The sequence below is a fragment of the Pseudomonas syringae KCTC 12500 genome (genome assembly GCF_000507185.2).
Taxonomy (GTDB): domain Bacteria; phylum Pseudomonadota; class Gammaproteobacteria; order Pseudomonadales; family Pseudomonadaceae; genus Aquipseudomonas; species Aquipseudomonas syringae.
The window spans coordinates 3,197,501-3,428,186 of the sequence record NZ_AYTM02000002.1 but is presented as its reverse complement, the minus strand read 5'-3'; the positions used below and the strand labels follow the sequence as shown (position 1 = coordinate 3,428,186).

Below are 230,686 nucleotides of genomic sequence, written 5' to 3'. Positions count from 1 at the left end.
TCTGAAAGGCATAGGTCGCCAGGAAGGGACCTTTCTGATCGACAAGTCGTTGCGCAGCCGGGTCAGTTTCGTGCAGGTCAATCTCAATGACACCCTGCCCGAGCTGGGCGAGTTCGACGTCATTTTCCTGCGCAACGTGATGATCTATTTCGATCAGGAAACCAAAAGCAAAGTGGTCGCGCGGTTGATCCCGCGTCTCAAGCCAGGAGGCTATTTCATCATCAGCCACTCAGAAAGCCTGAACGGTATAAATGACATGTTGAAAATGGTCTCCCCTTCGATTTACCGCAAACCATGAACACGCCTGTGGGTGTCGCCGAAATAGTGCTCGGGCCTGGCGAAGTGGTCTTTCAGACCCGGCCGACTCGCCTGCGCACGTTGCTGGGTTCATGCGTGGCGATTACCTTCTGGCATCCGTGGCGGCGTATTGGCGGCATGTGCCACTTCATGCTGCCCGGGCGCATACGCCGGCATCAGCCACTGGACGGCAGGTACGCTGACGAGGCGATGGAAATACTCATTCGCCATGCGCTGGCCAATGGCACCCTGCCCGAGGAATATCAGGTCAAGCTGTTCGGTGGCGGCGAAATGTTTCCTGCTCATCGCCATGACCTGCACATGCAGAACGTCGCTGACAGCAACGTTCACGCGGCACTTGCGCTGGCCGAACAGAACCGCCTGAAACTGATGGCTCAGGACCTGGGCAGCACCGGCCATCGCAGCATCATCTTCGACCTGTGGGACGGAAACGTATGGGTCAGGCACCAACCAATGGAAGCAATGGAAAAAGATGCCAAACAAAAAAATCAGCGTACTGCTGGTCGATGATTCGGCTGTAGTTCGTCAGGTACTGGTGGCCATTCTCAACGATACCCCCGACATTCATGTCATGGGTGCGGCGTCAGACCCGATATTCGCCATGAGCAAGCTCGCTCAGGAGTGGCCGGACGTCATTGTGCTGGACGTGGAAATGCCGCGCATGGACGGCATCACCTTTCTCAAGAAGATCATGAGCGAGCGGCCGACACCGGTGGTGATCTGCTCGTCGCTGACCCAGAAAGGCGCGGAAACCTCATTGCAGGCGCTGTCTGCCGGGGCGGTGGAAATCATCACCAAGCCCACCACCGGCCTGAAGAACTTCCTCATCGATTCGGCTGCCGAGCTGGTTGCAGCAGTACGCGCAGCAGCCAACTCCAACGTCAGAAACCTCGGCAAGCGCACCGCCGCCCCGGTGCTGACCCCGGCCAGCAAACTGACCGCCGATGCCATTCTGCCAGCTGCCAGCGGCCATGCCATGGCGCAGACCACTGAACGCATCGTCGCCATCGGCACCTCGACAGGCGGTACACAGGCACTCGAAGCGGTGCTTACGGCCCTGCCTCGCGTGTGCCCGGGCATGGTCATCGTCCAGCACATGCCGGAGAAATTCACCGCATCGTTCGCCGAACGCCTGAACAGCCTGAGTCAGATCGAGGTGCGCGAGGCCAGAAACAACGACCGCATCCTGCCCGGCCTCGCGCTGATCGCCCCCGGCGGTAAACACATGATGGTCACGCGCAGCGGCGCCTACTACCACGTCCAGGTCATCGACGGCCCGCTGGTCAACCGCCATCGTCCTTCGGTGGACGTGCTGTTCCGTTCGGTGGCCAAATTCGCCGGCAAGAACGCCACCGGCATCATCATGACCGGCATGGGCGACGACGGCGCACGCGGGCTCAAGGAAATGCTCGACGCCGGCAGCGCGACAGTGGCTCAGGACGAAGCCAGCTGCGTGGTGTTCGGCATGCCCAAGGAAGCGATCAAACTGAACGCGGCGCAGCGGATCATTCCGCTGCAGGAGATTCATCAGGCGATCCTGCACCGGTGAACCCGAAGCTGTCGCCGTGCAGCCAGCGTTTCTTTCGACACTCACGTTTCACGACAGAAACCCCGGGCGCACGGCAAAGGCAGTGCTCAGAAAAACAGCCTTACCGGGCCCACGGCGGCGGCAGCAAGGCCTGATGGTCAGCGCTGGACCTGGATGACCCTGAAGCCCCGTCAGAGAATGAGACCAACTGGAAAAAAGGCTCGGCCTCCAGGTTCCTGTGCTGATTGGAAGTCCCTGATCTGTTGCTTTTATGCTCATTGCGATAAGACGCATAGCTCCAGTGCCCCGGGGAGACATCGGAGTCCGGGCGATGGCTGCTCTGCCTTACACCGGCGGCGCTCAGCTCCTGTTCGATACTGCTGATCATCCCCCTCATTTTGCCCATGTACTCTGGGCTGTAGGTGTTGTCTTCACGGTCGGGCTTGGCGTAGATCGTGAACTGAGCGCCCAGCGCCACGCGCTGCTTTGCCGCCGGCATCTCTGCTTGCAGGCATTTCATGTCAGTCACTTTCCACGAGTCAACCGGGCTGTCGCTCGCCTGCAGTATTTTGCCTATCGCATTGAATGCATCCGGTACATCCTCAGGTGCAACGCTGAGGTGGATCTTGTCTCCGGCAAACTCCCCCTTGCAGTTCGGCTCCAGGCGATCCATATGGATGAAGACCTCAGACCCCGTCATCTTGAAATGATTGGCGGCAGTCCAGCCACCGTGATTTTCACCCAGCGCGCTTTGCGCGACGTCATAAGTGGGGGCACGGTGATTAACGGCAAAACGTGTCTGTGTGTTGGCACGCACTTCGCTCTGATTCAAACGGCGCAATTCCGCACCTGCATCCTTCTTCAAAGTCGGCTGGGCAATGGCCGTATTGAGTTTTAAATTGAAGGCGGGTCTGTTGATAGGCATAGCTTTTATACCTGCTACTTATCGGTCATGAAAAAAGGGGGTTGCGCAGACAGCGCAGCATCTGTGCAACCTCTCCAACTCGCCGCTCTGCACTGGTCGTTGACGACCTCACAGATAGCTGCCCGCTGAGTGGTCAACAGACAAATCAGGTTCCATGAAACAGGATCAGGAAAACTGATCGCCTTTCGAGAAACCGACATTGTGTTTGATCTTGCCGTTCTCGAACTGGTCCATCCATGGCAGCACATCGGCGCCGGCCGCTTTCAGGGCGCCCATGTTGTCTTTCACGGCCTGGTTGGCGCCGTCGCGCTGTTCGAAGTTACCGCCTCCGGTCCAGTTGGCGTTACCGACTTCACCGATTTGCGGCTTGAAGCCCGCGCTCGTAAGCGCCTTGATCTCCGATGACAAACGTGAGGAGGCATCGGCACCGCTGGCGTACTCATGGATGCTGCCGATCAGGCCAGGGTTGTTGCTGCCGTTGGCGGCTTTCAACTGATCAGCGTATTTGACCAGTCCGCTTTCCCCGCCGGCTGTCAGACCACCACCCCAATTGCTGTCCTCCAGAACGATGTCGCCTTTGTAACCTGCGTCGCGGGCTGACTTGATCAACGTGCTCTGCATATCGGCCCAACCTTGAGTGGCACTCTTGCCGCCCTCATTGAACGTATCGAGTACAAAACTCGGATGGTTTCCAAGGGCAGACACCACGTTTTTGACATCGTCGGCGGCTTGTTTGAGCTTGTCGCCGGACAAGACATTGCCACCACCGCCATTGGCGTTGTCACGAAACGTAAACTGAATCTTGACCCCTTGTTTGTCGCCGACATCGACCATCGCCTTGAGTTTGGCCATTTGCGCCGGGTCATTGATCTGGTCATGGGTCATCTGGATGCGAAGTGTTTCCCCTCCGGCATTTTTCACGTCTTCGACCATTTTTTGCGCTGCCTCAGGAGACGCAATCCGGTCAGGAACCGTATTCGCGCCGCCATGAGAACCCAAGCCAGTGTTATTGAACGGTTGGGCTTGATTTGACGGCTCAGACAGTCCTGAGTCTGGCGTCGAACTGGCAGCACCGCCGGGAGAAGCAGAAGCCCGACCTGGCCCGGACGAAGCAGGGGACGGGTTCTCGGAAGGGTTATTTGCAGAAGAGTTACTTGCGGAAGAATCACCGAGCAAGCGTTTCAGCAGCGCCTGAATCAGCGTCGTCAACGCCTCGATCAAGTCACTTTGATCGCCCCCTCCTGCTCGTCCATTCCCGGTGGTGGCGGTTGTCGGCGCGCCATTCCCCCAACTCACCGTGTTCGGCGAGCGCTGGGTACTTTCCGGAGGAAGAAAGTGCACGGCATTGCTCGACGATTTACCTGAATAGTCCGGACTCGGAGCCTGGTCGCCCGGTGAGACAGGCGACCACCCCGGGCTGTTGTTGCTTACAGAGGTATTCATGCTCATTTCATTACTCCTTTTTTGTGGAGGTAACGCGTTTGGGTGAACGGGGTTTTGTGCAGGGTTTCAGAAATCCTCTTTATCGTCTTTACGCGTTCAAGCAGATGAAATTCATTTGAAAGGGCCCTTTAGATAAGCCTGTTCTGCGTCTCGCAAGATGGCAATATCCACGGCGTTGGGTAGCAGTCTTTTGGCCTCGGTAATGTTTGCCAGCTTGACGCTTTGAGATTCAAAGCCCATGTCGGACGGTGTGCCATCTATGCGTTTGGCAAGGTAATAACGAGTACGGGATGTTGTTCGGTCGTAGTCACCGATAAAGCCGTGGAATTCCACCAGAAGCCCCGTCTCTTCGTAGACTTCCTTGAGTGCATTGGTCCTCAAGTTCAGACCGGCATCCTGCTTTCCCTTGGGAAAAGCGTGCGTTGCGCCGAACGGGTGATTGGTCGGCTCGGTGATCCATACCCTGCCGTCGGGCTCAAAAATGATCGCTCCACTGGCGGGAGCAAGGTGCTGAGAACGCTTAAATTCCGGCTCTGTGAAGTTGACCGCCCGGGTTGTAAATCGGCGCCAGCCATCCATCGTGGATGGGGGTGTAAATGATCTGAACGGCAGGTTGTTCATGCTGCCACGGACAGCGCTGTGAGGTACAAAAACGGCTGTTGCGTATCGATCACGCCACGTATCCACCGCGCTGGGTGACGTGGGTTTTTTAACAGTGACAACATCGCCGCGCTCGTTCTTTTGGCGATGAATATAAGGAAGCGTTTGCTTCATATCGACCAGCCACTTCTTCCGACTGATCAGTCTCTTGCCGAGCTCAACGCGTTCGCTGTGATTGCCAGGGCCGTGTTCTGCGCACAGTGCTGCAATACGCGCGTCCGGTATTTTTTCTATCGCTGCAATACCCTCGCGGATGTCATTACGCTCGATTTTCCGGAAGGCACGACTGGACGAATTATCTTCACGAGACAGCATCGTGACCAGCTCCATGGGCGTGGTACCGAACTGATTACCCTTGTGCTCCCCTTGGGCGCGGAAGACCAGCGCACCGCCAAGGTCGATGCGCACAGGTTTGTTACGGTGATTGAAGATGACATTGTCACCCGTCAGACCGATGACATCCCAGTTCGCCAGCCAGGCATCCACTGCGAAGCCGCACTTCAACTGGCTATTTTTTGCCAGCGTATCGAGGTCTTTGGGGTTCCCTACTATCAGTTTTGAAATCAGTGCGGGCTTGCCTTTGCGGGACGCCAGTTCTATGTCAGGAACATCGATTCCTGCGGCACGGTACAGCCTGGAGGCAAGCACCTCGTTTCGAAGCCTATTGGCAGACGGGTTGGTTTTTACATACCACTTAACGCCATTGGGCGCTTGAAACAATCCACCTGGATTAGAGCCCTTGGCGCCAGAGAGTTGTTTCCATTTGTCAGTCTCGACGAGGGCGAATTCACCTCCCCTCTTGGACCGCCCTAAAACAGTCATGTCGACGACAATGAACTCACCGCTCCGGCGAGCCTGCGTAATTTCGTACCGGTTGGTGATATCCAGAATGACTTCATGTTCACTCTTGCTGGCCACCGATAACGGCAACCGGCTCTCACTGAGTGTCACACCCTTTGCACCACTGTGGTTGAGCGCGGGAACGGCAGGCATCGCTTTCAGTACAAAAAGAACCGGTGTTTCTTTTTTCCTGTTCGCGTTCACCAGCGCAAAGCCTTGCGAAACAGCTGACACTGTCGAGGCGCTGGCCACCCCGGTCGCGGTGTAAACGCCTTTAACCACGCGCAGGCCGTGAATAAGACCATGGGCTATTTCGCGACTGCGGTAACCCTTGGAGGTATTCAGTAAAAGCGACGCCGCCTCATCATCCAGAGATATCCCCCGATAAAGCACTTTAGGATGATCCGACTTGGCCAACTCAATGGAATAGCGCGGTATGGAGGCCCTCAGGTCCGCAAATTCCTCCTCGGTTGTTTCAGAGGCCGTGTACTTCTGCAGCAGTCGCATGAACTCTTTGCCGTCTATCGAATCCAGTACGCTGTCCTGCCGACCCGCCAAACGACACTCTTCGGCAGTATTGAATTCCTCCACTGGAACTCCCTTGCCTCGCCCTCGCGAAACAAAGTTGGGCACTTTATTACTGGCAGGCCCCAGTGCCGAGGTACTTTGAGCGTTTGAAAACCCAAGGTGACTAAAATTGTGTTTTACGGGATTTATCATTAAGCCCTCCTGAACGTTCGTCTTGCGGCACGCGATGAACATTCGTCCCTGGAGTTACAGGCATCAGGACTGTTATCAGACTCCAACGCCATCAGCCGATACTCACAAGGCAAATAGCCACTTTTCGGGTTGATCCAATCATGGATAAAGCCTGCTGATAATGAAGAGATCCGAGAAAGCAGCCAGTTGCTATCACCGAGAGAATATTGAAAATAAGCAGCGCTTATAATTGGCTGAATGGCATTCATCGCAAACACTCATCGCCCGCATTTACTGGAAAATTGAGTAACTGAGTGTCGCAGTGTGCTATGCGGTTCCATTAAGCACACCAGAGGGGCTTCTTTAATGGAGAAGTATCACTGTAAGTGATCACATTCGTGGCGAATGTCTTGAAGCCAATGCAAGGAATGCCTGGACTACTTGCGTGACCGTAGTATGTGAAGTGGTCAGACATAAGTCATACGACAACATATAAATAATGAGCCATAGTTAGTTACGTACCAACAGCTCAAAACGACACAAATTTGCTCCAGCAGAGCGTGTGGCAAACGTGCAAAAAGTCAACGGTAGCTGGCGGACCAACGCCCCACATGGATTTTTTCGACGCCACCCGCAGAGAAAATCGTCGGGCTGTTCGGGCACGCATGAGAAGATAACGGCACTTCACTTCAATGCTTCGTTTTTCAGGCATCAAAGCCGACCGCCATGACCAGACCCGTAACGCTCAAGGATGTTGCCAACCATGCAGGTCTTTCCAAGGCTGCGGTGTCGCGCTATCTGAACCGAAGCATCAGCCTGCCGCCGGAGACCGCGAAGCGTATCGATACGGCGATCAAGGCACTGGACTACCGGGGCAACAGTCTGGCCCGGCGCCTGAGCAAAGGCGGCAGTGAGACCATTGGTCTGGTGCTGCCGGACATCGCCAACCCGTTTTTTGCCGAGCTGGCAGACGCGGCCGAGGAAGAGGCGTCCGCACATGGTTACAACCTGGTGCTGTGTGTCACCCGCAACCTGCTTGAACGCGAAAGCACGTTTGTGCGTTGGCTGGATTCACGTAACGTCGATGGCTTGCTACTGGTCAGCAACCGCCCGGATGACGGCACGCTGGCCAGCCAGCTGATGAGCTACCGCAATATCATTCTGCTCGACGAAGACGTTCCCGGCACGTCGCAGCCCAAAGTGTTCGCCGACAACCATCAGGGCGGTCGCCTGGCGACGGACTATCTGCTCCGCCATGGACATCGACGCATCGCTCATGTGTCCGGTCCTTCGGCCTTGATGAGTGCCCGCGAGCGCTATGCCGGCTACCGGGAAGCGCTGGCGCTGGCGGGCATCGCAGAGGTGCCGGAATACCAGTGCTTCGGGGATTACAGCCGTGAGTTCGGGCGTATCGCAACCGCCCAGCTACTCGCCCTGCCCCACCCTCCGGAGGCGATTTTCGCCGCCAGTGACTTCATCGCCCTGGGCGTGCTCGATGTCCTGCGTGAGCGCAATATCAGCGTGCCCGGTGCCATGTCGCTGGTGGGTTTCGACGACGCCGTCTACGCCAGCCTGCTGACCCCGCCGCTGTGTACCATCCGCCAATCCTCCAGAGAGCTTGGCCGTCTCGGTGTGGCGCAACTGCTGCAGCGAATGACGGGCGGCGACTGTGCGCAGGACGTCGTGCGCGTACCCGTAGAGCTGGTCTGCCGGGGCACGGTAGCAACGCGCAGTGACTGATTGCGGGGCAACCAGTAACACCCGGCATTAAATCAGTGCACTGCCGTTTGCCTCCTGAAAAACCGATGATTGCGGAAAAGTGTGGCGCATCAAGGATGTACGGTCACTGGCAGGCATTGCGAAAAAATGGCACACAATCTGCTTTCTCCAGTTTTCAAACCTGAAGACAAAGCTCATTTGTCTTTTTTTTGAGACGACTGGTAAACCGGTTTACCGATCTGATTTGCCGCACCGGCAATCAGACTAGGAGGATGGCAATGCTGCGTTTGAGCAAGCGTTTCACCCTGACCCTCGGCGTTGTTTTGGCCTTGGCGTTGTCACCCATCATTCAGGCCCAGACCGGCAAACGTCTGGCTCTGGTACAGGTCAACCAACAGGCGCTGTATTTCACCCAGATTACCCAAGGCGCACAGGCTGCGGCGAAAGCTGCCGGAGCAGAGCTGGTGGTGTTCAACGCCAATGACAACCCGTCAGCCCAGAACGACGCCATCGAGGCCTATATTCAGGACAAGGTCGACGCCATTCTGGTCTGCGCCATCGACGTCAACGGTATCAAGCCGGCGGTCACCGCAGCCGCGCAGGCGGGAATCCCGGTGGTGGCAATCGATGCTGTGATCAATGGCGACAATGCCGTGCAGGTCGGCGTGGATAACCGTGAGGCAGCCCGGCAGATCGGCCAGTACACCGGCGAATACATCAACCGCGAACTGGCGGGCAAGGCCAGCATCGGCGTGGTCGGAGCCCTCGGCTCCTATGTGCAGAATCTGCGTCTGGACGGCTTCCGCGAGGGTCTGGCAAAGACCGCCAGCCAGGCGAAGATCGTCAATACCGTCGACGGTAACAATGTGCAGGACACCGCCCAGGCGGCGGCGGAAAACCTGCTGACCGCCAACCCTGATCTGCAGATCATTTATGCCACTGGTGAACCCGCCCTGATTGGCTCGGTTGCCGCGAGCGTGTCGCAAGGTGCCGGCGAGCGGGTCAGGATTTTCGGGTGGGACCTGTCCTCTCAGGCAGTGCAGGGTCTGGATGACGGCTCTGTCGCGGTGGTGGTGCAACAGAACACGCAGGCCATGGGCAAGACGGCGGTGGAGTCGGCACTGGCGCTGTTGTCCGGAAAGACCGTGGCTCGCGAACAGAGTATTCCCGTCACGCTGGTGACCAAAGCCAACCTGGCAGCCTATCGCGCCGAATTCAAATAAGGGGCTCAGCATGCAGACGCCTGGCGAAGTGCCTCGGGTACAGATGAGTGCCATCACTAAACACTACGGCTCGATAGCCTCGTTACGCGGTGTCGATCTGCTGTTGCAGCCCGGTGAAGTGCTGGGGCTGGTGGGCGACAACGGCGCAGGCAAATCCACGCTGACCAAGATCCTGTCAGGTGCGGAGTTACCGACCAGCGGACGAATCGCCATCGATGGCGAGGAAGTCAGTTTCAACGGCCCGGCAGATGCGCAGCGCTGCCATATCCAGATGGTGTATCAGGACCTGTCGCTGTGTGACACCGTCGATGTGGCCGGAAACCTCTTCATGGGCCGCGAACCGATGCGCCGCGTGCTCGGCGTGCCGTTGCTCGATGAGACGCGCATGCACCGCGAAGCACGGCAGATTCTTGAAGCATTGGGCATCACCATTCCAGATACCCGCGCGCAGGTACGACACCTTTCCGGCGGCCAGCGCCAGGCCGTTGCGATTGCCCGCGCGGCCGCCTTCGGCCCTAAGGTTCTGATCATGGACGAGCCCACCGCGGCCCTCGCGGTAGCCGAAGTCGAAGCGGTGCTGGAGTTGATTCGTACCATCAGCCGCCAGGGCGTCAGCGTGATTCTGATCACCCACAGGTTGCAGGACCTGTTTCTGGTCTGCGACCGCCTCATGGTGATGTATGACGGCGCCAATCTGGCCGAGCGAAGGATCGCCGACACCGACCTTAACGAGGTCGTCGAACTCATCGTCGGGCATAAATTCACTGCCCGCTCCGCTAGCGCCTGAAAGGATATGACGCCATGAAAACGCTCGATCTCACGCGCCAACGCATTCTGCCGCAGTCGCTGTTCAAGCGCCTGCTGCACGACTTTCCCGGCGTGGTCAGCATCGGCCTGTTTTTCGCCCTGTGCTTTGTGCTGTTCGCGCTGGTGACCGATAACTTTTTAAGCGGCGCCAACCTGCTCAACGTTATCCGGCAAAACGCACCGTTGCTGATTGTCGCGGTGGCGATGACGCTGGTGGTCACTACCGGCGGCATCGACCTGTCGGTCGGCTCGACCCTGGCGCTGGTCGGTGCGCTGGCGGCCATGGCGCTCAATGCCTGGCACCTGCCCTGGCCGCTGGTTCTGCTCGGCGGACTCGCTGTGGGCGCGATGATCGGGGCGCTGAACGGCTACTTCATCGCCTACGCGGGCATCCCGGCCTTTATCGTCACCCTGGCCACCCTGACCATTATTCGTGGCCTGGCGATGCTGCTGACGCAAGGCTATTCGATCCCCGTTCCACGCGAGGAAACGGCATTTCTGGCCCTGGGTCGCGGCTGGTTTCTCGGCGTGCCGCTGACTGCCTGGCTGGCCTTGCTGGTCACACTGGGCGGGGTGCTGGTGCTCGGCAAAATGCGCTTTGGCCGCTACCTCACGGGCATCGGTGCCAACGCTGAAAGCGTGCGCCGCGCCGGGGTGAATCATCGCGGAGTATTGCTGCGGGTCTACATGCTCAGTGGCATGGCGGCCGCTCTGGCCGGCATGATCGTCACGGCCAGGCTGGGCAGTGGCTCCTCGAATCAGGGCGAAGGTTTCGAACTGGAAGTGATTGCCGCCGTGGTCCTCGGCAGCACCAGCCTGTTCGGTGGCTTCGGCACGATTGTCGGCACACTGTTAGGGGTGCTCACCATGGCTGCAATCAAGAACGGGCTGATTCTGGCCCACGTCTCACCGTTTTACACGCAAATCGCCACGGGCCTGATCGTACTGCTGGCGATCTGGCTGAACACTCGCATTCTACGTACCGGCCGCCCACTCGGGAGGGCTGGAGCATGAGCCTGTTTCGTCATCCTTCACCCCTGCCCCTCGGCGTCGACAGCGGCCATGCCATGACAGTGCTGGGGCCAGTGCCTGTCGAGCGTCTTGGCGTCACCTTGATGCACGAACACATTCTGCTCGACGCTTCGGGCAAATGGGTCGCACCCAGTTGCTGCGGCGAACGGCACCTGGCCGAGCACCCGGTAAGCATCGAACTGCTCGGCGAGCTGCACATGAACCCGTTGGTCAGCCGCGACAATTGTCAGTTGTTCGATGTCGACCTCGCGTGCGAAGAACTGCTGAAGTACCGGGCGCTGGGCGGGGAAACGGTGGTCGATCCGACCAATCTGGGCATCGGCCGCGACCCGCAGGCCTTGCAGCGGATTTCCCGTCTGACCGGCCTGAATATCATCATGGGTGCCGGTTTCTATCTGGAACCCTCGCACCCGCATTACGTGCACGAACGCTCGGTTGAACAACTGGCGGAGCAGATCATTCATGACGTGGGCGGCGGTGCAGAGAAGCCCGAGGTGATTGCCGGCCTGATCGGTGAGATTGGTGTTTCTGCCGCGTTCACGGCTGACGAAGAGAAATCACTGCGCGCCGCAGCCCGTGCAAGTGCCGCGACCGGCGTGCCGCTCTCGGTGCATCTGCCCGGCTGGGAACGCCTCGGCCACCGGGTACTGGACATCGTTGAGGCAGAAGGCGCCGACCTGCGCCACACGGTGCTGTGCCACATGAACCCGAGCCACAGCGACCCTGCGTATCAGCATGCGCTGGCGGCACGCGGCGCGTTTCTGGAATACGACATGATCGGCATGGGTTACTACTTCGCCGACGAGCACGCGCAGTCGCCCAGTGATGAGGAAAACGCGCGGGCCATCGTCGCCCTGATCGAGCACGGTTTCGGCTCGCAAGTGCTGTTGTCTCAGGACGTCTTTCTGAAAACCATGCTGACCCGTTACGGCGGTCATGGTTATGGCTACCTGCTGAAACACTTTGTCCCGCGCCTGCGCCGTCATGGCGTTACCGGTGAACAGCTCGAAAACCTTTTGATCGACAACCCGCGCCGGGTCTTTCAGCGCGGCTTCCAGGCTCCTTTTTCATCGCAGAGGAATGCAACGTCATGAAACAGTCCGTATTGCTGGCTGGCGAATCATGGGTCAGCACGTCAACCCACATCAAAGGCTTCGATCAGTTCGACAGCGTCACTGCGCACAATGGCGCGCGGCGCTTGCTCGCGGCGATGGCAGACAGCGACTATCAGATCACGCAGATGTGCGCCGATCAGGCCCAGGCCGACTTTCCGGCCACGGTTGAAGCACTCAGTCAGTATCAGGCGGTGATCCTCTCCGACATCGGTGCCAATACCCTGCTGCTGCACCCGGACACCTGGCTGCGTGGCAAGCGTACGCCCAACCGGCTCAAAGCCCTTCGCGAATACGTCTTGCAGGGCGGTGCATTGATGATGGTCGGCGGCTACTTCAGCTTTCAAGGCATCAACGGCGGCGCGCGCTACCGTGGAACGCCTGTCGAGGAAGTCTTGCCCGTGCGCTGCCTGCCTTACGACGATCGTGTCGAAGTGCCGGAAGGCTTTCTGCCGCAGATCAACAGTGGTCACCCGATACTGCAAGGCCTGGGCGGCGAATGGCCGTACCTGCTTGGCTACAACGAAGTTGAATTGCATCCCGAAGCTCAATTGCTGGCCACCGTCGAAGGCTCTCAGCACCCGCTGCTCGCCGCGCGTGAGGTCGGTGCCGGACGCACTCTGGCGTGGACCAGCGACCTTTCCGAACACTGGCTGCCAGAAGCGTTTCTCGACTGGGAAGGCTATCGCCGCTTCTGGATCAACAGCCTCGACTGGCTGACTCGCCGCACCTGACCGGAGGCTCCGATGCTTGATGACCCGATAGCCCTGACCCGAGCCCTGCTGGCGTTCCAGACCCTCAACCCGCCGGGCGATGAAGAAGCGTGTGCGGCTTTTCTTGCCGAACAGCTGACCCGCCACGGGTTTGTCTGCGAGCTGCAGCGTTTCGGTGAGCGCCGTTTCAATCTGGTCGCCTGGCTTGAGGGCGACGGACACGGCAAACCGCTGGGGTTCACCGGCCACCTGGATACCGTACCGCTCGGCAATGCCACCTGGAGTCACTCGCCGTTTGCCGGTGAGATCGTCGATGGCCGGCTGTACGGGCGAGGGTCCAGCGACATGAAAGCGGGCATTGCCGCCTTCATCGTGGCCTGCCAGCGCAGCCGTGATTCCATTCGGCGCGGGCCCGGCGTTCGGCTGATACTCACCGGCGGAGAGGAAACCGGCTGTGACGGCGCCAAGGCCCTGTGCAGTGACGCGCCCCATTTGCTCGGTGAGCTGGGCGCACTGCTGATCGGAGAGCCGACGGCCAACTACCCGATACTCGGGCACAAAGGCGCGCTATGGCTGCGCTGCGCCAGCCATGGCCTGACGGCACACGGCGCCATGCCGGAAGAAGGCGTGAACGCTATCTACCTGGCCGCCGAACACATTGGCCGCGCGCAGACCTTTGAAGTAGGCCCTGCACATCCACTCATGCGCAAGCCGACGCTGAACGTCGGCACTATCAGCGGCGGCCTGAACATCAACTCGGTGCCGGACTACGCAGCGTTCACCCTGGACCTGCGCACTGCACCGAATCTGGACCACGACGAGATTCGCGGACGGCTGGCGGCCCATCTGGGCAGCCGCGCGGAGCTGAGCACCCTGATTGATCTGCCTGGTATTTGTGCCAGCCCCGACGAGCCGTGGGTGCAGCAGGTTTTTGCACGCTGTCAGGCCTTGCATGACGCCCCTCTGGAGGAAAAGGCGGTGCCCTACTTTACCGATGCCGCGGTGCTGCTCCCCGCAATCGGCTATCCGCCCACCCTTATTCTCGGTCCGGGAGAGCCCAGCATGGCGCACAAGGTCGATGAGTATTGTGAAGTCGACAAACTCCACCAATGCGTCGAGCTGTATGCCGGATTGATCGAAGACTGGACAGCCATGCACGCGCCGATGAACGACTGACGCAAGACTCTCACCAGCCCTTCATAGCCCTCCTCGTCGGCATTCGCTCGACTCACATTCGAACCGGCTGCGCAAGGCGGCCACTCACCCGGAACGGCCATAGCCATGACAAGGATGTAAACCGTTCTGGACAGCGGACGGGGTGAACGCGTAATAAGGTGCCTACAAAATTTCCCTAATGGACAGCACGTTAATGGCACTACGCGGTGATGAGGCGGACGACCATGAGTTCCGCAGCCGGTCATATCCCGTCCAGGAAGATATGGCGCAGCAGCGTCGAGTCTGGCGCTTTGAGCGCATCGGCTGGGCAGGCCTGATTGTACTGATAGTGCTGACCCTGGCCGGCTTGTTTTCCAAAGGGCCGTTGAGCCAGGTCGAGCCTCAAACGGCAGACGGCAAACTGCAGGTGAGCTACGAGCGTTTCAGCCGCAACGGCAGTCAGGACGATATGATTGTCACGTCCAAAGGCGCCCCCTCCGAAATGCGTTATCTGGTCGTCGGCAGTGGGCTGCTCGAAGGCGTGTCGATCGAGAAACTTAATCCCCAGCCTGCACCCCTTCACAGCGAAGGCCGTGATCTGGTCATTCCGATGCAGGCCGACAAGGACGGTTTAGCCACTTTGTACCTGACTGTTCGCAGTAACGGGGTGGGACTGTACCGAGGGCAAATGCATATGCTGGGTGGCGAAACGCTGCCGATGCCCAGGTTTATCTACCCGTAGAGAGAAAGCGATTTATGGATGCAGTGCTCAGAGCAGCAGCGATTTATTTTGTCTTGATGGTCTTGTTTCGTGTTGCCGGACGCCGCTCCCTTACCGACCTCACCACCTTCGATTTCGTCCTGTTGCTGATCATTGGCGAGGCCACTCAGCAAGCGCTGCTGGGCGATGATTTTTCGGTGACTAACGCGATACTGATCATCTCCACGCTTATCGCCATAGACGTCGGCTTTTCCCTGGCCAAACGTCGATCGAAGCGGTTGGCCAAATTTCTGGATGGCGGCCCTACGATCATCGTGGAAGACGGCAAGCCACTGACCAAACGGATGAGAGAGGCGCGCATCAGTGAATCCGATGTGATGGAGGCCGCACGAACCACGCAAGGGATCGTGGAGATGAAGGACATCAGGTACGCGATCATTGAACGGAATGGCGAGATATCGGTCATCCCCTTTAAATAAGGGACGGCTTGAGGACGACTCGCGAATCAGCGCTAAAACTTACCTGCGCAGAGTTTAATGGCGACATCCTGAACATCTTTACCGATCAAGTCAGGCTGGGTGCCGATCGGGTTGAGCACCTTTCCCGGACGCTCGACAAACGCGGTGCGACACCCGGCCTTGGCAGCGCCGGCGATGTCCCAGGCGTGCGCAGCGACCATGATCATCTGATCCGTGGCGATGCCCAGGCGCTGTGCGACCATTTGGTAGGTTGCCGCGGCTGGCTTGAATTGACTGATTTCGCTGCCTGCCATGATGTGCTCGAAGCAGTCGGTCAACCCTGCAAATTCGAGCTGTTGCTGCAGCGCCTCCAGCGCGCCATTGCTCAGGGCAATGAGCACAAATCCGTTGTCGTTCAATAACTGCAGTGCCTGATGAACGTCCTTGTGCGCAGGAAGAGATTTGATGCCGGCAGCCAGGGCTTTGCACTGATCGTCGCCCACTTCCACCTGGTGCCGTGCGGCAACCATTCTCAAAGCGCCCTGCGCCAGATCACCAAACGCCTGGTACTGGCCGGTTAGGGTGTTGGTCATCCAGCACTCTTGCAGCGTCAGAAACCATTCGGTGCGCAAACGGCTGTCGCCGAACAGTCCCGCGAAGAAAGCGTCGAGCGCGGCCAGATCCAGCAGCGTCTCGTTTACGTCGAAAATGATGTGTTTGAGCATGCTATGAGCTCCTGTTGCCTGCCTGAAGTGCTGACCTCGAAAGAGGCGCCCAGCGGGTGCTGACATCAGCCAGCACCGCCAAAGGTCACGATCAGATCACTGGCTTACGCCTGCTCTTCCTGCTCGTCATCATCGTGCTTGAGTGCCGGCTTCATACCTGGCTGAGGCGCGTGCTCGGCATTCGGCGCGATTTCTTCGCCGTGGTTCTTTTTCTCTTGCTGGACTTTTTTGTCGTGGGCAACGTTACGTGGATCGGTCATGGGAATTCCTTGATTGGCAGAGGATTCGAACACCCATCGACGTGATGCATGGGTTTGAGCGCCGGGGCAAGATTTGGAGTCAGGCCGTAGCAAGGCGTTCAGTGCATTTGAACCGGCATGCGAATAGCGGGTTGGGGCCTGAGCCCAGGCGACGGTGTCATGACTCGGCGGACGCCAGCTTGAACGCCGGCGACTGAACCAGCTCCATGATCACTTCGCGCAATGACTGTGCACACGGAGACAGCTCGCGATACGCCAGCGCCAGCACATAGGCGACAGGTGTACCCGGCCCCGTCAGCTCGCGACAGGCAAGCCGCCCCGGCTGACGTCGGGCATAGCGCTGCGGCATGAGCGCCACGCCCATTCCTCCGGCGACCAGCGCGGCGGTGGTCTGCATCTGGCGAGGCTGTTGCACGACCCGAGGGGTAAAGCCTGCACTGGCGCAGGCCAGCAGAATGTGCGAGTGCATGCCCGGGCCATGATGCGGGGCGAACAGAATCCAGGGTTGGTCTGCCAACGCCGCAAGACCGATGGATGTCTGCTCGGCCAAGGGATGATCCTGCGGCAGCACCGCGACCATGCGGTCCTCGAACAGCGGCTCGATCTGAATATTGCCCGGATCGATGACCGGCAACACCAGAATGCCGACGTCCAGCCGGTCATTGCGCAGGCCTTCAAGCTGCTCGGGTGGGGTGGCCTCCTGCAGTTGAATATCGACGTTCGGGTTCGCTGCCTGATAGCGACGCAGCAGCGCCGGTAGCAAACCATCGACAACGCTGTCGACAAAGCCTAGGCGAATCGTACCGAGCATGCCTGCCGCAGCGCGACGTGCCATTTCGCAGGCCCGTTCGGCCTGCAATAACGTCTGCCGAGCCTCGGCCAGAAACACGACGCCCGCAGCGGTCAATTGCGTGGAACGCGTACTGCGCTGCAACAACTGCACGCCCAGACATTCTTCCAGACGACGAATCGCAACGCTCAGGGGCGGCTGTGACATGTTCAAGCGCTGCGCGGCCTTGCGAAAATTCAAGGTTTCAGCAACCACCACGTACTGACGCATCAATTTCAAATCAATCATCTGATATTTTTTTAGTATCAATGAGCTATCAAATTAGTATGTTACAAATAAATGAGCGTTGCACATACTTCATGGTTCAACGGCTAGGGGCGAGATCGCCCACAGCCTGGTCTATGAAGAAGGGGCGCTGATTTGAACACGCGAGCGTATGGTGTCGCCGCACTGGCCGGCTTTGTCGGGGGCAATGTTTCCAGTTTCATCAAATGGGGCACGGAAATACCCTTCCCGCCTCGCACGCCGGACCGCCCGGTCCCGCCCGTGGAGATGCTTGATTCGCTGGGCATCAACGCTCAGCAGCTGACTTATGTGTATTCCGAGCATGTGGTGAATTACGGCAGTGCTCTGGTCCACCATGGCTTTTCCATCTTCTTCGCCATGTTCTATTGCCTGCTTGTACTCAGGTTTCCGCGCACCGCCCTGTGGCAGGGTCTGGGTTTCGGCCTGTTGATGACCCTGGGGTTTCACGGCGTCATCCTGCCAGCGTTTCATTGGGCACCGCCGCTGTGGGAGCTGCCCGCGTCGGAGTTACTGTCTGAAACGTTCGGGCACTTGCTGTGGATGTGGGTGATCGAAGTCATACGTCGGGATTTGCAGCAGCGCTGGCTGCCTCACACCCGACCGGCCTGAGCAATACGCTGCCTTGCGACAGACACATGGAATTTCCCTGTAAACGGAGTGACCCGATGAAATCTCTATACACCCTGGCTCTGGCCTGCGCCGCCTGCGCGGGCATGGCGAGTGCCAATGCCGACGTGCAATCGGTGCCGAAAGAGTCTACGCAAATGACTCACAGCAACGGTCAACTGCAACCGCCTGTTTCGTATGCCACGCTGTGGGCTGACGAAAAAGGTGCCACGCATGTGGGCCACTGCCGCCTGGAAGGCCTGGAGTTCAAAAGCTATGCCCCGCCAGCCGCGCCGCAATGGGTCGGCGTCTCTCCTGACGATATTGAAAGCATCGCTTATGCGGTGCTGCCGGTGGGATACATCGGCAACTGGCACCACGCGCCGGGTCCACAATGGGTCATCACCCTGCAGGGGCAATGGTCAGTGGAGACCACCGATGGCAGTGTGCTGGTGCAAGGACCGGGAGAGATGCAGTTCAATGCCGATACCCGGTCCCGGCCGCGGCCGGATGACGAGCGTGTAGGCCACCTGACCCGCACCGTGGGTGATCAACCCAATGTTCAACTGATCATCAAACTTAAACCAAGTGCGGCTGACAAACGTACCAACGGCAGCTGTGCCTACTGATCGCCTACGGACCTGAACACATGAAACCGACCCGTAAAAAACACTTTCTGCGCCCCTCCTCATGGTTATTGGGCGGTGCGCTCCTGGCCGCAGGTTCAGCAGGCGCAACCGACGCCGTCGCCCCTGTTCGGCAAGTGGTTATCGATCCAGCCTTCAGTCAACTGGTTGCCCCCCAGGCCCGCGTCGAGCTGCTGAGCGATCAGGCGAAGTGGGCAGAAGGCCCGCTGTGCCTGGCCGATGGCCGTTTGATCTGGAGTGACATCAAGGCCAACAAAGTCAGCAGTTGGCAGGCAAAGGGTGGCGTGTCTACCTGGCTGGAAAAGGCCGACTTTCAAAATGGGCATACGCTCGACGGCCAGGGCCGTGTGGTGGCGGCCTCGCATGGCAAGCGCGGCATCGTGCGACAGGAGCCTAATGGTGAGTGGCATACGTTGGTCGACACCTACCAGGGCAAACGGCTGAACAGCCCGAACGATGTCGTGGCGGATAAGAGCGGCACTCTCTGGTTTTCCGATCCCACCTTCGGGGTGCTGAGCAAAAGCGAGGGCTATGGCGGCAAGCCCGAGCAAGGCGGCGAGTTCATCTATCGCTACGTACCCGACACCGGGGAAATCACCCGCCTCGACACCCCCGAAGTCCACTCGCCCAACGGCCTGGCCTTCTCGCCGGATCAACAGCTGCTTTATGTGGCCGACTCACAAATGGCCCACGACTTCACCAACAAGAAGCTGGCACATCGCATCATGGTCTATCAGGTGCGCGACGGTCGCTTGATCAACGGCAAAGTGTTCGCTGACATCGAGCCCGGCATCCCTGACGGGATCGCAGTCGACGCGCTGGGTAATCTGTGGAGCAGCAGCAAGGAAGGTATTCAGGTGTTTTCCGCAGCAGGCAAGCCACTCGGCAAACTGCTGGTCTCGGCTGCCGATACCAGCAACCTGACGTTCTGCTCCAGCGAGCAGACAAGCTGGGCGTACATTACCGCTGCCAACAAGGTGCTCAGGGTGCAGGTGATGAAGAGCGTTGCGGGTCAGTAAGACTGCCTCGATGCTCATTTAGTCAGGCTCACCATCGCTAGACAGATTCAAAGCCCGGCACATCGAGCCGGGCTTTGAATACCGTGCCTAGAACCAAGTCTCCATCTGAATGCCGAACTGCCAAACACCACCGGCGTTGAAGTCGCTTTTGCCGAAGTTGCCGGTCGTGCTGTAGCGATCCAGGTCCGAAGACCAGTTCATGAGACTTGCGAAGACTCGCAGTTCGGGGCGCGTGAGCAGGTCACCCATGTCCGGCTTGAAGGTCGGCGCAACCGTAAACTTCCAGAAGTTACCGTCGACCGCATTGCGTTGCAGGTAGCCTTGGGGGTCGAGGTCCATGGTTTGCCAACTCAGTTCGTAGGCCATCTCGAAGTTGCTGTTGATCTCGTTGGCCAGGCGCATGTTCAGCGTGAGCCAGCGGTAGTCGTCGCCTTTGACATAGCGGTCTTTGCTCTGCTCGGCCAGCAGGCTCGGGCCGATGCGCCATCCCGGCGCGATAGGCGTCTCGCCATACATGGCCAGACGCAACGCGCGGGCGTCGTCGAGCAGTTCGCCATCCGAGCCAATGTCCTTGACCTGTGCACCCAGGCCCTGCCCATAGAGCAACGCCGTCTTGAAGAAACCTTCGCGGCCGAAAAAGTCCTTCTGGTGATTGGCCAACATGGTGTGCAGGCCTGAATCTGCGGGTGCGAAACCGGCTTGATTGGTGCGCGTACCGACGTCGTTTTTCTTTGCGCCAATGGCGTTGAACATCCACTGCCACTGACCATTGTCGAAGAACTGGTTGGAGGTCAGGATGTAGCTTTCCACATCGGCATCGACGCCGCCCTCACTGAAATCTCCGTAGTTACGTCCGATCAGGGAATAGTTCGAGCGCCAGTCCTTGGTCATCTGCACATCGTAGATACCGCCACCGGTACCGGCCAGAAAGACCACGTCCGAGTCCAGCCAGTGGATATCGAAATTATCCCTGTCGAAGCGCTTGCCGGCCCACAGCGTGGAGTTCTCGAACACCGAATTACCCTTGAAGGCGGCGATGTGGTCGAGTTCGGTAAATACCTGACGCACGTTCAGCTTGCTTTCGGTAGCCGTCCAGTCGTTGTAGCTTTCAACGCCATCGGCGATGGAGACGGTGAACTTGGAGCGTGTGCCGTTCCGCGCATAGATTTCTTTCGACAGATCGAAGCGCATGTAGGTGTCGTCTTCGTTACCCAGACGCCCGACTGCTCCACCGACCGAACCTGCGGGGGTTGTATAAGGCCCGCCGCGACCGCCGCCCAAACCGTCGTTGATCAACAGACCGGAGCGAGCATAGCCCTTGAAGCTGAACCCGTCGGTGAGGTGTCCGACACCGCTTGGCTTCTCCATGCTTTGCTGGCGGGCTTCGAGTTTTGCCACGCGATCATCCAGAGCGGGCTGGGGGCTGGCTGCCACAGTCGGCGTGGAAGTGGGCGCGGCAGCCTGCACAGCGGGGGTGGCGAGTTTGAGTTGCTGAAGCTCCCGGGCGAGCGCCTGGGTCTGCTGTTCGGCTGCGGCTGCACGTTTTTCCGCAGCGCTGGCACGGGCTTCGAATGCGGCCATCCGCTCTTCCAGCGTCGCGGCCTGGGCGACGGTTGTCGACGTACCGAGTACCCCTGCGAGTAGCCATCTTGATGCGTTCTGCATGTGGACTTCCTGTTTTGTTTTTATTGTTTTCGTGACGTTGGCCGAGCCTTTTCCCTACAGCGAAAAATTGTGCAAATCGAAGAAAAAAGGGTGCCACATCGAAAATACGCTGCTACATTGACGATGTTAACGTTAACTTTTATAAAAACAAAAATAAAGAGGGCTCTATGAAACAGCTGAAATCTCTTCTTCCCGCCGCGCTGCTCACCCTGTCTGCCGGTTTTTCTGCGCTGTCGAACGCAGCCGATCTGACGATCTCGTGCGGGGCCGTCGGCGCTGAATTGCAACTGTGCAAGGAGGCAGTCGATAGCTGGTCAAAACAGACCGGCAACAACGTTCAGGTGGTATCCACGCCTAACTCTGCGACCGAGCGCCTGTCGTTCTACCAGCAGATCCTCAGTGCCCAGTCCACCGACATCGACATCATTCAAATCGACATGGTGTGGCCGGGAATGCTCGCCAAACACCTGACGGACCTGCGCGAACTGCTTCCGGCGACTGCGACACAAGGCTATTTCCAGGCCCAGGTGGACAACGCCACCGTCGACGGCCGACTGGTGTCGATGCCTTGGTTTACCGATTCGGGGCTGCTGTACTACCGCAAGGATCTGCTCGACAAGTACCAACAGCAGGTCCCCCAAACCTGGGAGGACATGACCGCTACCGCCAAAAAAGTGCAAAAGGCCGAGCGCGATGCGGGGAACGCCACTATGTGGGGCTACGTATTCCAAGGGCGCGCCTATGAAGGCCTGACGTGCAACGCCCTGGAATGGATCAGCAGCCAGCCGGACGGCGGACTGGTCAACCCGCGCGGAGACATCGTGGTCAACAGCCAGGCCTCAAGAGTCGCGCTGACCCTGGCCAAAAGCTGGGTCGGCGACATCTCCCCGCCCGGCGTCCTCAATTACACCGAGGAAGAAGGCCGCGGCGTGTTCCAGTCGGGCAATGCGCTGTTCATGCGCAACTGGCCTTATGTCTGGGCCTTGGTGCAAAGCAAGGACAGCGCGATAAAAGACAAGGTCGGCGTCGCGCCCCTGCCCAGTGGCGGCGCGAACGGCACCCACGCTTCAACGCTCGGCGGCTGGGGACTGGCGGTTTCGCGCTACAGCCGCAACCCCAAGCTTGCGGCAGAACTGGTTGCCTACCTGACCAGCGCCCAACAGCAAAAACAGCGTGCCCTGGCAGGTGCCTACAACCCGGTCATCGAGTCCCTGTATGCCGACCCCGAGTTGCTCGCGGCGATGCCTTACTACCCGCAGTTGCACAGCATCCTCAGCAACGGGGTCATGCGCCCCGCCGCCATCACGGCCAACGGCTACCCACGCGTCTCCAACGCATTCTTCGATCGGGTGCATAGCGTGCTGGCGGGCGATATTCCGGTCGATCAGGCACTGGTCGAACTGGAACGCGAACTGACCCGCATCAAACGCCGGAACTGGTAAGCCACACGTAAGGAAATCAACATGCCTGTCTCTTCTACCGACTACCCCGGAGACGACGAACTCGTCACCCGGGAAACGCCCGTACAACGTCGCAGGCTACGCGCCGCCTGGCTGTTTCTGACGCCGATGCTGGTGTGCCTGGTGCTGGTGGCGGCCTGGCCGTTGCTGCGCACATTCTGGTTCAGCCTGACCGACGCCGATCTGTCGGATACCGGCAGTGGCTCATTCGTGGGCCTGAGCAATTATCTGCTCTTCGACGGCGTCATCTGGTCTGGCGTTCTGGTCGATCCGCAATGGTGGAACGCGGTGCGCAACACCCTGCATTTCACCGTGGTGTCGGTCGGGCTGGAAATGGTTCTGGGACTGATGGTGGCGTTGCTGTTGAACGTCAAGTTCACCGGCCGCGCGCTGGTCCGTGCGTTGATTCTGATCCCGTGGGCGATTCCGACCATCGTCTCGGCGAAGATCTGGTCGTGGATGCTCAATGACCAGTTCGGCATCATCAACCACATGATGCTGGGCCTGGGCCTGATCGACGCGCCGCTGGCCTGGACCGCAGATGCGGACCTGTCGATGTGGGCAGTGATCATCGTCGACGTCTGGAAGACCGTGCCCTTTGTCACCCTGCTGATGCTCGCGGCACTGCAGATGCTGCCAAGCGATTGTTACGAAGCCGCCCGGGTCGACGGCATTCATCCCGTGCGGGTGTTCTGGCGTGTCACCTTGCCGTTGCTGATGCCCGCCTTGTTGGTCGCCGCAATCTTTCGCATCCTCGACTCGTTGCGGGTCTTCGACGTCATCTACGTACTGACCTCCAACTCTTCGAGCACCATGAGCATGTCGGTCTATGCCCGCCAGCATCTGGTGGAGTTCCAGGACGTCGGCTACGGCAGCGCCGCCTCCACCCTGCTGTTTCTGGTCGTGGCCGTGATTGCCATGCTTTACCTGTACCTCGGACGCCGCCAGCTGGAGGTGCGCTCATGAACCTGCGCCCACTGAAGAAATTGCTGCTGCGTCTGGCCTTCTGGGGCCTGGTCGGGGTCGTGCTGCTGTACGCGATCTTCCCTTTCTATTACGCCGTCCTGACCTCGCTGAAACCGTCCAGCGCCTTGTTTGAAGTGAGCTACTGGATCACCGAAGCCGACTTCTCCAATTACGCAGCGGTCCTCAGCCAGGCTTCATTCCTGCAGGCCATCGCCAACTCACTGGTGGTTGCGCTGAGTGTGGTGGTGCTGGCGCTGTTCCTCGGCCTGACGGCGTCCTATGCCTTGGGCAGGGTCAAGTTCCGAGGCCGCGGCACGGTGCTGATGATGGTGCTCGGGGTCTCGATGTTTCCTCAGGTCGCGGTGCTGTCGGGACTGTTTGAAGTGATCCGCGCACTGGGTCTGTACAACACCTCATGGGCGCTGATCCTGAGCTACACGATTTTTACCCTGCCCTTCACCGTCTGGGTGCTGACCACGTTCATGGGGCAACTGCCACATGAACTGGAAGAAGCGGCAATCATGGATGGCGCATCGCCCTGGGTCACGCTGACCCGCGTGTTGTTGCCGTTGCTGTGGCCCGCACTGGTCACGACCGGCCTGCTGGCGTTCATTGCCGCGTGGAACGAGTTCCTGTTTGCCCTGACCTTCACCCTGACAGACGCGCAACGAACGGTCCCGGTCGCCATCGCCCTGATCTCGGGTGGCAGCTCCCACGAATTGCCCTGGGGTCTGTTGATGGCGGCGTCGGTGCTGGTGACCGTGCCACTGGTGATTCTGGTGCTGATCTTCCAGCGCCGCATCGTTTCCGGCCTCACTGCCGGCGCGTTGAAAGGTTGATGCACACAACTGACAAGGAACAGCATCGTGATGAAATTGAAGCTAGCCAACATCAACAAGCAATTGGGCGGTACGCGTATTCTGCGCGACGTCAGCCTGGAGATCGCTGCAGGTGAGTTCGTTGTGTTCGTTGGCCCGTCGGGCTGCGGAAAGTCGACGCTGCTGCGCTTGATCGCCGGCCTGGATTCGATCTGTGCTGGCGACCTGCTGATCGACGGACGACGGGTCAATGACCTGGAACCACGCGAGCGTGGTGTCGGTATGGTCTTTCAGTCCTACGCCCTGTACCCGCACATGAGCGTCTACGACAACATCAGTTTTGGCCTCAAGCTGGCCAAGACGGAAAAAAGCAGCCTGCGCGAACGCGTGCTGAAAACCGCGCAGATCCTGCAACTGGACAAACTGCTGCAGCGCAAGCCCCGGGAATTGTCCGGCGGGCAACGCCAGCGTGTGGCCATGGGCCGAGCCATGGCGCGGGAACCGGACATCCTGTTGTTCGATGAACCGCTCTCCAACCTGGACGCCTCGTTGCGGGTTCAGATGCGCAACGAAATCGCCCGGCTCCACAAGCGGCTGGGCTCGACGATGATCTACGTCACCCACGATCAGGTCGAGGCGATGACCCTGGCGGACAAGATTGTTGTGCTCAACGGCGGTCAGGTCGAACAGGTCGGCTCACCACGCGAACTCTACGAGCGCCCTGCCAGCCTTTTCGTCGCCGGTTTTCTGGGCTCGCCGAGAATGAATTTTCTGCCCGTGAGCTTGCAGGCACCGGGTCGCAGTAGTCTGATCGATATCCCGGCACTGGGCATGAAATCCCTGCCCTTCGACAGCTCGAATCTGACCGAGGATGCGCAACTGACCCTGGGTGTTCGCCCGGAGCACATCACCCTTAATGCTGCGAACAACGGCGTTGGCGTCACGGTGACCGGTATCGAATACCTGGGCAGCGAGGTCTATGTGCACCTGGCTACCGGGGCGAGCGAGCCCTTGATTTGTCGCTGCGATGCCAAGGCCGGCTGGCAGGTGGGCGACCAGGTCGCGCTGCAATTCGACGACAGCAACCTGCACCTGTTCGACGCCGATGGCCTGGCGTTGAAGCGTCATGCAGACGCCAGTCACCACCTGACACCCGGCACCACACCGCACCTCGTACAAGCAGGCACCCTATGAGTTTTTCTGCAAACGCCATGAGCAACCCGATGTCTCCCGCCCTCGAGCGCGCGCACCATGCGCTGGAAGAGGGCCTGTCGCAGCTCGTCCACGATTATCGCCCCGGTTATCACCTGGCCCCGCCGGCAGGCTGGATGAACGACCCCAACGGGGTGGTGTTCTTTCGCGGCGAATATCATGTGTTCTATCAGCACCACCCGTTCGACGCGAAATGGGGCCCGATGTACTGGGGCCATGCGAAGAGTGCCGATCTGGTCCATTGGCAGCACCTGCCCATTGCCCTGGCACCCGGTGATGACTTCGACCGGGACGGTTGTTTTTCCGGAAGTGCAGTGGTGTGTGGCGATACCCTGGCGCTGATCTACACCGGGCACACATGGCTGGGTGACGTGGGCGATGAGCGTTTTATCCGTCAGGTACAGTGCCTGGCCACCAGTACCGACGGCATCAGCTTCAGCAAACACGGCGCCGTCATCGACACCCCGCCGCAAGACGAGATGATTCATTTCCGTGACCCGAAGGTCTGGCGACAGGATGGTCACTGGTACCTGATTGCCGGCGCACGCCTGGGTGACAAACCGCTGCTGCCTATCTATCGATCCAAGGAGCTGCACGCGTGGGAATTCGTCAGCTATGTGTCCACAGGCGCCGAAGGCGACGGCTATATGTGGGAATGCCCGGACCTGTTTGGCCTCAATGGACGCGACATACTGCTTTACTCCCCCCAGGGCATGCCGGCACAGCGCTACGAGCGACTGAACCGGTTCCACACCGGCTATCGAGTGGGCCAGGTCGACAGTCAATGGCAATTCACCGGCGGGCCTTTTATCGAGCTAGACAGCGGCCACGATTTCTATGCGGCGCAGACGCTGGTGGCTGCCGATGGCAGACGTCTGCTGTGGGCGTGGGTCGACATGTGGGAGAGCCCGACCCCAACCGAAGCGCATCACTGGCGCGGCATGCTCGGCCTGCCGCGAGAACTTGAAGTGCGCGAAAATCGCCTCTGCGTACAACCCGCACGCGAGCTGACAGCGTTGCGCAACGAGTCACTGCCAGGCACTCCTTGGTGGAGCGAAGCCGGTAGCCAGTGGCTGACCGACATACACGGCGACATGCTCGAAATCCACGTGCATCTGGACCTGCTCGACTGTACCGAAGGTCACCTGGGCGTGGCATTGCGTTGCAGTCAGGATGGCCAGGAACAGACTCTGCTTTACTACGACGCGTCGCTGAAACGTTTGGTACTCGACCGTACTCAATCGGGTACCCACGTCAGCGGTCAGCGCAGCGTAGCGATAGATCCACAACAGAATCAGCTTGAACTGCGGATCTTCCTTGATCGCTCATCCATTGAGGTGTTCGAGCAAAACGGCAGTTTCAGCTTCAGCAGCCGCCTTTATCCACAGACCGACAGCCTGGGGGTGAAGCTTATTGCCAATGGAACCGGAGGCCGAGTCTGCATTGCCGACGCATGGCAACTCTCCTCGGGATACCTGTCGGTAAATCATTGAAGTCGCGAAAAAAATCAGGTCTCTGTAGCATGATAATCATCAGTCAACCCGACAGGCCCCGCCTCGCATGACCTCAGTTAAAGACGTTGCAAAACTGGCAGGTGTGTCTCTGATGACGGTATCTCGGGCGCTCAATGATCCGGGAAAACTGAGCCCCGAGACGTATCAGCGAGTACGCAACGCGATCGATGAGCTTCAATTCGTACCCAGCCTGTCGGCTCGCAGGATTCGCGGCGACAATCTGCAGACACGAACCATCGGCGTATTCGCCCTGGACACCGCAACGACGCCGTTCGCGGTCGAGCTGCTGCTGTCCATTGAACAGACCGCGCAGCAGGCAGGCTGGAACGTCTTTATCCTCAACCTGCTAAGCAACCCGCCCACCGACCAGAACATCGACCTGATGCTCTCGCACCGCCCCGACGGGTTGATCTTCAGTGCCATGGGCTTACGCAAAGTGAATATCCCCCAGCGCTTGAAGAGCAAACCGCTGGTGCTCGCCAACTGCGTAGCCGATGACAGCAGCCTGGTCAGTTATGTGCCGGACGACGAAACCGGTCAGTACCGTGCCTTGCACCACGCGTTCAGCAAGGGCTATCGACGCCCGCTGTTTATCAACCTGCCAAAACAGAGCCTGGCCTGGGAAATCCGCCAGGCGGGTATGCAGCGTGCCTGCGAGGCATTCGGTCTGGCTGGCGACGAACTCTTGCAATACAACCTGTCCGAGCATGACGCCTATTGGGAAACCGCCGCCATCCTTGCCCGGCACATGGTGGATGGCCGTCCGCAGTTCGACATTCTGATCTGCGGCAATGACCGCATTGCCTTTTGTGCCTACCAGTTGCTGCTGGGCCAAGGCCTGAAAATCCCTGGCGATGTCGCCGTGTTGGGTTATGACAACATGATCGGCATCGCCGAGTTGTTCATCCCTGCGCTGACCACGGTGCAACTGCCGTATTACGAGATCGGTCGCAACGCCGCCCGGCACCTGATCGACAGCCTTGACGTGTCAGGCTCTCAGCCGGTGGATTGCCCGCTGGTGGTCAGAGAATCTTTATGATTGAAGGGTGGGCGTCCGGCCACCCTAACAGTTTAGCTTTTTCCTTATTTTTCAAGCTTCTGCTGACGAATAGCTCAAATTAAGAAAGCTGTAGTCATCCCTCACTTATATAAACTCTCGCCCCAAAATAGCGCACTAAAAAATCAAGAATACAAAAAGGCGCACAACTAATAAATCAACTAACCTCCCCACCCTCAAGTAAAACCCTTAGTCGCCGATAGTTCTAAAACCGTAAAAATAAATTCTACAAGGAGGTCAGTGGCAATGAGAAACCTGAAAGTATCTGCACGCGCAGCACTCAGCTTTATGTTTATTGCGCTCCTATTGGTCGCCTTGGGGGGGATTTCAGTATGGAAAATGGGAGACATTCGCGAGACCGCCAGAGACCTTGAAGACGACGCATTGGCCAGCGTGGTGGTTGCCGACCGGATCAATGCCTCAATGTTGCGCCTGAGACTGGAAGTCCGCCGAATGCTGTCCCAGACGGATCCGCAAGACATGGCCACGACGACCAGTACGATAGCCACGCTTAGCGAGGAATTAAAGAAACAAATCAAGCTCTATGTTCCTTTTGTTTCGGGCGAAAATGCGAACCCAAAAGAAGTGCAACTGTTTACGGTCGTCTCTGAGAACACTGACACAATGCTGGTTGCATTTGACGAAGTCACCTCACTTATTCGGCGACATACGCCGACTGAAGCGCTGGCCTATCTAAGCTCCAATGTGACCCCTGTGACCCGTGTTCTTGACGGCGCCGTGACCGGACTTGTTCAACTTAACATTGACGAGGCCGCGAATTCAGGAAAAGACTCCGAGGCGTCGTACCAAAGTGGTTTGACGTTTGTGATTTTTATTATTGCAGCCGCGACGCTGGCAACGATTGTGCTGGCCGTGCTGTTTACCAAAAGTATCGTCACACCGCTGCGCAATATGCTGCGGGTCAACGACACCATCGCCAAGGGTGATCTGCGCAGCGTGATTACTGTCACGGGCAAAGACGAATTTTCCGATCTGATGCGTTCTACCCAAGTGATGCAAAACAATCTGCGCGATACGATCAGGCTGATTGGCGATTCATCCACTCAACTGGCGTCCGCCGCCGAGGAAATGAATGCGGTCACCGAGGAGTCGAGCAGAGGTTTGCTGCGCCAGAATAACGAAATCGATCAGGCAGCTACCGCCGTCAACCAGATGACCGCTGCGGTTGATGAGGTCGCGCGTAATGCTGCCGCTGCCTCGGATGCAGCCAAAGCCTCTGATCAATCAACCCGCACCGGCGCAGCACGGGTCACCAGCACGGTCGACGCCATCGAGAAACTGAGCAAGACCGTCCAGAGCACCAGTGTCGATGTAGAGCGTCTGGCCGTGCAGTCCAAGGACATCAGCAAGGTATTGGAAGTCATTCGTACGATTGCGGAGCAAACCAATCTCCTGGCCCTGAACGCGGCCATCGAAGCGGCCCGGGCAGGTGAGCAGGGACGCGGTTTTGCAGTAGTGGCGGATGAAGTCAGAGCGCTGGCACATCGCACTCAGACCTCGACTCAGGAAATCGAGAAAATGATTGGCGACATCCTCACGGGCACTGCACAGGCCACCAAGGCCATGAGCGAAAGTTGCGATCAGGCCGATGGCACACTCACCATCGCTCATGAAGCAGGAGCAGCGCTGACCCTGATCGCGAAAGCGATCAATGAAATCAACGAAATGAACCTGATGATTGCAACCGCATCGGAGCAACAGGCGCAAGTCGCCCGCTCGGTCGACGGCAACCTGATGAGTATCCGCGATCTTTCCATTCAGAGTGCAACGGGGGCCAATCAGACAGCGGCGGCCAGTTCCGAGCTCTCAGTGCTTGCTGCAGACATGAACAAGCTGGTGGCGAGGTTTTCGCTTTAAAGGGTTTCTACTGCTTCAGGTCGGAATGCTGTGGATACTGATTCCACAGCATTCAGGGCAAATCAATTGCCTACATGACTCGTCAGAGGAGCGCACAACCGCTCCTCTGAGCCTGGAGCTTAATACGTGTCAGTCAGCACTGCCGGTCAGCAGTGTTCTTGTCGCCGCAGTAACATCCTCTTTACGCATCAGGCTTTCGCCGACCAGAAAGGTAGTAATGCCGGACTTCTTGAGTCGCAGACAATCGTTATGGTTGCCGATGCCACTTTCACCGACCAGCAGCTTGCCTGCGGGCACCATGGATGCCAGTCGCTCGCTTGTGCCGAGGTCTACTTCGAAGGTATGCAGGTTACGGTTATTGACACCGAGCAGCGGGGAGGACAGTTTGAGCGCACGCTCCATTTCATGTTCGTCATGCACTTCTACCAGGACGTCCATCCCCAGCGTCATGGCCGCACTTTCAAGTTCGGCAGCCAGGTCATCACTCAATGAGGCCATGATCAGCAATATGCAGTCCGCGCCCCAGGCACGTGCCTCATACACCTGATACGTATCAAACATGAAGTCTTTTCGTAACACAGGAAGGGCGCAAGCGTTTCGCGCATCGATGAGAAACTGCGGCGAGCCCTGGAAGCTTGGCGTGTCGGTCAGAACGGATAAACAGGCGGCGCCACCGGTTTCATAAGCCTTCGCCAGCTCGGGCGGGTTGAAGTCTTCGCGAATCAGGCCTTTTGATGGACTTGCTTTTTTGATTTCTGCAATTAAGCCTATCAGGCCCTGCTGCTCTTTTGCTTTCAGTGCTTTATAAAAACCGCGTGGGCTGGACTGTTCGAGGGCACGCTGTTCAAGGCGGCTGAATGGCAAGTCAGCTTTCGCCGCCTCTATTTCTTGAAGTTTGTAATGTTTTATTTTGTTTAGAATATCACTCATGACAGTCACTCATATTAGCGGGCAGTTTATTACGTTAATCCCTGTGGTGCTTGACGCAAGAACGCTCATCCTTGCCCTCTGGCAACATTTAAACCAGACTACCTTCACTGACCGACAAATAATAATTAAATTTAATTTATCAATCTTTAAATATCACACATCCTAAATATATCATAATGACTTATGATGTAAACCCAGAGAATAGGCTCTTCGATAACGTATTCCTTCATTGAAGCCAGGCGACCGGGATGGCAAAATAATATCAACTTACCGTTGCCGCCTGGATATAGCGTGCTGTTTCAGAAATAAAGTTTCTAATAAACGTATCTTTGCGTGCTCGTTGATTACACCACTGGCGGCTTAGAGCAGCGACGGGGCCGACAGCATCCTGGCGATCTTGCGCTCGCTATGGCGGGCTACCGAAGGGCAAACGTTTCCAACTGACGATGCGAGGTGACAGGTGTCTCAAGAACAGTTCATACAGATGCTCGATGAAAGCTACCGACATTGGACCGGCCACGGACTGCCGTCCCCTCGGCAACTGGACTCGCAACAACGCCTCACCTGGCTGCATACACAAGCTCCCTATAGCCTGTTGGCCCACGATGGCGCCACGGACCCGCGCTTTACCTACGTGAACGAATGCGCGCTGCAATGCTTCAAGTACCCGCGCGACAGTTTCATCGGCATGCCCTCACGTTTCAGCGCCTCGGAGCTCGATCGTGCTCAGCGTCAGGTATTGCTGGAGCAAGTCACCGCCAACGGCATCGCTGAGGGCTACAGCGGCTGGCGAGTGGATGCGAATAATCAACCGTTCATGATCTACGCAGGTGTGGTGTGGACCTTATTGAATTCGCAAGGCCAGGCGTGCGGGCAAGCCGCGTTGTTCTGGCCGGATGAGCAGCGTATCGGCGTTGTGGATTAAGGTTTTTCGGAATGGTTGTCTGCTCATGCTCGAGCAGACAACCTGACCAACCACCTTGTCCAGAAGCATCACCCCACGCTCCATCCTGCCGATTCGATGACGCAGAAGTCCTCGCTTCCCAGTGCAAATCTATCCCCCGTCAAACGTCCGATCACCTCAAGCTGGTCGTTTCATTCATGGCTGCGCCCGTGCTCTGGAATCAACTGACTTTGTACACGCCTGAAGCACCGCGCCTCCAATCAAAGCGCTGTCTCGCACCGTTTATCCGGGTCGATTGCGCAGCTGTGGTCGAACTCTTGTTGAACTCCGGCCAAACTCGACCTTCCCCGAAAGTGCTTCTTTCCAGACTTTCCGGATGCGGGTAAAAAGACACCACGATATGCGATTTGCGCCTCAGGGCAGCCATCGGATACGGGCTTTTTAACAGCGCCAACCGATACATTGCGATCCACCCCAAACCCCGCCTCGGCGGGGTTTTTCATTGGGCGAAATACAAGGAGACCCGTGCAAATGTTGAAAGACTACCGATGCGGACAGTGCAAGAAGCTGCTGGCTCGCATGGGTGACTACACCGAACTCCAAATCAAGTGCCCCCGCTGCGGGACGCTGAATCATGTGAAGGCCGCGAGCCTCGAGTTATCGCCTTTGAGCGAAAGAGGTACAGCAGCGTCGCTGCTGCCTCCCAAAGCTATTTAAAGGTATCAATTATGTCCAATAGCAGCTCTGCTGTAATCCAGCACAAAAATAGTCCTCTCGTAGGTAACATCAAATACGCCCCCACTGTCTGGTCCCGCGCCGATGCGCTGAAGGTCAATGAAAATGACCCGACCACCACGCAGCCACTGGTCAGTGCGGACTTCCCGGTCATGAGTGATACGGTATTCATCTGGGACACCATGCCGCTGCGCGAGCTGGATGGCACGGTGGTTTCGGTCAACGGCTGGTCGGTCATCCTGACCCTGACGGCTGACCGTCACCCCAATGATCCGCAATACCTCGACGCCAATGGCCGTTATGACATCAAGCGTGACTGGGAAGATCGTCATGGCCGCGCACGCATGTGCTACTGGTACTCGCGTACCGGCAAGGACTGGATCTTTGGTGGTCGCGTAATGGCCGAGGGTGTATCGCCCACCACGCGAGAGTGGGCGGGCACCCCGATATTGTTGAATGACAAAGGCGATATTGATCTTTATTACACCTGCGTCACGCCCGGCGCAGCGATCGCCAAAGTACGTGGCCGTATTGTGACGTCCGATCAGGGCGTGGAGTTGAAAGACTTTACTCAGGTCAAAAAACTGTTCGAGGCCGACGGCACCTATTATCAAACCGAAGCGCAGAACTCGACCTGGAACTTTCGCGACCCCAGCCCGTTCATTGATCCCCATGACGGCAAGTTGTATATGGTGTTTGAAGGCAACGTCGCCGGTGAACGCGGTTCGCACACAGTAGGGAGTGTCGAACTGGGTCCTGTGCCACCAGGTCATGAAGACGTGGGAGGGGCCAGATTCCAGGTAGGTTGTATCGGCCTGGCGGTCGCAAAAGATCTCACTGGTGAAGAGTGGGAAATACTTCCGCCCTTGGTGACAGCCGTCGGCGTGAACGATCAGACCGAGCGCCCGCACTATGTCTTTCAGGACGGCAAGTATTACTTGTTCACCATCAGTCACAAGTTTACGTATGCCGATGGTATTACAGGACCAGACGGTGTCTACGGTTTTGTCGGCGAACATTTGTTCGGCCCGTACCGGCCAATGAACGCTTCCGGCCTGGTGCTCGGCAATCCGCCCGAGCAGCCTTTCCAGACGTATTCCCACTGCGTCATGCCGAACGGCCTGGTGACTTCATTCATCGACAGCGTGCCCACCGAAGGTGAGGATTATCGTATCGGCGGCACCGAGGCGCCGACGGTGAGAATCCTGTTGAAGGGGGATCGCTCGTTCGTGCAGGAAGAATATGACTACGGTTACATTCCTGCGATGAAAGACGTGCAACTGAGCTGACACGCCGTCCACGTACGATGCCTGAAGAACGCCTGTGCAAGCAGGCGTTCTTCAGGCGTTCAGCCCAGCAACTCGCTCATCGCGATAATCTGCTCGGCCATGGTTACCTACCAGCGTCTTGGAAGGTGTCGTACTCGTTAATGAATAGGCATTTCAAAATGCCCATGCATGGACAGCGTATTTCGTTTCCTCAGACCCCAGCACAAAGGAGAAGCCGCAATGGCGACCGCGAAGAAAAATCTCAAGGCGACTTGGGTCGCAACCGTTACGAATCTTGACTGGCCGTCAGTCTCATCTCTGGCCATCACTGATGAGGCTGCACGTGTCAATACACAGAAAGAAGAGTTGACCAGCATTCTTGATGACCTTGTGGCAATGAAAATGAATGCGGTTATATTCCAGGTTGTTCCCTGCGCAGATGCATTCTACGCATCAGACCTGCTTCCATGGTCGAAATACCTGACGGGAACCCTCGGGAAAAATCCCGGCTTCGACCCACTGGCTTATGCTGTTGAGCAGGCACACGCTCGTCATATTGAGCTGCACGCATGGGTGAACCCGTACCGCGTATCAATGAACACCAGTGATGCCACAATAGAAGAGTTGAATAACTCATCCTCTGACTCGCCGGCCAGTGTGTTTAAACTGCATCCTGAATGGACAGGAACATCAGCGAAGCGCTTTGTGCTCAATCCCGGCATACCTGAAGTTCAGGCGTGGGTGAGTCGTATTGTTGAAGAAATTGTCACTCGATACGATGTTGATGCCATTCAGTTCGATGATTACTTTTATTATGAATCCGCAGAGTCCCTGCTCAATGATGATGCGACCTACAAGACCTACAATACGACCTTTACCACAAAGGCCGACTGGCGACGGAATAACACGTATTCGCTGGTTGATGCATGCCAAAAAAAAATAGCCGCCGTTAACACGGATGTCTTGTTTGGTATCAGTCCGGCAGGCGTCTGGCGGAATAAATCTAACGACCCGCTGGGGTCTGATACGCAGGCCGGTGCGTCCAACTATGACTTCGCGTATGCAGACACGCGGAAATGGGTCATTGACGGCATCATTGATTATATTGCCCCGCAGGTCTACTGGCCGTTTGCCCGGGAGGTTGCCCGCTATGATGTCATCACACAGTGGTGGGCGGATACCGTCAGGGGTACCGGCACAGCGTTATATATTGGTATGGCTCTGTATAAAGTGGGAACGGCATCAGCAGCCGAGCCCGACTGGACGGTTGAGGGAGGCGTGCCTGAAATGACCCGTCAGCTTGACCTGAATGATTCTCTGGCTGAGGTGTCCGGGTGCATGTTTTTTCGACATATATTTCTGCGGGCCTCACAGACTCAGCAGGTGGTTGACTACCTGAAGCGTCGCTGGGCCGACGTCTAATTTTTTGTTGGGCTTCTGCGCAATGGGGAAGCCCTTGTAATAAGGCTTTTTTAAAATGGATTTCGCCCGCTCAATACAAGCAATATTGGCTCAACCGTTCGTTGAAATCGTCCTCAAGTTTCCATTCTTGAGAGATGCGCAACGGATGTCATGGTGAATTTTCCTGGCGGCTGGATATAGACGTAGCTCCACGACTAGACGCTCCATGAAGATTATTTATTTTTCCACGTGGTAGACACCGGATTTGTGACGGTATTTTTTTCCTGGGTATAAGTGCCGTTCTGCTGGGCAAGGGCCTCGCCGGTATCAACAATCGCGTTCTGGATGAATATGTTTTGCTTGTCTCCACGAACGAACGTTAACTGATGAAAGGCCGTTTTATTCCCCCAGTCGCTAGAAGGCAGAGAAATGAAACGCACCGTGAACGTTTCCTCATCTACATTGCCCTCTATGGAGTAAACGCCATAGTGGTTTTCACCCTGCGAAATCAGTTTGTAGGTGCCGTTATCGTAGTAATAAATTTCGGCATCGGGGAACGGTTTTTTGTCGTACATTTTACGGTAATGCAGCACTTGCTTAATGGTGGGCTGGCCGAAGCTAACCGTCAGTTCTTTACCATCCACCGAGGTGGTCAGTCCTTCGGCGTGAGCACCGTTCATGAGCATTAGCAGACTTGTGGTTACCGTTGTGATTAATTTCACTTCACTTTTCCTCGTCTGATTCTATGGATGACGTTGCGTCAACGTACTGAGACTGTTACCTACGTTGGCAATGTTACAATTTTCGGGTATGTACTGCATACCATTTATGAACTAGCCAGCCTGCGGCTGCCAAATGCCCATCGCGTAGCATCAGGAAACCGCGTGGTCCATCAGAGCTACCACAGAGCTGCGCTTTAATATGACAACTGCAATACATCATAAAGCCCACCTATCCTCATTGCTCACTTCGCTGAGAATGAATGTATGCGACATATAGGCCCCGAAATGCTGGAACTGGCCGGATGGGTCGGCAGGTCAGGCTAATCAACTGCATTAGAGCTTTGTAGACTTACTCAATCTGCCATTATCGGCCGATGTATAGCGCTGCCGAAGGACACCTTTTCTGTTGGACTCAAAGCGGGTGCTCTTGAGTCCTGATCTTCAACCCTGATACAGCTGGGCGAAAATGGTCGGGGTAACCTGAAGGGTAAACAGCGGCAGACTGTGCCGGTGATACTCAGCCAGGCAGAACAAGAAGAGTACAATCAAATCACGCGCAGCGACCAGCACCGATTCGCAAGACTGGGCGCACTGCGTCAACCCTTGGCTGAAGACACCGTCGACCAGCAGCTGTGGCAGATGCTCATGGACAATCGCGCTTTGGCCAGCGATCCCATTGATCCAGAGGCGGAGGCGTCGAGCAAAAAGGCTCTTGCCGAAACTATCTACGTGTTAACAAAATTGAACAAAGCGACAAAAATAGGTGCCTGGCTGCGGAACCTCAAAAAAAAGACTGTCGTTCTTTATAACAACCAAGGAGGCTGACTTTGCCAGCCTTCATCGTCATCCGGTTTAGCGATCACCTATTAGCCGGCGTGGAGCCTTGATCAGGAGGGTTGTCGCGACGGCACTCCTCCCACTCCCTGCTTCCCAATGCCTCAGCGAATAACCTGAATCAATCGTAAGCGCTCCATAAACCCCACTTGGCTAAACTTGGCTGAAGATGGGGTTTATGGAGCGCTTACCCATATTTCGCATCAGGCGGCGGCTGAGCGTGGTCTCACCTGAAAATGCACCCAACAAAAAAGGCGTCCCGAAGGACGCCTTTTTTGTTGGACTCAAAACCACTGTTCTTGAGTCCTGATCTTCAACCCTGATACAGCTGGGCGAAAATGGTCGGGGTAAGGGGATTCGAACTCCTGACATCCTGCTCCCAAAGCAGGCGCGCTACCGGACTGCGCTATACCCCGATGATGCTAAAAAACACCTCCGAGGAGGCGTTTTCTATTTGGGTGACGCTTGTGGCGTCACTCCCTAAGATCCAGCCAGATACAAACTGACTAAAAATGGTGGGTCGTGTGGGATTCGAACCTACGACCAATTGGTTAAAAGCCAATTGGTCGTAACGCTGAGGCAGGACCCCGCTTGAGATCGTTCAGTATCCCAAACCGCAGTCTCTAATGTCCCCATTAGAGGCTTTAAATCATGTACATAACCTCGCTTTTGTCCACCAAAGGTGGTGTCGGTAAAACCACTTTGGCTGCCAACATCGGCGGCTTCTGCGCCGACGCCGGCTTGAGGGTCCTCCTCATCGACATGGACCCTGTACAGCCTTCACTGTCCTCCTATTACCCAATGGCACAGGAAGTCAGCGGCGGCATATTCGACCTCATCGCACATAACCTGACTGATCCAGAGCGAATCATATCGAGGACAAGCATCCCGAACCTGTCCTTGATCTTGTCGAACGACCCCAACAACCAGTTGATTAGCCTCCTGCTTCAGGCTGCGGATGGTCGTCTGCGATTGGCTTCTCTGCTGAAAGCTTTCGAGGGTCAATTCGACCTGATTCTCATTGACACCCAAGGCGCACGAAGCGTCATGTTGGAGATGGTGGTTTTAGCGTCAGATCTTGCTGTATCCCCGTTGCCACCAAACATGCTCAGCGCCCGCGAGTTTAACCGTGGGACGTTGCAAATGCTTGATGGACTGCGTCCTTACTCGAGGCTTGGCCTGCACGTCCCTCCAATCAAGGTTGTAGTCAACTGCCTCGACCAGACCGTCGACGCTCGCGGGATTCATGACGCCATCAGAAAGACCTTCGCGGACAACATGGAAGTCGATGTCCTCAACAGCACAGTTCCTGCTTCAGTAATTTTCCGCGAGGGATCTACAGCAGGCATGTCGGCACATCGGCTCGAATACAAAAAACCTTCCAATCGACGCGCGCCGAGCGCGCTTCAGGTCATTCGAGAGCTTGTGGTTGAGCTTTTTCCGCAGTGGACCGACCGTTTCGAGGTGATGACTGAATCCGCCGTAGAGGCCCTGGTAAAAGGGGGTCAATGAGATGGCAAAGACAAATCTCACGGAAGCTTCCGGCATTACTCCTCAGTTGATGCAGAAGCTCAACGAGCAGTACAACTCATCACAACTGCGCGCCGCTCAGACCAAGCTTACGAACACGTCACGTGAGCTCCGCAATTTAAGCTCCGGCCATAAGATGGGCCGCGGCTTGATTAGTCGACTGGGTGATCACTTGAGCGTGGAACAGCGTGAACTGCTCTCACAGGCCGCGCAGCTCCTTGAATCAGTGAACTCTCATGTCGAGCATGCCAAGGAAAAACGTGTACGCGACGAGAAAGCGGTTAAACGTCGGCAGGAGGCTCGGAACGCAAGAGCGAAACTACTGATTGCGGCTACATATCCCCTGCCCACTGAGAGCCTGGACCAGAAACTTGAGCTCCTGAAAACGGCGCTGTTATTCAACCGCATCGGCGCATATGACAGTTTCTACTCCGCAGTCGAGCTTAATAGCGAGATCCGAAGCACCTTACTGACGCCGTTTAGCAGACTGATAGGTTGGGGAAGCCTGACCGCTTACCGACTCAGTTGCCTAGGCTCGCTTCGTATCCGGCTCGTTGAGGCACTGACTAATGACATCTCTTACGACGATGGATCTGAGGTCGAGGATCGGCTAGCCGCTCTGCAGTCAAAAGTCCGTGATGCGAATGCTAAAGCCGCGCTCACAGATGAAGAACATGAAACCCTCAGACTCTGGAAAGAGGCTCTGGCAGTTGAGGCAGTACCGCAGGTACGGCCATGAGCATTGACCGCCAACGGATAATCGACAAAGTCATCAAATGCTTCGCACTGGCACGTTCTGCGGGTGCCTCTCCTAATGAAGCGGAGACAGCCCTGCGGCAAGGCCGCAAGCTTATGGAGCAGTACCAGCTAGAAGAGCTTGAGGTGGACGCCCACCTCGCACGTGAGGCGTCAGTATCTGCCGGCACAAAGCGAGCGCCAGCGAGTTGGCTGCACAGCCTGGCGGGCACGTGCGCGAGCGCTTTCGACTGCGATTGTTTTGCTTTCCCCTCACGGCCTGGAGACTGGCATTTCAAGTTCGTCGGGTTGGGTGTGTCGCCCGATCTGGCGTGCTATGCCTATTCCGCGCTTCATCTGCAGCTTGTTTCGGCGCGTCGTCAGCACGTATCGCAGCTCAAACGCTGCAATCCAACCACCAAAAGACGACGTGGACGGATTTTTGCCGAAGCATGGATCAATGCAGTGGCCAGCAACGTTTACAAGTTCGCTGGGCGACAAAACGCTGAAACTCAACAAGCGATAAGCGCTTACCTCAGCCTGCACCACCCTACCTTGGTCGAAAAAGATCTTGAGCCCACCTCTGTTAAGGGCCACGACCTGAGATCTCAGCATCAGGGCTGGATGCAAGGTTCTACAGCGGCATTGCACAGAGGCGTCGATCAGCACTCTCCGTCCCCGGCAAGAATCGGGAGGGCTTGATGGACATTTCTCATATGGCACCTCCCCACTCCGTGGAAGCCGAACAAGCTGTGCTTGGCGGACTGATGCTTGATAACGAGTCTTGGGACCTGATCGCAGACCGTATCAAAGCCGATGATTTCTACCGGGCCGAGCACCGTCTGATATTCCAGAGCATTGCTGGGCTGGCTGAATCGAACAGGCCATTTGACGTGGTCACGGTTTCCGACTCCATTGCAGCAATAGATGCTGCTGGGGGCTTGGCTTATCTCAGTGAGCTCGCCAAAAACACCCCTTCTGTGGCCAACATCAAGGCTTATGCAGAAACAGTGAGTAACCGAGCTCATCTACGCCGGATTATTTCACACGGCTATGCATGTACCCGGGAGGCTTCAGATCCTCAAGCGAATGCGTCTGAGGTTCAGGACGTCATCGAGCAGCAACTTTTTGCTTTGGGGCAAGGACGGCAGACTTCCGACTTTGTGGACGTCAACCAGATGCTTATGCAGGTGGTCGACAAGATCGATCTTCGCTTCAACGCTGGGGAGTCGGTCGTTGGATTGCCCACAGGGCTTTCCGATCTTGATGAATTGACGGGCGGACTACAACCAGCCGATCTGATCATCATTGCGGCCAGACCCTCCATGGGCAAAACCAGCCTGGCGCTCAACTTGGTAGACGCTGCGCTTCAAAAAGATGCTCAGGCCACTGTTCAGGTCTACAGCCTCGAGATGCCGGCAGAGGCGATCATTTACAGGCTCATCTCGATCCTGGGGCACCTGAACCTGGAGAAGTTGATACGCGGGCAGTTGGAGGATGAGGACTGGCCGAAGCTCGCGATGGCAGTGCAAAAGATCAACTCGTATGGCGATCGCCTTGTAATTGATGATCAAGCTGACCTCACTCCCTCGGCAATCCGTGCGCGGGCTCGCAGAGGCGCACGGCGTTTCGGAAAGCCAGTCCTGATATTGATCGATTATCTGCAAATGATGAAATGTCCAGGTAAAGAAAATCGGACAAATGAAATCAGTGAGATATCTCGGTCACTCAAGGCTTTGGCCAAAGAGTTCGACTGTCCTGTCGTGGCGCTCTCTCAGCTCAACAGAGAACTTGAGCGGCGTCCGAACAAGCGACCTATCAATGCAGACCTCCGTGAGTCGGGCGCGCTTGAGCAAGACGCTGACCTGATTCTGTTCGTGTATCGGGACGAAGTTTACAACCCCGACAGCGAGCAAAAAGGGATCGCCGAGCTCATTCTCAGCAAGCATCGAAACGGCGCGCTAGGCACCGTCCGAACGGCCTTCATCCCCCAACACACTCGTTTCGAAAACCTCTCGGCCGCCGCATGGCAAGGAGCTCGATCATGAGCGCGCGCAATAAACCTCTTTGCATAACTCATGAGTGCCGCACGTGCGGCCACCACCACCCTTTCACTGCGGTCATGCCAGCAGGAAAACGCGCGCCCGAGTGCCCTTCGTGCCATAGCGGTGAAGTCGTAGAACTGGAGCTGGTGCACCCACAGTGGAGCGTTGTGGCCTCCAGTAAGGCACCAGACAGCAAGGAGTACACCGTCGTGTTCCGCATGAGCCCAGGTACTTCCAGAAAAGCCTTCATGAAAAAACTCACTGACACCTTTGTCGACCACGAGGTTGAAATCCTAGAGATCCAGTCGGGTGACAAGCTCGGCGGATCGGGAGGCCAGTGACATGCAGCTATATCACACCACTGAAGAAGATTTGCCGGTCCAGTCGGACCGGGAAAAAGAGCGCCTCCGGAGCGATATCGAGAAGGCGATGGCTGATTACTTAAGTCGTGGGGGCGCTATCAATCAGGTTGAAGCCAGCAAGCGCTCGAATGACAGCTCATTCATTATCAACTGTGAAAAAGCCGCACAGTTGAAGGCGGATACCAGCGCTCGTGGGCGGAAAAAAACAAACGATCTGACCGACACAGAGCTGGCGCGACTGCTGAAAGCCCACTGCACAGCAGGGGCATCACTGGCGTGCGCCGCTGCGACGCTCAATCAAACGCGGAAGCGTTGTGAAGCCATAGCTCGTCGCTATCAGATCCCCTTCCGCTCTGCTGCTTTTACAAAAGCGAGGGCGCGGTCATGAGCAATACATCTACGTCTCTTCGAGGCAGGAAAAAGTCCCTGCAGGACTTGGCTGACTTCGCCATCTCACAGGGATGGGCAGTGCATCGCACTCATGGTGGGCATATCAAGTTCACCAAAGGTGGATGTTCACCCATCTTCACTTCTTTCACACCCAGCGACCACAGGGCCGGCCTCAATGCTCGCGCTCAATTGCGCCGCGCACAAAACCAAAGCCAGATTGGAGATCGCCATGCTGAATAACGAAGCTGTGAATATTCGTGAGGACGATAAAGACGAGAAATTCGTCATCCGCCTACCTACCGGAATGAGGGGCCGGGTCCGTGGGGCTGCGAAAGCAAACCATCGCTCGATGAACTCAGAAATCATAAGCCGTATTGAAGCGACGCTCCGTCACGAGCAGGAGATTGCGAGGCTTACGGCTGTGATCGATGTGCTGCTCAAAGGCGGAACACCCACCAGCAACGTCATCCAACTTCCTGAGGCGGGCCAATAATCATGGCTGGCAAACTGACTGCAGATGAAATCTCGGGCAAGTTGTTACAAGGCTCATTCAGTCGTTCTGGCCCGACGGTTGATCAACTGCCGGACCCGATTGTAGATACGCCCATGGTTCTTACCCTGGACGAGATGAAAGCCTTCGAGCAAAACCCTCGCACCGTAACCAATGCGAAGTACAAGGAGATCAAAGACTCCATCAGGCAGCGCGGCTTGGATCACCGCCCTACAGTAACGCGTCGACCTGGCGAAATTAAATTCACCATCAACAACGGCGGCAATACACGTCTGCAGATTCTTCGGGAGCTGTACAGCGAAACCGGCGAAGACCGTTTCTATCGACACAATGTTCTGTTTCGGCCCTGGGACTCAGCACGTGGGGAGATTATCGCTCTCACAGGTCACCTTTCGGAGAACGATCTTCGCGGTTCTCTAATGTTCATAGAAAGGGCTGTGGGCATAGAAAGTGCCCGCGCCATTTATGAGAAAGAAGCCGGTGAGTCCATATCTCAAAGGGAGCTGGTTCGAAGGCTAAGTGCCGACGGCTATCCGGTTTCCCAGTCACATATCAGCAAGATGCAGGATACGGTTCGCTGCCTTCTTCCAGTAATACCCAGTGCGCTTTATTCAGGGTTAGGAAAACCTCAGATCGAGCGTCTCCTTTCGCTACGCAAGGCTGCTGGCCAGACCTGGCTCACGCATACAGAGGGGAAAGAACACATCCCTGACTTCGAAGGTTTGTTCCAGGACGTACTTTCGCTGTTCGATGGAGATGCAAGCGAGTTTGTATACGAGCGGGTTCAGGATGAGCTGATCAGTCACATGCAGTCGGGAACGGGGCTATCTTACGAGCAGCTCCTGCTCACACTGAGTGAAAATCAGAACCAAGCACGGCGTTCATCTGTGATCGACACGCCAGTGAGTTTGACGCCAGCTCAACAGCCTCGACCTGACGGTCTTCCGCCTGAGGGTGACGTTCCGGGTATCGATCAGCAACAGGAACCAGGCATTCAGGCTCCCCCATCTGAGGCTGACAAAACCAAGGGCAAACAGGACGTCTCACCGAAGTCCTCAAAAAACGAAGCTGACAAGCCGCCGCCTCAGGCTCCTGAACTCACCGAGGAGGAGCGCGCAGCAAGGGTTGCCGGGCATATCGTTAGCCCGATATCCACCACTGAACGTGTGCAGGATGTAAAGCGGCAGTTGGCAGCCCTCGATGGGGAAAATCTGCCCGACTTCAAGACAAATGCACTGATTTCGATACCCGTCCAAGCGGGTGGGTTACATCCTATCTCTGACGTCTGGTACATCGAACGTATCCTCGATCAGCCGGATGAATTGCGGCCGGTAATCGCTCAGCTCGCCCGGGAAATCGCCCACCTGTCAGGCATCAATCCTGACAGCGTGATTGATGTACCAGGTGGTTTGGGCTTCCTCTGCCAAGACCCTCCTGAGGATGTAGACCTCAGCGATCTGGCCAATAACGTACTGACCCTTCTCCAGTCGATTAGTGGCGTATACGCAATTGCCTTGATCAAAGAGTCCCCCGAGCAACCACTGGATGTGTCCGAGTTTCAGTTCACCGCAGCGCTGGCCCAGTTGCTGTTAGGTAGCCCGAGATACGAAGACCGTGAAGCAATTCTCCAGGGACGCTTGGACGATACCTGCATCGTGAAGCTTTTCCGACTCATTCGCCTCGGCCGACGGCTGGTGGAGCTGGAGATGGGAAGCGTCAGCGTGGTTCAGACCCCATGAGGTTTTTTTCCGACGTTGTGAGACAGGAGTTTGGTCATGTCGAAAAAACATAACCCCCTCAACGAAGCCATGGTCGCGCAAATTCTGCATCACTTGCGCAACGGTGAAGTGAGGCGTTGCCTTGATATGGGACTGGACCCAGAAATTCTGGCACTGCTCCAGCATCCCTCATCACAAAGTGTGTTGCTGAACTCTGCAGTTATCTGGTGCCGCGTGGCAGTTGATCCGGACATGGTGAAGCGTCTGCTGGCGAACAAGGAGCGCACTGATCAGGAAAACCGAATCGTGCAGCGCGCGCTTCGTTTGGGGGCGACGACCCCAATGCTGCAGGAGTTCTTCGGCATGTCCCCCCAAGAAGTTTCCTTGCAACGGGTACTGGTAGGTGTTCCTGGACGCCCTGGGCGATTCAGAGACATTCCCGATGACGCACCTCTGTGGCATAGGTTTGTGCAGTTGATGGAAGAGTACAACGTGGATCATACGGATGGTGTCGCATTACTTGATATCGCGATGATGCTGACGGAGGAGGTAAACGTCCCTCCTGAAGAGCCCCACATCGTGCCTCCGGATCAGATCACCCTGGGCCTCGTCTGGAACAAGATTCAAGGATGGCTGGCTCAGGACCTATATCCGACTGGCAAGAAGCGTAAATCGGCAAGCCTCGTAATGCTGGGGGAGTCTCGGCAACAGTCGAAAGCAAACGCTAATCGGAGCCGGCCGGGTCAAAGCCAGGCGAACAAGCCCGTGGGCAAGGTAGAAGGCGACCGGATGTGATAAGGATGAACCGGCGCCCTTCTCTGGGGGGAGCCATTAATGCCGCTGCCGGGGCTCTACAAAATCATCTGCTGCTCCAGCAATTAAAGCTGGCCCAACAGCAGAGCTCTGGCTCAGATAATAGAAAGTCGGTTGCTGGCTCAGATACTGAGGAGACACTCGACGGTATCGTTTTCAGTGGAAATCCACATGAGACGGTGCCGCGAAGCCTCCTGCTTGATGATCGACTTTCACCGCTTGAGCGCAATGCTTGGCAAGTCTTCAGATTGCTTATTAACGCAGATGGCATCACAGCCTTTCCGACTTATGAACAACTTCGTCCCTACCTTGGCTCCGTCCCAGGAAAATTCGCATCCAGAGAGACTGTAGCGAAGGCTCTGACAGTGCTTCGCTTGACGCGCTGGCTTAGTCTTGGACGCCGAGTAAGAGACTCTCTGAGCGGTCGAATGCAGGGAAACGTCTACATCCTGCATGACGAACCGGTCGGGTGTGTTGAGGCTATGGAGCTTGATCGCGACTACCTGTTGCTTGTAGGCCATTCCCTCGAGCATGCAAATAAAGCTGTCAGGACCGTGGCAGATTTGGCATTCAAAGAATTCGCAGCCGACCCTAATCAATCGACAGGTGTGCTGCCCACGCGACTTGATGTCATTGAGGGTAGATGGCGTAGTCAGGGTTGGCATGATGCACCGAATGCCGTGGATCGCGAAGAAAACCAGCCTGAGTTCGGAATCCGAACTCAGCAAGAAAGCCGGCCCTCAGCACTGAGTTCGGATTCCGAACTCAGTAAAATCAGTGAGAAAGCGAATCTCGATAGACCGAGTTCGGAATCCGAACTCAGTCTAAAATCAGCGTCATACGGCACAGTTCGGATTCCGAACTCATATAGTACGTATACGAATACAAATACATCTGTATGTAAAAGCTCTGTACCGCGCGAGGCTGTGAGCGCTCCAGTCGATCTACCTCCAGGGTTTGAAAGGTTTACAGAGGATCAACGCTTCAGGGCGATGACCGCATTGCAGAGCGTCGAGCCGACACTGCGAGAACCGTTGCTTGATCAATGGCGCCATCGTTGCAATAGCGGTTCCGTGAAGAACCCATTCGGTTATCTATTGAGCTGCATGCAGAAAGCCCTGAGTGGGGAATTCAATGCCCAGTGGCAGGCTCCTAGAGCGTCAGCTCAAAATCCACAGGCGCACTCCCCCCAGCCGAAACATCTCAGCAACGCGCCTGATCAACCAAAGCCAACTCCCCCGCCTCCCATCAAAAAAGTCTCGCCGCAAGATCGTGACGAGTCTTCACTGGCTGCCGGGCGCAGCTCAATGATGGACATCAAGCGGATAATTCGACCGAGATCACAGGGTTGAACAGATCAGCTGAATGCTGCAATCAATGCAAGCACTGTGATTCCACTGGAATCACTTTGAGCACCGACCACGGTGATTCCCCGGGAATCACTTCCAGCTCCAGTCTGGGTGATGCCACTGGCATCACTTTCAGCGCCGATCAGGGTGATTCCACTGGCATCACTTTCAGCGCCGATCAGGGTGATTCCACTGGAATCACTTCCAGCACCGAACGGGGTGATTCCACTGGAATCACTTCCAGCACCGAACGGGGTGATTCCACTGGAATCACTTTGAGCACCGACCACGGTGATTCCCTGGGAATCACTTCCAGCTCCAGTCTGGGTGATGCCACACGCAAGCCCACGAAAATCAGGGTCTCCACCAAAAAACCATTCCGATCAAGAAACGGTTTGTTACTGACCCTGAGTTGTACCCGCAGGCAGTCTTGCATCGCCCTATCAATCATTTCTTATAAAGGAAGCGCTCAGCATGGCTGACAACTTTCAGCTCAACCTCGGTTCATTGCGAAGCAGCGTCAACCTGACCCTGCACACCCACCATGCCTCGCGCCTCTGGTTTGGGCGTCAACGTACCGAAGGCAAGCCTGGCATGATCGGCCTGAGCGGCTTTGCCAACATCCTCAACCGCATCAAGCGTGGCTGTGAACAGGACGATCCTTATTCAGACTGGTTTCTGATCCTTATAGAAGAAAAGATCGAAGCCTCTGAACAGGAAATGAAAGATATCGACGCCAGGCTGGACGAAGTTATGGCCTCACTGCCTCCGATGCTTTCAATAGGTCAAAACCTATCCGTGCAGCCGGTGACACTGCCGCTGTTCCTGTCCACGCCGCTGGCGTTCAAAGCGGTCTTTTTGCTCACTGCCTACGACGAGCTCGTGCGGCGCATTCTTCTGGCCAGCCACGTCGGCCTTATAGACAACAACGCCAAAGGCCAGTGGCTCGATGAGGGGGCTGCAATCCTGCGTCGTCTTTTCGGTTTGAGTCAGCGCTGGAAGTTCTCGGGAGCAAGCCGAGATGATTTTGCGGCCAAGAACGCACGTTCCGAGCAGGCTCGTGAGATGTACGCATCGTTTGGTGAAATCCCCCAAGACATTTTGGAAGGAACTCGCAAATCAAGCTTCGCGCCGTCCCCCTCTTCGGCATCAAATGCCGCGGTCAGTGAAGACGGTGATGACGAAGGCTTCGAGGAGACCATCACGCTGGGCCAGCCGCACCCTGACAAGCCTGAACCTGAGTCCGCAGAGTGACTAACGTGACGGCCAACCCCGCGCACCAGAATCAAGAGCGCCAGAGCCTGCAACAGGGTGCCTTCCAACCCCTGCAACAGGATGCCTTCGTAGCACTGCAACATGCGCCCTTCCTAAAAGGCCTTTTAAAACCTTTTAAAGGTAAGGGGGGGATGCTCCAGTTGGCAGAGTTATGCCGGTCCCTTGAAGGTGATCTGAACGCGCTGGCCGAGGATCAAGTGCTTGCCCAGGCCAACAGACATCCCTTCACTCTTCTGCCTGTTCGGATGGTCCGGCAAAGAACAAGCGCTGGCACAGTTTTTCTCCGCTGGCAGGAAATGGGAACGCGGCAGATGGGCGTCAATGTTTGGTCCAGCTTGCTGGCCGATCCCAGAACACCCGAATCACTACTCCAGGATCTGCACTCCATGGAACAGCAACGCGTCGCTTTGAATATGCAAATAAGTCTGGTCCATACCATCGGCCGGCAGGCCGCCGAATGTGCCGAAAAGATGGCCCAGGCAGATGCCGTTTACTCAGGACGGCTGCAACAGATCTCACAATCCAGCGGCATTTCACCGCACACGCAGAAGGAGTCCTAACATGGGCACATCAGTAGACTGGGAAGGTAACCTTGGCTCTGCTCCAGAATTTAAGGAGTTCGCCAACGGCAACAAAGATCCGCGCCGCTTGCTGCGGCTGAACGTTTACTTTGACAATTCAATTCCGAAAGCTGATGGATCAGGCTTTGAGGACAGAGGCGGTTTCTGGGCCAACGTAGAATATTGGCACCGCGATGCGGAACACTATGCCAACTTGTTCCAAAAGGGCATGCGGGTCATGATCCAAGGGCGAGCGCTCATTGATAACTGGACCAAGGAGGGTAAGGAGTTCTCTGCGTTGAAAGTGCAGGCATCGCGGGTCGCAATCCTTCCCCACCGGGTTGAAGCGGTGCAATTGGCACCTTCCCAGTCATACAACCAGCCGCAAAGCGAGCAACAGAATACCGACCGGAGTTCAACTCAAAATGATGCAGCTCCGCATTTCGACGACGATATTCCTGTGTAGGAAACCTGTGCGAAAAATCGCGGCCTCTGCGTGAAGCTGCTGGTGGAAACGACACTGATCAACGTTGTTCTCCATCAGCAGGCAGGTACTTCTAAATTGTTCACCCGATGGAGCAAAAATCGCCCTCCTCGTGGATCTACTGGTGAAATGAATCAGCGGATCGGGAAGCCCACTTTACGACTATCCTCTTACAGGTCGAATCCAATGAGTGACATCAACAACTTCGTAACCTATGTCATCCGCATGCCAAACGACACCGCGTTAAGGACCGCCCTGACTACTGAATTGACTGAGGCGGTTATCAGAAATGGAGGGGAGTTGACCGGAACATCACTAGAGGATGAAATCACGCTCAATGAGCTATTTGAAGCACGCATGAACGACCTGGATGTCCAAGAAGCCCGGTGGGCCGCTAAGGAGCTGGCGACAGCTGAATACCTCGAAGATTGAAAAAAACGCCTCGTTCGTGAAGTCTTGGATGTATCCGATCTACACCACGGGATTCCTCAGTTGTGAGAACAGCCCCTACAGCGACGCACGAGACTTCGGATCGGCGTCGATTCAACAACCCACACCATGCCGTGATGCTTGCGGGTGCTGAAGCGGCGCTTAAAGGCATCCCTCTCCACGAATGCCCCTACCGGCATCCAGCCATCCGCGCATCGTGGCTAAAGGGGTTTGCCCAGGAGCAACAACAAAGCTTCAATTTCTGACTCAGCGCGATTAACCCACTCCCCCACGTTTACGGTTACGCATGGCGAGCGAAGATCAGGTCTAGGACAGTGCTGCCTCAAGTCACTTTGAGCTCATTGATTCATGACCGCCGAGCCTATTTGCGAAACAACTTTCGTCCAAACTCTTCTCGATATTGCGAAATTCCCAGAACGTCATCGTGCTGTTGCCAACACTTGGGCTGATCATTTCAACGTACCGGCGGAAGCACGTGACGAGTTCATACTGCACTACCTGACTCACACTTCCTCAACTCGATGCTGGTGCGTTGCTCTCCATAACGATGGCTCGGTTGCACGTCCAACGGTGGCGCGGATCGGCAGGCAGCTGCAATACTTCGATGGCCAGCTGATTTCAGCTGTGCGATTTGATGAGACGAGAAAAGTCCCCGGCCACGCACCAACTCCGAGCCAAGCTTTGAAGCTGGCTCATGAATTGATTACTCATGATAGTGCGAATGCACTTCTGACATCATTCTGCAAACCAGCACGGGACCTGGCTCGGGATGAAGCGGAACTTAGTATAAGACCGCTGGTGAAATTCAATATGGGCGCGCTTAGTTCAGAGGGCCGGAACAAACGTTTTTACGCGCCACGCGGCCGCTTTTACATCACCTGTATCGGCGCGGCAGTGAAGAGGTTTTGTCAGAGCCTCGACCAGGAGCTGTTGCATGCAGTGCGTTCCGTGCAGTGCCCTTCCGCCAAACTTTACAACTGGCTCGCTCAAGGCGATCGCACACGTCGACTACAGGCCTTGAAAGCACAACCGGTGTTGGTGCCGGTGTTGATCGTTGGGGTTGGAATGCCGTGGCCCATGATTGCAGGTGGACTGCTGGTGGAATGCCCATGGTTCGAACTTCAGGAGTTTTGCTGCTCCTGGGAGGGTGAAACCATCATGGACGGGGCCGGGTTCGTGGGAAGGGCAGTCGACACTGGCTTGCCGCTTAACAGGGTTCTGGCATGGCTGTTCTCGGTACCGACGTCCTCGATCCGTTTCCTTGGCCACCAGCGGGTCTACGATACCGGCAGCGCGCTCAGTCGTTTGAATTCCGAGGGCCTTGAGGCAGGCTGGGAGCATCTGATCGCGGGCTCTGTGCTAGGCAATCGTCGCCCGAGAACCAAAGCAGAATGGCGTTTTTTCTATGCGTTCAGATCAGCGATTCCATGGGATTTACTCCGCCCCTTGCGTGATATGAACAATCTTTTGGTGGGCTGCCCTACTGACTGGGCAGACCCTGCCTGGTCCGGCATGGCGGCCAAACTTGTTGATTTAAGAGAGCTGTTCGACAACCTAGAACGGGCTGGTAGTTGCGAGGCTCGTAACACCAAGCGGCGCCTGTACGCGTTTGTAAGCGGTTTGAACTTCCGCCAAATATCAAATGTGGTCGATGCATTCCATGGAGCTCTCGCAGACATCAGAGCGAGGCTGGAGCGGGATTTCCCGCCTGAGCCATCTGACTGTTTCACAAGATGGCCGGGGCTGCTGCTGGTCAGTGATCCAATCACCTGCAGTGCGACCGGTTTGCAGATCGTCGAATTACGCTGTCCGGCAGACTTAGACCAGGAGCATCGGTCTCTGGGTCACTGCATCGACACATACGACTTCCGTGCATATTCGGGCAACTGCCGACTCTTATCCATCCGATCTGAAGGGCTGCCGCTGGCATCGGTCGAGCTCACACTCAGAGCAGGCCGCAATGAGCGAGTGACTGGCGATTTTACACCTCAGCATTTGCATATCGCTCAGATTAGAGACAACGAAAACAAACCCCCAGATGCTCACTCGGCAGTGATGAACGCTTTTGAGTTATTCATGGCCGCAGTCAGAAGCGGTCGTATGCCCGTGCTCCTGGAATGGCCAAATATGGCGATGAAGATGGCGCGTTACGCTGATGAAAAATCGATGTTCAACATCCGCTTTGGGGAAGAGATCGTGGGCTGGGCTAACAGTTTGTTGGACAAGGGGCTCTGAAGATGGCATCGCCCCAATTGATGAACAAGCGTCCGGTATTGCTTCGCAAAGCCATTTTCGATGGCTACGACTTCGGGCTGTCCCTCAGTTACCTACAAGGTGCAAACAAGCTTTTGCTTCGCCGGAGGGGCTTTTTCATACGCAGGTCTGATCACCCACTGAACCAGTTCTGGCGTGTGCCCAAAGACAAGCTACTCGATGACCTCGATGTGCTCTATCGGGAGCTGGCAGAGCTCGCAGATGGCAAACACATCGAAAGCTGGCAAGCATTCAGAGACAGGATTACCTCTGCCCAGTCCGACGTGCACCGTGACGCATTCACCTGGGGGATGAAGTTCAGGCTCGCGCCGCTGGCGGAAGGCGGTGTGATCCTGTCGGGAGATTTTCATCCTGGTGCTGTAGCAATCGCCAAGCGCATGCGTGGGGTGTTCCTCTCGGCGGGCAAAGCCTGGCGAGTGCAGGGCACAGCAGAGTTGGTCCGCAGCAACCTGGTTCTGGAACTAGGCTTGGACGAAGATCAGTTTGAAATTCTGGACACGCTGCAGGAGTTGCTGGCTGACGGGTCGGTCAAGGCGGTGAGTGAGGTCACCAGTATCAGTCTGGGTGGCCACTCTCCAGAATCGACCAAAAGCGAAGAGGAAGTTTCAGATTCAGGTATCTACCTGGCATCTGTCCCATCTATCAGAAACACCGAGTTGACCAGTGCCGATATCGATAAGGCGCTGGAAGAATTCTCGCTGATGGATCATCAGCCAGCAGGTATTAAGCACCTACTGCAGCGCACGAGCGCACTGCTGGCCGACGACATGGGGCTGGGCAAAACACGCCAGGCGGTGATTGCCGCTGGTATACGTGCTCAAGGAAAACCGGTTCTGGTGATTGTGCTCAATAGCTTGATCATCAACTGGCAGCGCGAGATCTTGATGGTGTTTCCTCAGGCTCAAATCGCCATGCAAACTTTTGATGAGAGCGCTGGCTGGATCATCGTGAACTACGAGCGACTGGGTGACTTTGTCATGCACGCGAATCGTTTCGCGGTGATGGTCATTGACGAGGCTCACCGACTCAAGGAACCCACTGCTGCATGGACACGCCACGGCTTCGACATCGCGGCTCAGGTACAAAACCGCTACTTGTTGACGGGCACGCCTGTGCTCAATCGCGAAGCCGAGCTGCACACACTCCTCAGGCTTTCAGGCCATCCAATCGGACAACTGCCCCTCAATGAGTTCTGCGAGCGATTCACCGGCAGTCCTGAGTTTCGCAAGACGCTTAGAGATGAGATATCTGACTGGATGCTTCGTCGCCGCAAGGATGTGCTGCCCAACCTGAAGGGGAAGCAGCGGCAGACTGTGCCGGTGATACTCAGCCAGGTAGAACGTGACGAGTACAATCAGATCATGCGCAGCGACCAGCACCGATTCGCAAGGCTGGGCGCACTGCGTCAGCTGCTCGAGCGCGTGAAGGTACGGATCCTTGCGGATCTGATGGCCGAGCTGGACGTCGACGACAAGGTGATCCTCTTCTGCGAGTATCAGGAATCCGTCGCCACGTTGCGCGAGCACTGCCTAAAGTTGGGCGTCGGGTGCGTGACGTTGGTGGGAAGTGACTCGCCCAAGAAGCGCCAGAAGGCGATTGATGCTTTCCAGCAGGACCCGGACTGCAGGATGTTCATCGGGACCAGGTCGGCCGCCGGAACAGGTTACAACCTGACTGCTGCGAACTATGTCTTTTTTCTGGGGCTTCCATGGACACCGGGGCTGCAGGACCAAGCTGAGGATCGAGCCTATCGCAACGGGCAGTTGCGCATGGTTGTCGTCAAAATCCCTCTAGCTGAGGACACCATCGACCAACAGCTGTGGCAGATGCTCATGGACAAGCGCGCCCTGGCCAGCGATCTGATCGATCCGGAAGCGGAGGAGTCGAGCAAAAAAGCCCTTGCCGAGATTCTTTAACCGGCTGTGGCAGGAGGCCATGACTTCGAGCTATGTTGCTTAGCCAAGCCGCGTGGAGTCGTTACATGCCATGCCCCTTCAAAGCGCGCCAAAGAAAAAGGACGATCTGAGTGCTGAAACCAATTCTGAAAGAACCCAGTGTCAACGAGAGTGAGAGGGTCCTGTCTGCCATCGTGTCAAACACGTTCTTCAGTCTCTGGTGTTATCCGAGCCTGTTCCGCTCAACAGGCAAGGGTAAGGAGTTCGCCGACCTGACGATCTATTTCAACAACACTCTCGTCATTTTCTCGGACAAAGGCCATGTCAACTTTCAGGAGCACAATGATATCCAGTTGGCCTGGAGCCGCTGGTACCGAGCTGCGGTCAAGGAGTCTGCAAAGCAGCTGCATGGGGCTGAGAGTTTGGTCAGAAACCATCCCGACAAGCTCTTTCTCAACAGTAAGCTGGAGGATCCGTTCCCGTTCGATTTGACTAAACCAGGGTTGAAGATCCATGTGGTAGCGGTCACTGGCGGGATTGGTCAGCACGCCCAGCGGTACTATGATTCACAAGGGGCCGGTAGTAGAGGAACACTTGTGTATAGCTACGAGGCAGCTGAAGATTATTTGCTGGAGAAGCCGTTTCTAGTAGGGGATGTCGATCCACGAAAAACATTCGTCCACGTACTCGATGAAAGCGGTCTGAAGCTCCTGTTTGAGGAGCTCTGTACACCGGAAGATTTCATCCACTTCCTAGACACAAAGGAACGGGTTATCCGAAGTGGAGCCTTCTTATCCAGCGCTGGGGAGGAGGAGACGCTCGCGTCGTATTTGCAAGAAGAAAGTGAACACGGCTTCGGCGATCTCAGGGTAACAGCTGGCTATGAAGGCCACTGCTTCAGGATCCCAGAAGGGGAATGGAAATATTACAGGCAGACTGTTGCATACGCGCTCCGCCATGCCCACAAGAAAAACGCAAAGCTCTGGAACCAGATCATTGCTCGGTTCGCTGATGCCATTACTGATGCATGTGTGGGAGAGGCCAAGGATGTTCCTTTGCTTGGGCATTCAGATGCTCTTCAAATCCTGGCTTCTGAGAACCTGTATTCAAGCAGCTTTCTAGCATCTTCCTTGTTCGAGAAGTTCAACCAGGTGCCCAAAGGCATGCGCTCTGCGCGAACAGCACCGTCCACTGCCAAGCCAGACCGTTTGTACATATTCCTGTTCTTCCCTTGGGATGACAGCTTTGCGTCATATCAGGAATACCGTGAGGCACGGAGGGATTGCATGCAATTGTACGCAAGCGTGGCGATGTACAAATATCAGAAGGCGAAGGAAATATTGATTTTCGGAGCTGACACAAAAGGCAGCCAAGTTGCATCTGAGACAATCATCGCCGTTGATGCGAGTGTTCCCCTCACAAGCGAGGGCCGAAAGATGGCTCAGCATGCAATGAAGACCTTACACATCCTCGATCACGTTTCAGAAAGAGTGATCCAAACATCCAATTCTGGCGCGGATGTCGGACGTAATGACCTGTGTCCGTGTGGATCGAAGAAAAAATACAAAAAGTGCTGCATGGTTACCGGCATGCATTGAGCTGTGGAGTTGTCGCGTAATTGAGGACCGCTTCCGTCCTCATGCATCTCTACCATGGATAACCTGAATCGATCCGTTAAGGGTTTAGCAGTGCTTTGCAACCTGAGCGCTGGCACCTTGGCCACCATCAAGAAATGGGGTCAAGGCACACATGATCAGGCAGCTTTCCACACTTTCCATACTCGCGCTGTTCGCCGGATGCACGTCTGTTGCGGACAAACCGGTTGGACCAGCTTTCGACAGCAGTCAGAATCCTGAACTGCTGTCGCCAGACCTGTATTCAAGTGGCGCAAAGTCCGGTCAGGAGCCGATGGTCCGCTACGGTCGGTACGCCCTGGTGAATACCGCTCCAGAGGCCGAACAGCGGGACCTGATGGCCCAGATCATCGATGTCAGCATTCCGGCCAATATGCACCCGTCCGTCCAGGATGCGATGCAGTACGTGGTCAGCCGCTCAGGCTACACCTTGTGCCCACCGAGCACCGGTCACGTAAACATCTTGTTCACACGCCCTCTTCCTGCTGCCCAGTACAAGCTAGGGCCAATGAGCCTGCGCAACACTCTGCAGGTACTGGCCGGTCCGGCATGGCAGGTCAAGGTCAACGAAGTAACGCGCGGTGTGTGTTTTGTACTGCGGCCAGGTTACCAACTGCCGGAGACGTCTAAGCCCGTGGCACTGGCTCAACCTGCGCAACCGGCCAGCACTAGATCAACCTCGGTAGCCAGCACCTCCCCTGCCGTTACCGTTGTAACTGCCCCGGCAACCGGAACCCCATTCAGCAAGGACACATCGCCTGCAGGGCAACCGCAAACCACGGTCGTCACGCAGGCAAAAGCGCAACCAGCTGCATCCATCAGCACCCCAGCCAAGGAAGGCCCCCCTACACAGCAAAAGCCGACTCCTGTGAGCGCGGCTCCGGCGAAGGCCACATCTCAGACCACCGTCACCAAGAGCATTGCTTCGACCAGCCAGGCTCCGATGAAACCTGAACCAGCAGCGAAACCCGTCGCAACGGTTGCGCCACAGCAAACGTGGAATGCGCCTGTGGGCAGTACCTTGCGTCAATCGGTCGAGGATTGGGCCAAACGGGCCGGCTGGCAGGTGATCTGGGTGCCGGAAGACCTGGACTACCCCATCGAAGCACCGTTGAGTTTTACAGGCTCTTTCAGCTCGGCGGTCGGGCAGATATTCCCTCTGTACGACAACGCCAAACGGTCCTTTGTGGTGGACGGTAATGAGGGCAATGGTCAGCAGGTTCTGCACGTATCGGAGAGGAAAAAATGAGCATGCCCTTCATGCGTCAGACCGCTCTGAGTCTCGCTGTTCTAACGGCATCAGCATGCTCAGTGCAACGGGTGGATGAAGCCGCTGCACGGGCAGAGGCTACCGCCGATTCTGCCGGCCGTTACGCGGCTATCCAGCGTAACAAGCAGCAACAGGAACGTCGGGACACAGTGATATTCAGCGACAAACCCTGGGTTTCAACGCAGCCAGTTGTTGCGAGACGAGGCATCCCCACCAAGTATGACTGTGAGGTCGCATATAGGCCTGCTGGCAGTGTCGGAATTGCTGAAATTGCCCAGTACATTTCCAGACAGTGCGGGATCCCTGTCCTGGTCTCGCCGGATGCGCTCAATCCTGGCCTGCTGAACGCTAATGCACCTGCACAGGGCAACAATGCGCCTCCAATCAGCACGGCCCCCAACCCTGATAGCCTGGCCGGGTTGCTGCCTGCAGGTATTACGGGCGGCTCCAACATGGCGCAGGCCTCTCAGGGGAGAAGTTCTGACTTCGCATCCATGCTGACACCGAACCTCGTCAGTGGGTTGCGCTTCACAGGGAAAGCCTCGGGTCTGCTGGATGAGGTCACCGCGCGGCTGGGACTCACCTATCGATTCAATCCCACCTCACGGTCAGTGCAGGTCAGCTATTTCGACACCAAGGTGTTTGACGTCTACGCATTTGGAGACGTGCAGGAAATCAAAAGCACCGTCAGATCCGGTATGACCACCTCCTCAGGTTCGGGAAGTGGTTCGTCGAGCGGATCATCGTCAGGTAGCAGTTCCTCAGGCGTTTCGGGTGACTCGGGCAGCAACCAGAGCACTACAGTCACTCTCAACACATCGATCCTGACTGACATCCAGAGCAACGTGAGGGCAATGCTGAGTACCTCGCCGCCTGGTCGCATGTATCTGTCACCGTCGACCGGGACGTTGACCGTGACTGACCGGCCCGACGTGCTTTCGAACGTTGAGACCTATCTGGCCAAGACCAACCACGCGATCACCCAACAAGTGCTGTTCAATGTGAAGGTGTTTGAGGCGACGCTGACCGACACCGATCAGCTGGCTTTGAACTGGGCGGCCGTCTACAACTCGCTGAGCACAAAGTGGGGCCTGTCTCTCTCGAATACTGTGCCAGGCATCAGCTCCAGCGCAATCTCGGGCTCTGTTGGCATTGTCGATACGGCCAACTCTGCCTGGGCAGGTTCGAACGCGATCATCCAGGCAATCGCAGAGCAGGCCCGGATCTCGAATGTTCGATCGCCGTCTGTGACCACATTGAATCTGCAGCCTGCTCCGCTGCAGATCGGCAACGTCCAAGGCTACATCCCATCGGTTCAGACCAACACCACGGCGTCAGTGGGCTCCAGCACGGCAATTACTCCGGGCACTATCACCTCCGGCTTCAACATGACACTGCAGCCTCGCTTGATGGACGATGACGAGATGTTGCTCATGGTATCGATCAATATGAGCTCCAAACCTACCTTCGAGCCATTCACGAGCAACGGCTCCAGCGTCCAGATCCCCAACTACGATGCGAAAAGTTTGTCACCGAAGGTGAAGCTGCGCAGCGGTCAGACATTGATCCTGTCGGGCTTTGAGGAGCTCAGCGACAACACGGACAAGATCGGCACAGGTTCCCCCGGATTCTTCGGGCTTGGAGGTGGGCGTAAGCGCACCTCGTCAAAAAGCGTGCTGGTAGTGCTGATCACCCCGATTGTGACCAACTGACATGGCGAACCTGTTCTCTCTGATACGAAAGCGCGCTACTCGCCCCCCAACGCCCAGCGATGGCAAAGTTCAGATTCTGACTTATCACGGACGATCTTTCGTTACAGGCCTGCTGTGGCACCCGTTGGTTAGCCTTACCGGCTACATGAAGGAAGCACGCCAGTTTGGTCGCACCCAGCAAATGGACATCGTGGCCATCAGGCATACCGAGTCGGTGATTCAGGCTGGATTTGTTTCGCAGAATGACGGTGCAGTCAAAGGTATGTATTCCCTTGCAGCTGCACTCGCCGGGCAGCTGGGCGCATCGTGGCTGGCTGCCTGGAAGATCGAGGACGCCGAGGATAGATACGCCTTGGTCGCAGTGTACCGAGGTGCGGTCATACCCGGTGCAGACCTGGTAGGCAGCAGTGAGGAAATAAAAAAGAAGGTGGCTCAGCAACTGAGCCGCTCGATGAGCTTCGACAAGATTTTTCTCCCGCCGGAGTTTGGTCGCGGTGGCGAACAATTCGACCCTGAAGCATTGTTGCAGCCATCAAATCTCAAGCGCGAATACAAACTGACACCGCTGGCATTCGGCCTGTCCAGACAGGAGCTGCTGAAAGCCGGGTTGATTGGTGCCTTGATCGTGGCCGGCCTGATTGGGTGGCACCAGTGGAATGAACATAAGCTGCAACTTGCTCGTCAGGCGCAGCAAGCGGCAGAAGCTGCAAGGCAAGCCGAATTGGATGCCCTGAACCAGCGAACAAACTCCCCAGTTGTGATCGAGGCGCTTGTACATCCGTGGGTAAAACAGCCTTCTGTCCCAGTATTTCTTAGAGGCTGTAACGGCGCAATTGACCAGTTACCACCTGCAATCGAAGGATGGCTATTCGTCTCAGCTAAATGCGACGGAACGCTGATGTCGGCCAACTACAACCGGACCGGCAACAGCACCACGCTCGCTTTCAGCGCCGCTACGGCGGGCTACTTTGCTGATACGCCCGCGTTCTACGACGAAGGCAACATGGCCGCGGTGAAGCTCACCTTCGAGCTGCCGCTGGCGGGTGATGACGTCCTGAACCCGGCAACGCAGGCCTTGGACAGCATCACTTCATGGCTGCAAGCCCAGAACGTCCAGCCCAAGATCACGGAAGTACCTGTGACGGTTGTCCAGCCACCAGCTTTGCCTGGCCAGCCAGCCCCTCCACCACCACCGCCTCCGGATTATCGACACTTCGAGATCCGCTACACGAGCCCGTTACCGCCAGCGACTGTTCTTCAAGGCGTGGAAAGCACGGGCATGCGCCTGCGTGAAATCAAAACCGACTTTCAAGACGGCAAATTAACCTGGAACGTCATAGGTGACCTCTATGTGCATTAACCCTCGCGCCTCCATTCTGCTGACGTTTCTATTGTCCTGCGTGGCTGCCGGCAACATGGCCGTCGCTGCCGACCCATCTCCCACCGACCTGAGCCGGATCAACATTGGTGAGTTGTCCCAGGTGCAGAGTGAAACCCTGCTCTTCACAGCACAGGCGGCGCGGGCTCGTGCCAAGGAAGACATCGTAAACGGAGCCAAAACAATCACGTCTGTGCCGGTTCAGACTACGCAGAACGCTTACACGACGCCCGCCCCGGCCAGCAACAGCACACCGCAGTTGCCGGTGGTCAAGACCGTGTTCAGGATGAATAACGCTCTGTATGCAACGTTACTGTACGGAAGTGGTTTCGAGGTCGATGCATCTGTTGGTAATGCTGAGCTGCCAGGAGGATTCAAGGTAATCAGCGTGTCACTCGACAGCGTGGTACTGGGCCATGACGGACGCCGATATCCATTAGGTTTCTCGACCCGGGCACCAAGTGGCTCGGTTGACGCGCCCCAAATGTCACTGCAGACACTCAAGCCTGTAGCTCCGGGGCAGCCCTCGGCTATGAGTCCGCTGTCCAGCGTGTCGCAGGAGTTTCAGCGATGAGCGGCGCGGTACGAATTGAGCCAGACATTGAGGCTGATCCGTTGGCACGCCAGGTCGCCCGGCCGACCGCAGTCGTGCAACCGATCACCATTGCCATGCAATCTGACGTGGTCGGAACCGTCCTGACTGCGGAGGGAAATCGGTGGGGGGACATCACCAGCGAGTTGCGTCAGCTCGTTGCCTTGTTAGCACCTGCCCCAGAGGCTGAAGAAGCAGAATTGCTCGTGTCGTCTCAGCACATGCACGACCCTTATGTGATGGCATTTATGGACCGCCTGGACCGAGCCGGCGTGCCGTTTCAGACCATCAGCAGCACGCTCAGCGACATCAAGTCTCTGTATCAGAATGCGGGTAAAGCTTTCGCCGGATCTATAGACAGTACCCAGCGTCAACAAGAGGTGATTCGTATCATCGGCGCGGCCCATGCACGACGTGCTTCCGACGTTCACTTCATCGTTGGCCACGAAATCACCTACATCAAGTTTCGCGAGGACGGTCTCTTGCGGGAGTACGGGCAGATCCAGAGCGCCGTAGGAAACGAGCTCTGTTCTTCACTTTTCAACTCAATGTGTGACGTCAAATCTGAGGGCTACTATCAACCGGAACTGAAACAAGATGCGCGCATGGCTCGCACCTTCCTCGATCAATTGGGACTGTCAGGGGCCCGTGTAGCAACCCGCCCTCTCGTCGAAGGGCCTTTGATGGTGCTGCGACTGATTTATGACGATCAGGAGAAACAGTCCGTCGACGATCTGGGATTTCTGCCAGAACAGAATTTGCTGTTCAAGCGGCTGAGAAGTCTTCCTTACGGCGTGATCATATTGACCGGTCCGACTGGATCAGGGAAATCGAAGTCGCTCCAGGTGCAGATCAACCTTCTGGCTGAAGAGTGCAAAGGCACAAAACATATCCTGACCGTTGAGGACCCGCCCGAATATCCGATGCGTGCAAATCAGTCCCCTCTTGGCAGCAATGAGTCATGGGGAGAATCCATTACAAACTCCGTGCGACTCGACCCCGACATACTGATGTATGGGGAGATTCGAGACCTTGAATCAGCTCAGGGGGCACTGCGAGGGGGGATGACCGGCCACCTGGTTTTATCGACTCTGCACACCAACAACGCTGTAGCAGCAATTCCTCGCCTGATCGACATGGGGGCTGATACAAGCCTGGTCACCGACCCAACACTCATTGTCGGCCTTATCAACCAGTCACTGCTGCCAACGCTGTGCAAGAAGTGTCGCGTGCCTGCGCGCAGCCAGATCAGTACCTTGGATCCGCAGCTGGTCGAGCGGCTCGAAAAGATGACCGTGCTGGATCAGGTCTATCTGGCTGGGCCGGGTTGCTCTCTATGCCGTGACGGGGTGAACGGAAGGGCCGCTGTCGCCGAGATTCTTCTCCCGACCCACCGGTTCATGGAGGAGATCCGAAAGAATGGCCCAAGCGCTGCGCGCCAGTATTGGGTCAAGCACATGGGTGGTATCACGAAGGTTGCCCACACGCTCATCAAGATAAATACAGGGCTGATTGACCCGCGCATGGCAGAGGCCGTAGTCGGTCCATTGGATTTTGACAGCTACATGCTGGATGCCGAAGCGCCTGAGGCAGAAGTCCATGCTCAGTAAGGTGATGGACGCCTGGTCTGGGCTTGTAGATGGCTTTTACAGGAACCAGTTTGGAGGCAATGAGCGGATCCGGCTTTACGAGAGCATGACCGCTCTGCTCGAGAACGGGGTGCCGCTCGACCTGGCTCTTGATCGAATTGGATCGATCTACAGTGATGGAGGCCGACGTGCTCGACATCCGATCGCGCTTGCCAGCTATGGCATAGGCAAAGCTGTGGACGGCGGCAAGACGCTGGCCCAGGCCTGCCTTAACTGGGTGCCTTATCAGGAGCACGCCGTTATCAACGCCGGCGAGAAGTCAGGGAATTTGATCCAGGCATTCAGCGACTGCGTGCGGATCATCGAGGCTCGGCAAAAAGTGATGAAGCTGGTGGTCTCCACGGCCTCGTACCCGGTTTTTGTCTGGAGCCTGATGGCCTACTTGCTGAACGTAATCGCCACCCGGGTGGTGCCGGCCATGAGCCGCTCATCCAACCCAGAAGCCTGGTCCGGCGCACCCATGGTTCTGCACATGATCGCCACCTTTGTGACCAACTGGGGACTTCTGACTTTGTGCCTTGTGGTAGTCCTGGTTGTCACCAGTGTCGTCACTCTGCCTTACTTCCGTGGCCCTTGGCGGACACGGCTGGAGATCTTGCCTCCCTGGTCAATCTACAAAGCGCTCCACGGCTCAACGTTCCTCCTCAATATCGCGGTCATGCTGCGAGCAAACATCGATCCGCTCGGAGCGTTGGACACGTTAAAGCGCGGGGCAAATCCGTGGCTGCGTGAACGCCTGGAAGCCGCCCACTACGGGGTTCGGATGGGTAAAAACTTTGGGGAGGCTTTAGATCTTTCCGGGCATGAATTCCCAGACCACGAGGCGATTCAATTTCTGATTGTTCTCTCCACCACGCAGAGCTTCTCGGCTGCAGTGCACCGCTACAGCCTTCGCTGGTTGGAGATATCACTGAAACAGGTCGAGCGTTACGCAAAGACACTGTCCCTCGTATCCATGGTTCTGATCGGCCTGTTGATGATTCTGGTCATGGTCGGGGCCTACAGCATGACCGGCAATGCCACACAAGGCATGACGCACTGAGCACTACACCCGTTACCCACATACCCAGGACCACACACATGCAAAACACCACTCACTCCGCTCGGGCGAACCAGATCGGTTATATCTCGATTGAATTGCTCTTCGTTCTCATCGTTATCCTGATCGGGATGGGCTACGCCCTTTACAACGGTTGGGGCGCGATGGGCAGTTCGGACGTCAACAACGAACAGGGTAACGTCGGTCAATTGATCGCGAACACTCGCAAGCTCAAAGGCAGTACCGGTTACGGAGCGTCAGGGACCGATCTGATCGCCCAGCTCAGCTCGATACGTGGCCTGCCCAATATGTCGTTCTCCAGCGGCAAGCTCTACAACGCCTGGAGTGGCCAGGTCACTGTGGTTGCCAACGGGATGACATTCACCGTGACCGAGGCCGGTTTGCCCCAAGATGCCTGTGTGACACTGGCCACGAAGATTGGACGCGGGCAGAAGGTCACCACCTCTATCAATGGCGGCACAGCTGTGAACGGCGAGGTGAGTTCAGCTGCTGCCACCAGTGGCTGCTCTACTGATAGCAACACGTTGGCTTGGACGGCCTACTGAGCATGAACCCAATTATCGACACGCCTTTTAGTGACCTCTACTTGGGGCCGGATTTTACGGACGTAAAAGGCCTGGATGGCCAGAGCGGACGTGTCGAGGCTCCGGAAAGCTGGAGAGAAAGCGCCCTGCTATTACGGGAGGAATGCGCAAAGCATTTTGAAGTGCATCAGGATCCTGAGTTCTCGTTGATCAAAGAAGGAACGGTGCTTCGCGTCACTCAGATACCCGATGCCTTCGGCCAGGAAGTGTTCGTACTGCGCAGATCAAATGCGCAGGTCCGGCAGTTCGACCAATTGGGTTTTCCTGAAGACCTTGTCGAATCGCTGCTTACGAAGCAGGTGCGCGGCCTGGTGATTTTTTGCGGCGAGATTTGCACCGGTAAGACGTCAAGCGCAGCTTCGCTGATCATCGCCAGGCTAAATGCGTGCGGTGGGATCGCGTTGGCTGCAGAGGATCCAGCTGAGACAGATTTGAACGGTCGTCACGGACCTGGTCGTTGCATCCAGATGCAGGTTTCGAGACGCAATGGCGGGTATGAGGAGGCTTTGATGAGAGGCCTCCGCTCTGGCGCGGACATGATGCTTATCGGTGAGATCAGAGACACCCCCACGGCAGTTCAGGCAGTGCGAGCGGCAATCAATGGCCTGTTCATCATCACCACAGTTCACGCGGGAACAGTACCGCAGGCGATCGAGCGAGTAGCGACTCTTGCGGAGCCGGCCATCAGCAACGTCCGATCAATTCTGTCACAGGGTTTGGTAGCAGTAGCTGCGCTTGCCCTCGAAGGTGAAGGCGAAATGCGACATCTGAAGATCCAGAGCCTTTCACTGACTGGACCTGACGGCCCTGGTATTCGCGAGAAGATCCGTTCGAATCAGATCGCGATGCTTAGCCAGGATGTGGATCAACAATCGAACAGGAGCCTCTGGGGATGAATGTTCTCAAGCATGGCCAGACCAGAAAGAATGGTTTTGTGGTGATCGAGCTGCTCTTCGGCCTGATCATTTTCGCCATTGCGTCGGCCATAGGCGTCTCGCTGATGGCCGACAGGATGGATGCGCAGAACTATCAAATCGCAGCTCAGCAACAGCAGCAGATCGCAGAGGCCGCTTCTAAATACCTGAAGGACAATTTCGCAACGGTCTATGGATCGGCGGGCACAACCACGCCTGCGACGATTACCCCTCAGATGCTACGCAACACCAACTATCTGCCAGCCAGCTTCAGTGACACCAATGCATTCGGTCAGAGCTTCGTGGTGCTTGCTCGAAGGGTCAACGTCAACCAGCTCGAATCCATCGTGATCACTACCGGTGGACAGGCTATCGATGAAATCGGTACCCGGACGATTGCGGAAAATATGGGCGCGCCGGGTGGCTTCATCCCGTTTAACAACACCGGCGTTGTCCAAGGAGTACGAGGCGGCTGGCAACTTGCGCTGAGCAACTATGGGATCAACCCAGGCGTTGGCCACACTGCGAGTGCCTTGTTTCTCCAGGATGGCACGCTCTCCAACGACTACCTGTACCGCAATGCCATCCCAGGAAAGCCTGAACTCAATCGCATGAACACGGCGCTCAGTATGGGAGGAAACAATGTCAATGATGTGGCTGCATTGAACGCCTCTGGAACAGTGACGGTTGGAGGGAATGTCGACACTGCTGGGTCAGTGAACTCCGTTGGCAATGTGAGTGCCTCGGGATCTGTCACAGCCCAGGGGAATGTGAGTGCGTCGGGGAACGTCACAGCCCAGAGCAACGTCGTCGCTGCAGGTGATGTATACGCGCAGTCGGTGAATGCCTCGGCCAACCTCACGGGCGCGGCTGCCCGCATATCAGGAGAGACTGTCACAGGCGGTTGGTTCCGCACTCAGGGCGACACCGGCTGGTACAGCGAAAAATGGGGCGGTGGCTGGTACATGAGTGACTCGGACTGGGTCCGGGTCTACGGCGACAAGAACCTCTACACAGCCGGGAACATTCGTGGTGGGACAGTGACTTCGGAAGGACGCGCGACCGTCGGCGAATACCTGCAGCTCAATGGAGTGGCGACTGCCGGCACAGCCTGTGCTGCAAACGGCATGGTTGGTCGAACCAGTACAGGCCGATCGCTTTCTTGTGATAATCAGGTCTGGGTGGTGAACGGTTCCAGTGCTCCTACCTGCACGGCAAAAACTATCCCCGGCTTCGACGCAAACGACGTGACCACCTACGCCTGCCCTGTCGGTTACACGAAAGTTGGATGGGACACGACTGGCTCCGGACAACGGTTTAGCAGCACCCCTGGAGTGGTGGTCGGCCAGAACGATTACGCCACCATTTTCTGTTGCCAGTTCTGACCAGGCTCATAGCAGTCATTGAGGACGCATAGTGAACATTTACTGGCTTGCGATGGTGGTGATTACAGCAGTGCTCGGAATGGTTTATGAGAAGTCACACCAGGCAGAACAGAGCTCCCAGAGCGTAGAAATCTCCTTGATTGCTCATAACGTCCTCGTCTACAGAAATGCCTTGGCCGAGTATGCCTACGCTCACAAAGCTGCATCAGGAACGGTGGCCGATAACCAGTTGGCACTGCCCACCTGGTACGCGCGTTACCCTGGGGTGGAGGGTGTGATCGATGCTGGACGAAGTTACGCGTTCGTCGGATCCCCTCCTCCCGGTCTTGTTTCAGAGATGATCAATTTGACTGGTGGATCGCTGGCCATCGGCACTGCATCCTCCGGTAGCCTGCTCACACCAGGCTCAGGGTATGTGGGAATCACGCTGCCCGCGGCAGTTCCAACTGGAGCGGCTGTCGCCTACCAATGAGGAAAGGATGACATATCGCCTTGGCCTTCAACTACTACCATGCTGCTGGTGCAGTAGCAGGTTGATGGGATTGACGTTGAAAATGAATTGGATAGAGACAAGATACGTTACGACCGCCTTTTGGTTTGGCTCGATGGTCGCCATGTCGCTGCTAACTGTTGTGGGAGGGATGCAGGGCAATGTCGTGGCGGTAATCTTCGGGGTCATCTCTGCTAGCTGTGGGGCTTTTTTGTTCATGCTGGCCTTCGTCGAGGCTATGGCTGCGAAACACACTCAAGTGACGCCTGGCGATAAGGCCACGATAGCGAAAACAGCTCAGGCCCAACCAGCCGATTAAGAGGTAAGGCCGAAAGTCCGCCCACGCACACTTAGCGCCTCTCTGAGGCTGGATGGGTTGGGCTCGCCTGAGTTTATGTAGGCGATCAGTAACCGAACCTTCACCAGCGCTCGTCTCAGTACTTCACTTTGAAAGTCGGTGAATCCTCCGGTCGCTGACCGCGCCGATCGTACAAACGCATCGTGCTGATGTTCGCGTCCCCCAGCCAGATCTGCACCTTGGCGATGTCCGCGTCATGCTCGAGCGCATTGGTCGCCGCAGTTGCGCGCAGGCCATGGACCCCAAGCCCGTCGACGCGGGTTTGCGCAGCACTGGCCCACTTTATTACCACGCCATAAACCCCTTTCCCTGTAATCCCGGTACCCGACGTTTTTCCACGCTGTGAGCGGAACAGCGCGCCAGGCGTAAGCGCTCGATCACCATCGCGCACCAGGTATACGTAGATCCGTTCAGCCGCGACTGCGTGCAGTGGCAGGTAGCGGATCTTCCCGCCCTTGCCTTGGATCCGTAGGTGCTTCACACCACGGCGCTCCTGCAGGTCGCCGGTCTGCAGCAGACTCAATTCCTCGCGCCTCAATCGTTGGTATAGCAGCACCGCCAGAATGGCCCGGTCGCGCACGCCCAGGAGCGATTCGGCGTCTGGTGCATCGAGCAGCCGCTTGGCCTGGTCGTCGCCCAGGGCAGGTGTCTTGCCCTCCTTGGTTTCCACCTTTGGACGTGCGACCCCATGCACCGGGTTGCCCCCGGCCAGCGCGTTGTTGTTCAGCAGGTAATCGAAGAGGCTGGCCAGCGCCGCCAGTTTGCGCCAGTTTGCGCCGGATCGTGGCTCCCGACAGAGCGCGCCGCTCGAGCTGGGCGCGCCAGGCTAAAACGTGAGCCCGGTTCACGGCGCGAAACTCTTCGGCACCGGCCAGGCCGACAAAGCTGCAGAAGTCGCGCAGATCGGCTTGGTATGCACGGCGCGTGCGTGGGTTGCGGATATTAGCGAACCACTCGACCGCTGCCGGCACTGCGGCCAGCTCCTGAAACTCCAGCGCGGTCAGTCGTCGCTCACTGGCACCGTCGGCCATCACCAGCTGGCTCAACGACCGTACTCCTTTTCCATCCGTGCTTTGATAGCGGGCCATTCTTCTGACGCTTCCATTGCCCGCATACGTCGTTCGTGCACGGACTCCGGAACCAGATGGTGCCAGCGCTGCTGTTCCAGCTGCACGTGTTCAGTGAGACACAGTACGGACTCAATCTGCGCACCTGCTGCGCCGAGGCCCAAACGTGCCTGGTGCCAGAACTCTTCTGCCGTCGCGTACTGGTCAAGCGGGACGATAGGTATGCGATGTACCCGCCAGAGGTGCCAAAGCACTGCAGTACCAATCCGCTCACGACGGCGATCAGGATTGACCTCGATCATGTTGATGTACAGCCTGTCGAGCAACGGGTTGATGCTGTAGTCGAGCTCGCCCACGCGTTCGCCGTCGACCTCGATGTGATCAATGAAGTCGGTACCGGGATACACAAAATGACCTGGTTCCGATTGTGTGATCTCGTTGACCAGCGTGATGGGGCGCACAGCCACATGGACGGCGTACTGTCTACCGAAAAAACCACGAATCTTGCTGAAAATCGCCATAACCCCACCACGCGTCGAAAGAGCCGATAACGTATATCTTGCCTTTTATCTCAGTTGTAGGTTGCTTTGCATAAGGCGTGGATGTCAGTTTTAGCGTCCAGCAAAGCTAACGCGCGATCAAATCTCAACGACGATTTTGCCGATCTGAGTATTGGACTCCGTGTATCTCCACGGCTGATTCGCTACAACTACAATAGGCTTTCTTCAATTTCCCTGATGCGCCACGCCGCATCAGGGTTTTTTCGTCATTTATCCATTTACCCATCGTACAAGGGCGTCAGATTACGTTACGGCCCTGAGCAGCTGACGTAACGAGGTTGCTCTTGTCCAACGTTTCGCCAGCCTGCAAAGCAGCGATCCAGGTGTTAGTGTCAGTAACGGCAGCCCAATTCGAATGAAGCAAGACCATTAGGGTATCGTGGACCTGTTGAGCTGATGCACGACCTGCCTCATTGGCGAGGTCAATTGCCCCGGTTCCATCCGAAAGAACCTCGACGGCAAAGCCGCGAGGCTCGGCATCGGCTGCAGAGGAAAGTATGCAGTTGTTGCTCATGTACCCGACGAGGGTGATCGTTTCAATGCCTTGCTCACGTAGCCATGCGTCGAGGTCAGTTCCAGCGAAGATGCTGCCGAACTGTTTACTGATACGTTTGGTTGCCTTTCCTTCGTATGCAGCAATGTCCGGATGATTCTGGAAGGTAGCTGATCCTAAGCCAAAGACTGGGGCACCGGCCGGCTTTTCATGCTGAACAATCACGATCGGAGCATCTGCATGCGCGGCGGCATTGACTGCCTCACGAATGCGTACGATTGATTTTTCGCGGGCAGGGTATTGAATCGGAAGCAGTCCCTCGAAGTATTCCTCCTGGACATCGATGACAATTAGGGCTCGGCGTGGCGCGGTCATGGCATTCTCCGATTTTAAGGTTTGGTTACTAGCCGTAGGATTTCATGTGTAACGTTTAAAACTTAATTACCTCACCATCGGCAGGGATGCGCACGCGGCCGCCGATCTGGTGCTCATTCACGTGGTCACGCAGTTCTTTGCGGCTCAGCGTCATGTGGTTAATAGCATCCATGTGGGTGGCGATGATGGTCGCGTTGGGCATGGCTTGCCAGGCGTGCAGTACATCGTCCTTACCCATGATGATGGCGCCGATGTAACCCTTCTTGCGAGCGTCGCCTGTGTTGAGGATGATCACGTCGGGGTTGAACTTGGACAGCATGGCATCAACTGTTGCATTCCATACCGTGTCACCCGCGAGGTAGACGGTCTTAGCACCCGGTGCCTGGAACACAACACCCATTGCCTCGCCCAGCACGTCGGCCAGTTTTTTGTTGCTGTACATCTCTTCGGTGCCATGTTGGCCGCCAGTCTTGGTCAGGTGTACGCCTTCGAACTCGGTGCTGTCGGTCATGATGCGGACATTGGTATAACCTTGACCACGTATTAACTTGGCATCAGCTTCATGCTGGACAAACAGCGGTATCGCTTTCGGGATGAATTTTTGGTCGCCACCGTCCCAGTGATCAAGGTGGGTATGGGTCACGATCACCGCGTCCACGCCGCTCATGATTTCCTCCACTGGCAGTGGCAACTCTACCGTCGGGTTGCGCACCTCACTGTGGAAGGTGCCAGCAAAGCCAGGGTAGGTCCCTTTCTTTGCCAGAAAGGGATCGACCAGAAAGGTCTTGCCGGCGTAATTGATCTTGGCCGTGGCGTTGCGGATTTGTTGAAATTGAACCGTTGCCTTTGCAGTGGGGACGTTGGTGTCGGCATGGGCGAGCCCTGTGGTACCGGCAGCGAGTGCTGTGGCTATTACGAGGGTCTTGAGGGTTTTCATTTTGTTGCTCCTAGTTGATTCCTGGTAAGCAACATTGTGTGGGAGATGACGTGAGCATAAAATCGACCCAAATGCCAACTATCGAAAACTTTGGGCCAAAATTGGCTATCATCCGACCATGACGCAAAAAAAGCCTCCCGTCGTTGCCCTTATCCTCTATCCGGATTTCAGTCCGTTTCACTTTTCTGTGCCTTACTTGGTATTTAGCGCCAAGCAACCGGAGGGGCCGCTTTTCGATTTGCAAATCGTCTCGTCAGGTGCGCACACGCTTAGAGCCGAGCGTGCCTTGACGGTGCATCCTGATGGCGGCCTGGAACTGGCTGAAACGGCGGATATACTGGTGATGCCGGGGTGGCACGATCTGAACGCTCGTCCTGGTGACGATTTGGTGGCTGTTTTGTTGCGTGCCCACTCTAGGGGGGCATACGTGGTGGGACTATGTTATGGCGCCTATCCACTGGCATACGCTGGCCTACTCGAAGGCAAGCGCGCATCCACGCACTGGATGGCTGAGCAGGATTTCAGCCAACGCTTCCCGCGTATCAAGCTCGATATGAATGCGCTGTATGTCGAGGAGGACAAGCTGATTACGTCAGCGGGCACCGGCGCTGGACTCGATTGCTGCCTGCACCTGGTGCGCGAATATTATGGAGCCCGCGTGGCCAACAAGGTGGCGCGTACTACGGTCATACCCCCTCATCGCGAGGGAGGTCAGGCCCAGTTCATCGAACAACCAGTAGCCGCCTCCACTCAGGATGCGCAGCTCAACATCCTGCTCGACTATCTGCGCAACAACCTCGACCAGACGCACAGCATTGATGACCTGGCCAAGCGCATCGCCATGAGCCGCCGCACCTTCACTCGGCACTTCAGCAAGGCGACCGGCATGACCTTGGTCGACTGGCTGGTCAATGAACGCCTTCGCCTGACGCGCGAACTTCTGGAAACAACATCGCTGTCGATCGACAGGATTGCAGTTACAGCGGGGTTCCAGACGCCAACCTCATTTCGCCAGCACTTCAAAAAGCGTTTTCAGGTCAGCCCCAGTGACTGGCGCAAAACATTCAGCGCTATGAAATAGCTACATGTGTGGAAGACTGCAAAAAGTCCCTTTCTTCACGCCGATACCTATTCAGCCAGCAACGTGGAAGGCCATCATCCGTGGGCAGCATTGCACCACATTCTCGACAGTGCACAGGGGCGAGCTGTTGCTGAGGTCTCCCCCCCTTCTATTAATACTTCACCTTGTAGGTCGGTGAGTCCTCTGGCCTGTTCTCTCGCCGATCGTAGATCTTGGTCGTGCTGATGTTGGCATGGCCCAGCCAGAGCTGGACCTTGGCGATGTCGGCTTCATGCTCCAGAGCATTGTTGGCCGCCGTAGCTCTAAGCCCATGCACTCCCAAACCGGCAACCTCAATCCCGGCCTCTTTCGCGTAGGCTGTCACCACCGTATAGATGCCATTGGCCGTGATGCCTGCGCATGTCAATCTGCCTCCCAGCGGCATTTGGCTGGGTTCTAGTCAAAACTGAATAAGGACGGCCAGTTGCTGCAGGGCTCACGTTTCATCCCTTGCTGTGTCCAGGGGAGGAAGGGGGGACGGACGATACCGCGCGGACCTGCGATGCCCCACGTAGCCCAGCCTACAATAGGAACGATCAACACAAATGCAGCCCACGCAGCTTTGACCAACCCGCTCTTGTTACTTCGAGAAACGCTGTAAATGATCCAGGCGTCGATGAGCAGCATGATCAACAGCATTGCAGTTGTGAAGAGTGTGATTTCCATGTGAGTTACTCCTGACGATGGTTAAAAGGAAGACCTGTTCAAGGCTTGTTTGTCTTCAACAACACACTAACTGAATGACGAGCGGCGAGGTTCGATGATGGAGTCCATGCGAAAGTTTTAGTTTGTTAGTTCATTCTGTTGACGCACATCCCTCCTTCTTTTGCTCGCTACGTCGGCATGCGCATGTGGATCATGACCTCTCGGCTGTGTGGGCTGAATCAATCATGCCGCTGGAGTCATTCGGGCTATGTCGTCTCTAGATGGATGCGAAAAATCAAACAAACACGGCTTTGACCGGTCTACCACGCCAATGTCGGGAAATGCTGAACGTTTCCGATGCTCGTGGTGACTGGTTATTCATTTTATGAGAGCGGACCCAGCGTCACATCCTCCTATCGCGAGAAAAAACATGGCTCAATCAAAGAAAACTGCACAGCAGAGTGACGCGGATGACACTGTCGTGGCGATCCCGCATGGCTTCTACGACAAGTATGTGGGCAGTGCGGACGAAGACACGATTGTCGGCACCACCAACGCTGATGTCATCTTTGGCGGCGATGGCGACGACATCCTCATCGGTCAGGGAGGAGATCCCGACCCGTTCCGCAACGCACAGGATCGCTACAACGGCGGCGCGGGCATCGATACGATCACCAGCCACTCCGCTTATGTCTACGGGAATACGTTCGTCTACACCTCGGTGACGGACAGTTACTTCGACAAACAGGGCTCCCACTCGGACCTGATCAAAGATTTCCAATCCACTGACGTACTTGACCTGACGGCACTCGGGCTGGAGCGTGTCGGCAATGGCCACAACGGCGATCTGGCGGTCACCTACAACGCCGACGAGAACATTACCTATGTTCGCTCGCTTGATAAAAACGCCCAGGGCCAGGCATTCGAAGTCAGACTTGAAGGCGATCACGCCGCTGAGCTTGGCACGCAAAATTTCGCGCTGCGTTACGACCTGACTGCAGAAAGCACTGGCCGCGAACATGGGCTAAGCAACAAGCAATACGTCATCACCGGGACCGATGGCGATGACTTTCTGGTCGTTCCCCGCTCCGGCAACATCGTAACCGGTGGAGGCGGAGCGGACGACATGTCCGGCGGCGGTTCCCGTAACACGTTTGTCTTCGAGCATCTCACCGATAGCTTCGTGAACGACGGCACAGGCCAATCCAGCGTTGACCTCATCCACAATTTCAGACTCGGTGACGGTGATCTGCTGGACGTTTCGGCACTGGGGTTCACCGGCCTTGGTAATGGCTACAACGGCACGCTCAGTTACAGCTACGACAATGAAGCTGGTTACGCGATTGCCCAATCCTTTGAAGCCGATGAAGACGGCAACCGATTCTCCGTGCACCTGACTCAATACGACCGGGATCCGCTCACCGGCATGCAGGACATGGATCGCTTCACCTTTGCCGGAGACAGTGCAGCAGACCGCGCCAACCAGACGCTGACTGGCGATAACCACCGTGACACGTTCACCAATTCGACCGCGGGCGGCATCCTCGTCGGAGGCGGTGATGATGATCTGTTGATGGGCAACACCGGGGTCGACACCTTCCGATATGTCGAGAAGAGCGACAGCTTCCGGGGCAATTCGGACTTCATCAAAAACTTCGACGCCACTCAGGACCGCATCGATGTTTCAGCGCTGGGCTACACTGGTATTGGCGATGGCACCGATGGCACGCTCAAGGTGATCTACGACACCGCCCTGAACCGCACCTATCTCAAGGATTACGAGACGGACGCTGACGGTAACCGATTCGAGATCAGCATCGACAAGAACGTCGCCAAGACTTTCATCGCCGATAACCTGATCGGAGCTGACGCGAGCGCTGCGCATATCGAGCTTGTGGGCCTGGCACCCGCTGACCTGCACCCGATCGGTTGGATCGAGAAGCGCCATTCAAGATGGCAAACACAAAAAGCCGTCGTATGTTCGACGGCTTTTTAACGTCCGACCTATATGCCCTACCGGAGCGAGTTCAGCTGATCCTTAGTGATCTTGGTTTGCAAGGCGCATACCGGTTTGATCGTGCGCCGTACCTCGTCAAGGTAGTGGATGGTTGGGCAAGCGAAGCAATTACTTCGTACACAAAAGAGGAGCAGTGCTGTGCCACAGATCAAATGGTCTCATTTAATAACTTTGTCCATCTCCTGTAGCCTTCTGTGGGCATGTTCTGGCGCGACAACAGAATCTCCAGTTGAGGCTCCTGGCAGGCCCGAGAGCACCCGCACCAAAGTGTTGGAAGCAGGCGCTGCCACGCTTCAGTCAAAACCACCGCTTGATGCTTTGAATGCCTACCTGGATGGGTTCCATTTCTACAATGGCCATCCCAAGGTGCAAATGGAAGCTCATCATTACTGCTCCATCCTCAATGAGGATGTCATCCAGTGCGTCATCTATGATGGGAACACTAAAGACGCCAAGATCATGGGCGTTGAGTACATCATCGACGAAAAGCTGTTTGCAACGCTGCCCGCTTCTGAGAAGCCAATGTGGCACAGCCACGGTTACGAAGTGTCCTCCGGCGAACTCGTGGCTCCAGGTATCCCTGCCACAGCCGAGCATGCGCTCATGGAGAGACTGGCTCACACCTACGGCAAGACATGGCATACCTGGCATACCGACCAGGACAAAACACTCCCCTTGGGCGTGCCGCAGCTGATGATGGGCTTCACCGCCGACGGCCAGGCTGACCCGGCGATGTTGCAACAACGAAACCAACGCCTGGGGATAGATGCAGCGGCAATCAAGGCTCAGCGCTCAGACATACAGATTCCGAAGGCTGATCCAGCTGCGGACGCTTGGCAGCATGGCAAGGTAATTCAACTGAAGGATCCGACAGGCCACATTCATGGCCCAGCTTCGTCGCCGACACCTCAAGGCACTAACAGCCGCTCCAGCCAGTGATTGACGACGCCGAGCCAACTTACGGGTTCGGTTCAACATGCTCCAGGGCATTGGTGGCTACGGTTGCGCTGAAGCCGTGAACGCGCAGTCCGTCCACTTGCCCAAGCTTTTTTGCGTAGGCCGTGACAACGGTATAGGCCGTGATGCCGGCCCCCGTCAGATTGACTCTCTGAGATATGAATAGCAGCAGCCTCCTGTCCGCCAGATGATGCTCTGTGCTTTCCAGGTACTGCTAAGTGCGGCCGGCGGCGACCGGGTGTAGCGGCATCTGTTGCAGTGAAGGTCCTGCGTCGTTTGTTGTTGAAACTATCCCCGACGGTCCATAGGAGAGCTTGAGTCGCGGTTTGCCAGCTTTACCAACCTGTACTCCTCCCTTATTTGGGCGACTAGATCGGAGACCGACCTCATGGTAATCAAGTCGGAGATCGGGATACCAGGCACGGTAAGGTCCACCTGTTTCGTTGATGGATTTAGCAGCTGGATGGTCATGGTGCCAACAGCGTTGACGGTGCAAATGCACTTTTGAGGCAAGAAGCTTGACTCGATGATATGGCGCAATTCGAGACTGGAGAGCATGGCGTTCCTTCCTAGAACATCGACCTCGTTCCAAAGTATTGTAGCAACAGTAACTCAACGTTCCCGAAGTATTGCAGGAGCTGCATCATCTGATACTCACTCGGCAACATTCCAGTTATAGCCCTGCCTTGCCAGCTTAAAGCCAATGCGGTCACAGAACAGATTCCGAGCCACGGGAACCCTTCAGGCAAATGGGAAAGCATCCAGCAGCGCGATTCAGCAGGATGCCGAGTCAGGCTTGCTGGTCGCGCACTGCACCGGATTCTGTGCCTGCTAGGTCAACACAACTTTCAAATCGTCCATGGTCACCCTAACGGCAAGCCGGGTTACTGCATTCAGGAATGCACTAGGTGCAGCAAAGCGGTCGTGAGCGATTCTCAGCCCTGCGCATTCAACATTGGATCCGCGGATAAGTCGCTCAGATGTACCCCAGGCTCTGTCGTCAAGCGTGGGGGGCAGGCGCGTAGAAGGACACCCATTTCACATCCATGTCTACAGACAGAAGGCTGGAATCCTCAATCCGATCTTCTTTTGGCCGAAAGCTGCCGTTAATAAGCCGACCAATAGGCGTCGCTTTATTGGTTGGTGCGCATGGCTTACAACTCAAACAAGGGTATGGTTTTGGGCGTATCAAACAGGCCCGCACAGGGCTGCCTTCAGCATCTATCAAATGTACGTTGAGGAGTCGGAACAGTGGAGACTGAACGAGGTATTGAAGAATGGAACGGTCGATGGTCGATCGTTGCCGGACGTGCTGTATGCACTGGCTGCATGGAAAGCCAAGCACTGGAAGACTGCCTACCCCCCTTTCTACACGCCGATACCTGCGGCGGCAGTGATGTGGAAGGTCATCATCCTTGGGTAGCGTTACACCACATTCTCGACAATGCGCGTGGGTGAGCTGTTGCTCTGCCCTCAACGCCTTCTATCAATACTTCACCTTGTAGGTCGGTGAATCCTCCGGCCGGTTCTCCCGGCGATCATAGATCTTGGTCGTGCTGATGTTGGCATGACCTAGCCACGCTTGGACCTTGGCGATGTCGGCTTCGTGCTCCAGAGCGTTGGTGGCTGCGGTGGCTCTGAGTCCATGGACGCCCAGGCCGTCGACCTCAATCCTGGCCTTCTTCGCGTAAGCCGCCACCACGGTGTAGATGCCGTTGGACGTGATGCCTGCACCGGTCAATTTACCTCGCAACGGGATGAACAGCGGCACCTTCCTGTCCGCCAAATGGTGCCCCGAGCTTTCCAGGTACTGGTGAATACGCCCGGCCGCCACAGGGTGCAACGGCAGGTACCGCACCTTGCCGCCTTTGCCGTGCACCTTGAGGTGCTGGATCCCACGACGGTCTTGGATGTCGCTCACCTGCAGCAGCGCCGCTTCTTCGCGGCGCAGCCCGTGATAAAGAAGCACAGCCAATATCGCCCGGTCGCGCTGCCCTTTGAGTGTGGTTTCATCCGGCGCCTCGAGCAGCGCCTTGGCCTGGTGATCACCCAATGCCGGGGTCTTGCCTTCGTTACTTTCAATCTTCGGCCGTTTGACTCCATGCACGGGATTACCGCCAGCAATCGCGTGGCTTTCCAGAAGGTGATCAAACAGGCTGGCCAGTGCTGCCAACTTGCGCCGGATCGTGGCGCCCGCCAAACCGCGATGCTCGAGCTGGGCACGCCAGGCCAGAACATGCGATCGGGTCACGACCCGAAACTCATCGGCCGAGGCCAATCCGACAAACCCACAGAAGTCTTCCAGGTCATTCTGGTAGGCACGTCGTGTCCGCGGATTGTCCAGGTTGGCAAACCACTCGACCGCGGCCGGAACCTGGGCCAGTGTCTGAAATTCGACCGCCGTGAGCCGACGCCGATCATTCTGATGGGGTTTCGTCAATTCGTGCATGTCGTTCTCATCATTGACTCGTTCGCGATCATCGGCAAAGCTTATAGTCACTAAAGGAACGGAAGACGTTATTACTGGTGCTAAAACCGACAAGCGGGGGTAATTGGTGATAACGTATTTCTTACCAACATTAATCAACAAATGCGTATGCGGAGGTTCGTCGACATGCAGTGGCAGCACGTATCGGGGCAATTCAACCATACCGGCATAACGGCCTATATAAAAATACGTGGTGCGTTGGAGCGCACTGCCAACCACTCGCCCACCCCGAACGACCAGCTTCAGGATCCCAAATCATGTGAGCTCACCATTAGTGAAAGTCAGTCATAAGACTTTCCGTATTACGGCACTTTATCGGAGCCCGACAGTACGCCCACAATAATTGATGTTTTACCGAGCGGCCTGGCGTCGGGCAACTTAAGTCGACGTTGGCTAGCAACTGGGCAGTTAGGTGAATTGAGCGGGCTGATGGCCTTTGCGAGCGGTATCTCACATCGTTGCAGAGTTGAGACAGTCACCGTCTTGCTAGTGCTGGCGGTGGTGGTTGTAGTAACGATGATTTTTCGGCCCTCCACCTACAGCCTGGCGCAACGGCAGCCGCTTCTGATGCCGCTTGATCTAAGCGAAAGCAAACTGAAACCGGAGGAAACATATGAATACTTGGCTTATCACAGGTTGCTCATCTGGCTTGGGCCACGCTATTGCCAATGCCGTACTTGAGGCAGGTTTCAATGCTGTCGTTACTGCACGCACTGTCGATAAGGTCATTGACTTCCAAAAGGCCTATCCCGAGCGGGCCCTTGCCCTAGCGCTAGACCTGACCGATAAAGCGTCCATCGCGCGCGCAATCACTCAAGCCGAGGAATACTTCGGTCCAATCGATGTGCTGATCAACAACGCGGGTTATGGCTATCGCGCCGCTGTCGAGGAGGGGGACGATGAGGATGTCGCCAACTTGTTTGCCACGCATGTGTTTGGCCCCGTCGCGCTGATGAAAGCCGTGCTGCCTGTCATGCGCCAACGGCGGTCGGGCACGATCGTTAACTTATCCTCAATTGGCGCGCAGTTCTGGAACCCAGGATCGGCCTATTATTCGGCGGCGAAGATGGCCTTGGAAGGGATAACACTGACCCTTAAAACCGAGGTGGAGCCATTAGGCATCCGCGTGCTGGTTATTGAGCCTGGCGCGTTCCGCACCGATTTTGCCGGGCGCTCACTCATGGGCGCCAAAACCGAAATCGCCGATTATGCCGCTACGGTAGGCCCGCGCCGGCCAGCGAACGACCGCATGCACGGCACCCAGCCCGGCGACCCTAAGCGCGCAGCGAGTCTGATCGTTCAGACACTGACCAAGGCCGAGTTACCCCAGCGCCTTTTGCTCGGTAGCGATGCAGTCAACATTGTGTCGAAAGCGCTGAATAACCAGCTTGAGGAAATCGCAGCCTGGGCGTCTGCCAGTGCTACTACCGATTTTACAAAGCGCGACTGACCGGTTGATTCGAAGTGCATGCACATCGCCAGTCCCAACCGGGGGCTCGAAATCATCACCGCCGCCTGAGCGGCGTAAAGACAGGAATACATGAAATGAAGATGCAGGATCTGACTGGCAAGGTTGCAGTCGTGACTGGCGCCTCAAGCGGAATCGGCGAAGCCGCAGCGCGCTTGCTCGCCAGCGAAGGTGTGCAGGTAGTACTCGCTGCACGCCGGCGCGAAGCGATTGAAGGGCTCGCTATTGAGATCGGCAATGGCGCGTTGGCAGTCGCCTGCGACGTGACTGACCGCACTCAGGTTGCAGCACTGTTTGCCGAAGTAAAAGCGCGCTTTGGCGGGCTAGATCTGCTCTTCAACAACGCTGGAATCGGTGTGTACAGCCCATTCAGCGATAGCCAATCCAGCGACTGGCGCACCATGGTGGAAACTAACGTGCTCGGCCTGTTCGACTGCACCTACGCGGCACTCCCACTGATGCGCGGACGTCCCGGTGCAATGATTGCCTCGGTGTCCAGCACGGGCGGCCGTTATGGCGTTGAAGGCTGGTCGGTGTACTGTGCGACAAAATATGCGGTCGTCGGCTTCCATGAGACGCTGCGTAAGGAAGTAGGGGCTGACGGCATTCGCGTGACAGTGATCGAGCCAGGCGCCGTGTGGACTGAGTTCGGCCACAACGTTGCGCCTGAGGTGCTGCACGCCCGCCGCGAAAGCCTGGATGCATTGGCCCCGGACGACATCGCGCAAGCGCTGGTATACGCCTTCGCGCAGCATCCTCGTGTGCTGGTCCAAGAGATACTGGTGCGGCCAGTTAAACAAGTCGCACCTTGATGAAATCCTTATTCATGCCCCAAATTTTGATGGATTTGCAGACAGTCGAAGCCATGATGCTAGTCGCCCCACCACGGGGGAAAAATGTGCAGTTTGCTGACCCGATGAAAGCGTTCCATGCTGCGAAATAACCCAAAAGCACGCCCGCGCAGTTAGGAGGAATAGTCAAAGGATCGGTATTACGGCACTTCTTGGCGGCAGTAAGGAGAGATGGGGGGCTAGCGCCGTAGCTGGTGAGCTGGAACATATCAAGACGCCTGGACGTGGCAATCCTAAATTCATTTTCTGACTGCACACTGGCGTTTTATTGATGAGGACGTCTCATAAGCCTTAGAGCCTCGAGACGGGTAGTTACACGGCGCGCTTGCCGTTAAATTGCTTATACATATATAGGGTGCTCAAAAGCGAGGGACAGATGACCTCATCTCATGACCCCATGCGCCGCAAGATAGTGGCGGCCTTGGCAAGCTTGCCTCTGCTTGGGGCTTCGCAGCAGTCCATTGGTGCGGACGATAAACCTAGTGGGTCTAAAATCCTGATCGCCTACTTCACCCGCTCGGGCAATACCAAAGTAGTCGCCGGACTGCTTCAACGCGCTCAGCAGGCGGACATTTTCGAAATCACGCCTGCCGCTGCCTACCCCAAGGACTACCTAGAGACAGTAGAGCAAGCTCGCAAGGAGCGTGATAGCGATTTCGAGCCTGCGCTTGCTACTCATCTGCCTAACATAGCCGCTTATAACGCCGTCTTCCTTGGGTTCCCCATTTGGGGAGAAACGACGCCTCCAGTAATCAGATCGTTTCTGTCCAACCACGATCTGGCGGGCAAGGTCGTCATCCCTTTCATTACCCACGGCGGCTACGGCGTAGGCAACAGCTATCAGGTTCTGGCGCGTCATGCGCCTGGAGCGCAGCTGCAGAAGGGGTTCGACATGCAGGCCGATCAGGAGCGCAAGACCATGGAGCAGGTGAACGGCTGGCTTGAGGATACGAAGCTACCCGTTTGAACGGGGCAGTCACGATGTAAATCGTGATTCCGGCAACTGGTACCCAAGATCAATAATCCATTATTCAAGGAGACATTCATGAAAACCCGCACGCTCGGCAATGGCCTGCAAGTTTCGGCCATTGGCCTAGGATGCATGAGCATGACCGAGGTCTACGGCCCGGCTGCCGACAGCAAGGACATGATCGAACTAATCCGCAGTGCCCACGAGCAGGGCGTCACGCTGTTCGATACGGCAGAGGCCTATGGTCCGTTCACCAACGAAGAGCTGTTGGGTAAAGCGCTCGCGCCCATTCGTGACAAGGTCGTCATTGCCACGAAATTCGGCTTTGATATCGATCCGCAGACCGGTGCTCGAGGCGCAGGCACTAACAGCCGTCCGGAACATATCAAGGCTGCAGTAGAGGCGATGCTCAAGCGGATGGGTACTGATTACATCGATCTGCTGTACCAGCATCGGGTTGACCCTCAAGTCCCTATCGAAGATGTCGCTGGCGCCGTCAAAGAGCTGATCGCGCAAGGCAAGGTCAAGCATTTCGGGCTTTCGGAAGCTGGGGTCCAAACCATTCGCCGAGCCCACGCGGTTCAGCCACTCACTGCCGTGCAAAGTGAATACTCGCTTTTTTGGCGAGGCCCGGAACTGGAGCTGCTGCCCCTACTTGAAGAGCTCTCCATTGGCTTCGTACCGTTCAGCCCACTGGGTGCAGGCTTCCTCACTGGCCAGATCGATGAGCACACCGTTTTCGCGCCCACCGACTTCCGTAGTCACGTACCGCGCTTTTCGGTCGAAGCGCGTAGAGCCAACAGTGCGCTGGTCAAGTTCATCAGTGAACTGGCCGAGCGCAAGCAAGTCACGCCTGCCCAGGTGGCCTTGGGCTGGCTTCTGGCTCAAAGGCCCTGGATCGTGCCAATCCCTGGCACCACCAAGCCTCATCGCTTGGAAGAAAACCTGGGCGCGGTGCAGCTACAGTTGACCGAAGAGGAGCTCGCTGAAATCAATGCCGCCGTATCGAAGATTCAGATTCTGGGTGACCGCTTGCCTGAAGCAGCTATGAAGATGGTAGGGCATTAAGCAACTCCCCCCGGGATCCGGTTCGCGACTTGCTGTTGTACTCAGCCCCAGGATGGAGAATCGATAAATGCACATCGTAGCGACTGATAGGCCCCCTAAAGCGTCTCAGCTGCCCGTTGCCATGATGATCGGCTTGATGACTGCCTGCTCGATGCTGCCAGGCTTCGGCAGCGCTGGCATTGCCGAGGCACAGGAACCTTCACGTCGATCTGAACGCGACGAAACCATGAGTACCGATAAACCCATCGTGCTAGTTGTTGGGGCAAGCGGCAGTATCGGTCAACCGGCGGTTGCTGAGTCGTTGCGCAGGGGTTACCAGACCCGAGCATTGGTTCGTGATCCTTCCCAGGCCAAGCTGTTCGCTGAAGGCGTGGAGGTGGTCGTAGGGGACCTGACGCGTCCAGAAACGCTCGACGAGGCGGTCGCCGGGGTAACGGGTGTCATTTTCACTCACGGTATCAGTGGTAACAACGCGAAAGACGCCGAGGCCGTGAACTACGGAGCGGTACGCAACGTGCTCAGTGCCCTGAAGGCGCCAGCTCGTATCGCGTTGATGACGACTGTGGGAGTGACGAAGCCGTCGGTGGGGCACGACTGGAAACGCCGAGGTGAACGACTTGTACGCGCCAGTGGTTTGCCCTACACCATCGTTCGGCCAGGCTGGTTCGATTACAACGCGGCCAATCAGCAGCAGTTGGTCATGCGCCAAGGCGATACACATTGGGCAGGATCGTCCTCTGACGGTGTCGTATCACGTAAACAGATTGCCCAGGTGCTCGTGTCTTCCTTGAGCTCCCCAGCCGCAACGCGCAAGACTTTTGAGCTTGTGGCCGAACGCGGCGCAGCCCAGACGGATCTGGAACCGCTGTTTTCGGCGCTGCCTGCAGATCCTTCAGGTGGTCATGACGCCTTCGGCGACCGAGATAACCTGCCAGCAGCTCAAGAGCCTGGTTCCGTTGTCCAGACAATCGAAGCCATGAAGAACACGTTTGCCCAATAGACGTATTTCGAGCCTGTATCTTTCCCATACATCGCTTGATGAGCACAGCCTGCTCGCAGGCATTTTTGCAAACGTTGAGGATTATCCGCATGGTTTCAAAGGTCGAACTGAGTCGCCGGTTGTTACTTGGCGCAATGGGTGGTATAGCGATGGCCCCTGTCCTGGCCAGCGCAGCGACGGCGCTCGGAACAATGACTCCGGCCAGTGGCAATATACCGGCTGCCCAGCAGCCTGCAATCGGCAGACGAAAGCTGGGCTCTTTGGAAGTCTCCAGCGTCGGATTGGGCGTACAAAACATGAGTCGTACATACCAGACGACCATTCCCAGCCGTCCCGAAATGCTCAACATCATCCGCACGGCTCACGACCATGACGTGACCTTCTTCGATGCTGCCGAAGCATACGGGCCGCTGGAAGTGGAACGCATCCTGGGCGAGGGGTTGTCCTCTATTCGAGACCAATGCGTCATTGCCACCAAGTTCGGCTGGAACATTGACCCTAATACCGGAGAGCGTCGCCCTGGTTTGAACAGTCGCCCCGAGCACATTCAGCGCGCCGTCGAAGGAATGTTGAAACGGCTGCGTACCGACCGAATCGATTTGCTCTATCAGCATCGGGTGGACCCGCAGGTCCCAATCGAGGATGTGGCAGGAGCCATCAAAGATTTGATGGCGCAGGGCAAGGTGCTTCATTGGGGGCTCTGCGAAATGGGCCTCGATACGCTTCGTCGAGCACATGCAGAGCAGCCGGTAAGCGCCGTTCAAAGCGAGTACTCGATGCTTTGGCGAGGGCCTGAGCAAGATGTGCTGTCCACCTGTGAGAAGCTAGGTATTGGCTTTGTACCGTGGAGCCCTATGGGCGTGGGGTTCTTGACGGGTGCTATCGACGGCAAGACACGATTTGCCGAAGGTGACATTCGCGGTAACGAGGGGCGCTTTTCGTCAGCCAACTTGCCACACAACATGGCTTTGGTGGACTTGTTAAACGCCTGGGCGCAACGCAAGCAAGCGACCGCTGCGCAAGTATCGCTCGCGTGGCTGATGGCCCAGAAGCCTTGGATCGTGCCGATTCCCGGCACGACTCAGATGGCTCATATGTTGGAAAATGTGGGTGCAGTCACTGTGCAGTTCACGCCGGCTGAAATGGCAGAGCTGAGCCGGTCTGTACGAGCAATTGAAGTCAAAGGTGCACGATTGCCTGATGCGGTATTGGCATTTTCTGGGGTAGAGGCGCCGCCCAAATAGCCCGCTTCGTCGAACGAAGCAGGCTCCGATTGCACTACTCCGGTGGGATTACAGGGTCCGTTTATAGAAGGTATTGAGTTTCACGATGGCGGCACTTACATACTTGGGAACCCAATAGGTCTCTATGTGAGTTGCGCCATCGAGCTTGAACAACTCCTTATCTTTCGTGCCGGTGGCTTTTGAAAAGGCATCCTCAGTCATGTAAAGGCTGTCGGCCTTAGTGCCTGCAATCATCAACAGAGGCTGCTGGATCAGCGCTATCTGATCGGTGGCGTCGAAACGCATCAGATCGATCAGGCTGCTGGTTGTGTACTTGAAAGTGGAGTTTGGATGGGCGTGGGTCTTCCAATAGTACTCGTAGCCCTGGCGATACAAGTCAAAGGGTAGCTTGGCAATCTGTTCATCGCTGAGATTGGCATCTCCCGAATACATGACCGCCCCGCCGGCAGCTTCCTGGGCCCTGGCCGCTGATGCTTGCTGCATGCGTTGCTGCACCGAGTCGAGTTGCGAGTCGACATAGCCATTGCGTCGCACGCGCCCGGAATTGAACATGCTTACCGTGGCCACCGACTTGAAGCGTTTATCCGTCTCGGCGGCGGCTAATGAGTAGCCACCACCACCACAGATACCCAGCAGGCCCAAGCGGGTGTTGTCGGTCCCACCGTACTGGCTGATAAAGTCAGCCATACCATGGATGTCTTCTATGCGGTAGGCAGGCTTGTCGACGCTGCGTGGCTGGCCGCCACTTGCGCCTTGATAGGCGGCGTCAGCGGTGATGGTGATGTATCCCAGTTCAGCCAGGCGTTGCGCGTATAGGCCTGCAACCTGTTCTTTGACTCCGCCGTTCGGATGCGCCACGACGACAGTTGGATATTTACCTTTGGGATCGAAGTTGGCCGGTGTGTAGATATTTGCCGAAATATCCAGGCCATTCAGTTTATAGCTGACAGGGTGAATATTCACTTTGCCCGGCTCGTTTTTACTGATCGCACCATCGTAGACCAATGTATAAGGGTTTTCCTTATAGTCGGCAGCCAGCAGCTCCCCACTCGATGCGCCCAGAAGCGCTGCCAGCGCGGTATGTCGGAGAAGCTTGCTCATAATACCCTTTCACCTTTTCATGTATGCCAGACTGAAGTCATCTCAGGGCATGGAAGATATGACTGACGTTTCTGGTCATGCGGCATGAATATGGAGGCATACTAGGGTCAGGCGCATACTTTGATTAGCCGTCGTAAAGCGCTAGGAGTCATGAGCTCCGATCATCATTCAACGATAGCTGGTCGATAGCGCAAGGCCTCGACCAGCAATGCGAACGCCGGTGACGCTTGCCGGCGACTTGGGTAATACAGATGAAACCCTGAATACCAAGGGCTCCAATCTTCGAGCACCACCTGAAGTTGGCGGCTGGCGATGTATGGCGCCGCTATATCTTCTGGGATATAGCTCAGACCAAACCCGTCCAGGGCGGCGTCGAGCAGCTGATAGACACCGTTGTGAGTGATCTGTCCGGACACGCGCGCGTTTAGAGTCTCGCCGTCCTTCTCAAACTCCCACGCGTAAACGCGTCCATTAGTCGGCAGGCGCAGGTTGTTGCACAGGTGCTTGGGCAGGCAGCGGGGCGTGACGGGGATTTCTCGGTCAGCGAAATACGCAGCCGAGCCTACGACCAGCATGCGCATATCGGGGCCAATACGCGTCGCAATCATGCCTTCGGCAACCGCCTCGCCGAGTCGTACGCCAGCGTCAAAGCCTTGTGCAGCGATGTCGACGAAGCTGTAGTCGCAGCACACTTCGACCGAAATATCGGGGTACATGGGCAGAAAGTTTTTCAGCACAGGGCGAATAACCAATTCCAAGGCATGGTCCATGGCACTGATACGAATATTGCCTGCGGGTCTGTCACGCAAATCGCTGAGTGCAGCCAAGGCAAACTCGATCTCCTCGAAGCTAGGGCCGACCGTGCTGATGAGACGTTCACCCGCCTCTGTCGGTGAAACGCTTCGCGTGGTCCGAGTCAATAGCCTCAGCCCTAGTCGCGCTTCCAAAGCACGTACGGTATGGCTGAGTGCCGACTGCGACACCCCTAGCTTACCAGCGGCCTTGGTAAAGCTGCGTTCCTTTGCCACTGCCAGAAAGGCGATTAGATCATTAGCATTTTCCCGAAGCATTGATGATTCCTGCTCATTGATTTAAGCGAATTATAGTGACTAATCGAGTTGATAGGTAACTGATAGATTACAAGTCTTTGCAAAGCCCTCGGAGATTCGTGATGACGTCACTCGCAACAGCAGCAGCGCTTTCACTGTCTCTACTCACCGCTGAAAGCGAAGGTGCCCAGCCCATGAACGTAGTCGTGACCCCCGTAGGTTCTCAGCAATCGGCCGTAGGGCCGGCGGAATATTTCACCGGCAAGGTTCGCGTGGATGCGCCTTTCAAAGGCACCGACGGTGCGCGCATCGGTGGCGCCACTGTCACATTCGAGCCAGGCGCGCGGACTGCCTGGCACACCCACCCGCTAGGCCAGACGCTTATCGTGACTGCCGGAGCGGGATACGTACAGCAGGAAGGGCAAGCGCTACAGCGTATTCGCCCTGGCGATACCGTCTGGATTCCCCCGTTTGTCAAGCATTGGCACGGTGCTGCACCAGGTACCGGTATGAGCCATATCGCCATTGCCGAGGCGTTGGATGGGAAGACGGTCGACTGGCTCGAACAGGTCAGCGATGCGGATTATGGTCAGGCGCAATGATTCCACTGTCTCGCAGCCAGTGGGGAATCCTGCTGGTTATCTTGTGCAGCTATCTGATGATCGTACTGGACACCTCAGTGGTCATTACCGCGTTGCCGCAGATTCGCCAGACGTTCGTGATGAGTACTACCGCCCTGTCATGGGTACAGAATGCCTACACCCTGGCTTTTGGCGGCTTGCTGCTTCTTGGCGCACGTGCCGGTGACATACTCGGTCGCCGACGGATGTTCGTCATGGGCCTGGGCCTGTTCATGTTCGCCTCGCTGCTGGTGGCCGTGGCGCAGAGTCAGTGGTTGCTAGTCTCTTCGCGGGCTCTACAGGGAGTGGGCGCGGCTATCCTTGCACCATCCTCTTTGGCGCTTTTGCTGGTCAATTTTGAAGGGCAGCAACGCACGCGTGCGATCGCCTGGTATGGCGCTACCGCCGGCGTCGGCTCAAGTGTTGGTTTGCTTATCGGGGGCGTGCTTACCCAATGGGCATCCTGGCGAGTAGGCTTTCTGATCAACCTTCCCCTTGGCTTGGCGCTGATAGCCGCAACACTGCGTGTTGTTCGCGAAACGCCTGTGCTACCGAGTACATTCGATTTGGCCGGTGCGGTGCTGTCGACGTTGGGCATGACCAGCCTGGTCTTCGGCATCGTCAGTGCCGCCCATGCAGGGTGGAGTGACGAGCGCACAGCAACAGGGCTGGTCGTTGGCCTCGTTCTACTGGTGCTGTTTGGCGTGCATGAAGCCCGAACCCAAGAGCCGATATTGCCGCTGCGGTTATTCCAGCACCGGGTACGCGCGGGTGCCTACAGCGCTCGGTTGTTGTTCCTGGGTGCAATGATGAGCTTCTACTTCTTTACGACTCAGTACTTGCAGGAAGTGCTTGGCTTCAGCGCCAGCGAGGCAGGGTTGGCCTTCTTACCAACCACCCTGGCAAACTTTGCCGCTGCGTTGGCAATACCGCGGCTTACCCGCCTGTTTGGAAACGGAGCGCTATTGGCAGGCGCCGTGGCCTTGGGATGTGTCGGCATGGTATGGCTGTCTGGAATACGCGCCGACAACCACTACCTTGCCGTGGTGATGCCACTGTTACTGATTGGGCTAAGTCAGGGCGCATGCCTTAGTCCGTTGACCACTGCAGCGATGACCGGTGTGCAACCGGCAGACGCTGGCGCTGCATCGGGTCTGGTCAATGTCAGCCATCAACTCGGTGGGACCTTGGGGCTCAGCGTGCTGACCGTCGCCTATAGCTATGGCGCGCATTCCTCGGACTCAGTCCAAGCGATAACGGCGGGTATCTCCATGGCCTTCGTCTGGAGCGCTGCCTTACTGGCGTTGGCGTTGATCGTGGTGCTTGCCCTGATAGTGCGGCAAGCCCCTGCGAACGCGGTGGTTGCACAGGGGCCTAGGTAGTTTGCGGCTGTGTTCAGTCCTTTGCCCGGGACTTGAAGACTTCCTTGAAAACCGGCACTGCCGACATCGCTTTCGGCCAGCCAACGTAGAACGCCAAGTGTGTTAACACTTCAGATGCTTCGGTCTTGGTCAGCCCATTGTCCATCGCGCGGTTCAGGTGGAACGGCAACTGCGCGGCCTGGCCTTGTGCGATAAGCGAGGCGACGGTGACTAAGCTACGGTCTCGGGCCGTGAGGCCCGGGTCACGCCAAAGGTCCGCGAACAAGACGTCGTTGGTGTAATCGCCCAGCTTTGGCGCTACCGTCCCGGTAGCCGATTGCACCGCAGCTCGCCGCTTGGTTTCACTGTCCGCATCCAGACTAAGAGGCTCAGTGATTGGCAGGACGATTTCTTCATGGGCTATTTTGCGCTCTGTAAACACCTTATGTGCCACACCGGCTGCCGACATCGCGTTCGGCCAGCCGGCATAGAAAGCAAGATGGGTAATGAGCGCGCTGATCTCGCTAGGCTTCAGACCATTATCCAAGCCTAGGTTGAGATGGCCAGTCAGCTGTGCACTCTGGCCGTTTGCGATGAGGGCAGAGAGGGTGATTAAGCTACGGTCACGGCTCGCCAGTTGCGGGCGCTTCCAGACTTCGCCAAACAGCAGCTGCGTGGTGTAGTCATATAGCTTTGGCGTGACTTCCTGCACATAGGGCGCAGGCTTGGGGTCTGGTTTGGCGGTACTGGCGCCAGCTTCGGTCATGGCGGCGAAACACAGTGTGACGAACATGGGTGCAATCAGTCTCATGGTGCCTCTCAGTTGGTAACAATCGGTGGCAGGCGATCAAGGAACTTGTCTAAGGTCATTGGATATTCCCGGACCCGTATTCCAGTGGCGTTATAGACAGCGTTTGCAATGGCCGCAGCGACACCTGAGATGCCAAGTTCACCTACGCCCTTGGCTTTCATCGGTGACGAATAAGCATCCACTTCGTCGATGAAAATGACTTCCTGATGCGGAATGTCGGCGTGCACCGGCACTTCATACCCTGCAAGGTCATGATTGACGAAGAAACCGTGACGCTTGTCGACCACCAGTTCTTCCATCAGCGCCGCGCCGGCACCCATGGTCATGGCACCAATGACCTGGCTGCGCGCGGTCTTAGGGTTGAGTATGCGACCAGCAGCGCAGACGGCGAGCATGCGATCGATGCGCACTTCACCGGTAGCAGCATCGACCCGGACTTGAACGAAATGCGCACCAAAGGTCTGGTGCTCGCGCTCTTCACGGGCCTTACCGAACTCCAGTGTATCTTCGGCCGTCAACGTACCCTGCCGAGCAACTTCTGCCAGGGACATGGTTTTACCGCCGCCCCGCACTTGGCCGTCCGTAAACTGTGCAGTAGCGGGATCGATACCCATCTTTTCGGCGATGAGCGTGCGCAGCTTCATGCTGGCGGCATACACCCCGGAGGTGGATGAGTTGGCACCGCGCTGGCCAGCGGAGCCTGCCGACGTCGGGAAGTTCGAATCGCCCAGGCGAACCACCACCTTGTCCAGGGTGACGCCTAGGGTCTCGGCAGCCGTCTGCCCGAGGATGGTGTAGCTACCAGTGCCGATGTCGGTCATGTCGGTCTCGACCGTGATGATTCCGCGCGAATCCAGATGTACTCGCGCGGCGGAATCCCGGATGGGATTACCGCGAATCGCTGAAGCCATGCCCATGCCGATCAGCCAGCGACCCTCACGCCGGCTGGCCGGAATGGGCGAACGCTTGCTCCAGTCGAAGTGCTGTGCGCCTGTCTCTAAACATTGGATCAGCGCACGTGTGGAGAACTTACGCGATGGTTCTCCAGGAACCACCTGGGTATCGTTCAAAATGCGCAGTTTCACCGGGTCCATTTTCAAGGCTTCGGCCAATTCATCCATGGCACCTTCCAAAGCCATCATTCCAGAGGCCTCGCCGGGCGCACGCATCGCGTTGCCTTCAGGGAGATCAAGCACGGCCAGGCGGGCACGTGTCATGCGGTTGGCACCGGCGTACAAAACTTGGGTCTGGGTAACCGCTTTCTCAAAGGGGCCGCCGGGCAGATTGCCAGACAGCGTTTCATGACCGATGGCTGTAATTCGTCCCGAGCTGTCGGCACCCAGGCGCACGCGCTGAATCGTAGCGGGCCGGTGAGTCGTGTTGTTGAACATCATCGGTCGGGTAAGCGCGACCTTCACCGGCCTGCCCAGTTGACGTGCCGCGACCGACGCCAGCACCGCATCTGCCAGCACCGAAGCCTTGCCGCCGAAACCGCCACCGACGTAGGGCGAGAGCAGACGAATCTTTTCTGGCGGCACGCCGAGGATGATTGACAGGTCGCGCTTGCTCCAGGACAGCAACTGGATCGAGCACCACAATGTTAACTGGTCGCCCTGCCACCGCGCGATGGATGCATGGGGCTCCATCATTGCGTGGGCCTGGTCAGGCGTGGTGTAGGTCACATCGACTTGCACGCCTGCCTGGCTGAAGGCTTCCTCGAACTGGCCGACGTCAGTGTCGGGCCCACTCTTGGGCATTTGCGCGTTAGGGCGTTCGGCTGCCAGGTCGAAGCGACCGTGGCCCGTCGCGTATTCGACCTCGATCAGCTGCGCGGCCGAGCGCGCTTCTTCGAAGGTCTCGGCGACCACCATGGCGATTGCTTGATGGTAGTGGTCGATGTCCGGGCCGCCCAGCGCCCTGGCCGCATTGAACTCGCTATGGCCTAATTTGCCAGCATTGGCTGCAGTAATAACCGTCAATACACCAGCGGCTTCGCGCGCGGCATCTGTCTGTATCTGCACGATACGACCTTTGCCGATACCTGCACCCACAATATAGCCGTATACAGCGTCCGGAACCTGCTCATGGTTCTCATAGGCGTAGCGAGCAGCGCCGGTGACTTTTAAGGGGCCTTCGATCCGATCGAGGGGCTGACCGATGACTTTCAGCTGGTCGATCGGGTTGTTGCCGGTGGGCAAATCAAACTTCATGCCTGGGCCCTCGCTTCGGATATGGCCGAAGCCAAGGTTCGTTCGGCCAATACAATCTTGAAGGCGTTGTCATGGGCGGGAGCCGCGTCGGCGAGCAGTCTGTCCGTCACCGCCTTGGCACCTTCGGGCATCAGCGCGTCCGCAGCGTCTAGGCGCCAAGGCTTGTGTGCCACACCGCCCAGCGCAACCCGGCCTGTCCCATCAGGTTGGACGATGGTCGCCACAGAGATCAAGGCAAATGCGTAGGACGCACGATCGCGGACCTTGTGATACAGATGAACACCACCGGCAGGCTTGGGTAGCGTAACGGCGGTGATGAACTCGTCCGCAAACAGCGCCGTTTCAATGTTAGGCGTATTAGCCGGAAGCCGATGGAAGTCAGCCATCGGAATGGAACGTATATGCCCATTGGCCCGCACCGTTTCCACTGTGGCGTCGAGCAATCGCATTGCCACCGCCATGTCGCTCGGGTGGGTGGCGATGCAGTTGCTGCTGGTGCCGATGATTGCCAGCTGTCGGCTGAAGCCTCCGATGGCTGCGCAGCCAGCGCCGGGTTGGCGTTTGTTGCAAGCCATGTTGGTATCGTAGAAATAGGGACAGCGGGTGCGTTGCAGCAAATTGCCTGCCGTGGTCGCGACGTTGCGAAGTTGGCCCGAAGCACCTGCCAGCAGAGCCCTGGCCAATACTGCATAGTCCTTTCTGATACGAGCGTCGGCGGCCAGATTGGTGTTGCGCACCAGGGCGCCAATGCGCAGCCCACCTTCTGAGGTAGGCTCAATGGTGTCCAGCCCTATTCCGTTGATGTCGATCAAATGCGTGGGGGTTTCGATCTCTAGCTTCATCAGATCGAGCAGGTTGGTGCCGCCGGCGATGAAGCGTGCGCCTTCGAGTTGAGCCGACTGGGCAGCGTGCGCCGGAGATTCGGCGCGCACGTAATTGAACGGCCTCATGCGGTCTCCTGCGCGACTTCGGTGATCGCTTCGATGATGTTGGAGTAAGCGCCGCAGCGGCAGATGTTGCCGCTCATGCGTTCCTGGATTTCTCGGGCCTCGAGCCGAGGCGCATCGGTGATGTTTTCACTGACATGACTAGGGACCCCTGCGCGGATTTCTTCCAGCACCGCCACTGCCGAACAAATCTGTCCCGGCGTGCAGTACCCGCATTGATAACCGTCGTGCTTGATGAAAGCGGCCTGCATCGGGTGCAATTTCTGGGGGCTACCCAATCCTTCGATGGTGGTGATGCTCGAGCCTTGGTGCATGACTGCTAGTGTCAGGCAAGAGTTGATTCGCGTTCCGTTCGCGATGACCGTGCAGGCCCCGCACTGGCCGTGGTCGCATCCCTTTTTGGTGCCTGTAAGGTGGAGATGGTCGCGCAACGCATCCAGCAATGAAGTTCGGGTATCCAGCTCAAGGCGTTTTTCGGTGCCATTGACACTGAAAGCGATCTGCCTCTTGTTTGGCTGAGCGGCATTGGCGGCGCTGGCCTTTGCGCTAAGAAAAGGGGGCAGGGCAATTGCCGCAGATGTCACCACCCCAACGATAAGGAATTTGCGCCTGGTCAGCGGCATCATGTCGTTCGTATCCACGGTTAGTTTCCCTGAGGAAGGCTTTACGATCTCGAACCGTCCGGATCGTCCTGCAACATTCGTTGTCTTTTAAGCAGGTTTCACGGGCGAGATGATCTAGGAACTTAACGTTATGAGTAGTTGGTGACTATGCCGTACACACGCATAAGCACATGAGCATTAGTCATAAATAAAGGTGAGCGCCGTAGGTCTTATAACTACGGCGTTAATGGCTGAAATTTCTGACACATACCGTAATATTTTATAAGTGCAGTGGACTATCCGGCGTATCAAAAGCAGCGATCCGTAAGATCTGCCATACGTTGCAACAGCCAAGCAGCCGTACCAAGAAAAGATCCGCTACCCCTGTTGTCTCTCGGGAGAGTGCCGCGCTTATTATTCACCACTGACCTGATGCGTGAACCATGCGGCCTGACCGCGCAGCAGTCACTTTTGCTGTCAAGCGGCCTTGTGATGGGTGGGATGCGCTGTTTATCTGACTCTGGCTGCAGACCCCGATGGTCGCTTTTGGCCGAAAGCTGCGGGTGGATAGGGCCCACCGCAGGCGATGCTCTTTAGATCGCTGTGCCTGAGCTATCCGCAAAAAGAGGTATTTTTTCAAGCGTTTCAATCCGGTTGCTGTAGAGGTACCGTCAGCATTTGCGAGATGCGTGATGAGGGATCGGAAGTTGGACACTGAACGAGCGATTGAGAAGTGGAATGCTCAATGGATGATCGTTGCCGGGCGGGCGGTGTGCGCTCACTGTATGGAAAGCCAAGCGCTGGAAGACTGCGAAAAACCTTTTCTACATGCCGATACCTGTCCTGTGAGCGAGGTGGAAGGAGATCATCCGTGGGCAGCGTTGCACCACATCCTCGACAGCGCGCAGGGTTGAGCTGCTGCTTGGCCTCGATCCCTTCTATTAATACTTCACCTTGTAGGTCGGTGAGTCCTCCGGCCTGTTCTCTCGCCGATCGTAGATCTTGGTCGTGCTGATGTTGGCATGACCCAGCCAGGCCTGAACCTTGGCGATATCGGCTTCATGCTCCAGGGCATTGGTGGCTGCGGTTGCTCTAAGTCCGTGAACACCCAGGCCGCCGACCTCGATCCCGGCTTTCTTCGCGTAGGCCGCCACCACGGTGTAGATGCCGTTGGCCGTAATGCCGGCACCGGTCAGCTTGCCTCGTAGCGGAATGAATAGCGCCACCTTCCGTTCCGCTAAATGATGCCCTGAGCTTTCTAGGTACTGGTGAATACGCCCGGCCGCTACTGGGTGCAGTGGCAGGTAGCGCACCTTGCCGCCTTTGCCGTGCACCTTAAGGTGCTGAATCCCTCGGCGCTCCTGGATGTCGCTCACCTGCAGCAGCGCCGCTTCTTCGCGGCGCAGCCCGTGATAAAGAAGAACAGCCAACAGCGCCCGGTCGCGCAGCCCTTTGAGGGTCGTTTCATCCGGGGCTTCGAGCAGCGCTTTGGCCTGGTGATCGCCCAATGCCGGCGTCTTGCCTTCGTTGCTTTCTATCTTCGGTCGTTTGACTCCGTGCACCGGATTGCCACCGGCAATTGCATTGCTCTCCAAGAGGTGATCAAACAGGCTGGCCAGTGCCGCCAACTTGCGCCGGATCGTAGCTCCGGCCAGACCGCGATGCTCGAGCTGGGCACGCCAGGCTAAAACATGCGATCGGGTCACCACGCGAAATTCATCGGCCGAAGCCAACCCGACAAACCCGCAGAAATCTTCAAGGTCATTTTGGTAGGCACGACGTGTCCGAGGGTTGTCCAGGTTGGCAAACCACTCGACCGCAGCCGGAACTTGGGTCAGCGTCTGAAATTCGACCGACGTGAGCCGACGCTGATCGTTCTGTTGGGTTTTCGTCAGTTCCTGCATATCGTTCTCATCATTGGCCTACATGCGATCACTGCCAACATATGTGGTCACAAAAGCAACTAAGAATCGCCCCTTGTAGCTGAAACCGATAAGCGGTAATAATTGGTGATAACCTATTTTATCACCAGTAATCATAAAAATTCAGACGGTGTCATATTTCTGCATCCTAATGAGAGTGGTCTTGACTCTAGACGGAAAAACTTGAATGAAGTCCAGATTTAGTCTATATTTGGTCTTTAAATATGCTTAGGCGATATTGTGCCTAACCAACCAAGCGTTATGCATCAGTACGCGGTGCAATATGAAGGAGGTCTCAACTCATGCGAGTTGAAACAATCAGTTTTCTGAAACGCAACGCAGCCGACCTGCCTCTCGATGAGCCATTGGTCGTCACGCAAAACGGTATTCCGGCCTACGTGGTGGAGTCTTACGCTGATCGTAAGCGCCGCGATGAGTCAATTGCCTTGGTGAAGCTCCTGGCAATCAGCTCCCGCGAGTACTCCCAAGGCAAGCACTGTTCCACTGACGAACTCAAAGCCCGATTGAGCAGGAGGTTTACCCAGAAATAAATAGGAGCATTAATGAATACGTTTGCACTGCGCTTTACCGGTGTTGCCCAGCAAAGCCTTGAGGATCAGGTTGAACACCTGGCTGTCCATCAGAGATTCTCCCTCGCTGCTCAACGCATAGACACCTTGATTGATGCCATCGAGGACAAGCTACTGTCCACCCCGTTGGGTTACCCGGTCAGTCCTCAATTGAGTGAGCTGGGTGTACTGCATTATCGTGAGTTGAACACCGACGGATACCGAGTCTTTTACGAGGTGAGGGACGCAGACGATGTAAATGTCATCGTCGTGGTGCTCGTATTAGGTGGCAAGCAAAGTGTTGAACAGGCCCTCATCCGCTACTGCCTGCTTCAGCCTATGTAGCAGGATACGGGATCGACACTACCGAAAGAAGATTATGTTTGTTGAAGCACATCATATAGCTAACGGCCGCTCTCAGCGCTCGGCGCAGCGCTATGATTATAGCCTTGCCAACACCGTCAAAATCCTCCTCGGTGAGCCAACACCATACTCATCTATCGCTTCTTTATCCTGGTTCAACGGTAAGCGCCTCATGACCCCACATTTCAAGCGAGCCATACCATCCAAGCTATTTTGGTCCCCTGACTACATCCAGACTGGGGACAGATGGCACCCAAGCGCTGCTGTGGCGTCGGAATAGCGATGAGGCACTCGCCAGCAGCTCATCAACGCATGAACACGAACACCTTAGAGTGACCTTTTTATCCTTCAAATAGTAAGCGCTCGCCAAAAGAGGGAATTTTCGATCAGGTGTCTCGAAATCATCCGCAGTGGCCAACAAGCACATGGTGAACTTATATTGCTAACATCATAAAACCGACCTGAAACTAATCCGACACTAAGCAGAACTATCAAGAAAGAAATTGTCTAACGCATCAGCGTTTTGCTTACCCGCTTAGCTTACATGCGGTTGACCCGATGGCCCACAACCTGCTTCGCCCACCGAGCATGAATTATGAAATTAAATATAATCTGTGTATTGTGCATTTCTCTCTTAACATCAAGCATTTGCATTTCGGCGGAAAAGAAGGTCTACGGCCTGTACGAGAACATACAGCTCCCCGACATTGATCTGGAAATTCCCGCAAAACTCGATACTGGCGCATAAACAGCCTCGCTAAGTGCTCAAAACATTAAATATTTCAAGCGTAATGGAGAACGTTGGGTAAGCTTTTCTCTTGCTATCGATGGCAGCCACAACCGCCTTATCGAACAGCCTCTTGAGGGAGTCGATAAGATCAAGCGCCGTTCGGATGATCGCGCCCCTAATGACACAAAATTTTACAGCGCCCGGCCGGTGATCTCTCTATCCGTGTGCATGGGCGAAGCTTTACACACCATAGAAGTGAATTTGGCTGATCGGAGTGCATTCAAATATCCGCTTCTGATCGGATCCGAAGCGTTGAAACAATTCGATGCGGTGGTCGACCCAGGTCTTGGATACTCGGCAGGAAGCCCTAGCTGCGCTTCCATCGCAAAACCGCAAAGTAGATAAGCACTATCACAATACTCGTCTGGCCGAAGTCACGAAAAATTCTGCTACGAATTGATCCTCAGCAAGCGTAGTTTGCGCACCACGGCTGAAGGCGTGCTGCACCGCATGCGAGTGGGCTGCCTTTGGCGAGACTTGCCTAAGGAGTTTGGAAGTTGGAGCAGTTCAATCCCTGGTCTGCTTCAGAAAAGTGGTTCAAGGTGCTTCAGGAACTGATGGCCGAGCCGGACCGGGAGTGGTTTTTTGTTGGTGGCAGCTATGCCAACACTCACTATCACAGTGCAGGTGCGACAAGTACAAAGGAGTAGGTAACAAGAAAAAGCCGAGTCGGTAACACCTCCAAGACTCCTTTGCCTGTAGACGCTCGCGGACTGCCAGTTGCATTTGACTGATGGAAGGTGCCTTCGCCCGATTGAAGCATTTCCGGGCGATAGCTTCTCGACTCGACAAACTCAAGATAAACTATGAAAGCATCATAGTAACGGCCTGAGTTTCTCTGTGCTGCCTACGTGAAAGCGGGAACAGCACCTAGGTAAAGCGTGTTCCTCGCAGGAAAAGTGGATAGCCCAGCACTGAGCTATCCGCTTTATGCCTCTATTCGCTGTAGCGACTCATAAAAATAGCGGCTCGTTTAGTCGCCACGACCAAAGAGCCAAGGTCTATGACTTCGTTTTCAGTGTGTGTCGCATCGCCTGCTGCCCCGAGTCCATCCAGACTGGCGTTGACGAACTTGCTTATGTAAGAGATGTCTGCACCACCCCTCTCTGCCGAGGGTACTGGTTCCAACGCCGGGCCAGCCAAATCCTGGCTGACTTCGCTGTACTGCTTCAACAGCTCCAGGTTGCCTTTAGTCTCTTCCATGACAGGCATGATCGGTTTGAGTACAAACTCGCTGCTTGTGTTAGCCAGAGGATTGCTGACAATAGCCTTTATCTTCGATTCGGCCAGGTCCTTTTGCTCGTCACTCGCGAAACGTAGATCGCCATGAACAAGCGAGGCCGCCGCTACACTGGTCTTTCTGCCAGTGGCAACACCCTTGCCATTCTCTATATCTTCACTCGCGCTTGCCCCTCCAAGCGCTATGCCGGGATTGATGGTAAGCCCTGGGGTGTTCGACAGTTGCGATCTTATCTGATCCAGCACGCGCGCAGATTCGTAAATGGCACCGAAGCCTGTTTTAGGTTGGAAAATCTTCGCCGAGTGTTGCTCCACGCCCTTACTCGTCAGGAACCACTCGCTAAGGCCTCTGCGGTTGGTTACCAGCTGGTTTGCGGACAAGGCAAATTCAAAACCCAGCGCGATGTCACTTTTCTTGGCCTCATCAATGAGTACTTTTCTCGATATGTCTGTCGGCCTAGCTGCCAGCTCCTCGTCACCGACCAGCACAACGGCGATATTCATGTTTTCCAGCGAACCGTTGGCTTTCAGGGCCTGCAAGGCGTAAAGCATCGTCACCATGCCACCCTTGTCATCAATGACGCCCGGCCCTTTTGCTTTTTTGCCTTCTTCGATGTAAGTAAATTTCTGGAATTTGCTTTCCTCGGGAAAGACGGTGTCCAGATGGCCTATCAGCAACATGCGCTTGGGTGATTTGCCCTTGTGAACAGCAACAAGACTTCCCGCGTGGTTCATGCCGGCAGGCAGAGCATGCCATTGCGTCTCAAAACCGAGCTCGTCAAGCTTCTGCTTCATCAAGTTGCCAACCTGAGTAACACCCTTCACATTTTCTGTTCCGCTATTAATGTTAACGAGTGTTTCCAGAAAAGATACTTGCTCAGCGTGATGCTGGTCTACGTAGGTGACCAGTTTCTTCTCGTCAGCGGACTGCCCGGCCATAGTGTGCTGCGCAATAAATGCCGCCAGCAGTATATAATAAGCTTTTTTCATACTCATGCCCTTTGATTGTTTTAACTCAGTATGGTTTCTACAGGTAAGCCTGGAGCGCTACCTGAAAATTGGTATTTTGGTTACCGCTGTCTGACCGATCTTTTTTCCAACCACTCAATTTTAACCTGTCATCAGCTCAACGCGCTTAAATAAAAATTAATACAGGACGTGCATTTTTCAGGCCGGTAAACAGAGTCGATCAGATGCCGATAACACCATGATGACCGAGAGTGATCTGGCGATGTCCACATCAAGATACCGTTGTGTCTATACTCAACTATCGGGCGTTTTCTTAGTCTGCGCTCACCCGTTTTAGCAGGCTCGCACCGCGCCTTCCAAGGTTGTCAGGCGCTACTATTCATAGCCAGGCAGTTATCTCCCTTCAGGAGTGGCTATTCGATAACGGAGCTCGATTTTTCGATTATTCAAACGGCTAGCCTGAATGAAACCTATGCGTCTATTCAGGCGTTACAAGATCCGGTTTGCCATTACGTAATCAGCGCAGCGGCCAGTTATAGGCGACGCTGTAGAAGGAAATCCCTGATCCGTTCTGCCGCTTCCACGCATTCAGCCAATGGCGCGACCAGAGCCATTCTTATCCGCTCTGCACCAGGATTAACGCCGTCGACTTCGCGAGACAAGTAAGATCCCGGAATAACCGTTATGTGTGTCTGCTCGAACAGCTCACGACAGAATTCAGCGTCGTCCATCGGGACTTTTGCCCACAGGTAGAAACTGCCATCAGGCTTCTTGACGTCCATGACCGGCGAGAGAATCGCGAGCACCGCGTCGAATTTTTCACGATACAGATCGCGGTTTTCACGTACATGGTCTTCATCTTTCCAAGCGCAAATGCTTGCCAGCTGGCTGTGAACAGCCATGGCGCAACCGTGGTAAGTCCGGTAAAGAAGGAACGCTTTGAGAATATCTGCGTCGCCCGCTACAAACCCCGAACGCAAGCCAGGCAGGTTGGAGCGTTTTGACAAGCTGTGAAACACCACACAACGTTTGAAATCGCTACGACCAAGCTCAGCACAAGCAGTTAGCAAGCCAGGTGGTGGCGACGTCTCGTCGAAGTATATCTCGCTGTAGCATTCGTCTGCAGCGATGACAAAGTCATGCTCATCGGCAAGAGAAATCAGTTTTTTCAGGGCATCCAAGGGCACCAGTGCACCGGTAGGGTTACCCGGCGAACAGAGAAACAGGAGCTGGCAGCGCTTCCAGATATCTGCCGGTACGCTGTCAAAATCTGGATTGAAGCCGTGACTTTCCAGGCAGGGGAGGTAATAGGGCGTGGCTCCGGCCAGAATCGCTGCGCCTTCGTAGATTTGATAAAACGGATTTGGGCTGATGACCAACCCATTGCTATCCCGACGGACAACAGTTTGGGTAAATGCGAAAAGCGCTTCGCGCGTTCCGTTGACCGGCAGGATGTGACGGGCAGGGTCCAACCAGCCTTTGGGTACGTCAAAGCGCTGCTGGCACCAGTCAGCAATGGCCGCACGCAATTCGGGGATCCCCAAGGTCGCAGGGTACACGGACATTTTGTCGAGATTGGCTGCCAACGCCGTTTTGACGAACGCCGGCGAGGGGTGCTTAGGCTCTCCGATGGACAGCGCGATAGGCCTCAGGCTCGCATTTGGCGTAACCCCATTCAACAGGGTGCGCAATTTCTCAAAAGGGTAGGACTGCAACTGAGCTAAAGCGTCGTTCATATCAAGATCTCAATCGTGTTTAATTGCGTAGGCGGTAGAGCTGATGCACGGGACGGTCATGCTGACCGACCTGCACGTTAGAGCAACCTGCGGCAAAGCTCGAAAGCCCGACCACTGATTCAGCAAGACTATCGAAATATAATGTAATACTATTACCTTGATTTTTCAACCGTTATATGGAGTTTTTGCCGTCATGCTTTCACCCACTCTTGAACTTGCCTGCGATTTGATCCGCCGTCCATCGGTCACACCCGTCGACGCTGGCTGCCAGGAATTAATGATGGCGCGCCTTGCTAATGTCGGCTTCGCGCTGGAGCAAATGAGGATTGAAAACGTAGACAATTTCTGGGCATCTCATGGCCGCAGAGACGGGCCAGTGCTCTGTTTTGCCGGGCATACAGACGTGGTGCCGACTGGACCGTTGCAAGCCTGGAACATACCTCCATTCGATGCCTTTATCGATGATCAGGGGATGCTTCACGGAAGAGGTGCTGCAGACATGAAAGGCAGCCTGGCGGCCATGTTAGTGGCCGCTGAGCGTTTCGTGGTGGATTACCCTAATCACCGAGGCTCAGTGGCATTTCTGATCACCAGCGATGAAGAAGGCCCCGCCCATCACGGCACCAAAGCGGTGGTCGAACGCTTGGTCGCGCGTCAACAACGGCTGGATTGGTGCATAGTGGGTGAGCCATCCAGCACAACACTGGTGGGTGATATTGTGAAAAACGGGCGACGTGGTTCGCTGGGCGCAACCCTCACTTTGCGAGGAGTCCAGGGGCATGTGGCCTATCCACATCTGGCCAAGAATCCAATTCATCTGTTAGCCCCAGCGCTAGCTGAACTGGTCAGCGAGCATTGGGACAGCGGCAATGCATTCTTTCCGCCTACCAGCTTTCAAGTGTCGAACCTGAACTCAGGTACAGGTGCAACAAACGTGATTCCTGGAGAGCTGGTCGCGGTGTTCAATTTTCGCTTTTCTACCGAATCAACAGTTGAGAGCCTGAAGAGCCGTGTTGCGGAAATCCTCGACAAGCATTCGTTGGATTGGCACATCGACTGGACTTTATCGGGCCTGCCCTTTCTGACGGAGCCGGGCGCACTGCTGGATGCTGTTGCATCCAGCATCAAGGCAGTAACCGGGCGTGACACTCAGGCGTCTACATCCGGTGGCACCTCTGACGGTCGATTTATCGCCACCATGGGCACTCAGGTTGTTGAGCTTGGGCCAGTCAACGCTACGATTCATCAGGTCAACGAATGTATCCTTGCCAGTGATCTTGATGTGCTGACTGAGATCTACTATGAGACCTTGATCAAATTGCTGGCATGAGATTCAAGCGCCGGACATGGTTTGCAACGGAACAGAAAATGGACTTATGCCCGTCCCACAGGTCTTGAGGGCGATCCTTCACTGATGATAAATCACACATTTTCATGCGCCGGAAAAAGGTAGTAGCGTTTTTGCCTTGCAGCGGCTTATAGCTGGCTGCTGCATGAATGCTACTAATGGAAAGGGCAAAATTTATGCACAGCGGGAGCCAAGCAACGCTGCTGCTTGCAAAAATCTAGCCTCGCTCAGAAGACCATCTTCACTGGTATTTTTGAGACACCACACTAGGGGTAGACCCGGCTTGTAGGGCCTGATCGTGACGATCTAGTGCTAACTCGATCGAGCGATTTGGCCCCCGCCCAGATCCGTACGTGCGGAATTACCGCATGCGGCTCCTGCCTTGGGTACGCGAAGCGATCCTCAGGATAAGGATGTGCATTTCTGGGTCTTGGTATGTAGAGGTCGGCAAGGCGTCCGTAGCGTGACCATTGAAGCCGATGACGCTGGCTACGACGTTTGAGGGCTTGCCGCCATAGACGGCATACCGCCAGACGAAAACCACCAAGACGTATCAGGTTTCCCGGCACCGCGTGGTAGTTGAAGTACCCAGTGACAACTCGGTTAAGCTACTGACCCCCAACTCGAACAGGCTCGTGACGTCGGCGCTTCAGCTCATCCCGAATAGCCAGCAGCGTCGCACGCATTCGCTTCTTGACCGTCAGTCGCAGTATTTGAAACCCACCGCTTCTGTTGCTACTAGAGCAGTGTGTGAAGCCCAGGAAATCAAACGTCTCCTGCTTACCTAGGCCTCGTTTTCTACGATTTCTCGCAGCAAAACGACCAAATTCAATCAGCCTTGTCTTCGAGGCGTTGAGGGATAAACCGAACCTTGCCAAGCGTTCCTGCAACTGCACCAGAAACTGCTGGGCCTGCCATTGCGTCCTGAAACCCACAACGCTGTCATCCGCGTAACGCACAACGATTACATCGCCACGGGCGTGGCACTGGCGCCGCTGCCTTGCCCACAGATCCAGCACGTAGTGAAGATAGATATTCGCCAGTAACGGCGATATCACTGCGCCTTGGGGCGTCCCCTTGGTCGCAGCCATTCTACGGCCATCCTCCATAACACCCGCCTGAAGCCATTTGCAGATAAGTCCGAGCATGCGGCGGTCTGCAATCCGGTGTCCCAGAAACATAAGCATCCATTCATGGTCGATCTCATCAAAGAACGACGTGATATCCGCATCCAATATCCAGTTCACCTTCTGGCCCTTCAGCGCGACCGTCAACGCATCCAGCGCATCATGCTGGCTGCGTCCCGGCCGAAAGCCGTACGAGAATTCCAGAAAGTCTTCTTCATAGATCGCATTCAGAACAGTGACGACTGCCTGCTGAACGATCTTGTCTTCCAGAGAGGCAATGCCCAAAGGGCGCAGTCTACCGTCGGCTTTGGGCATGAAAACCCGCCGTGACGGCGTTGCCCGATAGGCTCCACTGTGGAGCCTTGCGTGCAGATTGGTCACCCGCTGGAGAAGACCTTCTTCATATTCTCGCTAAGACATGCCATCCACGCCCACCGCCGCATCGCGGCGAAGCGCATAAAAGCTCTGCTCCAGTAATTGCGGTGTGATGTGGTGTAGCAATGCCGTGAACTGCACGCCCTTTTCCCTTCGGGCTGCTTCACGTACACCTTCAAGTCCCATCGACGCGCAACTGATCCGGCTCTGTGTCCGGGGCGCGGGGGACGTGTCGGTGTTTCCCTTGGCTACGTCCTTTCCTCCACGATCTCCGCAGGGCTCGGCCCTTTGTTCGACGGCTTCTCAGGTACTACGGACGTATCCGACTTCTCAGCGACGTAGACAGCAGGATTACGGCTTTTGGCCTTTCCTACTCCGCCCGGTGCTTGCGCACCGGGCATCTCTGAGATCTCCCAGTTTCTGTGCGAAGGACTTCCCGACGTGCACAGGGTCTCCGACCGCGCGGGATCAGAGCATGACTGGCGTATAACGCCATGCTCCGTATTGCCTTCTGCTTCGGATAACAGCATCGGCATCCCGAATCCCTGATTACGCGGCTCAATGGCTGACCCATCGGTTTCCCCTGTCAACGCTTCACCCTGCACCTCGCGGTGCAACATGCATGAATCGGGGTCTGGTCGATTCGCCATTTCTTACCAGTATCGAACTTTCATCGACTATCCTCCGCCAGCTTTAACTGGCGCACTAACCGTCCGGGCAACACACCTTACTGAAACCCTCGCTTAAGGCGATGGTGTCAGTAAGGTGTGTTGCCCGGACGGTTACGATTGGAGAACAGATAAACACAGTGCGGCTGCGCCGCACCGAATACAGCGATCACCTTGGCTAACGCCGTTTCTGTGCCTGCGCGCATGTCCATCGGCTCTGTGGCGATCTAGATGGAGTCGATGCGAATCATCGCAGCAAGTCTCGAAGAAAGTTTGCGCAAGCAGCGGCATTTTCAGTCGGCCAGCTCACTTTAACGGTGCCACGCGGGTGCTAGATTTCAACACAGATATTCGACGATGCAGCTTGCGTATTTGCTCCGGCCAGTGGCATGTGAAGCGGAACAAATGCAGGCCGCAACGCGGCGCTGTTCTGCGTTTGTACCCGAATCCATTTGTGGACGAGGTTTGCGTTGAGGCTATGGCTGAGTCCGACGCTGGCAATCGAAGCGCCGGGTTGGATAAATTCCTGAATGACCTGAGCTTTGAAGGATTTGGAGTAGGAACGGCGTGTTGGCTGCATGAAATACCCGCTTAAAAGGCTAGAACTGATGCCCACTTAAATTTAAGTGCACACCATGTCTTGGCTTTGCGAGGTTGGGTAGATGACTTGGCCGGACGCATATCTCAGTGCTCTATCACGGCCCGCGCAGTGAGCAAGCAGGAGTTGATGGGGCTGATCTGAAGAGCTGCGAGCGAGCACCCAAAAATTAAAGCGAGGCGGTTATCTTTGGATGGAACCGGGCAGTGGCGCCTCTTGTTCAGGCGTAAGTGAAGCCACCGTCGACGAACCATTCTGCGCCGTTAACGAACCCAGCCTTGGCAGGACGAATACGATTAATCGCTCGATCGACGATGGCTTATCCTGGCGTAGTGAGAGTCTCGCCGCCGTACCGTGACGATGTTCGCTACGGCGTTAAAACCTCTAAAAAATACCAAAATCTGCCGCAAACATATTGCCGGGGTCATAGGTGTTTTTGATAACTTTTAGTCTGTCCATGTGGTTGTGATAGAACAACCGTGCTCGTTGTGCGCACTCCAGACCAAGTACGGCCGGATATCCTCCATAAAAGCTTAACGGCTCCATTTGCTGCCTGGCTTTCACTATCCATGCACTCCCCTTCTGGGCAGCTTCAGAATCCTCCGGATCCCAACTGGCGACGACTTGCATATTGAAATGGTTGCGTCTAAGAGGAAACGCCGTTGCCTGTGCACCTACTTCAGCAGCGACCCCATGAAAATCATGAAGCATGATGCAAGTACGCGGCGAAGGTACGTCATAAGCCAGCTCTACAATAGCGTCGATGACTTCAGCCCCAAGGCGAGGAATATTGTGGGAGTCCATCTTGTAACCGCGCCCCGCAGGCCAAGCGCTGTCACCACTTTCGTCAAATATCTGTTTGTACTCCACCCATTCCTTTTTCACCACTTTTACGTTCGGCAGCGTCTCCAAACGCTCCACATAGTCAGCGCCTCGTTCTTCCTCATCTGCCCACAATAATTCAAGTAACAGACCAAAGCCCGATTCAGGAACCTCCGTAAACGACGAGAAGATGCTGAGATCGCCGCCGGCATCATCCAGAATACTTTGCACCTCCCGCAACGCCTGCCGGGAGCAGTCGAGCGGGACGAAGAACACGCCGCTGAGTACCTTGACGGTGGGGAATATTTCAAACTGCATGGCTGTCACAACTCCGAAGTTTTTCCCCGCGCCGCGTAAAGCCCAGAACAAATCCTGATGGCTCTGTGCGCTCGCGGAAACCTTCGAGCCATCGGCAAGGACAACATCTGCCTGGCGCAACGCGTCTGCAGCCAAACCGTATCGATAGTTCAGCTTTCCGTATCCCCCCCCCAATGTAATACCTGAAACACCCACTTTAGTGTGCACCCCTGAAACAAATGCAAAGCCATGAGGGAGGACTTCGAGTGCGTCCTTAACAACGGCCCCGCCTTCTACTTTGAGTATATTGAGCTCTTCGCCCCTTACCGCACTGTGCATCGCACGCAAATCCAAGGTCATCCCGCCATGGCTGACGGCTCTTCCCACCCAGTCATGCCCGCCACTGAGTACCGAGACCTTGAGGTCAGCCTCGCCGGCGATTCTTACAGCGGCCTGCACATCATCAGATGATGAGCATTTAACTAAAACTACCGTGTTTGAATCGGCAGTGCCATTCCACAGTCCCTGATGCAGATCTCGCTCGGCCGAGGCACCTAATCGATACTTTCCTTGCAGGTGGAGATCCAAGTTACTCAGGAGTGATGGGTGCATGACATTTTGCCTCGTCAGGAAGTAAATCATAGGTGTGGGAACCCACGTGTCGTTGAATGTTCAACCGCGCTGCCATTTCTTCCGAGTAGCTTGGCCATCCCCCATTGAAAGCTTGAATTATTCAGCCATGCAATGGTCAGTATGACCTTCAGATGGAGGGCACTTCGTTCAAATTGACACTCATTGACTGCCTTTCGATGTCCATGGACTCCAGATTAAGGAGCAATACATGAACCGCCAGCAATTTATCGACTACGTACAAAAAAAATACGAAACAAAGCCGGATCATGCGTGGGAAAAGTTTCCCGATTACACAGTCTTCAGGCATTCGGATACTGAAAAGTGGTATGCCCTCCTCATGGAGATTCCTGCCGAAAAAATAGGTATCGATGGGGATAAGCGGGTTGATGTCATTGACTTGAAAGTTCAACCAGAGCTGGTGGGTTCCTTGAGGAAAAAGCCTGGCATTTACCCTGCATATCACATGAACAAGGAACACTGGATCACTGTGCTTCTGAACGGGCCGCTCGGTGCAGAAGAAATTCATTCACTGAAAGCCATCGCCTTATCGGCTCCTGAACTCACGTTTAGGTATCCAAACCTTAAAGACAGAATGGAAAAGCTTTGTCCCAGCAAGACGCCTAGCGGATCAAGCCTTACTGGGGCATGTGCCCACATGTGTGCGATAGGGAACGCCCCAGAGGGTCGTAACGTCGTTGACGTGAGATCCCGCTGCAGCCGTTCTCGATATATTTGATCCCTACCTACTGTTTTTTATTCACTGGGAAGACAAATGAGCCAGTGAGGGGACAGCGATTACCTCAAGAAAAATCAAACCCTGAACGGTCCATATCGGGTTTCCTAAGGCATGCTTTGACCATAACAGGCACTGTTCTCCTTTGAGTTAGATCCTCATCGGAGTCCTTATGCGTTTGTATCTATGCGAGAAGCCCAGCCAAGGTAAAGACATCGCCGCCGTGCTCGGAGCCAAAACACGAGGTGACGGCTGCATCAAAGGCAATGGTGTGGCCGTGACCTGGGGAATTGGACACTTGCTGGAAACAGCTCCTCCCGATGCCTATGGAGAGCACCTGAAAAACTGGAGCCTGGACACACTTCCAATCCTGCCTGCGGAATGGAAAGTGCTAGTCAAGCCGAAAACCGCCAGCCAGTTCAAGATCGTCAAGCAGCTACTCAAGCAGGCCACCGAGCTCGTCATTGCGACAGACGCTGACCGCGAGGGCGAGATGATCGCGCGCGAACTGATCGAGTATTGTGGGTACCGGGGACCGATTCAAAGGCTATGGCTGTCTGCGCTCAATGAAGCATCCATCCGCCAGGCGCTCAACACCGTCAAACAAGGCTCTGAAACCTACCCGTTGTATCTCTCGGCGCTCGCTCGCTCCAGAGCGGACTGGCTCATCGGTATGAATTTTTCGCGGCTATTCACCTTGCTCGGCCGACAGGCAGGGTACACCGGTGTGCTCTCGGTGGGCCGTGTTCAAACACCGACCCTCCGCCTGGTGGTCGACCGCGACCGGGAGATCTCGAACTTCATACCCAAACCGTTCTGGAGTGTCGAGGTTCAGCTCTGGACTGCAGGACAATCGTTCTTGGCGAAATGGGTCGCCGATGAGTACGTCGTAGATGAGGAAGGCCGTTGCCTTGATCAAGCTGCTGCAGCTTCCGCACTGGCCGCGCTGAAAAGTAGCCAGGCTGCCTCAACTGTTTCTGTTGACACAAAGCGTGGCAAGGATCCAGCTCCGCTCCCTTTCGATCTAAGCACCCTGCAGGAGGTGTGCTCTGCAAAGTTTGGGATGGGTGTGCAAGAGACGCTGGACGTAGCACAGTTACTTTACGAAACTCACAAGGCGACGACCTACCCAAGGACCGATTGCGGTTACCTGCCGGAGAGCATGTTTGATGAAGTTCCCATGGTCCTCGATGCTCTGAACCGAACAGATACATCTATCGGTAAGACGCTGCAACTGATCGACCCGGAGCTACGTTCCCGGGCATGGAATGACAAAAAAATCACTGGTCCCCACCACGGGATAATCCCCACGCTTGAACCTGCAAACCTTTCAGCAATGTCTGAGAAGGAACTCAAGGTCTATGAATTGATCCGCGCTCACTTCCTTGCGCAGTTCCTGCCTACCCATGAGTACGACCGGACCGTGGCCACCTTCGAATGCAATTCAGTTCCACTGCAAGCAGTGGGCAAGCGAATAGTGGTCCCAGGCTGGAAGGTTCTTTTTTCTGCATCATCCGAAGAGGAGACTGAGGAAAGTGGTGGCCGCTCTCAGATCCTGCCAGTGCTGCAAATTGGTACTCGGTGTGACATTCAGGACCTGCATCTCAAATCCCTGAAAACCGAGCCGCCCAAGGCTTATACCGAAGGTACATTGATCAAAGCGATGAAAACCATAGCCAAGCTGGTCAAGGATCCACGGCTGGCTCAAAAGCTGAAGGAAACCACCGGCATTGGTACTGAAGCAACTCGCGCAGGCACAATTCAGGGCTTGATAGACCGAGGATCACTTATCAAGAAAGGTAGCGCGCTGCGAGCAACTGAAGCAGCGTTTTCGCTGATTGATGCGGTCCCTCCTGCTGTGGCCGATCCCGGCACAACTGCGATATGGGAGCAAGCTCTTACGATGATCGAGCAAGGCACCCTGACGCTCGATGATTTTATCGCCAGACAATCGAGCTGGATCACCAGGCTCGTCGAACAATACAAAGGCACCACCTTGTCGATCAAAGTGCCCGAAGGTCCCAAGTGCCCTTTGTGCAGTGCGAAAACCTCGCAGCGTAAAGGATCCTCAGGCGTTTTCTGGGCGTGTTCCCGCTACCCCGAATGCAAAGGCACGGTGAACATTGGTACAGGGAAGAAAAAATCACTTGGCAAGTCAGTCAAGCCCCGAGCCCCTACTGTCAAGGGCAGCTGAGAGGCTGGTGATAGCGGGGTTACAAATGATGTGCCACAATGGGGCTACTACCAGTTCCACCCCGCTGGTCACTGACGGTCATCAGTGACACCCTGGAGAAGTCGGCCTTGCCTTCATTCTCCTCCCCCAAAGTACGCAAAGCATCGGGAGGGGCGTACAGATCTTGTTGTGAACTCTCCCTGTGTCTCCCTGTTCAGTAGCAGACACGCAGCCGTCTAACTCGTGAAAGCGGGTTCATAGGCACACAGAGTTCACAGAAGGTTCGATGCATAATCGTCTCAGGGCCGCACTGGTGTTGCGGTCCACTTTTTTTTAAAAACGCTTCCGACTCTCTCGGCAGGTAACCTGGTCATCTCGCAACGCTGGATGACCAGGTTACCTGCCGAGGTAGCCACTTTTCGCTGCCGGCGCCCACCGGTGAAAAAACGGGTTCCCTTTGTGCGCGAATGCGTGCCTTTTGATAACTGGCCCAAGCCACGACAACGGGCCGGGTGATGTCGATGTAGCAATGCGTGCGATCAATGCCCAGGGATCCTCGCTGAGCTAGCGCTCACAGGTGGCAAACTTTACAAGTTGTTGCAAAGTACACATCGGCTGAGAGCTAGCGTCTTCAATGAGATAGCTCTCAGCACGATTCCCATTGAGTCGCTTTAGAACAACATTGTTTTTCCAGCCAGACAAAGCGTCTGTTTGCGTGAAATTCCTCCAACAGGTTGTTCTTTCGCGTGAATAGAACAAGCTCTAATTACGCCTCGCTTCTGCGGGGTTGAGTCAGTAAGGAGCGCTGTATTTTGCGTTCATCAATATTAGGAATAAACATGAGTGCGCTGAAGGGAGTGCTTGACTGGATGGTCACTAAACTTGCGTCTAAGCAGTCTCCAGTAAGGCCAGAAACAGTTGAAAACCAAGCGGCTCAGGCAGCCTTAGAACTCGCTGCGATTCTGAGAGTAGGGGGAGCCTTGGAGCATGATGAGATCCCGATGATCACACGTCGACTGCAGTCCGTGATTGATGCGACAAATGCCGTGGTTGCTGCCTGCGAACCAAGCCAAGCAGAAGGAAGATACTGTCGTAGAGAGCTCTGAAACAAGCATCTCACGCTGGTCGTGGCCAAACCCTACAGCTCGTGCTTGACAAGCCTTCAAAGAATTCACATTCTCAAGACATGTACCGCTGACGTTGTCAGCAACATGCCCGGGTAGTCAGGATCTCACGACTACGATGCGTCCCACGCATTGATCCCGCCCAAAGTTCGCAAAGCTTCCGGAGGCGCGAACGATCGGTATTGGTTACCGATGGATGCATATTTCACATCACCCGCAACGCTGCACTCGGCTTGGCTGAGTCATGTCATATAACTCACCTGCCCTCGGGGAATACTTTCCCTTAGGGACAAGTGTCTCCGTTTTCTACTATTGGACGGAGACTGACCATGTCGAATCACACGGCTATGCACTCAGCATCTCAGAATGCTGAAATCACGAAACGCGTTGATATGCTTTATGGCGAGGCATGCCGTCAATTTCCGACATACGAACAATGGTCTTTGAGCATTTCTGCTCTCAGATGATTGAGACTTTCGGCGATGACGAACTGGCGCTTGAAGCAGCAGATGCATTTAGCTATGCACGCTTGGACTATGATTATCTTTCCCCGTCAGAAATCAAGGCGGCAAGGAAAGTTAATCGAAGCCATGGAATCTGCAGTCACGGCCTTACTGAAGACACCTGCCCATGCGGTTGCTTTGAGTTCACTGGGCCAGAGGTTTATGAGCACTATGGACCTGAAGATTGTGACCTTACTGATGCTGAAGTCTTTGAAATAAGTGATCCAGCCCTCGCGATGAGTGATGAGGAATGGGAGCTTATGAATGAACAATGGCGTCAACAAGAAATTTTATACGCAAGCAGACCTATCCGTAACTTCCTCAAAGCTTTGTGGATTAAGGCGTTGAAGTTATCAACTATTCGTCGAAGGTAGTCTGGATCTCACGACTACGATGCGTTCTGCGCATTGATCCAACCTAAAGTTCGCAAAGCTTCCGGAGGCGCGAACGATCGGTGTTTCAAACGCCGATGGATGCACATTAAACGCGTCACTCACCCAGCGGGGAATCACTCCCCTTTCGGGCGGTGTTCTCCGCAATTTTCCCTGGAGAAACATCATGAGTACAGCAAGCTTTCGTTTTGGCGTTATGGTTGGTACAGCATTGCGTGAATGCATCCGTGCGGTCACTCATAGTTCGAATCCTGAACCAGGACGTGTGGCACCACAGCAACTCAGGATGATGCCTGAACCTGCGATGTCCAACGAACAGTCGGAACAATACCGCCTGCCGGCATTGGCTCGATGCAAACACGTCGATCTTGCTGGCTGGTACGATCAGAACATGCAAGAGATTCAGGTCAAAACCCCGAAGAAACCTAGGAAATCTCGCGCATCGAAGGCGCTTGATACATCCCCAAAGCAGGATCCTGAACCACCAGTTAAGGCCCCTGTCATGGGTCCTCTGGACCAGCTCATTGCTTGATACTCCCATCCCTGACTAGCCCCTCATTTCTTGAGGGGCTTTTTTCATTTGGAGGGTTGACAAAGGATTCAGGCTTACACCATTCTGAAGCCATGTACCGCTGACGTTGTCAGCAACATGCCCGAGGTAGTCTGGATTTCATGACTACGATGCGTTCAACGCATTAATCCAACCCCTAGTTCGCAAAGCATTCGGAAGCGCGAACGGTTGACCAGTTTATCTGGTTGATGGATGCACAATGATTCTCTCACCCCATCGGGACCTTTCCCGTAGGGTTGGTCTCGTGCCCAGCAGGAGACCTTCATGAAAAGCAGTATTGCGCTGTACCAAGCATTGATTTCAATCGATGTTCCGGAAGACCGCGCCGCTGCAGTCGTCGATGCTCTGGAGTCGGATATGCAAACGCAACTCGCGACAAAAGCCGACATCGACACTCTCGAGTCTAGACTCGAACTGAAACTCACCATTCGTATGGCCGTCATGCTGACTGCTGCTGTAGGCGTTATGCTTACTGCGTTCAGATTCATGCATTGATTGTCGTAAAATTTCGCTTTACCACCCATGCGGGGAATACCTTCCCCCTGGGCGAAGTGTATCTCCGCTTTGAACACTCAAAACTGGAGATACATCATGAGCAATTCTACCAACGAAACCAAATACTTCGACCTGCACACCGTCGGCATTGGCTATCTCAACCGCATTCGTGAAGTGAAGCCTCGTAAGGGCGCTCCTTTCATGGCTGTGACAGTAGCTGCCCTCAAAGGCACATCTGAGAAACCTGAGTACGCCTACATCGACTGCAACGTGGTTGGTGCTGAAGCTGACAAGCTGATTCGCCGTTGCCAGGAAGCTGTTGCTGCCGAGAAGAAGGTTCTTGTCTCTTTCCGGATCGGCGATATCTGGGCTGATGTTTTTACTTACAGCAGTGGTGCTAAGCAGGGCCAAGCAGGTGTGAGCCTTAAAGGCCGTCTCCTGTACCTTGCCTGGATCAAAGTTGAAGGTGAATACGTCTATCAGGCTCCGCAGAAAGAAGAAGCACCTGCCTCTTCTGATAGTTCAGAGTCCGAAGCTACCCCAGTCGTTCAATCCGAGGCGTCTGCCTCCAGCGAACCAACTGATGTGGCTACTCCAGCTGCTACTCCCCCTAAGCCAACACGAGCAAAACCAGCTCGCGCAGGACGAGGAGAGAAACAAGCCGCTTGATAGATTTTTTACAACCTCAAGGCGCCCTGCAGGCGCCTTTTCTTTTCTCCACAAAGTAGGTAACGACTTCATGAAATTCGCTATCGCTACACTCGTGCTTACAGTGCTAAGCATATTTTTTCTGGAATTTGGACAACAGCTCTCCGCTCAACTACTGACTCAGATCGGCGCAGGAGTACTGGTCGCCACTTTTCTTGCAATGGCAGGTATGGTGATCACTTCTTGACACTAAACCTTCTACTTTACCCTTAAGGCCCCCACCCTTAAGGGACCGGGGCCCTTATATTGGAGCTCCTATGGACAGTAATACTAATAGACTAACCTTGCGACTTGAGCTCGCTTTGCTGATCTCAAAAGCACACACTCAAGATAGTATCTATCAAAAGGTTTTGAACAAAGATACGCCGCCGGATCGCTTTTCCAGTTTGTATTGGGAGGATGTACTGGACAAGCTCGAAGACTTGGCCCTATTGGACCACGTTGAGAATTTCACACCGGACCACAGCTCGTATATTGAAGATGCTGCACTCCTCAGGTCTTACTGGACTCTTCGGGAATGGTGCGGGATAGATATATATCCTGATAGCCCATCCGCTGTAACAGAAAGACTCTAACCAAACGTTCTCGAGAACGAAAACCAACCTGACCGGGTAATTCACCTCCCGGTCGGGCCAGGTGGTTACCCGCACCTGGAGAACTACTATGTCCATCACCATAAATCACTTGCCATCCACTTTGCTGAAACTGCCTGTTGTGCTGACTCCTTCCGCCTGGAATGAATCTGTTCACCTGGAAGCCCCATCACATATTGCAGAAGTCGGCACTCGCCTAGGCGACGTCGTACTCGAAGCGTATCGCGAACTCCACCTGCAACCCGATGAAACCCAGATAGACTTCGGTATCTATCGTTTCCCACCTAACGGTGACCGCTCAGGGCGTGAATGGCTGGAGCTAAAACTCCATCGCATTGATGCAGTACACGGTAATTCGTACCTGTGTATTTCGCTGAGGGATGAAAAGCCGCTCTATCTTTGCTGACCCAGTTAGCAACCTGCAACCACGAACAAGCCCGAATATTCGGGCTTTTTTTCGGGCTCCCATATTAGTGGCCTGCCCGATAATCCGGAGTAGTCATGATCAACCTGCCCGGCTATTTGGCCATACGCACCATCAGCGGTCGCAACGGCGCTTTCAACGTTGGGCGACTTTCGACGTCCATCGGTGAGTTCGTTATCAAGGACGCGCTGCTGGACCAGTACCACGAGGGCAAATATCGAGGTGATTTTGTTATCACCGAAATTCGTCCCTCCTACTACACAAACGGCGGCAGATTAGTGGTCGAAGTCCGCGCCAGGCTGGACAGCATGTCTTTGGACGATGTGGCCAACCTGAGCGCAGACGAGGCTGAGAGGCTGTCCAACAACGAAACTGACCCACTCGACGAAGAAGCCTCGGGAGGCTCGTCTTCAACCAAACCTCGCCCGACTATTCAAACAGCTCCGAGAAGATCAGTTTCTGCTGGCAGTGACGCACCGTTCGGGATGACGAGATCCGAGCCTGAGAAACAGGTCACCGCACATGAGGCTGATGCAGAGCTGTTCGGCACGATCTGGCCGATTGGACGTTCAGTCAAGCTGGACACAACTGTAGACCGTAAGCGTCTGCGGCAACAATGTGTTCGCCTTGGCGAGCTCGGATATGAGCTTGACTTCAAGCTGCAGATTTGGAATCTCAGCACTCATTGACCTTGCTCAGAACTGAGCGTTTTCTACTTTTACATCCCCTGAGGGCTCCCTCATGGGTGCTCCTCATTACTAACTGAAGGAGCAGCACATGCATCCGCTTTTTATAAATATCAAGAAAGCGATCCTGGATATCATTGAGGATCAACTCACCAACAACGAAGAAGCGCCTGACTCAGAAATCTGGAACATTCTGGTCGACGAACTTGACTTGACCGTAGAACAGGCAGACGCGGCCATAGCAATGCGACCGCGCTTCCGATGCGAGATATTCATTGCTGGGCAAAGCCCGTTGTATCAAACAAACACCGTAACCTTCGATCCGCTTGAGAAAAAACTCGTGGCTGCTGAGCCTTACAGTTTCGATCAGATCTTAGAGATATACACGATGCTGCTGAAGAGTCGACCGGGTTACCGACTCAAACTGGGGGCTCACTAGGCAGCCGGTTTGAATTCAGAGGGTGAGCTGTATTGCACCCATCTAAACCCATGCGACAAAAACGTCATGTTTGAAGTTTACGACTTCGACCGCGATGCGTTCGTTGATGGTCGCTGGCAGTACGAGACAGAAGAACAAACTCGGGCGGCAATCGATAAACCCGAGTTTATCCGCTAAACACATTGAATCCCGAGGGGCATCACCGCCCCTCAGGGCGGTTCCCCTCCTGTTTTGGAGGACCTAATGCCGAACCGCACTCAACTCTTTCACATCGAAGAATGCCCGGATCTGTACGTCGACGCGTGCGTCTGTGACGAGCAGCGAAACCTGATATTTCTATCAGCCTGGGGCCGCGACACGGCCATGCAGGAGTTTCTGGCCAGACTCACACTCGGTACCACCGAGAACGGCCTGGACCAGTTCCACATCGTCATGAATGACCAACGCGTCCCGGTGTTCCCTGATACGGATCTGTTGGAAAAACGCACCACTCGCCAGCTTCGCGGAACGCTCTTCGGTAGCCTGCTGCACTTATGGCTGTTCGATCAGCGTTGCTCGCAGCCGGATAGAGCAAACCATTCTGCTTACGCGCTCATCAATCAAGCCCAAGACCCGTTCGATAGGTTGTGGCCGCTGATCGTAGACACTTGCCCTCTTCCGTTCCTTCCACATTGGCGTGAGCCGGTGATGGAAGTCCTTACTGCGCACAACATGTTGCACCCGCTACCGGGAGCTATTGGCTCGGTTACAGCCTGGCGTTTGTCGCTGCAGCTGGACGTGCTCGAAAAAGCTCTGGGCGAACTCATTCGCGCAGGGAAACTCACCACTGAAGTTACGGCGTAGTTCACGCCCACCAGTCCAAGGAGCCAACCATGGCTTTGATGTTCTCACGGCTTGCCCGTAATTTTGCACGCAACGGCTATTACCCGACTGACGAACTGACTCTGGAGCGCACTCTGCAGGCATTGTTGCCGGCGACCTCGGGACGGATGCGGATTCTTGATCCGTGCTCGGGAGAAGGAGTGGCTTTGGCTGAGGTCGCACACCGACTGGAGCGAGACCGAACAGAGACGTATGCGGTTGAGTACGACAAAGAGCGCGCTGATCACTCGAAAACGTTGCTGGACCGAGTGCTGCAGGGTGACTTGATGGACACCATGATCTCTCGACAGTCCTTCGGACTGCTCTGGCTCAACCCTCCCTACGGGGATCTGGTCACTGATCACTCTGGCGCTTCGCAGTACCAGGGTAGCGGCCGCAAAAGGCTGGAGAAGGCATTTTACCAACGGTCACTGCCGTTGCTTCAGTACGGAGGGGTGATGGTATTCATCGTTCCTCACTACGTGCTGGACGACGAGCTGTGTGGCTGGCTCACCAATCACTTTACCGGGCTGCGGATCTGCGCCGCGGTAGACCGGACGTTCAAACAGGTCGTGATATTCGGAATCAGGGTACGGCGTCAGGATCTGGCAAGACTCCGGGAACTGGCGGCGATGCGTGAGTATCTGCGGGCAATCGGATCCGGGGAAGAAGCTGCTGATCTGCTACCGGCCACTTGGCCATGGGAGCAATACGCTGTCCTACCGATCGCTAATGACCTGGAACACTTCTACCGAATCACTCTTGAACCCGAGCAATTCAGTGAAGAGGTTCTTCGTCTGAGAGGCCTATGGCCTGATTTCACGCTGCACTTTGGCCAGACTGGCGCTCAACCGCGCGCCCCCGTGAAGGCACTTTCACGGTGGCACTTAGCATTGGCACTCGCTGCTGGAGCCATAACCGGTGTGGTGACCTCTCGGTCCGGGCGCGTCCTTGTCCTCAAGGGCGACACTTACAAGGATAAGGTTCCCAAGACCGAATTCACCGAGGACGAGGACGGCAACGTGTTCGAGACACGGATCTTGACTGATCGTTTTGTGCCCAGAATCCGGGCATGGGACATGACGCCAGGCTCATCCTATCTCGGGTGCGCACTGACCATCAGCTCGGATGCGACAACACCAGCGGCACACGAAACCACCTCAAACACTGAAGCACGTAGCCAGGACGCTTTATTTGAACTGGGCCGTGTGGTGCTCACGCATAGCGTTCAAAGTCTGCTCGAAAACAACTCTCTCGACGTGATGCAGTACCTAAAGCGTCACGCGACGGGCGATTGGGGCGAGATTTCAAACGACGACTGGGACAGCAATCAGCAAGCACTGAGTGCTGAAGGTCGATTGTTTTCAGGGTATGACATCGACGCAGAGGATGAGACCAGACTCTGGATCATTACCGAGTCTGATCGCTCAGCAACAACAGTCATGTTGCCATCTGACTACTAAGAAACTTTACCAAGACCTTTCAATCATCTAACCGCACCTCAGGGTATGAACAATACCCTTGGTGGTGTCGTGCATGCCCTGTTTAACCCAATAGTGGAGAAACATCATGAACGACCTGCCTTTGGCTGCGCCTGCAGGCCACCCTTGTGTGCCAACTTTGAACATCGGGCTCACTGAGTTTATCGAAGAGTTTGGCGACGAACTCCTGGAGTCACTCAACCGCTCCAACCCACCGGTCTACGCCGGCATCGACAATCCGGCTCGGCAGTGGGTGCTGGACGGCCTCAAACGACAGCCCTTCCCTGCCCAGGCTCAAGTGGTCCAGGCAATTGCCGCGCTTTTGCTCGATCAGAATGAGCAGGCTGGCATCATCAATGCCGAGATGGGGACAGGCAAAACAATGATGGCCATCGCTCTCGCTGCAGTCATGCATGGAGCTGGTTATCGCAGGACGATGGTCATCGCGCCTCCGCACCTGGTCTACAAGTGGCGGCGCGAGATCCTCGAAACCATCCCTGACGCTCGCGTCTGGGTGCTCAACGGACCGGATACCCTGGTCAAGCTGCTGAAGCTGCGCGATCAACTGGGTGATACCTACGACGGACGTCAGGAGTTCTTTATTCTCGGCCGCGTGCGAATGCGGATGGGGTTTCACTGGCGTCTTGCCTTTTGGCAGCGACGTGCCGGCGGTGGAAGGAGCCTGGCAGCGTGTCCAGATTGTGGACGTCTGCTCCAGGACCAGGAAGGCAATCTGATCACTGCTGAGGAATTTCAGCGTGAAGAGCGACGTCGACGCTGCGACCACTGTGATGCCGCTTTATGGACGCTGATGCGTCCGGGCAAATCGGATGGCGGCAGCCGCCGTAACACGATCCTAAAGTCGATGTGTCGCATCCCTACAATCGGACCTGTTCGTGCAGAACGGCTTTTATCTGACTTCGGCGAAGACTTTCTCGCCTCGATGCTTCTGGACAATGTCTCTGAGTTCATCAACCTGATGGACGCCAAAGGCAATTTCATCTTCAGCGACCGCCAAGCCAAGCGCATGGAGCGTGCGATGGCCAACATCGAGTTCGGGTTCGGCGAGGGGGGTTACCAACCCACCGAGTTCATCAAGCGCTACCTGCCTGATGGGTGCTTCGACCTACTGGTCGTGGACGAGGGGCATGAGTACAAAAACAGTGGATCGGCACAAGGTCAGGCTATGGGCGTGCTCGCAGCCAAAGCACGAAAGACTGTGCTGCTGACCGGCACTCTCATGGGCGGCTATGCGGACGATCTGTTCTACCTACTGTTCCGGATCCTCACCAGACGTATGATCGAGGACGGCTATCGACCCAACGCGCGAGGAAGCATGGCGCCGGCGGCGATGTCATTTATGCGGGATCACGGGGTATTGAAGGATATCTACACGGAGCGAGATGGCAGTTCTCACAAGACGGCCAAAGGCAAGAAACTCTCCGTGCGGACGGTCAAAGCTCCGGGCTTCGGCCCGAAAGGCATTCACCGCTTCGTTCTACCCTTCACTGTGTTCCTCAAACTCAAGGATATCGGCGGCAACGTACTACCTGGCTACCGGGAAGAGTTCATTGACGTACCGATGTCTCCAGACCAGGAGGCGGCTCACCTTAAGCTTGCCCAGACATTGACCATCGAGCTCCGACAGGCGCTGGCCCGAAGAGACACCACGCTTCTAGGGGTTGTGTTGAACGTGCTACTGGCGTGGCCGGATTGCTGCTTTCGACCTGAAGTCGTGAAACATCCTCGATCCAGAGACACTTTGGCTTTCGTGCCATCGATCTTCGAAGAGGATGAGCTCATGCCGAAGGAACAGGCCCTTCTGGACCTATGTCTTGCTGAAAAAGCCCGAAACCGCAAGGTTCTGGCCTACTCGGTTTACACAGGTACCAGAGACACCACAAGCCGCATGAAGCGGGTGCTCGAACAATCGGGACTGAAGGTGGCAGTGCTTCGTGCATCGGTGGACACCGCCAGGCGCGAGGACTGGATCCTCGACCAGGTTGATCGAGGCGTCGACGTACTGATCACCAACCCGGAGCTCGTAAAAACAGGTCTAGATCTGCTCGACTTTCCGACCATTGCCTTCATGCAGACGGGTTACAACGTCTACACGGTGCAACAGGCGGCAAGGCGCTCATGGAGGATCGGACAGAAGCAGGACGTCCGGGTGATCTTTTTCGGCTACATCGGCAGCTCGCAGATCACCTGCCTGCAGCTGATGGCCAAGAAGATCGCCGTATCGCAGAGCACTTCAGGGGATGTTCCAGAGTCTGGGCTGGACTCGTTGAACCAGGATGGCGATTCCGTAGAGATGGCACTCGCCAGACAACTCATCAACGCTTGAACATTGCCACCTTCGGGTGGCTTTTTTTATACTTGGAGACTGTGAAACCCCACGTTCCTCAAAATGGCGAGGCCAAATTGAGTACTCATGCAATGTTTCTATCGTTTTTTCTGATGACCGCTGGCTTAGCATTTGGCGCAGCTGCATGTATATTTTTTGTTTCCTATTACGTAAACAAGAACGACCCTGAGAAGGAGCGTCGAGCGCTTGCGATATATCACCACGTCTCTAGAGACACGTGTTGCTCCCCGGGAGACATAGATCACATACTGACGGACCACTACACGGGTCACTTCAAAAAATTTGTGTATTGTTTTGCAACATGCCTCCTATGTACTTGTGCCGCGTTTTACATTATCTGGTGATCTAATAGGCAATCCAGGATCGATCCGTTATTGCTCGATAATGATCCTCGACGGTGCTCAGATTCTTGCGAAATCTGGTTCCGGTGCCCCTCATTGAAAACCCATTGCGACTGAAAAACGGTTTCCTGCTGCTTCAAATCTTTGATTTTGCGAACGTGCCTCACATCTTGAGTGAGGTCCTCCATGAAGCTGCCACTGCGCCCTTCTCTTTCCCGCGCCAACGTACTGCAAATCCTGGCCTTGATCGTCCTGATCGGCATGCTGGTCTACCAGCAATGGCAGATTCTCCACCTGAAAACGGGTTTTGAATCTGCTGCGAACCTGGAAACCGTCAACGCCATCACCCAACGCATCAATGGCGTGGATGACCGGCTCGATGCCGCCAGCCAGATGAAGTCCGTGACCATCGATGATTTCAGAGCCGGCCAGCAGGCTTTGTCCAACCGCATCGATGCCGTTCAAGCCCTCCTGAAGCAGGTGCAGGAGGCGGCGAAGGACGCTGCCCAGCAGGGTGCCACAATGGAAGAAGTTGTGGTCATGGGGGCTCGGATCGAGGAGCTGCAGGTGAAACTCCAAGACCTGCGTGCGGCTAAACCAGCATCTGTTCAAATCACGGCAGCCAAGCCAAAGATTCCCCCCCCCTCCCGCAAACCAACAGCACAAACCAAAGTCCAGGAGGCTCCTCCACCGTTTTCGGTCGTGGGTGTGGAGTATCGCGGAGGCGAACGTTTCTTGTCAGTTGCCCCGCCTGGCAGCACTCAGCTGAGTCAACTGAACCTGATACGCCCGGGCGACATGGTCGCGGGGAGCAACTGGCAGCTCAACAGCCTGGATGACTCGCGCGCCCTGTTCAGCATCAACGGCTCAACCCGCATTCTGCCCCTGCGCCCTTAGAGGTTCACATGACCGTTTACAACCTGCGAATGTTCACACTGACGGGAGTCATCCTGATCACAGCGGCTGGTATGGCCAATGCTGCAACAAACAGCTCTGCACAGTCCACCAGTAGAGAGCAACAGAGCGCCTTGCTGGACAGTCAGTCGCAATCGAGCGACGAGATCCTGGCACGAGACTGGAACCTCAGTCCTCAGGAATGGCAGCGCTATCAAACGCTGATGCAGAGTTCACGAGGTGTGTATTCCCCCGGGCTGGATCCGCTGACAGCATTGGGTATCGAAGCCCGCAATGATGAAGAGCGCCGGCGGTATGCAGAGCTCCAGGTCAAAGCCGAGGCGCAGCGCACGGCAAAAGAATTAGCGTATCAACGCGCCTATGACGATGCCTTCAAACGCGTCTACCCGAACCTGATGCCCATCGCCAGCTCTGCGCCCCAAGGGACGGCCGCGAGCCCAGCTAACCAGGGCAACGGCCGATTGGCAGTGTTTGTTAAGGACGACTGCCCGGAATGCTCGATACGAGTGAAGGCCCTTCAAGCTCAGAAGCAGCCGTTTGACGTGTACATGGTGGGTAGCCAGAACGACGATGAGCGAATTCGCAACTGGGCGATTGTCTCGGGGATCGACCCTGCGAATGTCAGAACCCGACAAATCACCCTCAACCATGACGGTGGACGTTGGCTTGGCCTGAGCTTGGGTGGCGAGTTACCGGCCGTTGTGCGAGAGGTGAACGGGCAATGGCTGCGTCAGTGACGTGGGCAGGCCTTGCCCTGCTGTGCTTCGCGTTGACAAGCCATGCAGCCGAGCTTCCGCCGCCGGCTTATCAGCTGGCTGCCCAAGCCGCGAGTATTCCGTCGGAAGTGCTCTATTCAGTGGCACTGCAGGAAAGCGGGGCGAAGTTGCGTGGTCAGCTTGTGCCGTGGCCTTGGACGCTGAACGTTGCCGGCGCGGGTTACCGTTTTGCAACTCGCGCGGATGCATGCACTGCCTTACTCATAGCCCTCGTCCAGGCAGGCCCTAAGCGTGTAGACGTGGGTTTGGGACAGGTGAACATGGGCTGGAACGGCCATCGTTTCCATTCCAGTAATCCATGCGACTCGCTCAATCCCTACAAGAACCTGGACGTGACCGCGCAGATCCTGGCTGAACAGCGAGCGCTCGGCGGTGACTGGATCACCGTAGCCGGGCGCTATCACCGGCCTGCCGGCGGCGCTCCAGCCGCCAATTACCGCAAGGCTTTTGCCAAACATCTCAGCCGGGTAACCGGCATCCAAATGCTGGTGACCAATCCATGAACCGTTCAGTGATCCTCGGCGCAGCGCTCTGCCTGCCATTTATGATCTGCCAAGCTGCAGAGCTCACCGTGGTTGAAGACAAAGGTGGTGACTCAGCGCTGCCTTACTATCGATCTCTCAATCCCGAGCCGTCCTCTTCTGTCTCAAATGACCTGACCTCGCAACTGGATCCTGTAGCAGCACAGGGATTGCCGGTACGCACCACTCGAATGACTCCGGGGACAGTTCAGGGCCGAATCATCAACGCGCCAGGCCTGCAGCCTTTGTTCCTGGTCGGGGACGATGAAACTTCACGCCGATGGCTACAAGAACGCGGTGCGGTGCTGAAGCAGATGCAGGCCGTAGGACTGGTGGTCAACGTGCCCACACAAGAACGACTTGCCGTAGTCAGGAGTTGGTTGCCCGACGCGCTCGTGTCCCCCGCATCAGGTGACGAGCTTTCTCAACGACTCGGCCTGAATCACTATCCGGTGTTGATCACCCCAACCGCCATCGAGCAATAGGAGGTCGGGTTATGGCTCACGATTACGCCATTGAATCACTGCTCAGACCCGCCGTAGAGCTGTACACCGTGTACGTGTGCGCTGCAGGCGCATTCCTGTGCGTGTTCGCTCCCTGGGCGTTTGCGCTTACTCCGCTGTTCGGCATCGTGACCTCCGCGGGCTTTCTCGCTTTGGGATTAGTGCGTCTGAAACAAGCATGGCAGGTGCTGCGCTATCGCCGAAACATCCGTCGACTACCTCATTACACGATGACCAGTAAAGAAGTGCCGGTCAGCAATCAACGTCTCTTCATCGGTCTTGGCTTTCGCTGGCAGCAGCGCCATACCCAGCGGCTGATGGACACTTACCTGCCGAAGTACGCCAGCTACGTTGAAGCTACCCCACTTTTCCGCGCAGCGCGTCGTTTTGAGGAAAGAGCTGAGTTCGCCCCATACCCGGTCCGGCTTCTGGCCAGAGCCACATCATGGGACGTGCCCATCAATCCTGTGCGACCTCTGCCCCCCGTCGGCGGTTTGCCAAGGCTGCACGGCATCGAGCCATACGAGGAGAACGTCTCTCTCCCTTTGGGTGAGCGAGTAGGCCATTCAATTGTCCTGGGCACTACCCGTGTCGGAAAAACCCGCCTGGCTGAATTGTTCATCACTCAGGACATTCGGCGTAAAAAACACGGCCAGCATGAAGTCGTTATCGTCTTCGACCCGAAGGGCGACGCCGATCTGCTCAAGCGCATGTATCTCGAAGCCAAACGCGCCGGACGCCTGAATGAATTCTATGTGTTCCACCTGGGCTGGCCGGATCACTCGGCACGCTACAACGCCGTAGGACGTTTTGGTCGGATTTCGGAGGTGGCCACCCGGATCGCTGGCCAACTCTCCGGCGAAGGAAACTCGGCAGCATTCCGTGAATTCGCCTGGCGTTTCGTGAACATCATCGCAAGAGCCTTGGTCGCACTGGGCCGCCGACCTGACTACCTCCAGATCCAGCAGCACGTGATCAACATCGAAGGGATGTTCCAGGAGTATGCCTCTAAATACTTTGATGAATCTGATCCAAAGGCCTGGGAGGCGATCGTCGCCATTGAGGGCAAGCTCAACGACAAAAACGTACCGTTCAACATGAAGGGTCGGCCGTTCCGTGTGGTGGCCATCGATCAATACCTGTCTCAGACGCGCGTGGCAGATCCAGTGATGGATGGACTGCGCAGCGCGGTCCGCTACGACAAGACCTATTTCGACAAGATCGTCGCCTCGCTGCTGCCACTGCTTGAGAAGCTGACAACAGGCCGCATGGCGGAACTGATCTCGCCGGACTATCAGGACGTGAACGATCCTCGACCGATCTTTGACTGGATGCAGGTGGTCCGCAAAAAGGCCGTGGTTTATATCGGCCTGGACGCCTTGTCGGACACAGAGGTCGCCGCTGCCGTCGGCAACTCTATGTTCTCCGACCTGGTCTCGGTCGCTGGCCATATCTACAAGTTCGGTGTCGACGACGGACTACCGGGCGGCGTCCCTGGCACCAAAGTGCCTATCAACCTCCATGCCGATGAGTTCAACGAGCTGATGGGTGAGGAATTCATTCCGATGATCAACAAGGGTGGTGGTGCCGGCATGCAGGTGACTGCTTACACCCAGACAATGAGCGATATCGAAGCGAAGATCGGCAACAAGGCCAAGGCTGGCCAGGTGATCGGTAACTTCAACAACGTGTTCATGCTGCGCGTCCGCGAAACGTCCACCGCCGAGCTGCTGACAAACCAGTTGCCTAAGGTTCAGGTTTTCACATCCACCCCGGCCAGCTCGGCGAATGACAGTGCAACGGGCAATACCGCGTTCACATCATCCAGTCATGACCAGGTGCAGCAGGTCAGCGTGCCAATGATTGAGCCAGCGCATGTCGTCGGCCTGCCCAAGGGCCAATGCTTTGCGCTCATGGAAGGCGGCAATCTGTGGAAAATCAGAATGCCTTTGCCTGGCCATGATCCTGATGAAGTAATGCCGGCAGATCTGCAGGCCTTGGCGGAAAGCATGCGTCAGACGTATCAGGTGGGCAAGGTCGACGACACTGGCTGGTGGTCAGCGCCCGGTTATCAGACGCTAAACGAGTCGCTGCCTGCAGATCTGCTCGACGACTTCAAAAAAATCGCTGTTGCACCTGAGGATGCGGCATGACTCTCGGCGGGTTGAGCGATCGGCAAGGGGGCATCTGATATGGCTGACGTTGCCGATCGCGCGAAACAGCAACAAGACCACGAACAGTCGTTCATAGGTTCTCTCTTCACCCTGCCCTTCCGATTCGCGGCAGTAATGTTCCTCTCTCTGGGGGGAGCCATTATCGTCGAATGGATCTGCATGTACTTTTTCTGGCCGGAGGCCGGTTGGCAGCACGCTCGCGCAATGCTTGATCATGAACTCAGCTGGCTCTCTAAGGGGTTCCTGCAGAGTGTGGTTGTTCAAGAGCCAGGCCGAACGGCGACATGGCTGGTTCAAACCACATATGACTGGCTGGTGGTCAAGACTGGGCTTCAGGACTGGGTTCAACACACCTCTGATTATGCTGCGACAGGACAACGATCACGCGGTTTCGATATGCGCTACATGCTCGGCGTGGGAGTCAGCAAGTTTCAGGATTACGGCCTTGCGGCGCTCTACACGACACTGGTGTTTTGCGTGCGCCTGGTGATCCTGACCCTCGCAATCCCGTTATTTGTGATGACGGCATTTGTTGGTTTTGTGGACGGGCTGGTGCGCAGAGACTTGCGGCGGTTCGGTGCCGGCCGCGAGTCCAGCTACCTGTATCACAAAGCTCGAGCAACGATGGTGCCGCTGGTGATCATCCCCTGGAGCCTTTACCTGGCTCTGCCATTCAGCGTGAGCCCTTTGCTAGTGCTCCTGCCATGCGCGGCACTGCTCGGCCTGGCGGTCAGCATTACGGCGTCCAGCTTCAAAAAATACCTTTAGGTGCCCTCCATGCAATGGACAGAAGAACAACTGCCAGCTATTCACTCCTTCGCGAAGAAACTACTGGTCCAGGCGTTTGCCGGTACCGGGAAGACAACAACACTCGTCGGTTACGCCACGCATAACTCGTCGGTCAAAATGCTTTACCTCTGCTACAACAAAGCCGTTGAGATCGCGGCAAAGAACCGTTTTCCACGCAACGTGACCTGCAAAACAGCTCACGGCCTGGCCTACGCTGTTTATGGCAGCCAGTACAAACACAAGCAGGCTGGCAATCTGCGTCTGACCGACATTGCGAGGACGATCAATACGCAGGATTGGGAGCTGGCCAAAGACATCGTTTCGACCCTCAATTCCTTCATGGCCAGCAAGGATCTGGAGCTGCTGGAGGACCACTTTGTGCGATTCCAGAGCAACCGCAGACTGACCTCGGTCCAGCAGCAGTACATGAGTAAAGCGCTCAACCTGACCAGAGACGTTTGGGAGAAAATGGTCGATATCAACGATCGCTCAGTCCCTATGACGCACGATGGCTATCTGAAGCTGTACCAGATGAGCCAGCCAGATCTGAGTCAGCGTTTTGGTGCGATTCTGCTAGACGAAGGGCAGGACGTGAACCCGGTGATCGCGAACCTGGTCCAGATCCAAACAATAACTCAAGTCACTGTAGGTGATCGGCATCAGCAGCTGTATCGGTTCAGAGGCGCTGTGGATGCTTTAAACAGCCCGGCGATGAAGGATGCCGAGAAACACTTCCTGACCCAGAGCTTCAGATTTGGACCGGCTGTTGCCTACGTGGCCAACGTCATCCTTTCCTTCAAGGGTGAAAAGATCCCCCTGCAAGGCCTGGGACAGCCGACGTTGGTGAAACGAGCCTTACCGGACGATCTCCCTCACCGCACCTACCTCCACCGCACTGTGAGCGGTGTGATCGAGAACGCGCTGCGCCTGGTCAACCAAAACCACCGCATGCAGTGGATCGGAGGGATCGACAGCTATTCCTTGCGCGATCTGGAGGACCTGTTCCATTTCAGCCGGCATAGGAATGACCAGGTCCAACAGCGCAAATTGCTGACCGACTATGCCGATTACGACCAGTATGTCGTGATCGCGAAGGCCACGCAGGATCCTGAGATGCTGCGGTCGATCAAAATCATCGAAAACTATGCAGATCTGCCCCAACGAATCGAGCAGCTGCGTGCTGCATCTGTCACGTCGGAGCTCGATGCAACCGTGACCCTTACCACCGCGCACAGAGCCAAAGGTCTGGAGTGGGACTTCGTTGGACTTTATGACGACTTTTCTGCGGATCCGCTTTCACCTGACATCGACGCCGGCAAACGCGACGATGAGCTGAACCTTCTATACGTCGCTGTCACACGAGCCATGAAGATTCTTGCCGTCAACTCGCTGGTGATCGACATCATGCAGCGCTTCAAAGACAACCGATCCGTAATCGCGGCCACTGCGTGAGGCTGACCCATGACCACTTTTGAATACACCCAGACCTTCGTCCCACTCCCCTACAAAACCGTTACCAGCGGCGTGCTGATGTTCAAGTCGACGGACGCCACTACCGAACCGGACATCCACGGATATTTGAGCAACCCTGAAACGCTGGCCGCACTGAATCGCCACGGCAGAGAAGGATGGGAGCTGGTGAGCGTTCAGCAGATCAGTCGTGGCCATGAACAAATTGGCAACCAAAACGCACAGGGCTGGGCGTTCGGTTACGCGATCAGCACCGGATTTTTGTTCTTCTTCAAACGCAGCACTGCATCTTTAACTTCATTGGACAAACCCCCTCAGACCTAAAAAGGGTTTCGTACAGATTCCATCCGGGCCGATCGTCATGCTGTGGGCATAGATTCCTACTGCTTCCAAGGCCCGCGACGTGAAAATCAAACTCCCCGCGATCAAACCAGCGTTTTCAAGCATGCAGATCTGCCTGTCTGCAGTCCTCATATGCACACCGCTGCTTTCCTCGCATGCCCGAGCAGCCGGTACGGCTTCCGAGCAAGCCAATGTGGAAGTCATGATTCGCCAGCTCAATGCGCTAGAGGCCGTTGCGCAGCGCAGCGCTGACCTGCCAAGTGAATCGGTTCAGCGCTATCACCTGGATTACTCCAGGTTAGTCAGCGACATAGCTCGCATCCGCCAGGGCCTGCAGGACTACCTGTCGCCCTCCCGAGCTCAGCCCCGCGACCCCGTGGAGCTATCAGGCCATTACAACGTCAGCGGTGAACACACGCCATGACGATGTCCTCCACCCAAATCAGTGCATTTCAGGCCGCTGCCGGCTTTTCACCGGCCAACAGCAACACGCTGTGGACGGGGATCGCTATGGGCATCCTCACGTTATGGGGTGTCTGGGTCTTCCTAAGCATTTATCGGGGGTGGGCGACCCAAAACCTAGACCGAATGGTTGCTGCTGCCTCCGCAGCTCGCTGGGCAGTGCTGTTCATGATCATGACCTTCATGTTGTTGAGTTGATTTTTTCCAAGGAGATAAAGATGACGTTGCATTCATTGTTCACTCAGGCACGTGCCTTTTTGAAACGCCGGCCTTTTTCGGCCCTGCTGATGGCCGCTACCCCTGGCAGTAGTTTTGCGGCCCTACCGGGTGCACAAGCCCCCACGCGCGGCACTGGGACCAGCTTTCTTCAGACCTTCCAAAACTATGCCTACGACGGCTTCATGCTACTGGGTCTATGTTTGTGCGCGTTCGGCATCGTTCTGGTGGGGCGACATGCGCTGGGCGTCTACCACGAAATCCACATGGGCAAGGCCAAATGGGCTGACTTGGGCAGTACCGCCGTCGTCGGTGTTTGCCTGATTGGCGTCACGATCTACCTGGTCACCACCGCTACCAACATCCTTTAAGTCGCAGAGGCTCCCATGACTGAGCTCCAGCAAGATCAGCATGAAGACGGCACCCTGCGTTTTCTGCCCAGTCGCTTGAATAACCAGCCCGTGGTGATTGGTGGTCTTACGGCTGATGAGATGTGGGCAACCGTATTCGGCTGCAGCGGCATAGGCTTTGTGATTGGTCTGCCGCAGGCCTTCATCATTACACCATCAATGCCCGTGGTGTGCGCCCTGATAGGAGGAGTATTGGGACTGCTCATCGCATCTCGGGTCTTGCGACGCCTCAAACGCGGTAGACCGGAGACATGGATCTACCGCAGGGTCCAGCTCCAGACGGCAATGCTCGGCCCGACCTCATTCAACAAAGCCAACCTGGTCCTTCGATCAGGCAACTGGACTTGCCGCCGGAGCGAGCAACAATGAGCCGTTTCTTGAAGTTGGCCGACTCCCAGCGTGCCCACATCAACAGCTTGAGGATAGCGATTGTCTTGATCGCGCTGGTGGCAGCAGGCCTTGGTTTCGGCTGGTGGAGTGCACCGAAGCAATTGACCGTTCACGTTCCGCCAGATCTGCGGTCTGGAAGCACGCGAATGTGGTGGGATGTCCCTCCCCAATCTGTATACACATTCGGCCTGTACATCTTTCAGCAGATGAACCGGTGGCCGGTCGACGGCGAGCAGGATTACCAAGCAAATATCACCCGTCTGGATGCTTACATCACGCCATCTTGCAAGCATTACCTGCAGAGTGATTTTGAACTGCGCAGGTCTAGCGGTGAGCTACGCAAGCGCGTCCGAGGCGTGTACGAAATTCCAGGTCGAGGCTATGGAGATTCGCCAGAGATCAGGACGGTGACCAACTCTATCGACGATTGGACTGTCACGCTCGATATCACAGCAGACGAGTATTACGGCGGGCAGTTGGTCAAGCGTGCCCTCGCGAGATATCCGCTCCACGTTGTACGTATGGACGTCGATCCTGAAACCAATCCCTTCGGTTTGGCCTGGGACTGCTACAACGGCGCACCACAACGCATCGAGGGCAATGTTGAAGCTCCCGCAACACCGTCGAAAGGAGTCTTCAAATGAGTGTTCTGCGAGTAATCACATGCTCGACATTACTGGCGGTGTTGGCTGGCAACGCCCAAGTCGCCTCGGCAGTCGAGATTCTCCGCTGGGAGCGGTTGCCGCTGGCCATTCCTCTGCGCATCAATCAGGAACGCATCGTCTTCGTTGATCAGAATGTTCGTGTTGGACTCCCGCGCTCGCTGACTGAAAAACTGCGGGTGCAGAGTACGGGCGGCGCGATCTACCTGTTTGCGAAGGAAGCGATTGAGCCCACACGGCTCCAGCTGCAGAACGCCAAGACCGGCGAGATCATTCTGGTCGACATCGCTGCTACAGAGGCCCCTACGGGCCAACCAGCTCTGGAGCCAGTGAAGATTGTGGAAGGTGAAACAACATCCGCACGCTATGGAGGGGCTGCTACAGCACGCTCAGCCAACGCCACTACGAAGAGCACGGACTCATCCAGCCGTTCACGCGATGAAGACGATGAACCAGAGGAAGTGGTCAAGCGAGAAACGCCCGTCCCAGTCGTCCTCACCCGCTATGCAGCCCAGATGCTCTATGCGCCGTTGCGCACCGTTGAGCCTGTAGACGGCATCGCCCAGGTGAAGGTTGAGCGCAGCCTTAATCTGGCGACCTTGCTTCCCACTCTACCTGTGAAGTCCACCCCCTTAGGCGCATGGCGTCTGGATGATTTTTGGGTAACTGCTGTGAAGCTGCAGAATCAGACGACGCAGCGCATCACGCTTGACCCTCGCGAGCTCATGGGTGAATTCGTCACTGCAGCGTTTCAACATCCTTACCTTGGATCACGCGGCGATGCCAGTGACACCACGACCTTGTACTTGGTCACGCGAGGACACGGGCTGACACAGGCGGCCGTATTCTCGGCGACTCAAGCAGATCCGCGTGCAGCGCAAGGAGCGAAGCATGAAAGGTAATCCGCTGCTCAAGTACCTGGTGATTCCATTCCTCCTGATTGTGATTTTCGTGGGCATCAAATCACTGGGAAGTGCCCCCGCACCAAGTACCGAAACCCCTGCTCCAAAACTGACGGCTGAGCAAGCCAAAGCTCTTGGTGTGGAAGGCGACACGCCGAGCGACACGCTACGCACGGTCGTCGCTGAAGGTCGCGAGCTCAAGCAACAGATCACAGACGTCATTGCGCAGAACAATGCCTACAAACAGGACAACGAGACGCTCAAACAGCGACTGGCAAACGTTGACCAGAACGTCGAACAGCGCCTTAAAAACGCCCAGGAGCAGTTCAAGCTGGATAGTCAGCAGCAACAGCAGAGCGTGCTGGAGGGCTTGCGCAAACAGATGGATGAACTGACCCGAATGGGACAAAACAGTAATTCCAATTCGGACCTACCGATTGGTTTGGGTGTTCAGCCTGGTGATGGCCAACAGTTCAAATCGGAAACAAGCAGTTCAGACATCGTGTGGATCGATCCACAGGACGCGACGGCCCTGGACAGCAACGGTAAACCGATCACTGCCGGCAATAGCGTCCCAGCCAGCGCCTACAGCTTTCCTACAGCCTTCGGCGAGTCCGTAGACCGAGGACAGAAAGCGCTCACGACAGGCGCTCAGTCCGTCCGCGATGACATGGGTGGGCAGCAACAGGAGCGTAAGAAGGTACGACGTGCCTACACCCTGCCTCAAAACTCGACGTTGATGGGGTCGGTGGCCATGTCCGCGTTGATCGGCCGGGTTCCTGTTGATGGGACGGTTAATGACCCCTACCCGTTCAAGGTGCTGATCGGTCCCGACAACCTGACCGCCAATGGCATCGACCTTCCTGACGTAGCCGGTGCGGTGGCCAGCGGTACAGCGTCCGGCGACTGGACCCTCTCGTGCGTGCGGGGGCAGATCAAAAGTCTGACCTTCGTGTTTACCGACGGCACTGTCCGCACGTTGCCGGCACCGGTTCAGGGTGGGAATCAACAGAACAACAACCAGAACAACTCTGGAGACCAACAACCCATCCAGGGTGGTCTGGGCTGGATCAGTGATCCATACGGCATTCCCTGTATTGCGGGCGAGCGACGCAGCAATGCTCAGCAGTACATCGGCTCACAAGCCCTCATTACCGCAGCCGGTGCTGGAGCAGCATCGTTGATCAAGACCGAGGGAAGCACCTCCTCTTACGTCTCGAATGCTTCTGGGACGCTGGGTAGCACCGGTTTGTCTGGTAACGAGGCGATGGGAAAGATCCTGACCCAAGGAGTCACGGACGTTTCGAGCTGGGTTAACAAACTCTACGGACAAGCGTTCGCGGCCATTTATGTACTGCCTGGTGCGCAAGTCTCGCTGCACATCGATCAAGAGCTGGAAATTGACTACGAACTCAAAGGCCGCAAGGTCAAGTACGCCTCAGGAGCGAACCATGCCAATGCCAACCTGGATTGAACACTTGGGGTCAGCGCGCAGCGCGCTGCTGTATTGCGCTCTCACCGCGGGCTTGCTGGCTGGATGCTCGACAAACAAAGAGCAAATGCTGCCACATGGTCAAAACACCATGATGGACGTCTGGAATCAAGGCACGACCGGTTCGGCCGGGAGCGCTAGTGGCCGACAGTTGCTCGATGCACGTTCGGAGTTGCGCCGTCCAATCGATGTACGCGCTACCCAGCCCTTGCAGGACAGCGCGGCCTACACCCGTACCGCTCAAAACGAGATCTACAGCCAGTTCAAACGACTGCCCAATCCGGATCTTGTCATGTATGTGTTTCCGCACCTTGCGGGCTCCGATCCAGCACCAGTCCCTGGCTACACCACTGTGTTCCCTCTCTATCAGCGTGTGCAGTACGCCATGCCTGGCGAGCGGGTCGAGGACTACTGATGACTCTTTTTCAACGGCTCAAAAGCCGCGCGTCCCTCAATTCAGCTACGCAGACGGATATAGCGGGCGACCCTCTGCTGAGCGAGCCTTCAGCGGTCGAACTTGAACAGCCTGAGGATGATCTGGTTGGGGATTTGAAAGCTTCAGATCAAAACGATGTGGATGCTGCGCTTGAACGTTACCTGAAGCGACTGGAGGATCAGGGCATACCCGCGCCAGGCGATTGGAGAAACCCGAAGCAGAAGCCTGCCACAGTTGGCGACGTCGCCGCGCTGTACGACGTCAAGCCGAGCTTTGTCGACCTCCTTCCATGGATTGAGTACCTGCCAGCTGAGCAAGCGATGCTGCTTGAGGATGGCAAATCCTTGGCAGCATTCTTCGAACTGACTCCGATCGGCACTGAAGGCCGTGATCCCGAATGGCTTCGCAAGGTGCGTGACGCCTTGGAGAACGCGCTGCAAAACAGTTTTGACGAGCTCGATACCTCACCTTGGGTTGTGCAGTTCTACGCGAAGGACGAAACCAGCTGGGATGACTACCTTCGGAACCTGCGTGAATACATCCGACCACAGGCTAAAGGCAGCCCGTTCTCGGAGCTGTACCTGGATCTTTTCAAACATCACCTCGACGCAATCGCCAAACCTGGTGGTCTTTTTGAAGACACCACAGTTTCAAAATTGCCTTGGCGTGGCCAGCAGCGCCGCGTGCGGGTGGTCGTGTATCGCCGGGTAGTCGGTGATGCAGCGTTCCGTGGCCAAACCCCTGCCATGCATCTGGACAACATTTGTCAGCGCTTCACAGGAGGTCTGGCCAACGCCGGTATTAAAAGCAAACGGATGGACGGTTACGACATCCGACACTGGCTCCTGCAGTGGTTCAACCCTCATCCCGATCACCTGGGAACGACGCTCAAAGACTTTGATCGCTTCCTTCAACTGGTCAACAAACGCACAGAGGATGCCGGCGAGGATCTCCCACTAGTCACTGGCGACGACTTCGCACAGGGACTCTTTTATCGAGAGCCAAAATCCGACAGTCAAAAAGGCTTGTGGTACTTCGATGGCCAGCCTCACAGAGTCATCATGCTGGATCGGCTGCGCGAAGCCCCGAAGACCGGCCACCTGACTGGCGAAACACGTAAAGGCGATGATGCCTTGCATGCCCTGTTCGACAAGTTGCCTGAGGACACTGTGTTGGCCATCACCCTGGTCATCACCCCTCAGGACGTGCTGGAGGCTCATCTTGAGAAGCTGGCACGCAAGTCGGTGGGTGACAACCAGGCTTCACTACTGACCCGCGAAGCGGTAAACGATGCCAGGAAACTGATCGGTCGTGAGCACAAGCTGTACCGAGGCAGCATCGCCTTTTACCTCAAGGGAAATGACGAAGCACAGCTCACCGCGCGCAGCATGCAGTTGACCAACGCATTGCTGGGTGCCGGTATGGAACCCGTAGCATCTGACGACGAGGTGGCCCCACTCAACAGCTACCTGCGTTGGCTTCCCGGGAACTTCGACGTCAATCAAAAGCGAGCCATGGACTGGTACGTGCAGATGATGCTCGCCCAGCATGTTGCAAACCTGTGCCCTGTGTGGGGTCGCTCCAGTGGTACCGGGCATCCTGGCATCACGCTATTCAACCGTGGTGGGGCTCCACTGACATTTGATCCATTCAACAAGCTGGATCGTCAGATGAATGCCCACATGTTTCTGTTCGGCCCCACAGGGGCAGGTAAGTCCGCCACGTTGAATAACCTGCTCAACCAGCTCATTGCGGTTTACGCTCCCCGCCTGTTCATCGTCGAGGCGGGTAACAGTTTCGGTCTACTCGGGGATTTCGCGAAAAAGCTTGGGTTGACAGTCAACAGGATCAAGCTGGCCCCGAACTCAGGCGTTAGCCTGGCTCCGTTCGCCGACGCTATTCGCTTGGTAAACACACCGAGCCAGGTCAAGACCTTGGACGCTGATGACTTAGAGAGCTCTGACGAGGACATGAATGCCAAGCACGATGAAGACGATGATGAACGGGATGTCCTCGGCGAGATGGAAATCGTAGCCCGTTTGATGATCACCGGCGGTGAGGAAAAAGAGGAAGCTCGGCTGACCCGGGCTGACCGCAGCGTAATCCGACAGTGCATCCTTGCAGCGGCCAGAATTTGCTCCGACGCCGATCGCACCGTCCTGACGGAAGATGTCCGTAATGCGTTGCGCGCGGCCGGGGAAGACACCTCCATCCCGGAGGGCAGACGCAATCGGATGCTTGAAATGGCCGAAGCCATGGACATGTTTTGCATGGGCGCCGACGGGGAGATGTTCAACCGTACCGGTACGCCTTGGCCTGAGGCAGATCTGACCATCGTCGACTTGGCCACCTACGCACGTGAGGGCTACAACGCCCAGTTGTCGATCGCTTACATCTCGCTGATCAACACCGTGAACAACATAGCGGAGCGTGATCAGTACAAGGGCCGTCCTCTGGTCAACGTGACAGACGAAGGCCACATCATTACCAAAAACCCCCTCCTCGCCCCTTACATTATGAAGATCACCAAAATGTGGCGAAAGCTCGGGGCCTGGTTCTGGCTGGCAACACAGAACATGGATGACTTTCCTCCCTCAACTGCACCAATGCTCAACATGATCGAGTGGTGGATCTGCTTGAACATGCCGCCTGACGAAGTGGAGAAGATCTCCCGTTTCCGTGAGCTCACACCTGCACAGAAGGGCTTGATGCTGTCAGCACGCAAAGAGAGCGGTAAATACACCGAAGGCGTGGTTCTTTCGAAATCGATGGAAGTCCTGTTTCGCGCTGTTCCGCCGAGCCTGTACCTGGCATTGGCCATGACCGAGCCTGAAGAGAAAAAACAGCGTTACGACCTGATGCAGTCCATGGGTGTCGACGAGTTGGGAGCTGCCCTGGAAGTAGCTGCAGATCTCGACCGGAAACGAGGTATTGAGCCCCTGAACATTACATTCCCAACACCCCGTGCATTGGAGAACCTGGCATGAGAGCCATGGATGCCCTGACTCAAAATCTGATCGACAGTCTGACTCAAATTCTTACGAACCCGCAGGAAGAATCCCTGATTGCATTGAAGATCTGCGCGCCGGTACTGATCGAGCACCTACAAGTCGTCAAACATGTAGCGGTTGATCGTCGAGAGATCCAATCCCAACTGCACAAAGCTCTGGACCAGTGGCTTGAGCATCACCCTCAGCCCGAAAGCGCCCAGAAAGCTCTTCTGACGCTGCTGGATCAGGAGCTGCTGGCAAAACAGCTTCTCGACAAAGAGGCCTCCGCATGAAGCGACCGACGCGCCGGAAATTCCTCTACTGCATCGGTGCGGTCGCCTTGGCTATCTCACCTTTTCTGCTGACCGAGGGGATGCAGTATCAGCTTGGCGTCACAGGTGACCCCGTGGCGCCGGCAGCCGATCAGAAGAGACATAGTGGCGGATGGGTATACGGGAGCCGTGGCGCCCGTTTCACCATCGTCGAATATGCAGATCTGGAATGCCCCTACTGCAAGGATTACTTCCCACATCTCAAAGCCTGGGTTGATCAGCATCCAGACGTGAATCTTCAGTGGCACCATCTGCCCCTACCTATGCATGAGCCTGCAGCTAGCTATGAGGCTCGGTGGGCTGAGTGCGCGGGGATTGAGAGAGGCAATGACGCTTTTTGGCTCGCAGTCGAGCTCATTTATCAGCGTACTCGGTCGAACGGTGCTGGAACTGCTGGCAATCCGCAGATCCCTGGCCTCGAAGATCGACAGCACTTCATTGATAACTGCGCTGCGAGTAACCCGTCTGTGCAACAGGCCGTCATTAGCCAGGCTCACAAGGCGAGCCAGGACGGCATCACAGCCACCCCTACGCTGGTCATTAAGGACAAGCAATCTGGTCGCTCGATCAAGCTGCAGGGAGCACCTGACGGTGACGTGCTGCTCTCCGCAATGGACTGGCTGGCCAGCACGAAGGATAGATAAATGAATCCAGCCTTTGAACAAGCCTTGCAAGCGCGCTTGCTTTGGCTCCAGGTCCGTAGCTATGGCTCACTTCGTTTTCATCAGATGGCGAGGGATGCTGCCCACAAGGCGTACTGGCTTGTCGAAGAGCTTGCTAGGACGCAAGCGCGCTGCGAGCTTCCGTACGCGACGTACGCATACCCATACGGCGCAAAATGTCCCATCATTCTCAGCGATGTTCCCAGACTGGCGGACCTCTATGAGCAGGCTTGGAGCCACGAAACGCGGGTTATTGAGGAAGAGCGCGAAGAGGCTGCAGAACACCTCCGAAGGGAGCAGTCGAAGGCCTATGCCATCAAGTGTATCGAGCGTAACGACTGGAAAGCGCTGGACCTTCCATCGCCCGAACACCTATCAGAGGAGTTGTACGCAGGTAGACCGATGCGAGTCGATGGCCACTTCCTGGACTATGAGGACGGTATTGTATGGATGGACAATCCATATGGCGTCGAGGGGTGCTTAGGGGAGGAGCCAACACTTCACCTATGTCGCCAGTTCCTAACTAGGATTGCGAAGGGTGGCATGTACGGTCCTGAGCCTTAGGAGCCTCACCATTGGCTATAAATCCTAGTGGTCATACTCATAAAAATGGCCCCTTGCCTTGTGAAAGCAGGAGGCCAATTAAACGCAGGACGCGTTGTCGGCAGTCGCCTAGCCCTTTGTAACGTGATCGCCTAAGGCGAAGCCGTCTAACGGAGCTTTCTTCACCTCACGACGGCCAACGGTGTACATCGGGCCAATATCCGAGGCCGTAATCGCCAACAGTTCCCAGCCCTTTTCCAGCATCTGGTTCACAGCAGTAGGACTTTCTTCGTTCTGAATCTGCACAATGCCTTCGAAACTCATGGGTAACATTCCTTGTGGTTGGTGGCTTATTGTTAGCACAGTTACTCACTGCGCGGTGTATCTTCCACTACGAGAAAATAGGCCTTCTACCTCCGGCACTGCGGTCGACAGGGCTGCATCGACTCTATACCTAAAAGCATCGTCCAAGGCTCCTCTTCCTCCGGCAGAATCGTGTTGACACAACTGGCGAACTTGTAAGAACCTGGAACTGTAACTTTAGCTTCAAACCCGTAATGAGGGCTGCCTACTAGTGGCCTCGACGCAGCTAACTGCGTGAAACATCCCCTAAGCTCGCAAAGCAACCGGAAGCGCGAGCGGCCAACTGACGTTGGTGGCTGCACACTCATCACTTCATCAACCCAATGGGAATCCTCCCATTGGGCCGGGTTCCCTTTTTGAGAACCCTACATGAATACATTCTCACTGCTCATCACCCCTAAAATAGGGGAGGCCCGCGGCGTCCCACGTATTTGGCTTGAGGGCCAAAAGCTTTTAAACGCCGGCATCGAAATTGGAACTCGTTTTTCACTCATCCGCCCAGAAGGACAGACCAGGCTGGAACTCGTGCCAGCCACATCACCAGAGCTCAACACAGGCGATGTCACGGTCTCCAGGCGGGTTAAAAATGGAATCACGACGCCTCTCATCGAGATCCGGACAGCCCTCCTCAGAAGCTTGTTCAAAACCGCAGAGAAAGTCCGAGTTGTCATTCGTTTGGGAAGGATCGTCATCACACCCCTCGACAATGACAAGAGGATTGAAGAGCGCCTGGCGCGAATGAAGCGCAAGCTCGATGCACAAGAACCACTGGCGGTATGCAGTCTGTTTCACGGTGGAGGCGTTCTGGATCGTGCGATACACGCCGGCCTGGCGCGTTCAGGAATTGATACGTTTGTCAGGATTGGTATTGAGGTAGAAGATCAGTACCTGGACGCCAGCCTGCGCAACAACCCGATGCTTTGGCGAGACACTTCATTCGCAATCTGTGCGGATGTTCGGGACGTGCAACGCGGCTCGGGCACCCCGGAATGTGATTTGGTTGTTGCGGGCATTCCCTGTACTGGAGCCTCCCGTGCAGGCAAGGCCAAAAACAAACTCAACTCAGCCGAACAACATCCATCCGCAGGCTCTTTATTCATAGACTTTCTGGACTTTGTCCGGTACTCCAACCCAGTCATGGCAATCGTCGAAAATGTACCTGATTACCAGACCAGCACTTCGATGGAAGTGGTCAGATCTGTGTTGAAGTCATTGGGCTACCGGCTGTTCGAGTGCATCCTCGACGGAGCAGTATTCGGGGCATTCGAAAGCAGGTCCAGGATGGCTTTGGTTGCATACACGAAGGGGGCTTTTGAGCCTTTGACACAGGATCAGATCACCCCTCTTCGCACAAAAGAGCGCTCACTCAAGGAGCTCATGGACGCTGTGCCAGAAACTGATCAAAGCTGGAAGTGCTATGACTACCTGGGACGTAAAGAGGAGCGCGACATTGCTAGCGGCAAGGGCTTTCGCAGGCAACTACTGACACCTGAAGCAACCTCATGCGGCTGTATTGGGCGTGGGTACGCGAAGGCAAGATCGACAGAACCATTTATTCGACACCCAAGAAACCCGGCGCTAAGCAGGCTTCTGACGGTAGGCGAACATGCTCGCGTCAAAACAATACCGGTTGAAATCGTTGAGGGAGTATCCAACACCACAGCCCACGAGATACTGGGTCAATCTGTCATCTATGCCGCTTTTGAAGCAATTGCGGCCACTGTAGGGAAGTTGATAACGAAGCTGCACAGAACTGCCAGACCGGCAGGAGTGATGGCTGCTTGAAAACGTCCGGCCTACCTTACGGGTAGCGCCGGGCTATCCTCGAAAGGATTTAGGACCAGCCATATCGCTTGTGGACTTTCCAAATCTGTACTGTGCATGCAAGGCAAATTACAGCGCAGATCGCCATGAATACGAGCTCCGGAGTCCCTCTACTGTCCCAGCCGGTCAATGCGCTGAGCGAGTCATACCCCAATGCTACCGTACCGGCCACGACAGCAGCCGTCCCCCCAAAAATGAGCACTAAATAAACCAGAAACGTTTTCATCGTATCACCCTACTGTTTGTCCAGGTCAGCCGCCACCCAGCCTTTAGCACCATTATAGTCATCACCTCCAGCGGCGATGAAAATGTGGCCAGTTTCATCCACTGCGAATACACCTGGGCGCTCATGGCTCGCGTCGCGCAATGAATCCTTCCAACCGTACACAGTGCCTTGCCAGATCATCACTATGCCGCCACGGTGATCCTGGTTGATCTTTCGCCACTTATTGGCAGTTGCGCGCAAGGCTTCACAGAGATTGCTCATGCCTGAATTTCCTGTTCTGATAGGACCTGGCGGCAATAGGCGGTCCAGATTACTTACTCTGGACCACCATCCCACTTTGAAAGGGCCACTTTCAATTCTGCATCGAGCATTTCGCATTGCTCATTACCCAGCAAATTCTCTGCCTGCAAAGCGCCTATCCAACCCTGAGCTTCAGCCGCAATGTGGAACATCACCTCACGGTCGCCAGCTATGGCCACCTGCTCGATGCGCTGACGGGCCCGTTCCAAGATTTGGGCAATCGGGTCATTGTCTTTCATCGTCTATTTTCCGCTCTGAGTGGGGCTATCGACAGCCGAATCGTTGAATCGGCTATCTACAAGCTCGGCGAACCGAGTCTGTTCGGAATCACTGATCCATCATGTCCTGCAAGTTGCCACGGCCAAGAATCAAACCGACAGCCTCCGCAGATGCGGCGCGAACCAAAATCTTACTATCATGCTTCAGCGCTGCACGCAGAGCGCGCAATGCATCAGCACCACCAGCAGCGCCTAGTCCCTTTGCGGCCCCAGCTCGAACTTCGGATGAGCCATCAGAGTTCAGTACATTGATCAGTTCAGCAACGAGTTCTTTGTGAGTAGCCATGACATTCCTATTCGTATCAACAAGTAAGCGAAAATCGCTTTCTACTTCTGCCACAATTGACCCCGCCCTATCAACCTAAGAGGTGATCAACTACCCTTGACTCTGCTTACGACGCTCTACGGCACTCAGCATCAAATCAATGGCCTTCTCCAGATTCGCAACTGCATAGTCGGGACATGGTGTTGAGCTTGGCTTTTCAGGATCGTTGAGCCACGACCGAACTGTACGCGCTGCGCAAGGCCGCGCTGTAACCGCCGCGATAAGCTTGGCGCTGTAGGCTTGGGTAATCCCATAGGTATCTAGCAGTTGCAGGTATCGAGTGCGATTATCCACATGCACCTCTTCTAGAGAAATAGGCAATATTGCCTAGGCAGGCAAATAGGCAGTTCTGCCTATCATATCAATGACTCTTCACGCAGCACTTCAAAGACCTCGCGCGCAAAGGCTGCCATCATCAGAATTGTTCCCAAGAGCAGAGCGATAATACCTGCCTCGGTGTATGCCAGATCTGCAGTGCGCTGCCCTGCTTCTCCCAGACCTATAGAAGCCAAAACCGCAATCAATTGAGCCACTGCTAATTTCATAAGACGTTCCTTGTGTCTTTTTGGTGCAAAAGTCGTGTGTTTCTACTGGCCAATCCCCGCACGAAGCGAGGCTTGGAGTGAAGCTGAGCGGCAGCCAGGCCGGCGGTAGGCACTGGGTGCGATAAGGTCTTTTCCTATGCAACTACGTGCCCTGCAACAATAGTGCAGTGGTCAAGGGATACAGCACCAGAAACATCCTCCACCATGATAACCGGCTCGCAGCACATGACGTATGCCTTGCCGCGGGTTTTGGTCTTGATCTTTTCACCAGAGCCCAACCGCTCCTCGTACAATACGGCCGCTCCTTCAGCGTGCGTGGTGTTCCAGTCGTGACACTGGGCCTTAGCTACGGTTTCCTGCTCACGCAGGGTCATGCTTTTGCGTTTCGGTAGAGGCATCGGGTCAGCCCTTCACGGAGTTGGATACCAAAGGGGCATCCATGTACGGCCTCTGCCCCGCTTTTGAGGGCAGGGCTAATGGTATACATGGGCGATATTTGTTCAAATAATGAAGGGCTCATTGTTGCCCCATTCCTGAAAATAATGCTGGAAGGTCTTGCGGTCAGTACCGATATACCCCAACTTCACGCCCGGCCAGCGTGCATGAGCAACTTCAAATGCCACTTCCAGCGATAGGTGGCAGAGTATGTGCTCTAGTGCAGGACGTTTGATTTTATGCGGCTTGGAACTCACTTGCTGCCCCCAGTGATTCGATTGAATGAGGGCAAATTACCGTGTTCGGAAATATTCTGGAAGCTTTTTTATTTCCGCTATCGGTAATACCTTGATGCATCTTCAAGGCGTCCACTCATGACCTTCAACGCTGCAGCCTTCCGAGACAGCAAGCTCTGATTCACGCCAGTCTGCTGGATTGCATCGCGCTGAGACAGGCCGTCGACGAAATGCGCACGCAGTGCTGCCTCAAGCATCTCCCCTCTGATTCCGGTAAACGACAGCAGCACGTCGAAGTGCTGAGACGTGACCTTGCCTGGGATCAACCCTGACTCTTTGAGCTGCGACATCGAAACTCCAGACAAACAATGGAACAGGAACTTTACCGTAATCGGAAATCTTAAGCACGGCGATTGCGGAGGTGTCTGGACCTATACGACAACGCAAAACATCTACCTTAAGACTAAAGGGCCACTTGCAGTGCTGTTTACCTAAATCACTACCGCGCCTGCTGCTCGATGGCGGCCGCTCGGCCCTCGCAGGCGCCATCAAACCCCAACCGTCCCGATAACGGTTTCCTACAGACGACAGTTCGTTAATCGCGTTTTCTGTACCTGACACCACCTGCAGGTACTGCCTAATGTCCCCCTCCAGCCCCTATCGCTTCAGCTGCAAGAACCGCATGACCTTCCTGATCTTGATTGCGGCCATACAGGTCCCCTTCGCGAACGCGGAGACGTGGATCGTTACTGACCGGAACCACCCAGTTCAGGCACCGGCACGTGTTCGGCTGATCCTCCTGGACGAATCAGAAAGGCTTGAGGCCAAGCTCTCTGAAGGACTGCCGGCTAATCAGCAGCAAGCCATCGCAATCATGCAGCAACGCCTCAAGAGCAGCGATGCGCAGCGCTTGCAACGAGATCTGGCTTTAGCTCAACAAGATCTCGTAGACGCTTGGAGCATGGGGGTAACGAAGGTGCCTGCAGTGGTGGTCGACCGCAAGTTTGTTGTGTACGGCGAAACCAACGCTACGGCGGCTGAAAATCGCGTTGCCCAGTGGCGCGCCGCCTCCAATCATCAGAACGCATCTGGCCAGGGAGATGCCCCGCGATGAACCTGCGAAAGCCTCCAGCGTGGGCAGCCTTGGCCTTGTCGATCTCAACCTGGCCGGCAGCAGCGGGCACGGTGACATCTGCCACCCTGGTCGCCTCAACCCTGTCGCCTGACTGCCTGGAGTACAAGGTGGTCGGAATCTGCTACTGGCTGCTCTGCACCCCGTTTGGATGCAAGGTAAAGACGTCGACCAAGGTTCGTCACTTCGTTCCAGACGCCGTGGTCTCAAGCTACTCGAATACCGGTGAAAACCCGTGGGTTGAGGTCTCTTCGTTAAGCTCATCAACTTCGTACGCCCAGGATGGCGGTGACGGAACCACCAATCACAACAACGAAGATAGCCTGGCTAAATTCAAAAACGCTGACGTCATAGGCCACCCCGGAGGAGCAACATTCAGTAAGTTTGCCAGCGCCTCGGGCTATGCCTGCCAGGGTGCTGCCACGCCCTACATGCCCTACCTGCTGAGCACTTTGGATACTGTCGCCTGGCGTTACGGCGTTCCAGAATCTGTGTATCCAGAAGCACTGATACCCGGCCGTCGAGAGGTGGGTGGTCTGACGTCGGGGGACATGTGGGGAAGCGTCTACCCACGCAGTGGTTTTATCCATCAAGCCGACGATTACAAGGCGGCATCCGTGATCGCGCAGCGTGCAGGTGACGTGGTCACTCGCAGCGGTCAGGTTCATGTCTATCAACCGCTTCTGGCACAGCCGCAGCCAGGCTACTGGCCGGCAGGAGAATTGATCGAGACCGACGCCACCACCGGTAAGTGGCAAGAGCTCACGCCGACCCTCAGTCAAAGCTGCGCGGTATTTCCAAACTCCCAGCCCCGTGTGCAGGCAACCGATGGTGGTTACGCCTGGGCGTTATGGCGCCCGTATTCCTGCTGCAAGCGGGAAGGACAAACCTTTCTTGGCAGTACGGACTTTCAATGATGATCAAGAGGACTTCAACTATGCGCCGCGCTGCCTTTCTGACTATTGCATTCATGAGCACCCTGACAGCCCATAGTGCTCTCGCCGAAATCCCGGGAATCAATGCAAGCTCATCGGGCAGCGTGATCGGTGACGACGTGCTCTACAGCGTTGGAGGCGGCAACGCTGTGACGATGGGTACGGCGGGGAATATGGATAGCATCAGCATCGGCGGAGGTTGGAACAGCAACCTGGTCTGCGGAAACATGAGCATGAACAACACGCTCCAGAATCAGTTGAATGGAGCAACTTCCGGATTTCAGACGATCATGGGGTCGATGATCTCAAACGCTACCAGCGCCGTTTCATCACTACCAGGCCTGATTATCCAGCGGGCTAATCCGGCTTTGTACAACCTGCTCACCAACGGCATTCTGCAGGGTCGTCTTGACTTCGACCGCTCCAAAGGCACTTGCCGTGCCATTGCTGACAAGATGCTCGATGTCGCCGGAGGACAGATGGGCTGGAACAAGATCGCCGAGGGCCAGGCTATGAGTCAGGCGGTGAAAAACGGGAACACAGATGCTGTCTCAGCCGTTGCACAGGTCGAAAAGCAGGGAGGGAATGACGGTATTACGTGGCTCGGAGGGAATAAGGCCGGCGGATCTGGCCAGCAACCTATCAAGGTCGTAGGCGACGTTACCCGAGCGGGATACAACCTGCTGAACGGACGCGGCGCTGCCGATACATCGTCCATTAGTCCTTCGGCCTGCAACAACGGCATGGTGTGTTCCACCTGGTCCTCGCCTCAGGCAGCTACCACGTTCGCCAACCGGGTACTGGGAGAGCAACAACAACGCACTTGTGAGGATTGCACCAAAACAACCTCCACTGCCGGCGTTGGCCTCACACCTCTCATACAGGAATCCTACGACTCCAAGCTCAAGGCGCTGCAGGAATTGATCTCGGGCAGCAAGGCCCTCACTTCAGAAAACTTGACTGCAGCGAGCAGCGATTCTCTACCTGTGACCCGTGGAGTGGTCGAGGCACTCAGGACTGAGCATGACCAAGACATTCTCGCAAAACGTCTTGCTTCAGAGGTAGCGTTATCTGAGGTTCTCGGCAAAGCGCTACTGCTTCAGCGCACTATGTTCACCGGCAGCAAAGAACCGAACATTGCCGCCAACGATGTGGCCCTGCAGGCGGTCAGTCAGCAGAACAGCAGCCTGCAACAGGAAATTGACAACCTCAAGACCGAGCTGGATATGCGTCGCAGCTTGGCCAGCAACTCACCGACAGCCATCCTACAGAGGGCTCAGAGCCGGAAGGACAGCTCCAAAGGCATCTTTCAAGGAGATCCAACGCCCGACCGCCTCGATCAGCTGCAGAACCCTGCGAAAGGTAACTGATCATGAGTTCATTGCCGGTTGCCAAGGAATGGCTACGTAGGGGCGCAAAGGCGCTTGTGTCGTTCACCTGGCCGGTCTTGCTGACCATTGTTCTGACTGTGATTTTCATGACAGCCATCGTACATTTCTTTGGAGATGTTGAGCAGTTCAGGGAATGGCAAAAAGCACACTACAACTACATGCTGGCCTGGCGGCTGTCGCTTTATGCAGCGATAGGGCTCGGCTGGTACAGGCTAAGGCGCACCCTTAAACAGCGAGCATCAGACAAAAATCTATTCCCCTCGGGGCTTCGTCGCTGCGAGGTCATGGCCATCTTCGTCATTCTCCTTTTCGAGCTTCGGCGCGCCGCCACTGTAGCGGGAGTTAGCCTGCCATGATCTTGCACACGAATGACTACCTTGAGTATTACCTGACGTTGGTCGGATGGCTCATAAACGGCGGCATCTGGAACATGATCGAGGACAGCGGGCTCTTCGCAGCCCCCTTTGCCGCCATTGTCATCAGCGAATGGCTCAGAGCCCGCGGTGAGGGAGCTGATGAGGGCAACAAGGGCGTCCTCTCGTTGGCCCGAGTAGAAAACCGGTTCTACACGGCAATCCTAGTCATCATCCTGGCTTGCATGCCTCTGGTAAACGTCAGCATTGATACCATCCAGTTCGACCGAAGCCGCTCAGAGCAATGCCAATACTCAATACCCAATCCAACTGATACAGGCTGGGAAACATCCTTCAGTACGCTGAACGGTAAAAGCGCCACAGTGCCCGTCTGGTGGCTGTTTGTGCATGCGATGTCCAAGGCAGCAACTGCGGCCTCAGTCGCAGCTATTCCCTGTGGAGTGGACTTGCAACAGGTCCGGATGGACGTCAACAAGGCCCGCATCAACGATCCGCTGCTTGCCCAGGAGGTCGCTGACTTCACGAACGATTGCTACGCACGTGCGCGCGCAAAGCTGTTCATGACCCAGCCTACCCTCAGCAATGATCAACTCAACGACGTCAACTGGATCGGTTCGCACTTCTTCCTGCAAACATCCGGCTATTACAGCGATGGTTTCTCTGGGTTCAGGTCGCACACTCCCCGAACCAAATGGCCCTATGACGCAACCCGGGACGCGGGCCTGCCACAAACCACTGGTGGTGGTGGGTTTCCTACATGCACTCAATGGTGGTCGGATGGAACCGTCGGGCTCAGAGCCAGGCTGCTGGAACAAGTCAGTCCAGATCTGCTGAGCAAGCTTGCTCAGTGGGCAAAATTCATTACCCAGACCGAAGTGAGCGACTCGGTCATCCGGGATCTGGTCTCTCCGAGGAAGCAGCAACTGACCCAGGGTCAGGTTTATTCAGACTATGGCGGTCAAGTCGGTGGCTCTGTGCTAAATGACTTTACACGCCTTGCAGCTACAGCTGGTCAGGCAGCAGGATCTCTTGTGATGTATCCAGCCATGGACAGTGTAAGGCAAGCAGCGCCCATGGTGATGGCCTTCCTAAAGATGGCTCTCATCATTTGCATTCCGTTTGTACTGGTGATCGGGGCGTTCGACTTGAAAGTCGTGATGACGGTGACTTTCGCAGCATTTGCCTTGATTTTCGTGGACTTCTGGTTCCAGCTGGCACGATGGGTAGACAGTACGATTCTCGATGCACTCTACGGCAACGGGATCGGCAGCAACGTTCCTCACACCAATTTTGACCCAGTGTTTGGGGCCAGCAATGCCCAAGGAGACTTACTGCTGGACTTCGTAATGGGTGCGATGTTCCTGGTACTTCCAAGCTTTTGGGTAGTTGCCTTGGGTTGGACCGGAATGAAGCTTGGTTCACTCATGAACGGGCTAAGCGAGGGAACAAAGTCGGCCCAAGCGGCAGGGGGAAAAGGGGCTGGAGAAATTATAAATCAGATAAAAAAATAATAGACTGGAATAGAGAAAGACCAGCAAATGCCGGTCTTTTTTTATTTGTATCCACTATCAGAATCAAACCACCCCTTGGTCTGTCCGAAGACATTGGACTCCATCCCATAGGGTAGTTCTTCTTCCTTAAGAGAATGGCTCAAACCATCGCCTGTGGCTGATGTATTCATCACCCCGGCTACAATTGCGAGTATCGCGATCACTCCCAAAACGTAAAGTAATCCCCAGGCGGCAAAAAAAGCCAATAAACCGATCATCACCAACCGGACAGCCCACTTGACAGGGCTCACAATCAATTTAGAAATACCGGCACGACTCAGCGATGACCACAATGCTTTTTCCAGACGTAACACTCCAGCCACGCCACGTCCCAGGCTTTGCCCGATCCGCATTGCAGTCCCGTCATCTCTCTTAGCGTTTGTGCTCATAGCCACCTCGTGACTCACTCAAATATGTCGTTCTGACATCAGTTATAGACCTAAACCTTCTTATATTCAACCTACCTTCCCTTAGAAATCAACCTTCTGACGAATAGCTGGCCAACTGATTCAGACCGTTTAGCCGTTAAGTTCGACAGTGTCTTCGAATGAAATACTGTCCCAGTAATCCAAGTGCATCCGCGCCTTGATCCTTACCCTTACAGAGCTACTAAAGACTCCCCCCCCCCACAACTGATCGAGCCTGGTTGTATAACTCTGACTCATCAGCTCGCAACGCGTAGCCCATTCTCGATCGGCAGGAACACTCCCGGCTCGTAAAGTCTCTCTACCCCAGCGTGTATTGATCTCATCCAGCACTCCCATCACCTTTTTCTCGTGACGGCTGGCCAGCACGTCACTTACGGCTCCACCCGCGACCATCTCCTGAATACCTTGAGGCATGATTAAGCGAGTTTCCGGATCTGTTCGGTAAACTTACTGACCTGCTCGGGTGACAGGCAGTTCAAGTCATCGAAGGTTTTCAGATGGTGGATCATCGCGTCGTGACTGCCCGGTTCACCGGCGACCATGCGGCGGCAAGTCTTTTCCAGAATGAGCCTGGCCAGTTCCGGGCAATCGGTGCGCGAGGCGTCAAACGCCAAGGCGATCGACATCGCCAGCTCGCCCAATTCAGGGAGGGCGCGTTGCAGGGCTCTCAAGGCATTCAGTTGCCGGGCAGTAATGGGTAACGACACAAGGACCTCCTGGCGCTGCGTGATGCTCCAAACCGTGAGCGTCGGTAATGGTAGTCCAGACAGCCGGGGGCTGGTGTTCAGCAGACGCAAAAAAGCCCGCCAGAGCGGGCCTTTCTGTGGGGGGCGATTAAACATAGGGCGCGTTCTTTCAACCGGAGTGCTCATCGCCTCTCCTCGACGCTAAGCGCCGGTCGGCGCTGCACTTTGTAACTGCTTAATCACCACGGCGACCGTTACGCACCAAGTAAGTGAGATAGGGAGTGATTTTTTCCATCATCAGTGCTGTGAATTCCTTAGCGCGTTCGGGCGGTATGTTTTCCCCTTCTGCGATCCCCAAACTCAGGGCTGCGTGAGCAAAGCCTTCGCTGACAACCCCTTCAAATGTTCGCTTTTTACTTCTCTAAATCACCAACGGCATAACCAAGTCCGCAGCGGCTTTGTGAACAACTGGATCATGCCCGTAACCGTCTATGATCTTGCAAAAATCCGCATCTGAAATGCCGTTATCTACGGCAACGTCGACTCCTGTTCCGTTACCGGGTTGATCGCATGTGTGCTATCAACCATCGGGCCTTCGTAATCGTCATTGATCAGAACCAGCACGCGAAACATTCCAAAGTATTCGATGTAGGACCACAGTCTTTTTTTCTCTAAATCACTCTTCACAGCAACGCAATGGAACATAGTGGTTCTGTCCCGGTTGATCACCAGATCACTCAGGTAAGCGTGCCCGTAAGGCGGCTCAGCTTCATTATTCAGCAGGAAATCGAGCGCCCGACCAAACTCTCTGATTTTCACTCCGCAATAGGAAGCATATGCCAGCGCGGTCTTAACCAGCGAGCGCCCACACTCCATGCCACCGAGACTCAATTCCACCTCAAGTGGGCTTTCAAGATAGGCAGTCTGCATCTTTAACTCAGAAAGGGCCTGCTCTAGGTCGAATGAAGTATGCTTTTTAGCAACTCCTTTGAGCCTCTTCGTCGCCTCCTGGATTGATGCCGCGACCATGTGGATCTTTTTACTGCCATCGACTAGCTCTTCTGAGTAACTCGATTTGGGGTAAAAGGATCCGTTTGATGCGAGCATGTATTGACGACCGTCCACAGTATTCACCAGCTGTCCCGGCGGTTCACCGCGCTCTCTGCTGATGCCGAACGACAGCGAAAACCAGTTGAGCTGTTTGGCGAGAGCTGCATCCCAGCTTTTGCCCTTCGTGTTATTGCACTCGTCACAAATGAAACCAGCGGTTTTTAGACGCCCGCCTATAGCGTTTGGAATGATGTGCTCTTTGGACCGCGACCGTCCTATCAAAGGCACACCGCATAAGGCGCAAACGCTATATGAATTTGCCTTGCTCATAACCCAGAATTCCTGCGAGATAGTCCTGAAAAATGATGCCTAGGCACTCACTTAGTTAAGAAAGAACCGGATCCAGAAAATGTCAGCCGCGTCTGGACGAGTTCCCACGAAGTGTCGTTGACTTCAAGCCGATGGACCGGGCAGTCGAGATCCTGCAGGTAAAGAAGGTCGCCGACATTGCTGGTGAAAACATTTTTTGCACCTAAGTAAACCCCAACCATGGGGACTTCTTGCCTGTATAGATGCAGCCCAATCGGCAGGTTACCGCCTGATTCATATGAACGAAGAGGGTCGGCTTGGAAGACGTGAGTTTCTTCGAAAAGGCTGTCCACGACTTTTACGACGCGCACTTCCTCCTCGTAGACCCAACTGGCGTGCTTCGTCAGGAACAGACGACGTGCCAAGGCTTGCTGTTCGTAGGTCTGGGCAGCCGCCCCCCAAAACCTTGTTGGTAGACCTGGAGTAGTGCGCCCATTGTCTCCGGGGTCATTTTGAAAGGGGATTTTGTATGCGTATAAATTACATCGCCAGTGTCCGCAGGGATGAGGTTGTATTCCTGCGAATTCAAGAAATCGTCGCTTACGTCATAGGCAATAACCACGCCGGTATGCTCTCTGCCGTAGTGAGCCCACATCAGGGGATTGAACGGGCTACGGGTTAGGCTAAGAATGCCGATCTGCTTCTTCAATCGCTCAATCTGTTGCCGAAGGGTGACCATCTTCGACATCGACCCGTCGCCGTTTGATAAAGCAGTGAGTTCAAACGGATCATTGAAATTCGAAGGTGTGCGGAATCCCAACCTTCGGCTTTTCAAAGCCGCCCGGCCACCGTCTGCGTCGTAATACTTGTAAAGAATCAAGTAATTACCTCCTTGTGATTAGCGAACGAGATTTTACTACTCGCGTACTTTGCGCAGAATTTCAGGCGAACATCCATTCCATTTTTCAACAGAATCGGAGGAATGCGTCCTCAGCATAGACCTGAGCTACGTCACCCGCCCTATATTGACCACGTAATAGCAGCTATGAGCCTCACGTACGACGTGGTTTTTAGGGCGTTGGCACGTAATAAGAATACCTGTAAGTCATTGATATTTAAATTAAAAGCTTCTTCCTTGTAATCAGTAGATTTGGGCGTGAGGGGGGGTACTGTTAATACGATTGTAACCTTAGGACTTCCATATGAAAAACAGGCTCATCTGACCAAGCTGTTCGCTTTGACGTATGGACAAGCTTCGAGCTTGACAACGTAGACCGGGTGACAAGGCCCCCACTGCAGGATGTATCGCTCGCTTTTCAGCTAGTAGGCGTGAGCTGAGAAATTTTGACTCACCGTGCTGCGGCCGCGAGTCGATCGGAACACTCCTAATGAAACAGATACTTGAACACTGCTTCCCGTGTATCTCGCACACTGATGACATCGGTAATCAAGCCCTTGTCTTTGAGCAGTAGCGGCGATCTGATCTCCTCATCCAATGCGGACACCACAGCTCTCTGCGCATCGGTCATGCTTGAGGACTGGATGATTTTTTCCATAGTAAGGGTACTGAAAACGCCTATATTGGCGTCAGGATAGGCCAGCACGGCGACAGGTTCAAAGCCTGGCCCGCTCATGGCATAAACACCACCGGTGTACGCCTTCCGAGCAACCAATAATAGTTTTTTTACCTTGCATCGGCGATGTGCTCTGAATAAATCTGCCACAGCGGCAAAAATCCCCTCACGTTCAGCCTCTTCCCCAATCATGATCCCAGGAATATCTGCGATAAACAAAATGGGAAAGCTCATTTTCCCAGCCAGGTCAATTACATGAATCATTTTACGGGCGGTCCTTTTATAGATGACGCCGCCACCATGCGCGGAGTTGTTGGCAACCACGGCAAAAACCTGCCCTTGCAGGCTGGCCAGCCCGACTAAAACCTCAGGCGCATGAGAGGCACCGATTTCGATCAGGCTGTCGCTATCGACAAATGAACGTACCAGATGCTGCACGTCAAAAGGAATATTATGAGACGGGGGCAGCAGGCGGTTGAAATCCACTTCAAGCGGGGTTGAAAACTCACCGTACGGCGAGCTTTTTCCAGCCATCACGTATAAGAGCAGTCTTCTCAGCTCGGCGAATAGCTCAGCCTCGTCGTCAAAAACCAGGTGCACGGACCCGGACGCAGTACTGTGGATATCGGACCCGCCGAGGGAATAAAGATCGGTCTGTTGAGCGAGCATCGCCTTGACCATGTCAGGTCGTCCCATGCACAGAGCTCCTCGACGAGTCATCAGCACCAGATCGGCGAGCATCAGAGGTAACGCCAAAGGCCCTGATGTCGGCCCTAAAATTACCGACATCAGCAAATTGAGTTTTGCCAACTCTGCCAGCGATGCGCTGACGCTGCCCATCCCGGACGAGGACAGAAGCAAACTCGACATATCTGAAGAAAAAACTCTAGCTGTATCAAAGCCGTCAGTATCACTATTGCTCCCGATTTTATCTTGAATATAGATGAGCGGGGCTTCAGCAGCACGTGCCAAACCTACAGTTTTTATAATTTGCTGAGCCGTACTCCATTGCCGATTGCTTTGAAACTCGCAGTCACGACCGCGACTCATCGCAACATAGGTTTTGATTGAGTGGATTGTTCCTGCCCCGCAGATGAAATGGGTGTTCTGACTCTCGAGGTCCTCCTTGAAACTGCCTGGATCAAACAACATAGAGACGCGTCTTTCGGAAACGCTCATCGAAACTCCTGACGTCGGTTTGCGTAGATAAACGCCGACACCGCGACACCCCGTCAACAAGCGTCGGCAACTGAAACCTCAACCCTTTAACACTTTCTCTATAAGACTCACGTTGCTCAGTAAAAAAGCATCTCGCGCTCTGGGCGCGTCAAAGCTCAACCCTACCGGCAACCGCCCCTCAGGCCCGACCGGAATTGTTATAGAGGGAAGCATCGCATTGCTGGCCAGGTCGGTATTGCGAATGGCCTGACTGAAAAACTCTGGTCGATCAGCATGATCCAGATGAGGAACCTGGCAGGGTACAGTGGGATACCCCAGGAGCTCGATATGATGACGAGCAAATAGATCATCCATTTTTCTTTTCAACTGCTCACCATTTTGCAGCGCACTCAAATAGTGAGCCGGTTTTATTGCGCCCTCTACAAGATGATGATTTATAATGCCTTTTACGTTGGCATCATCAACCTGTGCAAAAATATGAGGGATACCGTGCTTCCATCCCAAGGAGAGCAATGACTGAGCAAGGTCGGCAAAGAATTCGTAAAGCGGAACGGTGAATGTGAGAGTCTGGTTCAGTTCGATAATATCGGCATCATCGATTTCAATAAACTCGAACCCTGTCTTGCGCAGCAGGCTGAGTGCATTAACGCATGCCCTCTCCACCTCGCAATCCAGATCAGACCACATGGAGACCGGTAGGCCGATTCGACAGGGCCCCGTCCTGCTCAGAGGAAAAGACTGCTGCTTGCCTGACAACAGCCCATACACAAATTCGGCGTCGCCTGCTGTTCGTGTCAGTAACCCAACGCAATCCTTTGTATGAGAAACAGGGATAATGCCTGCCGTTGACCAGCGTCCAGTAGTGGGTCTGAAGCCCGTAATGCCGCAAAAAGCCGCCGGTATTCTTATCGAGCCCCCCGTATCGGTCCCCACCGACAGCGGAACGATTCCACTTGCCACTGCGGCGGCACTTCCACCACTACTGCCCCCGGCACAATACCCGGGGGCAACGGGGTTTCCCACGGCTCCCCAATGAGGATTGATGGATGTCACCCCGAAACTAAGTTCGTGCATATTGTTCTTGCCAGCAACCACAGCCCCGAGGGCTTTGAGTTGACTGACAATCGCAGCATCCTGATCAGCTACGAAACCGGACATTCCTCGGGTCCCTGCCGTCAACGGCAGACCGCTAACACAGATATTATCCTTGAAGGAAACCGGCACTCCCCAGAGTGCAGTCCCTTTCCATGCATGATCAGCCTCTCCAAACTGGCTGGCCGCATCACCCTCGCGTATGAAACAGTTCAAATGGACTAAACGCGCCTCCGTGTCGAGCGCGCGTCCGCGCACCGCTGCAGTGGCAATATCGCCATCAGCCAATGCGCGGCACAGCGATTCAAGTTTGATTATTTCGCGCATGCCCTTCCCTCCTGTATTAGCGCTGCTCTCCGGACTGTTAATACCTATAGGAGGCGGTGATACAGTCCAGCGGGTTGCCTTTTGACAATTGCCCTCCGGTGCTACGCACCACTGCGCACGCACTATTTAATGCTGTCTGGACAGCACCTTCGATCCACCCTCCGGCAAAAGAGCAACTGCAGCCAGCCAGATAGAGACCCGTGTCTTTATCGGGACTGTTCGCTGTCATCGGTTGAAAGAACAATCGATGCGAGTAAATATCCTCGCCGGGGTAATTGAGTTTGAAAGCGCCTGCAGAATGGGGATCGGTGAGCCAGTCATGGTGCAATACATACCGCTCATAATCCCCCTCAACAGGCAGGAGATGACTGGCGAATGTCGGGTGTATCGCAGCAAGGTCGTCAACCAGCACCTGACAACGCGTTTTCTTGTCAGACATCGCCAGCATTTTTTGAGCGTCGTCCTCCCATGTGTAACTGAGCAGAACCACGCCATGACCAGAAGGTTCATCGGGCTGATAATCCAGACAATAGACGCCGCGCACCAAACCGTCCGACTGGATTGTGGTCGGAAGTTTGTTTTTTATCCAGAATTTGGTAGAGGTGAGAATGAAAAGCTTCGATGATCCTGTCAGGTGGGTTTCCCGGACAGCACGAGCGACATCACGAGTCAGAAAGCTCTCGCTGTCCGTGAGGCAGTGAATCATTTGCATGGCCCGATTACTGCTGGTGACAATCACTCGATCAAATACGCGCTGTTCTCCTGCTGCCGTCTGGATGATGATTTTTTCAGCGTCTCTGGAAATGCGACCTACCCGGCTAAAACAAACGCGGTCCCTTAATGTTTTGCCGTCAAACACCTCATCAGCGAGTCTCGTGGCCAGACTGGATATCCCGTCCGGAATCAGTCGCTGATCACTTTGGTATCCATTGATGACCATCCGGAGTATTTCCGTGAAGCCAGCCTGAAAGACTGGCAGAAAACCACCCGAGCCTATGCCAAGCGAGCCAAATAGCTCAAAGTCTTCAGGGCGAGCCCATTGGTCGCCGCCTGGCGGATGGGGGCCGGTAAAAATACAGACAATCGCGTTATAGAATGAACAATCTCGGAATACATTGAGCCATCCCTGCCATGCGATCGCTGCCTCTTCCAAGCGACCCGACTTCAGCATGGCGGCAATGTCCAGCGGGGCAACTAACGAACCGCCTTCAAGGAGATAACCATCGCGCAATAAAGACTGCCACCCCTCATAAACTCGCCTGAATAATGCGGGCGGCTTTTTGCCCGCTGGCCAGTAATAGCGTTTGCCACGGTAATGCAGTTCTGTGTCCACCACACCAGGATCCGGAAAGGTGGTCGACGTCGAAATACCAAACTTTTTCAGGTAGTGGAAAAGGCCAGTTGCACTGGGAGGAAAGCGCATCGCACCCATTTCTGCAATGTAACGTGGACGAGTCTGAACGAAAACTTGAGACCATACCCGTCCCCCGATTCGATCACGCGATTCATATAAGACAACGTCCTTGACTCCCGCACGTAATAGTTCAGTTGCAGCGACCAGCCCACTGATGCCGGCACCGACTATCGCTACCCGAGGGGTGGGCGTTCCGGCTGAATAGCTGCCTATGCCTCCCGTCATTTCACATTTTTTCAGAAAGGGACCGTAGTCGTACAAAATATCAATACTGGGTGAATTAAAATGGTCATCCATAACGTGACGCTATCCTCTTCAACCTGACGTGCTGCCCGGTTACGATTTTTAAAATAAAGCTGAAACGGCACCTTTGCACAACAGTCGCCAAAATCCAAAATACCTGAACCAATCCGTTCAAACCATATTAGTACGTCAAGATTAATAAGCATTAACGACCGCGCTGGTCGACCACGCAGTGGCGTGCGTGCAGCGACTTTTTTCGACCCGACTGAATTCCTTAACGCTCCTGCAGGCATCAAAGAGGAGCCGCTTTAAAAACGAGACAACATAATCATATGCCGAGCATCCAATCTTTATATGGGACTGTGGAGAGTGCGCCTTTCTAGACTGGCGATCACGTTCGCCAAAGGCCGCCTGCAAAGCTCGCATCCCAATCAGCAATGCGCTTATTCCATAAATAATACTAATGCCTTTGCTGCCGAGTTCGCGACATCATCAGTCGAGCTGAGCAAAAGCTTACGTTGGGGAGGTTAGAGACCCCACAGCGCAGCGAACTTTCCGCCTGTAAAAAAGTATATACCCAGCAGAGAACGGCAATGAGCATGGCTTTAGCAAACATTAAAATACAACGGCATCGATCATGCCGTAGCGAAATCCCGCCTAGTCGTCAGAGCTAAAAACCTGCATCCATCGGATCCAATATTAGATTTGAATAAAAACTATCCTCTCAAAAGCGACTAGTCAAGCTTTTTGAGCGAAGACAGCTTTTCCTTATACCACCAAAGCGAACGGATGATATCAATTAGACAGCCGACTTAGTGATTGATGGATGTACGATGTCAGTTCAATGGAACTATTATATGTCAACCAGCATACTAAAATTCCGCTAGCGAATGCCTGAAAACGTGTCACTTTGCGTCTAAAAAAAACTGCCCTATCTAAATCTCGATTCGAAGATTTTGACGAAAGTAAGCGTCGTAACTCTAGTGATCCAAGTGCATCCGCGCCTTGATACTTACAGAACGCTTACAGACTTTTCACCTGCCACAACTGATCGAGCCTGGTTGTATACTCTGACTCATCAACTCGCGACGCATCGCCCATTCTGGATCGGCAGGAACACTCCCAGCTCGTAAAGTCCCTCTGCCCCAGCGTGTATTGATCTCGTCCAGGACTCCCATCACCTTCTCTGAAGATGCCGGCTGCGAAACAGCGAACATGTCATCCGTAAATTCGCCAGGCTGTCTCAGATCCAGCAACAGAACCTCAGCTTTGCTGTACTTGAACCCCGGTCGAAACAAACGATTCACTGCCTCAGTCGCCGCCCTGGTCATCAAGCGCACGTCGTTGGTGGGGTATGGCAACTCAACCAAAGCGCCGTTGGCGTACTTGGCTTCTTCCAGATTGAACATGCCGGTACGGATGCTGACGCGGATCTTCTTGCACAGCGAGTTTTGAGAACGGAGCTTCTCGGCCGCACGCTGAGTGTAGGTGGCCACCGCCTCTTTGATAGGCTGAATGGTGGTTAGCCGTTTTCCGAACATTCGGCTGCAACAGATCTCCTGCTTGGGTGGTGCAGCTTCGCCTAGCTCCAGGCACGAAGTACCTGCCAGCTCACGTGCGGTCTTTTCAATGACCACGCTGAACCGGTCGCGCAGAGTACGCGGGTCGGCGGTTGCAAGGTCCATTGCGGTGCGGATGTTCATAGCCTCCAGGTGGGCATTCATCTTCTTCCCTACCCCCCAGACCTCTGAGACCGCCGTATTACGCAGTACCCAGTTGCGGTTATGCAGGTCGCAAATGTCTACAACACCGCCTGTATGGGAAAGCAGTCGCTTAGCAGTGTGATTTGCCAGCTTGGCGAGCGTTTTCGTAGGACCGATACCCACACCCACAGGAATACCTGTGCATTTAAGAATGTTCGCCCGGATGCGTCGACCGAACGCTGTGAGATCGCCAGGCACGCCGGTGAGGTCTGCAAACGCCTCATCGATGCTGTAGACCTCGGAGGCTGGCACCATCGACTCGATGATCGACATGACACGCTCGCTCATGTCGCCATTTATGTGGAATGGAAAATCAACCCAAGGTCAGGCGAGACAGTGAAACTTGGTACGCGGCATCATGCTTTGGCGTCTTGCGACCGCGCCCCAGAGACTTGCTGACTACTGCCATTAAGAGCGGCAAGTCAAGCATGTGCTGCGCTGGCCCTACATACAGCCCTTGTAGCTCTCTGAAGCGAGCCCGTTGAGGCTGGAACTATTTTCCACGTTAAGCCACTCAACCTCTCCATGATCACTGGAGCCCCCCCATGCCTCGCATTAACCCAACTAGCTTTACTGGAATCTATATTGAAACGACAGGCAATCCGAATCGAAGTGACTACTACAAGGAGACCACATCTGCGCTGGATGAGCTGAATAGAGGACACGCCGGTCGGACGGTAATTCGCAATATTGAGGCCGCCTGTGAAATGGATCCGCAGAAGCGGGTGGTCATCTCCAAGACAGATCAGGGCTCGGAAGCCAACATGCCAGGGCACTGGACTGGCTGCGCGCGGCCGACTCGCGACCCTTTTGTACCCTTTGTAGCCGGGAGAGGCGAGTCTGTCGCGGTACGATATAACTCTAGGTTTGGTAGACGGTTCGATGACCAGTCTATCAATGGGCAACCTGACCCAAGCCTTGCTTACGTCTTTCTCGGTCATGAACTTATTCATGCATCCAGAACGTTACAAGGTACTCAATACCGAGTGAGTCGAGGCCGACCGGATGTCGACGAAGATAGCGGAGCGGCGGAGGAAGAACTCCGAACGGTTGGCATCGGGCAGTACGAAGACGAATATCCGTCAGAAAACGCAATACGTCGCGAGCATGGATTGGCGCCTCGCACAAGTTATTCAGGGAATACAGGAACAAATCTTCGTGAGCCGCCTGAACGGAACTCGCAATATACGGAGGCACGGCTCAGATCGCTCAACGCCAGACGCTGGTCAGATATGTAATCCAGCTGATGGAGTACCGGGCGCTTTGTAGCTGACGTTGATGGGTACGGGGAGCCATGGAACAAGAAGTGCGCATAGGTGCAGTAGGCTTAGCGCACGATGTTCCCGAATTCTGTGGGCGCTCCCCTCCTATCTTTGCTGCCTGGAGGTTCTGGCTGCCGCCAGGCAGCTTCATGATCGGCAGCAATTGCCCGCGCACCACCCACGGATCAGCACAAGCAGCATCAGCCCTTGCGCCGCATTCTTACCTCTCGTCCCCGCATGGTCGGATGCTGGCGAAGTTTCTCTACGGCATTGCGGAGTTCGAACATGATCTGATCAGCGAGCGAGTCAAATCAGGTCTCGCGGCTGCTCGTGCTCGAGGACGTAAGCTAGGGCGCCAAGTGGGAGTACGTCCAAAATCCGAAAAGCTTTACCCAAAAGTCATGGAAGCAATTGAAGCAGGCCGCAGCTACAGATGGATCGCCCGAGTTCTTGGTATCAGCAAAAACACCGTCACTGAAATTGTGCGTCGGCATCGCGAAACGGCTTAGGGTGTCATTTCGCTCCCAGCCGCCCCCCCTATTTTGTCCGTTTTCTCTCTCACCCCCAAGTATCTGAGGACCTGAGGGGGGGAAGTGCGCCTGACATTAACTAAACAGGGGAGCCTACAGAATTCGGAAAAAATCGTACGATAAGCTGACTTTGCTCGAGTGCGCTTCCTTTTCCGGTGCCTCCTATTGCCCAGAATTACTAGTAGTCAGATTTAATGGGGGTCTGTGCCGTAATCGCCGGAAACTCCATCGGAAAACGTCAACAGAGCGGTTTCCGGCTAATTTTGCTATCCGACACGGTATTACGTGTATGTTTTGGCTGCTCAATGAGGCCGTCTTCGGCTTGTTAAAATCCCGTTTCTGAGGCGACCGACGACAGTGGGAAGGTGCGTCCACACCTGAGTCTCACGGTGAAATGACCTGCATTAATGCAGGTTTTATAGGGATTTCGACGTTTGAAAAAATTTGGCGTTGGCCCACGTTTGCAAGGAACTGAATCCATCCCAGATGCCACACAATACGGTCATTTTAATGAAAACTTGGTGTTTGCATAACTTCATCGTTAGCGGTTGACAACCTTTAAAAGCGGCAGTGAGCCAACGCCAATCCGAGAGCTTAACGCTGACGTTGAATGCAGATCCACTATCTTGTACGGAGAACTGAGCTATGGGATGTTTCAACGTTACGGGTGCCAGTGGCAGAGCGAACAACTATGTTGTCGAGCACCACGAAGATCGGAGTTCGATAGGGCAGGAAAGCCCCAGGCAAGAGATTGCCGATAGTCCGCTGAGTCGATCTGGCCGCTCCTCCAACAGAACCTCTCCCCGCGTATCGCTGGACAGGCTCAGGGCTTTCAATCCCCCAGGCGGCGCGTCAGTTGGCGCTTTGAGAAATTGGTTCTGGCAGGGACAGGCTGTTCAACATCTGCAACAGCTCGAAGCGGAGCTCGACAACGGTTCGAGCATTCGCGAGCTGTTGGACGGCCCTGGATTTGGCGCCTTTCTGACCCATGTGATCGACGATATCGCCTCGATTTCAAACGCGGAAAACCTGTCGCCGATCAAGACCGCAGAGGCGCTCAGGCAAGCTATTAGCACCGGGCGCGGGGCGAACAATATGGATATACGTTTGAAAAACGTTCTGCAATTCGGACTTTATGCGGTCAGGGAAAAACTGCAAGGGGAAGCCGAGCTCGCCGGCTCGATGCGCACACATCCGGCTTTTCAGTCTTTCCCGGTAGCCCACACCTGGAAATTTTGCATTGAGCAAGAGCGTTGGAATGATCACGGTGCGGCATCCGGCATGCGATTTGACAACGAGCCCGGCTACATGGGTGGTATGTCGCGCGGCTTAAAATTCGTCATCGACTCGGAAGCCGGTTCCTCGTCCCGGAAAAAAGGCGAAATCGATGCTACTTGGTTGGAGAATTTGCACGACATCGCTGTCAATGGCGTGTTCCAGCGCAGCGTCATGCATAGTTGGCAGTCCGGCGTCGATGCCGACGAAGCCGTGAATGCAGTCGCCGCTCTTACCGCGCCTGGCAGCGATATCAGCGATAAGATCAGGAGCGCAGCGTCGGCAATCGACTATTTGCCGCATCACCTAACGCCATTGGCGGGTGGGTATCGACAAGACCGGATGGTCCAGTTCCCCCTGGTTCACCCCAAGAATCTGACTCCGGCCGGGCTCGGCGACCTGCAAAAGTTCCAGTCCCGATTCGCCGGGTGGGCTGAGTTTCGAAGCATCGATAATCGTCCGATCGACTGGGATGAGGTAGAGCGCGGCAACGCCGGGGTTACTTGGGCGTGCCCGGGAAAAAGCCGCAAAGAGGTTACGAAGCTGGTGCAAAATGTGCTCCGAACGCATTATCACGAGATAAAAAGGACTACCAACGCAGAGGCCGCACTGCATGTGGTGGCACGAACGTGCGCGACCCTGGAGCGCGCGCACGTGTTCATGGATGGCAACGCACGAACTTTCGGTTGCCTGCTCCTCAACAAACTGTTGCTTTCCGCAGGTTTATCACCATCCATGGCCCCTGATGCCAACGAATTCGACGGCTACTCGAACGAAGAACTGGTGGCGCGGATTCAGGAAGGACAGGATATGTTCCGGGCACATTGCCAAGCCTAGCGATCGTCCGCGCATCGCCAATGATCGCTTTTTGATGTATATACATTTTAAAATTCTTATGCATCAAGCTGAGGCTATAAAAGAGGCGTTATGCCCGATCGTGGGAAGCGGCTTGCTAGCGGAGTTACCTGTCTTCGCGGGTGTGCCACAGGCGCAGCAGCTATGACCAGAACCCGGAACGCCAGCTGGAGCATGCTGAGGTGAATAAGCTGTTCACCGACAAGGCCTCTGGCAAAGACACCCAGCGTCCGCAACTGGAGGCCTTGCTCGGCTTCGTCCGCGAGGGTGACACCGTTGTCGTGCATAGCATGGATCGCCTGGCCCGCAATCTGGATGACCTGCGCCGCCTGGTGCAAAAGCTGACCAAGCGCGGCGTGCGTATCGAGTTTTTGAAGGAAGGCTTGGTTTTCACCGGTGAAGATTCGCCGATGGCCAACCTGATGCTGTCGGTCATGGGAGCCTTTGCCGAGTTCGAGCGAGCGCTCATTCGCGAGCGGCAACGCGAGGGCATCGCCCTGGCCAAGCAGCGCGGCGCTTACAGAGGCCGCAAGAAAGCCCTATCTGATGAACAGACCGTCATGCTGCCGGTGAGCCGAAGGCCCAGTTGGCCCGTGAGTTCGGTATAAGTAGGGAAACCCTCTACCAGTACCTACGCACGGATGACTGACACATGCCTCGTCGCTCGATCCTTTCGGCCAGTGAACGCGACACCTTGCTTGCACTGCCGGACATTCAGGACGATCTGATCCGCTACTACACCTTCAACGAGTCCGACCTGTCGCTGATCCGTCAGCGACGAGGTGATGCCAATCGCCTCGGGTTTGCGATTCAGCTTTGCCTGCTGCGCTACCCCGGATACGCACTGGCCAGCGACAGCGTGTTGCCCGATCCGGTCATTGAGTGGGTGGCCCGACAGGTTCAGGTAGCTCCTGACAGTTGGGCAAAGTACGGTGAGCGCGATGTCATCCGCCGTGAACATGCCCAGGAGCTGCGCACCTACCTTGGCTTACTGCCGTTCGGGCTGTCGGACTTTCGTGCACTGGTACAAGAGTTGACCCACCTGGCCCAGCAGACCGACAAAAGCCTGTTACTCGCCGGGCAGGCCCTGGAGAGTCTGCGTCAACAACGGAGAATCTTGCCCTCCCTGACGGTGATTGATCGTGCCTGCTCCGAAGCCGTAGCGAGAGCTAACCGAAGGGTTTACCGCACCTTGATTGAGCCGCTGACTCAGTCGCATCGCAACAAGCTCGACGAATTGTTGACCCTCAAGGCGGGCAGCAATAGCACCTGGTTGACCTGGCTGCGGCAGTCACCATTGAAAGCGAATTCACGGCACATGATGGAGCACATCGAGCGGCTAAAGATTTTCCAACTGGTGGCCCTGCCCGAAGGGCTCGACCGGCAGATCCACCAGAATCGCTTGCTCAAGCTTGCCCGTGAAGGTGGACAAATGACGCCGCAGGATCTGGGCAAGTTCGAAAATGAACGGCGCTACGCCACCTTGGTGGCCATGGTGCTGGAGAGCACCGCGACGGTGATCGATGAACTGGTTGATCTGCACGACCGCATCCTGATCAAGCTGTTCAGCAGCGCCAAGAACAAGCATCAGCAGCAGTTCCAGAAGCAGGGCAAGGCGATCAACGACAAGGTTCGCCTCTACTCGAAAATAGGTCAGGCCTTGCTGGATGCCAAAGCGTCGGGTGACGATCCGTTCGCCGCCATCGAGGCCGTTTTACCGTGGGCTGAATTCGCCCAGAGCGTGACCGATGCCGAGCAGCTTGCACGCCCAGAAACGTTCGACCACTTGCACCTGGTCAGCGAGAACTTCAACACGCTGCGCCGCTACACCCCGGCTTTTCTGGAGGTACTTCAGCTACGGGCTGCACCCGCAGCGCAACGCGTGCTGGATGCTGTCCAGCAGCTGCGCGAGATGAACGCTGACAACCTGCGCAAGGTGCCATCGGACGCTCCAACCGCTTTTATCAAGCCGCGCTGGAAGCCGCTGGTGATCACGCCGGAAGGCATTGACCGGCGCTTTTACGAGATATGCGCCTTGTCCGAGCTAAAAAACGCGCTCCGCTCCGGCGACATCTGGGTCAAGGGTTCTCGGCAGTTCCGTGACTTTGAAGATTACCTGCTACCACCCGCAAAGTTTGCCGCGTTCAAGAAGGAACAGGCGCTGCCATTGGCGATCAACCCCAACAGCGACCAGTACCTGGAGGAACGTTTACAGCTGTTGGACGAGCAACTGGCGACCGTCGCCAAGCTGGCCAAGGACAACGAGTTACCTGACGCAATCCTCACCGAGTCCGGACTGAAAATCACGCCGCTGGATGCGGCGGTACCGGACACCGCCCAAGCGCTGATCGACAAGACCAGTCAGCTACTGCCACGCATCAAAATCACCGAGCTGCTGATGGACGTGGACGAGTGGACGGGATTTACCCGTCACTTTACCCACCTGAAGGATGGGGCCCTTGCCAAGGATAAAACCCTGCTACTGTCCGCAATCCTCGGCGATGCAATCAATATCGGACTGACCAAAATGGCCGATTCGAGTCCGGGCATGACTTACGCCAAGTTGTCGTGGCTGCAAGCCTGGCACATCCGCGACGAAACCTACTCGGCGGCGCTGGCCGAACTGGTCAACAGTCAGTTCAACCATGCCTTTGCGGCCAACTGGGGAGACGGCACCACCTCATCCTCCGATGGCCAGCGCTTCCGTGCAGGCGGTCGAGGCCAGAGCACGGGGCATGTAAACCCGAAGTATGGCAACGAGCCGGGACGGCTGTTCTACACCCATATCTCCGATCAGTACGCGCCGTTCAGCACCCGCGTGGTGAATGTCGGTGTGCGGGACTCGACCTACGTGCTCGATGGATTGCTGTATCACGAGTCAGATCTGCGGATCGAGGAGCACTACACCGACACGGCAGGCTTCACCGATCACGTCTTCGCTGTGATGCACCTGCTGGGATTTCGCTTTGCACCGCGCATCCGCGACCTAGGCGAAACCAAGCTGTATGTCCCACATAGTCTGCAGGACTACCCGACGCTGCGCCCGATGATCTGCGGCACGCTGAACATCAAGCACGTCCGTGCCCACTGGGACGAGATTCTGCGCCTGGCCACGTCGATCAAACAAGGCACTGTCACCGCCTCGTTGATGCTGCGCAAACTGGGGAGCTATCCGCGCCAGAACGGCTTGGCCGTGGCCCTGCGGGAGCTGGGCCGGATTGAACGCACGCTATTTATCCTGGACTGGTTGCAAAGTGTCGAGCTGCGTCGTCGCGTGCATGCAGGATTGAACAAGGGCGAGGCTCGCAATGCCTTGGCCAGGGCGGTGTTTTTCAACCGCCTCGGTGAAATCAGGGATCGGAGCTTCGAGCAGCAGCGCTACCGGGCCAGCGGCCTCAACCTGGTGACCGCCGCCATAGTGCTGTGGAACACGGTTTACCTGGAACGGGCCACCCAAGGGCTGGCTGATGCCGGGAAGCCGGTGGATAACGACCTATATCAGTATCTGTCGCCGTTGGGCTGGGAGCACGTCAACCTGACCGGCGATTACGTCTGGCGGCAGAGCCGCAAGCTGGAAGACGGGAAATTCAGGCCGTTACGACAGATCGGAAAACCTTAGCGTACGATTTTTTCCGAATTCTGTAGGCTCCCCAAACACGTCGTAAAGTCGCATAGGACCCGTTTTTAGAGGCCGATGAGGCGTGAAAAAAGCTTTTCCCCAACATCAATGCCACCTTAGCATCACGCAGAGGATGCCTTTTTTCGACTGATTGCACACTACGTTACCTTTGTATGGAACCGAACCCATCTGAAGGGCCACTCAAGCAGCGCAACATATCTACGACATAGATGTATGCACACGGGAGTGTAATTTTCAGGTAATCCTGGATGGTCCATTGGACTCCCTGCCAAACCATGTCAGCAACAATTGGGGTAGCGCCAATAGTTGCTATTTCAAGCGATCATATAGCTCAATTAACTTCTTAGGATAGTCATGATCACTCCGTCTCGATACCCAGGCATCTATATCGCCCCCCTCAGTAGCGAACCGACAGCAGCTCACACATTCAAAGAACAGGCAGAGGAAGCACTTGACCATATCAGCGCCGGCCCCTCTGGCGATAAGCTATTGCGAAAAATATCCACTCTTGCCAGTCAAAAAGATAGAAAAATCACGCTAAAAGAGATTGAAATAAATAACCAGTGTTATACCGAAGCTGTTCTGAGCAGGAGGCAGCTGGAAAAGTACGAACCAGAAAACTTTAACGAGAATCGGCACATTGCATCACAGCTATCACGAAAGGGGACCTTTACCAAAGGTGAAGGAAGCAATGCGATTATTGGCTGGTCACCAGACAAAGGAAGCATACGCTTAAATCAGAATGGCTCACCGTTACACCTTGGAATGGATAACGACGACAAAATCACGACCCTGGCTCATGAGCTCGTTCATGCTGGACATGTGTTAGGTGGCAGCTCCTTAGCGGATGGCGGAGATCGCTATAATCCACGTACGGGATCTGGCAAAGAGGAGCTTAGGGCCGTTGGATTAGATAAGTACCGCTATTCACTTACAAAAAAACCGTCAGAGAACTCCATCCGAGCTGAACACGGTCTGCCTCTGCGCATGAAGTACAGGCCACATCATTAGGGCAACCTACTGTAAGTTATTTTTTAGATATGAGTACAGGTGATTATATCTCATTTCGCACAGAAGGAATTAAGACAAACGCCGAATTAGGACGCCCATGATTATCGATTCTTTTTCGCCTCGATTTTACTGGGCGTTCTGCCATCCAGCGTCGGCACATCATCGAGCTTGCGTATCAGCCCATCTAATTTTTCCAGGTCACCTTCAACAATAGCCCGCTCATCGGCCGTCAGGGGCACGGCCTCCAGATAATGTCCGATGGACGCTTTACTTTCCAGAGCCTGCGCTCTGGCACTGGCTTTGGGAATATTAAAATCGCAGCCAGCACACGCCATTCGATGAGGACAACTGCTCCAGAACGGATTTGAACAGTACGAATCGCCCAGATCATAAAAGGTATAAGGGTCAGATGAACGTCGTGCGATTACGTCGTGGTCGATAAGCACTGACACCATGTGAGACATTTGATCCGCTTTGACAAATGATGCAGCCAGCTTGGTGGGGCGGATGCGGATGTAATGGAGCGTAGAACTGGGTGAACTGTGCCCAGACCACTGCATCAGCTCCATTAGCGACATGCCCTGCGGAACACTCGCCAATGCAGTCACGACCGAGGCGCGCCCCCGATGGCTGGTAATACGACCCCGACTGTCGTCTAGCGGGACACCTGCCTTGGCACATAGCATCGGGATAATCGTACGGTTGATGACTCCCGCGCCCATGCGCTTGCCCCGAAACTGAAACAGGTAACTGACCTTCTCCCCGGTTCGTTCATCCAGAAGTGGTGCCTGGTTCACCGGTCTTTCTTTAAGCCAGGCGTCGATTCGCTCTTTAACCACCACCGCCACGGGTTTGACAAAAGCCTTGAATGTCTTGCTGGGTGGAATATCGAGGTAGCACAAGGTCCCTGGTGGAATTGTGGTTCCGTCTTCGTGTACTAACTCATGGGGCTGGGCATGCGCACACCCCATGGACAGCCGCATAATTTCATTGCTGCGTAGCCCGGTGTGTGTCCACACCACAGCCGCCGCCTGAACCATCGCCAAGGGGTAGTGAATTTCCGAGAGCAAATCCTTACGCTCCAGGTTTAGGCTCGCCCAGACCAGCTTGAGCCAGCTGGAGTCGTCGACAACGCGTGGATTGATACCCGAGTTGAACGCCACAGTACGGGGTGTGGCCAGGTGATGACGGGGGCTGAACTTTAGACGTCCCCAGCCCCACAGTTCAAAGTCGATGAAAAAACGGCGTAAGGCATTCAGAAACGCTCGTTTTGAGTTCGGTGCAATCGGTTGACCAAGCCCTTTCAACTTCGTACCGAGCGCTGACTCCAAAGCCCACTCACCAACGGTCATCCGGTCAATAGCCGCGATGACGGCCGCGCAGGTGGATGTGTTCCAATCGACGGGGGAGCTCACCCACGGCTGCTCGCGCGTCAACCAGATGCCGGTTCTCAACATGAAGCTGTAGTTACTTTCCCGTGTCCGGGGACGTAAGGTTGAGGTGTCTCGCCAGCGACGACACCAACTGACCCAGACAGGGTCAATACCCTCGATACTCTTTTCACGCCAGTCAGCATAGCCACGCTTGCGTAACGGTTTATCCAGAATACCCAGCGCAGCTAGACCATGGGAGACTTTGCCAACCAGCCTGGCAATGCCCACGCTTCGATGGCCTTGGCCTTTAATCAAAAGCCCTTCCGTGAAAGTCTAAAGCCGAGGGTCGCCGTTTTCCAACATCAATGCCCCCAGCACGCCACTCAGGAATTTTTTAAGGTGACGCGCTGTGTAGCCCAGTGATTTCAAAACCGTGCTTAAACGAGTGAGCTCATCCTTGAATATCTTGTGCCCGAAAATGAATGATGCATAAATCGCAGATTGGCGAAATTTGGTAATGCGCTGTGGCGTACGAAAACCTCCCATGTGGTATGCGACCGCTGCCAGAAAAGGGCGCGACCCAGCTTGGGTATCGAGGAGAGCCAACCACTGCATTTCTGACCAAGACCAATAGGGGATATCAGTCCTACTAACGTGCCAGAGAATGACGGACACAGAGGAGACCGCCAATCGATCCGAAACGCCAGCGTGTGCCACGAGATCAATTAGAGGAATAACGAGTCTGGGTACACTCGATTGTAGATAGGCCCAGTCGGAACGATACCGACGATTCGAGAGTATAGTCCGCTCCAGATCCGACAGTTCCTCTTGACGCTCATAATGATCCACATCAAATGGCACGTAGCTCATGGTAAATAATGCTCCCGTGACGATTACTCCGACTTGAAGAGTTCAGCGAACAGTCGGGCGTCCAGACTACCCACCGAATGCGCCATTTTTGCAGTCAGGTCCGCGCCCGACAGGTGCACATAAATCAAGGTGGTCTTCGGATCCCGGTGACCTGCATAGGCCGTCAACTCATGCAGTTTCCACCCCGCACGAGCCAAATGCGTGAGTCGCAGATGACGAAAAGTGTGTGTGCTCAGGCATGACAGATTTGAGTCTGCGGCCCATCTTTCTACCGTTTTACTCCACGTCCACCGCGTGAGTGCCGAACCTCGATTGCGATCAGACTCGGATCGAAACAGGGCTCCTTTCGACCAACCGGCCAGACGAAGGGCATGAAGATGCGTTCCAAGTATCGGCGCAATGTCAGGGCTGTAGCACACGACACGGCTGCGTCGGCCTTTGGTCGTTTCTGCGCGCACTGAAATGAGTCGATGGGCGAGATCCAGGTCTTCGATTCTAAGGGCCACCAGTTCGGCACGACGGAGCGCACCGCAGTACGCCAACGAGAGCATAAGCCGATCACGAATAGACGACCTGGCCGCGATGCTGAGAAAGTAACGCCACTGCTCATCCGTGGGGATGTCGGGCAGCTTTATCAAGCGAGGTACCAGCCCTCTCACAAAGCCTGAATGTCCAGGGACCTGACACAAGCGGCCGTGCTGACCGCGAGGTACCGGATTCCGTGCGCAACGCCCCTGAAAAACCAGGTGGTCGTACCACAGGCGGATCGCGGTGAGGCGCTGGTGCAAGGTCGAACTCGCCACCGCGTTTTCTTGCCCGGGCAGTAGCCGACGGATGTAGAGCGTGACTTGCTCAAATGTGATGGATTCAGCCTCCAGACCGGAGGCTTCGCAGTGGAGCAAGTAATGCGCCAATCCCCTGCCGTACGCATCCAAAGTAGCCGGCGCTCTTCCCAGGTTATCGAGCAGTGTCAGCCATTCCTGAACGCTGGGGTAGCGGTGAAGCACGTGCTCATAAGAGGCAGTAGAGGCCATGGGCAATCCCCCAGAACGTCGACAGAATCAGCGTAGTCCAAAAGCATTCCACCTAACTTACTAGAGCGCGTAGTTGCTGCTGAACACCTTTATGCCGTGGCGGCGCAACACCTCTTTGATCTGAAAATAGGGAGCCCCCATCTTCACAAATGGCTTGGCGTCGTAGCTACGGGCGATGACGCAACCGTCGTTATTGCTGAGTACCACGATGGGCGTTTTCTCCAGATCTGGACGAAAAACACGCTCGCAGCTGGCATAGAAGCAATTGCAATCGATAAGCGCGAAGACAGCCTCATGCTTTTCCATGACGGCGCATGCTGTAGTTCACTACGCCCCAGATGACGAGGTTGTCACCCTCCAGGATGTGCTTGGACGGGTAGGCACTATTTTCGGATTGAAGTTTGACAACCCCATCCATCATGAAGAGCCGCTTGCAAATCGGTTCCGAATTATTAAGCGCTGCCACAACGATCTCTCCATGCTCGGCAGTGCGACTGCGATCAACGACGATCAAATCCTTATCAAAAATACCTGCCCCGATCATGCTGTCTCCGAGAATTTTCGCCAGGTAGACATGCGGTGCCCGTACCTCGGCCAGTTCGTCTAGAGACACGTGCTTCTCGATGTAATCTACAGCGGGAGAAGCAAACCCAGCTGGCACCTGAAATGAGTAGAGCGGTAGCTTGATACCCCCTTCAGACAACGGACCAAGAATGACTACGCTCATAATGAAGACCTTTCTATAAAGTTAGCTGTATATATATACAGTTAACTCTTTGGCCAGCGCGCGGTCAATCGTACTGAAAGGCATTTTCGACGAGTGACATTAGGGGTGACATCATGTGCGGACGCTACTCGATCTACGAATCCATGGACCACTACCTCAAGGAGCTTGCCCCAGAGCAGATCGTGATCAATGGATACGATCTCCTGCCCATAGAGCGCTACAACGTGGCTCCTAGCACTCGGGTTGAGATCATCCGTCCCACCGAGGAGGGTCTGAGTGTCGACAAGGTTCGGTGGGGGTGGGAGCCTTTCTGGGCGAAAGGCAAACGACCAGCCCCAATCAACGCGCGAGTCGAAACCGTGATGACGGGGAAATTCTTCAAGGAGCTATGGCCTAACGGACGGGCAGTTGCACCAGCGAACGGTTGGTTTGAATGGGTGAAGGACCCGGATGACCCCAAGAAAAAGCAGGCCTACTTCATCCGCCTTAAGAGTAAAAAGCCCATGTTCTTCGCGGCGTTGGCCCAGGTGCACAGAGGGCTTGAACCGCATGATGGTGACGGGTTCGTCATCATCACGTCGGCAAGCGACTCGGGAATGGTGGACATTCATGATCGCCGCCCGGTGGTACTGACAGCATGAAGATGCGCGGGCATGGCTTGATTCCGAAACAGCACCGCAGAAAGCCGAAGCGTTGGCAAAAGAGCACTGCAGGATTGTTGACGATTTTGAATGGTTCCCGGTTGATCGCGCAGTGGGGAACGTGCGGAATCAAGGACCGGAGCTCATCCAGCCTGTCGGGCTTTGACTGCCCCATGCCTTTGACTTCGACTCGACCAGGGGCTGTCCATCTTCGTCTGCCGCACGTCGTCCGCACCGAAAGGGGCGAAATGGGCTGAAGCAAATGGCAAAGCGAAGGGTTTGAATGGAATGGGGGAATAAGGGTAAGTGCCTTACCCGAAAAGGCCGGCGAGTCCGCCGGAAATGGATGCCAAAAGGGTACAAGAGGCGGCCTCCATAAAAATGAATTTTATAAAAAATGTTACTTAACAGATACTTGGAGGCTACATTTTTCCACGCAAGCGTGGCAACATCCGATTACTGACACTGCTTGGATCCCGCCCAATCAGGTGGCGTCTTATGCATATAACCTTTCCAGGACGGATATAGGTTTCGACTTGTCACGCTGAGCCATATAGAGCAAAAGGCCCACCAATGACTTCATCATGGGTGCCTATATGCTCAGTTTCTTCACGCGAAGAAAAGCGTCTCCGATATCGTCCAATGCTGCTGCAGGCTTTTTCAAACCAGAATCTCCCGACGCGTTGCTGTCGACTTCCCGACGGCGCCAGTTGATTGAAAACATCTGGCAGCGGACCTCTCTGCCGCGTGAGCAGTTCGAGACCCTTTACATGCAGGCATTCAAGAGCTATGCAGCCTTGGTGCAGCATCTCCCTGCCTCTGAGAATCACCACCATGCATATCATGGTGGCATGCTGGATCACGGTCTCGAAATCGTCGCCTACGCATTGAAGATACGGCAAATGTATTTGCTCCCCATCGGAGCACCGCCCGAGTCGCAGGCGGCCCAGTCGGAAGCATGGTCTGCAGCATCGGCCTACGGTGCGCTCGTCCACGACCTGGGCAAGATTGCAGTAGACGTCAAGGTTGAGCTCGCAGATGGCACTATCTGGCATCCATGGCATGGGCCTCTGGATCAGCCATACCGATTCAAGTACGTGAAAGGTCGAGACTATCGGTTACATGGGGCCGCTTCGTCGCTGATCTACTCCAATGTAATTCCGGCAAAGGCACTGGACTGGCTCAGCGGGTTTCCCGAGCTCTGGTCTCAACTCGTGTTCGCGTTCGCAGGTCAGTATGAGCATGCCGATATCCTTGGTGAAATTGTCTCCCAAGCAGACCAGGCTTCCGTGGCACAGGAACTCGGAGGCAATCCTGGTAGGGCTATGTCAGCGCCCAAACAGTCTATCCAACGGCAGTTGGCTGAAGGTTTGAGGATGCTCGTGGCGGATAAATTCAAGTTGAACCAGCCCGACGGCCCCTCGGACGGATGGCTGACTCAGGAAGGCTTGTGGCTTGTCAGCAAGCCAGCCGTAGATCAGCTCAGAGCTCTTCTATTGTCTCAGGGTATCGAGCACATCCCCACCTCCAACGCCCCAATGTTTAATCTGCTCCAGGATCAAGCGATCATTCAGCCCAACGGAGAGGGAAAAGCCATTTGGAAGGCCAGCATCGATAATGGTCGCGGCTGGAAGAACACGTTCACAGTGCTGAAAATAGCGCCGGCACTGATCTGGCCAAACACCACTGATAGACCTGAGACGTATACCGGCACGCTGACCGTGGAATCTGCGCCAATGGCGGATGACAACGAGCAAGTTCCTGCTGGAGGCGACGAATCTCAACCGGTGAACAGCAAAAATACGCCTGCAGCATCAGCATCAGAAGCGCGCCCTGCACCTAAGCAAGCACCTGCTGCAGCAAAAGATTTTGATGCGCTGGACGAGCTGCTCGATCTGTTCCCGGACCCGGTAGCGACAGCACCGACTCAACCAGCACCCGAGCCGGTAGGCGATGATGATCAGATTCCGTTTTTGCCCCCTCCTCCGGCAGCTACCAATCTTAGCCAACCTCGGCAGCTTGTGGGTAACAAGGCAGAGAACCACACAGCCCCAGTCGAAGAGCCGGCAAAAGTCTTGCCGGAAGGTAGCTCAAGCCACGGCTTGAACTTCCTCACCTGGCTGAAGGGGGGCGTGATCTCCCACAGGATCATCATCAATGACGCCAAGGCACGTGTGCATACCGTGGATGGCACTGCGTTCCTGGTGAGCCCGGACATATTCAAACGTTACGCACTTGAGCACCCAGACATAGAGCGTGAGGCTAAAGAGCGGGATCTGGAAGCTTGGCAGGTCGTTCAGCGTTCTTTTGAGAAGCTGAAAAAACATCGCAAGACTGGCGCAGGCCTGAACATCTGGACATGCCTGGTCAAAGGACCACGAAAAAGCAAGCAACTGCGGGGCTATCTGCTCATAGAGCCTACCGACGTTTTCAGCGAGGTGCCCTATGACAACCCGGTCATCAGCTTGGCAGAATTGGTAGACAAGGACACATCTGAATGAAACCGATGACGCTTCCGGAACTGACCCAGGAATACATACTCACTCATGACCTTAGGCCCGACACCGTCAAGATCTATTGGGCTGCCACAAAATCCTACGTCAGATTCTTCGGCGACTGCCTTGCCTGTGAGACGACCCACCGCGACATGCTTGACTGGCGCAGGTCTGAGCTCGAGCGGATCTCCAAGCGCAGCTGGAACACGTACTCCAGCCATTTGCGCACCATATACGGCTATGCAATCGAGCACGGTCTGCTGGATCTGGTTGTTAACCCACTTAAAAACACGCGTGTGATGCCGCCCAAGCGCCCAAAAAAGACAGTTGCGAACGACGCAAGCGTCCGCGCTCGTAACTGGTTGAGGATGCTGACCGCAGAGGAGCGTGCCACCGCAAAACGGACAGAAATTACACCTGCCTGGTTCTGGCTGAGCGTGTTCGAAACGTTCTACTACACGGGGATCAGGCTCAACGCGCTGCTATGCCTGAGATATGCGGATGTATACCTGCGCGACCGGCTGATCAGAGTTAGAGGCGAAACGGAGAAGACTCATCGTGAGTTCCTGATTCCTATCCCGGACGGCCTGATGGCTCAGCTAGAAACGCTTATGCACGCAGCGAAGGCCTTGAGGTTCCAGCCTGGTGACCAATTGTTCAACGTAAACAGATTTTCAGGCCACTACCGCCGCCATGAGATGAACTCCAACCAAGTCGAGGCAATGTATAAAAAACTCACTGCGATGACCGGTATACGGATGACGCCTCATCGCTTCCGACACACGATCGCCAGTGAGCTAATGACGCTACCGGAGCGCAACATCTATCTGACCAAGAAATTGCTGAACCACTCGAATATAGCTACCACGATGGATTACATCGAACCCGACTACGACATGATGCGGGAGGTGATGAATGAACGAGGAAAGCGGACGGCCAAAATCAGCTATATGGCAAAACCGGATGCGACGCTGCGTGCTGATAGACACCGATCAATATCTGCTCCAGTTAAGGACTTGACTCCGTCGACTACAACTCGCGAAACAACTGCAGAAGCCGAAAGCTCAGCTTGCAGGGCATTGGCCAGGCCCCGCGCACTGCCTACACCGGTCTCGACCATGGGCCCATCAACTGCTCCAGATACCAGGACAGTGAACCGCGACGAGGCGCCCTCACCCGCTAGTGATCGTGACACCGCAGTCAGCCAGCTACCGTTAGGCTGCTCCAGTCCAGAAGATCTGTTGAGAAGCTTGGGAGAACTCACCAGGTGGGTACAGAACAACATTGCCGGCGGAGGAACTGGTGCTGAACCAGAGATCGAGGAAAGACCTGTCCCAAGCCAAGATGCTCGGCATCTACGCCCGGAAATGCTGGAATTGGCCGGATGGATCGGCAGGTCAGGCTGATCACTTGCGTTGGATATTTGTAAAAATACTCAATCTGCCATTATCAGCAGATGCATCGCGATGCCGATTATTTAGTTATCAGGCCTAATGACTGCTCCATATGGGCCGATACACGCGCAGCACAGCATTTTTTGCCAAAAAAAACGCCCCGTACACAAGCTTTCGCTCGGTACGGGGCGCTCCAATTTGACATCACAGCTTGCTGGCGCTATGTTTCGCGACAGACGGCTGCTTGTTTGGGTATAAGACCCCTCATACGGTAAAGCCTGCCTCAAACTGAGACATGAACACCCATCAAGGTCCTAAAGATACAGCCACAACAGTGTTTGGTCGGGGTAAGGGGATTCGAACTCCTGACATCCTGCTCCCAAAGCAGGCGCGCTACCGGACTGCGCTATACCCCGGTAAATCAAGGCACCTCAACCAGCTGCCTGCGACCTGATACGAGTGGCATCAGATCTTTAAGATTCGGCTCCAAGGTGAACCTTGGAACCAAAAATGGTGGGTCGTGTGGGATTCGAACCTACGACCAATTGGTTAAAAGCCAACTGCTCTACCAACTGAGCTAACGACCCAAATATGGTCGGGGTAAGGGGATTCGAACTCCTGACATCCTGCTCCCAAAGCAGGCGCGCTACCGGACTGCGCTATACCCCGACTGAAACTGCATTGAACCTTGCGAAATCTGGCTCCACGACCTGGACTCGAACCAGGGACCCAGTGATTAACAGTCACTTGCTCTACCAACTGAGCTATCGCGGAACTATCGATTTCAGATTCAACTTTACAACCTGTCGCCTTGAAATCAGCTTGCTGTTAACTCGTTGATTTCAATCTCATCGACCTTTCCGCTTCGTTTGTATCGTTGCGTTCACGTCTCTGAGGCGCGCTATTCTACAATTTTAAAAACACCTGTCAACCCTATAAATTGCTTTTTAAGACAATGATTTGCGATTTTTTTTCAGATCGCCTCTCGGGCCGGATTCTACTGCTGACCGCGCCTCAAAAAAAGGCCCTCGGTTCGAGGGCCCTTCTATAGAGCGGTGACGAGCGCTGTCAGACAAACGTGATCTCGTCGTCGACCACCTTGCCGGTGATGGTCGTGCCAGGCATGAAGCTGCCCGAGAGGATCATCTGCGCCAGCGGGTTCTCGATCCAGCGCTGGATCGCCCGCTTCAGCGGCCGTGCGCCATAGACCGGGTCGTAACCAACGGCGATCAGCTTGTCCAGCGCCTCGGGGCTCAGGGTCATCGACAGCTCGCGCTCGGCCAGACGCTTGCGCAGGCGGCCCAGCTGGATGTCGGTAATACCGGCGATCTGGTCACGCGCGAGCGGTTCGAAGATCACCACTTCATCGATCCGGTTAACGAACTCCGGACGGAAGTGCGTACCGACTGCGTCCATCACCGCAGCACGCTGCGCCTCACGATCACCGACCAGTTCCTGGATCTGCGCCGAGCCCAGGTTGGAGGTCATGACGATCACGGTATTGCGGAAGTCCACCGTGCGCCCGTGACTGTCAGTCAGGCGTCCGTCTTCAAGCACCTGCAAGAGGATGTTGAATACATCGGAATGCGCCTTCTCGACCTCGTCGAGCAGAATCAGCGAATACGGTTTGCGACGCACGGCTTCGGTCAGGTAGCCGCCCTCTTCGTAACCGACGTAGCCTGGCGGCGCACCGATCAGGCGAGCCACGGAATGTTTCTCCATGAACTCGGACATGTCGATACGCACCATCGCCTCTTCGGTGTCGAACAGGAACTCGGCCAGCGCCTTGCACAGCTCAGTCTTACCCACGCCGGTCGGGCCGAGGAACATGAACGATCCACTCGGACGATTAGGGTCGGAAAGCCCGGCACGCGAACGACGCACGGCATTGGAGACCGCGACCACCGCTTCTTCTTGGCCGATCACCCGGTTGTGCAGCAGGGTTTCCATGCGCAACAGTTTCTCGCGCTCGCCTTCGAGCATCTTCGACACCGGGATACCGGTCCACTTCGACACGACCTCGGCAATTTCTTCCTCGGTTACCTTGCTGCGCAGCAACTGGTTTTCCGGCTTGCCGTGCTGGTCGACCATTTGCAGGCTGCGCTCCAGGTCCGGAATGATCCCGTACTGCAACTCGGCCATGCGGTTCAGATCGCCCCGGCGGCGCGCGGCCTCCAGTTCCTGGCGAGACTGTTCGATTTTCTGCTGGATCTGTGCCGAGCCGGTGACCTCGGCTTTTTCCGAGGTCCAGATTTCTTCAAGATCCGCGTACTCAAGCTCAAGACGCTCGATTTCGCCCTGAAGTTTTTCCAGGCGCTTGATCGCTGCCTCGTCCTTTTCCTTCTTGAGGGCCTGAGCTTCTACTTTCAGCTGGATCAGGCGACGTTCAAGGCGGTCGAGCACTTCAGGCTTGGAGTCGATCTCCATGCGAATACGGCTGGCCGCTTCGTCGATCAGGTCGATGGCTTTGTCCGGCAACTGGCGGTCGGTGATATAGCGATGGCTCAGCTTGGCCGCCGCGATGATCGCGCCGTCAGTGATGGCGACCTTGTGGTGCACTTCGTAGCGCTCTTTAAGGCCACGCAGGATCGCGATGGTGTCTTCTTCACTTGGTTCGTCGACCAGGACTTTCTGGAATCGACGCTCAAGCGCCGCATCCTTCTCTATATATTGGCGGTACTCGTTGAGCGTGGTAGCACCCACACAATGCAGCTCGCCGCGCGCCAGCGCAGGTTTGAGCATGTTGCCAGCGTCCATCGAGCCTTCGCCCTTGCCGGCACCAACCATGGTGTGCAACTCGTCGATGAACAGAATGATCTGGCCTTCCTGCTTGGACAGTTCGTTGAGCAGCGATTTGAGGCGCTCTTCGAACTCGCCACGGTACTTGGCACCGGCAATCAACGCGCCCATGTCCAGCGACAGCAAGCGCTTGCCGCGCAGGCCATCGGGTACTTCGCCATTGATGATGCGCTGCGCCAGGCCCTCGGCAATGGCGGTCTTGCCCACGCCAGGTTCGCCGATCAGCACCGGGTTGTTCTTGGTGCGGCGCTGCAGGACCTGAATGGTGCGACGAATCTCGTCATCACGACCGATCACCGGGTCGAGCTTGCCCTCTTCGGCACGCTTGGTGAGGTCAACGGTGTACTTGTCCAGCGCCTGACGCGACTCTTCGACGTTCGGGTCATTCACGGCACCTTCGCCGCGCAGGTTGTTGATGGCATTTTCCAGGGCCTTCTTGCTGACGCCCTGCCCCAGCAACAATTTGCCGAGCTTGCTGCTCTCGTCCATTGCCGCGAGCAGCACCAGCTCGCTGGAAATGAACTGGTCGCCTTTCTGCTGCGCCAGACGGTCAGCCTGATTGAGCAGGCGCGCCAGATCCTGCGACATGTTGACGTCGCCGGTCGGGTTCTGGATTTTTGGCAGGCGGTCCAGCTCTGCGCTCAGTTCCTTGCGCAGGCTGTTGATGTCGAAGCCTACCTGCAACAGCAGAGGCTTGATGGAACCGCCCTGCTGCTCAAGCAGCGCCTGCATCAAGTGCGCAGGTTCGATGGCGGGATGGTCGAGGCCAACGGCCAGCGACTGGGAATCGGATAACGCTAACTGTAATTTACTGGTCAATCTGTCGATACGCATTTGTCACCTTCCTTTAATGCAGGCCGGAGCAATGAACACACCTATAAAGAAAACCTGCTGAATAGCCAGTTAGATGCGGACGATTCTGCGCGTTTCAAGCGGGCCGGGGTTGATACAGATCAGACGAGCGTTCAGGCAAGCCTAGCTGGCTTGTGCAAAACAGCCCGGCAATCAGGCGTGTTCGATCCAGATCAGCGAAGCAAAGCGGCCAGTGCGCGCGGCGCGGCGGTAGGAAAAGAAGCGCGGGTCGGTGAAGGTATCCAGCCCGCCGCCGTACACGGCAGAGATACCTTGGGCTGCCAGTCGTAACCGGGCGAGCGCGTAGATGTCGGCCATGAAACGATCAGGATTCGAACTGGCGACAAACGCAGCGGCTGTCTGCGGGTGGCTGGCGGTAAAGGCCTCGCGCACCTCGGGGCCGACTTCGAAAGACGGCTGACCGATAGAAGGTCCCAGCCAGACCATGATGTCTTCGGCAGCACTCTGCAGGCTGTTGGCCGTCGCTTCCAGCACCCCGGCCGCCAGCCCGCGCCAGCCGGCATGCGCGGCAGCCACACGCGTACCGTCACGACGACAGAACAGCGCGGGCAGGCAATCGGCGGTCATGATGGTGCAGGCCACGCCAGGCGTGCTCGTCCAGCTGGCATCGGCTTCAACGACGCGGGATGGATCAGCAGGTACGACGTCTACGCCGTGCACCTGCTTCAACCAGGCGGGCTGAGCATTGAGACTGGAGGTCAGGCGCTGGCGATTGGTCGCCACGGCCTGTGGGCTGTCATCGACGTGATCGCCCAGATTGAAGCTGTCGAATGGGGCCAGGCTGACCCCACCCGAGCGAGTGGTAACGCAGGACTTGATCTGTGCTGGCGCAGGCCAGTCAGGTATCAGCCAGTCATTCACCCGATGAACGCCTCGCGATCCTGCTTGAGCAAGGACAGCAACCAGACGAAATCGTCCGGCAACGGCGATTCCCAGCTCATGCGCTTACCGGTGGTCGGATGATCCAGCTCCAGGAAGCGGGCATGCAACGCCTGCCGCGGGAAGGTCTTGAGCGAATCGACCATGGTCAGGCTGGCCGCTGGCGGAATACGGAAACGCCCGCCATAGGCAGGGTCGCCGACCAACGGATAGTTGATGTGCGCCATGTGCACGCGAATCTGGTGGGTACGCCCGGTTTCCAGCTTGACCCGGACATGGGTGTGCGAACGGAAACGCTCCAGCACGCGGTAATGACTGACCGCCTGCTTGCCGCCTTCCATTACCGCCATGCGCTGGCGCTGCTGGCCGTGACGGCCGATGGGCGCGTCGATCTTGCCGCCTGCGGTCACCACGCCGATCACGATGCACTCGTAGATGCGGCTGACACTGCGACTCTGCAACTGGGTAACCAGCTGTGTCTGCGCCTGAATGGTCTTGGCGACCACCATCAGACCGGTGGTGTCCTTGTCCAGACGGTGCACGATGCCGGCACGCGGAACATTGATGATGTCCGGCACATGGTGCAGCAAGGCGTTGAGCAGCGTGCCATCGGCATGACCGGCGGCCGGATGCACCACCAGCCCGGCAGGTTTGTTGATGACGAGGATCTGGTCGTCTTCATAGATGATGTCGAGCTCGATGTCCTGAGCGACCCATTCACCCTGGGCCTCCTGCTCGGCAATCAGCTCGAGAACAGCGCCACCGTGCACGATGTCGCGAGGGCGCAGAACGCCTCCGTCCACAGTCAGGCGGCCGTCCTTGATCCAGGCGGAAAGGCGCGAGCGCGAGTGCTCAGCGAATAATTGTGCGGCGACTTGATCGAGGCGTTGACCGCCCAATTCGGACGGCACCTCTGCGCGGAGTTCTATATTTTCGGACATGACCAGACTAGGTGGCGGCTAGCCTTTGGTTTCGGCAGCGCGCTTGTGGTTAAATACGGCGTCTTTTGTCCCGCCGGTATCGCGGGGCGCTCATCATAACAGGACGGCCCCGCCCAAGACAGCAGGCCGTTATAGGGACGCAAGCCGCCATGCAAGTGAAACACCTGCTGCTGATCGCCATCCTCGCATTGACTGCGGCCTGTTCGTCGAAGGAAGTCATCGACGAAAACCTCAGCGAAGTCGAGCTGTACCAGCAGGCGCAGGCCGACCTGGGAAATAACAGCTATAACAGTGCCACTGAGAAGCTCAAGGCGCTGGAATCTCGCTATCCGTTCGGTCGCTACGCCGATCAGGCTCAGCTCGAGTTGATCTACTCGAACTACAAAAATGGTGAACCCGAAGCAGCCAAATCCGCTGCCGAGCGTTTCATCCGCCTGCATCCGCAGCACCCGAACGTCGACTACGCCTATTACATGAAGGGCCTGACCTCCTTCGACCAGGACGTGGGCCTTCTGGCGCGCTTCCTGCCGCTGGACCAGACCAAGCGTGACCCGGGTGCTGCCCGTGACTCGTTCAACGAGTTCGCCCAGCTGACCAGCCGCTTTCCGAACAGTCGCTATGCGCCTGACGCCAAGCAGCGCATGATTTACCTGCGCAACCTGCTGGCGTCCTACGAAATCCACGTAGCCGACTACTACCTGACCCGTCAGGCCTACGTCGCCGCTGCTAACCGCGGCCGCTATGTAGTGGAAAACTTCCAGGAGACGCCTTCGGTCGGCGACGGTCTGGCGGTGATGGTCGAGTCTTATCAGCGTCTGCACCTTGACGACCTGGCTGCCACCAGTCTGGAAGTGCTGAAGACCAACTACCCGAACCACCCGCAACTGGCTGACGGCAAATTCACCCCGCGTGAAGCAGAAGCCGATAACCGCTCATGGCTGTCGAAAGCGACCCTTGGCCTGATCGACGGCAGCGCACCGCTGCCACCGGGCCAGACCCGCGCCGATCAGGACATGAAGAAGCAGTACCAGGACGCCAAGGACTCCATTCCGAAAGAGCTGCTGCCGGAGAATCAGGCCGAGCTGGACGAACAGGCAGCAAAAGACGCCGAAGCGAAAGGCACCAAGAGCCGTTCGTGGTTCAGCTACATGACCCTGGGTCTGTTCGACTGATCCTGAGCGCATGAAAAAAGAGGCCTTCGGGCCTCTTTTTTTGTGCATCAATTTTGCCACTGTGCGCCCGCTCGCGGCTTGGCTACACTGCGCCATCGTCAATCACTAAGCTGGTAGTCATGATTCGCTTACTTATGTGGGTCGCGTTGATCGCGGCGGTGGTCTGGTTCGTCAAGCGTCTGATCAATCCCCCCAAGCCCAAATCCCGCGCCGAGCCGCCTGAACTGGCGTCGACACCCATGGTGCGATGCGCGCAATGTGGCGTGCATCTGCCACAGGATCGTGCACTGAGCCAGGCACAGCAATGGTATTGCAGCGAGGCACACAGGCTGCAAGGCCCCGCGGCACGTGACCGCTGATTCACCGTCCCTTGTCAGCCCGCAGGCACAGCGGATTCTGCGGCTGTACCACCTTTATCGACTGACCATCGGCGTCGTACTGGTGTTGTTGATTTCCAGCAGCCTGGAAACCGAGCTGCTGCAACTGGCCAACCCGAACCTGTTCCGCTCGGGCTGCTGGCTGTATCTGGTGTTCAACATTCTTGTCGTCGTGCTGCTGGAACGCCCCAGCCGTCAGGCACAGTTTTTCGGCCTGGCGATGACTGACGCGATCATGCTCTCCGCGCTGTTCTATGCAGCGGGCGGGCCTTCAAGCGGTATCGGCAACCTGTTGATTGCCTCGGTGGCGATCAGCAACGTGTTGCTGCGCGGCCGTATCGGCTTGTTGATCGCTGCGGTTTCGGCCATCGGCATCATCTACCTGACGTTCTATATCAGCTTCGGCACACCCTCGGTCTCCAACGACTACGTGCAGGCTGGCTCGCTGGGCGCTTTATGCTTCGCCGCCGCCCTGCTGGTGCAGGCGCTGACAGCGCGCATGCAGGTCAGCGAGGTACTGGCCGAACAGCGCGCAGCGGATGTCGACAGCCTCGAGGCACTCAACGCACTCATTTTGCAGCGCATGCGTACCGGCATTCTGGTGCTGGATGCCAATCACCAGGTGCTGCTGGCCAACCAGGGTGCCTTGCACCTGCTGGGTCAGGAGCAACTGGTCGGCCAGATGATCGACACCTGCTCGCCGCAGCTGGTTGAACGCCTGCGCCAGTGGCTCGTCAATCCGATCATGGTGCCGCGCAGTATCACCACCGCCCCCGTCGGGCTGGTACTGCAACCGAGCTTTGCCACACTCAACCGTGGCGATCAGCGTCAGACGCTGGTTTTTCTCGAAGACCTGTCGCAGATCGCCCATCAGGCGCAGCAGCTCAAGCTCGCCGCACTGGGACGCCTGACCGCCGGGATTGCCCATGAGATACGCAACCCGCTGGGCGCCGTCAGTCATGCGGCTCAACTGCTTAATGAATCGGAAGAGCTCAGTGCAGCGGATCGACGCCTGGGGCAGATCATTCATGAGCAGTCGGGGCGCATTGATCGGGTCATCGAAAATGTCCTGCAGCTGTCGCGCAGACGCGAGGCGCAACCCGAACTGCTCGATCTGAAAACCTGGCTGGAACACTTTGTCGCTGAATTTCGCAGTTCCACAGCGCCCAATCAGGCGATTCATGTCGACATCAGCCCCGGCACGCTGACAACCCGCATGGATTCTGGACAGTTGACGCAAATCATGACCAACCTGGTGCAGAACGGCCTGCGCTACAGCGGCAAGAATCATCCGTCAGCGCAGGTCTGGCTGAAACTGCACAATGAACCGAGAAGCGATTTGCCTACGCTGGAAGTGCTGGACGATGGGCCGGGGGTCAGCGAGCAACACCTGAGCAAGATCTTCGAACCGTTTTTCACCACAGAGAGCAAAGGCACCGGCCTTGGTCTATATCTGTCACGTGAACTGTGCGAAAGCAATCAGGCGCATCTGGAATATGCGCCCCGCCCCACGGGTGGCAGCTGCCTGCGCATTACCTTCGCCCACCCGTTCAAGACGAGCTGAGCATGAGCCAACGGCAAAAAATCCTGATAGTCGATGATGAGCCGGATATCCGCGAACTCCTGGAGATCACGCTGGGACGCATGAAACTCGACACCCGCAGTGCCCGTAACGTCGCCGAAGCCCACGACTGGCTGGCCCGCGAGCCGTTCGACATGTGCCTGACCGACATGCGGCTGCCTGATGGTAATGGCCTTGAGCTGGTGCAACACATACAGCACGGCTACCCCCACGTACCGGTGGCGATGATCACTGCACACGGCAATGTGGATACCGCGATCAACGCGCTGAAGGCCGGGGCTTTCGACTTTGTGACCAAGCCGGTCGACCTCGGCAGGCTGCGCGAGCTGGTCAATAGCGCGCTGAGCCTGCCCGGCGCACCACCCACGCGGAGTATCGACAATCGCCTGCTGGGCGACTCGCTGGCGATGCGTACCTTGCGCAATCAGATTGGCAAGCTGGCCCGCAGCCAGGCGCCGATCTACATCAGCGGCGAGTCCGGCAGCGGCAAGGAGCTTGTAGCGCGTCTGATCCACGAGCAGGGCCCACGCATCGACAAACCTTTCATACCGGTGAATTGCGGTGCCATCCCTTCCGAACTGATGGAGAGCGAATTCTTCGGCCATCGCAAAGGCAGTTTCAGCGGTGCCCACGAAGACAAGCCCGGTCTGTTTCAGGCGGCGCACACCGGGACGCTGTTTCTCGATGAGGTCGCCGACCTGCCGCTGGCCATGCAGGTCAAACTGCTGCGCGCCATTCAGGAAAAATCCATTCGCAGCGTCGGCGGCCAGCAAGAGCAGATCGTCGACGTGCGCATTCTGTGCGCCACCCACAAGAACCTGAATGCAGAGGTCGCGGCGGGTCGGTTCCGGCAGGATCTGTATTACCGATTGAACGTGATCGAAGTGCGCGTACCCTCGTTGCGCGAGCGGCGTGAGGATATCGACCAACTGGCAGCCAGCGTGCTCAAGCGCCTTGCCGGGAACGGCGCACAACCCGTCGCGCGCCTGAACGCGCAGGCGCTGGAAACGCTGAAGAGCTACCGCTTCCCCGGTAACGTGCGCGAACTGGAAAACATGCTGGAGCGCGCTTACACGCTGTGCGAGCACGACGAAATCCACGCCAGCGACCTGCGCCTGACAGAGTCCGCCAGCCCTCAGGAGAGCGACGGCCCGAGCCTGGCCGACATCGACAACCTTGAAGACTACCTGGAAAGCGTCGAACGCCAGCTCATTCTGCAGGCGCTTGAAGAAACCCGCTGGAACCGCACCGCTGCAGCAGAAAGGCTCAGCTTGTCGTTCAGGTCACTGCGCTATCGCCTGAAGAAGCTGGGCCTGGATTGAATGCGTTGCGTGGCTAAGACTGTGTGACGCAGAGCGTCACGAAAGGCATTCCACTGGCGCGTGCGGAACGATAGCTGCGCGTGAGAACACCCTCGTGCCCGAGAGCATGGCTAGACTGCGAGGCGACCAGTCGGCGCGTAGGGTGCCGGATCGATGATCGGCTCGCGCTCCAGCAGCAGGTCAGTGATCAACTGGCAGGACGCCGGAGCCAGTACCAGGCCGTTGCGGTAATGCCCGCAGTTGAGCCACAGGCCATCAAAACCGTCCAGCGGTCCAATGAACGGGATGCCCTCAGGCGAGCCAGGGCGCAGGCCTGCCCACTGGGCGACCGGCTCGGCATGGGCCAATGGCGGAAGCAATTCGACGGCCGACGCCTTCAAGCTCTCCAATGCAACCTGCGTGGTGGTTTTGTCGAACCCTTCATGCTCCAGGGTGCTGCCGATCAGGATATGCCCGTCACGACGCGGGATCGCGTAGCGCCCTTTCGCCAGCACCATGCTCGACAGAAAGTCCGATGCGCACTTGTAGAGAATCATCTGGCCTTTTACTGGCTCGACCGGCAGCTCCAGCCCCAAGGTCTTGAGCAACTCGCCGCTCCACGCACCCGCCGCCAGAATCACCCGATCACCGGTGATATCCCCTGAAGGTGTCTGCACACCCGAAATTCGGCTGCCTTCACGGGTAAAACCGCTAACTTCACACTGCTCGTGAATCTCGACATTGGGCATTGCCAGCAACGCCGCCTTGAGCGATTTGACCAGGCGGGGATTACGTACATTGGCCACATCGGCCATGTAGATCGCCCGCGAATAACCCTCACCCAGCACCGGCACGGCATCATTAACCGCCGAGATATCCACGCGGTTCAACGAACGTTTTTCGCGGGCTGCCCATTCAAGCGCAGACTGCTCGTCATCGAGGTCGAGCCAGTACAGGCCGGTCCTGTGCACTTCAGGGTCGATACCGGTCTGAGCCAACAAACGCTCGGCGAGGTGCGGGTAGAAGTCCTGCGACCAGTGCGCCAGCGCGGTGACCGCCGGGCTGTAGCGCCACGGGTAAAGCGGCGAAACAATCCCGCCGCCCGCCCAGGAAGATTCCTGGCCAACGCCCGAACGATCCAGCAGCACGACACTGACCTGCTCGGACGCCAGATTGAAGGCGGTCAACAGACCTATGACGCCACCGCCGACAATGACTATTTTTTGCTTGGACATCTTGGTCTCGTAACAAGGAAACGGTTTAGCGGCCCCAGCAGTCTTTGACAGTGACACCGCTGGTTGCGCCAGTGTTGGTACGCGCCCCGGTGCTAGTGATCACGAAACTGCCACACTTGTCGCCAGCCATCAGCGTGCCTCCGATAGGGTCAGCTGTCAGGGTGAAGTCGGTGGCAGTGAGGGTCGGCGTTATCTTGTAGTACGTATTGCCACTGCTCACGGTGGCCCCCACGTAAGTGGGCTGGGCCGCTCGTGAATAAAACCGCTCCAGCGCCTGGGTTTGCTCGGATAGCAGGCTGGCAATCGCCGACCGCTGGGTACGCTTCACGTATTCGGTGTAGCTGGGATACGCGATGGCCGCCAGAATACCGACAATCGCCACGACGATCATGAGTTCGATCAACGTAAAGCCCCTGGATGTCGCTCGCATGATTCGTTTCCCTATTGGATTTGTCGCCACATGATGCGTTGGTAAACGTTACCACTCCCGCCCTTTTCCTTCAGGCGATCAGGCGTGTTGCCGGTGGAGTTATTGACGATCTTCACCTCGTTGCCGTCCCCCGTACCCGCGACAATAGCCGAGACGACCGGGATGCCCGTGTATCCCAGTCCCGCGACAAGCAGGTCTGAACTGTTGATAGTGTTATCGCCGTTGGTATCGAGCACCTGATAGTTAAGCATGCTGCCAGTCGCGGCATTGAGCTCGAATACACGACCGGTGCCGGTGCTCTCACAAGGGTCGGCGGAGTTCACGGAGGCTGTCGAGAAAATGATCCGCCCCCGGCTGGTCTGCGCAGGGTAAATGATCCGTTCGCCCAGATAGGGCGTCACGGCCGAGAGCGGCATGTACCAGCCTTTCTTGACCGACCAATCCACATCATTGGTCGTCGACGTGAAATAGGTAGTTCCGTTACTGACGACGCTGCCATTGACCGCCTGCGCCTGCAGGTTCGCCTCGACGGTACTGCCCGCCCCGGAGTCGGCATCCCATATCGCGTAAAAATCCTGAAGAGCAGTGGTCTGCTTGTCTGCGACTTCGATGAACTTGCCCGTTCCGAAATAAACGATCTTGCCGTTAAGTGGATGATCGAGCACAAAAGGCTGAACCGTTATCGGTTGGTTGGCGCCACGCGGTGCCGTGAACAAAGGCGCGCCGCCAAAAGCTACTTTCCAGCTGGCGGCGGCGGCGCCACTCATGTCGAACTTCCAGAGCCGACCTTTCAGGTCGCCAGCGTAGGCAGCCTGAACCACGTTTTGAGCGTTGACACGCAATTTGACCGAAGAAAGCCCGTTATCGGTTTCGTTGTTAAGCAACGGCGTCTGGATCTCTGCAATGAAGGCCCCGGTATTGGCATTCAGTACATAGAGCGACGCTCTGCCGGTGAAACTGCCGTAACCGTTCCCCACCACCACAATCCCGGTGCCATCCGCCATCCGCGCAACATCCGGTTTGGAATAGGCGTATCCAAGGTTGTTGAATTTGTTGTTGGTGTTGGACGCGTCAGGTGCCTTGACCTCCCATAACGCGCTGACGGTGTTACTCGTACCCTCGAATAGCTTGATGGCGAAGAACGCTTTGCCACCGGCGCCAGTGCCGCCATAAGCAACGGTGCGCCACGCTGAACCGGCTGACAACTGCGTATCGAACACCGCAATCTGCCCATCCACGGTGAACTTGTGCACGCCGGATCCATAATTGGCCGATGCAATGGTAGCCAGCGAAGTCAGCGCAGTGGATGGCATGTATGCGTATCGTCTTGAACCATCACTGGTATTGATGACGTTGAAAAAGCCGTCATTGGCATTGGCCAGAATGCTGGGGGTCATGCTGTTTGCCTTGGTGGTCAGATACGTGGTGTAGGTGGTGTCACCCGTCAGGTCAGAGGCGGTCTTCTGTGAAGGGAGTGCAATACCAAGCGAAGAGTTGACGATATCGCCCAGCAGCCGGGTACGTGCCCGGAACTTCGCATTGGCGGTGCCCTTGGCCCAGGCAATAAGCTCTGCCCCGGTGGCATTGGTTGGCAACGTCGCATTCAGCGCAGTCTGTTGAGCAGGGCTGAAGTTGGCATACTCCAAGGGAATCTTCGTCGGAGTGGAAAGCGTGCTCCACGACTCGAATACCGGCGGCGTCGAGCCAGTGACAATAGCCGTGTCAGTCGTCCAGACAGGCGCGCTCAAGGCACCTGTTATCTGATCCAGATTGAAGGCTTTGATAGTGCCGTGCCAATCGCTTGGATCGTAAAGCGCCTGATAGAACTGAGTACCTGTCTGAAACGTCGATGAGTTTGCCGCCCCCCCTGCGCCAGAGCCGACTTTGGCGTAGATGTCGCTCAATGCGAGATCCAGCGCCGAGCTGAGCCCCGAACTGTCGTTGGCCTGAAAGTATTTGCCGTGACCATGATTATCATCCGCCGCATCAATCAACATCTGGTTCGATGCCGTAAAGCCGATGGTGTAGGTGCTGAGATCCTGTTTTACGAAGCCGGCAGTGTCCCAGCTTTTGCCGGTCAGATCCCCGCCCGTTGTCACAGCATCCCGGCGCAGGTCAATGTCATAGGCGAACTTGGCAAGATCGTCCAGATACAGCGTATCTCCCTCACCATCGCCAGACAGGTTGGCACCGTCATTGGCTGCGTTCAAATCCCAGTTGGGTAGCGAGCGAGTGGTGTCCAGAACATCGTCAGGGTCGTTGGTCGGGAACGTCCGGTCATAGGTCGGCAAGCCATCGGTTATAACGACACCGTAGTTTTTCTGGCAGCGGTACTGGATCGGGCTCACATAGGTCGATCCGCTTTGATAGAACGGCGTCATTCCCCGAAAGTAGCGGGTGATCTCATAGTAAGTTTCAGCCAGCGGAGTGTTGGCTGACGGCGTCAGGTTGCTGATAGCTGTTTTGAGGTCGGTGATGTTTTGAGTAGCCTTCTGTTGAGAGACACCCGTAGGTTGATAGGTACTGATCGCTACCGGCGACAGGTCCGAAACAACCCTGGCTATCTTGCCTCCGGGCCCTAAATCAAAATTGTTTGGATCATTGAACGTGGCAAGACCGATTCTGAGCGAGGTGTTGTTGGTCACCAGATTGGTCGCCACGGTTTTCGCGACGTTCATTCGGTAATCGTTGGGGATCACGCCATTGGTGTAGTCGCGTACACCAAAGAAATTAGGAGGGACCAGATCAATGAGGTAGGACAGGTAATCAGCGGTATATCGCGTCAGCCCGTTCCCGGCCGGATCGGGCAGGTTAAGGCAATACTGAGTGTTATTGCGAAAAACCGGACGCCCGCCAAATGGACACATCAGTGACAGGGTGAAAATACTGTAGGCATTAATATCGCCCACCGACAGAGTATCGTCATCCGAAAGCGTCGTTATGAACGGGCATACAACAGTGATTACGCCACTGAGACACTGAGTCGAGTAGTAGCTGATGTTAGGACGATTGACCGAGGCATCAAACCCCGAATCCCAGATGATGTTGTACATACTGCCCGAGTTGTCGACGAGCAACATAAGGTTGGGCGGCACCGCTGGAGAGCTCAACAAGGGCACTTGCGCTGGCGTGAAGGCATAAACGGGGCTTGCCAGATACAACGCCAACAGCGCGCCATAGAGGTATTTCAAGCCACCACGAAGCGCCTTAGCAGTTGGCATAAATACTCTCCAGCACTGTTCGTGAGGTGCCTTGAATGGCGATGGCTGTTACCCGATACATCGTTACCGAGCCCGTGCAATTTGCAGGACGTTTTATGGGCGTAGGCGTTGTACCCAGATTCTGGATGCCGAACAACGCATTGGCAGTCCCGATCCAGGTCACTCCGGAAGTGCCCAATCCCGGCCTGACTACGGTCGTTGAATCCGACGGCGGGGCGCAGGCAGCCGGTGGCGTACAGGGAACCATTGAAAACCCGGACTCCATGATCTTCGACTCGCCCAGACGCAACTGTGCCTCGGCTGCCTGAAACGACACATTACGAACCACGACACTGCCCGCCATCTTTTCCTGCAGCGTAGCGTTCTGCATGGAAGAGATACCCAGCAGCGTCAGCAGCAGCAGAAATACCAGACTGACCAGCAACACCATGCCGCGCTGTCGCGCAGGGAAAGTCTGTATCGAATTGAATCGCACGATATTGTTCATGCCAGGCCCGTTCAAAAGCGGTTACGCAGATAAGCAACAACGTTGTACTGCTGAGGCCTGACGATGCCGTTCTGTCCATCCTGCAGCGTCAGGCTGATGCGGACACTGCGTACAGCGTCGGCGTTGGCCTTGGTAACAGCCGTGGTATAGGACATCGGGTTGCCCGCCATGCCGAAAGAAACACTGAAGTCCGCGACGTTCTGCAATAGCGGCTGCGGAGTGCCGTCCGTGCCATATTTTATGGTCAAGTCTGTTCCGCTGAGCGTGTAGACCAACTGCCGCAACGGAAAGGCCGTCTCCCCCGTAGCCGGCGCACGAGCATTGGCGTAGAGCTGTGTCGTAGTCTGACAGTTTGAAACAATGGTCCAGGTGGGCGAACTGCCTGTGGTACCCACGTCGGCGGTCACCAGCGTCAGCGTCCTGCTCGGATTATCCCAGAGAATTGGAGTATCCAGTGCGATCGGCCACGGGATAGCAGGAGATACAGGCGTGTAGTTACTGAAGCTCAGGCAGCCATACATGCCGGTCATCCTGATTTCCTGCATCAGCTTGCTCAGCAGGAAACGCGCATCCTCCTGCATCCGCGCTGCGGCATTCTGGCTTTGGTAGGTGCCTCTGGCCGCCGTGAATATCTGCACGATACCTAGGCTGACCACCAGCCCCAGGACCAGCGCCACCATGATTTCGACCAGGCCGAAGCCTCTGGAAAGCTTTCTCATGGGTTGACCCCGATCCGGGAGACCAGTTGAAAGCTCCGAGGTACCGGAGTTGCCGCAGGGCTTCCTGTTGCCTGATTACTCGCACCCGCAGCGCGGTTATCGCTCCAGCCAATGGTGATGGTTACCAACGTAGAATCACTGACCACAATGCTGCCGGTGCCGCTCGCGCTTGCGAAGTTTCCGATATTGTCTTTGAAATCAAACAGATCCTGATCTCTGGCCTTGTTCAGGTTGGCAGCCGGAGCCGCATCCAGATTCGGTAAATTATAAGTAGCCAGTACATTGGTCGACCCATTGGCACTGGCATTACCATCAACATTGGCGCGGATACGATCCATCATGTCGTAAGCAATGAAGCTCGCCTGGCTGGTCATCGCTGAGCTGTCGGTGTACTTGAGCGCGTTGAGCTGAATGGCCGCAGCGCCCAGCAGGCCGATGGCCAGAATCAATACCGAGACCAGCACCTCGATCAAGGTCATGCCGGTCTGGCGATATCGGGTTTCACCAGCCATCAGCAGCCTCCACCCAGGGTGATCCGACCGGTCAGACAGACCTTTATGGTCTTGATAATAGTGCCTCGGGTGTAGGTCATGGTCACCGCCGCAGCCGGGGCAATGAGCGCGCCCAGGTTGTTGAAATCAATTGCCGTGGCATTGTTATCGGCCACCAGCGTGGCACCGCTGCTCATGGCGGCTACTTTTCGCAACGCCGTGGGTGTCGCCTGAGTATCGGAAACCAGATACACCTGCAATTCGTTGGTCCATGCCGTCCCGCTGGTCGGCGCTATACGCACCGCCACTCCCCTGTTTATCGCCTCGAGTCGCGCATAGTTGAGCGCCCGCTGCAAATCGCTGAGCTCGGTATCGGCCTTGTTGCTCTGGATGGAGCTGGTGAAATTCGGGATAGCGATAGCCGCCAGGATGCCCACCAGGGACACAGTGACTAACAATTCGATGAGGCTGAATCCCTTGGCTATATGACGCATTGAGTGTCTCCTAGACGTTACGACTATAAGGCAGCAACGCCGCTGGAAAATCCATAGCGGGACGTACGGTTGTTTTGCGACGACGAACGCCCGCAGTGTGTTGAAACGGCGGTTTCCAGGGAGGAAAGCATATGAAGCATGCAGGATTCACACTGATCGAATTATTGATCGTCGTTGCACTGGTGGCCATTTTGGCCAACGTCGCAACCCCGTCTTTCAAGGATCTCATCGATTCCAGCCGTGGCCTTGCAACCGCCCGGGAGCTGGCCAGCGGCATTCGCTCGGCGAGAGCGGCCGCAGTCACGCGCAACCAGATCGTTACGCTTCATGCCATCGAGAACGACTGGAGCAACGGCTGGCGGATCATACTCGACGCAGATGGCAAAGGTCCCGACGAAAACGATCCAGTGCTGATAGAACGCGCCAATAGCGGCACAGCGCGAGTGGTCGATAACCGCAAGCGTGTGGAGGAGATCAGTTTCAATGGTTTGGGCACGTTGCGGCGTAGAACCGCCAGGACGTTGCACGTATGTGCCGCAGACCAGCCGGTGAGCAACTATCGAGTGATAGTCGCACCGGCCGGGCGCGTGAGGGTCGAGGACACCAAAATCGATGCAGCGCTGTGTGGCTGAATAGCCTCAGAGCAGCGACTTGACGCGCAACTCCTTGGGCATCGAGAAGGTGATGTTCTCCTCGCGGCCGGCAAGCTCATCAGCACCGGTCGCGCCCCAGGCCTGCAATTGCTGGATCACGCCACGCACCAGCACTTCGGGGGCCGAAGCGCCCGCAGTGATGCCGATACGCTCTACCCCGTCGAACCAGCCTGGTTGCATGTCTTCGGCGCCGTCGATGAGGTACGCCGGAGTCGCCATGCGCTCGGCCAGCTCGCGCAGGCGATTGGAGTTGGAGCTGTTCGGGCTGCCCACCACCAACACCACATCGCACTCATCGGCCAGTTGCTTGACTGCGTCCTGACGGTTTTGCGTGGCGTAGCAGATGTCGTCCTTGCGCGGCCCGCCAATGGCCGGAAAACGCTTGCGCAAGGCATCGATCACCCGGCTGGTGTCATCCATGGACAAGGTGGTCTGGGTCACGAAGGCCAGGGCTTCAGGGTTGCGCACCTGCAGGCTGGCAACATCCTCTTCGTCCTCGACCAGATAGATCGCACCGCCGTTGGCGGCGTCGTACTGGCCCATGGTGCCTTCGACTTCCGGGTGACCGGCGTGGCCTATCAGGATGCACTCGCGGCCATCACGGCTGTAACGGGCGACCTCGATATGCACCTTGGTCACCAGCGGACAGGTAGCATCGAACACCTTCAGACCACGGCCTGCCGCCTCGGTACGAACAGCCTGGGAAACACCGTGGGCGCTGAAGATAACGATGACGTCATCCGGCACCTGATCCAGCTCTTCAACGAAGATCGCACCGCGAGAGCGCAGGTCTTCGACGACAAATTTGTTGTGAACGACTTCATGGCGCACATAAATCGGCGGACCAAACACTTCCAGAGCGCGATTGACGATTTCGATCGCGCGGTCCACTCCGGCACAAAAGCCGCGGGGGTTGGCGAGTTTGATTTGCATGCGGTGCCTCATGATTGGTACGGGGTAGCCCGGCCTGGGCCGGGCTTGACGGCGAAGGTCAGGAAGCCAGAATTGCCTTCACTTCAAAGATTTCCACTTCAAAGCTCAGAGTCTTGCCTGCCAGCGGGTGATTGAAGTCGATGGTGACCTGCTCGTCATCGAACGCTTTCACCACGCCGGGCAACTCGGTATTGGCGGCGTCATTGAAGATCACCAGCAACCCTTCGGACAGTTCCATGCCCACGAACTGCGAGCGTGGCATGATCTGCACGTTTTGTGGGTTGGGCTGACCAAAGGCGTTTTCCGGCAGAATCTCAACGGTCTTTTTATCGCCCGCCTTGAAGCCGAAAATCGCCATTTCAAAGCCGGGCAGCAGGTTGCCGTCACCGACCTTGAACGTGGCCGGAGCCTTTTCGAAGGTGCTGTCGACGGTATCGCCGTTTTCCAGACGCAGGGCGAAGTGCAGAGTGACCTGCGTATTCTGACCGATGCGCAGCTTGTCAGATGAGCCTTGAGTCGAAGATTGCTCAGTCATTGACGGTCTCTCCGGTTTTCTTGCTCTTGAACATGTCCAGCGCCAGCATGATTGCGCCGACGGTGATCGCACTGTCGGCAACGTTGAACGCCGGGAAGTACCAGCGGTTCTGCCAGTGAACCAGAATGAAGTCGATCACGTGGCCCAGCACGATACGGTCGTACAGATTGCCCAGCGCGCCGCCCAGTACCAGCGCCAGTGCAACGGCCAGCCACGTGTCGTCACGCCCCAGACGCTTGAGCCAGACGACCAGCACAGCGCTGACCACCACTGCGATCAGGGCGAACAACCAGCGCTGCCAGCCGGCACCGTCAGCCAGAAAACTGAAGGCGGCACCGGTGTTGTAGGCCAGGGTCCAGCTGAACAGGTCGGGAATCACGATGATCTGCTGATACAGGCTCAACGCGTTCTCGAAGTAATACTTGCTGGCCTGGTCAATGACCAGAACCAGCACGCTCAACCACAGCCAGGCCAGGCGGCCGAACGAGGCGTTAGGCATAGTGACGGACCTCGCCTGCACCGCTGATGTTGTCTACGCAACGACCGCAGATTTCCGGATGCTCGGGGTTTACCCCTACATCCTCGCGGTGATGCCAGCAACGGGCACACTTGGCATGACTGGACTTGAGCACTTTCAGCTTCAGACCGGCGACTTCGGTGACCACGGCATCGGCTGGCGCAGATGCGAGCGGCGCCACACTGGCTGTCGAGGTGATCAGCACGAAGCGCAGCTCGTTGCTCAGTTTCGACAGGTCAGCCACCAGCGACTCCTCGGCATACAGGGTCACTTCGGCCTGCAGGTTGCCGCCAATGGCCTTGGCAGCGCGCAGGTTTTCCATTTCCTTGTTGACCGAGGTCTTCACCGCCATGATCCGCTCCCAGTAGGTGCGGTCCATGTCGAAGTCGGCAGGCATTTCGGTCAGGCCTTCGTACCAGGTGTTGAGCATCACCGATTCGTTACGCTCGCCGGGCAGGAACTGCCACAGCTCGTCGGCGGTGAACGCCAGGATCGGCGCGATCCAGCGCACCAGCGCTTCGGAGATGTGGAACAGTGCCGTCTGGCAGGAGCGACGCGCGGTGCTGTTGGCCGCCGTGGTGTACTGACGATCCTTGATGATGTCGAGGTAGAAACCACCCAGCTCCTGCACGCAGAAGTTGTGGATCTTCGAGTACACGTTCCAGAAACGGTATTCGCCGTAATGCTCTTGCAGCTCGCGCTGCAGCAGTAGGGTGCGGTCCACGGCCCAACGGTCCAGCGCGAGCATTTCCTCGGCGGGCAGGATGTCGGTCGCCGGGTTGAAGCCCGTCAGGTTGGAGAGCAGGAAGCGTGCAGTGTTGCGGATACGACGGTAGGCGTCGGCGCTGCGCTGCAGGATCTGGTCGGAAACCGCCATCTCGCCGGAATAATCGGTCGCCGATACCCACAGACGCATGATGTCGGCACCCAGCGAATCGTTGACCTTCTGCGGCGCTACCACGTTGTTCAGCGATTTGGACATCTTGCGGCCGTTCTCGTCGACCACGAACCCGTGGGTCAGCAGCTCGCGATACGGTGCGTGATCGTCCAGCATGCAGCCGGTCAGCAGTGAGGAGTGGAACCAGCCGCGATGCTGGTCCGAACCTTCGAGGTACAGGTCGGCACGCGGACCGCTTTCATGGCCCATCGGGTGCGAGCCGCGCAGCACATGCCAGTGCGTGGTGCCCGAGTCGAACCAGACGTCCAGGGTGTCGGATATCTTGTCGTACTTGCCGGCTTCGTCGCCGAGCAACTCGCTGGCGTCGAGCTTGAACCAGGCCTCGATGCCCTCTTTCTCGACACGTTGCGCCACTTCTTCCATCAGTTCGACGGTACGTGGGTGCAGGTCGCCGGTTTCCTTGTGCAGGAAGAACGGAATCGGCACGCCCCAGTTGCGCTGACGCGAGATGCACCAGTCAGGACGGTTGGCGATCATCGAGTGCAGGCGTGCCTGCCCCCATGCCGGAACGAACTGAGTGTCTTCGATGGCCTTGACCGCCCGCTTGCGCAGGGTCTCGCCGCTCTCAGGCTGCTTGTCCATGCCCACGAACCACTGCGCGGTCGCGCGGTAGATCAAGGGCGACTTGTGGCGCCAGCAGTGCATGTAGCTGTGGCTGATGGTTTCGGTGTCCATCAGGCTGCCGACTTCGACCAGCTTGTCGATGATGTTCTGGTTGGCCTTGAAGATGAACTGGCCACCGAAGAACTCCAGCGACTCGACATACACGCCGTTGCTCTGCACCGGGCTGATGATGTCGTCGTTGCTCAGGCCATACTGTTTGCAGATATTGAAGTCGTCTACGCCATAGGCAGGCGAGCAGTGAACGATGCCCGTGCCCGCACCCAGCTCGACGTAGTCAGCCAGATAGACTGGCGACAGGCGGTCGTAGAACGGATGGCGGAAGTTGATCAGCTCAAGCGCCTGACCGGTGGTGGTCGCGATGACGGTACCTTCCAGCTTGTAACGGGCCAGGCAGCTTTCGACCAGTTCGGCAGCCAGCACCAGCAGTTTGTCGCCGACATCGACCAGTGCGTATTCGAATTCCGGATGGACATTCAGCGCCTGGTTGGCCGGGATCGTCCACGGTGTGGTGGTCCAGATCACGATGGACGCAGGCTTGCCCAGCGACGGCACACCGAAAGCGGCGGCCAGTTTCGCTTCGTCGGCGATCGGGAACGCAACGTCGATGGTCGAGGACTTCTTGTCCTGATACTCGACTTCGGCTTCAGCCAGTGCCGAGCCGCAATCGAAACACCAGTTGACCGGCTTGAGGCCCTTGAAGACGAAACCGCCCTTGACCATCTCGGCCAGCGCGCGGATTTCTCCGGCTTCGTTGGCGAAGTTCATGGTCAGGTACGGATTGCTCCAGTCGCCCAGCACGCCCAGACGGATGAATTCGGACTTCTGGCCTTCGATCTGCTCGGACGCATAAGCGCGGCACAGCTCACGCGTACGGTCTGCGGAGAGGTTCTTGCCGTGGGTCACTTCGACCTTGTGCTCGATCGGCAGACCATGGCAATCCCAACCCGGCACATACGGGGCATCGAAGCCCGCCAGGGTCTTGGAACGCAGGATCATGTCCTTGAGAATCTTGTTGACCGCATGACCGATGTGAATATTGCCGTTGGCGTACGGAGGACCGTCGTGCAGGACGAACTTGGGACGATCCTTGCCAATCTCGCGCAGCTTCTGGTACAGGCCAATGCTGTCCCAGCGCTGCAGAGTTTGCGGCTCGCGCTGGGGCAGGCCGGCCTTCATAGGGAAGGCGGTGTCCGGAAGGTTTAGCGTGGCTTTATAGTCAGTCATTTCAGGCTCTTGTTTAGCGGTTAGCCATGCCAATGGGCACGGGCGGCGGCGACGTCCGCATTGATCGCCGTCTTGAGCGCCTCCAGTGAGGCGAAACGCTGCTCATCACGCAGCTTGTGGTGGAAAGCCACCGTCAAACGCCGGTCATAAAGATCGCCGGCAAAATCCAGAAGATGCACTTCAAGGTGGGCACTGCCATCACCCGTTACCGTCGGGCGCACGCCGATGTTGGCGACCCCCGGCCAGGCTTTGCCATCGATATCCGTGCTGACCAGATAGACCCCGCTCAGCGGCACACGACGACGCTTGAGTTGCACGTTGGCGGTGGGCGTACCCAACTGACGTGCCAGCTTCTGGCCGTGCAACACCCGCCCGACTATCTGGAACGGACGACCGAGCATGCGCTCGGCCAGGGCAAAGTCCGACGCAGCCAGAGCCTTGCGCACCTTGGTACTGCTGACCCGGATGCCATCTATTTCAACGGTCTGCGCCGCTTCTACGGTAAAACCATACGTTGTGCCGGCCTGTTGCAGGAAGTCGAAGTCACCGACCCGGTCGAAGCCGAAACGAAAGTCGTCTCCCACTTCAAGGTGTTGAACACCCAGGCCGTCGATCAGCACGGTTTCGACGAAACTCGCCGCGCTGAGCTTGCACAGACGCTGATTGAAGGACAGGCAAAGTACCCGGTCAACGCCTTCGGCACTCAGCAGCTCGAGCTTGTCACGCAGGCGGGCCAGACGGGCCGGCGCCGTTTCGGGCGCAAAGAACTCACGCGGCTGCGGCTCGAAGATCACCACACAGCTGGGCACACCCAATTCGACGGCACGCTCGCGCAGACGCGCCAGGATAGCCTGGTGGCCGCGATGAACGCCGTCGAAATTGCCAATCGTGGCGACGCAGCCCCGATGTTCGGGGCGCAGGTTGTGAAGGCCTCTAACCAGCTGCATAACGCACTTCTTGCTCATAAAGTGGCCGATTATAACCACACACGGCCGTGGACGACAGGCAACACACCAAGACCGGATGAAGGTTCTCGGCGTGTGGCGACAAAAACCGAAGGTCAACCCCTGCGACGCGCCCTACATAATGGCTTTGCGGGCGAAATCCCTGAGGCGGAAGCCTAATAAAAGAAGCATGGCGAAATAGGTCACGACGCCGGCGGCAACCAGCGCACCCAGACGCAGAAAACGCTCCAGCATGTGACCTTCGTCCCACGCCGGCATGACATGCATGAGCCCCAGCAGCACCGCCGACATCACCGCGACGGCAATGACCAGCTTGAACAGGAACTTCGTCCAGCCAGGCTGCGGCTGAAACAGATCCTGCTTGCGCAACTGCCAGAACAGCAACCCGGCATTGATGCACGCCCCCACACTGATCGCCAGCGCCAGACCGGCATGCTGCAAGGGCACGATGAAGGCCAGGTTGAGCAATTGAGTCACTATGAGGGTGAAGATCGCGATTTTCACCGGGGTGCGGATGTTTTGTTGAGCATAAAAACCGGGGGCCAGCACCTTGATCAGGATGATCCCCAGCAACCCGACCGAATAGGCGACCAGCGCACGTTGGGTCATGGCCGCGTCGAGTGCGTCGAATTTACCATACTGAAACAACGAAACGGTCAACGGCTCGGCAAGCAGCCCCAGCGCCAGAGTGCAAGGCAGAACCAGCACGAAACACAGTCGCAGACCCCAGTCGAGAATTCGCGAATATTCCTGGCGATCCCGTTGCGCGTAGGTTTTGGACAGTATCGGCAGCAGAATCGTACCCAGCGCCACACCCAGCACGCCGGAAGGCAGCTCCATCAGGCGGTCGGCGTAGTACATCCATGACACCGAACCGGCGACGAGGAACGAGGCAAAGATCGTGTTGATGATCAGAGAAATCTGACTGACAGAAACGCCAAGGATGGCGGGCAGCATCTGCTTCATTACCCGCCAGACCCCGGTGTCGCGCAGATTCAGGCGCGGCAGCACCAGCATGCCGATCTTTTTCAGGTGCGGCAGTTGGTAAAGCAGCTGCAGCAGACCGCCGACCAGAACCGCCCAGCCCAGCGCCATCACTGGTGGATCGAAGTACGGCGTCAGGAACAGCGCGAAGAAAATCATGCTGACGTTGAGCAGCGTGGGCACGAACGCCGGCACTGAAAAACGGTTCCAGGTGTTGAGGATCGCACCGGCCATCGAGGACAGGGAGATCAGCAATATATAAGGAAAGGTCACCCGCAGCAGATCCGAGGTGAGGGCGAATTTCTCCGGGGTGTCGACAAAGCCGGGCGCGGTGGCCCAGATAACCCAGGGCGCAAAGATCACCCCGAGCAGCGTCACCAGCGCCAGCGCCAGGGTCAGCAATCCGGTGACATAGGAAATGAATGTGCGCGTCGCCTCCTCGCCCTGCTGGCTCTTGTATTCGGCCAGGATCGGCACGAATGCCTGGGAAAAGGCGCCCTCGGCGAAAATTCGGCGCAGCAGATTGGGCAGCTTGAAGGCGATGAAGAACGCATCCGTGGCCATTCCGGCACCGAAAGTGCGCGCGATGATGGTGTCGCGTACAAAGCCCAAAACCCGGGAAACCATGGTGATAGAGCTGACGGCGGCGAGTGACTTGAGTAGATTCATTGAAAGAGTTGTGCGCCTCGGCAAAGGATGGGCGATAAAGCCAGCCATTTATGCAATACTTCGCGCCGCAAAAACGCCCGAAGCAAAGGCCGCGAGTTTACAGGTCACAGGCCGGAAATAAATCCTCCAGTCAAATGTCGCAACCACTCAGCGGAACACCTTAACTGCCCTTGACAAGACTTCAACTCATCGGCATGATTCGCGGCCTATTTTGTTTGCTATTTCACAAAGTCTTTCGAGGAGCTCGACGGTGGCCAACACACCTTCCGCCAAAAAACGTGCAAAACAGGCTGAGAAGCGTCGCAGCCACAACGCCAGCCTGCGTTCCATGGTTCGTACCTACATCAAGAATGTAGTTAAAGCCATCGACGCAAAAGACGCAGAAAAAGCGCAAGCCGCTTATGTTCTGGCTGTTCCTGTTATCGACCGTATGGCCGATAAAGGCATCATCCACAAGAACAAGGCTGCTCGCCATAAAGGTCGTCTGAACGGTCACATCAAGGCTCTGAGCCTTGCTGCTGCAGCCTAAGCGACCCGCTTGTTAAAAAACCGACCTCAGGGTCGGTTTTTTATTGCCTGCTGGAAATTAGCGGGAAACATCAATGTGCAGCGCGGCGCAGAGCTGTGACGCAGAGCGTCACGAAGGACATTCCCACGCTGGAGCGTCAGGAACGATAGGCCTGTAACTATCCTGCTACAGACTCAAGGCGCGGGCGCGGTTGTCCATGGCAGGATCGGAATGGCGGTCACGGCATTCTGCGGGCTGCCTTCGATGACACGGTCGCTGTAGACCAGGTACACCAATGCATTGCGCTTCTTGTCGAAGAAACGCACCACCTGCATGGTCTTGAAAACCAGCGAGGTACGCTCCTTGAATACCTCGTCGCCATCCTTGAGGGCTTCCTTGAAACGGATCGGCCCGACCTGACGACAGGCGATGGACGCCTCGGCACGGTCCTCGGCCAATCCCAGACCACCCCTCACGCCGCCCGTCTTGGCGCGTGACAGGTAGCACGTCACACCGTCCACCTTGGGATCGTCAAACGCCTCGACCACAATTCGATCGTTAGGCCCGACCATCTTGAACACAGTCGACACCTGACCGATCTCTTCGGCAGAGACCAGCACCGGCATCAGCAACGCAGCGGCCAACAAACCTTTCATGAAGCGCATCAAATAGTCCTTTTTTGCAGTCTTGAGTCAGACGAGGATCAGGTTATCCCGATGAATCAGCTCAGGCTCGGCCATATAGCCCAGCTCACGCACGATGGATTCGGAAGAGTGACCAATGATTTTCTGGGCTTCGATGGCACTGTAGTTACTCAGCCCGCGAGCGATCTCGCGACCGTCCGGGGCGACGCATACCACCATCTCGCCACGCCGGAAGCTGCCCTGGACCAGCTTGACGCCTACCGGCAGCAGGCTTTTCTGATCCTTGGCCAGCGCCGCAACCGCGCCATCATCCAGCACCAGCGTACCGCGGGTCTGCAGATGCCCTGCCAGCCACTGCTTGCGCGCTGCGAGCATGCCACGCTCAGGGGACAGCAGCGTGCCCAACCGCTCCCCCCCCTTGAGCCGCGCCAGAACGCGCTCGATGCGCCCGCCGACGATGACAGTATGCGCACCGGAACGCGCCGCCAGACGCGCTGCACGCAACTTGGTCTGCATGCCGCCACGCCCCAGCGCACCGCCCGTACCACCGGCCACTGCATCCAGTGCCGGATCATCGGCACGCGCTTCGTAAATCAGCTGCGCCTCCGGGTTGTTACGCGGATCGGCGTCGAACATGCCGTCACGGTCGGTCAGGATGACCAGCAGATCAGCCTCGACCAGATTGGCAACCAGCGCCGCCAGCGTGTCGTTATCGCCAAAACGGATTTCGTCGGTAACCACTGTGTCGTTTTCGTTGATAACCGGCACAACCCCAAGCTCGACCAGCGTGCGCAGGGTGCTACGGGCATTCAGGTAGCGCTTGCGGTCCGACAGGTCATCGTGGGTCAGAAGGATCTGCGCGGTATGTCGGCCATGCTCGGCAAAGCTCGATTCCCACGCCTGCACCAAGCCCATCTGACCAATCGCCGCAGCAGCCTGAAGCTCATGCATGGCACTGGGGCGAGCCGTCCAGCCAAGACGGCTCATGCCGGCAGCCACCGCTCCGGAAGACACCAGTACCAACTCGACACCCGCCTCGTGCAGCGCCACCATCTGCTCCACCCAAACACCCATGGCGTTGCGATCCAGGCCCTTGCCATCAGCCGTCAGCAAGGCACTGCCAATCTTCACAACCCAGCGCTGGGCGCCCGTCACTTTGCTGCGCATCTTCTTCCAACCCTAGCCAGAGATTTTCAAATTCGGGATACAAAAACGCCGCTAACAATCGTAGCGGCGTTCAAGTTTACTTCAAGCGATCAGTCACGGACGTAAATGATTTCCGGACCGTCTTCATCGTCCACGTCTTCTTCATCCCAGTCATCGTCACCGATGTCATGCACGCTCTTCACGCCGCTGCGACGCAGGGCACGCTGATCGTCCAGCGCCTGCAGCTGGGCACGGGCTTCATCTTCGATGCGCTGATCGAGCTCGGCCAGCTCTTCGGCGTAACCAGGCTCTTCGGCGATACGCTGGCTGCGCTCTTCGAGGTAACGCATGATGTCGCGAGTCAGTTGCTCGGTGCCTTCTTTGGCAATGGCAGAGATCACGTAAACAGGGCCGGTCCACTCCAGACGATCGACGATCTCCTGCTTGCGCGCCTCCTGCTCCTCTTCGAGAATCTGATCGCACTTGTTCAGCACCAGCCAGCGATCACGCTCGGCCAGCGACGGGCTAAATTTTTCCAGCTCGTTGACGATCACTTCAGCCGCATCCGGAGCGCTGCTTTCATCCAGCGGCGCCATATCGACGAGGTGCAGCAACAGACGAGTACGCGCCAGGTGCTTGAGGAAGCGAATCCCCAGGCCCGCGCCGTCGGATGCACCCTCGATCAGACCTGGAATGTCGGCAACCACAAAGCTTTTCCAGCGATCGACACTGACCACGCCCAGGTTTGGCACCAGCGTGGTGAACGGATAGTCGGCAACCTTTGGCTTGGCCGCAGACACCGAACGGATGAAGGTGCTCTTGCCGGCATTCGGCAGGCCCAGCAGGCCGACGTCAGCCAGGACTTTCAGCTCGAGCTTGAGATCACGTTGATCACCAGGCTTGCCCGGCGTGGTCTGGCGCGGAGCGCGGTTGGTACTGGACTTGAATCGGGTGTTACCCAGACCGTGCCAGCCGCCCTGGGCAACCATCAAGCGCTGACCATCTTTGGTCAGGTCACCGATGATTTCCTGAGTGGTGGCGTCAATGATGGTGGTCCCGACCGGCACACGCAGTACCAGCTCTTCGCCCTTGCGACCGGTGCAGTCGGCGCTGCCACCGTTGGAGCCGCGCTCGGCATCGAAGTGGCGGGTGTAACGGTAATCGACCAGCGTGTTCAGGTTGACGTCGGCGACCATGAAGATCGAGCCGCCATCACCACCATCACCACCGTTGGGACCACCGTTTTCAATGAATTTTTCTCGACGGAAGCTCATGCAACCGTTGCCGCCGTCACCGGCTTTTACTCGAATGGATACTTCATCTACAAATTTCATAACGCACGCCTCCCGCCACAGGGACGAGCAGAACCACATAAATTACATAAGACTCTTGCAAAAATGAGCGTTGCGATACCGATCAGAAACCAGCGACCCCATGGGTCAACATCACAACAGCCCGCACAAACAGTTTTGCAAGAGACTCACCTGCCTCTCTACCTCTACAAACAAAAAAGCCCCGTCGCAAGACAGGGCTCTTAAGCTACTGCGTGATTACGCTGCGGAGACTTCAGTCTTCGGAACGATGCTCACGTAGCGGCGACCGAAGGCGCCCTTGACCTGAAACTTGATCACGCCTTCCACTTTCGCGAACAGGGTGTGATCTTTACCCATGCCAACGCCGTAGCCAGCGTGGAATTGGGTGCCGCGCTGACGCACGATGATGTTGCCAGGGATGATAGCCTGGCCGCCATACATCTTCACGCCAAGGCGTTTGGCTTCTGAGTCGCGCCCGTTACGGGTACTACCACCAGCTTTTTTGTGAGCCATGAGTCAATTCTCCAGTTGAGGATTAGGCTGAATTAAGCCTGAATACCTGTAATTTTGATCTCGGTGTACCACTGGCGGTGGCCCATACGCTTCATGTGGTGCTTACGACGACGGAACTTGATGATACGAACCTTATCGTGACGACCTTGCGAAACCACTTCAGCCACAACGGTAGCGCCAGCAACAACGGGAGCACCGATATTGACGTCGTCGCCATTGCCAACCAGCAGAACGCGGTCAAACGTAACGGATTCGCCAGTAGCGATTTCCAGTTTTTCAATTTTCAGGTATTCACCTGGGGCGACTTTGTACTGCTTGCCACCGGTAACAATTACTGCGTACATGGTATTTCTCCGAAAATCCTGCTCACCCAGCTCTTTATAAGAAGAGTATCGGCTGGCATGGCTGCATGGGGCTGGAACGGCCCGTTTGCATTGCGTAAGGCAGGTGCTGCCCAGGAAAGTTAGGGTGCGCGATTGTACGCAAGGCATTCGCGTGTTGCAAGAGGCGGCTCGTCATACCTTGACACGCTCTACCCCGCGACCTAGCATGCGGCGCAACCTATCCGGAGCACCTGTCGCTGATGCAACCCCAAGCCTTCTACCGCGCGGTGGCGGACGACTTTAGTGCCGTTGACCTTATCATCAAAAAGCAACTGACGTCGCGCGTACCGCTGGTCTCGAAAATCGGTGATTACATCACGTCGGCAGGTGGCAAGCGCCTGCGCCCGTTGCTGGTGCTGCTGTGCGGCAAGGCACTGGGTCGCGAAGGCGATGATGTTCGCCTGCTCGCCGCCACTATCGAATTCCTGCACACCGCCACGCTGCTGCATGACGACGTTGTCGACATGTCCGGCATGCGTCGCGGTCGTTCCACCGCCAACGCGCTCTGGGGCAATGCGCCCAGCGTATTGGTGGGGGACTTCCTTTATTCGCGCTCGTTCGAAATGATGGTCGAACTGGGCTCGATGGAGGTCATGAAGATTCTGTCCAAGGCGACTCGCATCATCGCCGAAGGCGAAGTGCTGCAGCTCTCGAAGATTCGTGACGCCAGCACCACCGAAGAAACCTACATGGAAGTGATTCGCGGCAAGACAGCCATGCTGTTCGAAGCCTCGACCCACAGCGCCGCAGCCCTGTGCAACGCCCCCCAAGAACAGAGCGAAGCACTGCGCACGTTCGGCGACCATCTGGGTGTGGCCTTCCAGTTGGTGGATGACCTGCTGGACTACCGGGGCGATGCCGAGACGCTGGGCAAGAACGTCGGTGACGACCTCGCCGAAGGCAAGCCGACCCTGCCGCTGATCTACACCATGCGTGAAGGCAGCCCGGAACAGGCTGCGCTGGTTCGTCAGGCGATCCAGAAAGGTGGTCTGGAAGATCTGGAAAGCATCCGCAACGCAGTAGAAAGCGCCGGCGCCCTCGATTACACCGCACAGCTCGCCCGCGACTACGCGGCCCGCGCCATTGCCTGCCTGGACGCGCTGCCGCCCAGCGAGTACCGCGACGCACTGGTCGAACTGAGCGAGTTTGCAGTCGCCCGTACACACTGATATTCGTAGCAGTCAAAAGCCCGTCCAGCGACGGGCTCGGCAAACGGCAGTCAGCGCGTAATCCTTCATCCTCTCCTGCATGAAGTCCGGAAAACACTGAATCCTCAGTGCAAGTCGCGCATGCCCGCGATACAGCGCATGACTCATCAGCCTTTTATCAGCAGATGCAGCCCCAGCAGGCCCATGCCGATAAAGAACACACGCTTGAACAGCACCGCGCTGATTCGCTGGCGCAGCCATTGCCCCAGCAGCATGCCCAACAGGGCCGGAATCAGCGCCAGCGTGGATGCGCCCAGCTCTGCGCCGCCCAGTGCGCCGTTCCACGACAAACCCGCCGCCAGCGCCAGCGTCGAGACAGTGAACGACAACCCCAGCGCCTGGACCAGTTGGTCGCGCTCAAGCCCCAGCGCCTGCAGATAAGGCACCACGGGAATCACGAACACCCCGGTGGCCGACGCGATCACCCCGGTGATCAAACCGCACAGCGGGCCCAGCCAACGCTCGGCAGCGGCAGCAACCTTGAAGGTCGGCAGAAACAGCCCGCTCAGTGCGTAGAGAAACAAAGCGCCACCCAACGCGCGAGTCATTGAATGACCGCCACTCATGCCCAGCCAGAACGCCCCGACCAGCGTGCCGATGAAAATCATGCTCAGCATCGGCCATAGCCGCTTCAGCAAAGGCCGCAGATTGCCACCCGCCGCCAGTTGCCAGACATTGGTGAACGTCGACGGGATGATCAGCAACGCCGCAGCCTGCGCCGGCAGCATGGCCAGCCCCAGCAACCCCATTGCCACCGTGGGCAAGCCCAGGCCGATCACACCCTTGACCGTACCGGCCAGCAGAAAGGTGCCGATTACCAGCGCCGAAAGGCCCCAGCCCAGCGTTTGATAGAAGTCGAGAATCGAGTGCATGGCGTCCCTTGCCAGATGGATAGAGGTCGAGGCTTAACCTTTTACTGAGCGCTCGCGCAGGTAAGCCAGCACTTGCGCTTGATCACCCGCGAATTCGATACGCGCCGCCTTGTGTTCGCGCTGGTAAGCGTACATCGGGTCGTAATATTCGCCGAGCAGCCCTTCGATCCAGCCTCGGTGCAGATCAACCGCACCGCTGCGCTGCTGTTCTTCCAGCGCCGCCTGCATAAGGCCCGACAGGCGCTGGTGACGCTCGCCGCCGAGGCGTTTGTGAATGTTGTTCAGGCTTTGCAACAGACGCTCGGCGAACAGGCCGAAGCCCTGCTCTTCGCCCTTGACGGTGATGAACTCTGCGCAGAGGTTGATCACATAGTCCTCGAGAATGCGCTCGACGCGGTTCTCGAAGCTGTCTTCCAGCCAGACCATCGCGCAGCCCTGCATCGCCTGGTGCAGCTCCAGCGGCACGTTGCAACTGCCGACCAGACGGCTTTCATCTTCCACAACGAATTGTTCGATACCGGCTGCGCGCTTCTTGAGCAGGTCGATGGCCAGCCGGTTCTCGAAGTCGATCTGCGCCGGCTGCCCAGTGGCACGCTTGCCGAAGCTGGAGCCGCGATGATTGGCGATGCCTTCCAGGTCCACGCTGTTAGGCAGCTGCGTCAATACTTCGGTCTTGCCCGTGCCGGTCATTCCGCCGAGCACGACGATACTGCATTCGCTCACCGCCTCATGCAGGGTATCCAGCAGGAACGTGCGCATCGCCTTGTAGCCGCCAAGAACCCGCGGGTAGTCGACCCCGGCATCCTTCAGCCAGCGCTGTACCGTCTGCGAGCGCAGCCCGCCGCGAAAGCAGTACAGGTAGCCATCCGGATTGGCTTTGGCGAACTCGATCCACGCATTGACGCGTTCATCCTTGACCTGACCACAGACCAATTGATGCCCGAGCTGGATAGCGGCGTCCTGGCCGTGTTGCTTGTAGCAGGTGCCGACCTTTTGCCGCTCGATGTCATTCATCAGCGGCAGGTTGATCACACCAGGAAAAGCCCCCTTGGAAAACTCCACCGGAGCGCGAGCGTCCATCATCGGCACGTCGTTGAGAAACAGTGCACGGTAGTCGCTGCTGTTGTCGGCCATCAGAACACCTCGACGGCGCGGGTCTGTCGCTCGTGCAAGGTGCCGATAGGGTTGAGCAGCAGCCCCAGTTCGGCAGCCACGATCAGAAACTCGGCTTCACCTTCAGGGCTGACCGCGACCAACAGACCGCCGCTGGTCTGTGGATCACACAACAGGTCACGCTGGGCATCGCTCAGTGCGCCGATCCTGTCGCCGTAACTTTCAAAGTTGCGCAATGTGCCGCCCGGCACACAGCCCTCGGCAATGTAATGCTCGACGCCGGGCAGACGCGGTACAGCAGCGTAGTCCAGACGCGCGGTCAGACCTGCGCCGTCCGCCATTTCAACCAGATGCCCGAGCAGACCGAAGCCGGTGACATCGGTCATCGCCTGCACGCCGTCGAGCTTGCCGAAACGGCTGCCCGGCTTGTTCAGGGTGCACATCCAGTCACGCGCCAGACCGATGTCTTCATCGCGCAGCTTCGATTTTTTCTCGGCCGTGGTGAGGATGCCGATGCCCAGGGGCTTGGTCAGGTACAAGGTGCTCCCCGCCAAGGCAGTGTCGTTGCGTTTCATGTGCTTTTTCTGCACCACGCCGGTCACCGCCAGACCGAAGATCGGCTCAGGCGCATCGATGGAATGCCCTCCCGCCAGCGGGATACCGGCAGCGTCGCAGACGGCACGACCACCGCGAATGACTTCACGCGCCACTTCGGGTGGCAGGATGTTGACCGGCCAGCCGAGAATGGCGATGGCCATCAGCGGGTCACCGCCCATCGCATAGATGTCGCTGATGGCATTGGTCGCGGCGATACGGCCGAAATCGAACGGGTCATCAACGATGGGCATGAAGAAGTCCGTGGTCGAGACCACGCCGCGCTCGTCATCCAGCGCATAGACCGCCGCGTCATCACGCGAGGCATTGCCAACCCAGAGTCTGGGGTCAAGGTTCTGAGCGCCGCTGCCAGCGAGGATCACGTCCAGCACCTTGGGGGAAATCTTGCAGCCACACCCTGCTCCGTGACTGTACTGGGTCAGGCGGATTGGCTCATTCATCGCGACACTCTCGGTTACCGGGAAACAGGCTGTGGAGTCTAGGGGCTGTTCCCTTATCAGCGCAAACCGCGTCGTGCGCCGGCCGTGCATTCGGGCGGTGAATCTGCCGAACTGGCCTTTCTCGCCATGCCTCTTATAATCCCCGCGCATCACCACCGAATCCTGTGAAGCGCCGCCTGCTCGTGCACGCGGGCTTCACGTTATCCTTTTTCCGCTATTGAACCGGAGAACCTCCATGCTCAAGCGTACCCTGGCGCTCGCCGCCGGCATTGCCCTGTCCTTCTCCGCCCTGACCAGCCACGCTGCCGACACCCTGCGTGTCTCGGCCATTCCCGACGAAGCGCCTACCGAACTGCTGCGCAAGTTCAAGCCGCTGGGAGCTTATCTGGAGCAACGGCTGGGCATGAAGGTCGAGTTCGTTCCGGTCGCGGATTATCCGGCAGTGGTCGAAGCGCTGGCCACTGACCGGCTCGACATGGCCTGGCTGGGCGGTTTCACCTTCGTTCAGGTCAACCTCAAGACCGGTAATGCGGTGCCACTGGTACAGCGTGAGCAGGACGCCAAGTTCACCAGCAAATTCATCACCTCCGATCCGAACGTGAAAACCCTGGCGGACCTCAAGGGCAAGACCTTTGCCTTCGGCTCGGTGTCGTCGACATCCGGCAGCCTGATGCCGCGCTATTTCATGCTCAAGGAAAACATCAAGCCGGAAACGTTCTTCAGCCGCGTCGCCTATTCCGGCGCACATGACGCAACCGCCGCATGGGTTCAGGCGGGCAAGGTCGATGCAGGCGTGCTTAACGCCAGCGTCTGGGACAAGCTGGTCGCCAGCGGCAAGGTCGACACCAACAAGGTTCATGTCTTCGAGACCACGCCGGCTTATTTCGACTACAACTGGACCGTGCGCGGCAGCCTCGACCCGGCACTGGCAGCGAAGATCAAACAGGCCTTCCTCGACCTCGACCCGGCCAACCCGGAGCAGAAGGCAATCCTCGATCTTCAGGCCGCCAGCCGCTTCATCGAGACCAAGCCCGAGAACTACAAAGGCATCGAAGAAGCCGCACGCGCTGCCGACCTGCTGAAATGACCCTGCGTCTGTCCGCCATCGAGCTGCGCCACAGCGACGGCACACTGGCGTTGCGCGGCCTGGACCTGAGCATCGCTCGTGGCGAACGAGTAGCGATCATCGGGCCGTCCGGTGCGGGCAAGACCACGCTGCTCAATCTGCTGGCCAGCGCTCTGCCGCCCAGTGCCGGACAGCTGCAGGTTCTGGGGACTGATCCCTGGCAGCTCTCCAGCACACGACGCCAGCGCCTGCGCAGCCGCATTGCGCTGATTCATCAGGCACCGCCGTTGCCGGCGCGCCAGCGGGTGGTGACTGCGGTGTCGGCGGGCAGGCTTGGTCAGTGGGGGCTGGGCAAAAGCCTGCTGAACCTGCTGCATCCACTCGACATCAGCGGCGCCCGCGAGGTACTGGCGCGTCTGGACCTGGCGGACAAACTTTTCGAACGTTGCCAGCAGTTGTCCGGTGGACAGCTGCAACGTGTCGGCATTGCCCGCGCCTTGTATCAGCAACCCGAACTGCTGCTAGCCGACGAGCCGGTTTCGGCGATGGACCCGCGCCTCGCCGATCACACCCTGGCGCTGCTGTGTCAGCACGCCATCGAGCACAACGTGACGCTGGTCGCCAGCCTGCATGCGGTGGAACTGGCGCTGGCACATTTCCCGCGGGTCATCGGGGTGCGCGACGGGCGAATTCACTTCGACCTCGCCGTCAGCGAGGTCGGCCGGGAGCATCTCGACACGCTGTATGCCAACGAACAACTCAGCCCTCAGCCGGTTTCGGATGCAGCTGAAACACGCTGGACGCCGCGATGCTGAGTCGGGATCAGCGCGACCCGGCGGCAACGCCACGCCTGTTGCTGACATTGCTGGCGGTCGCCCTGCTCTGGCCGGGCATTCGTCTGGCCGAACTTAATCCGTGGGTACTGCTGCAAGCCGATAATGCGCGGACGATGGGCAGCTTTCTCGCCGGGTTCTGGCCGGTGGCGCACTCTACGGAATTCCTCGGGCTGCTGCTGGATGCGACGCTGCAAACCCTGGCGATCGCCACAGCCGGCATTGCCCTTGCCTTGCTGCTGGCCGTACCGGCAAGCCTGCTCGCCAGCCAGGCATTGTCGCTGTCGGCCGCCTCACGCGGCGGCCGCCCCGGCTGGCTCGGCCAATGCCTGCGCTGGCCGGCACGCGGGGTGTTGATCTTCCTGCGAAGCGTGCCGGAAATCGTCTGGGCGCTGCTGTTCGTGCGTGCGGTCGGCCTGGGCCCTACGGCGGGCGTACTGGCCATCGCCATCACCTACGCAGGCATGCTTGGCAAGGTGTACGCCGAGATTTTCGAATCGGTGGACCAACGCCCGGCCCACGCGCTGCTCCAGGCAGGCAGCGGTCGCCTGGCCGCACTGGCTTACGGCATCCTGCCCAACGCGGCAGCCGAACTGACCTCCTACACCGTGTACCGCTGGGAGTGCGCCGTGCGCGCTTCGGTGGTCATGGGTTTCGTCGGCGCAGGCGGACTGGGTCAGCAGATCGACCTGTCGATGCGCATGTTCGCCGGTGACGAAGTGGCGAGCATGCTGCTGACCTTCCTGCTGCTGGTGCTGCTCGCCGACCAGCTCAGCCGTTTGCTGCGCAGGCAGTTCACATGAAGCGCGCAGGTAATCTGCTGCTGGTGCTGGCGCTGATCGCAGCAGTGATCGCATCGTTTGTGTACCTAGGCCTCGACCTGCTCACCCTGGGCAGCCACGACAACCTGACGCAGATGGGCCGTTACGCGTTGCGCTTCATGAGCCCGGACCTGAGCGGCCCTCATCTGCAGGCAATCGGCCAGGGCGCCCTGGAAACCCTGGCCATGTCGGCACTCGGCACCTTGCTGGCCGCCATTGCAGGTTTGCTCCTGGCACTGCCCGCTGCCGGACGCTTCGGTTGGTTCCTGCGCAGCCTGAGCCGCCTGCTGCTCAATGCGCTGCGCGCCATTCCGGAACTGGTGTGGGCCGTGTTGATGGTGCTGGCTGCCGGGCTCGGCCCCAATGCAGGCACGCTGGCACTGGCACTGCACACCACGGGCGTTCTGGGCCGCCTGTTTGCCGAGGCACTGGAAAACACCGCACCGCAACCCGCTGCAGCGATTCGTCTGCAGGGCGGCAGCGCCTGGCAGGCGTTCAGCTACGGCACCCTGCCCAACCTCTGGCCACAGCTGCTGGCGTATACGCTGTATCGCTGGGAGAACAACATTCGCATGGCCAGCGTGCTGGGCTTTGTCGGCGCGGGCGGTCTAGGGCAAATGCTGTATGTCAGCCTCAGCCTGTTTCAGGAAGCGCAGGCCAGTACCGTGATTCTGGCGATGCTGATACTGGTATTCGCCGTCGACGCATTGAGCGGCTGGAGCAGGCAGCGCTGGGTGCGTAACTGAGCAGACCTCAGAACGCAAAACGCCACGACCCTGAAGCTCAGGGCCGTGGCGTGATTAGCAGCGTGACTCAGTAGCCGAGCGACAAGCCGGTGTTGCGACGCGGGTCGTTAGCGCCGTAGAAGCGGTTGTTACCGACTGGTTTGCCACCCAGCGAAGGCGCGCCCACCAGAATCGCCGCCACATGATTGAGCGGCTGCGGACCTGCGAACTTTTGACCCCAACTCTCGAGAATCTTCAGCGTGTCAGGGCTGACCGCGAAGGTATCGATGTTGGTTTCTTCAGGCTGCCATTGCTGGTGGAAACGCGGCGCGTCGACCGCTTCCTGAATGTTCATGCCGTAGTCAATGACGTTGAGCATGGTCAGCAGCGTGGCGGTAATGATGCGGCTGCCGCCCGGCGTGCCGACGACCATCACTGCCTTGCCGTCCTTGGTGACAATGGTCGGGCTCATCGACGACAGCGGCGTCTTGCCCGGCGCGATGGCGTTGGCTTCGCCCTGCACCAGTCCGTACATGTTGGGCACGCCGACCTTGACGGTGAAGTCATCCATTTCGTCGTTGAGGATCACGCCGGTCTTGCTGGCCATGACGCCCGCGCCGAACCAGTTGTTCAAGGTGTAGGTCACCGAAACCGCATTGCCCCATTTATCGACAATCGAATAGTGAGTGGTGTTGCTGCCTTCATGGGGCGCGACGCCGGGTTTGATCTTGCTCGAGTCACCGGCCTTTTGCGGCTCGATGGCAGCGCGCAGCTTGGCGGCATACTTGACGTCCAGCAGGTGCTCGACCGGATTCTTGACGAAGTCCGGGTCGCCCAGGTAGCTGTTGCGGTCCGCGTAGGCGTGACGCATGGCCTCGATCTGATAATGCATGCCCTGCGCCGAGCGGAAGCCCAGCTCTTTCATCGGGTAGCCTTCGAGGATGTTCAGAATCTGGCAGATGACCACACCGCCAGAGCTCGGAGGCGGTGCCGAGACCACGTGGTAGCCACGGTAATCACATTCGATCGGCGCCAGCTCGCGGGTCTTGTAATGGTCGAGGTCCGCCTGGGTGATGATGCCCTTGCCAGCCTGACTGGAGTCGACCAGCGCCTTGGCAACCCAGCCCTTGTAGAAACCGTCGCTGCCCTTCTCGGACACTTCCTTGAGGGTCTTGGCCAGGTCTTTCTGCACCAGCTTCTGACCGACCTGCATCGGCTCGCCCTTGTTGAGGAAGATCGAGCCGGAATCGGCCATGTCCGCCTTGAACACATCCGTGGCGCTCGACAGCATGTCGACATCGCCCTGCCCCAGCACAAAACCGTCCTCGGCAAGCTTGATCGCCGGGGCGATGACCTCTTCACGCTTGCGGGTGCCGTACTTGCTCAGGGCCATTTCCATACCGGACACAGTGCCCGGCACGCCGACGGCCAGATGGCCCTTGGCACTCAGGTCAGGGATGACCTTGCCGTCCTTGTCCAGATACATGTTGGCAGTCGCGGCCAGCGGCGCCTTTTCACGGAAGTCGAGGAAGGTCTTGCGCCCGTCGGCCAGTTGAATGGTCATGAACCCACCACCGCCGAGGTTGCCCGCAGCGGGATAGACCACCGCCAGTGCGTAGCCAACCGCTACGGCCGCATCGACCGCATTGCCGCCAGCCTTGAGTACATCGACCCCCACGTGAGTAGCCAGGTGCTGAGCCGTCACGACCATGCCGTTTTCGGCAGCGACCGGGGCTTGTGACGCGGCGAATGTGGGGGAATACGCGACAATCAGTGCCGTCGCGATCAACGATCTGGCGAGGGGTTCGAACTTCATGGTCGATCTCTTCTTTTTCTGGGTCAGGGACGTTTGATGAGTGAAGCGCCAGCCTCCAGGCGAGGATGCGGCACTTCTCATCGAAGCGTACCGAGCATCCCTGCGCTGATCTGACGGGGTCCAAAGTAGCCGGTTCTGCCGCGTTTTCCTAATGTAAAAACCGGATACACATCAACGCCCCACTGATTCCCGACACGGGTGACGCCTAGGCTTTCGGGCGATACCCCTCGATGATCGCCGAGAAATCCTTGCCGCCATCGCCACGCAGGCTCATGGCCTGGTAAAGCTGTTGCGCCACTGCGCCGAGGACAACCGGTTGATGCGCAGCGCGCGCGGCCTCGGTTGCCAGGCCCAAGTCCTTGAGCATCAGCTCGGCGCCAAAGCCGCCGCTGTAACCGCGTGACGCGGGCGCGGTTTCGACGATGCCGGGCCACGGGTTGTAGGCCTCCGAACTCCAGCAACGACCGGTCGAAGTATTGATAATGCCGGCCAGCACTTCGGTGTCGATACCCAGTGCATTGCCCAGCGCCATGGACTCGGCCACGCCGATCATGGAAATCGCCAGCAGCATGTTATTGCAGATCTTGGCGATCTGGCCGGTGCCCACGTCACCACAATGCACGATGTTGCGGCCCATCTGTTCCAGCACCGGTTTGAGCACAGCGAAATGCCCGGCAGTACCTCCGACCATGAAGGTCAGGGTTCCGGCCTGCGCACCACCGGTGCCGCCCGACACCGGCGCATCGCCCAACACCACACCTTGCCGCGCAGCAACAGCGGCAATGTCGCGGATGGTCTGCGGGTCGATGGTGCTGCAATCAACTGCCGGGACACCGGACGCGATGCCTTTCAGCACGCCGTCGTCGTTCAGGTAAACGCTGCGCACATGCGCCGCAGCGGGCAGCATGGTGATGACCAGTTCAGTGCCCTGGGCCGCCTGTGCGGGCGAGTCGCGGACCTGTGCGCCCAGCTCGGCGAATTCAGCCAGTACGCTCTTGTTCAGGTCGAACACCTGCAAGGCGTGACCGGCTCTGATCAGGTTGCGGGCCATGGGCGCGCCCATATTGCCCAGACCGATAAATGCGATGTTCATGGTTGTTCTCCCGGGCGAATTGACCGCCAGCGCTCAGCGCAGATTGATCGTGGTGTTCACGCCATCGTTGACGCTCTCGTCATCGAACCAGCGACTGGTGACGGTCTTGGTCTGAGTGTAGAACTGCACCACCTGTTTGCCGTACGGGCCCAGATCGCCCAGCTTGGAACCCCGCGAGCCAGTGAAACTGAAAAACGGCACCGGCACGGGAATCGGAATATTGATCCCGACCTGCCCGACATCGGTCTCACTTTGGAACTTGCGTGCCGCCGCACCGCTCTGGGTGAACAGCCCGGTGCCATTGCCGAACGGGTTGGCGTTGACCAGCGCGATAGCCTCATCGAGGGTATCGACTTCCAGCACCACCAGCACCGGCCCGAAAATTTCCTGGGTGTAGATCTGCATGTCGGTGGTGACGCCCGAGAACAAGGTCGGCCCTACGAAGTTGCCGCCCTCGTAACCCGGCACTGAAACCTCACGACCATCCAGTTCCAGCGTCGCACCTTCACGCACGCCACTCTCGATCAGATCCAGAATGCGTTGTTTGGCCCGTCGTGAAATCACCGGCCCGATGTCGGTGCCCGGTTCCTGGCCGGCATTGACCTTGAGTTTCTGCGCCCGCGCCTTGAGGTCGGGCAGCCACTGTCTAGACGCGCCGACCAGCACCACCACAGAAGTCGCCATGCACCGCTGACCCGCCGCACCGAAACCTGCGCCCACCAGCGCGTTCAGGGTTTGCTCACGGTTAGCGTCGGGTAGCACCACGGCATGATTCTTCGCCCCCATCATTGCCTGCACCCGCTTGCCATGCCGACCGGCCAGATCGTAGACATGCGTGCCGACCGCCGTTGAACCGACGAAGGAAACAGCCTTGATGTCCTTGTGCGTGCAGATCGCGTCCACCACCTCCTTGCCACCATGCACCACGTTGAGCACACCGGGCGGCACCCCCGCCTCGATCGCCAGCTCGACCAGCAACAGGGTCGACAGCGGATCCTGCTCAGAAGGCTTGAGCACGAATGTATTGCCGCAGGCGATCGCCATCGGAAACATCCACAGCGGAATCATCGCCGGGAAGTTGAACGGCGTGATCCCGGCGCACACGCCGATCGGCTGGCGCAGGGTATAGGTGTCAACGCCACTGGCGACGTTCTCGGCAAACTCACCCATTTGCAGCGTGCCGATCGAACAGGCGTGCTCGACCACTTCCAGACCCCGAAAGATATCGCCCTCGGCATCGGCCAGCGTCTTGCCCTGCTCGGCACTGAGTACCGCCGCGATACGCTTGGAGTGCTCGCGAATCAGCGCCTGCAGCTTGAGCATGATGCGCATACGCACACCGATGGGGGTTTCACGCCAGGTTCGATAGGCCGCGTGAGCGGCTGCGACGGCGGCGTCCACTTCACTGGCCGTGGCGAATGGCACCTGGGCGAGGATTTCCTGAGTGGCCGGGTTGACGATGTCTACCCATTCGCTGCTTTGCGAGTCGGTCCACTCGCCGTTGATCAGCAGTTTCACGCGAGCAATCGAGGTCGTCGTGTGGTTCAGTGAGGCATTCATTTCAGCGATTCTCCCTTCAGCAAACCACGCATCCACAGCCTGTGCAGAAGGATGATCGTGGCCTCCCGGCAGTCTTGTTTTTGAATTGGTCAGGGGGCGTGCTTTGGAGTATAGATGTGCAAACTTCTAACAAGAACGCAGATAAAAGCAGGGTCAACATGCAAAAAAACATCACCTCCCTGGGGCTGTTGAACTGGGATGACCTGAAGTTTTTCCTTGAGGTGGCACGCACCCGAAAAGTCAGCAGCGCGGCCCGCCGCCTGGGCGTCGACTACACCACCGTGTCGCGGCGCATCAACTCGCTGGAAACCTCGCTGGGCACGCTGCTGTTCGAGAAATCGCGCAACAACGGCTTCATCATGACCGCCGAAGGTCAGCGCCTGCTGGGCTATGCCGAGTCCATCGAAAGCACACTGCACATGGCCTGCGAGCAGGTTTCCGGGTCCAGCGTCGCGTTATCCGGGCACGTGCGTATGGGCTGCACGGAAGGCTTCGGCAGCTTCTTCATCACCCCGCAACTGAGCCACTTTCTCGACAGCTACCCGAGCATTTCGCTGGACATCCTGCCGCTGCCGCACTTCATCAGCCTGTCGAAACGCGAGGCGGATATCGTCATCGCCCTGGAGCGCCCCGAACACGGCCCCTACGTGTGTTGCAAGCTCTGCGATTACAGCCTGGGTCTGTACGCGACCCAGGCCTACCTCGACAACCACTCGCCCATCGAACACAAGGCGGACTTGAGCGAGCACGTCTTCATCAGCTACGTCGACGACTTGGCGTTCAGCTCCGAGCTGCTATACATGAGCAACCTGCTCCCCAACGCCCAGGCACAACTGCGCAGCACCAGCGTCATCGCCCAATACACCGCCGCCCTGCAGGGCCGCGCACTGGCCATCCTGCCATGCTTCCTCGCCGCTCAAGACCCACGGCTACTGCCGGTGCTGAGGGAGGAAGTGAACATTACTCGTCAATTCTGGATGTATTGCCGGGAGGATCTGCGCAAGTTGAAGCGGATCACGTTGCTGTGGGATTACATTCGGGAGGTGACGGAGTTGAATAAGGGTTTTTTGTTGGGGGAAAACCGCGCTATTCGCTTCCTTCAGTGACAGATTTTCAAGGAATCAGGTGGCCGTATCGTAGCGGGGCAGACCAGAGTTGGCCGACGGCTTGTGACACGGATGCTGGTTCGCAACCATTGAGGTAACCCCGACTCTTCGATCAGGTTCTCAAGGTCCTTCGCAAAACCAAGATTTCCCCTACATACCGCTTTTTGCGCTTCCTGTAGCCTCCCACGCGTCAACTAAACGCTGGTTGTCTACGGATCAAAACGCAGGGACGGGATGCAATGATTTCTTCAGCCCGATTGGGCGACAAGCACGCCTGCCCATTACCGGGGCACGGTACAACGTCTATCGCTTCTGCGTCCGGTGACGTCAACATCAACGCAATGGGCGCGGCACGTGTGGGTGATACCTGCGGGTGTGGTGCGGTTATCACTACAGGCTTTCCTTCTATTCTGGTGAATGGCCGTCCTATGGCCCACCTCGGAAGCCCCACCAGTCACGGCGGGACAATCATCACAGGCTCAGGCAATGTTGGTGGCGGCTTCGTCATGGGTGACGCTGGTGGCGCGACCCTTATTAACTTCATGGCGCTAGGGGCCTTCCGGCCAGACGGGTCCGTGGACGACGAGAAGATGGTGACCTTGCTGGCTGACCCGAAGCTCACGGAGAAAGCCTTGGCGGCGAATGCTTTGGTAGGCCTTGAGGCAGCTGGCAAGAAGTCAGATGCGCAGCCTGAGCCAAGGGCGGAATCTGTTGTTTGCAAACACCCTGACAGGATGGAAGAGCTGGCGACTTATATCGCTGGAGAGATGAACGCCAACATCAATAGTCCAGAAGTTCGACAGATGAGAGACCTCAATAGCTTCGATGCGGCGGCAAAGATGAAGGAGTATGAGACGCTTCCATTTTACTTGCGCCTTGGTCCCAGCCCGGATTTCTACAGCATGGCGGCGGGTATGCAAGCAAAGGCTTTTGCTATCTGGGCAGAACGTGTTGGTCAGAATCGCCCGTGGGACCACAAGCCGATCATCCGTCGAACAATTGGTGGTGTTTGGCACAAACAAGGCAAGTACGAGTATTTTTATGACATCTGGTCCAACGTCCATTACGGATATATAGGCATGGCTGGGGGTCTCTCCGAAAGCGCTCTATTGGATGGCGCCGGGGCCGAGCAGATAATTTCAGACGCCGGACGGAAGGTTGATGAGGTGTTTACGAAGCCTAAGGCTCAATGGGAGCTACCCGGTCCGAACCGCTCCGGTGATGTCGATGGCCTGAGGGCGTGGGATGATGCTCCCGACCGAATATCTATTAGCATTGGGGTGAAGCTCTATCAACAACATCCCAACGGAGGCATCACGGCCAAGATGATCATGGACGAAGTGCTTGCAGTACCGCCCCAGACATGGGGTAAAGGGATCCAAATACATGCATGTCCATAAACCCAAGATCCGATATGGCCGCTGGATGTTTCTTCTACTCGGCATCCTTCCTGTGGCTTTTTGGTATTTTTCCTCGCCGGTCGTAGCGGTCAATTTTTCTCCGAATAGCAAGGAGGAGTTTCGATACGTGTGGAACACTCAGGACAGAATCCGCAGGGGCGATATCAGGCACGGCGGCTCAGCCGTTGAGTTCAGCTACATATTCCCTGATGGGGACTTCTTCATGATGTTCGATTGGTGGACCGATAAGGGTTTCAAGCGGTGCATCGACATCACGCCTAAATGGGGAAGTACGATAGACATCTATCTTGATGATATCGGCAGGATCGACACGGCGAAAACGGCGCCTGAGGTCATTGCTCGTCTGAAACAGTGTCCGGGGCGACCAGACGCCTTCGAGCCCTGAGGCGTGCGACCCGCGCCACGTCAAACTCGGCACAGCCAATGAGCAAACGAAGACACTCCCGGATTTTCGTACCTTAAGAAGAGCTGACCCATACCCAGACTCAAGCAAGGCTCGCCCTGAGAAAGCTCAAGGCATCCTTGAAAATATGGTGCCATCTGTCAGACGGCTCACTCATCAGCGGATGCCAGAAGAATCTGAAATCGTGTCCTCCATCATCCTCTGCAAAATGCACCCAGCTATCGGGAAGGTCTTGAGCCACCTCACATTCATGAAATGCCCAGATATGTCCCGTTATGGTGGAGTGCCACTCACCCAGGTTTCGCTTTGCTGTCGCTTGAATCCCGGCCTCCTCCATTAACTCCCGCACAGCAGCCGCGCCACTTGACTCGCCTGGTTCCACACTGCCCTTGACCAATTGCAGGCCCGCCAACGGATGCTCAAATGCCAGAATCTCCAACACTCCCCGGTTCCGCAGAACCACAGCACACGCTTTATCCGCCGCCATGCAGTTACACCTTGGCCTTTTCAGTTGCCCCTTGAACCCAATTGAAGAGCCTAGGGATTATGACGCTCGACTTCGTACCTGGAAATCGCCAGACAGCCCGGACATGATCAAAGCCCCAACATCAGCCCACTCAGGCGTTTGACCTTGCGGCGCAGGGCTTCTTCGAAGATGCCTTGGCGCGGTTCGATGAGGCTGAACCAGTGCTTGGCGCGGGTGATGCCGGTGTAGATGAGCTCCTTGGTCAGTACCGGGTTGAGCGCTTCGGGCAGGATCAGGGCGGTGTGGGCGAATTCCGAGCCCTGGGATTTGTGTACGGTCATGGCATACACGGTTTCGACCTCGTTGAGGCGGCTGGGCAGGACGAAGCGTACGCCTTCGCTGCCGTCGTTGCGGGGGAAGGCGACGCGCAATACCTGTTTGCCCTCGCCGTCGCGCTCGGGCAGGCGCAAGGTGATGCCGATGTCGCCGTTCATCAGGCCGAGGCCATAGTCGTTGTGGGTCATCAGCACCGGGCGACCTTCATACCATTGCTGTTCGCTTTCGATCAGCTTCGCGCTGAACAGCGCGTGAGTGATGCGCTGGTTCAAACCCTCGACGCCCCACGGGCCTTTGCGTACGGCACACAGCAGTTGAAAGGCGTCGAAGGCGCTGAGTACCGAGCGCGCCCAACGCGTCCAGCACGCGTCGTCCAGTGCCGAATCGTCGGCGGGACGTTCGGCGGCGAGTACGTTCAGGTAATGCCGGTAACCCTGCGGATCTTGCTCGCCCCTGCCTAGACCGTCGAGCACCAGGCGTTCGAACTTGAGGTCCTGCTCGCCCTTGAGAGCCAGGGCGAACAGGTCGTCATGACTGCCCGCCGAGAGCAGCGCGCGGGCCTGTTGGTCCTGTTGTTGGTTGACCAGCCGGGCCAGCTGGCCGATGCCGCTGCCTTGGCCGAAGCGACGCGAGTGGCGCAGCATCACCACTTGCTGGGCCAACGGATGCTGCTGTGCATCGCCCTGGCGCAAACCGCCCTTGCCGAGGTCTTCGCCGCTGACGGCTTCCAGCCAGGCCTGGGTGTCGGGGCTGTAGAAACCTTCTTCGGCGTCGCGGCACAAATCCCCGAGTACCGCCCCCGCCTCCACGGACGCCAGCTGGTCCTTGTCGCCCAGCAGAACCATGCGTGCATGCACAGGCAGTGCGTCGAGCAGATTGGCCATCATTTCCAGGTCGATCATGGAGGCTTCATCAACCACCAGCACGTCGAGCGGCAGCAAATTGCCCGCGTGGTGGCGGAAGTGGCGGGTACCGGGCCGACTGCCCAGCAGACGGTGGACGGTGGTCACCTCGCTGGGGATTTTCTGTCGTACGTCGTCACTGACATCCAGGCTCTGCACCTGTTGACTGATGGACTCGGTCAGACGTGCCGCCGCCTTGCCGGTGGGCGCCGCGAGCCGGATGCGCAGCGGTTGGCCACTCTGTACCGCCGGGGCCTGCAACAAGGCCAGCAGGCGTACCACCGTGGTGGTTTTGCCGGTGCCGGGGCCGCCGGTGATGATGCTGAAGCCCTTGCGGGTCGCCAGCGCGCAGGCAAGTTTCTGCCAGTCGATGACGGCTTGTGGCGAGGGATCGGCCGGACCGAACAACGCGTCGAGCTGCTGCGGCAGACCCTCCGGCGGCGTTTCACGCTGGGCCAGGCGCTGACGCAAGGCTGCTGCGATACGCCGTTCGTAAGTCCAGTAGCGACGCAGGTATAGACGCCGCTCGGCCAGCACCAGTGGTTTTTGTCGCGCTTCGGCACTTGAATCGCCCACCTCGGCAACCAGCATGCTGTCTGCCAGCGCCTGGCACCAGGCGGCGCCATCCAGTGCTGCCAGCAGTTGTGAGGGCAGCAGCATCGGCGCGCTCTGCTGATCGCCTTCGGGTGGCAGTGACAGGGCGAAGTCCGGTTCTTTGAGGGTCTCGTACAGATCAAGGCAGACGTGACCGTGGCCGAGCTGATGGCTGGTAAGCGCCGCAGCCACCAGCACCAACGGATCGGCCTGCGGATCGAGATCACTCAGGAACGCGACGAACGCCTTGTCCAGAGCACGCAACCAGCCGCGCTCGACCCAACGTTCGAGCAGGATCAGCAGATCGCTGACACGCGTCAGCGGGCTCAACTCAGCGAGGCTGATATCGTCCAGCGCGGTAGGCAACAGATCATCGAACGAGCGGCTCATGCCAATGCTCCCGGCAGGTCATGCGCTATCGGTTTGCCCTGAAACAGCAGGTCCAGACTCTCGATCAGCTCACGTGGCGGACGGGTGAAATACGCTCCCTGAGAGGCCGAACGACTGCCGCGCAGAAACAGGTACAGAGCGCCGCCCATGTGCTGGTCGTAATCGTAGTCGGCCATCCGCGTCTTGAGCTGACGGTGCAGAGCCAGCAGGTAGAGGACGTATTGCAGGTCGTAGCGGTTGTCGAGAATGGCGGTTTCCATCGCCAGCTGGGTGTACGCACTGTCGTCACTGCCCAGCCAGTTGGACTTGTAGTCCGCCACGTAATACCGGCCCTCATGTTCGAACGTCAGGTCGATAAAGCCCTTGAACATGCCGTTGAGCGAGACCGTCTCGGTCGCAGCACGCGGCGCGTTGTCGTGGGTGAAGCGGCGCACGAGGGCGTCCATCTGCGCGACGTTGACGTTATTGCTGGCGAACCAGAATTCCATTTCCACACGGTACTGATTGGGCTGATCCAGTTCGCCCAGGGCCACCGGTGCGGCATCAGGCGACAAGCGCAACGGCATGTTCAGCATGTGTTGCAGCCAATCGCTCAGGGTATTGATCCAGCCTGCCCAACCGCGTCGATTGCAGCGCCGGGCGACGGCGTCTTGCAGTTTCTCCGGCGCGTGCGCGGTCATCGCAAACCCTTCGTTGCCAGCCCATTCGAGCAGCCCGTGCAGAAAGGTGCCGGGATTGGGACCACGCGGAAAACGATGGATATCGCCGCCGGTGGTCAGGATGTCGCGCGGGGCTTCGGGGTCCAGACGCTCGTCGTCGAACAGTTTCTGTGCCTGCGGGCTGTCAGGCGATTCATCGGCACCGGCCGTTACCGTGTCGCCGATACGCAGGGCACTGTAGGACGCAATCCACCAGTTCTCGGCAGCGCGGCGTTTGGGCACCAGCAGCTTGACCAGCGCCGCTTCGTTGCGCGGCGCACTGAAGCTCTCGTCGGTGGGCTCCGGAACAGGCTGCAAGGCAATCGCCTCACACCCTTGGGCCAGATCACGCAGCCAGACGTTCAACTCCGCCGACTCGGCCAGCACTGCGCCACCGCCCAGCAGGTAACCCAGTGCGGAACGGTGCAGCATGGAGGTGTTGGCATTGCCACGCTTGAGGTCGGCGACGCCCAGCCAGCAGGCATGTTCCGATCGGGTGAGTGCGACGTAGAGCAAACGCAGGTCTTCGGCCAGACGCTCATCATCGGCTTGCTGAATCAGCGCCTCGGTAGGCTGCAGGCTGATCTGGGACTTGCCGTCGGCGTCATGAAACTGAAGAGGCAAGCGGCTGCCGTCCACCGGTTTCGAGGAGCAAATGAACGGCAGGAACACCAGCGGGTACTGCAGGCCCTTGGACTTGTGGATGGTGACCACCTTGACCAGTTGCTCGTCGCTTTCCAGACGCAGGATCTGCTCTTCCCCGGCCTGACCGGAGAGTGCCAGGTGGTCGCCCAGATGACGGATCAGCGCCTGCTCGCCATCCAGTTCGGCGGCGGCCTGCTGCAGCAGTTCAGACAGGTGCAGCAGGTTGGTGAGGACTCGCTCGCCGTCGTTGCGGGTCATCAAGGTCTGTGGCAGAGCAAAGTCATGCAGCAGACGGCGCAGCATCGGCAGCACGCCCTGGCTGCGCCATATGGCGCGATAGCCACGAAACTGCATGACGCGCCGCTCCCATGCCAGCTCGTCCTGATTCAGGCGTTCCAGCTCGGCCAGCGGCAGGTCCAGCGTGATACACGCCAGCGCGGCACGCAGCGTGCGTTCGGAGTCCGGCTCGGCACAGGCCTTGAGCCAGGACAACATATCGTGGGCTTCCTGAGCGGCGAACACCGAATCCTTGTCGGACAGGTACACGCTGCGCACGCCGCGCGCGGTCAGTTGCTGACGCACCGCCTGCGCTTCCTTGCCGTCGCGGACCAGAATCGCAATGTCGGCCGGACGCAGCCCGCGCAGTGTGTTGTCGGGCGTGACGAAACCGGCACTGCCCTGCTGACCGGCATTGAGCAGACGCACGATCTCGCTCGCGCAACTGGCTGCCAACTGCTGACGATAAACCACGCCGGACACCGGCTGGTCACTTTGCAGGTGCCAGACCGTCAGCGCCGTCAGGGGTGTACCGTCGACGTGCAGCGTCTCTTTACGGCCTTGGGCCAGCGCATCGGAGAACGGCACCTGATTGCCGTGCTCATCACGAAACAGGAACGCACCGCGACCGTGCTCACGTTGCTCTGCCCGCGTGAAGACATGGTTGACCGACTCGACCATCGCATGACTGGAGCGGTAGTTGGTGTCCAGTGTATGCCAACGGCCATCGGTCGCCTGGCGGGCACGCAGGTAGGTGTAGATATCGGCGCCGCGAAACGCATAGATCGCCTGTTTCGGGTCGCCAATCAAGAACAGCCCGGTCTGCTCATCGTTGGCCTCGAGACGATAGATGCTGTCGAAGATCCGGTACTGGACCGGATCGGTGTCCTGGAATTCGTCGATCAACGCCACCGGAAACTGCTCGCGAATCAGGGTGGCCAGACGCTCGCCGCCAGCGCCATGCAAGGCAGCGTCGAGCCTGAGCAGCATGTCATCAAAGCCCATCTCGGCGCGGCGACGCTTCTCTTCTTCAAAGCGCGCGCTGACCCACTGCGCCGCATGCTGCAACACGGCAGCATCGGGTTTTGGCAAGCCGTCGAGCGCTGCCTTCAGCTGCGCCATGGCCTCGAAGGCCGGGTGCACAGGTGGCTCGCTCTTCCAGGCTTCGGCAATGCCTTCGGGGGTCAGACGAGTGAAACCGGTGCCCAGATCCAGCGCTTCCTGTGTGTCGTCAGCGGCCCAGGCGGCAAGCTTTTCAAACCAGGGTTTGAAATAGCGCTCCTGCATTTTGCGGCCATCGACTGCCTTGCGAGCGACCGCGTCCTGACACAGCGCATACAACTCGTCGGACCAAACGGCCCACGGCGCTTTCAGCGCGGCAAGCGCTGCCCGGCGCTCCTGCAATGACGCCGCGATCAGTTCGGCCGGTTCCTGGCTGAGTGGACTGCGCTCGCGGCCGAACAGACCTCGCACACGCGGCAACAACGCCGCCGGACCGCTGAGGTTTTCCCGCACCCAGAGCAGTGCGTCGCCGCTCATGGGGTAGCAGAAGCGGCGCCAGTAATCGCGCAGGACTTCGCCGAGCAAATCGCTATGGTCGGTTTCCAGCGTCTGGGTGAACAGGCTGCCGCTGTCGAAGGCGTGCTCGCGCAACATGCGCTGGCACCAACTGTGGATGGTCGAGACCGCGGCCTCGTCCATCCACTGAGCAGCGATGTCCAGACGGCTGGCGCAGGCTGGCCATAGCGACGCTTCGAACTGTTCACGGAGGTCGGCAATCAGGCCATCGGGGGCGGCGATCTCGTCACGGAAGAAGCGTGCAGCCTCCGCCAGCCGGGTACGAATTCTGTCACGCAACTCTTTGGTCGCGGCGTCGGTGAAGGTCACCACAAGGATCTGCGGCGGCAGCAGTTCGCGACCAAAGCCGGACTGTTCGGTGCCGTGGCCAAGCACCAGACGCAAGTACAGGGCGGAGATGGTGAAGGTCTTGCCGGTGCCGGCGCTGGCCTCGATCAGCTGACTGCCGCGCAGTGGAAAGCGCAGCGCGAGGGGAAGGGATTGCTCGCTCATGCGCCGCCCTCCCCGCCGGACAACGACTGCCAGGGCGCATCGTAAATCGGTTTGTAGAGCGTCTCGCACCAGCCTGCGAATTCTTCACTGCCCATCAGCGCGTCGAAGTCCGGGAACTGCCGGGCCAGTGCCGTGCTTTCGCGACGCTCGCCATCGGTGGTCTGTCCGTCACCTTCGTAGGCTTTGCGGGCAGCCGCTTCGGCTTTGTCGGCAGGCTGGCCCAACCAGGCGAAGGCGGTTTTGACCGCGACCGGAAGGGGTTCTTGCATGCCGTGCAGCCAGGCCGTCAGCAAGTGATTGAGCGTGGTGACGGCACTCGCCTTGTCCAGCGGCTCCAGCATCAGGGTTTCATCACTGGCGACCAGTGCCGTGCTCAACGGCAGATCGCAGGCGCACGCCACCAGATGATTGACCCAAGGCCGAATCAGCCGGTGCCATTTGCGGGTCTTTTTCGAGCCGATGCTGTTGGGAATGGCGGTGACCAGCAACAGCTCGCCACTGGCATTACGGTGCAGTCCGCCCAGCCAGCCGTCGATGCTGACACCCGCATGGCTGAAGCTGATCGGTAAAGCACTGCTCAGGGTCTCAGGCCAGAGGGTCAACAGATCGTGGTAGCGCCTGAGTACGTCCGGCAGCGGCTCGATCAGTTCGCTCTGCATCAAGGTGCCGAAACCTGCGAGCGGCAACAGACCACTGGCTTGCAGTTTCAGCGCTTGGGTCTGCAGAGCAGCATCCATGTTGTCCGGAGAGGACATGCCAGCGCCAAGCAGGCTTTCACTCAGGCCATAGCGCTCAAGGGCATCGAGAACGAACGGTTCTTCGTCGGCGAGCGGCGCTTCAGCGACTTCGAAATAAATCTTCAGGCGCTGGCTGAAAAAGTGCTTTACCGGGTTTCTCAGGAAATCCTGTAGCTGCGCAATGGACAGCGGTTCGTCCTGTTCATGAGCGGGCAGTGCTTGAGGCACGGGCACCTGAAGGTCGGTTTCATGTAGCAGGCGCCATTCGCGGGCGAAGCTGAAATACCCCGTGCCGGCGTGGAAGTAATTGGCACTGAAGGGTTGCAATGGGTGATTCACAGTCAGGGCCTTCAGCAAGCGCTCATCATCCTGTTTAACGTCCGGGTCGGTCTCGCCGGCCAGCTTCCAGCCGCTGGCGAGGTGATCGCGCAACTGTCCGATGAGTACCGAAGCAGGACGCTCACTGTTGTCACGAATGCTGTGGCCAACCCAACTGACATACAGCTGGTCCCTGGCCGAGAGCAAGGCTTCCAGCAACAGGTAACGATCGTCTTCACGCCGGGAACGGTCGCCGGGGCGGTAATCGCTGCCCATCAGGTCGAAATCCAGCGGCGGTTGCGCGCGCGGGTAATCGCCGTCGTTCATGCCCAACAGGCAGACCACTTTGAACGGAATGGCGCGCATGGGCATCAGCGTGCAGAAGTTGACCGAGCCCGCGAGAAAACGCTGGGACAGGCGCCCTTGATCGAGCCCGGCCAGCCAGGCCTCACGCACAACGGTCAGCGGCAGCTCATCGGTCAGCCTTACCGTTGCACAGGTTTCCAGCCAGTTCTCGCGCAGTGTTTCCAACTGGGCAAGCAGGTAATCGTCATGCTCGCTGTCGGCAAGAAAGAACAACTGCAGCAGCGATTGCAGACGGGCACCCCACGCTTCCGGAGTGGTGGGTGTCGACAACTCTGTGTGGGCAACCTGAAGGGCGTCAATCAACGCGACCAGCGGACCGATCAACGCCGCATCAAGCCCGCCGATCTCATCGTAAGGTTCGATGCCGTCGTAAGCCGCACCGGCACCCACGGCGTAACCCAGCAACATACGACGCAGGCCGAAATGCCAGCTGTTCTGCTCAAGGGCATCCGGCAGCCCCAGACCAGCACGCTGCTGGGCATTAAGGCCCCAACGAATGCCTGCGCCTTCTATCCAGCGATGCAGCGTTGGCAGGTCACGCTCCTGAATCCTGAAGCGTGCGCGCAAGGCTGGAACGTCCAGCAGATCAAGAATCTCGCTGACCGGGAAACGGCTGTCCGGGAGTTTGAGCAGGTGCTCGACAGCGATCAGCAACGGCTCGCGGCCGCGCTGGCCCTGGTCAGCCAGCGTAAAGGGGATGAAGCGACGATCTTCGCGCTCGATCTGCCCGAATACCGCGCGTATGTGTGGGGCATAGCTGTCGATATCCGGGACCATGACAATCACGTCACGCGGGCGCAGGCCAGGGTCTTTGCTGAATCTCGCCAGTAGCTGGTCATGCAGCACTTCCACTTCGCGCTGCGCGCTGTGGGCCACATGGAAGCGGATCGAGCGATCCTCGAGAGGATCGACTGCCGGCCAGAGTTCGCGGGTTTCATCCAGCGGACGCAGTTCGAGAATATCGTCCTGCAACTGGTTCAGCAGTGTGGTGGGCTGCGCTTCACTGAACAGATCAATGCGCTCGTCCTTGAACGAGGAACGGTAGCTGCGTGGGTCGTCATGGCTGTCCAGCAGGTTGATGTAATCACGTCCCTGCTTGCCCCAGGCCGCGAGCAAAGGGTGAGCATGCTGATGCAGCGCTTGCGGGTCGAGGACCATCGGCATTCCGCTCTTGCGCGCCTGGCGTTTGTACTGGTGACGCAGCAGGTCCTTGTCGGCGACGATATCGGTCCAGTGGTGACGGCACGGATTGTGGACACAGAGCAGAACCTGACTGAACCTGGCCAGCCCTGCCAACGCCTCAAGCGCTTGTGCCGGCAGTGACGAAATGCCGAAAACGATGACGCGTGCCGGTAAGCCCGGTGGCGCTTCGGTCATGTTGCCGATGCGCTCGATAAAACGCTGATGCCCCCCCGCGCGGCTCTGCGACATCCCTTCAGCCCCGACGTCGTCAAGCAGCGCGCGCCACAGTTCGGCTTGCCAGCAATTGGCAGCTGACAATGGTCTGGACTGACCTCGTACGTCGCGCAATTGATGACGGCCAGCGGCCCAGTCTTCCAGCCAGTCAGCGCGGTAAACCTGATATTGGTCGAACAGATCGGACAGGCGCTCGGACAGTTGATAGCGCTTGCGCAGATCCGTGTCGTCGGTCAGGAAGCGCTGCAGGGGCTCGAAGTGTGGCTGATTGATCAGCGACGGCAGCAAGCGCATCAAGCGCCAGGTCAAAGGGGTCTTGTCGAGCAAGGACGTCTGGGGGATCTCATCCGCCCCCAGCACCATGCGATACAGGGTCCACATGAAACTGCCGGGCAACTGGACGTCGATGGCGGCAGCGATACCACAGCCACCGTTATCTTCATCCTGAGCATCTTCGGCCAAGGCCAGCTTCAGCCATTGCGCAATGCCGTTGCTCTGCACCAGAGCAATCTCGTTTTCCAGGGGCGCCAATGGATATCGCCGCATCCAGGACACAACCAGACTGCGCAGTTCATCCGGGCGGTTGCCTTGAACCACCATGAAGCCTGCACTCAGAGAGGTTGTAACGGACATGCTTGCTTCCTTGACGGGTGCGTGGAACCTGATGCCGAACCATAAGGGCAAGCGCGCCGGATTGCCATAAGCACGTGGGTCTGGATGACTGCCGGAGAGGTAGAGTTATGAGCTCAGGAGGATGCAGAGGTTTCTGGAACCCCAGACAAAAAAAAACCCTCAACGCGTAAGCGATGAGGGTTTCTGGAATTTAATCTTGACGATGACCTACTCTCACATGGGGAAACCCCACACTACCATCGGCGATACATCGTTTCACTACTGAGTTCGGGATGGGATCAGGTGGTTCCAATGCTCTATGGTCGTCAAGAAATTCGGGTACCGAATCGTGCCCTGCGGCGCGCTTCAGCAAATCGGGTATGTGATAGCAAGCTGGTTCAGGTGTCATTCGTGACGCAAACTTTCGGTTCGTGTCATCTTCACAGTCACCGCAATCTGGTCGTTCGACGCAAATTGCTTGGGTGTTATATGGTCAAGCCTCACGGGCAATTAGTATTGGTTAGCTCAACGCCTCACAGCGCTTACACACCCAACCTATCAACGTCGTAGTCTTCGACGGCCCTTTAGGGAACTCAAGGTTCCAGTGAGATCTCATCTTGAGGCAAGTTTCCCGCTTAGATGCTTTCAGCGGTTATCTTTTCCGAACATAGCTACCCGGCAATGCCACTGGCGTGACAACCGGAACACCAGAGGTTCGTCCACTCCGGTCCTCTCGTACTAGGAGCAGCCCCTCTCAAATCTCAAACGTCCACGGCAGATAGGGACCGAACTGTCTCACGACGTTCTAAACCCAGCTCGCGTACCACTTTAAATGGCGAACAGCCATACCCTTGGGACCGGCTTCAGCCCCAGGATGTGATGAGCCGACATCGAGGTGCCAAACACCGCCGTCGATATGAACTCTTGGGCGGTATCAGCCTGTTATCCCCGGAGTACCTTTTATCCGTTGAGCGATGGCCCTTCCATACAGAACCACCGGATCACTAAGACCTACTTTCGTACCTGCTCGACGTGTCTGTCTCGCAGTCAAGCGCGCTTTTGCCTTTATACTCTACGACCGATTTCCGACCGGTCTGAGCGCACCTTCGTACTCCTCCGTTACTCTTTAGGAGGAGACCGCCCCAGTCAAACTACCCACCATACACTGTCCTCGATCCGGATAACGGACCTGAGTTAGAACCTCAAAGTTGCCAGGGTGGTATTTCAAGGTTGGCTCCACGCAAACTGGCGTCCACGCTTCAAAGCCTCCCACCTATCCTACACAAGCAAATTCAAAGTCCAGTGCAAAGCTATAGTAAAGGTTCACGGGGTCTTTCCGTCTAGCCGCGGATACACTGCATCTTCACAGCGATTTCAATTTCACTGAGTCTCGGGTGGAGACAGCGCCGCCATCGTTACGCCATTCGTGCAGGTCGGAACTTACCCGACAAGGAATTTCGCTACCTTAGGACCGTTATAGTTACGGCCGCCGTTTACCGGGGCTTCGATCAAGAGCTTCGCTTGCGCTAACCCCATCAATTAACCTTCCGGCACCGGGCAGGCGTCACACCCTATACGTCCACTTTCGTGTTTGCAGAGTGCTGTGTTTTTAATAAACAGTCGCAGCGGCCTGGTATCTTCGACCGGCAGGGGCTTACGCAGTAAATGCTTCACCTCCACCGGCGCACCTTCTCCCGAAGTTACGGTGCCATTTTGCCTAGTTCCTTCACCCGAGTTCTCTCAAGCGCCTTGGTATTCTCTACCCAACCACCTGTGTCGGTTTGGGGTACGGTTCCTGGTTACCTGAAGCTTAGAAGCTTTTCTTGGAAGCATGGCATCAACCACTTCATGTTCTAAAAGAACACTCGTCATCAGCTCTCGGCCTTAAGATCCCGGATTTACCTAAGATCTCAGCCTACCACCTTAAACCTGGACTACCAACGCCAGGCTGGCCTAGCCTTCTCCGTCCCTCCATCGCAATAACCAGAAGTACAGGAATATTAACCTGTTTTCCATCGACTACGCTTTTCAGCCTCGCCTTAGGGACCGACTAACCCTGCGTCGATTAACGTTGCGCAGGAAACCTTGGTCTTTCGGCGTGGGTGTTTTTCACACCCATTGTCGTTACTCATGTCAGCATTCGCACTTCTGATACCTCCAGCAAGCTTCTCAACTCACCTTCACAGGCTTACAGAACGCTCCTCTACCGCATCATCAAAAGATGATACCCGTAGCTTCGGTGCATGGTTTGAGCCCCGTTACATCTTCCGCGCAGGCCGACTCGACTAGTGAGCTATTACGCTTTCTTTAAAGGGTGGCTGCTTCTAAG

207 protein-coding genes, 5 tRNA genes, 2 rRNA genes and 15 pseudogenes (2 of these 229 cut by a window edge) are annotated in these 230,686 nt (G+C 56.6%); 138 read left to right on the top strand and 91 right to left on the bottom strand.

The window, feature by feature from the left end; all coding sequences use genetic code 11:
• The 3 genes in view from V476_RS15610 to V476_RS15600 are tightly spaced (each overlapping or abutting the next) and all read left to right on the top strand, a layout consistent with a single transcriptional unit that may run on beyond the window.
• A protein-coding gene (locus tag V476_RS15610; protein ID WP_024960612.1) for a CheR family methyltransferase crosses the window boundary here: on the top strand, positions 1 to 298 show its end. The gene continues 512 nt to the left of window position 1, outside the view; 298 of the gene's 810 nt are visible here — the last part of the coding sequence; its start codon lies beyond the left edge, outside the window; it ends in the stop codon at positions 296 to 298.
• On the top strand, positions 295 to 828 hold the full coding sequence (gene cheD, locus V476_RS15605) for a chemoreceptor glutamine deamidase CheD (RefSeq protein ID WP_024683886.1): 534 nt from the start codon (positions 295 to 297) through the stop codon (positions 826 to 828). Before V476_RS15610 ends, cheD begins: the two co-directional genes overlap by 4 nt.
• Positions 791 to 1,867 carry a protein-glutamate methylesterase/protein-glutamine glutaminase gene (locus tag V476_RS15600; RefSeq protein WP_003423093.1) on the top strand — a complete coding sequence of 359 codons (1,077 nt, stop codon included), beginning with the start codon at positions 791 to 793 and terminating at the stop codon, positions 1,865 to 1,867. Before cheD ends, V476_RS15600 begins: the two co-directional genes overlap by 38 nt.
• A gap of 100 nt (positions 1,868 to 1,967) precedes the next feature.
• Here the strand turns inward: V476_RS15600 and ospF are convergent, their stop codons facing one another.
• The 3 genes from ospF to V476_RS15585 all read right to left on the bottom strand — a co-directional run bounded on the left by ospF (position 1,968) and on the right by V476_RS15585 (position 6,434).
• Entirely contained in the window at positions 1,968 to 2,771 is an 804-nt protein-coding gene (ospF, locus tag V476_RS15595; RefSeq protein ID WP_024960611.1) for a type III secretion system effector phosphothreonine lyase, read from the bottom strand.
• A 165-nt stretch (positions 2,772 to 2,936) separates the two neighbouring features.
• A complete protein-coding gene (locus tag V476_RS29175; protein ID WP_328586703.1) occupies positions 2,937 to 4,214 on the bottom strand; it encodes a cellulase family glycosylhydrolase in 1,278 nt (425 codons plus the stop codon).
• Positions 4,215 to 4,325: 111 nt separating this feature from the next.
• Complete coding sequence (locus V476_RS15585) at positions 4,326 to 6,434, bottom strand: NUDIX hydrolase (protein WP_161780162.1); 2,109 nt, start codon at positions 6,432 to 6,434, stop codon at positions 4,326 to 4,328.
• Between the two features lie 705 nt (positions 6,435 to 7,139).
• Here V476_RS15585 and V476_RS15580 point away from each other — a divergent pair.
• From V476_RS15580 to V476_RS15540, 9 genes are all read left to right on the top strand, one after another.
• Positions 7,140 to 8,153, top strand: a complete 1,014-nt coding sequence (locus V476_RS15580; protein WP_024960608.1) for a LacI family DNA-binding transcriptional regulator — start codon at positions 7,140 to 7,142, stop codon at positions 8,151 to 8,153.
• 257 nt (positions 8,154 to 8,410) lie between these two features.
• Positions 8,411 to 9,355 carry a substrate-binding domain-containing protein gene (locus tag V476_RS15575; protein ID WP_003347042.1) on the top strand — a complete coding sequence of 315 codons (945 nt, stop codon included), beginning with the start codon at positions 8,411 to 8,413 and terminating at the stop codon, positions 9,353 to 9,355.
• Positions 9,356 to 9,365: 10 nt separating this feature from the next.
• Positions 9,366 to 10,142 carry an ATP-binding cassette domain-containing protein gene (locus V476_RS15570; protein WP_024960607.1) on the top strand — a complete coding sequence of 259 codons (777 nt, stop codon included), beginning with the start codon at positions 9,366 to 9,368 and terminating at the stop codon, positions 10,140 to 10,142.
• A 14-nt stretch (positions 10,143 to 10,156) separates the two neighbouring features.
• Positions 10,157 to 11,176, top strand: a complete 1,020-nt coding sequence (locus V476_RS15565; RefSeq protein WP_004415063.1) for an ABC transporter permease — start codon at positions 10,157 to 10,159, stop codon at positions 11,174 to 11,176.
• Positions 11,173 to 12,288 (top strand): phosphotriesterase family protein, encoded by a 1,116-nt coding sequence (locus tag V476_RS15560; protein ID WP_024648218.1) that lies wholly within the window; start codon positions 11,173 to 11,175, stop codon positions 12,286 to 12,288. The genes V476_RS15565 and V476_RS15560 overlap by 4 nt, the downstream gene beginning before the upstream one ends.
• Positions 12,285 to 13,040, top strand: coding sequence for a glutamine amidotransferase (locus V476_RS15555; RefSeq protein WP_024960606.1), 756 nt, complete (start codon positions 12,285 to 12,287; stop codon positions 13,038 to 13,040). The genes V476_RS15560 and V476_RS15555 overlap by 4 nt, the downstream gene beginning before the upstream one ends.
• A 12-nt stretch (positions 13,041 to 13,052) precedes the next feature.
• Entirely contained in the window at positions 13,053 to 14,195 is a 1,143-nt protein-coding gene (locus V476_RS15550; protein WP_024960605.1) for a M20 family metallopeptidase, read from the top strand.
• Between the two features lie 193 nt (positions 14,196 to 14,388).
• Positions 14,389 to 14,916 (top strand): hypothetical protein, encoded by a 528-nt coding sequence (locus V476_RS15545; RefSeq protein WP_003423120.1) that lies wholly within the window; start codon positions 14,389 to 14,391, stop codon positions 14,914 to 14,916.
• Positions 14,917 to 14,930: 14 nt separating this feature from the next.
• Positions 14,931 to 15,374 carry a DUF421 domain-containing protein gene (locus V476_RS15540; RefSeq protein ID WP_017278666.1) on the top strand — a complete coding sequence of 148 codons (444 nt, stop codon included), beginning with the start codon at positions 14,931 to 14,933 and terminating at the stop codon, positions 15,372 to 15,374.
• A 32-nt stretch (positions 15,375 to 15,406) separates the two neighbouring features.
• Here V476_RS15540 and V476_RS15535 read toward each other — a convergent pair whose 3' ends face one another.
• The 3 genes from V476_RS15535 to V476_RS15530 form a co-directional block, all read right to left on the bottom strand.
• On the bottom strand, positions 15,407 to 16,078 hold the full coding sequence (locus V476_RS15535) for a haloacid dehalogenase type II (RefSeq protein ID WP_024960604.1): 672 nt from the start codon (positions 16,076 to 16,078) through the stop codon (positions 15,407 to 15,409).
• A 104-nt stretch (positions 16,079 to 16,182) separates the two neighbouring features.
• The gene (locus tag V476_RS28620) at positions 16,183 to 16,338 is read right to left on the bottom strand and encodes a hypothetical protein (RefSeq protein ID WP_003317799.1); all 156 of its coding nucleotides are present in this window, start codon (positions 16,336 to 16,338) and stop codon (positions 16,183 to 16,185) included.
• Between the two features lie 157 nt (positions 16,339 to 16,495).
• Entirely contained in the window at positions 16,496 to 17,416 is a 921-nt protein-coding gene (locus V476_RS15530; protein ID WP_024960603.1) for a LysR family transcriptional regulator, read from the bottom strand.
• Positions 17,417 to 17,548: 132 nt separating this feature from the next.
• Here V476_RS15530 and V476_RS15525 point away from each other — a divergent pair, with 132 nt between their 5' ends.
• Genes V476_RS15525 through V476_RS15515 form a run of 3 tightly spaced genes read left to right on the top strand, consistent with a single transcriptional unit; the run spans position 17,549 to position 19,706 of the window.
• The gene (locus V476_RS15525) at positions 17,549 to 18,043 is read left to right on the top strand and encodes a YagU family protein (protein ID WP_024960602.1); all 495 of its coding nucleotides are present in this window, start codon (positions 17,549 to 17,551) and stop codon (positions 18,041 to 18,043) included.
• Between the two features lie 56 nt (positions 18,044 to 18,099).
• On the top strand, positions 18,100 to 18,669 hold the full coding sequence (locus V476_RS15520; protein WP_024960601.1) for a cupin domain-containing protein: 570 nt from the start codon (positions 18,100 to 18,102) through the stop codon (positions 18,667 to 18,669).
• A 20-nt stretch (positions 18,670 to 18,689) separates the two neighbouring features.
• Complete coding sequence (locus tag V476_RS15515; RefSeq protein WP_024960600.1) at positions 18,690 to 19,706, top strand: SMP-30/gluconolactonase/LRE family protein; 1,017 nt, start codon at positions 18,690 to 18,692, stop codon at positions 19,704 to 19,706.
• A gap of 87 nt (positions 19,707 to 19,793) precedes the next feature.
• Here the strand turns inward: V476_RS15515 and V476_RS15510 are convergent, their stop codons facing one another.
• A complete protein-coding gene (locus V476_RS15510) occupies positions 19,794 to 21,371 on the bottom strand; it encodes a carbohydrate porin (RefSeq protein WP_032629425.1) in 1,578 nt (525 codons plus the stop codon).
• A gap of 167 nt (positions 21,372 to 21,538) precedes the next feature.
• Here V476_RS15510 and V476_RS15505 point away from each other — a divergent pair, with 167 nt between their 5' ends.
• From V476_RS15505 to V476_RS15475, 7 genes are all read left to right on the top strand, one after another.
• On the top strand, positions 21,539 to 22,813 hold the full coding sequence (locus tag V476_RS15505) for an ABC transporter substrate-binding protein (RefSeq protein WP_024960598.1): 1,275 nt from the start codon (positions 21,539 to 21,541) through the stop codon (positions 22,811 to 22,813).
• Between the two features lie 21 nt (positions 22,814 to 22,834).
• A complete protein-coding gene (locus tag V476_RS15500; RefSeq protein ID WP_010415690.1) occupies positions 22,835 to 23,797 on the top strand; it encodes a carbohydrate ABC transporter permease in 963 nt (320 codons plus the stop codon).
• Positions 23,794 to 24,636: a carbohydrate ABC transporter permease gene (locus tag V476_RS15495; RefSeq protein WP_010415692.1), complete on the top strand. Its 843-nt coding sequence runs from the start codon at positions 23,794 to 23,796 to the stop codon at positions 24,634 to 24,636. The genes V476_RS15500 and V476_RS15495 overlap by 4 nt, the downstream gene beginning before the upstream one ends.
• Positions 24,637 to 24,663: 27 nt before the next feature.
• Positions 24,664 to 25,809 (top strand): ABC transporter ATP-binding protein, encoded by a 1,146-nt coding sequence (locus V476_RS15490; RefSeq protein ID WP_024960597.1) that lies wholly within the window; start codon positions 24,664 to 24,666, stop codon positions 25,807 to 25,809.
• A complete protein-coding gene (locus V476_RS15485; protein WP_024960596.1) occupies positions 25,806 to 27,320 on the top strand; it encodes a glycoside hydrolase family 32 protein in 1,515 nt (504 codons plus the stop codon). Before V476_RS15490 ends, V476_RS15485 begins: the two co-directional genes overlap by 4 nt.
• Before the next feature lie 67 nt (positions 27,321 to 27,387).
• Complete coding sequence (locus V476_RS15480) at positions 27,388 to 28,380, top strand: LacI family DNA-binding transcriptional regulator (RefSeq protein ID WP_024960595.1); 993 nt, start codon at positions 27,388 to 27,390, stop codon at positions 28,378 to 28,380.
• Between the two features lie 264 nt (positions 28,381 to 28,644).
• Positions 28,645 to 30,276, top strand: a complete 1,632-nt coding sequence (locus tag V476_RS15475; protein WP_024960594.1) for a methyl-accepting chemotaxis protein — start codon at positions 28,645 to 28,647, stop codon at positions 30,274 to 30,276.
• 129 nt (positions 30,277 to 30,405) lie between these two features.
• Here V476_RS15475 and trpC read toward each other — a convergent pair whose 3' ends face one another.
• Positions 30,406 to 31,206 (bottom strand): indole-3-glycerol phosphate synthase TrpC, encoded by an 801-nt coding sequence (gene trpC, locus V476_RS15470; RefSeq protein WP_003317813.1) that lies wholly within the window; start codon positions 31,204 to 31,206, stop codon positions 30,406 to 30,408.
• Positions 31,207 to 31,690: 484 nt separating this feature from the next.
• On the opposite strand from trpC, the gene V476_RS15465 reads away from it, so the two are divergent.
• From V476_RS15465 to V476_RS15450, 4 genes are all read left to right on the top strand, one after another.
• On the top strand, positions 31,691 to 32,131 hold the full coding sequence (locus V476_RS15465; protein ID WP_003347002.1) for an MEKHLA domain-containing protein: 441 nt from the start codon (positions 31,691 to 31,693) through the stop codon (positions 32,129 to 32,131).
• Between the two features lie 510 nt (positions 32,132 to 32,641).
• Positions 32,642 to 32,827: a Com family DNA-binding transcriptional regulator gene (locus tag V476_RS15460; RefSeq protein ID WP_003317600.1), complete on the top strand. Its 186-nt coding sequence runs from the start codon at positions 32,642 to 32,644 to the stop codon at positions 32,825 to 32,827.
• A gap of 11 nt (positions 32,828 to 32,838) precedes the next feature.
• Entirely contained in the window at positions 32,839 to 34,134 is a 1,296-nt protein-coding gene (locus tag V476_RS15455) for a glycoside hydrolase family 68 protein (protein ID WP_016567139.1), read from the top strand.
• A gap of 219 nt (positions 34,135 to 34,353) precedes the next feature.
• The gene (locus V476_RS15450) at positions 34,354 to 35,535 is read left to right on the top strand and encodes a glycoside hydrolase family 10-like protein (protein ID WP_024960593.1); all 1,182 of its coding nucleotides are present in this window, start codon (positions 34,354 to 34,356) and stop codon (positions 35,533 to 35,535) included.
• A 212-nt stretch (positions 35,536 to 35,747) separates the two neighbouring features.
• On the opposite strand, the gene V476_RS15445 is transcribed toward V476_RS15450, so the two are convergent.
• Positions 35,748 to 36,200, bottom strand: coding sequence for a hypothetical protein (locus V476_RS15445; RefSeq protein WP_003348905.1), 453 nt, complete (start codon positions 36,198 to 36,200; stop codon positions 35,748 to 35,750).
• 513 nt (positions 36,201 to 36,713) lie between these two features.
• On the opposite strand from V476_RS15445, the pseudogene V476_RS15440 reads away from it, so the two are divergent.
• Positions 36,714 to 37,061, top strand: a pseudogene (locus V476_RS15440) (hypothetical protein); the annotation flags it as partial.
• 348 nt (positions 37,062 to 37,409) lie between these two features.
• On the opposite strand, the gene V476_RS15435 reads toward V476_RS15440, so the two are convergent.
• Positions 37,410 to 37,486: transfer RNA gene (locus V476_RS15435), tRNA-Pro, on the bottom strand.
• Positions 37,487 to 37,721: 235 nt separating this feature from the next.
• Between V476_RS15435 and V476_RS15425 the strand changes: the two genes are divergently transcribed.
• Genes V476_RS15425 through V476_RS27320 form a run of 11 tightly spaced genes read left to right on the top strand, consistent with a single transcriptional unit; the run spans position 37,722 to position 46,526 of the window.
• Positions 37,722 to 38,582 (top strand): ParA family protein, encoded by an 861-nt coding sequence (locus tag V476_RS15425; RefSeq protein ID WP_024960738.1) that lies wholly within the window; start codon positions 37,722 to 37,724, stop codon positions 38,580 to 38,582.
• Between the two features lies 1 nt (position 38,583).
• Positions 38,584 to 39,339 (top strand): hypothetical protein, encoded by a 756-nt coding sequence (locus V476_RS15420; protein ID WP_024960739.1) that lies wholly within the window; start codon positions 38,584 to 38,586, stop codon positions 39,337 to 39,339.
• Positions 39,336 to 40,037, top strand: a complete 702-nt coding sequence (locus tag V476_RS15415) for a DUF2786 domain-containing protein (RefSeq protein WP_024960740.1) — start codon at positions 39,336 to 39,338, stop codon at positions 40,035 to 40,037. Before V476_RS15420 ends, V476_RS15415 begins: the two co-directional genes overlap by 4 nt.
• A complete protein-coding gene (gene dnaB / locus V476_RS15410) occupies positions 40,037 to 41,383 on the top strand; it encodes a replicative DNA helicase (RefSeq protein WP_024960741.1) in 1,347 nt (448 codons plus the stop codon). Before V476_RS15415 ends, dnaB begins: the two co-directional genes overlap by 1 nt.
• Positions 41,380 to 41,721 (top strand): hypothetical protein, encoded by a 342-nt coding sequence (locus V476_RS15405; protein ID WP_024960742.1) that lies wholly within the window; start codon positions 41,380 to 41,382, stop codon positions 41,719 to 41,721. The genes dnaB and V476_RS15405 overlap by 4 nt, the downstream gene beginning before the upstream one ends.
• Position 41,722: 1 nt before the next feature.
• Entirely contained in the window at positions 41,723 to 42,130 is a 408-nt protein-coding gene (locus V476_RS15400) for a hypothetical protein (protein WP_024960743.1), read from the top strand.
• Positions 42,127 to 42,372: a hypothetical protein gene (locus V476_RS28945; protein WP_024661822.1), complete on the top strand. Its 246-nt coding sequence runs from the start codon at positions 42,127 to 42,129 to the stop codon at positions 42,370 to 42,372. The genes V476_RS15400 and V476_RS28945 overlap by 4 nt, the downstream gene beginning before the upstream one ends.
• Complete coding sequence (locus V476_RS15395) at positions 42,362 to 42,625, top strand: Arc family DNA-binding protein (protein ID WP_011267076.1); 264 nt, start codon at positions 42,362 to 42,364, stop codon at positions 42,623 to 42,625. The genes V476_RS28945 and V476_RS15395 overlap by 11 nt, the downstream gene beginning before the upstream one ends.
• 2 nt (positions 42,626 to 42,627) lie before the next feature.
• Positions 42,628 to 44,382: a ParB family protein gene (locus V476_RS15390; protein ID WP_024960744.1), complete on the top strand. Its 1,755-nt coding sequence runs from the start codon at positions 42,628 to 42,630 to the stop codon at positions 44,380 to 44,382.
• 36 nt (positions 44,383 to 44,418) lie between these two features.
• Positions 44,419 to 45,156, top strand: a complete 738-nt coding sequence (locus V476_RS15385) for a DUF2857 domain-containing protein (RefSeq protein ID WP_003317582.1) — start codon at positions 44,419 to 44,421, stop codon at positions 45,154 to 45,156.
• Positions 45,157 to 45,161: 5 nt separating this feature from the next.
• Entirely contained in the window at positions 45,162 to 46,526 is a 1,365-nt protein-coding gene (locus V476_RS27320) for an STY4528 family pathogenicity island replication protein (protein WP_161780168.1), read from the top strand.
• A gap of 5 nt (positions 46,527 to 46,531) precedes the next feature.
• Here the strand turns inward: V476_RS27320 and V476_RS27315 are convergent, their stop codons facing one another.
• A complete protein-coding gene (locus V476_RS27315) occupies positions 46,532 to 46,813 on the bottom strand; it encodes a hypothetical protein (RefSeq protein WP_235810936.1) in 282 nt (93 codons plus the stop codon).
• 184 nt (positions 46,814 to 46,997) lie between these two features.
• Between V476_RS27315 and V476_RS15370 the strand changes: the two genes are divergently transcribed.
• The 19 genes from V476_RS15370 to V476_RS28715 all read left to right on the top strand — a co-directional run bounded on the left by V476_RS15370 (position 46,998) and on the right by V476_RS28715 (position 66,448).
• Complete coding sequence (locus tag V476_RS15370) at positions 46,998 to 47,777, top strand: PFL_4669 family integrating conjugative element protein (RefSeq protein WP_024960747.1); 780 nt, start codon at positions 46,998 to 47,000, stop codon at positions 47,775 to 47,777.
• Entirely contained in the window at positions 47,774 to 48,358 is a 585-nt protein-coding gene (locus tag V476_RS15365) for a DUF3158 family protein (protein WP_024960748.1), read from the top strand. The genes V476_RS15370 and V476_RS15365 overlap by 4 nt, the downstream gene beginning before the upstream one ends.
• A 1-nt stretch (position 48,359) precedes the next feature.
• A complete protein-coding gene (locus V476_RS15360; protein ID WP_024960749.1) occupies positions 48,360 to 48,824 on the top strand; it encodes a single-stranded DNA-binding protein in 465 nt (154 codons plus the stop codon).
• A 204-nt stretch (positions 48,825 to 49,028) separates the two neighbouring features.
• Positions 49,029 to 49,274: a hypothetical protein gene (locus V476_RS15355; protein ID WP_024960750.1), complete on the top strand. Its 246-nt coding sequence runs from the start codon at positions 49,029 to 49,031 to the stop codon at positions 49,272 to 49,274.
• 62 nt (positions 49,275 to 49,336) lie between these two features.
• The gene (locus tag V476_RS27310) at positions 49,337 to 49,537 is read left to right on the top strand and encodes a CrpP family ICE-associated protein (RefSeq protein WP_080278573.1); all 201 of its coding nucleotides are present in this window, start codon (positions 49,337 to 49,339) and stop codon (positions 49,535 to 49,537) included.
• 103 nt (positions 49,538 to 49,640) lie between these two features.
• On the top strand, positions 49,641 to 51,527 hold the full coding sequence (locus V476_RS15350) for a hypothetical protein (protein ID WP_024960751.1): 1,887 nt from the start codon (positions 49,641 to 49,643) through the stop codon (positions 51,525 to 51,527).
• 2 nt (positions 51,528 to 51,529) lie between these two features.
• Entirely contained in the window at positions 51,530 to 53,482 is a 1,953-nt protein-coding gene (locus tag V476_RS15345) for a DEAD/DEAH box helicase (RefSeq protein WP_024960752.1), read from the top strand.
• A 110-nt stretch (positions 53,483 to 53,592) separates the two neighbouring features.
• Complete coding sequence (locus V476_RS15340; protein ID WP_024960753.1) at positions 53,593 to 55,059, top strand: YecA family protein; 1,467 nt, start codon at positions 53,593 to 53,595, stop codon at positions 55,057 to 55,059.
• Positions 55,060 to 55,210: 151 nt separating this feature from the next.
• The gene (gene pilL2 / locus V476_RS15335; RefSeq protein WP_080278574.1) at positions 55,211 to 56,344 is read left to right on the top strand and encodes a PFGI-1 class ICE element type IV pilus protein PilL2; all 1,134 of its coding nucleotides are present in this window, start codon (positions 55,211 to 55,213) and stop codon (positions 56,342 to 56,344) included.
• Positions 56,341 to 58,077 carry a PilN family type IVB pilus formation outer membrane protein gene (pilN, locus tag V476_RS15330; protein WP_024960755.1) on the top strand — a complete coding sequence of 579 codons (1,737 nt, stop codon included), beginning with the start codon at positions 56,341 to 56,343 and terminating at the stop codon, positions 58,075 to 58,077. The genes pilL2 and pilN overlap by 4 nt, the downstream gene beginning before the upstream one ends.
• Before the next feature lies 1 nt (position 58,078).
• Positions 58,079 to 59,437, top strand: coding sequence for a type 4b pilus protein PilO2 (gene pilO2 / locus V476_RS15325; protein WP_024960756.1), 1,359 nt, complete (start codon positions 58,079 to 58,081; stop codon positions 59,435 to 59,437).
• Entirely contained in the window at positions 59,427 to 60,029 is a 603-nt protein-coding gene (gene pilP, locus V476_RS15320; protein ID WP_024960757.1) for a type IV pilus biogenesis protein PilP, read from the top strand. The genes pilO2 and pilP overlap by 11 nt, the downstream gene beginning before the upstream one ends.
• On the top strand, positions 60,026 to 61,657 hold the full coding sequence (locus tag V476_RS15315; protein ID WP_011267067.1) for a GspE/PulE family protein: 1,632 nt from the start codon (positions 60,026 to 60,028) through the stop codon (positions 61,655 to 61,657). Before pilP ends, V476_RS15315 begins: the two co-directional genes overlap by 4 nt.
• Entirely contained in the window at positions 61,647 to 62,738 is a 1,092-nt protein-coding gene (locus V476_RS15310; protein WP_024960758.1) for a type II secretion system F family protein, read from the top strand. Before V476_RS15315 ends, V476_RS15310 begins: the two co-directional genes overlap by 11 nt.
• Positions 62,739 to 62,776: 38 nt before the next feature.
• Positions 62,777 to 63,301 carry a type 4 pilus major pilin gene (locus V476_RS15305; RefSeq protein WP_003317566.1) on the top strand — a complete coding sequence of 175 codons (525 nt, stop codon included), beginning with the start codon at positions 62,777 to 62,779 and terminating at the stop codon, positions 63,299 to 63,301.
• A 2-nt stretch (positions 63,302 to 63,303) separates the two neighbouring features.
• The gene (locus V476_RS15300; RefSeq protein WP_024960759.1) at positions 63,304 to 64,236 is read left to right on the top strand and encodes an ATPase, T2SS/T4P/T4SS family; all 933 of its coding nucleotides are present in this window, start codon (positions 63,304 to 63,306) and stop codon (positions 64,234 to 64,236) included.
• Positions 64,233 to 65,639, top strand: a complete 1,407-nt coding sequence (pilV, locus tag V476_RS15295) for a shufflon system plasmid conjugative transfer pilus tip adhesin PilV (protein ID WP_024960760.1) — start codon at positions 64,233 to 64,235, stop codon at positions 65,637 to 65,639. Before V476_RS15300 ends, pilV (V476_RS15295) begins: the two co-directional genes overlap by 4 nt.
• Before the next feature lie 31 nt (positions 65,640 to 65,670).
• Positions 65,671 to 66,111 (top strand): type IV pilus biogenesis protein PilM, encoded by a 441-nt coding sequence (pilM, locus tag V476_RS15290; RefSeq protein WP_024960761.1) that lies wholly within the window; start codon positions 65,671 to 65,673, stop codon positions 66,109 to 66,111.
• A 64-nt stretch (positions 66,112 to 66,175) separates the two neighbouring features.
• On the top strand, positions 66,176 to 66,448 hold the full coding sequence (locus V476_RS28715) for a hypothetical protein (protein ID WP_024960762.1): 273 nt from the start codon (positions 66,176 to 66,178) through the stop codon (positions 66,446 to 66,448).
• Between the two features lie 115 nt (positions 66,449 to 66,563).
• Here V476_RS28715 and V476_RS15280 read toward each other — a convergent pair.
• The 4 genes and pseudogenes from V476_RS15280 to V476_RS15265 form a co-directional block, all read right to left on the bottom strand.
• A pseudogene (locus V476_RS15280) lies at positions 66,564 to 67,533 on the bottom strand (tyrosine-type recombinase/integrase).
• Positions 67,530 to 68,075, bottom strand: a complete 546-nt coding sequence (locus V476_RS15275; protein WP_024960763.1) for a hypothetical protein — start codon at positions 68,073 to 68,075, stop codon at positions 67,530 to 67,532. The pseudogene V476_RS15280 and the gene V476_RS15275 overlap by 4 nt, the downstream one beginning before the upstream one ends.
• A gap of 277 nt (positions 68,076 to 68,352) precedes the next feature.
• A complete protein-coding gene (locus V476_RS15270) occupies positions 68,353 to 68,982 on the bottom strand; it encodes an isochorismatase family protein (protein ID WP_024960764.1) in 630 nt (209 codons plus the stop codon).
• A 55-nt stretch (positions 68,983 to 69,037) separates the two neighbouring features.
• A complete protein-coding gene (locus V476_RS15265; protein WP_024960765.1) occupies positions 69,038 to 69,919 on the bottom strand; it encodes an MBL fold metallo-hydrolase in 882 nt (293 codons plus the stop codon).
• A 118-nt stretch (positions 69,920 to 70,037) separates the two neighbouring features.
• Between V476_RS15265 and V476_RS15260 the strand changes: the two genes are divergently transcribed.
• Entirely contained in the window at positions 70,038 to 71,000 is a 963-nt protein-coding gene (locus tag V476_RS15260) for a GlxA family transcriptional regulator (protein ID WP_024960766.1), read from the top strand.
• Between the two features lie 151 nt (positions 71,001 to 71,151).
• Here the strand turns inward: V476_RS15260 and V476_RS15255 are convergent.
• Positions 71,152 to 71,418: pseudogene (locus tag V476_RS15255) on the bottom strand (tyrosine-type recombinase/integrase); the annotation flags it as partial.
• Positions 71,419 to 71,435: 17 nt separating this feature from the next.
• Positions 71,436 to 71,705: a PLDc N-terminal domain-containing protein gene (locus V476_RS15250; protein ID WP_235810937.1), complete on the bottom strand. Its 270-nt coding sequence runs from the start codon at positions 71,703 to 71,705 to the stop codon at positions 71,436 to 71,438.
• A 409-nt stretch (positions 71,706 to 72,114) separates the two neighbouring features.
• Between V476_RS15250 and V476_RS15245 the strand changes: the two genes are divergently transcribed.
• Positions 72,115 to 73,680, top strand: coding sequence for a M10 family metallopeptidase C-terminal domain-containing protein (locus V476_RS15245; RefSeq protein WP_024960768.1), 1,566 nt, complete (start codon positions 72,115 to 72,117; stop codon positions 73,678 to 73,680).
• A gap of 159 nt (positions 73,681 to 73,839) precedes the next feature.
• A complete protein-coding gene (locus tag V476_RS15240) occupies positions 73,840 to 74,640 on the top strand; it encodes an OBAP family protein (protein ID WP_024960769.1) in 801 nt (266 codons plus the stop codon).
• Positions 74,641 to 74,677: 37 nt separating this feature from the next.
• Here the strand turns inward: V476_RS15240 and V476_RS29170 are convergent.
• Positions 74,678 to 74,908: pseudogene (locus V476_RS29170) on the bottom strand (site-specific integrase); the annotation flags it as partial.
• Between the two features lie 38 nt (positions 74,909 to 74,946).
• Positions 74,947 to 75,216 carry a DUF1652 domain-containing protein gene (locus V476_RS15235; protein WP_024960770.1) on the bottom strand — a complete coding sequence of 90 codons (270 nt, stop codon included), beginning with the start codon at positions 75,214 to 75,216 and terminating at the stop codon, positions 74,947 to 74,949.
• 670 nt (positions 75,217 to 75,886) lie between these two features.
• Between V476_RS15235 and V476_RS15230 the strand changes: the two genes are divergently transcribed.
• Complete coding sequence (locus V476_RS15230; RefSeq protein WP_024960771.1) at positions 75,887 to 76,081, top strand: hypothetical protein; 195 nt, start codon at positions 75,887 to 75,889, stop codon at positions 76,079 to 76,081.
• Between the two features lie 63 nt (positions 76,082 to 76,144).
• Here the strand turns inward: V476_RS15230 and V476_RS15225 are convergent, their stop codons facing one another.
• Complete coding sequence (locus tag V476_RS15225) at positions 76,145 to 77,107, bottom strand: tyrosine-type recombinase/integrase (RefSeq protein WP_024960772.1); 963 nt, start codon at positions 77,105 to 77,107, stop codon at positions 76,145 to 76,147.
• A 652-nt stretch (positions 77,108 to 77,759) separates the two neighbouring features.
• Here V476_RS15225 and V476_RS15220 point away from each other — a divergent pair.
• The 6 genes from V476_RS15220 (at position 77,760) to V476_RS15195 (ending at position 83,747) form a co-directional block, all read left to right on the top strand.
• A complete protein-coding gene (locus tag V476_RS15220) occupies positions 77,760 to 78,596 on the top strand; it encodes an oxidoreductase (protein ID WP_024960773.1) in 837 nt (278 codons plus the stop codon).
• Positions 78,597 to 78,691: 95 nt separating this feature from the next.
• A complete protein-coding gene (locus tag V476_RS15215; protein ID WP_024960774.1) occupies positions 78,692 to 79,426 on the top strand; it encodes an SDR family oxidoreductase in 735 nt (244 codons plus the stop codon).
• 415 nt (positions 79,427 to 79,841) lie between these two features.
• Positions 79,842 to 80,432, top strand: a complete 591-nt coding sequence (locus V476_RS15210) for a flavodoxin (RefSeq protein ID WP_024960775.1) — start codon at positions 79,842 to 79,844, stop codon at positions 80,430 to 80,432.
• Positions 80,433 to 80,510: 78 nt separating this feature from the next.
• Positions 80,511 to 81,503 (top strand): aldo/keto reductase, encoded by a 993-nt coding sequence (locus V476_RS15205; RefSeq protein WP_024960776.1) that lies wholly within the window; start codon positions 80,511 to 80,513, stop codon positions 81,501 to 81,503.
• A 67-nt stretch (positions 81,504 to 81,570) separates the two neighbouring features.
• Positions 81,571 to 82,503: an SDR family oxidoreductase gene (locus V476_RS15200; protein WP_080278579.1), complete on the top strand. Its 933-nt coding sequence runs from the start codon at positions 81,571 to 81,573 to the stop codon at positions 82,501 to 82,503.
• Between the two features lie 191 nt (positions 82,504 to 82,694).
• Positions 82,695 to 83,747, top strand: coding sequence for an aldo/keto reductase (locus V476_RS15195; RefSeq protein ID WP_211254776.1), 1,053 nt, complete (start codon positions 82,695 to 82,697; stop codon positions 83,745 to 83,747).
• 48 nt (positions 83,748 to 83,795) lie between these two features.
• Here the strand turns inward: V476_RS15195 and V476_RS15190 are convergent, their stop codons facing one another.
• Positions 83,796 to 84,848, bottom strand: coding sequence for an alpha/beta hydrolase (locus V476_RS15190; RefSeq protein WP_032629488.1), 1,053 nt, complete (start codon positions 84,846 to 84,848; stop codon positions 83,796 to 83,798).
• A 164-nt stretch (positions 84,849 to 85,012) separates the two neighbouring features.
• On the bottom strand, positions 85,013 to 85,918 hold the full coding sequence (locus V476_RS15185; protein WP_024960780.1) for a LysR family transcriptional regulator: 906 nt from the start codon (positions 85,916 to 85,918) through the stop codon (positions 85,013 to 85,015).
• Positions 85,919 to 86,019: 101 nt separating this feature from the next.
• Between V476_RS15185 and V476_RS15180 the strand changes: the two genes are divergently transcribed.
• Positions 86,020 to 86,499, top strand: a complete 480-nt coding sequence (locus V476_RS15180; protein WP_024960781.1) for a (R)-mandelonitrile lyase — start codon at positions 86,020 to 86,022, stop codon at positions 86,497 to 86,499.
• Entirely contained in the window at positions 86,496 to 87,899 is a 1,404-nt protein-coding gene (locus tag V476_RS15175; protein WP_024960782.1) for an MFS transporter, read from the top strand. The genes V476_RS15180 and V476_RS15175 overlap by 4 nt, the downstream gene beginning before the upstream one ends.
• Positions 87,900 to 87,912: 13 nt before the next feature.
• On the opposite strand, the gene V476_RS15170 is transcribed toward V476_RS15175, so the two are convergent.
• Genes V476_RS15170 through paoA form a run of 4 tightly spaced genes read right to left on the bottom strand, consistent with a single transcriptional unit; the run spans position 87,913 to position 92,469 of the window.
• Entirely contained in the window at positions 87,913 to 88,671 is a 759-nt protein-coding gene (locus V476_RS15170) for a carboxymuconolactone decarboxylase family protein (protein WP_373365897.1), read from the bottom strand.
• Positions 88,672 to 88,697: 26 nt separating this feature from the next.
• Entirely contained in the window at positions 88,698 to 90,899 is a 2,202-nt protein-coding gene (paoC, locus tag V476_RS15165; RefSeq protein WP_024960784.1) for an aldehyde oxidoreductase molybdenum-binding subunit PaoC, read from the bottom strand.
• The gene (locus V476_RS15160; RefSeq protein ID WP_024960785.1) at positions 90,896 to 91,849 is read right to left on the bottom strand and encodes an FAD binding domain-containing protein; all 954 of its coding nucleotides are present in this window, start codon (positions 91,847 to 91,849) and stop codon (positions 90,896 to 90,898) included. Before V476_RS15160 ends, paoC begins: the two co-directional genes overlap by 4 nt.
• Complete coding sequence (gene paoA, locus V476_RS15155; protein ID WP_024960786.1) at positions 91,846 to 92,469, bottom strand: aldehyde dehydrogenase iron-sulfur subunit PaoA; 624 nt, start codon at positions 92,467 to 92,469, stop codon at positions 91,846 to 91,848. Before paoA ends, V476_RS15160 begins: the two co-directional genes overlap by 4 nt.
• A gap of 686 nt (positions 92,470 to 93,155) precedes the next feature.
• Here paoA and V476_RS15150 point away from each other — a divergent pair.
• A complete protein-coding gene (locus V476_RS15150; RefSeq protein WP_235810938.1) occupies positions 93,156 to 93,362 on the top strand; it encodes a hypothetical protein in 207 nt (68 codons plus the stop codon).
• 27 nt (positions 93,363 to 93,389) lie between these two features.
• Here V476_RS15150 and V476_RS15145 read toward each other — a convergent pair whose 3' ends face one another.
• Positions 93,390 to 94,352, bottom strand: coding sequence for a tyrosine-type recombinase/integrase (locus V476_RS15145; RefSeq protein WP_024960788.1), 963 nt, complete (start codon positions 94,350 to 94,352; stop codon positions 93,390 to 93,392).
• Positions 94,353 to 94,672: 320 nt separating this feature from the next.
• On the opposite strand from V476_RS15145, the gene V476_RS15140 reads away from it, so the two are divergent.
• The 4 genes and pseudogenes from V476_RS15140 to V476_RS27300 all read left to right on the top strand — a co-directional run bounded on the left by V476_RS15140 (position 94,673) and on the right by V476_RS27300 (position 96,924).
• Entirely contained in the window at positions 94,673 to 94,921 is a 249-nt protein-coding gene (locus V476_RS15140) for a type II toxin-antitoxin system Phd/YefM family antitoxin (RefSeq protein ID WP_024960789.1), read from the top strand.
• A gap of 12 nt (positions 94,922 to 94,933) precedes the next feature.
• Positions 94,934 to 95,284: a type II toxin-antitoxin system RelE/ParE family toxin gene (locus V476_RS15135; RefSeq protein ID WP_024960790.1), complete on the top strand. Its 351-nt coding sequence runs from the start codon at positions 94,934 to 94,936 to the stop codon at positions 95,282 to 95,284.
• Positions 95,285 to 95,897: 613 nt separating this feature from the next.
• Positions 95,898 to 96,437, top strand: a pseudogene (locus tag V476_RS15130) (ATP-dependent zinc protease family protein).
• Positions 96,434 to 96,924, top strand: a pseudogene (locus tag V476_RS27300) (transposase). The pseudogenes V476_RS15130 and V476_RS27300 overlap by 4 nt, the downstream one beginning before the upstream one ends.
• Before the next feature lie 104 nt (positions 96,925 to 97,028).
• Here the strand turns inward: V476_RS27300 and V476_RS15120 are convergent.
• Positions 97,029 to 98,321: a M20 family metallopeptidase gene (locus V476_RS15120; protein WP_024960791.1), complete on the bottom strand. Its 1,293-nt coding sequence runs from the start codon at positions 98,319 to 98,321 to the stop codon at positions 97,029 to 97,031.
• A 512-nt stretch (positions 98,322 to 98,833) separates the two neighbouring features.
• Positions 98,834 to 100,036: a succinyldiaminopimelate transaminase gene (gene dapC, locus V476_RS15115; RefSeq protein ID WP_024960792.1), complete on the bottom strand. Its 1,203-nt coding sequence runs from the start codon at positions 100,034 to 100,036 to the stop codon at positions 98,834 to 98,836.
• A 193-nt stretch (positions 100,037 to 100,229) separates the two neighbouring features.
• Between dapC and dapE the strand changes: the two genes are divergently transcribed.
• Positions 100,230 to 101,366: a succinyl-diaminopimelate desuccinylase gene (dapE, locus tag V476_RS15110; protein ID WP_024960793.1), complete on the top strand. Its 1,137-nt coding sequence runs from the start codon at positions 100,230 to 100,232 to the stop codon at positions 101,364 to 101,366.
• Between the two features lie 626 nt (positions 101,367 to 101,992).
• Here the strand turns inward: dapE and ltrA are convergent.
• The 3 genes from ltrA to V476_RS15095 form a co-directional block, all read right to left on the bottom strand.
• On the bottom strand, positions 101,993 to 102,892 hold the full coding sequence (ltrA, locus tag V476_RS29165) for a group II intron reverse transcriptase/maturase (protein ID WP_345940306.1): 900 nt from the start codon (positions 102,890 to 102,892) through the stop codon (positions 101,993 to 101,995).
• A 993-nt stretch (positions 102,893 to 103,885) separates the two neighbouring features.
• Positions 103,886 to 104,134, bottom strand: coding sequence for a transposase (locus tag V476_RS27290; protein ID WP_103715847.1), 249 nt, complete (start codon positions 104,132 to 104,134; stop codon positions 103,886 to 103,888).
• Positions 104,135 to 104,536: 402 nt separating this feature from the next.
• On the bottom strand, positions 104,537 to 105,883 hold the full coding sequence (locus V476_RS15095) for an FAD-binding oxidoreductase (protein ID WP_161780170.1): 1,347 nt from the start codon (positions 105,881 to 105,883) through the stop codon (positions 104,537 to 104,539).
• A gap of 229 nt (positions 105,884 to 106,112) precedes the next feature.
• On the opposite strand from V476_RS15095, the gene V476_RS28940 reads away from it, so the two are divergent.
• The 34 genes and pseudogenes from V476_RS28940 to V476_RS14920 all read left to right on the top strand — a co-directional run bounded on the left by V476_RS28940 (position 106,113) and on the right by V476_RS14920 (position 136,804).
• Positions 106,113 to 106,640, top strand: a complete 528-nt coding sequence (locus V476_RS28940) for an MmcQ/YjbR family DNA-binding protein (RefSeq protein ID WP_235810939.1) — start codon at positions 106,113 to 106,115, stop codon at positions 106,638 to 106,640.
• 169 nt (positions 106,641 to 106,809) lie between these two features.
• Complete coding sequence (locus V476_RS15085) at positions 106,810 to 108,831, top strand: DNA topoisomerase III (RefSeq protein WP_024960796.1); 2,022 nt, start codon at positions 106,810 to 106,812, stop codon at positions 108,829 to 108,831.
• Positions 108,832 to 109,649: 818 nt separating this feature from the next.
• The gene (locus tag V476_RS15080; protein ID WP_024961508.1) at positions 109,650 to 109,916 is read left to right on the top strand and encodes a hypothetical protein; all 267 of its coding nucleotides are present in this window, start codon (positions 109,650 to 109,652) and stop codon (positions 109,914 to 109,916) included.
• Between the two features lie 347 nt (positions 109,917 to 110,263).
• Positions 110,264 to 110,811 (top strand): annotated as a pseudogene (locus V476_RS27280) (regulator).
• Between the two features lie 184 nt (positions 110,812 to 110,995).
• On the top strand, positions 110,996 to 111,361 hold the full coding sequence (locus tag V476_RS15070; RefSeq protein WP_080278511.1) for a hypothetical protein: 366 nt from the start codon (positions 110,996 to 110,998) through the stop codon (positions 111,359 to 111,361).
• Positions 111,362 to 111,664: 303 nt separating this feature from the next.
• Positions 111,665 to 111,895 carry a hypothetical protein gene (locus V476_RS28470; protein ID WP_003425076.1) on the top strand — a complete coding sequence of 77 codons (231 nt, stop codon included), beginning with the start codon at positions 111,665 to 111,667 and terminating at the stop codon, positions 111,893 to 111,895.
• 96 nt (positions 111,896 to 111,991) lie between these two features.
• Positions 111,992 to 112,564 carry an STY4534 family ICE replication protein gene (locus V476_RS27270; protein ID WP_080278512.1) on the top strand — a complete coding sequence of 191 codons (573 nt, stop codon included), beginning with the start codon at positions 111,992 to 111,994 and terminating at the stop codon, positions 112,562 to 112,564.
• 70 nt (positions 112,565 to 112,634) lie between these two features.
• Positions 112,635 to 112,790: a hypothetical protein gene (locus tag V476_RS28610; RefSeq protein ID WP_162839171.1), complete on the top strand. Its 156-nt coding sequence runs from the start codon at positions 112,635 to 112,637 to the stop codon at positions 112,788 to 112,790.
• Between the two features lie 476 nt (positions 112,791 to 113,266).
• The gene (locus V476_RS15050; RefSeq protein WP_024960159.1) at positions 113,267 to 113,602 is read left to right on the top strand and encodes a hypothetical protein; all 336 of its coding nucleotides are present in this window, start codon (positions 113,267 to 113,269) and stop codon (positions 113,600 to 113,602) included.
• 95 nt (positions 113,603 to 113,697) lie between these two features.
• Positions 113,698 to 114,309 (top strand): DUF3275 family protein, encoded by a 612-nt coding sequence (locus V476_RS15045; protein ID WP_005895439.1) that lies wholly within the window; start codon positions 113,698 to 113,700, stop codon positions 114,307 to 114,309.
• An 88-nt stretch (positions 114,310 to 114,397) separates the two neighbouring features.
• Positions 114,398 to 114,922 (top strand): annotated as a pseudogene (locus V476_RS15040) (hypothetical protein).
• A gap of 66 nt (positions 114,923 to 114,988) precedes the next feature.
• Complete coding sequence (locus V476_RS15035) at positions 114,989 to 115,588, top strand: hypothetical protein (protein ID WP_024960160.1); 600 nt, start codon at positions 114,989 to 114,991, stop codon at positions 115,586 to 115,588.
• Positions 115,589 to 115,617: 29 nt separating this feature from the next.
• Entirely contained in the window at positions 115,618 to 117,069 is a 1,452-nt protein-coding gene (locus V476_RS15030) for a DUF6094 domain-containing protein (protein ID WP_024960161.1), read from the top strand.
• A 106-nt stretch (positions 117,070 to 117,175) separates the two neighbouring features.
• Positions 117,176 to 119,434, top strand: a complete 2,259-nt coding sequence (locus tag V476_RS15025; protein WP_024960162.1) for an SNF2-related protein — start codon at positions 117,176 to 117,178, stop codon at positions 119,432 to 119,434.
• A gap of 548 nt (positions 119,435 to 119,982) precedes the next feature.
• Positions 119,983 to 120,693, top strand: a complete 711-nt coding sequence (locus tag V476_RS15015; RefSeq protein WP_024960164.1) for a hypothetical protein — start codon at positions 119,983 to 119,985, stop codon at positions 120,691 to 120,693.
• 8 nt (positions 120,694 to 120,701) lie between these two features.
• Positions 120,702 to 121,448: a TIGR03759 family integrating conjugative element protein gene (locus tag V476_RS15010; RefSeq protein ID WP_003317507.1), complete on the top strand. Its 747-nt coding sequence runs from the start codon at positions 120,702 to 120,704 to the stop codon at positions 121,446 to 121,448.
• Positions 121,433 to 121,990, top strand: coding sequence for a lysozyme family protein (locus V476_RS15005; protein ID WP_003425094.1), 558 nt, complete (start codon positions 121,433 to 121,435; stop codon positions 121,988 to 121,990). The genes V476_RS15010 and V476_RS15005 overlap by 16 nt, the downstream gene beginning before the upstream one ends.
• The gene (locus V476_RS15000) at positions 121,987 to 122,493 is read left to right on the top strand and encodes an integrating conjugative element protein (RefSeq protein WP_024960165.1); all 507 of its coding nucleotides are present in this window, start codon (positions 121,987 to 121,989) and stop codon (positions 122,491 to 122,493) included. The genes V476_RS15005 and V476_RS15000 overlap by 4 nt, the downstream gene beginning before the upstream one ends.
• 11 nt (positions 122,494 to 122,504) lie before the next feature.
• Complete coding sequence (gene traD / locus V476_RS14995) at positions 122,505 to 124,664, top strand: type IV conjugative transfer system coupling protein TraD (RefSeq protein WP_024960166.1); 2,160 nt, start codon at positions 122,505 to 122,507, stop codon at positions 124,662 to 124,664.
• A gap of 39 nt (positions 124,665 to 124,703) precedes the next feature.
• On the top strand, positions 124,704 to 125,453 hold the full coding sequence (locus tag V476_RS14990) for a TIGR03747 family integrating conjugative element membrane protein (protein ID WP_003425101.1): 750 nt from the start codon (positions 124,704 to 124,706) through the stop codon (positions 125,451 to 125,453).
• A gap of 9 nt (positions 125,454 to 125,462) precedes the next feature.
• Positions 125,463 to 126,926: a UvrD-helicase domain-containing protein gene (locus V476_RS14985; RefSeq protein WP_024960167.1), complete on the top strand. Its 1,464-nt coding sequence runs from the start codon at positions 125,463 to 125,465 to the stop codon at positions 126,924 to 126,926.
• A 9-nt stretch (positions 126,927 to 126,935) separates the two neighbouring features.
• Positions 126,936 to 127,268, top strand: a complete 333-nt coding sequence (locus V476_RS14980; RefSeq protein WP_024960168.1) for a DUF4177 domain-containing protein — start codon at positions 126,936 to 126,938, stop codon at positions 127,266 to 127,268.
• 79 nt (positions 127,269 to 127,347) lie between these two features.
• A complete protein-coding gene (locus V476_RS14975) occupies positions 127,348 to 127,710 on the top strand; it encodes an integrative conjugative element protein, RAQPRD family (protein ID WP_024960169.1) in 363 nt (120 codons plus the stop codon).
• The gene (locus V476_RS14970; RefSeq protein ID WP_005895397.1) at positions 127,707 to 127,946 is read left to right on the top strand and encodes a TIGR03758 family integrating conjugative element protein; all 240 of its coding nucleotides are present in this window, start codon (positions 127,707 to 127,709) and stop codon (positions 127,944 to 127,946) included. The genes V476_RS14975 and V476_RS14970 overlap by 4 nt, the downstream gene beginning before the upstream one ends.
• Positions 127,947 to 127,966: 20 nt before the next feature.
• The gene (locus V476_RS14965; RefSeq protein ID WP_003435724.1) at positions 127,967 to 128,335 is read left to right on the top strand and encodes a TIGR03745 family integrating conjugative element membrane protein; all 369 of its coding nucleotides are present in this window, start codon (positions 127,967 to 127,969) and stop codon (positions 128,333 to 128,335) included.
• Between the two features lie 15 nt (positions 128,336 to 128,350).
• Positions 128,351 to 128,743 carry a TIGR03750 family conjugal transfer protein gene (locus tag V476_RS14960; RefSeq protein WP_024960170.1) on the top strand — a complete coding sequence of 131 codons (393 nt, stop codon included), beginning with the start codon at positions 128,351 to 128,353 and terminating at the stop codon, positions 128,741 to 128,743.
• Positions 128,740 to 129,408: a PFL_4703 family integrating conjugative element protein gene (locus tag V476_RS14955; RefSeq protein ID WP_024960171.1), complete on the top strand. Its 669-nt coding sequence runs from the start codon at positions 128,740 to 128,742 to the stop codon at positions 129,406 to 129,408. The genes V476_RS14960 and V476_RS14955 overlap by 4 nt, the downstream gene beginning before the upstream one ends.
• On the top strand, positions 129,405 to 130,328 hold the full coding sequence (locus V476_RS14950; protein ID WP_024960172.1) for a TIGR03749 family integrating conjugative element protein: 924 nt from the start codon (positions 129,405 to 129,407) through the stop codon (positions 130,326 to 130,328). Before V476_RS14955 ends, V476_RS14950 begins: the two co-directional genes overlap by 4 nt.
• Positions 130,318 to 131,802, top strand: a complete 1,485-nt coding sequence (locus tag V476_RS14945; protein ID WP_024960173.1) for a TIGR03752 family integrating conjugative element protein — start codon at positions 130,318 to 130,320, stop codon at positions 131,800 to 131,802. Before V476_RS14950 ends, V476_RS14945 begins: the two co-directional genes overlap by 11 nt.
• Positions 131,780 to 132,235, top strand: coding sequence for a TIGR03751 family conjugal transfer lipoprotein (locus V476_RS14940; RefSeq protein WP_024960174.1), 456 nt, complete (start codon positions 131,780 to 131,782; stop codon positions 132,233 to 132,235). The genes V476_RS14945 and V476_RS14940 overlap by 23 nt, the downstream gene beginning before the upstream one ends.
• Positions 132,235 to 135,243, top strand: coding sequence for a conjugative transfer ATPase (locus V476_RS14935; protein ID WP_024960175.1), 3,009 nt, complete (start codon positions 132,235 to 132,237; stop codon positions 135,241 to 135,243). Before V476_RS14940 ends, V476_RS14935 begins: the two co-directional genes overlap by 1 nt.
• A complete protein-coding gene (locus V476_RS14930; RefSeq protein WP_020342652.1) occupies positions 135,240 to 135,539 on the top strand; it encodes a hypothetical protein in 300 nt (99 codons plus the stop codon). The genes V476_RS14935 and V476_RS14930 overlap by 4 nt, the downstream gene beginning before the upstream one ends.
• Positions 135,536 to 136,222, top strand: coding sequence for a DsbA family protein (locus tag V476_RS14925; protein ID WP_024960176.1), 687 nt, complete (start codon positions 135,536 to 135,538; stop codon positions 136,220 to 136,222). Before V476_RS14930 ends, V476_RS14925 begins: the two co-directional genes overlap by 4 nt.
• Positions 136,223 to 136,804 carry a hypothetical protein gene (locus tag V476_RS14920; protein WP_024960177.1) on the top strand — a complete coding sequence of 194 codons (582 nt, stop codon included), beginning with the start codon at positions 136,223 to 136,225 and terminating at the stop codon, positions 136,802 to 136,804.
• A 108-nt stretch (positions 136,805 to 136,912) separates the two neighbouring features.
• On the opposite strand, the gene V476_RS14915 is transcribed toward V476_RS14920, so the two are convergent.
• Entirely contained in the window at positions 136,913 to 137,107 is a 195-nt protein-coding gene (locus V476_RS14915; protein ID WP_017699412.1) for a hypothetical protein, read from the bottom strand.
• A 408-nt stretch (positions 137,108 to 137,515) separates the two neighbouring features.
• On the opposite strand from V476_RS14915, the gene V476_RS14910 reads away from it, so the two are divergent.
• On the top strand, positions 137,516 to 138,931 hold the full coding sequence (locus V476_RS14910) for a DNA cytosine methyltransferase (protein ID WP_024960178.1): 1,416 nt from the start codon (positions 137,516 to 137,518) through the stop codon (positions 138,929 to 138,931).
• Between the two features lie 274 nt (positions 138,932 to 139,205).
• On the opposite strand, the gene V476_RS14905 is transcribed toward V476_RS14910, so the two are convergent.
• The 7 genes from V476_RS14905 to V476_RS14875 form a co-directional block, all read right to left on the bottom strand.
• Positions 139,206 to 139,457, bottom strand: a complete 252-nt coding sequence (locus V476_RS14905) for a hypothetical protein (RefSeq protein WP_024960179.1) — start codon at positions 139,455 to 139,457, stop codon at positions 139,206 to 139,208.
• A gap of 53 nt (positions 139,458 to 139,510) precedes the next feature.
• Complete coding sequence (locus V476_RS14900; protein ID WP_024960180.1) at positions 139,511 to 139,735, bottom strand: hypothetical protein; 225 nt, start codon at positions 139,733 to 139,735, stop codon at positions 139,511 to 139,513.
• A gap of 88 nt (positions 139,736 to 139,823) precedes the next feature.
• Positions 139,824 to 140,114 carry a HEAT repeat domain-containing protein gene (locus V476_RS14895; protein WP_011267010.1) on the bottom strand — a complete coding sequence of 97 codons (291 nt, stop codon included), beginning with the start codon at positions 140,112 to 140,114 and terminating at the stop codon, positions 139,824 to 139,826.
• A 341-nt stretch (positions 140,115 to 140,455) separates the two neighbouring features.
• Positions 140,456 to 140,644, bottom strand: coding sequence for a hypothetical protein (locus tag V476_RS14890; protein ID WP_017699407.1), 189 nt, complete (start codon positions 140,642 to 140,644; stop codon positions 140,456 to 140,458).
• A 134-nt stretch (positions 140,645 to 140,778) separates the two neighbouring features.
• Positions 140,779 to 141,042, bottom strand: coding sequence for a hypothetical protein (locus V476_RS14885; RefSeq protein ID WP_024960181.1), 264 nt, complete (start codon positions 141,040 to 141,042; stop codon positions 140,779 to 140,781).
• Between the two features lie 102 nt (positions 141,043 to 141,144).
• Positions 141,145 to 141,336 (bottom strand): hypothetical protein, encoded by a 192-nt coding sequence (locus V476_RS14880; protein ID WP_020314302.1) that lies wholly within the window; start codon positions 141,334 to 141,336, stop codon positions 141,145 to 141,147.
• A gap of 77 nt (positions 141,337 to 141,413) precedes the next feature.
• On the bottom strand, positions 141,414 to 141,665 hold the full coding sequence (locus V476_RS14875; RefSeq protein WP_024960182.1) for a PapB/FocB family fimbrial expression transcriptional regulator: 252 nt from the start codon (positions 141,663 to 141,665) through the stop codon (positions 141,414 to 141,416).
• A 290-nt stretch (positions 141,666 to 141,955) separates the two neighbouring features.
• On the opposite strand from V476_RS14875, the gene V476_RS14870 reads away from it, so the two are divergent.
• Genes V476_RS14870 through V476_RS14850 form a run of 5 tightly spaced genes read left to right on the top strand, consistent with a single transcriptional unit; the run spans position 141,956 to position 146,658 of the window.
• Positions 141,956 to 142,429, top strand: coding sequence for a TIGR03757 family integrating conjugative element protein (locus V476_RS14870; protein ID WP_051128934.1), 474 nt, complete (start codon positions 141,956 to 141,958; stop codon positions 142,427 to 142,429).
• Positions 142,426 to 143,364, top strand: a complete 939-nt coding sequence (locus tag V476_RS14865) for a TIGR03756 family integrating conjugative element protein (protein ID WP_024960184.1) — start codon at positions 142,426 to 142,428, stop codon at positions 143,362 to 143,364. The genes V476_RS14870 and V476_RS14865 overlap by 4 nt, the downstream gene beginning before the upstream one ends.
• On the top strand, positions 143,361 to 144,752 hold the full coding sequence (locus V476_RS14860) for an integrating conjugative element protein (protein ID WP_004409751.1): 1,392 nt from the start codon (positions 143,361 to 143,363) through the stop codon (positions 144,750 to 144,752). The genes V476_RS14865 and V476_RS14860 overlap by 4 nt, the downstream gene beginning before the upstream one ends.
• A 2-nt stretch (positions 144,753 to 144,754) precedes the next feature.
• Complete coding sequence (locus V476_RS14855) at positions 144,755 to 145,129, top strand: hypothetical protein (protein WP_024960185.1); 375 nt, start codon at positions 144,755 to 144,757, stop codon at positions 145,127 to 145,129.
• Positions 145,126 to 146,658 (top strand): conjugal transfer protein TraG N-terminal domain-containing protein, encoded by a 1,533-nt coding sequence (locus V476_RS14850; protein ID WP_024960186.1) that lies wholly within the window; start codon positions 145,126 to 145,128, stop codon positions 146,656 to 146,658. The genes V476_RS14855 and V476_RS14850 overlap by 4 nt, the downstream gene beginning before the upstream one ends.
• Positions 146,659 to 146,699: 41 nt before the next feature.
• On the opposite strand, the gene V476_RS14845 is transcribed toward V476_RS14850, so the two are convergent.
• From V476_RS14845 to V476_RS14800, 10 genes and pseudogenes are all read right to left on the bottom strand, one after another.
• Positions 146,700 to 147,086, bottom strand: a complete 387-nt coding sequence (locus V476_RS14845) for a DUF3742 family protein (RefSeq protein ID WP_024960187.1) — start codon at positions 147,084 to 147,086, stop codon at positions 146,700 to 146,702.
• A gap of 237 nt (positions 147,087 to 147,323) precedes the next feature.
• Positions 147,324 to 147,470: pseudogene (locus V476_RS29160) on the bottom strand (DUF4113 domain-containing protein); the annotation flags it as partial.
• Between the two features lie 71 nt (positions 147,471 to 147,541).
• The gene (locus tag V476_RS14835) at positions 147,542 to 147,832 is read right to left on the bottom strand and encodes a hypothetical protein (RefSeq protein ID WP_024960189.1); all 291 of its coding nucleotides are present in this window, start codon (positions 147,830 to 147,832) and stop codon (positions 147,542 to 147,544) included.
• Between the two features lie 507 nt (positions 147,833 to 148,339).
• A complete protein-coding gene (locus V476_RS14830) occupies positions 148,340 to 149,191 on the bottom strand; it encodes an HNH endonuclease (RefSeq protein WP_024960190.1) in 852 nt (283 codons plus the stop codon).
• A 47-nt stretch (positions 149,192 to 149,238) separates the two neighbouring features.
• The gene (locus V476_RS14825) at positions 149,239 to 149,595 is read right to left on the bottom strand and encodes a hypothetical protein (RefSeq protein ID WP_032629243.1); all 357 of its coding nucleotides are present in this window, start codon (positions 149,593 to 149,595) and stop codon (positions 149,239 to 149,241) included.
• Positions 149,574 to 150,050 carry a DUF2971 domain-containing protein gene (locus V476_RS14820; protein ID WP_050428334.1) on the bottom strand — a complete coding sequence of 159 codons (477 nt, stop codon included), beginning with the start codon at positions 150,048 to 150,050 and terminating at the stop codon, positions 149,574 to 149,576. Before V476_RS14820 ends, V476_RS14825 begins: the two co-directional genes overlap by 22 nt.
• Positions 150,051 to 150,555: 505 nt before the next feature.
• Complete coding sequence (locus V476_RS14815) at positions 150,556 to 151,923, bottom strand: carboxyl transferase domain-containing protein (protein WP_024960191.1); 1,368 nt, start codon at positions 151,921 to 151,923, stop codon at positions 150,556 to 150,558.
• A gap of 78 nt (positions 151,924 to 152,001) precedes the next feature.
• A complete protein-coding gene (locus tag V476_RS14810) occupies positions 152,002 to 153,342 on the bottom strand; it encodes an amidase family protein (protein ID WP_024960192.1) in 1,341 nt (446 codons plus the stop codon).
• Positions 153,343 to 153,379: 37 nt separating this feature from the next.
• Positions 153,380 to 155,053, bottom strand: a complete 1,674-nt coding sequence (iaaM, locus tag V476_RS14805) for a tryptophan 2-monooxygenase (RefSeq protein WP_024960193.1) — start codon at positions 155,051 to 155,053, stop codon at positions 153,380 to 153,382.
• Between the two features lie 969 nt (positions 155,054 to 156,022).
• A pseudogene (locus V476_RS14800) lies at positions 156,023 to 157,068 on the bottom strand (DUF4113 domain-containing protein); the annotation flags it as partial.
• 239 nt (positions 157,069 to 157,307) lie between these two features.
• On the opposite strand from V476_RS14800, the gene V476_RS27240 reads away from it, so the two are divergent.
• From V476_RS27240 to xopG, 6 genes and pseudogenes are all read left to right on the top strand, one after another.
• Positions 157,308 to 158,000 (top strand): M91 family zinc metallopeptidase, encoded by a 693-nt coding sequence (locus tag V476_RS27240; RefSeq protein ID WP_161780157.1) that lies wholly within the window; start codon positions 157,308 to 157,310, stop codon positions 157,998 to 158,000.
• Between the two features lie 56 nt (positions 158,001 to 158,056).
• Entirely contained in the window at positions 158,057 to 158,533 is a 477-nt protein-coding gene (locus V476_RS28930; protein WP_235810942.1) for a recombinase family protein, read from the top strand.
• Positions 158,534 to 159,199: 666 nt separating this feature from the next.
• Positions 159,200 to 160,666, top strand: coding sequence for a hypothetical protein (locus V476_RS14795; protein WP_024960195.1), 1,467 nt, complete (start codon positions 159,200 to 159,202; stop codon positions 160,664 to 160,666).
• A 128-nt stretch (positions 160,667 to 160,794) separates the two neighbouring features.
• A pseudogene (locus tag V476_RS14790) lies at positions 160,795 to 161,333 on the top strand (recombinase family protein).
• Positions 161,334 to 161,336: 3 nt separating this feature from the next.
• Positions 161,337 to 164,303: a Tn3 family transposase gene (locus V476_RS14785; protein ID WP_024960196.1), complete on the top strand. Its 2,967-nt coding sequence runs from the start codon at positions 161,337 to 161,339 to the stop codon at positions 164,301 to 164,303.
• 375 nt (positions 164,304 to 164,678) lie between these two features.
• On the top strand, positions 164,679 to 165,335 hold the full coding sequence (gene xopG, locus V476_RS27230) for a XopG/HopH/AvrPtoH family type III secretion system effector (RefSeq protein ID WP_080278517.1): 657 nt from the start codon (positions 164,679 to 164,681) through the stop codon (positions 165,333 to 165,335).
• Positions 165,336 to 165,436: 101 nt separating this feature from the next.
• On the opposite strand, the pseudogene V476_RS14780 reads toward xopG, so the two are convergent.
• The 4 genes and pseudogenes from V476_RS14780 to V476_RS14765 form a co-directional block, all read right to left on the bottom strand.
• Positions 165,437 to 167,578, bottom strand: a pseudogene (locus tag V476_RS14780) (tyrosine-type recombinase/integrase).
• Positions 167,579 to 167,601: 23 nt separating this feature from the next.
• Positions 167,602 to 168,612, bottom strand: coding sequence for a tyrosine-type recombinase/integrase (locus V476_RS14775; protein ID WP_024960197.1), 1,011 nt, complete (start codon positions 168,610 to 168,612; stop codon positions 167,602 to 167,604).
• Between the two features lie 63 nt (positions 168,613 to 168,675).
• Positions 168,676 to 168,918: pseudogene (locus V476_RS14770) on the bottom strand (Y-family DNA polymerase); the annotation flags it as partial.
• Complete coding sequence (locus V476_RS14765; protein ID WP_003318766.1) at positions 168,905 to 169,339, bottom strand: LexA family protein; 435 nt, start codon at positions 169,337 to 169,339, stop codon at positions 168,905 to 168,907. The pseudogene V476_RS14770 and the gene V476_RS14765, both read right to left, overlap by 14 nt.
• A gap of 113 nt (positions 169,340 to 169,452) precedes the next feature.
• Between V476_RS14765 and V476_RS14760 the strand changes: the two are divergent.
• The 3 genes and pseudogenes from V476_RS14760 (at position 169,453) to V476_RS14750 (ending at position 173,881) form a co-directional block, all read left to right on the top strand.
• A pseudogene (locus V476_RS14760) lies at positions 169,453 to 170,146 on the top strand (SOS response-associated peptidase family protein).
• A gap of 523 nt (positions 170,147 to 170,669) precedes the next feature.
• Positions 170,670 to 172,481: pseudogene (gene mobH, locus V476_RS14755) on the top strand (MobH family relaxase); the annotation flags it as partial.
• Positions 172,478 to 173,881, top strand: a complete 1,404-nt coding sequence (locus tag V476_RS14750) for a site-specific integrase (protein ID WP_024960200.1) — start codon at positions 172,478 to 172,480, stop codon at positions 173,879 to 173,881. The pseudogene mobH and the gene V476_RS14750, both read left to right, overlap by 4 nt.
• Positions 173,882 to 174,208: 327 nt before the next feature.
• On the opposite strand, the gene V476_RS14745 is transcribed toward V476_RS14750, so the two are convergent.
• The 7 genes from V476_RS14745 to rluD all read right to left on the bottom strand — a co-directional run bounded on the left by V476_RS14745 (position 174,209) and on the right by rluD (position 179,361).
• A tRNA-Pro gene (locus V476_RS14745) sits at positions 174,209 to 174,285 on the bottom strand.
• Between the two features lie 95 nt (positions 174,286 to 174,380).
• A tRNA-Lys gene (locus V476_RS14740) sits at positions 174,381 to 174,456 on the bottom strand.
• Positions 174,457 to 174,461: 5 nt separating this feature from the next.
• A tRNA-Pro gene (locus V476_RS14735) sits at positions 174,462 to 174,538 on the bottom strand.
• A 29-nt stretch (positions 174,539 to 174,567) separates the two neighbouring features.
• A tRNA-Asn gene (locus V476_RS14730) sits at positions 174,568 to 174,643 on the bottom strand.
• 294 nt (positions 174,644 to 174,937) lie between these two features.
• Entirely contained in the window at positions 174,938 to 177,502 is a 2,565-nt protein-coding gene (clpB, locus tag V476_RS14725; RefSeq protein ID WP_003318768.1) for an ATP-dependent chaperone ClpB, read from the bottom strand.
• A 171-nt stretch (positions 177,503 to 177,673) separates the two neighbouring features.
• Positions 177,674 to 178,402, bottom strand: a complete 729-nt coding sequence (pgeF, locus tag V476_RS14720; RefSeq protein ID WP_024960201.1) for a peptidoglycan editing factor PgeF — start codon at positions 178,400 to 178,402, stop codon at positions 177,674 to 177,676.
• Complete coding sequence (rluD, locus tag V476_RS14715) at positions 178,399 to 179,361, bottom strand: 23S rRNA pseudouridine(1911/1915/1917) synthase RluD (protein ID WP_002551999.1); 963 nt, start codon at positions 179,359 to 179,361, stop codon at positions 178,399 to 178,401. The genes pgeF and rluD overlap by 4 nt, the downstream gene beginning before the upstream one ends.
• 149 nt (positions 179,362 to 179,510) lie before the next feature.
• Between rluD and V476_RS14710 the strand changes: the two genes are divergently transcribed.
• The 4 genes from V476_RS14710 to V476_RS14695 all read left to right on the top strand — a co-directional run bounded on the left by V476_RS14710 (position 179,511) and on the right by V476_RS14695 (position 183,814).
• Complete coding sequence (locus V476_RS14710) at positions 179,511 to 180,533, top strand: outer membrane protein assembly factor BamD (RefSeq protein WP_003344571.1); 1,023 nt, start codon at positions 179,511 to 179,513, stop codon at positions 180,531 to 180,533.
• A gap of 119 nt (positions 180,534 to 180,652) precedes the next feature.
• Positions 180,653 to 180,892, top strand: coding sequence for a PP0621 family protein (locus V476_RS14705; protein ID WP_032607804.1), 240 nt, complete (start codon positions 180,653 to 180,655; stop codon positions 180,890 to 180,892).
• A complete protein-coding gene (locus V476_RS14700; protein ID WP_024960202.1) occupies positions 180,882 to 182,474 on the top strand; it encodes a sensor histidine kinase in 1,593 nt (530 codons plus the stop codon). Before V476_RS14705 ends, V476_RS14700 begins: the two co-directional genes overlap by 11 nt.
• A gap of 2 nt (positions 182,475 to 182,476) precedes the next feature.
• A complete protein-coding gene (locus tag V476_RS14695; protein WP_024960203.1) occupies positions 182,477 to 183,814 on the top strand; it encodes a sigma-54-dependent transcriptional regulator in 1,338 nt (445 codons plus the stop codon).
• Between the two features lie 110 nt (positions 183,815 to 183,924).
• Here V476_RS14695 and thiO read toward each other — a convergent pair whose 3' ends face one another.
• From thiO to V476_RS14660, 7 genes are read right to left on the bottom strand one after another with little or no spacing between them, the layout of a single operon-like run.
• Positions 183,925 to 185,028, bottom strand: a complete 1,104-nt coding sequence (thiO, locus tag V476_RS14690) for a glycine oxidase ThiO (RefSeq protein ID WP_024960204.1) — start codon at positions 185,026 to 185,028, stop codon at positions 183,925 to 183,927.
• 25 nt (positions 185,029 to 185,053) lie between these two features.
• Complete coding sequence (locus V476_RS14685) at positions 185,054 to 185,458, bottom strand: type IV pilin protein (RefSeq protein WP_024960205.1); 405 nt, start codon at positions 185,456 to 185,458, stop codon at positions 185,054 to 185,056.
• A gap of 11 nt (positions 185,459 to 185,469) precedes the next feature.
• Complete coding sequence (locus V476_RS14680) at positions 185,470 to 188,679, bottom strand: pilus assembly protein (RefSeq protein WP_024960206.1); 3,210 nt, start codon at positions 188,677 to 188,679, stop codon at positions 185,470 to 185,472.
• On the bottom strand, positions 188,666 to 189,166 hold the full coding sequence (locus V476_RS14675; protein ID WP_003318778.1) for a pilus assembly PilX family protein: 501 nt from the start codon (positions 189,164 to 189,166) through the stop codon (positions 188,666 to 188,668). Before V476_RS14675 ends, V476_RS14680 begins: the two co-directional genes overlap by 14 nt.
• A gap of 11 nt (positions 189,167 to 189,177) precedes the next feature.
• On the bottom strand, positions 189,178 to 189,885 hold the full coding sequence (locus V476_RS14670) for a PilW family protein (RefSeq protein ID WP_003318779.1): 708 nt from the start codon (positions 189,883 to 189,885) through the stop codon (positions 189,178 to 189,180).
• Positions 189,882 to 190,397, bottom strand: a complete 516-nt coding sequence (gene pilV / locus V476_RS14665) for a type IV pilus modification protein PilV (protein ID WP_003344587.1) — start codon at positions 190,395 to 190,397, stop codon at positions 189,882 to 189,884. The genes V476_RS14670 and pilV (V476_RS14665) overlap by 4 nt, the downstream gene beginning before the upstream one ends.
• Positions 190,397 to 190,870, bottom strand: coding sequence for a GspH/FimT family pseudopilin (locus V476_RS14660; RefSeq protein ID WP_003344589.1), 474 nt, complete (start codon positions 190,868 to 190,870; stop codon positions 190,397 to 190,399). Before V476_RS14660 ends, pilV (V476_RS14665) begins: the two co-directional genes overlap by 1 nt.
• A gap of 131 nt (positions 190,871 to 191,001) precedes the next feature.
• On the opposite strand from V476_RS14660, the gene V476_RS14655 reads away from it, so the two are divergent.
• The gene (locus tag V476_RS14655) at positions 191,002 to 191,502 is read left to right on the top strand and encodes a GspH/FimT family pseudopilin (protein ID WP_024960207.1); all 501 of its coding nucleotides are present in this window, start codon (positions 191,002 to 191,004) and stop codon (positions 191,500 to 191,502) included.
• Between the two features lie 6 nt (positions 191,503 to 191,508).
• On the opposite strand, the gene ispH is transcribed toward V476_RS14655, so the two are convergent.
• The 6 genes from ispH to murJ all read right to left on the bottom strand — a co-directional run bounded on the left by ispH (position 191,509) and on the right by murJ (position 198,932).
• On the bottom strand, positions 191,509 to 192,456 hold the full coding sequence (gene ispH, locus V476_RS14650; RefSeq protein WP_024960208.1) for a 4-hydroxy-3-methylbut-2-enyl diphosphate reductase: 948 nt from the start codon (positions 192,454 to 192,456) through the stop codon (positions 191,509 to 191,511).
• A 58-nt stretch (positions 192,457 to 192,514) separates the two neighbouring features.
• On the bottom strand, positions 192,515 to 192,991 hold the full coding sequence (locus V476_RS14645) for an FKBP-type peptidyl-prolyl cis-trans isomerase (protein ID WP_024960209.1): 477 nt from the start codon (positions 192,989 to 192,991) through the stop codon (positions 192,515 to 192,517).
• Positions 192,984 to 193,490: a signal peptidase II gene (gene lspA, locus V476_RS14640; RefSeq protein WP_003318787.1), complete on the bottom strand. Its 507-nt coding sequence runs from the start codon at positions 193,488 to 193,490 to the stop codon at positions 192,984 to 192,986. Before lspA ends, V476_RS14645 begins: the two co-directional genes overlap by 8 nt.
• Positions 193,483 to 196,314, bottom strand: coding sequence for an isoleucine--tRNA ligase (gene ileS, locus V476_RS14635; protein ID WP_024960210.1), 2,832 nt, complete (start codon positions 196,312 to 196,314; stop codon positions 193,483 to 193,485). The genes lspA and ileS overlap by 8 nt, the downstream gene beginning before the upstream one ends.
• Positions 196,315 to 196,334: 20 nt before the next feature.
• Positions 196,335 to 197,261 (bottom strand): bifunctional riboflavin kinase/FAD synthetase, encoded by a 927-nt coding sequence (ribF, locus tag V476_RS14630; protein ID WP_024960211.1) that lies wholly within the window; start codon positions 197,259 to 197,261, stop codon positions 196,335 to 196,337.
• Positions 197,262 to 197,393: 132 nt separating this feature from the next.
• Positions 197,394 to 198,932: a murein biosynthesis integral membrane protein MurJ gene (murJ, locus tag V476_RS14625; RefSeq protein WP_003403539.1), complete on the bottom strand. Its 1,539-nt coding sequence runs from the start codon at positions 198,930 to 198,932 to the stop codon at positions 197,394 to 197,396.
• Between the two features lie 250 nt (positions 198,933 to 199,182).
• On the opposite strand from murJ, the gene rpsT reads away from it, so the two are divergent.
• A complete protein-coding gene (rpsT, locus tag V476_RS14620) occupies positions 199,183 to 199,461 on the top strand; it encodes a 30S ribosomal protein S20 (RefSeq protein WP_003344603.1) in 279 nt (92 codons plus the stop codon).
• A gap of 173 nt (positions 199,462 to 199,634) precedes the next feature.
• On the opposite strand, the gene V476_RS14615 is transcribed toward rpsT, so the two are convergent.
• The 5 genes from V476_RS14615 to rplU form a co-directional block, all read right to left on the bottom strand.
• A complete protein-coding gene (locus tag V476_RS14615) occupies positions 199,635 to 200,105 on the bottom strand; it encodes a CreA family protein (protein ID WP_024960212.1) in 471 nt (156 codons plus the stop codon).
• Between the two features lie 27 nt (positions 200,106 to 200,132).
• Positions 200,133 to 201,251, bottom strand: a complete 1,119-nt coding sequence (gene proB, locus V476_RS14610; protein WP_003318792.1) for a glutamate 5-kinase — start codon at positions 201,249 to 201,251, stop codon at positions 200,133 to 200,135.
• 89 nt (positions 201,252 to 201,340) lie between these two features.
• The gene (gene cgtA, locus V476_RS14605) at positions 201,341 to 202,564 is read right to left on the bottom strand and encodes an Obg family GTPase CgtA (RefSeq protein ID WP_002551973.1); all 1,224 of its coding nucleotides are present in this window, start codon (positions 202,562 to 202,564) and stop codon (positions 201,341 to 201,343) included.
• Positions 202,565 to 202,780: 216 nt separating this feature from the next.
• On the bottom strand, positions 202,781 to 203,056 hold the full coding sequence (gene rpmA, locus V476_RS14600; protein WP_002551972.1) for a 50S ribosomal protein L27: 276 nt from the start codon (positions 203,054 to 203,056) through the stop codon (positions 202,781 to 202,783).
• Positions 203,057 to 203,088: 32 nt separating this feature from the next.
• Positions 203,089 to 203,400: a 50S ribosomal protein L21 gene (gene rplU / locus V476_RS14595; RefSeq protein WP_002551971.1), complete on the bottom strand. Its 312-nt coding sequence runs from the start codon at positions 203,398 to 203,400 to the stop codon at positions 203,089 to 203,091.
• A 239-nt stretch (positions 203,401 to 203,639) separates the two neighbouring features.
• Here rplU and V476_RS14590 point away from each other — a divergent pair, with 239 nt between their 5' ends.
• Entirely contained in the window at positions 203,640 to 204,608 is a 969-nt protein-coding gene (locus V476_RS14590; protein ID WP_003344609.1) for a polyprenyl synthetase family protein, read from the top strand.
• Positions 204,609 to 204,754: 146 nt separating this feature from the next.
• Here the strand turns inward: V476_RS14590 and V476_RS14585 are convergent, their stop codons facing one another.
• From V476_RS14585 to selD, 3 genes are read right to left on the bottom strand one after another with little or no spacing between them, the layout of a single operon-like run.
• A complete protein-coding gene (locus tag V476_RS14585) occupies positions 204,755 to 205,519 on the bottom strand; it encodes a sulfite exporter TauE/SafE family protein (protein WP_003318796.1) in 765 nt (254 codons plus the stop codon).
• Positions 205,520 to 205,552: 33 nt separating this feature from the next.
• Positions 205,553 to 206,653 carry a tRNA 2-selenouridine(34) synthase MnmH gene (gene mnmH / locus V476_RS14580; protein ID WP_024960213.1) on the bottom strand — a complete coding sequence of 367 codons (1,101 nt, stop codon included), beginning with the start codon at positions 206,651 to 206,653 and terminating at the stop codon, positions 205,553 to 205,555.
• Positions 206,653 to 207,687 (bottom strand): selenide, water dikinase SelD, encoded by a 1,035-nt coding sequence (gene selD, locus V476_RS14575; protein WP_024960214.1) that lies wholly within the window; start codon positions 207,685 to 207,687, stop codon positions 206,653 to 206,655. Before selD ends, mnmH begins: the two co-directional genes overlap by 1 nt.
• Positions 207,688 to 207,922: 235 nt before the next feature.
• On the opposite strand from selD, the gene V476_RS14570 reads away from it, so the two are divergent.
• Genes V476_RS14570 through phnE form a run of 4 tightly spaced genes read left to right on the top strand, consistent with a single transcriptional unit; the run spans position 207,923 to position 211,153 of the window.
• Entirely contained in the window at positions 207,923 to 208,774 is an 852-nt protein-coding gene (locus V476_RS14570; protein WP_024662482.1) for a putative selenate ABC transporter substrate-binding protein, read from the top strand.
• Complete coding sequence (locus V476_RS14565; protein ID WP_024960215.1) at positions 208,771 to 209,568, top strand: phosphonate ABC transporter ATP-binding protein; 798 nt, start codon at positions 208,771 to 208,773, stop codon at positions 209,566 to 209,568. Before V476_RS14570 ends, V476_RS14565 begins: the two co-directional genes overlap by 4 nt.
• Positions 209,562 to 210,389: a PhnE/PtxC family ABC transporter permease gene (locus tag V476_RS14560; protein ID WP_024662480.1), complete on the top strand. Its 828-nt coding sequence runs from the start codon at positions 209,562 to 209,564 to the stop codon at positions 210,387 to 210,389. The genes V476_RS14565 and V476_RS14560 overlap by 7 nt, the downstream gene beginning before the upstream one ends.
• Positions 210,386 to 211,153 (top strand): phosphonate ABC transporter, permease protein PhnE, encoded by a 768-nt coding sequence (gene phnE / locus V476_RS14555; protein ID WP_024960216.1) that lies wholly within the window; start codon positions 210,386 to 210,388, stop codon positions 211,151 to 211,153. Before V476_RS14560 ends, phnE begins: the two co-directional genes overlap by 4 nt.
• Before the next feature lie 67 nt (positions 211,154 to 211,220).
• On the opposite strand, the gene ggt is transcribed toward phnE, so the two are convergent.
• From ggt to V476_RS14540, 3 genes are all read right to left on the bottom strand, one after another.
• Positions 211,221 to 212,948 (bottom strand): gamma-glutamyltransferase, encoded by a 1,728-nt coding sequence (gene ggt, locus V476_RS14550; RefSeq protein WP_024960217.1) that lies wholly within the window; start codon positions 212,946 to 212,948, stop codon positions 211,221 to 211,223.
• 205 nt (positions 212,949 to 213,153) lie between these two features.
• Entirely contained in the window at positions 213,154 to 214,041 is an 888-nt protein-coding gene (mmsB, locus tag V476_RS14545) for a 3-hydroxyisobutyrate dehydrogenase (RefSeq protein ID WP_024960218.1), read from the bottom strand.
• A gap of 33 nt (positions 214,042 to 214,074) precedes the next feature.
• Positions 214,075 to 215,601 carry a CoA-acylating methylmalonate-semialdehyde dehydrogenase gene (locus V476_RS14540; RefSeq protein WP_024960219.1) on the bottom strand — a complete coding sequence of 509 codons (1,527 nt, stop codon included), beginning with the start codon at positions 215,599 to 215,601 and terminating at the stop codon, positions 214,075 to 214,077.
• A 158-nt stretch (positions 215,602 to 215,759) separates the two neighbouring features.
• On the opposite strand from V476_RS14540, the gene V476_RS14535 reads away from it, so the two are divergent.
• From V476_RS14535 to V476_RS14525, 3 genes are all read left to right on the top strand, one after another.
• Positions 215,760 to 216,707 carry a LysR family transcriptional regulator gene (locus V476_RS14535; protein WP_003403558.1) on the top strand — a complete coding sequence of 316 codons (948 nt, stop codon included), beginning with the start codon at positions 215,760 to 215,762 and terminating at the stop codon, positions 216,705 to 216,707.
• Between the two features lie 239 nt (positions 216,708 to 216,946).
• Positions 216,947 to 218,107 (top strand): polymorphic toxin type 44 domain-containing protein, encoded by a 1,161-nt coding sequence (locus tag V476_RS14530; RefSeq protein ID WP_024960220.1) that lies wholly within the window; start codon positions 216,947 to 216,949, stop codon positions 218,105 to 218,107.
• Positions 218,094 to 218,513: a hypothetical protein gene (locus V476_RS14525; protein WP_024960221.1), complete on the top strand. Its 420-nt coding sequence runs from the start codon at positions 218,094 to 218,096 to the stop codon at positions 218,511 to 218,513. The genes V476_RS14530 and V476_RS14525 overlap by 14 nt, the downstream gene beginning before the upstream one ends.
• A gap of 100 nt (positions 218,514 to 218,613) precedes the next feature.
• Here V476_RS14525 and V476_RS14520 read toward each other — a convergent pair whose 3' ends face one another.
• The 6 genes from V476_RS14520 to V476_RS14495 form a co-directional block, all read right to left on the bottom strand.
• Entirely contained in the window at positions 218,614 to 219,018 is a 405-nt protein-coding gene (locus V476_RS14520; protein ID WP_024662474.1) for an NUDIX hydrolase, read from the bottom strand.
• Between the two features lie 107 nt (positions 219,019 to 219,125).
• Complete coding sequence (recD, locus tag V476_RS14515; RefSeq protein WP_024960222.1) at positions 219,126 to 221,219, bottom strand: exodeoxyribonuclease V subunit alpha; 2,094 nt, start codon at positions 221,217 to 221,219, stop codon at positions 219,126 to 219,128.
• Positions 221,216 to 224,908: an exodeoxyribonuclease V subunit beta gene (recB, locus tag V476_RS14510; protein ID WP_024960223.1), complete on the bottom strand. Its 3,693-nt coding sequence runs from the start codon at positions 224,906 to 224,908 to the stop codon at positions 221,216 to 221,218. The genes recD and recB overlap by 4 nt, the downstream gene beginning before the upstream one ends.
• Positions 224,905 to 228,378: an exodeoxyribonuclease V subunit gamma gene (gene recC, locus V476_RS14505; RefSeq protein ID WP_024960224.1), complete on the bottom strand. Its 3,474-nt coding sequence runs from the start codon at positions 228,376 to 228,378 to the stop codon at positions 224,905 to 224,907. The genes recB and recC overlap by 4 nt, the downstream gene beginning before the upstream one ends.
• 194 nt (positions 228,379 to 228,572) lie before the next feature.
• Positions 228,573 to 228,688, bottom strand: a 5S ribosomal RNA gene (rrf, locus tag V476_RS14500).
• A gap of 158 nt (positions 228,689 to 228,846) precedes the next feature.
• Positions 228,847 to 230,686: ribosomal RNA gene (locus tag V476_RS14495) — 23S ribosomal RNA — on the bottom strand; it runs 1,056 nt beyond the window's last position.

Bases quoted from the DNA above. Each gene is read 5' to 3' on its own strand.
- cheD (WP_024683886.1), top strand. From the start codon at position 295: ATGAACACGCCTGTGGGTGTCGCCGAAATAGTGCTCGGGCCTGGCGAA.
- V476_RS15600 (WP_003423093.1), top strand. From the start codon at position 791: ATGCCAAACAAAAAAATCAGCGTACTGCTGGTCGATGATTCGGCTGTA.
- ospF (WP_024960611.1), bottom strand. From the start codon at position 2,771: ATGCCTATCAACAGACCCGCCTTCAATTTAAAACTCAATACGGCCATT.
- V476_RS29175 (WP_328586703.1), bottom strand. From the start codon at position 4,214: ATGAATACCTCTGTAAGCAACAACAGCCCGGGGTGGTCGCCTGTCTCA.
- V476_RS15585 (WP_161780162.1), bottom strand. From the start codon at position 6,434: ATGATAAATCCCGTAAAACACAATTTTAGTCACCTTGGGTTTTCAAAC.
- V476_RS15580 (WP_024960608.1), top strand. From the start codon at position 7,140: ATGACCAGACCCGTAACGCTCAAGGATGTTGCCAACCATGCAGGTCTT.
- V476_RS15575 (WP_003347042.1), top strand. From the start codon at position 8,411: ATGCTGCGTTTGAGCAAGCGTTTCACCCTGACCCTCGGCGTTGTTTTG.
- V476_RS15570 (WP_024960607.1), top strand. From the start codon at position 9,366: ATGCAGACGCCTGGCGAAGTGCCTCGGGTACAGATGAGTGCCATCACT.
- V476_RS15565 (WP_004415063.1), top strand. From the start codon at position 10,157: ATGAAAACGCTCGATCTCACGCGCCAACGCATTCTGCCGCAGTCGCTG.
- V476_RS15560 (WP_024648218.1), top strand. From the start codon at position 11,173: ATGAGCCTGTTTCGTCATCCTTCACCCCTGCCCCTCGGCGTCGACAGC.
- V476_RS15555 (WP_024960606.1), top strand. From the start codon at position 12,285: ATGAAACAGTCCGTATTGCTGGCTGGCGAATCATGGGTCAGCACGTCA.
- V476_RS15550 (WP_024960605.1), top strand. From the start codon at position 13,053: ATGCTTGATGACCCGATAGCCCTGACCCGAGCCCTGCTGGCGTTCCAG.
- V476_RS15545 (WP_003423120.1), top strand. From the start codon at position 14,389: ATGGCACTACGCGGTGATGAGGCGGACGACCATGAGTTCCGCAGCCGG.
- V476_RS15540 (WP_017278666.1), top strand. From the start codon at position 14,931: ATGGATGCAGTGCTCAGAGCAGCAGCGATTTATTTTGTCTTGATGGTC.
- V476_RS15535 (WP_024960604.1), bottom strand. From the start codon at position 16,078: ATGCTCAAACACATCATTTTCGACGTAAACGAGACGCTGCTGGATCTG.
- V476_RS28620 (WP_003317799.1), bottom strand. From the start codon at position 16,338: ATGACCGATCCACGTAACGTTGCCCACGACAAAAAAGTCCAGCAAGAG.
- V476_RS15530 (WP_024960603.1), bottom strand. From the start codon at position 17,416: ATGATTGATTTGAAATTGATGCGTCAGTACGTGGTGGTTGCTGAAACC.
- V476_RS15520 (WP_024960601.1), top strand. From the start codon at position 18,100: ATGAAATCTCTATACACCCTGGCTCTGGCCTGCGCCGCCTGCGCGGGC.
- V476_RS15515 (WP_024960600.1), top strand. From the start codon at position 18,690: ATGAAACCGACCCGTAAAAAACACTTTCTGCGCCCCTCCTCATGGTTA.
- V476_RS15510 (WP_032629425.1), bottom strand. From the start codon at position 21,371: ATGCAGAACGCATCAAGATGGCTACTCGCAGGGGTACTCGGTACGTCG.
- V476_RS15505 (WP_024960598.1), top strand. From the start codon at position 21,539: ATGAAACAGCTGAAATCTCTTCTTCCCGCCGCGCTGCTCACCCTGTCT.
- V476_RS15500 (WP_010415690.1), top strand. From the start codon at position 22,835: ATGCCTGTCTCTTCTACCGACTACCCCGGAGACGACGAACTCGTCACC.
- V476_RS15495 (WP_010415692.1), top strand. From the start codon at position 23,794: ATGAACCTGCGCCCACTGAAGAAATTGCTGCTGCGTCTGGCCTTCTGG.
- V476_RS15485 (WP_024960596.1), top strand. From the start codon at position 25,806: ATGAGTTTTTCTGCAAACGCCATGAGCAACCCGATGTCTCCCGCCCTC.
- V476_RS15480 (WP_024960595.1), top strand. From the start codon at position 27,388: ATGACCTCAGTTAAAGACGTTGCAAAACTGGCAGGTGTGTCTCTGATG.
- V476_RS15475 (WP_024960594.1), top strand. From the start codon at position 28,645: ATGAGAAACCTGAAAGTATCTGCACGCGCAGCACTCAGCTTTATGTTT.
- trpC (WP_003317813.1), bottom strand. From the start codon at position 31,206: ATGAGTGATATTCTAAACAAAATAAAACATTACAAACTTCAAGAAATA.
- V476_RS15465 (WP_003347002.1), top strand. From the start codon at position 31,691: ATGCTCGATGAAAGCTACCGACATTGGACCGGCCACGGACTGCCGTCC.
- V476_RS15460 (WP_003317600.1), top strand. From the start codon at position 32,642: ATGTTGAAAGACTACCGATGCGGACAGTGCAAGAAGCTGCTGGCTCGC.
- V476_RS15455 (WP_016567139.1), top strand. From the start codon at position 32,839: ATGTCCAATAGCAGCTCTGCTGTAATCCAGCACAAAAATAGTCCTCTC.
- V476_RS15450 (WP_024960593.1), top strand. From the start codon at position 34,354: ATGGCGACCGCGAAGAAAAATCTCAAGGCGACTTGGGTCGCAACCGTT.
- V476_RS15445 (WP_003348905.1), bottom strand. From the start codon at position 36,200: ATGCTCATGAACGGTGCTCACGCCGAAGGACTGACCACCTCGGTGGAT.
- V476_RS15425 (WP_024960738.1), top strand. From the start codon at position 37,722: ATGTACATAACCTCGCTTTTGTCCACCAAAGGTGGTGTCGGTAAAACC.
- V476_RS15420 (WP_024960739.1), top strand. From the start codon at position 38,584: ATGGCAAAGACAAATCTCACGGAAGCTTCCGGCATTACTCCTCAGTTG.
- V476_RS15415 (WP_024960740.1), top strand. From the start codon at position 39,336: ATGAGCATTGACCGCCAACGGATAATCGACAAAGTCATCAAATGCTTC.
- dnaB (WP_024960741.1), top strand. From the start codon at position 40,037: ATGGACATTTCTCATATGGCACCTCCCCACTCCGTGGAAGCCGAACAA.
- V476_RS15405 (WP_024960742.1), top strand. From the start codon at position 41,380: ATGAGCGCGCGCAATAAACCTCTTTGCATAACTCATGAGTGCCGCACG.
- V476_RS15400 (WP_024960743.1), top strand. From the start codon at position 41,723: ATGCAGCTATATCACACCACTGAAGAAGATTTGCCGGTCCAGTCGGAC.
- V476_RS28945 (WP_024661822.1), top strand. From the start codon at position 42,127: ATGAGCAATACATCTACGTCTCTTCGAGGCAGGAAAAAGTCCCTGCAG.
- V476_RS15395 (WP_011267076.1), top strand. From the start codon at position 42,362: ATGCTGAATAACGAAGCTGTGAATATTCGTGAGGACGATAAAGACGAG.
- V476_RS15390 (WP_024960744.1), top strand. From the start codon at position 42,628: ATGGCTGGCAAACTGACTGCAGATGAAATCTCGGGCAAGTTGTTACAA.
- V476_RS15385 (WP_003317582.1), top strand. From the start codon at position 44,419: ATGTCGAAAAAACATAACCCCCTCAACGAAGCCATGGTCGCGCAAATT.
- V476_RS27320 (WP_161780168.1), top strand. From the start codon at position 45,162: ATGAACCGGCGCCCTTCTCTGGGGGGAGCCATTAATGCCGCTGCCGGG.
- V476_RS15370 (WP_024960747.1), top strand. From the start codon at position 46,998: ATGGCTGACAACTTTCAGCTCAACCTCGGTTCATTGCGAAGCAGCGTC.
- V476_RS15360 (WP_024960749.1), top strand. From the start codon at position 48,360: ATGGGCACATCAGTAGACTGGGAAGGTAACCTTGGCTCTGCTCCAGAA.
- V476_RS15355 (WP_024960750.1), top strand. From the start codon at position 49,029: ATGAGTGACATCAACAACTTCGTAACCTATGTCATCCGCATGCCAAAC.
- V476_RS15350 (WP_024960751.1), top strand. From the start codon at position 49,641: ATGACCGCCGAGCCTATTTGCGAAACAACTTTCGTCCAAACTCTTCTC.
- V476_RS15345 (WP_024960752.1), top strand. From the start codon at position 51,530: ATGGCATCGCCCCAATTGATGAACAAGCGTCCGGTATTGCTTCGCAAA.
- pilL2 (WP_080278574.1), top strand. From the start codon at position 55,211: ATGATCAGGCAGCTTTCCACACTTTCCATACTCGCGCTGTTCGCCGGA.
- pilN (WP_024960755.1), top strand. From the start codon at position 56,341: ATGAGCATGCCCTTCATGCGTCAGACCGCTCTGAGTCTCGCTGTTCTA.
- pilO2 (WP_024960756.1), top strand. From the start codon at position 58,079: ATGGCGAACCTGTTCTCTCTGATACGAAAGCGCGCTACTCGCCCCCCA.
- pilP (WP_024960757.1), top strand. From the start codon at position 59,427: ATGTGCATTAACCCTCGCGCCTCCATTCTGCTGACGTTTCTATTGTCC.
- V476_RS15315 (WP_011267067.1), top strand. From the start codon at position 60,026: ATGAGCGGCGCGGTACGAATTGAGCCAGACATTGAGGCTGATCCGTTG.
- V476_RS15310 (WP_024960758.1), top strand. From the start codon at position 61,647: ATGCTCAGTAAGGTGATGGACGCCTGGTCTGGGCTTGTAGATGGCTTT.
- V476_RS15305 (WP_003317566.1), top strand. From the start codon at position 62,777: ATGCAAAACACCACTCACTCCGCTCGGGCGAACCAGATCGGTTATATC.
- V476_RS15300 (WP_024960759.1), top strand. From the start codon at position 63,304: ATGAACCCAATTATCGACACGCCTTTTAGTGACCTCTACTTGGGGCCG.
- pilV (WP_024960760.1), top strand. From the start codon at position 64,233: ATGAATGTTCTCAAGCATGGCCAGACCAGAAAGAATGGTTTTGTGGTG.
- V476_RS28715 (WP_024960762.1), top strand. From the start codon at position 66,176: ATGGGATTGACGTTGAAAATGAATTGGATAGAGACAAGATACGTTACG.
- V476_RS15275 (WP_024960763.1), bottom strand. From the start codon at position 68,075: ATGGCGATTTTCAGCAAGATTCGTGGTTTTTTCGGTAGACAGTACGCC.
- V476_RS15270 (WP_024960764.1), bottom strand. From the start codon at position 68,982: ATGACCGCGCCACGCCGAGCCCTAATTGTCATCGATGTCCAGGAGGAA.
- V476_RS15265 (WP_024960765.1), bottom strand. From the start codon at position 69,919: ATGAAAACCCTCAAGACCCTCGTAATAGCCACAGCACTCGCTGCCGGT.
- V476_RS15260 (WP_024960766.1), top strand. From the start codon at position 70,038: ATGACGCAAAAAAAGCCTCCCGTCGTTGCCCTTATCCTCTATCCGGAT.
- V476_RS15250 (WP_235810937.1), bottom strand. From the start codon at position 71,705: ATGGAAATCACACTCTTCACAACTGCAATGCTGTTGATCATGCTGCTC.
- V476_RS15245 (WP_024960768.1), top strand. From the start codon at position 72,115: ATGGCTCAATCAAAGAAAACTGCACAGCAGAGTGACGCGGATGACACT.
- V476_RS15235 (WP_024960770.1), bottom strand. From the start codon at position 75,216: ATGCTCTCCAGTCTCGAATTGCGCCATATCATCGAGTCAAGCTTCTTG.
- V476_RS15230 (WP_024960771.1), top strand. From the start codon at position 75,887: ATGTACGTTGAGGAGTCGGAACAGTGGAGACTGAACGAGGTATTGAAG.
- V476_RS15225 (WP_024960772.1), bottom strand. From the start codon at position 77,107: ATGCACGAATTGACGAAACCCCATCAGAATGATCGGCGTCGGCTCACG.
- V476_RS15220 (WP_024960773.1), top strand. From the start codon at position 77,760: ATGAATACTTGGCTTATCACAGGTTGCTCATCTGGCTTGGGCCACGCT.
- V476_RS15215 (WP_024960774.1), top strand. From the start codon at position 78,692: ATGAAGATGCAGGATCTGACTGGCAAGGTTGCAGTCGTGACTGGCGCC.
- V476_RS15210 (WP_024960775.1), top strand. From the start codon at position 79,842: ATGACCTCATCTCATGACCCCATGCGCCGCAAGATAGTGGCGGCCTTG.
- V476_RS15205 (WP_024960776.1), top strand. From the start codon at position 80,511: ATGAAAACCCGCACGCTCGGCAATGGCCTGCAAGTTTCGGCCATTGGC.
- V476_RS15200 (WP_080278579.1), top strand. From the start codon at position 81,571: ATGCACATCGTAGCGACTGATAGGCCCCCTAAAGCGTCTCAGCTGCCC.
- V476_RS15195 (WP_211254776.1), top strand. From the start codon at position 82,695: ATGACTCCGGCCAGTGGCAATATACCGGCTGCCCAGCAGCCTGCAATC.
- V476_RS15190 (WP_032629488.1), bottom strand. From the start codon at position 84,848: ATGAGCAAGCTTCTCCGACATACCGCGCTGGCAGCGCTTCTGGGCGCA.
- V476_RS15185 (WP_024960780.1), bottom strand. From the start codon at position 85,918: ATGCTTCGGGAAAATGCTAATGATCTAATCGCCTTTCTGGCAGTGGCA.
- V476_RS15180 (WP_024960781.1), top strand. From the start codon at position 86,020: ATGACGTCACTCGCAACAGCAGCAGCGCTTTCACTGTCTCTACTCACC.
- V476_RS15175 (WP_024960782.1), top strand. From the start codon at position 86,496: ATGATTCCACTGTCTCGCAGCCAGTGGGGAATCCTGCTGGTTATCTTG.
- V476_RS15170 (WP_373365897.1), bottom strand. From the start codon at position 88,671: ATGTTCGTCACACTGTGTTTCGCCGCCATGACCGAAGCTGGCGCCAGT.
- paoC (WP_024960784.1), bottom strand. From the start codon at position 90,899: ATGAAGTTTGATTTGCCCACCGGCAACAACCCGATCGACCAGCTGAAA.
- V476_RS15160 (WP_024960785.1), bottom strand. From the start codon at position 91,849: ATGAGGCCGTTCAATTACGTGCGCGCCGAATCTCCGGCGCACGCTGCC.
- paoA (WP_024960786.1), bottom strand. From the start codon at position 92,469: ATGCCGCTGACCAGGCGCAAATTCCTTATCGTTGGGGTGGTGACATCT.
- V476_RS15145 (WP_024960788.1), bottom strand. From the start codon at position 94,352: ATGCAGGAACTGACGAAAACCCAACAGAACGATCAGCGTCGGCTCACG.
- V476_RS15140 (WP_024960789.1), top strand. From the start codon at position 94,673: ATGCGAGTTGAAACAATCAGTTTTCTGAAACGCAACGCAGCCGACCTG.
- V476_RS15135 (WP_024960790.1), top strand. From the start codon at position 94,934: ATGAATACGTTTGCACTGCGCTTTACCGGTGTTGCCCAGCAAAGCCTT.
- V476_RS15120 (WP_024960791.1), bottom strand. From the start codon at position 98,321: ATGAAAAAAGCTTATTATATACTGCTGGCGGCATTTATTGCGCAGCAC.
- dapC (WP_024960792.1), bottom strand. From the start codon at position 100,036: ATGAACGACGCTTTAGCTCAGTTGCAGTCCTACCCTTTTGAGAAATTG.
- dapE (WP_024960793.1), top strand. From the start codon at position 100,230: ATGCTTTCACCCACTCTTGAACTTGCCTGCGATTTGATCCGCCGTCCA.
- V476_RS27290 (WP_103715847.1), bottom strand. From the start codon at position 104,134: ATGCAGCCAACACGCCGTTCCTACTCCAAATCCTTCAAAGCTCAGGTC.
- V476_RS15095 (WP_161780170.1), bottom strand. From the start codon at position 105,883: ATGCACCCATCACTCCTGAGTAACTTGGATCTCCACCTGCAAGGAAAG.
- V476_RS28940 (WP_235810939.1), top strand. From the start codon at position 106,113: ATGAACCGCCAGCAATTTATCGACTACGTACAAAAAAAATACGAAACA.
- V476_RS15085 (WP_024960796.1), top strand. From the start codon at position 106,810: ATGCGTTTGTATCTATGCGAGAAGCCCAGCCAAGGTAAAGACATCGCC.
- V476_RS15080 (WP_024961508.1), top strand. From the start codon at position 109,650: ATGAGTGCGCTGAAGGGAGTGCTTGACTGGATGGTCACTAAACTTGCG.
- V476_RS15070 (WP_080278511.1), top strand. From the start codon at position 110,996: ATGAGTACAGCAAGCTTTCGTTTTGGCGTTATGGTTGGTACAGCATTG.
- V476_RS28470 (WP_003425076.1), top strand. From the start codon at position 111,665: ATGAAAAGCAGTATTGCGCTGTACCAAGCATTGATTTCAATCGATGTT.
- V476_RS27270 (WP_080278512.1), top strand. From the start codon at position 111,992: ATGAGCAATTCTACCAACGAAACCAAATACTTCGACCTGCACACCGTC.
- V476_RS28610 (WP_162839171.1), top strand. From the start codon at position 112,635: ATGAAATTCGCTATCGCTACACTCGTGCTTACAGTGCTAAGCATATTT.
- V476_RS15050 (WP_024960159.1), top strand. From the start codon at position 113,267: ATGTCCATCACCATAAATCACTTGCCATCCACTTTGCTGAAACTGCCT.
- V476_RS15045 (WP_005895439.1), top strand. From the start codon at position 113,698: ATGATCAACCTGCCCGGCTATTTGGCCATACGCACCATCAGCGGTCGC.
- V476_RS15035 (WP_024960160.1), top strand. From the start codon at position 114,989: ATGCCGAACCGCACTCAACTCTTTCACATCGAAGAATGCCCGGATCTG.
- V476_RS15030 (WP_024960161.1), top strand. From the start codon at position 115,618: ATGGCTTTGATGTTCTCACGGCTTGCCCGTAATTTTGCACGCAACGGC.
- V476_RS15025 (WP_024960162.1), top strand. From the start codon at position 117,176: ATGAACGACCTGCCTTTGGCTGCGCCTGCAGGCCACCCTTGTGTGCCA.
- V476_RS15015 (WP_024960164.1), top strand. From the start codon at position 119,983: ATGAAGCTGCCACTGCGCCCTTCTCTTTCCCGCGCCAACGTACTGCAA.
- V476_RS15010 (WP_003317507.1), top strand. From the start codon at position 120,702: ATGACCGTTTACAACCTGCGAATGTTCACACTGACGGGAGTCATCCTG.
- V476_RS15005 (WP_003425094.1), top strand. From the start codon at position 121,433: ATGGCTGCGTCAGTGACGTGGGCAGGCCTTGCCCTGCTGTGCTTCGCG.
- V476_RS15000 (WP_024960165.1), top strand. From the start codon at position 121,987: ATGAACCGTTCAGTGATCCTCGGCGCAGCGCTCTGCCTGCCATTTATG.
- traD (WP_024960166.1), top strand. From the start codon at position 122,505: ATGGCTCACGATTACGCCATTGAATCACTGCTCAGACCCGCCGTAGAG.
- V476_RS14990 (WP_003425101.1), top strand. From the start codon at position 124,704: ATGGCTGACGTTGCCGATCGCGCGAAACAGCAACAAGACCACGAACAG.
- V476_RS14985 (WP_024960167.1), top strand. From the start codon at position 125,463: ATGCAATGGACAGAAGAACAACTGCCAGCTATTCACTCCTTCGCGAAG.
- V476_RS14980 (WP_024960168.1), top strand. From the start codon at position 126,936: ATGACCACTTTTGAATACACCCAGACCTTCGTCCCACTCCCCTACAAA.
- V476_RS14970 (WP_005895397.1), top strand. From the start codon at position 127,707: ATGACGATGTCCTCCACCCAAATCAGTGCATTTCAGGCCGCTGCCGGC.
- V476_RS14965 (WP_003435724.1), top strand. From the start codon at position 127,967: ATGACGTTGCATTCATTGTTCACTCAGGCACGTGCCTTTTTGAAACGC.
- V476_RS14960 (WP_024960170.1), top strand. From the start codon at position 128,351: ATGACTGAGCTCCAGCAAGATCAGCATGAAGACGGCACCCTGCGTTTT.
- V476_RS14955 (WP_024960171.1), top strand. From the start codon at position 128,740: ATGAGCCGTTTCTTGAAGTTGGCCGACTCCCAGCGTGCCCACATCAAC.
- V476_RS14950 (WP_024960172.1), top strand. From the start codon at position 129,405: ATGAGTGTTCTGCGAGTAATCACATGCTCGACATTACTGGCGGTGTTG.
- V476_RS14945 (WP_024960173.1), top strand. From the start codon at position 130,318: ATGAAAGGTAATCCGCTGCTCAAGTACCTGGTGATTCCATTCCTCCTG.
- V476_RS14940 (WP_024960174.1), top strand. From the start codon at position 131,780: ATGCCAATGCCAACCTGGATTGAACACTTGGGGTCAGCGCGCAGCGCG.
- V476_RS14935 (WP_024960175.1), top strand. From the start codon at position 132,235: ATGACTCTTTTTCAACGGCTCAAAAGCCGCGCGTCCCTCAATTCAGCT.
- V476_RS14930 (WP_020342652.1), top strand. From the start codon at position 135,240: ATGAGAGCCATGGATGCCCTGACTCAAAATCTGATCGACAGTCTGACT.
- V476_RS14925 (WP_024960176.1), top strand. From the start codon at position 135,536: ATGAAGCGACCGACGCGCCGGAAATTCCTCTACTGCATCGGTGCGGTC.
- V476_RS14920 (WP_024960177.1), top strand. From the start codon at position 136,223: ATGAATCCAGCCTTTGAACAAGCCTTGCAAGCGCGCTTGCTTTGGCTC.
- V476_RS14915 (WP_017699412.1), bottom strand. From the start codon at position 137,107: ATGAGTTTCGAAGGCATTGTGCAGATTCAGAACGAAGAAAGTCCTACT.
- V476_RS14910 (WP_024960178.1), top strand. From the start codon at position 137,516: ATGAATACATTCTCACTGCTCATCACCCCTAAAATAGGGGAGGCCCGC.
- V476_RS14905 (WP_024960179.1), bottom strand. From the start codon at position 139,457: ATGAGCAATCTCTGTGAAGCCTTGCGCGCAACTGCCAATAAGTGGCGA.
- V476_RS14900 (WP_024960180.1), bottom strand. From the start codon at position 139,735: ATGAAAGACAATGACCCGATTGCCCAAATCTTGGAACGGGCCCGTCAG.
- V476_RS14890 (WP_017699407.1), bottom strand. From the start codon at position 140,644: ATGAAATTAGCAGTGGCTCAATTGATTGCGGTTTTGGCTTCTATAGGT.
- V476_RS14885 (WP_024960181.1), bottom strand. From the start codon at position 141,042: ATGCCTCTACCGAAACGCAAAAGCATGACCCTGCGTGAGCAGGAAACC.
- V476_RS14875 (WP_024960182.1), bottom strand. From the start codon at position 141,665: ATGTCGCAGCTCAAAGAGTCAGGGTTGATCCCAGGCAAGGTCACGTCT.
- V476_RS14870 (WP_051128934.1), top strand. From the start codon at position 141,956: ATGTCCCCCTCCAGCCCCTATCGCTTCAGCTGCAAGAACCGCATGACC.
- V476_RS14865 (WP_024960184.1), top strand. From the start codon at position 142,426: ATGAACCTGCGAAAGCCTCCAGCGTGGGCAGCCTTGGCCTTGTCGATC.
- V476_RS14860 (WP_004409751.1), top strand. From the start codon at position 143,361: ATGATGATCAAGAGGACTTCAACTATGCGCCGCGCTGCCTTTCTGACT.
- V476_RS14855 (WP_024960185.1), top strand. From the start codon at position 144,755: ATGAGTTCATTGCCGGTTGCCAAGGAATGGCTACGTAGGGGCGCAAAG.
- V476_RS14850 (WP_024960186.1), top strand. From the start codon at position 145,126: ATGATCTTGCACACGAATGACTACCTTGAGTATTACCTGACGTTGGTC.
- V476_RS14845 (WP_024960187.1), bottom strand. From the start codon at position 147,086: ATGAGCACAAACGCTAAGAGAGATGACGGGACTGCAATGCGGATCGGG.
- V476_RS14830 (WP_024960190.1), bottom strand. From the start codon at position 149,191: ATGAGCAAGGCAAATTCATATAGCGTTTGCGCCTTATGCGGTGTGCCT.
- V476_RS14815 (WP_024960191.1), bottom strand. From the start codon at position 151,923: ATGAGCGTTTCCGAAAGACGCGTCTCTATGTTGTTTGATCCAGGCAGT.
- V476_RS14810 (WP_024960192.1), bottom strand. From the start codon at position 153,342: ATGCGCGAAATAATCAAACTTGAATCGCTGTGCCGCGCATTGGCTGAT.
- iaaM (WP_024960193.1), bottom strand. From the start codon at position 155,053: ATGGATGACCATTTTAATTCACCCAGTATTGATATTTTGTACGACTAC.
- V476_RS27240 (WP_161780157.1), top strand. From the start codon at position 157,308: ATGCCTCGCATTAACCCAACTAGCTTTACTGGAATCTATATTGAAACG.
- V476_RS28930 (WP_235810942.1), top strand. From the start codon at position 158,057: ATGGAACAAGAAGTGCGCATAGGTGCAGTAGGCTTAGCGCACGATGTT.
- V476_RS14795 (WP_024960195.1), top strand. From the start codon at position 159,200: ATGGGATGTTTCAACGTTACGGGTGCCAGTGGCAGAGCGAACAACTAT.
- V476_RS14785 (WP_024960196.1), top strand. From the start codon at position 161,337: ATGCCTCGTCGCTCGATCCTTTCGGCCAGTGAACGCGACACCTTGCTT.
- xopG (WP_080278517.1), top strand. From the start codon at position 164,679: ATGATCACTCCGTCTCGATACCCAGGCATCTATATCGCCCCCCTCAGT.
- V476_RS14775 (WP_024960197.1), bottom strand. From the start codon at position 168,612: ATGGCCTCTACTGCCTCTTATGAGCACGTGCTTCACCGCTACCCCAGC.
- V476_RS14765 (WP_003318766.1), bottom strand. From the start codon at position 169,339: ATGAGCGTAGTCATTCTTGGTCCGTTGTCTGAAGGGGGTATCAAGCTA.
- V476_RS14750 (WP_024960200.1), top strand. From the start codon at position 172,478: ATGAAACCGATGACGCTTCCGGAACTGACCCAGGAATACATACTCACT.
- clpB (WP_003318768.1), bottom strand. From the start codon at position 177,502: ATGCGTATCGACAGATTGACCAGTAAATTACAGTTAGCGTTATCCGAT.
- rluD (WP_002551999.1), bottom strand. From the start codon at position 179,361: ATGTCCGAAAATATAGAACTCCGCGCAGAGGTGCCGTCCGAATTGGGC.
- V476_RS14710 (WP_003344571.1), top strand. From the start codon at position 179,511: ATGCAAGTGAAACACCTGCTGCTGATCGCCATCCTCGCATTGACTGCG.
- V476_RS14705 (WP_032607804.1), top strand. From the start codon at position 180,653: ATGATTCGCTTACTTATGTGGGTCGCGTTGATCGCGGCGGTGGTCTGG.
- V476_RS14695 (WP_024960203.1), top strand. From the start codon at position 182,477: ATGAGCCAACGGCAAAAAATCCTGATAGTCGATGATGAGCCGGATATC.
- thiO (WP_024960204.1), bottom strand. From the start codon at position 185,028: ATGTCCAAGCAAAAAATAGTCATTGTCGGCGGTGGCGTCATAGGTCTG.
- V476_RS14685 (WP_024960205.1), bottom strand. From the start codon at position 185,458: ATGCGAGCGACATCCAGGGGCTTTACGTTGATCGAACTCATGATCGTC.
- V476_RS14680 (WP_024960206.1), bottom strand. From the start codon at position 188,679: ATGCCAACTGCTAAGGCGCTTCGTGGTGGCTTGAAATACCTCTATGGC.
- V476_RS14675 (WP_003318778.1), bottom strand. From the start codon at position 189,166: ATGAACAATATCGTGCGATTCAATTCGATACAGACTTTCCCTGCGCGA.
- V476_RS14670 (WP_003318779.1), bottom strand. From the start codon at position 189,885: ATGAGAAAGCTTTCCAGAGGCTTCGGCCTGGTCGAAATCATGGTGGCG.
- pilV (WP_003344587.1), bottom strand. From the start codon at position 190,397: ATGGCTGGTGAAACCCGATATCGCCAGACCGGCATGACCTTGATCGAG.
- V476_RS14660 (WP_003344589.1), bottom strand. From the start codon at position 190,870: ATGCGTCATATAGCCAAGGGATTCAGCCTCATCGAATTGTTAGTCACT.
- V476_RS14655 (WP_024960207.1), top strand. From the start codon at position 191,002: ATGAAGCATGCAGGATTCACACTGATCGAATTATTGATCGTCGTTGCA.
- ispH (WP_024960208.1), bottom strand. From the start codon at position 192,456: ATGCAAATCAAACTCGCCAACCCCCGCGGCTTTTGTGCCGGAGTGGAC.
- V476_RS14645 (WP_024960209.1), bottom strand. From the start codon at position 192,991: ATGACTGAGCAATCTTCGACTCAAGGCTCATCTGACAAGCTGCGCATC.
- lspA (WP_003318787.1), bottom strand. From the start codon at position 193,490: ATGCCTAACGCCTCGTTCGGCCGCCTGGCCTGGCTGTGGTTGAGCGTG.
- ileS (WP_024960210.1), bottom strand. From the start codon at position 196,314: ATGACTGACTATAAAGCCACGCTAAACCTTCCGGACACCGCCTTCCCT.
- ribF (WP_024960211.1), bottom strand. From the start codon at position 197,261: ATGCAGCTGGTTAGAGGCCTTCACAACCTGCGCCCCGAACATCGGGGC.
- murJ (WP_003403539.1), bottom strand. From the start codon at position 198,932: ATGAATCTACTCAAGTCACTCGCCGCCGTCAGCTCTATCACCATGGTT.
- V476_RS14615 (WP_024960212.1), bottom strand. From the start codon at position 200,105: ATGCGCTTCATGAAAGGTTTGTTGGCCGCTGCGTTGCTGATGCCGGTG.
- proB (WP_003318792.1), bottom strand. From the start codon at position 201,251: ATGCGCAGCAAAGTGACGGGCGCCCAGCGCTGGGTTGTGAAGATTGGC.
- cgtA (WP_002551973.1), bottom strand. From the start codon at position 202,564: ATGAAATTTGTAGATGAAGTATCCATTCGAGTAAAAGCCGGTGACGGC.
- rpmA (WP_002551972.1), bottom strand. From the start codon at position 203,056: ATGGCTCACAAAAAAGCTGGTGGTAGTACCCGTAACGGGCGCGACTCA.
- rplU (WP_002551971.1), bottom strand. From the start codon at position 203,400: ATGTACGCAGTAATTGTTACCGGTGGCAAGCAGTACAAAGTCGCCCCA.
- V476_RS14590 (WP_003344609.1), top strand. From the start codon at position 203,640: ATGCAACCCCAAGCCTTCTACCGCGCGGTGGCGGACGACTTTAGTGCC.
- V476_RS14585 (WP_003318796.1), bottom strand. From the start codon at position 205,519: ATGCACTCGATTCTCGACTTCTATCAAACGCTGGGCTGGGGCCTTTCG.
- mnmH (WP_024960213.1), bottom strand. From the start codon at position 206,653: ATGGCCGACAACAGCAGCGACTACCGTGCACTGTTTCTCAACGACGTG.
- selD (WP_024960214.1), bottom strand. From the start codon at position 207,687: ATGAATGAGCCAATCCGCCTGACCCAGTACAGTCACGGAGCAGGGTGT.
- V476_RS14570 (WP_024662482.1), top strand. From the start codon at position 207,923: ATGCTCAAGCGTACCCTGGCGCTCGCCGCCGGCATTGCCCTGTCCTTC.
- V476_RS14565 (WP_024960215.1), top strand. From the start codon at position 208,771: ATGACCCTGCGTCTGTCCGCCATCGAGCTGCGCCACAGCGACGGCACA.
- V476_RS14560 (WP_024662480.1), top strand. From the start codon at position 209,562: ATGCTGAGTCGGGATCAGCGCGACCCGGCGGCAACGCCACGCCTGTTG.
- phnE (WP_024960216.1), top strand. From the start codon at position 210,386: ATGAAGCGCGCAGGTAATCTGCTGCTGGTGCTGGCGCTGATCGCAGCA.
- ggt (WP_024960217.1), bottom strand. From the start codon at position 212,948: ATGAAGTTCGAACCCCTCGCCAGATCGTTGATCGCGACGGCACTGATT.
- mmsB (WP_024960218.1), bottom strand. From the start codon at position 214,041: ATGAACATCGCATTTATCGGTCTGGGCAATATGGGCGCGCCCATGGCC.
- V476_RS14540 (WP_024960219.1), bottom strand. From the start codon at position 215,601: ATGAATGCCTCACTGAACCACACGACGACCTCGATTGCTCGCGTGAAA.
- V476_RS14535 (WP_003403558.1), top strand. From the start codon at position 215,760: ATGCAAAAAAACATCACCTCCCTGGGGCTGTTGAACTGGGATGACCTG.
- V476_RS14530 (WP_024960220.1), top strand. From the start codon at position 216,947: ATGATTTCTTCAGCCCGATTGGGCGACAAGCACGCCTGCCCATTACCG.
- V476_RS14525 (WP_024960221.1), top strand. From the start codon at position 218,094: ATGCATGTCCATAAACCCAAGATCCGATATGGCCGCTGGATGTTTCTT.
- V476_RS14520 (WP_024662474.1), bottom strand. From the start codon at position 219,018: ATGGCGGCGGATAAAGCGTGTGCTGTGGTTCTGCGGAACCGGGGAGTG.
- recD (WP_024960222.1), bottom strand. From the start codon at position 221,219: ATGAGCCGCTCGTTCGATGATCTGTTGCCTACCGCGCTGGACGATATC.
- recB (WP_024960223.1), bottom strand. From the start codon at position 224,908: ATGAGCGAGCAATCCCTTCCCCTCGCGCTGCGCTTTCCACTGCGCGGC.
- recC (WP_024960224.1), bottom strand. From the start codon at position 228,378: ATGTCCGTTACAACCTCTCTGAGTGCAGGCTTCATGGTGGTTCAAGGC.